This is a genomic window from Nocardioides sp. zg-DK7169 (assembly GCF_013155365.1).
Lineage (GTDB): Bacteria > Actinomycetota > Actinomycetes > Propionibacteriales > Nocardioidaceae > Nocardioides.
The window spans coordinates 56104-281863 of record NZ_JABJRA010000001.1 but is presented as its reverse complement, the minus strand read 5'-3'; the positions used below and the strand labels follow the sequence as shown (position 1 = coordinate 281863).

208 protein-coding genes, 1 tRNA gene, 1 pseudogene and 4 riboswitches are annotated in these 225760 nt (G+C 72.3%); of the genes and pseudogenes, 147 read left to right on the top strand and 63 right to left on the bottom strand.

Translation table 11 applies throughout. The annotated features are described in order from the left end of the window. Positions 1-86: 86 nt before the first annotated feature. Positions 87-461 (top strand): Rv2175c family DNA-binding protein, encoded by a 375-nt coding sequence (locus HOQ23_RS01305; protein ID WP_172211094.1) that lies wholly within the window; start codon positions 87-89, stop codon positions 459-461. A 221-nt stretch (positions 462-682) separates the two neighbouring features. Further along, on the top strand, positions 683-1036 hold the full coding sequence (locus tag HOQ23_RS01300; protein WP_172211092.1) for a DUF1801 domain-containing protein: 354 nt from the start codon (positions 683-685) through the stop codon (positions 1034-1036). A 31-nt stretch (positions 1037-1067) separates the two neighbouring features. Here HOQ23_RS01300 and HOQ23_RS01295 read toward each other — a convergent pair whose 3' ends face one another. Further along, on the bottom strand, positions 1068-2144 hold the full coding sequence (locus HOQ23_RS01295) for a polyprenyl synthetase family protein (protein ID WP_172211090.1): 1077 nt from the start codon (positions 2142-2144) through the stop codon (positions 1068-1070). Between the two features lie 74 nt (positions 2145-2218). On the opposite strand from HOQ23_RS01295, the gene metF reads away from it, so the two are divergent. After that, on the top strand, positions 2219-3109 hold the full coding sequence (metF, locus tag HOQ23_RS01290) for a methylenetetrahydrofolate reductase [NAD(P)H] (protein WP_172211088.1): 891 nt from the start codon (positions 2219-2221) through the stop codon (positions 3107-3109). Positions 3110-3127: 18 nt separating this feature from the next. On the opposite strand, the gene HOQ23_RS01285 is transcribed toward metF, so the two are convergent. Genes HOQ23_RS01285 through HOQ23_RS01275 form a run of 3 tightly spaced genes read right to left on the bottom strand, consistent with a single transcriptional unit; the run spans position 3128 to position 5314 of the window. Continuing rightward, positions 3128-4444 (bottom strand): NAD(P)/FAD-dependent oxidoreductase, encoded by a 1317-nt coding sequence (locus tag HOQ23_RS01285; RefSeq protein ID WP_172211086.1) that lies wholly within the window; start codon positions 4442-4444, stop codon positions 3128-3130. A gap of 23 nt (positions 4445-4467) precedes the next feature. Beyond that, positions 4468-4833: an ArsC/Spx/MgsR family protein gene (locus HOQ23_RS01280; RefSeq protein WP_172211085.1), complete on the bottom strand. Its 366-nt coding sequence runs from the start codon at positions 4831-4833 to the stop codon at positions 4468-4470. A 7-nt stretch (positions 4834-4840) separates the two neighbouring features. Then, complete coding sequence (locus HOQ23_RS01275) at positions 4841-5314, bottom strand: YbaK/EbsC family protein (protein ID WP_172211084.1); 474 nt, start codon at positions 5312-5314, stop codon at positions 4841-4843. Positions 5315-5370: 56 nt separating this feature from the next. Between HOQ23_RS01275 and HOQ23_RS01270 the strand changes: the two genes are divergently transcribed. The 4 genes from HOQ23_RS01270 (at position 5371) to HOQ23_RS01255 (ending at position 7852) form a co-directional block, all read left to right on the top strand. Beyond that, positions 5371-5883, top strand: coding sequence for a hypothetical protein (locus tag HOQ23_RS01270; protein WP_172211083.1), 513 nt, complete (start codon positions 5371-5373; stop codon positions 5881-5883). 138 nt (positions 5884-6021) lie between these two features. Continuing rightward, a complete protein-coding gene (locus HOQ23_RS01265; RefSeq protein WP_367650321.1) occupies positions 6022-6462 on the top strand; it encodes an SAV_6107 family HEPN domain-containing protein in 441 nt (146 codons plus the stop codon). A gap of 73 nt (positions 6463-6535) precedes the next feature. Then, on the top strand, positions 6536-7267 hold the full coding sequence (locus HOQ23_RS01260) for a methyltransferase domain-containing protein (protein ID WP_172211082.1): 732 nt from the start codon (positions 6536-6538) through the stop codon (positions 7265-7267). Positions 7268-7408: 141 nt separating this feature from the next. Further along, a complete protein-coding gene (locus tag HOQ23_RS01255; RefSeq protein ID WP_172211081.1) occupies positions 7409-7852 on the top strand; it encodes a DUF3040 domain-containing protein in 444 nt (147 codons plus the stop codon). Between the two features lie 289 nt (positions 7853-8141). Here the strand turns inward: HOQ23_RS01255 and HOQ23_RS01250 are convergent, their stop codons facing one another. The 3 genes from HOQ23_RS01250 to HOQ23_RS01240 are packed head-to-tail and all read right to left on the bottom strand — an operon-like array spanning position 8142 to position 12825. Beyond that, positions 8142-10526, bottom strand: coding sequence for a DUF3488 and transglutaminase-like domain-containing protein (locus HOQ23_RS01250; RefSeq protein WP_172211080.1), 2385 nt, complete (start codon positions 10524-10526; stop codon positions 8142-8144). Next, positions 10523-11833 (bottom strand): DUF58 domain-containing protein, encoded by a 1311-nt coding sequence (locus HOQ23_RS01245; RefSeq protein ID WP_172211079.1) that lies wholly within the window; start codon positions 11831-11833, stop codon positions 10523-10525. The genes HOQ23_RS01250 and HOQ23_RS01245 overlap by 4 nt, the downstream gene beginning before the upstream one ends. Before the next feature lie 14 nt (positions 11834-11847). Beyond that, the gene (locus HOQ23_RS01240) at positions 11848-12825 is read right to left on the bottom strand and encodes a MoxR family ATPase (protein WP_172211077.1); all 978 of its coding nucleotides are present in this window, start codon (positions 12823-12825) and stop codon (positions 11848-11850) included. 445 nt (positions 12826-13270) lie between these two features. Between HOQ23_RS01240 and mraZ the strand changes: the two genes are divergently transcribed. The 22 genes from mraZ (at position 13271) to HOQ23_RS01130 (ending at position 33931) form a co-directional block, all read left to right on the top strand. Then, positions 13271-13696 (top strand): division/cell wall cluster transcriptional repressor MraZ, encoded by a 426-nt coding sequence (gene mraZ / locus HOQ23_RS01235; RefSeq protein WP_172211075.1) that lies wholly within the window; start codon positions 13271-13273, stop codon positions 13694-13696. 242 nt (positions 13697-13938) lie between these two features. Further along, positions 13939-14109 (top strand): hypothetical protein, encoded by a 171-nt coding sequence (locus tag HOQ23_RS01230; RefSeq protein ID WP_172211073.1) that lies wholly within the window; start codon positions 13939-13941, stop codon positions 14107-14109. A 7-nt stretch (positions 14110-14116) separates the two neighbouring features. Then, entirely contained in the window at positions 14117-15106 is a 990-nt protein-coding gene (rsmH, locus tag HOQ23_RS01225; RefSeq protein ID WP_172211071.1) for a 16S rRNA (cytosine(1402)-N(4))-methyltransferase RsmH, read from the top strand. Next, positions 15103-15711 carry a hypothetical protein gene (locus HOQ23_RS01220; protein ID WP_172211069.1) on the top strand — a complete coding sequence of 203 codons (609 nt, stop codon included), beginning with the start codon at positions 15103-15105 and terminating at the stop codon, positions 15709-15711. The genes rsmH and HOQ23_RS01220 overlap by 4 nt, the downstream gene beginning before the upstream one ends. Before the next feature lie 74 nt (positions 15712-15785). Then, positions 15786-17516, top strand: coding sequence for a peptidoglycan D,D-transpeptidase FtsI family protein (locus HOQ23_RS01215; protein WP_367650320.1), 1731 nt, complete (start codon positions 15786-15788; stop codon positions 17514-17516). A 46-nt stretch (positions 17517-17562) separates the two neighbouring features. Next, positions 17563-19107 (top strand): UDP-N-acetylmuramoyl-L-alanyl-D-glutamate--2,6-diaminopimelate ligase, encoded by a 1545-nt coding sequence (locus HOQ23_RS01210; RefSeq protein ID WP_367650319.1) that lies wholly within the window; start codon positions 17563-17565, stop codon positions 19105-19107. 148 nt (positions 19108-19255) lie between these two features. Further along, positions 19256-20326: a phospho-N-acetylmuramoyl-pentapeptide-transferase gene (mraY, locus tag HOQ23_RS01205; protein ID WP_172211067.1), complete on the top strand. Its 1071-nt coding sequence runs from the start codon at positions 19256-19258 to the stop codon at positions 20324-20326. After that, positions 20308-21348 (top strand): hypothetical protein, encoded by a 1041-nt coding sequence (locus HOQ23_RS01200; RefSeq protein WP_172211065.1) that lies wholly within the window; start codon positions 20308-20310, stop codon positions 21346-21348. The genes mraY and HOQ23_RS01200 overlap by 19 nt, the downstream gene beginning before the upstream one ends. 101 nt (positions 21349-21449) lie before the next feature. Further along, complete coding sequence (ftsW, locus tag HOQ23_RS01195) at positions 21450-22694, top strand: putative lipid II flippase FtsW (protein ID WP_172211063.1); 1245 nt, start codon at positions 21450-21452, stop codon at positions 22692-22694. 19 nt (positions 22695-22713) lie between these two features. Beyond that, positions 22714-23802 carry an undecaprenyldiphospho-muramoylpentapeptide beta-N-acetylglucosaminyltransferase gene (gene murG, locus HOQ23_RS01190; RefSeq protein ID WP_172211061.1) on the top strand — a complete coding sequence of 363 codons (1089 nt, stop codon included), beginning with the start codon at positions 22714-22716 and terminating at the stop codon, positions 23800-23802. Next, the gene (murC, locus tag HOQ23_RS01185) at positions 23799-25226 is read left to right on the top strand and encodes a UDP-N-acetylmuramate--L-alanine ligase (protein WP_172211059.1); all 1428 of its coding nucleotides are present in this window, start codon (positions 23799-23801) and stop codon (positions 25224-25226) included. Before murG ends, murC begins: the two co-directional genes overlap by 4 nt. Continuing rightward, positions 25219-25956, top strand: a complete 738-nt coding sequence (locus tag HOQ23_RS01180) for an FtsQ-type POTRA domain-containing protein (RefSeq protein ID WP_172211057.1) — start codon at positions 25219-25221, stop codon at positions 25954-25956. The genes murC and HOQ23_RS01180 overlap by 8 nt, the downstream gene beginning before the upstream one ends. 424 nt (positions 25957-26380) lie before the next feature. Continuing rightward, entirely contained in the window at positions 26381-27619 is a 1239-nt protein-coding gene (gene ftsZ / locus HOQ23_RS01175) for a cell division protein FtsZ (protein ID WP_172211055.1), read from the top strand. Between the two features lie 47 nt (positions 27620-27666). Next, on the top strand, positions 27667-28386 hold the full coding sequence (gene pgeF, locus HOQ23_RS01170) for a peptidoglycan editing factor PgeF (protein WP_172211053.1): 720 nt from the start codon (positions 27667-27669) through the stop codon (positions 28384-28386). Next, a complete protein-coding gene (locus HOQ23_RS01165; RefSeq protein ID WP_172211051.1) occupies positions 28383-29084 on the top strand; it encodes a YggS family pyridoxal phosphate-dependent enzyme in 702 nt (233 codons plus the stop codon). Before pgeF ends, HOQ23_RS01165 begins: the two co-directional genes overlap by 4 nt. Before the next feature lie 61 nt (positions 29085-29145). After that, positions 29146-29643: a cell division protein SepF gene (locus HOQ23_RS01160; RefSeq protein WP_172211049.1), complete on the top strand. Its 498-nt coding sequence runs from the start codon at positions 29146-29148 to the stop codon at positions 29641-29643. Positions 29644-29717: 74 nt separating this feature from the next. Further along, positions 29718-30011 (top strand): YggT family protein, encoded by a 294-nt coding sequence (locus HOQ23_RS01155; protein WP_172211047.1) that lies wholly within the window; start codon positions 29718-29720, stop codon positions 30009-30011. Between the two features lie 93 nt (positions 30012-30104). After that, on the top strand, positions 30105-30866 hold the full coding sequence (locus HOQ23_RS01150) for a DivIVA domain-containing protein (RefSeq protein WP_253945033.1): 762 nt from the start codon (positions 30105-30107) through the stop codon (positions 30864-30866). A gap of 246 nt (positions 30867-31112) precedes the next feature. Next, the gene (locus HOQ23_RS20645; protein WP_172211043.1) at positions 31113-32027 is read left to right on the top strand and encodes a TraR/DksA C4-type zinc finger protein; all 915 of its coding nucleotides are present in this window, start codon (positions 31113-31115) and stop codon (positions 32025-32027) included. Then, complete coding sequence (locus tag HOQ23_RS01140) at positions 32024-32548, top strand: signal peptidase II (RefSeq protein WP_367650339.1); 525 nt, start codon at positions 32024-32026, stop codon at positions 32546-32548. The genes HOQ23_RS20645 and HOQ23_RS01140 overlap by 4 nt, the downstream gene beginning before the upstream one ends. Then, positions 32545-33480 carry an RluA family pseudouridine synthase gene (locus tag HOQ23_RS01135; RefSeq protein ID WP_172211039.1) on the top strand — a complete coding sequence of 312 codons (936 nt, stop codon included), beginning with the start codon at positions 32545-32547 and terminating at the stop codon, positions 33478-33480. Before HOQ23_RS01140 ends, HOQ23_RS01135 begins: the two co-directional genes overlap by 4 nt. Positions 33481-33484: 4 nt before the next feature. Next, positions 33485-33931 carry a GNAT family N-acetyltransferase gene (locus HOQ23_RS01130; RefSeq protein WP_172211038.1) on the top strand — a complete coding sequence of 149 codons (447 nt, stop codon included), beginning with the start codon at positions 33485-33487 and terminating at the stop codon, positions 33929-33931. Between the two features lie 153 nt (positions 33932-34084). On the opposite strand, the gene HOQ23_RS01125 is transcribed toward HOQ23_RS01130, so the two are convergent. After that, entirely contained in the window at positions 34085-35215 is a 1131-nt protein-coding gene (locus tag HOQ23_RS01125) for a DUF222 domain-containing protein (RefSeq protein WP_172211037.1), read from the bottom strand. A 399-nt stretch (positions 35216-35614) separates the two neighbouring features. Here HOQ23_RS01125 and dnaE point away from each other — a divergent pair, with 399 nt between their 5' ends. Both dnaE and HOQ23_RS01115 read left to right on the top strand, forming a co-directional pair. Further along, the gene (dnaE, locus tag HOQ23_RS01120) at positions 35615-39169 is read left to right on the top strand and encodes a DNA polymerase III subunit alpha (RefSeq protein WP_172211036.1); all 3555 of its coding nucleotides are present in this window, start codon (positions 35615-35617) and stop codon (positions 39167-39169) included. Next, positions 39154-39708 (top strand): hypothetical protein, encoded by a 555-nt coding sequence (locus HOQ23_RS01115; protein ID WP_172211035.1) that lies wholly within the window; start codon positions 39154-39156, stop codon positions 39706-39708. The genes dnaE and HOQ23_RS01115 overlap by 16 nt, the downstream gene beginning before the upstream one ends. Here HOQ23_RS01115 and ybaK read toward each other — a convergent pair. Both ybaK and HOQ23_RS01105 read right to left on the bottom strand, forming a co-directional pair. After that, positions 39671-40159: a Cys-tRNA(Pro) deacylase gene (gene ybaK / locus HOQ23_RS01110; protein WP_172211034.1), complete on the bottom strand. Its 489-nt coding sequence runs from the start codon at positions 40157-40159 to the stop codon at positions 39671-39673. The two genes, HOQ23_RS01115 and ybaK, sit on opposite strands and share 38 nt — an antisense overlap. Positions 40160-40184: 25 nt before the next feature. Continuing rightward, on the bottom strand, positions 40185-40850 hold the full coding sequence (locus HOQ23_RS01105; protein ID WP_172211033.1) for an LON peptidase substrate-binding domain-containing protein: 666 nt from the start codon (positions 40848-40850) through the stop codon (positions 40185-40187). Positions 40851-40931: 81 nt separating this feature from the next. Here HOQ23_RS01105 and hisD point away from each other — a divergent pair, with 81 nt between their 5' ends. From hisD to hisF, 6 genes are all read left to right on the top strand, one after another. Further along, positions 40932-42230, top strand: coding sequence for a histidinol dehydrogenase (hisD, locus tag HOQ23_RS01100; RefSeq protein WP_172211032.1), 1299 nt, complete (start codon positions 40932-40934; stop codon positions 42228-42230). A gap of 7 nt (positions 42231-42237) precedes the next feature. Beyond that, positions 42238-43410, top strand: coding sequence for a histidinol-phosphate transaminase (locus HOQ23_RS01095; RefSeq protein WP_172211031.1), 1173 nt, complete (start codon positions 42238-42240; stop codon positions 43408-43410). Then, positions 43407-44015, top strand: coding sequence for an imidazoleglycerol-phosphate dehydratase HisB (hisB, locus tag HOQ23_RS01090; protein ID WP_172211030.1), 609 nt, complete (start codon positions 43407-43409; stop codon positions 44013-44015). The genes HOQ23_RS01095 and hisB overlap by 4 nt, the downstream gene beginning before the upstream one ends. Next, positions 44012-44650 (top strand): imidazole glycerol phosphate synthase subunit HisH, encoded by a 639-nt coding sequence (hisH, locus tag HOQ23_RS01085; RefSeq protein ID WP_172211574.1) that lies wholly within the window; start codon positions 44012-44014, stop codon positions 44648-44650. Before hisB ends, hisH begins: the two co-directional genes overlap by 4 nt. 65 nt (positions 44651-44715) lie before the next feature. After that, positions 44716-45462: a bifunctional 1-(5-phosphoribosyl)-5-((5-phosphoribosylamino)methylideneamino)imidazole-4-carboxamide isomerase/phosphoribosylanthranilate isomerase PriA gene (gene priA, locus HOQ23_RS01080; protein ID WP_172211028.1), complete on the top strand. Its 747-nt coding sequence runs from the start codon at positions 44716-44718 to the stop codon at positions 45460-45462. Continuing rightward, positions 45459-46220 carry an imidazole glycerol phosphate synthase subunit HisF gene (hisF, locus tag HOQ23_RS01075; protein WP_172211026.1) on the top strand — a complete coding sequence of 254 codons (762 nt, stop codon included), beginning with the start codon at positions 45459-45461 and terminating at the stop codon, positions 46218-46220. The genes priA and hisF overlap by 4 nt, the downstream gene beginning before the upstream one ends. A gap of 263 nt (positions 46221-46483) precedes the next feature. Here the strand turns inward: hisF and HOQ23_RS01070 are convergent, their stop codons facing one another. The 3 genes from HOQ23_RS01070 to HOQ23_RS01060 all read right to left on the bottom strand — a co-directional run bounded on the left by HOQ23_RS01070 (position 46484) and on the right by HOQ23_RS01060 (position 48692). Then, positions 46484-46888, bottom strand: coding sequence for an HNH endonuclease signature motif containing protein (locus HOQ23_RS01070; RefSeq protein ID WP_172211024.1), 405 nt, complete (start codon positions 46886-46888; stop codon positions 46484-46486). Beyond that, on the bottom strand, positions 46837-47781 hold the full coding sequence (locus tag HOQ23_RS01065) for a DUF222 domain-containing protein (RefSeq protein WP_172211022.1): 945 nt from the start codon (positions 47779-47781) through the stop codon (positions 46837-46839). The genes HOQ23_RS01070 and HOQ23_RS01065 overlap by 52 nt, the downstream gene beginning before the upstream one ends. Before the next feature lie 158 nt (positions 47782-47939). Continuing rightward, entirely contained in the window at positions 47940-48692 is a 753-nt protein-coding gene (locus HOQ23_RS01060) for a bifunctional 2-polyprenyl-6-hydroxyphenol methylase/3-demethylubiquinol 3-O-methyltransferase UbiG (protein WP_172211020.1), read from the bottom strand. Positions 48693-48805: 113 nt separating this feature from the next. On the opposite strand from HOQ23_RS01060, the gene HOQ23_RS01055 reads away from it, so the two are divergent. After that, the gene (locus HOQ23_RS01055) at positions 48806-48958 is read left to right on the top strand and encodes a hypothetical protein (protein WP_172211018.1); all 153 of its coding nucleotides are present in this window, start codon (positions 48806-48808) and stop codon (positions 48956-48958) included. Between the two features lie 9 nt (positions 48959-48967). On the opposite strand, the gene HOQ23_RS01050 is transcribed toward HOQ23_RS01055, so the two are convergent. After that, positions 48968-50323, bottom strand: coding sequence for an FAD-linked oxidase C-terminal domain-containing protein (locus HOQ23_RS01050; RefSeq protein ID WP_172211016.1), 1356 nt, complete (start codon positions 50321-50323; stop codon positions 48968-48970). Between the two features lie 19 nt (positions 50324-50342). Further along, the gene (locus tag HOQ23_RS01045; RefSeq protein ID WP_172211014.1) at positions 50343-50666 is read right to left on the bottom strand and encodes a putative quinol monooxygenase; all 324 of its coding nucleotides are present in this window, start codon (positions 50664-50666) and stop codon (positions 50343-50345) included. 218 nt (positions 50667-50884) lie between these two features. Between HOQ23_RS01045 and HOQ23_RS01040 the strand changes: the two genes are divergently transcribed. The 6 genes from HOQ23_RS01040 (at position 50885) to HOQ23_RS01015 (ending at position 56215) form a co-directional block, all read left to right on the top strand. Beyond that, positions 50885-52690, top strand: a complete 1806-nt coding sequence (locus tag HOQ23_RS01040; RefSeq protein WP_172211012.1) for an ABC transporter ATP-binding protein — start codon at positions 50885-50887, stop codon at positions 52688-52690. Continuing rightward, entirely contained in the window at positions 52687-54495 is a 1809-nt protein-coding gene (locus tag HOQ23_RS01035) for an ABC transporter ATP-binding protein (RefSeq protein ID WP_172211010.1), read from the top strand. Before HOQ23_RS01040 ends, HOQ23_RS01035 begins: the two co-directional genes overlap by 4 nt. Positions 54496-54502: 7 nt before the next feature. After that, positions 54503-54859 carry a phosphoribosyl-AMP cyclohydrolase gene (gene hisI, locus HOQ23_RS01030; protein ID WP_172211008.1) on the top strand — a complete coding sequence of 119 codons (357 nt, stop codon included), beginning with the start codon at positions 54503-54505 and terminating at the stop codon, positions 54857-54859. Then, the gene (locus HOQ23_RS01025; RefSeq protein WP_172211005.1) at positions 54856-55443 is read left to right on the top strand and encodes a Trp biosynthesis-associated membrane protein; all 588 of its coding nucleotides are present in this window, start codon (positions 54856-54858) and stop codon (positions 55441-55443) included. Before hisI ends, HOQ23_RS01025 begins: the two co-directional genes overlap by 4 nt. A gap of 75 nt (positions 55444-55518) precedes the next feature. Further along, positions 55519-55713, top strand: coding sequence for an HGxxPAAW family protein (locus HOQ23_RS01020; RefSeq protein ID WP_172211003.1), 195 nt, complete (start codon positions 55519-55521; stop codon positions 55711-55713). A 61-nt stretch (positions 55714-55774) separates the two neighbouring features. Continuing rightward, a complete protein-coding gene (locus HOQ23_RS01015; RefSeq protein ID WP_216653437.1) occupies positions 55775-56215 on the top strand; it encodes a DUF2752 domain-containing protein in 441 nt (146 codons plus the stop codon). A 39-nt stretch (positions 56216-56254) separates the two neighbouring features. Here the strand turns inward: HOQ23_RS01015 and HOQ23_RS01010 are convergent, their stop codons facing one another. Next, positions 56255-56536 (bottom strand): DUF4190 domain-containing protein, encoded by a 282-nt coding sequence (locus HOQ23_RS01010; RefSeq protein ID WP_172211001.1) that lies wholly within the window; start codon positions 56534-56536, stop codon positions 56255-56257. A gap of 203 nt (positions 56537-56739) precedes the next feature. Here HOQ23_RS01010 and trpC point away from each other — a divergent pair, with 203 nt between their 5' ends. The 8 genes from trpC to pyk all read left to right on the top strand — a co-directional run bounded on the left by trpC (position 56740) and on the right by pyk (position 69050). After that, positions 56740-57555, top strand: a complete 816-nt coding sequence (trpC, locus tag HOQ23_RS01005; protein ID WP_172210999.1) for an indole-3-glycerol phosphate synthase TrpC — start codon at positions 56740-56742, stop codon at positions 57553-57555. Next, positions 57552-58820 (top strand): tryptophan synthase subunit beta, encoded by a 1269-nt coding sequence (trpB, locus tag HOQ23_RS01000; RefSeq protein WP_367650318.1) that lies wholly within the window; start codon positions 57552-57554, stop codon positions 58818-58820. The genes trpC and trpB overlap by 4 nt, the downstream gene beginning before the upstream one ends. Next, the gene (gene trpA, locus HOQ23_RS00995) at positions 58817-59632 is read left to right on the top strand and encodes a tryptophan synthase subunit alpha (protein ID WP_172210997.1); all 816 of its coding nucleotides are present in this window, start codon (positions 58817-58819) and stop codon (positions 59630-59632) included. The genes trpB and trpA overlap by 4 nt, the downstream gene beginning before the upstream one ends. After that, complete coding sequence (locus tag HOQ23_RS00990) at positions 59625-60245, top strand: SCO family protein (RefSeq protein ID WP_367650317.1); 621 nt, start codon at positions 59625-59627, stop codon at positions 60243-60245. Before trpA ends, HOQ23_RS00990 begins: the two co-directional genes overlap by 8 nt. Next, positions 60242-61156 carry a prolipoprotein diacylglyceryl transferase gene (gene lgt, locus HOQ23_RS00985; protein ID WP_367650316.1) on the top strand — a complete coding sequence of 305 codons (915 nt, stop codon included), beginning with the start codon at positions 60242-60244 and terminating at the stop codon, positions 61154-61156. The genes HOQ23_RS00990 and lgt overlap by 4 nt, the downstream gene beginning before the upstream one ends. Before the next feature lie 256 nt (positions 61157-61412). Continuing rightward, positions 61413-65966, top strand: coding sequence for a glutamate synthase large subunit (gene gltB / locus HOQ23_RS00980; RefSeq protein ID WP_172210995.1), 4554 nt, complete (start codon positions 61413-61415; stop codon positions 65964-65966). Beyond that, on the top strand, positions 65959-67425 hold the full coding sequence (locus tag HOQ23_RS00975; protein WP_172210993.1) for a glutamate synthase subunit beta: 1467 nt from the start codon (positions 65959-65961) through the stop codon (positions 67423-67425). Before gltB ends, HOQ23_RS00975 begins: the two co-directional genes overlap by 8 nt. 149 nt (positions 67426-67574) lie before the next feature. Beyond that, the gene (gene pyk, locus HOQ23_RS00970; RefSeq protein ID WP_172210990.1) at positions 67575-69050 is read left to right on the top strand and encodes a pyruvate kinase; all 1476 of its coding nucleotides are present in this window, start codon (positions 67575-67577) and stop codon (positions 69048-69050) included. 103 nt (positions 69051-69153) lie between these two features. Here pyk and HOQ23_RS00965 read toward each other — a convergent pair. Next, positions 69154-69238, bottom strand: a tRNA-Leu gene (locus tag HOQ23_RS00965). A 48-nt stretch (positions 69239-69286) separates the two neighbouring features. Between HOQ23_RS00965 and HOQ23_RS00960 the strand changes: the two genes are divergently transcribed. Next, a complete protein-coding gene (locus HOQ23_RS00960) occupies positions 69287-69907 on the top strand; it encodes a response regulator (protein WP_172210988.1) in 621 nt (206 codons plus the stop codon). Between the two features lie 177 nt (positions 69908-70084). Further along, positions 70085-71353 (top strand): ABC transporter substrate-binding protein, encoded by a 1269-nt coding sequence (locus tag HOQ23_RS00955; RefSeq protein WP_172210986.1) that lies wholly within the window; start codon positions 70085-70087, stop codon positions 71351-71353. Between the two features lie 93 nt (positions 71354-71446). Here HOQ23_RS00955 and HOQ23_RS00950 read toward each other — a convergent pair whose 3' ends face one another. From HOQ23_RS00950 to HOQ23_RS00930, 5 genes are all read right to left on the bottom strand, one after another. Next, on the bottom strand, positions 71447-72277 hold the full coding sequence (locus HOQ23_RS00950) for an ABC transporter ATP-binding protein (protein WP_172210984.1): 831 nt from the start codon (positions 72275-72277) through the stop codon (positions 71447-71449). After that, on the bottom strand, positions 72270-73274 hold the full coding sequence (locus HOQ23_RS00945) for an ABC transporter ATP-binding protein (RefSeq protein WP_253945031.1): 1005 nt from the start codon (positions 73272-73274) through the stop codon (positions 72270-72272). The genes HOQ23_RS00950 and HOQ23_RS00945 overlap by 8 nt, the downstream gene beginning before the upstream one ends. Beyond that, positions 73264-74253, bottom strand: a complete 990-nt coding sequence (locus tag HOQ23_RS00940) for a branched-chain amino acid ABC transporter permease (protein WP_172210982.1) — start codon at positions 74251-74253, stop codon at positions 73264-73266. The genes HOQ23_RS00945 and HOQ23_RS00940 overlap by 11 nt, the downstream gene beginning before the upstream one ends. Before the next feature lie 8 nt (positions 74254-74261). Next, complete coding sequence (locus HOQ23_RS00935; protein WP_172210980.1) at positions 74262-75638, bottom strand: branched-chain amino acid ABC transporter permease; 1377 nt, start codon at positions 75636-75638, stop codon at positions 74262-74264. Positions 75639-75833: 195 nt separating this feature from the next. Next, positions 75834-76580: a DUF554 domain-containing protein gene (locus HOQ23_RS00930; protein ID WP_172210978.1), complete on the bottom strand. Its 747-nt coding sequence runs from the start codon at positions 76578-76580 to the stop codon at positions 75834-75836. Positions 76581-76749: 169 nt separating this feature from the next. Between HOQ23_RS00930 and HOQ23_RS00925 the strand changes: the two genes are divergently transcribed. Next, positions 76750-77328, top strand: coding sequence for a GNAT family N-acetyltransferase (locus HOQ23_RS00925; protein WP_216653436.1), 579 nt, complete (start codon positions 76750-76752; stop codon positions 77326-77328). A gap of 13 nt (positions 77329-77341) precedes the next feature. Here the strand turns inward: HOQ23_RS00925 and HOQ23_RS00920 are convergent, their stop codons facing one another. Further along, positions 77342-77806 carry a PaaI family thioesterase gene (locus HOQ23_RS00920; protein WP_253945030.1) on the bottom strand — a complete coding sequence of 155 codons (465 nt, stop codon included), beginning with the start codon at positions 77804-77806 and terminating at the stop codon, positions 77342-77344. 56 nt (positions 77807-77862) lie between these two features. Between HOQ23_RS00920 and polA the strand changes: the two genes are divergently transcribed. Next, positions 77863-80541 carry a DNA polymerase I gene (gene polA / locus HOQ23_RS00915; RefSeq protein WP_367650315.1) on the top strand — a complete coding sequence of 893 codons (2679 nt, stop codon included), beginning with the start codon at positions 77863-77865 and terminating at the stop codon, positions 80539-80541. A 35-nt stretch (positions 80542-80576) separates the two neighbouring features. Here the strand turns inward: polA and HOQ23_RS00910 are convergent, their stop codons facing one another. After that, positions 80577-81893, bottom strand: coding sequence for a lipopolysaccharide biosynthesis protein (locus HOQ23_RS00910; RefSeq protein WP_216653434.1), 1317 nt, complete (start codon positions 81891-81893; stop codon positions 80577-80579). Positions 81894-82012: 119 nt separating this feature from the next. On the opposite strand from HOQ23_RS00910, the gene HOQ23_RS00905 reads away from it, so the two are divergent. From HOQ23_RS00905 to HOQ23_RS00890, 5 genes are all read left to right on the top strand, one after another. Next, a complete protein-coding gene (locus HOQ23_RS00905; protein WP_172210972.1) occupies positions 82013-86110 on the top strand; it encodes an alpha-(1->3)-arabinofuranosyltransferase family protein in 4098 nt (1365 codons plus the stop codon). Further along, entirely contained in the window at positions 86107-87822 is a 1716-nt protein-coding gene (locus tag HOQ23_RS00900; RefSeq protein WP_172210971.1) for a hypothetical protein, read from the top strand. The genes HOQ23_RS00905 and HOQ23_RS00900 overlap by 4 nt, the downstream gene beginning before the upstream one ends. 53 nt (positions 87823-87875) lie before the next feature. After that, positions 87876-88010: a hypothetical protein gene (locus tag HOQ23_RS21080; protein WP_301539662.1), complete on the top strand. Its 135-nt coding sequence runs from the start codon at positions 87876-87878 to the stop codon at positions 88008-88010. A 115-nt stretch (positions 88011-88125) separates the two neighbouring features. Beyond that, on the top strand, positions 88126-88935 hold the full coding sequence (locus tag HOQ23_RS00895) for a dolichyl-phosphate beta-glucosyltransferase (RefSeq protein WP_172210970.1): 810 nt from the start codon (positions 88126-88128) through the stop codon (positions 88933-88935). A gap of 3 nt (positions 88936-88938) precedes the next feature. Beyond that, entirely contained in the window at positions 88939-90141 is a 1203-nt protein-coding gene (locus tag HOQ23_RS00890) for a glycosyltransferase family 4 protein (RefSeq protein ID WP_172210969.1), read from the top strand. 3 nt (positions 90142-90144) lie between these two features. On the opposite strand, the gene HOQ23_RS00885 is transcribed toward HOQ23_RS00890, so the two are convergent. Both HOQ23_RS00885 and HOQ23_RS00880 read right to left on the bottom strand, forming a co-directional pair. After that, positions 90145-91185 carry a hypothetical protein gene (locus HOQ23_RS00885; protein ID WP_172210968.1) on the bottom strand — a complete coding sequence of 347 codons (1041 nt, stop codon included), beginning with the start codon at positions 91183-91185 and terminating at the stop codon, positions 90145-90147. A 2-nt stretch (positions 91186-91187) separates the two neighbouring features. After that, positions 91188-91883 (bottom strand): class I SAM-dependent methyltransferase, encoded by a 696-nt coding sequence (locus tag HOQ23_RS00880; RefSeq protein WP_172210967.1) that lies wholly within the window; start codon positions 91881-91883, stop codon positions 91188-91190. 183 nt (positions 91884-92066) lie between these two features. On the opposite strand from HOQ23_RS00880, the gene HOQ23_RS00875 reads away from it, so the two are divergent. Continuing rightward, on the top strand, positions 92067-93047 hold the full coding sequence (locus HOQ23_RS00875; RefSeq protein ID WP_172210966.1) for a DUF3068 domain-containing protein: 981 nt from the start codon (positions 92067-92069) through the stop codon (positions 93045-93047). Positions 93048-93138: 91 nt separating this feature from the next. On the opposite strand, the gene HOQ23_RS00870 is transcribed toward HOQ23_RS00875, so the two are convergent. After that, positions 93139-93912, bottom strand: coding sequence for a class I SAM-dependent methyltransferase (locus tag HOQ23_RS00870; protein ID WP_367650314.1), 774 nt, complete (start codon positions 93910-93912; stop codon positions 93139-93141). Positions 93913-94224: 312 nt separating this feature from the next. Between HOQ23_RS00870 and rpsA the strand changes: the two genes are divergently transcribed. Next, on the top strand, positions 94225-95703 hold the full coding sequence (rpsA, locus tag HOQ23_RS00865) for a 30S ribosomal protein S1 (RefSeq protein ID WP_172210964.1): 1479 nt from the start codon (positions 94225-94227) through the stop codon (positions 95701-95703). Between the two features lie 125 nt (positions 95704-95828). Here rpsA and HOQ23_RS00860 read toward each other — a convergent pair whose 3' ends face one another. Next, positions 95829-96776 (bottom strand): helix-turn-helix domain-containing protein, encoded by a 948-nt coding sequence (locus HOQ23_RS00860; RefSeq protein WP_172210963.1) that lies wholly within the window; start codon positions 96774-96776, stop codon positions 95829-95831. A 93-nt stretch (positions 96777-96869) separates the two neighbouring features. Between HOQ23_RS00860 and HOQ23_RS00855 the strand changes: the two genes are divergently transcribed. From HOQ23_RS00855 to coaE, 3 genes are read left to right on the top strand one after another with little or no spacing between them, the layout of a single operon-like run. Next, complete coding sequence (locus HOQ23_RS00855; protein WP_172210961.1) at positions 96870-97016, top strand: hypothetical protein; 147 nt, start codon at positions 96870-96872, stop codon at positions 97014-97016. A gap of 42 nt (positions 97017-97058) precedes the next feature. Continuing rightward, positions 97059-97580: a metallophosphoesterase gene (locus HOQ23_RS00850; RefSeq protein WP_172210959.1), complete on the top strand. Its 522-nt coding sequence runs from the start codon at positions 97059-97061 to the stop codon at positions 97578-97580. 43 nt (positions 97581-97623) lie between these two features. Further along, positions 97624-98211 carry a dephospho-CoA kinase gene (coaE, locus tag HOQ23_RS00845; protein ID WP_172210957.1) on the top strand — a complete coding sequence of 196 codons (588 nt, stop codon included), beginning with the start codon at positions 97624-97626 and terminating at the stop codon, positions 98209-98211. A gap of 245 nt (positions 98212-98456) precedes the next feature. Here coaE and HOQ23_RS00840 read toward each other — a convergent pair whose 3' ends face one another. Together HOQ23_RS00840 and HOQ23_RS00835 are read right to left on the bottom strand one after the other, a co-directional pair. Next, complete coding sequence (locus HOQ23_RS00840; protein WP_172210955.1) at positions 98457-99413, bottom strand: RNA polymerase sigma factor RpoD/SigA; 957 nt, start codon at positions 99411-99413, stop codon at positions 98457-98459. Positions 99414-99690: 277 nt separating this feature from the next. After that, a complete protein-coding gene (locus HOQ23_RS00835) occupies positions 99691-101922 on the bottom strand; it encodes a S9 family peptidase (RefSeq protein WP_172210953.1) in 2232 nt (743 codons plus the stop codon). 23 nt (positions 101923-101945) lie between these two features. Here HOQ23_RS00835 and HOQ23_RS00830 point away from each other — a divergent pair, with 23 nt between their 5' ends. From HOQ23_RS00830 to HOQ23_RS00815, 4 genes are all read left to right on the top strand, one after another. After that, complete coding sequence (locus HOQ23_RS00830; RefSeq protein WP_172210951.1) at positions 101946-102671, top strand: 5-oxoprolinase subunit PxpA; 726 nt, start codon at positions 101946-101948, stop codon at positions 102669-102671. 111 nt (positions 102672-102782) lie between these two features. Next, the gene (locus tag HOQ23_RS00825; protein ID WP_172210949.1) at positions 102783-103577 is read left to right on the top strand and encodes an SDR family oxidoreductase; all 795 of its coding nucleotides are present in this window, start codon (positions 102783-102785) and stop codon (positions 103575-103577) included. A gap of 34 nt (positions 103578-103611) precedes the next feature. Then, positions 103612-104199 carry an allophanate hydrolase subunit 1 gene (locus HOQ23_RS00820; RefSeq protein ID WP_172210947.1) on the top strand — a complete coding sequence of 196 codons (588 nt, stop codon included), beginning with the start codon at positions 103612-103614 and terminating at the stop codon, positions 104197-104199. Continuing rightward, the gene (locus HOQ23_RS00815) at positions 104196-105056 is read left to right on the top strand and encodes a biotin-dependent carboxyltransferase family protein (RefSeq protein WP_172210944.1); all 861 of its coding nucleotides are present in this window, start codon (positions 104196-104198) and stop codon (positions 105054-105056) included. The genes HOQ23_RS00820 and HOQ23_RS00815 overlap by 4 nt, the downstream gene beginning before the upstream one ends. Here HOQ23_RS00815 and HOQ23_RS00810 read toward each other — a convergent pair. Beyond that, complete coding sequence (locus HOQ23_RS00810; RefSeq protein WP_172210942.1) at positions 105040-106449, bottom strand: DNA polymerase IV; 1410 nt, start codon at positions 106447-106449, stop codon at positions 105040-105042. The genes HOQ23_RS00815 and HOQ23_RS00810 overlap by 17 nt on opposite strands. A gap of 180 nt (positions 106450-106629) precedes the next feature. On the opposite strand from HOQ23_RS00810, the gene HOQ23_RS00805 reads away from it, so the two are divergent. Further along, positions 106630-107583, top strand: coding sequence for a DUF4192 domain-containing protein (locus tag HOQ23_RS00805; protein ID WP_172210940.1), 954 nt, complete (start codon positions 106630-106632; stop codon positions 107581-107583). 101 nt (positions 107584-107684) lie between these two features. After that, a complete protein-coding gene (locus tag HOQ23_RS00800; RefSeq protein WP_172210938.1) occupies positions 107685-109151 on the top strand; it encodes a glutamate--cysteine ligase in 1467 nt (488 codons plus the stop codon). A 15-nt stretch (positions 109152-109166) separates the two neighbouring features. On the opposite strand, the gene HOQ23_RS00795 is transcribed toward HOQ23_RS00800, so the two are convergent. Beyond that, entirely contained in the window at positions 109167-109625 is a 459-nt protein-coding gene (locus HOQ23_RS00795) for a hypothetical protein (protein ID WP_253945029.1), read from the bottom strand. 119 nt (positions 109626-109744) lie between these two features. Here HOQ23_RS00795 and HOQ23_RS00790 point away from each other — a divergent pair, with 119 nt between their 5' ends. From HOQ23_RS00790 to HOQ23_RS00770, 5 genes are all read left to right on the top strand, one after another. After that, positions 109745-110152, top strand: a complete 408-nt coding sequence (locus HOQ23_RS00790) for a universal stress protein (RefSeq protein WP_172210936.1) — start codon at positions 109745-109747, stop codon at positions 110150-110152. Between the two features lie 27 nt (positions 110153-110179). Beyond that, positions 110180-110572: a hypothetical protein gene (locus tag HOQ23_RS00785; protein ID WP_172210934.1), complete on the top strand. Its 393-nt coding sequence runs from the start codon at positions 110180-110182 to the stop codon at positions 110570-110572. Positions 110573-110638: 66 nt separating this feature from the next. Beyond that, positions 110639-111553: a putative selenate ABC transporter substrate-binding protein gene (locus HOQ23_RS00780; protein WP_172210932.1), complete on the top strand. Its 915-nt coding sequence runs from the start codon at positions 110639-110641 to the stop codon at positions 111551-111553. Next, on the top strand, positions 111553-112332 hold the full coding sequence (locus HOQ23_RS00775; RefSeq protein WP_172210930.1) for a phosphonate ABC transporter ATP-binding protein: 780 nt from the start codon (positions 111553-111555) through the stop codon (positions 112330-112332). Before HOQ23_RS00780 ends, HOQ23_RS00775 begins: the two co-directional genes overlap by 1 nt. Next, positions 112329-113975 (top strand): ABC transporter permease, encoded by a 1647-nt coding sequence (locus tag HOQ23_RS00770; RefSeq protein WP_172210928.1) that lies wholly within the window; start codon positions 112329-112331, stop codon positions 113973-113975. Before HOQ23_RS00775 ends, HOQ23_RS00770 begins: the two co-directional genes overlap by 4 nt. A 17-nt stretch (positions 113976-113992) precedes the next feature. Here the strand turns inward: HOQ23_RS00770 and HOQ23_RS00765 are convergent, their stop codons facing one another. Further along, positions 113993-114868, bottom strand: coding sequence for a hypothetical protein (locus HOQ23_RS00765; RefSeq protein ID WP_172210926.1), 876 nt, complete (start codon positions 114866-114868; stop codon positions 113993-113995). Positions 114869-114957: 89 nt separating this feature from the next. Here HOQ23_RS00765 and HOQ23_RS00760 point away from each other — a divergent pair, with 89 nt between their 5' ends. The 8 genes from HOQ23_RS00760 (at position 114958) to HOQ23_RS00725 (ending at position 125194) form a co-directional block, all read left to right on the top strand. Further along, on the top strand, positions 114958-116229 hold the full coding sequence (locus HOQ23_RS00760) for an LssY C-terminal domain-containing protein (RefSeq protein ID WP_172210923.1): 1272 nt from the start codon (positions 114958-114960) through the stop codon (positions 116227-116229). Beyond that, positions 116226-116915, top strand: coding sequence for a DUF998 domain-containing protein (locus HOQ23_RS00755; protein WP_172210921.1), 690 nt, complete (start codon positions 116226-116228; stop codon positions 116913-116915). Before HOQ23_RS00760 ends, HOQ23_RS00755 begins: the two co-directional genes overlap by 4 nt. A 31-nt stretch (positions 116916-116946) precedes the next feature. Further along, entirely contained in the window at positions 116947-120297 is a 3351-nt protein-coding gene (gene lysX, locus HOQ23_RS00750; protein WP_172210919.1) for a bifunctional lysylphosphatidylglycerol synthetase/lysine--tRNA ligase LysX, read from the top strand. Positions 120298-120312: 15 nt separating this feature from the next. After that, on the top strand, positions 120313-121758 hold the full coding sequence (locus tag HOQ23_RS00745; protein ID WP_172210917.1) for a basic amino acid/polyamine antiporter: 1446 nt from the start codon (positions 120313-120315) through the stop codon (positions 121756-121758). Positions 121759-122080: 322 nt separating this feature from the next. After that, the gene (locus HOQ23_RS00740; RefSeq protein ID WP_172210915.1) at positions 122081-122218 is read left to right on the top strand and encodes a hypothetical protein; all 138 of its coding nucleotides are present in this window, start codon (positions 122081-122083) and stop codon (positions 122216-122218) included. Positions 122219-122254: 36 nt separating this feature from the next. Further along, positions 122255-122821, top strand: a complete 567-nt coding sequence (locus HOQ23_RS00735) for an HhH-GPD-type base excision DNA repair protein (RefSeq protein WP_172210912.1) — start codon at positions 122255-122257, stop codon at positions 122819-122821. Positions 122822-123016: 195 nt separating this feature from the next. Further along, entirely contained in the window at positions 123017-124444 is a 1428-nt protein-coding gene (locus HOQ23_RS00730; RefSeq protein ID WP_172210910.1) for an RNA polymerase sigma factor, read from the top strand. A 228-nt stretch (positions 124445-124672) separates the two neighbouring features. Next, positions 124673-125194, top strand: a complete 522-nt coding sequence (locus tag HOQ23_RS00725) for a hypothetical protein (protein WP_172210908.1) — start codon at positions 124673-124675, stop codon at positions 125192-125194. 98 nt (positions 125195-125292) lie between these two features. Here the strand turns inward: HOQ23_RS00725 and HOQ23_RS00720 are convergent, their stop codons facing one another. Further along, a complete protein-coding gene (locus tag HOQ23_RS00720) occupies positions 125293-125541 on the bottom strand; it encodes a hypothetical protein (RefSeq protein WP_216653433.1) in 249 nt (82 codons plus the stop codon). 339 nt (positions 125542-125880) lie between these two features. On the opposite strand from HOQ23_RS00720, the gene HOQ23_RS00715 reads away from it, so the two are divergent. Beyond that, entirely contained in the window at positions 125881-127971 is a 2091-nt protein-coding gene (locus tag HOQ23_RS00715) for a DNA topoisomerase IV subunit B (protein WP_172211557.1), read from the top strand. A gap of 74 nt (positions 127972-128045) precedes the next feature. On the opposite strand, the gene HOQ23_RS00710 is transcribed toward HOQ23_RS00715, so the two are convergent. From HOQ23_RS00710 to HOQ23_RS00695, 4 genes are read right to left on the bottom strand one after another with little or no spacing between them, the layout of a single operon-like run. After that, a complete protein-coding gene (locus HOQ23_RS00710) occupies positions 128046-128555 on the bottom strand; it encodes a carbonic anhydrase (RefSeq protein ID WP_172210904.1) in 510 nt (169 codons plus the stop codon). Between the two features lie 21 nt (positions 128556-128576). After that, entirely contained in the window at positions 128577-130379 is a 1803-nt protein-coding gene (locus tag HOQ23_RS00705; RefSeq protein WP_172210901.1) for an MFS transporter, read from the bottom strand. Then, a complete protein-coding gene (locus HOQ23_RS00700) occupies positions 130376-131080 on the bottom strand; it encodes an LppX_LprAFG lipoprotein (RefSeq protein ID WP_172210899.1) in 705 nt (234 codons plus the stop codon). The genes HOQ23_RS00705 and HOQ23_RS00700 overlap by 4 nt, the downstream gene beginning before the upstream one ends. A 4-nt stretch (positions 131081-131084) precedes the next feature. Continuing rightward, positions 131085-133601 carry a DNA topoisomerase (ATP-hydrolyzing) subunit A gene (locus tag HOQ23_RS00695; RefSeq protein ID WP_172210897.1) on the bottom strand — a complete coding sequence of 839 codons (2517 nt, stop codon included), beginning with the start codon at positions 133599-133601 and terminating at the stop codon, positions 131085-131087. 96 nt (positions 133602-133697) lie between these two features. On the opposite strand from HOQ23_RS00695, the gene HOQ23_RS00690 reads away from it, so the two are divergent. The 3 genes from HOQ23_RS00690 to HOQ23_RS00680 are packed head-to-tail and all read left to right on the top strand — an operon-like array spanning position 133698 to position 138162. Continuing rightward, complete coding sequence (locus tag HOQ23_RS00690) at positions 133698-136403, top strand: GNAT family N-acetyltransferase (protein ID WP_172210895.1); 2706 nt, start codon at positions 133698-133700, stop codon at positions 136401-136403. A gap of 56 nt (positions 136404-136459) precedes the next feature. Next, positions 136460-137044, top strand: a complete 585-nt coding sequence (locus HOQ23_RS00685; protein ID WP_172210893.1) for a DUF5998 family protein — start codon at positions 136460-136462, stop codon at positions 137042-137044. Further along, a complete protein-coding gene (locus tag HOQ23_RS00680) occupies positions 137041-138162 on the top strand; it encodes a nucleotide pyrophosphatase/phosphodiesterase family protein (protein ID WP_172210891.1) in 1122 nt (373 codons plus the stop codon). Before HOQ23_RS00685 ends, HOQ23_RS00680 begins: the two co-directional genes overlap by 4 nt. Before the next feature lie 30 nt (positions 138163-138192). Here HOQ23_RS00680 and HOQ23_RS00675 read toward each other — a convergent pair whose 3' ends face one another. Next, a complete protein-coding gene (locus HOQ23_RS00675; RefSeq protein ID WP_172210889.1) occupies positions 138193-138774 on the bottom strand; it encodes a hypothetical protein in 582 nt (193 codons plus the stop codon). Between the two features lie 134 nt (positions 138775-138908). On the opposite strand from HOQ23_RS00675, the gene HOQ23_RS00670 reads away from it, so the two are divergent. From HOQ23_RS00670 to HOQ23_RS00620, 11 genes are all read left to right on the top strand, one after another. Continuing rightward, positions 138909-139772, top strand: a complete 864-nt coding sequence (locus HOQ23_RS00670) for a hypothetical protein (protein WP_172210887.1) — start codon at positions 138909-138911, stop codon at positions 139770-139772. Next, on the top strand, positions 139769-140500 hold the full coding sequence (cpaB, locus tag HOQ23_RS00665; RefSeq protein WP_172210885.1) for a Flp pilus assembly protein CpaB: 732 nt from the start codon (positions 139769-139771) through the stop codon (positions 140498-140500). Before HOQ23_RS00670 ends, cpaB begins: the two co-directional genes overlap by 4 nt. Then, complete coding sequence (locus HOQ23_RS00660) at positions 140497-142047, top strand: AAA family ATPase (protein WP_172210883.1); 1551 nt, start codon at positions 140497-140499, stop codon at positions 142045-142047. The genes cpaB and HOQ23_RS00660 overlap by 4 nt, the downstream gene beginning before the upstream one ends. After that, on the top strand, positions 142044-142412 hold the full coding sequence (locus HOQ23_RS00655; protein WP_367650313.1) for a TadE/TadG family type IV pilus assembly protein: 369 nt from the start codon (positions 142044-142046) through the stop codon (positions 142410-142412). Before HOQ23_RS00660 ends, HOQ23_RS00655 begins: the two co-directional genes overlap by 4 nt. Beyond that, positions 142409-143788 (top strand): CpaF family protein, encoded by a 1380-nt coding sequence (locus HOQ23_RS00650; protein WP_216653431.1) that lies wholly within the window; start codon positions 142409-142411, stop codon positions 143786-143788. Before HOQ23_RS00655 ends, HOQ23_RS00650 begins: the two co-directional genes overlap by 4 nt. Then, positions 143779-144699, top strand: a complete 921-nt coding sequence (locus tag HOQ23_RS00645; RefSeq protein WP_172210881.1) for a type II secretion system F family protein — start codon at positions 143779-143781, stop codon at positions 144697-144699. The genes HOQ23_RS00650 and HOQ23_RS00645 overlap by 10 nt, the downstream gene beginning before the upstream one ends. Beyond that, positions 144696-145607, top strand: a complete 912-nt coding sequence (locus HOQ23_RS00640; protein ID WP_172210879.1) for a type II secretion system F family protein — start codon at positions 144696-144698, stop codon at positions 145605-145607. Before HOQ23_RS00645 ends, HOQ23_RS00640 begins: the two co-directional genes overlap by 4 nt. Then, the gene (locus tag HOQ23_RS00635) at positions 145604-146785 is read left to right on the top strand and encodes a sensor histidine kinase (RefSeq protein ID WP_172210877.1); all 1182 of its coding nucleotides are present in this window, start codon (positions 145604-145606) and stop codon (positions 146783-146785) included. The genes HOQ23_RS00640 and HOQ23_RS00635 overlap by 4 nt, the downstream gene beginning before the upstream one ends. Next, positions 146778-147467 (top strand): response regulator transcription factor, encoded by a 690-nt coding sequence (locus tag HOQ23_RS00630; RefSeq protein ID WP_172210875.1) that lies wholly within the window; start codon positions 146778-146780, stop codon positions 147465-147467. The genes HOQ23_RS00635 and HOQ23_RS00630 overlap by 8 nt, the downstream gene beginning before the upstream one ends. Positions 147468-147665: 198 nt before the next feature. Beyond that, the gene (locus tag HOQ23_RS00625) at positions 147666-147872 is read left to right on the top strand and encodes a hypothetical protein (RefSeq protein WP_172210872.1); all 207 of its coding nucleotides are present in this window, start codon (positions 147666-147668) and stop codon (positions 147870-147872) included. A gap of 94 nt (positions 147873-147966) precedes the next feature. Further along, positions 147967-148659, top strand: a complete 693-nt coding sequence (locus HOQ23_RS00620) for a pilus assembly protein TadG-related protein (RefSeq protein ID WP_172210870.1) — start codon at positions 147967-147969, stop codon at positions 148657-148659. A 24-nt stretch (positions 148660-148683) separates the two neighbouring features. On the opposite strand, the gene HOQ23_RS00615 is transcribed toward HOQ23_RS00620, so the two are convergent. The 4 genes from HOQ23_RS00615 to HOQ23_RS00600 all read right to left on the bottom strand — a co-directional run bounded on the left by HOQ23_RS00615 (position 148684) and on the right by HOQ23_RS00600 (position 151789). After that, the gene (locus HOQ23_RS00615) at positions 148684-149229 is read right to left on the bottom strand and encodes a hypothetical protein (RefSeq protein WP_172210868.1); all 546 of its coding nucleotides are present in this window, start codon (positions 149227-149229) and stop codon (positions 148684-148686) included. Then, a complete protein-coding gene (locus tag HOQ23_RS00610) occupies positions 149226-149861 on the bottom strand; it encodes a hypothetical protein (protein ID WP_172210866.1) in 636 nt (211 codons plus the stop codon). Before HOQ23_RS00610 ends, HOQ23_RS00615 begins: the two co-directional genes overlap by 4 nt. Then, positions 149858-151228 carry a hypothetical protein gene (locus HOQ23_RS00605; protein ID WP_172210864.1) on the bottom strand — a complete coding sequence of 457 codons (1371 nt, stop codon included), beginning with the start codon at positions 151226-151228 and terminating at the stop codon, positions 149858-149860. The genes HOQ23_RS00610 and HOQ23_RS00605 overlap by 4 nt, the downstream gene beginning before the upstream one ends. Before the next feature lie 150 nt (positions 151229-151378). Continuing rightward, a complete protein-coding gene (locus tag HOQ23_RS00600) occupies positions 151379-151789 on the bottom strand; it encodes a hypothetical protein (protein ID WP_172210862.1) in 411 nt (136 codons plus the stop codon). Between the two features lie 78 nt (positions 151790-151867). On the opposite strand from HOQ23_RS00600, the gene HOQ23_RS00595 reads away from it, so the two are divergent. Next, positions 151868-152242, top strand: coding sequence for a DUF192 domain-containing protein (locus HOQ23_RS00595; RefSeq protein WP_172210860.1), 375 nt, complete (start codon positions 151868-151870; stop codon positions 152240-152242). Positions 152243-152248: 6 nt separating this feature from the next. Here HOQ23_RS00595 and HOQ23_RS00590 read toward each other — a convergent pair whose 3' ends face one another. From HOQ23_RS00590 to HOQ23_RS00570, 5 genes are all read right to left on the bottom strand, one after another. Beyond that, on the bottom strand, positions 152249-152521 hold the full coding sequence (locus HOQ23_RS00590) for a hypothetical protein (protein ID WP_172210858.1): 273 nt from the start codon (positions 152519-152521) through the stop codon (positions 152249-152251). A gap of 61 nt (positions 152522-152582) precedes the next feature. Then, positions 152583-153656 (bottom strand): SGNH/GDSL hydrolase family protein, encoded by a 1074-nt coding sequence (locus tag HOQ23_RS00585; RefSeq protein WP_172210855.1) that lies wholly within the window; start codon positions 153654-153656, stop codon positions 152583-152585. Position 153657: 1 nt separating this feature from the next. After that, a complete protein-coding gene (locus tag HOQ23_RS00580) occupies positions 153658-154323 on the bottom strand; it encodes a hypothetical protein (protein WP_172210673.1) in 666 nt (221 codons plus the stop codon). Between the two features lie 87 nt (positions 154324-154410). After that, on the bottom strand, positions 154411-155373 hold the full coding sequence (locus tag HOQ23_RS00575) for a serine/threonine-protein kinase (protein WP_367650312.1): 963 nt from the start codon (positions 155371-155373) through the stop codon (positions 154411-154413). A gap of 101 nt (positions 155374-155474) precedes the next feature. After that, entirely contained in the window at positions 155475-155993 is a 519-nt protein-coding gene (locus HOQ23_RS00570; protein WP_172210853.1) for a DNA-binding protein, read from the bottom strand. 118 nt (positions 155994-156111) lie between these two features. On the opposite strand from HOQ23_RS00570, the gene HOQ23_RS00565 reads away from it, so the two are divergent. Next, positions 156112-158031, top strand: a complete 1920-nt coding sequence (locus HOQ23_RS00565; protein ID WP_172210851.1) for a VWA domain-containing protein — start codon at positions 156112-156114, stop codon at positions 158029-158031. An 87-nt stretch (positions 158032-158118) separates the two neighbouring features. Further along, entirely contained in the window at positions 158119-159828 is a 1710-nt protein-coding gene (locus HOQ23_RS00560; RefSeq protein ID WP_172210849.1) for an NAD(P)/FAD-dependent oxidoreductase, read from the top strand. 10 nt (positions 159829-159838) lie between these two features. Here the strand turns inward: HOQ23_RS00560 and HOQ23_RS00555 are convergent, their stop codons facing one another. After that, positions 159839-160318, bottom strand: coding sequence for a hypothetical protein (locus HOQ23_RS00555; protein WP_172210847.1), 480 nt, complete (start codon positions 160316-160318; stop codon positions 159839-159841). A gap of 346 nt (positions 160319-160664) precedes the next feature. On the opposite strand from HOQ23_RS00555, the gene HOQ23_RS00550 reads away from it, so the two are divergent. Beyond that, positions 160665-161075 carry a hypothetical protein gene (locus tag HOQ23_RS00550; protein ID WP_172210845.1) on the top strand — a complete coding sequence of 137 codons (411 nt, stop codon included), beginning with the start codon at positions 160665-160667 and terminating at the stop codon, positions 161073-161075. Positions 161076-161255: 180 nt separating this feature from the next. On the opposite strand, the gene HOQ23_RS00545 is transcribed toward HOQ23_RS00550, so the two are convergent. Continuing rightward, complete coding sequence (locus HOQ23_RS00545; RefSeq protein WP_172210843.1) at positions 161256-162578, bottom strand: HNH endonuclease signature motif containing protein; 1323 nt, start codon at positions 162576-162578, stop codon at positions 161256-161258. A 185-nt stretch (positions 162579-162763) separates the two neighbouring features. On the opposite strand from HOQ23_RS00545, the pseudogene HOQ23_RS20640 reads away from it, so the two are divergent. Beyond that, positions 162764-163105 (top strand): annotated as a pseudogene (locus tag HOQ23_RS20640) (helix-turn-helix domain-containing protein); the annotation flags it as partial. A gap of 567 nt (positions 163106-163672) precedes the next feature. Here the strand turns inward: HOQ23_RS20640 and HOQ23_RS00535 are convergent. Beyond that, the gene (locus HOQ23_RS00535) at positions 163673-164335 is read right to left on the bottom strand and encodes a thymidine kinase (RefSeq protein WP_172210841.1); all 663 of its coding nucleotides are present in this window, start codon (positions 164333-164335) and stop codon (positions 163673-163675) included. 43 nt (positions 164336-164378) lie between these two features. Here HOQ23_RS00535 and HOQ23_RS00530 point away from each other — a divergent pair, with 43 nt between their 5' ends. Beyond that, positions 164379-165212 carry a sulfurtransferase gene (locus HOQ23_RS00530; protein ID WP_172210839.1) on the top strand — a complete coding sequence of 278 codons (834 nt, stop codon included), beginning with the start codon at positions 164379-164381 and terminating at the stop codon, positions 165210-165212. 30 nt (positions 165213-165242) lie between these two features. On the opposite strand, the gene sepH is transcribed toward HOQ23_RS00530, so the two are convergent. After that, on the bottom strand, positions 165243-166253 hold the full coding sequence (gene sepH / locus HOQ23_RS00525; protein ID WP_172210837.1) for a septation protein SepH: 1011 nt from the start codon (positions 166251-166253) through the stop codon (positions 165243-165245). 91 nt (positions 166254-166344) lie between these two features. On the opposite strand from sepH, the gene HOQ23_RS00520 reads away from it, so the two are divergent. The 3 genes from HOQ23_RS00520 (at position 166345) to HOQ23_RS00510 (ending at position 168929) form a co-directional block, all read left to right on the top strand. After that, positions 166345-166989, top strand: a complete 645-nt coding sequence (locus HOQ23_RS00520) for a trimeric intracellular cation channel family protein (RefSeq protein ID WP_367650311.1) — start codon at positions 166345-166347, stop codon at positions 166987-166989. Positions 166990-167091: 102 nt separating this feature from the next. Beyond that, entirely contained in the window at positions 167092-168078 is a 987-nt protein-coding gene (locus tag HOQ23_RS00515; RefSeq protein WP_172210835.1) for an ATP-binding cassette domain-containing protein, read from the top strand. Further along, positions 168075-168929: an ABC transporter permease gene (locus HOQ23_RS00510; protein ID WP_172210833.1), complete on the top strand. Its 855-nt coding sequence runs from the start codon at positions 168075-168077 to the stop codon at positions 168927-168929. The genes HOQ23_RS00515 and HOQ23_RS00510 overlap by 4 nt, the downstream gene beginning before the upstream one ends. A gap of 24 nt (positions 168930-168953) precedes the next feature. On the opposite strand, the gene HOQ23_RS00505 is transcribed toward HOQ23_RS00510, so the two are convergent. Both HOQ23_RS00505 and HOQ23_RS00500 read right to left on the bottom strand, forming a co-directional pair. After that, the gene (locus HOQ23_RS00505) at positions 168954-170270 is read right to left on the bottom strand and encodes a D-arabinono-1,4-lactone oxidase (RefSeq protein WP_172210831.1); all 1317 of its coding nucleotides are present in this window, start codon (positions 170268-170270) and stop codon (positions 168954-168956) included. An 11-nt stretch (positions 170271-170281) separates the two neighbouring features. After that, a complete protein-coding gene (locus HOQ23_RS00500; RefSeq protein ID WP_172210829.1) occupies positions 170282-171505 on the bottom strand; it encodes an MFS transporter in 1224 nt (407 codons plus the stop codon). 68 nt (positions 171506-171573) lie between these two features. On the opposite strand from HOQ23_RS00500, the gene HOQ23_RS00495 reads away from it, so the two are divergent. The 3 genes from HOQ23_RS00495 to HOQ23_RS00485 all read left to right on the top strand — a co-directional run bounded on the left by HOQ23_RS00495 (position 171574) and on the right by HOQ23_RS00485 (position 174032). After that, positions 171574-172689: a ferrochelatase gene (locus HOQ23_RS00495; protein WP_172210827.1), complete on the top strand. Its 1116-nt coding sequence runs from the start codon at positions 171574-171576 to the stop codon at positions 172687-172689. Between the two features lie 5 nt (positions 172690-172694). Continuing rightward, positions 172695-173549, top strand: coding sequence for an inositol monophosphatase family protein (locus HOQ23_RS00490; RefSeq protein WP_367650310.1), 855 nt, complete (start codon positions 172695-172697; stop codon positions 173547-173549). A 192-nt stretch (positions 173550-173741) separates the two neighbouring features. After that, complete coding sequence (locus HOQ23_RS00485; protein ID WP_172210825.1) at positions 173742-174032, top strand: DUF4193 domain-containing protein; 291 nt, start codon at positions 173742-173744, stop codon at positions 174030-174032. Between the two features lie 85 nt (positions 174033-174117). Here HOQ23_RS00485 and HOQ23_RS00480 read toward each other — a convergent pair whose 3' ends face one another. Continuing rightward, on the bottom strand, positions 174118-174408 hold the full coding sequence (locus HOQ23_RS00480) for a DUF4235 domain-containing protein (RefSeq protein WP_172210823.1): 291 nt from the start codon (positions 174406-174408) through the stop codon (positions 174118-174120). A 9-nt stretch (positions 174409-174417) separates the two neighbouring features. Then, positions 174418-174912 carry a DUF3093 domain-containing protein gene (locus HOQ23_RS00475; protein ID WP_367650309.1) on the bottom strand — a complete coding sequence of 165 codons (495 nt, stop codon included), beginning with the start codon at positions 174910-174912 and terminating at the stop codon, positions 174418-174420. A 118-nt stretch (positions 174913-175030) separates the two neighbouring features. Between HOQ23_RS00475 and dut the strand changes: the two genes are divergently transcribed. The 4 genes from dut to HOQ23_RS00455 all read left to right on the top strand — a co-directional run bounded on the left by dut (position 175031) and on the right by HOQ23_RS00455 (position 177337). Beyond that, complete coding sequence (gene dut, locus HOQ23_RS00470) at positions 175031-175468, top strand: dUTP diphosphatase (RefSeq protein WP_367650338.1); 438 nt, start codon at positions 175031-175033, stop codon at positions 175466-175468. A gap of 87 nt (positions 175469-175555) precedes the next feature. Further along, positions 175556-176212, top strand: a complete 657-nt coding sequence (locus HOQ23_RS00465; protein WP_172210819.1) for a DUF3710 domain-containing protein — start codon at positions 175556-175558, stop codon at positions 176210-176212. Positions 176213-176225: 13 nt separating this feature from the next. Continuing rightward, entirely contained in the window at positions 176226-176579 is a 354-nt protein-coding gene (locus HOQ23_RS00460) for an OB-fold nucleic acid binding domain-containing protein (RefSeq protein WP_172210817.1), read from the top strand. Continuing rightward, positions 176576-177337 carry a DUF3159 domain-containing protein gene (locus tag HOQ23_RS00455; RefSeq protein WP_367650308.1) on the top strand — a complete coding sequence of 254 codons (762 nt, stop codon included), beginning with the start codon at positions 176576-176578 and terminating at the stop codon, positions 177335-177337. Before HOQ23_RS00460 ends, HOQ23_RS00455 begins: the two co-directional genes overlap by 4 nt. Positions 177338-177364: 27 nt before the next feature. On the opposite strand, the gene HOQ23_RS00450 is transcribed toward HOQ23_RS00455, so the two are convergent. Both HOQ23_RS00450 and HOQ23_RS00445 read right to left on the bottom strand, forming a co-directional pair. Then, positions 177365-178036, bottom strand: coding sequence for a TrkA family potassium uptake protein (locus HOQ23_RS00450; protein WP_172210815.1), 672 nt, complete (start codon positions 178034-178036; stop codon positions 177365-177367). Position 178037: 1 nt separating this feature from the next. Further along, positions 178038-178700, bottom strand: coding sequence for a TrkA family potassium uptake protein (locus HOQ23_RS00445; protein ID WP_172210813.1), 663 nt, complete (start codon positions 178698-178700; stop codon positions 178038-178040). Positions 178701-178754: 54 nt separating this feature from the next. Here HOQ23_RS00445 and HOQ23_RS00440 point away from each other — a divergent pair, with 54 nt between their 5' ends. From HOQ23_RS00440 to HOQ23_RS00430, 3 genes are all read left to right on the top strand, one after another. Beyond that, entirely contained in the window at positions 178755-180797 is a 2043-nt protein-coding gene (locus HOQ23_RS00440; RefSeq protein WP_172210811.1) for an APC family permease, read from the top strand. After that, on the top strand, positions 180794-181963 hold the full coding sequence (locus HOQ23_RS00435; RefSeq protein ID WP_172210809.1) for a class I SAM-dependent RNA methyltransferase: 1170 nt from the start codon (positions 180794-180796) through the stop codon (positions 181961-181963). The genes HOQ23_RS00440 and HOQ23_RS00435 overlap by 4 nt, the downstream gene beginning before the upstream one ends. A 314-nt stretch (positions 181964-182277) precedes the next feature. After that, positions 182278-183303: a DNA cytosine methyltransferase gene (locus HOQ23_RS00430; protein WP_172210807.1), complete on the top strand. Its 1026-nt coding sequence runs from the start codon at positions 182278-182280 to the stop codon at positions 183301-183303. Positions 183304-183968: 665 nt separating this feature from the next. Here HOQ23_RS00430 and HOQ23_RS00425 read toward each other — a convergent pair. After that, positions 183969-184673: a hypothetical protein gene (locus HOQ23_RS00425; protein ID WP_216653429.1), complete on the bottom strand. Its 705-nt coding sequence runs from the start codon at positions 184671-184673 to the stop codon at positions 183969-183971. Positions 184674-184751: 78 nt separating this feature from the next. On the opposite strand from HOQ23_RS00425, the gene HOQ23_RS00420 reads away from it, so the two are divergent. The 3 genes from HOQ23_RS00420 (at position 184752) to HOQ23_RS00410 (ending at position 188840) form a co-directional block, all read left to right on the top strand. Then, on the top strand, positions 184752-186197 hold the full coding sequence (locus HOQ23_RS00420) for a ParB N-terminal domain-containing protein (RefSeq protein ID WP_216653428.1): 1446 nt from the start codon (positions 184752-184754) through the stop codon (positions 186195-186197). Continuing rightward, the gene (locus tag HOQ23_RS00415) at positions 186197-188023 is read left to right on the top strand and encodes a DEAD/DEAH box helicase (protein ID WP_172210805.1); all 1827 of its coding nucleotides are present in this window, start codon (positions 186197-186199) and stop codon (positions 188021-188023) included. Before HOQ23_RS00420 ends, HOQ23_RS00415 begins: the two co-directional genes overlap by 1 nt. 280 nt (positions 188024-188303) lie before the next feature. After that, positions 188304-188840, top strand: a complete 537-nt coding sequence (locus tag HOQ23_RS00410; protein WP_172210803.1) for a DUF3883 domain-containing protein — start codon at positions 188304-188306, stop codon at positions 188838-188840. An 8-nt stretch (positions 188841-188848) separates the two neighbouring features. On the opposite strand, the gene HOQ23_RS00405 is transcribed toward HOQ23_RS00410, so the two are convergent. Both HOQ23_RS00405 and HOQ23_RS00400 read right to left on the bottom strand, forming a co-directional pair. Next, positions 188849-189310, bottom strand: a complete 462-nt coding sequence (locus HOQ23_RS00405; RefSeq protein ID WP_172210801.1) for a very short patch repair endonuclease — start codon at positions 189308-189310, stop codon at positions 188849-188851. A 9-nt stretch (positions 189311-189319) separates the two neighbouring features. After that, positions 189320-189703: a hypothetical protein gene (locus HOQ23_RS00400; protein ID WP_172210799.1), complete on the bottom strand. Its 384-nt coding sequence runs from the start codon at positions 189701-189703 to the stop codon at positions 189320-189322. Between the two features lie 193 nt (positions 189704-189896). On the opposite strand from HOQ23_RS00400, the gene HOQ23_RS00395 reads away from it, so the two are divergent. From HOQ23_RS00395 to HOQ23_RS00360, 9 genes are all read left to right on the top strand, one after another. Then, positions 189897-190838 (top strand): hypothetical protein, encoded by a 942-nt coding sequence (locus tag HOQ23_RS00395; RefSeq protein ID WP_216653427.1) that lies wholly within the window; start codon positions 189897-189899, stop codon positions 190836-190838. Next, complete coding sequence (locus HOQ23_RS00390) at positions 190835-192349, top strand: hypothetical protein (RefSeq protein WP_172210797.1); 1515 nt, start codon at positions 190835-190837, stop codon at positions 192347-192349. The genes HOQ23_RS00395 and HOQ23_RS00390 overlap by 4 nt, the downstream gene beginning before the upstream one ends. Next, on the top strand, positions 192337-194040 hold the full coding sequence (locus HOQ23_RS00385; protein WP_172210795.1) for an NERD domain-containing protein: 1704 nt from the start codon (positions 192337-192339) through the stop codon (positions 194038-194040). Before HOQ23_RS00390 ends, HOQ23_RS00385 begins: the two co-directional genes overlap by 13 nt. Next, positions 194037-197534, top strand: coding sequence for a helicase-related protein (locus HOQ23_RS21385; protein ID WP_172210793.1), 3498 nt, complete (start codon positions 194037-194039; stop codon positions 197532-197534). The genes HOQ23_RS00385 and HOQ23_RS21385 overlap by 4 nt, the downstream gene beginning before the upstream one ends. After that, positions 197531-199456: a DUF1998 domain-containing protein gene (gene drmB, locus HOQ23_RS00375; RefSeq protein WP_216653426.1), complete on the top strand. Its 1926-nt coding sequence runs from the start codon at positions 197531-197533 to the stop codon at positions 199454-199456. Before HOQ23_RS21385 ends, drmB begins: the two co-directional genes overlap by 4 nt. A 493-nt stretch (positions 199457-199949) precedes the next feature. Continuing rightward, positions 199950-200182, top strand: a riboswitch (cobalamin riboswitch). Between the two features lie 174 nt (positions 200183-200356). Next, positions 200357-201355 (top strand): ribonucleotide-diphosphate reductase subunit beta, encoded by a 999-nt coding sequence (locus HOQ23_RS00370; protein ID WP_172210791.1) that lies wholly within the window; start codon positions 200357-200359, stop codon positions 201353-201355. Beyond that, on the top strand, positions 201355-203043 hold the full coding sequence (locus tag HOQ23_RS00365; protein ID WP_172210789.1) for a ribonucleotide reductase N-terminal alpha domain-containing protein: 1689 nt from the start codon (positions 201355-201357) through the stop codon (positions 203041-203043). The genes HOQ23_RS00370 and HOQ23_RS00365 overlap by 1 nt, the downstream gene beginning before the upstream one ends. Positions 203044-203085: 42 nt before the next feature. Next, positions 203086-203211: a hypothetical protein gene (locus HOQ23_RS21075; RefSeq protein ID WP_301539660.1), complete on the top strand. Its 126-nt coding sequence runs from the start codon at positions 203086-203088 to the stop codon at positions 203209-203211. A gap of 114 nt (positions 203212-203325) precedes the next feature. After that, positions 203326-203402: riboswitch (cobalamin riboswitch) on the top strand. A 112-nt stretch (positions 203403-203514) separates the two neighbouring features. Next, positions 203515-205104 carry an Ig-like domain repeat protein gene (locus HOQ23_RS00360; RefSeq protein ID WP_172210787.1) on the top strand — a complete coding sequence of 530 codons (1590 nt, stop codon included), beginning with the start codon at positions 203515-203517 and terminating at the stop codon, positions 205102-205104. A gap of 87 nt (positions 205105-205191) precedes the next feature. Here HOQ23_RS00360 and HOQ23_RS00355 read toward each other — a convergent pair whose 3' ends face one another. Next, the gene (locus HOQ23_RS00355) at positions 205192-206262 is read right to left on the bottom strand and encodes a hypothetical protein (RefSeq protein ID WP_172210785.1); all 1071 of its coding nucleotides are present in this window, start codon (positions 206260-206262) and stop codon (positions 205192-205194) included. Positions 206263-206332: 70 nt separating this feature from the next. After that, positions 206333-206473: riboswitch (cobalamin riboswitch) on the bottom strand. 117 nt (positions 206474-206590) lie between these two features. Further along, a riboswitch (cobalamin riboswitch) is annotated at positions 206591-206659 on the top strand. Between the two features lie 94 nt (positions 206660-206753). Here HOQ23_RS00355 and HOQ23_RS00350 point away from each other — a divergent pair. The 11 genes from HOQ23_RS00350 (at position 206754) to HOQ23_RS00300 (ending at position 217633) form a co-directional block, all read left to right on the top strand. After that, positions 206754-208166, top strand: a complete 1413-nt coding sequence (locus tag HOQ23_RS00350) for a hypothetical protein (protein ID WP_172210783.1) — start codon at positions 206754-206756, stop codon at positions 208164-208166. Then, complete coding sequence (locus HOQ23_RS00345) at positions 208163-209209, top strand: hypothetical protein (protein WP_172210781.1); 1047 nt, start codon at positions 208163-208165, stop codon at positions 209207-209209. Before HOQ23_RS00350 ends, HOQ23_RS00345 begins: the two co-directional genes overlap by 4 nt. Then, positions 209206-210156: a hypothetical protein gene (locus HOQ23_RS00340; protein WP_172210779.1), complete on the top strand. Its 951-nt coding sequence runs from the start codon at positions 209206-209208 to the stop codon at positions 210154-210156. The genes HOQ23_RS00345 and HOQ23_RS00340 overlap by 4 nt, the downstream gene beginning before the upstream one ends. 191 nt (positions 210157-210347) lie before the next feature. After that, positions 210348-211601 (top strand): hypothetical protein, encoded by a 1254-nt coding sequence (locus HOQ23_RS00335; RefSeq protein ID WP_172210777.1) that lies wholly within the window; start codon positions 210348-210350, stop codon positions 211599-211601. Continuing rightward, positions 211598-212488 carry a hypothetical protein gene (locus HOQ23_RS00330; protein WP_172210775.1) on the top strand — a complete coding sequence of 297 codons (891 nt, stop codon included), beginning with the start codon at positions 211598-211600 and terminating at the stop codon, positions 212486-212488. The genes HOQ23_RS00335 and HOQ23_RS00330 overlap by 4 nt, the downstream gene beginning before the upstream one ends. Then, positions 212485-213471 carry a MoxR family ATPase gene (locus HOQ23_RS00325; protein WP_172210773.1) on the top strand — a complete coding sequence of 329 codons (987 nt, stop codon included), beginning with the start codon at positions 212485-212487 and terminating at the stop codon, positions 213469-213471. Before HOQ23_RS00330 ends, HOQ23_RS00325 begins: the two co-directional genes overlap by 4 nt. Positions 213472-213474: 3 nt before the next feature. Further along, a complete protein-coding gene (locus HOQ23_RS00320) occupies positions 213475-214368 on the top strand; it encodes a DUF58 domain-containing protein (protein WP_172210770.1) in 894 nt (297 codons plus the stop codon). Further along, positions 214358-214828, top strand: coding sequence for a hypothetical protein (locus tag HOQ23_RS00315; RefSeq protein WP_172210768.1), 471 nt, complete (start codon positions 214358-214360; stop codon positions 214826-214828). Before HOQ23_RS00320 ends, HOQ23_RS00315 begins: the two co-directional genes overlap by 11 nt. Then, positions 214819-215784, top strand: a complete 966-nt coding sequence (locus tag HOQ23_RS00310) for a VWA domain-containing protein (protein ID WP_172210766.1) — start codon at positions 214819-214821, stop codon at positions 215782-215784. Before HOQ23_RS00315 ends, HOQ23_RS00310 begins: the two co-directional genes overlap by 10 nt. Continuing rightward, complete coding sequence (locus tag HOQ23_RS00305; RefSeq protein ID WP_172210764.1) at positions 215781-216731, top strand: VWA domain-containing protein; 951 nt, start codon at positions 215781-215783, stop codon at positions 216729-216731. The genes HOQ23_RS00310 and HOQ23_RS00305 overlap by 4 nt, the downstream gene beginning before the upstream one ends. A 101-nt stretch (positions 216732-216832) precedes the next feature. After that, complete coding sequence (locus HOQ23_RS00300; RefSeq protein WP_172210762.1) at positions 216833-217633, top strand: hypothetical protein; 801 nt, start codon at positions 216833-216835, stop codon at positions 217631-217633. Positions 217634-217766: 133 nt separating this feature from the next. Here the strand turns inward: HOQ23_RS00300 and HOQ23_RS00295 are convergent, their stop codons facing one another. Continuing rightward, entirely contained in the window at positions 217767-219536 is a 1770-nt protein-coding gene (locus HOQ23_RS00295; protein ID WP_172210760.1) for an SLC13 family permease, read from the bottom strand. Between the two features lie 253 nt (positions 219537-219789). On the opposite strand from HOQ23_RS00295, the gene HOQ23_RS00290 reads away from it, so the two are divergent. The 5 genes from HOQ23_RS00290 (at position 219790) to HOQ23_RS00270 (ending at position 225584) form a co-directional block, all read left to right on the top strand. Next, the gene (locus HOQ23_RS00290) at positions 219790-222591 is read left to right on the top strand and encodes an aconitate hydratase (RefSeq protein WP_216653425.1); all 2802 of its coding nucleotides are present in this window, start codon (positions 219790-219792) and stop codon (positions 222589-222591) included. A 171-nt stretch (positions 222592-222762) separates the two neighbouring features. Next, positions 222763-224115: a hypothetical protein gene (locus HOQ23_RS20630; protein WP_172210756.1), complete on the top strand. Its 1353-nt coding sequence runs from the start codon at positions 222763-222765 to the stop codon at positions 224113-224115. Continuing rightward, positions 224102-224608 (top strand): SigE family RNA polymerase sigma factor, encoded by a 507-nt coding sequence (locus HOQ23_RS20625; RefSeq protein WP_172210754.1) that lies wholly within the window; start codon positions 224102-224104, stop codon positions 224606-224608. The genes HOQ23_RS20630 and HOQ23_RS20625 overlap by 14 nt, the downstream gene beginning before the upstream one ends. Next, positions 224605-224904 (top strand): thiamine-binding protein, encoded by a 300-nt coding sequence (locus tag HOQ23_RS00275; RefSeq protein WP_172210752.1) that lies wholly within the window; start codon positions 224605-224607, stop codon positions 224902-224904. Before HOQ23_RS20625 ends, HOQ23_RS00275 begins: the two co-directional genes overlap by 4 nt. Next, positions 224904-225584 carry a DUF3105 domain-containing protein gene (locus HOQ23_RS00270; RefSeq protein WP_172210750.1) on the top strand — a complete coding sequence of 227 codons (681 nt, stop codon included), beginning with the start codon at positions 224904-224906 and terminating at the stop codon, positions 225582-225584. Before HOQ23_RS00275 ends, HOQ23_RS00270 begins: the two co-directional genes overlap by 1 nt. The last annotated feature ends 176 nt before the right edge of the window (positions 225585-225760 follow it).

Genomic DNA, 225760 nt, shown 5'->3' with positions numbered 1-225760 from the left:
CGTCGCGCGTGTCACCCTCCGGCGTGGCGCAGCGGAGTTTTCGTGGGCGGTTTTCGTGCTCGGCCCGAGGGTGGGACGATGGGCACATGACCGAACCGCGCCTCGCCGACGCCGACCTCGCCGTGCTCGTCCCCGACTGGATCGACTGGGCCGAGGCCGCCCGTCGGCTCGGGGTCACCGTCGCCAAGGTCCGCACGATGATCCGCGACCACGAGCTCGCAGCGGCCGTGCCGAGCCCCGGCGCCGGCCAGCAGATCCCCGCCGACTTCATCCAGGACGGGCTGCCGGTCAAGGGCCTCGGGGGACTGCTCACCGTGCTGCACGACGGCCGCTACGACGACCGCGAGTGCATCGCCTGGCTCTTCACCGAGCAGGACGACCTGCCGGGTCGCCCGATCGACGCGCTGCGGGAGAACCGCGGCTCGGAGGCCAAGCGGCGCGCCCAGGCGATGTCGCTCTGAGGTCGCTCTGAGGTCCCTCTGACCTGGGTGCGCCGGCGCGAGCGATCGGCTAGCGTGGTGGGCGGTCGGTCCATGACCGACTGCGCTTCCACGTGGCGGACCACGTGAATCATCGCGGAGAGGCCTGAGCAGCTCAGGACATGTCCGGATGGGGTGCGGCGCTCCTGCGCCGGCTTCGTTCCCCGGCGGCGCCCCGGCGTCGGCAGACCAGAGGACATGACATGGCGACGAAGGACGAGAAGAACCTCACGCAGGTGATCGACAAGATCGCGGCGATGGACGAGCCGAGGCGCTCGACCCTCCAGCGGGTGCACGACGTCATCATGGCGGCGGCCCCGACCCTCAAACCGCGCATCTGGTACGGCATGCCCGCCTACGCGGCCTCGGCCAGCACGCCGGCGCTGCTCACGCTGCGCAACGACGAGCGGCTCAACCTCGCGATCACCGAGAAGGCGTCCTTCCGTGCGGCCGGTGGCGCGGACGGCGAGCTGATGCCGGCGGCGTGGTACTTCGAGACGGTGGACGACACCACCGAGAAGCGCATCGCGGAGATCGTCTGCTCGGTGGTCGACTGACCGGCAGCCACCGGCTGCCCGCCGCGGCCGCTCAGACGGTGCGCTGCGTCGCGGCCGCGGCCAGCTCCTCGAGCACGACGGTCGCCTCCGGGTCGAGCCCGGCTCCGCGCAGGGCGGCCACCGCGCGCTCGCTGAGCGCCTCGATGACCTCCTCGAGCTGGGCGGGGGCGCCGGAGTCGGTCATGATCCGCTGGAGCTCGGTGACCTGGGCGGGGGAGAGGCGGGTGCCGAGGGCCCCGTCGAGCACCGCGGCGTCCCCGTCGGGGGCGGCGTCCAGTGCGAGGGCGACCAGCACGGTCCGCTTGCCCTCCACGAGGTCGTCGCCGGCGGGCTTGCCGGTGACCGCGGGGTCGCCGAAGACGCCGAGCACGTCGTCGCGGAGCTGGAAGGCCTCGCCCAGGGGAAGCCCGAACCCGGTCAGCGCGCGCAGCGCCGCCTCGTCCGCCCCGGCCAGCGCCGCGCCGATGTGCAGCGGCCGCTCGATGGAGTACTTGGCGGACTTGTAGCGCAGCACCGTCATCGCGGTGTCCACGTCCGCGCGGCCACGGGCCTGCACCGACACGTCGAGGAACTGCCCGGCGACGACCTCGGAGCGGCACAGGTCGAAGACCTCCAGCGCCGGGATGACCCTCTCCAGCGGCAGCCCGCAGCGGCGGATCAGCTCGTCGGACCAGGTGAGCAGCAGGTCGCCGAGCAGGATCGCGGCGGCGGCGCCGTACTGCTCGGGGTCCCCGCGCCACTCCTGCTCGCGGTGCGCGGCCTCGAAGGCGCGGTGCGTCGCGGGCCGGCCACGGCGGGTGTCGGAGGCGTCCATGAAGTCGTCGTGCACGAGGGCGCTCGCGTGGAGGATCTCCAGCGCGGCGCAGGCCCGCAGCAGGGCGGTCTCCTCGGCCTCGTCGGCAGGCGGGGTCACCGCGCGGTAGCCCCAGTAGCAGAACGACGCCCGCAGCCGCTTGCCGCCGGCGACGGAGCGACGGGCCTCCTCGATGAGCAGCCCCGCGTCCGGGCCCAGGGGCGCCAGCCGCTCGGCCTGCTCGTCGATGAACGCGTCCAGCGTGGCCTGCACGCGGTCGCGGAATCCGGCGCCGTCCCATCCGCTGGCTCTCACGCAGAGGAGGCTAGCGTCCGACCCGCGGGTGGACTGGCACCGGGCTCGGCGCGCACTGAACCTAGACTTCGGGCATGGCAGAGGACCGGATCGCGAGCATCGCCCAGCTCGTGCGCGACGGCGGACGCTCGTTCTCCTTCGAGTTCTTCCCCCCGAAGGACGAGGCCGGCGAGGAGCAGCTGTGGCGCGCGATCAGCGCGCTCGAGCCCTACCGGCCCACCTTCGTCTCCGTGACGTACGGCGCCGGCGGCTCCAGCCGCGACACCACCGTGCGGGTCACCAGCCGGATCGCGCGCGAGACGTCGATGACCCCGATGGCGCACCTCACCTGCGTCGGGCACACCCGCGCGGAGCTCGAGTCGATCCTCGACAGCTACGCCGCGGCCGGCATCCACAACGTGATGGCGCTGCGCGGCGACCCGGCCGACGGCCCGCGGGCACCGTGGAAGGCGACCCCCGGCGGGCTCACCTACGCCACCGAGCTGGTCGAGCTGGCCCGGGCACGCGGCGACTTCACGGTCGGTGTGGCCGCGTTCCCCGAGGGGCACCCCACCGCCGAGTCGCTGGACCACGACGCCGACGTGCTGGTGGCCAAGGCCCGCGCCGGTGCCGAGTTCGCCGTCACCCAGATGTTCTTCCGTGCCTCGGACTACTTCGCGCTGGTCGACCGGGTGCGGGCGCGCGGGATCGACATCCCCGTGCTGCCCGGCATCATGCCGATCCTCAACCTCAACGCGATCCGTCGCCAGGGCGAGCTGATCGGCTGCGAGGTCCCCGCCGACATCGTCGCGCGGATCTCCGCCCACGAGGGCGACCCGGCCGCGGTGCGGGCCGAGGGCATCGCGCTGGCCGCGGAGCTGTGCGAGGAGCTGCTCGCCGGCGGCGCCCCGGGCCTGCACTTCTACACGCTGAACCGCTCCAAGGCGACGCTGGAGATCTTCGCCGCGCTCAACATGGCGGTCTGACCGCTCGGCCGGCGCGGCTCAGGCCGGGCCGACGACCTGCGCGACCAGCGCCGCGGAGAGCCCGACGTAGGGCAGCCCGCTGCCGGGGGTCGCGTGCGCGCCCGCGGCGAGCACACCCGGGACCGGGGTGCGCGGGCCGAGGCGACGCCGTACCGTGCGCCGGCCCTGCCACTGCACGCCCAGCGGGGACCCGCCCCACTGGGCGACCAGGTCGCGCGGGCTGCGGTCGACGCGGGTGAGCAGGCCGGGTCGCAGGTCGATGCCCTGGCGGGCCAGGGCGAGCAGGATGTCCTCGGCGAGGCGACCGCGTCCGTGGACGCTGACCGCACGGGCGCCGTCGGGAGCGGTGCCGCCGGCGCGGACGACGAGCATCGGGTCCCCGTGCACCACCAGGTCGTGCGGCTCGTCGGGCAGGCCGGCCGCGGCGGCCGCGGCGGCCTCGACGCCGACGTGGCAGATCACCGGCGGCAGCGCGGGCGTCGTGCGCGCGACGTACGACGCCAGCGCGGGCAGGCCGCGCGGGTCGACGGCGCAGACCACGACGTCGGCGTCCACCTCGCCGGCGCTCGTCGCGACCGCGACCGCACGGCCGCCGCGCACGACGACGTCGGTGGCCCGGACCCCGGTGCGCACGTCGACGCGGCGGGTGGCCAGCCGCGCGGTGAGCGCGGCGGCGAGCGCCTCGGCGCCGCCCTCGAAGGTCCAGGCGCCGAAGCGCTGCTCGACGTAGGAGCGCACCCCGGCCCAGGACGGGACGTCGCGCGGGTCCTGGCCGTCGGCGAGGAACGGGTACGCCGCGACCAGGCGCAGGCGGGGGTCGCGCAGGGAGCGGTTCAGCCGGCGGCGCAGGGACTCGCGGCGGTCCAGCAGCGCGGCCAGCTCGCGGGGGACGGCCTCGGGGTCCCACGGGACCTCCAGGTAGTGGCGGCGCAGCACCTCCCACTCCTCGGCGTACGACGCGACGTGCTCGACCCAGCGCTCGCCGAGCCCCGGGGCGAGCTCGTCGACCGCGTGCAGCTGGCCGGCGCGCGAGGACGGCAGCCGCAGGGTGGAGCCGTCCTCGAAGCGGTGCTCGCGCACGAGGTCCATCGCGACGAGCTCGAGCTCGCGCTCCAGCGGGCGGCCGCTCTTGCGGAACAGGTCGCGCAGCACGGCGGGCAGCAGCGTGGAGGAGGGTCCGGCGTCCCAGGAGAAGCCGTCCTGCTCGACGGGGACGAGCGCGCCGCCGAGGCGGTCGCCGCGCTCGAGCAGCGTGACGTCGTGGCCGAGCTTGGCCAGCCGGGCCGAGGTCGCCGTACCGCCCAGACCGCCCCCGATCACCACCACCCGCGCCATGGCGCGAAGACTAGAACACGCCCTCAGGCCTCCTGCCGCCCGAGGGCGACCACGCGGGCCACGGCCTCCTCGTCGCGGGCCACCAGCGTCGTGCCGTCGTCGGCGGTCACGATCGGGCGCTGGATCGCGCGGGGGTTCGCCGCCAGCGCGGCCAGCCAGTCCGCGCGGGCCTCGGGCGTGCGCGGCAGGTCGATGCCGGCCTCGCGCGCCTCGGCGGCCCGCGCGACGTCCCACGGCTCGAGGCCGAGCCGCTCGACCACGGCCGCGAGCTCCGCGGCGCTGGGCGGGTCCTCCAGGTAGCGGCGCACGGTGTGCTCGACGCCCGCGTCCTCGAGCGCGCGCAGCGCCGTACGGCACTTCGAGCAGGCGGGGTTGATCCAGATCTCCATGCTCAGCTCACTCCATGTCCAGCTCGCGGGCGCCGGTCAGCGCCTGCAGCTCGTCGTACGTCGTCGAGAAGACGGCGGCCGGGTGCCCGGCGGCGGCCCAGACCACCTCGTGGCGGCGCAGCCACGGGTCGAGGAAGGTCGGCACCGGCGCGGGGTGCCCGAGCGGCGACACGCCGCCGATCACCTGGCCGGTGTGCGCGCGGACGAACGCCGGACTGGCGCGGCGCAGCTGCTCGACCCCGAGGCGTCGCGCGACCCCGGCGGGGTCGACGCGGTGCGCCCCCGAGGTCAGCAGCAGCACCGGTGCGTCGTCGGCGTCGAAGACCAGGCTGTTGGCGATCGCGCCGACCTCGCACCCGAGCGCCTCGGCGGCGAGTGCGGCGGTGTGGACCGAGTCCGGCAGAATGACCACTTGACCGGTTCCGCCGCGGCGGGTGTGCTCCGCCCGGAACCTCGCGATCGAGGGGTGCTCCACGTCCATGGTGGGGAACCCTAGCCAGCGCGCGGGCCGGCCCGGGGACGACCTATGGAGGATGCATGGCTGCACAGCAGGACAACTCGAGGCCCGAGTCGGTGCGCCGCGCGCTCCAGGTGCTCTGGGCGTTGGTCGCGTTCGGTGCGGTCGCGGTCCTGCTGACCTGGATCTTCGAGGACGACCTGGTCCGCTCCTGGGCCGAGGGCCACCGCTCCGTGCGGGACGTGCTGGCCTCCGGCGGCGTCGAGGCCGTCGAGCAGGGCGTCATCAAGCCCCCGGCCTTCGTGCCGGTGACCGCGGTCATCTACCTCGTGATGGCCGGGATGCTCGCGGTGCTCGCGCCGCTCTTCGCCGCGGGCTTCGAGTGGGCCCGGGTGTGCCTGATCGTCACGCTGCTGACCCTGGTGATCGGGGTGGGCGCCATCCTGATCACCGCGCCGCCGGCGATGTTCCTGGTCCTCTCCGTGGTCGGCCTGGTGCTGACCATCACGCTCCTGGTGCTGCTCGTGCACAAGGACACCACCGCCTACCTGCACTCCTGGTCCGCAGAGGACCGCGACACCGTCCAGCGCTGACGCACGGCGCGCGTTCCCGGCGGTTGTCGGTGGGCGCGTGTAGCTTGCCGGCATGCTCGAACACGCGTTCGAGAGTGCCGGTGGGGGTGCTCCCTCCCCACCGGTCCCACCAGGGTCGGTGAGCGAGAGGACCATCCCGTGCCGTACGACGCCCCTCATCCCTACGCCCTTCCGGCGACCACCCACGCCTACCTCGCCCGCTCCGCAGAGTCGCTGAGCGAGGCGATGGCCGCCCCCGACGCGCCGACGCGCTACGCCCGCGCCCATGTCGCGGCACTGCGTGCCGCGGCCGCCCTGCTCGCGGCCCGGGCGCGTCCCGAGCCGGCCCGCCGTCGGCCCCAGCGCAACGCCTGGGTCCTGCTCTCCGGGGTCGCCCCGGAGCTGGGGGAGTGGGCCCGGTTCTTCGCCGCGGGCGCGGCCAAGCGCGCCGCCTGCGAGGCCGGCTCGACCCGCGCCGTCAGCGAGCGCGAGGCCGACGACCTGGTCCGCGACGCGGACCGGTTCCTCGCCGTCGTGGAGCACGCCCTCGGGCTGATGCCCCACGCGCCGGTCGCGGAGCGCGCCGTGCGCGCCGGCTGAGCCGGGGCACGCGATCGGCCGGCCTCCCGAGTGGGCGCGCCGCCGCCGGATCGGGAGGCCCTAGGGTGGACGCATGCCCAGCAGCGACCCGTTCACGGACAAGCCCAGCGAGCGGCGGGCGGCCGCTCGGACCTCCGTCGTGTGGGGCGCGCTGCGCCCGGTGCTGGACGCCGGCCCGTGCGACGTCCTCGACCTCGGCGGCGGCACCGGCGTCTCGGCGGTCCGCGCGGCCGAGCTGGGCCACCGCGTCACCGTGGTCGACCCCAGCCCCGACGCGCTCGCCTCCCTCGATCGCCGCGCCCGCGAGCTCGACGTGCAGGTCACCGGCCACCAGGGCGACGTCGGCACCCTCCTGGACGTGCCGGGCCGTGCCTCGGCCGACGTGGTCCTGTGCCACGGCGTGCTCGAGGTCGTCGACGACCCGGCCGCCGCCCTGGCCACGATCCGTGAGGTGCTGCGCCCCGGGGGCACCCTCAGCCTGCTCGTCGCCCAGCGCTACGCCGCCGTCGTCGCCCGCGCGATGGCCGGCCACTTCGGCCAGGCGCTGGCCGCCCTCGACGACACCGCTCCCGCCGGGCGGGCGGGGCGTCGCGTCACGCGTGACGAGGTCGAGGCGCTGTTGGTCGCCGCCGGCTTCGAGGTCGCCCAGGTCCACGGCGTACGCGTGTTCGCCGACCTCGTCCCGGGTGCGCTCGTCGACTCCGAGCCCGGCGCCAGCGCCGCGCTGGTCGAGCTCGAGCACGCCGTCGCCGGCCGCGCGGAGTTCCTCCCGTTGGCCACCCAGCTGCACGTCCTGGCGCGCTGAATGCGCCGGCTCGAGCACCCCGTCGGGTGGCGGCCATGAGATTTGACCGCCACGGGTACCGCGTTGGGGATCACCTGCCTAGACTTGCGGCAGGGGCCATCCATCAGGATCGGCTGGTCAGCACGACAGTGGGAGGATCCGGTGCCACTCTCTGAAGAGGAGCTGCGGCTACTCGAGCAGATGGAGCGTGCCCTCGTCGAGGAGGACCCCAAGTTCGCCTCGACACTGCGTGGCACCTCGATTCGTCGTTCCGCCCGCCGTCGAGCGGTCGTCGCGGGCTGTGTGTTCGTGGTCGGCATCGCGCTGCTGATGACCGGCGCCGTGGCCCAGCAGTGGGCGATCGGCGTCGTCGGCTTCGTGGTGATGCTGGGCTCGGCCACCATCGGGCTCAATGCCGTGCGCGGCCAGCAGGCCGCCGCTGCCGCCGACGCGCGTACCGCCGGTCACCCCTCGCGTGGTGGCTTCACGGTCATCGAGGGCGGCAAGCGCGGTCGCACCCGCCGCCCGCGTCGCAACGCCGGCTCCATGATGGAGCGGGCCGAGGAGCGGTGGCGCCGTCGCCGCGAGGAGAACGGCGGCTTCTGACCCACCCCCCTCCGGCCCACCCGGGACGCCTTCCGTCCCGCGCCCGGAGGCTGTGGCTCACGACCGCGCCCGCGTATCTCCCACCCCCGCCCGCGCCGAGTCGGCGCTTGTGGTGCGGCGAGTCGGCCCTTGTGGCGCGGCGAGTCGGCTCTTGTGGTGCGCTGACTCGGCGCCTGTGGCGGGCTTCTCCCCAGCTGACTGGGGACAGGTCCACCAGAAGCGCCGACTCGGGCAACCACAAGCGCCGACTCGGGCAACCAGAAGCGCCGACTCGCGGAGATGCGAGAGATCAGCGGACGTGGTCGACGAGGTCGTCGCGGCCCTGGCCGGAGGTGGTGGGCGGGTCGCCGGGGCGGGGAGCGGGCGCGGCGGTGGTACGACGGGTGAAGACCGTGCGCGGCCACCAGGCGGCGCGACGCCGGGCGTTGCGGGGCGCGCCGTTCTCGAGCGCGGCCAGGCAGGTCTCGGCATCCGCGCGGACCCCGGCGACCGGGGTGCCTGGCCGGGCGTAGCGGCTGTGCTCGACCGCCCGGACCACGCCGTCCAGCGCGGCCGCGGCTTCGGGGGCGACCTGCGGGCCGTGCCGCGGCCGCTCGTCGGCGTCCGGGCCGCCCGGGTTGCCGAGCCGGTCCAGCAGCACCAGGCGCAGCTGGCGTGGGGAGCGCCGCTCGTCCCACGCGATCCCCAGGTCGAGCGCGGTGTCGCGCAGCTCCGACCAGATCTCCTCGGGCCCGCCGCGCAGGCGCCGCTGGCGCCGCGCCCGGCGTACGGCGCCGGGCACCAGCAGGCTGCCGGCGAGGAGCACCAGCCCGGCGCCGGTCGCGACCCACGGGGCCCACGAGGTGTCGAGGTCCCCGGCGACCGCCGACGGGGCCTCCTCCGTGGGCGTCGGGGCCGGGGCACGCTCGGCACGCCGGGGCAGGTCGCCCTGGTCGGGCTGCGCGCTGTCGGAGGGCAGCAGGGGCTCCGCGCCCTCGTCCACGTCGATGCGCGTGTAGGCCGGGACGTCGGCCGCCCGGTCCGGCGGCGTCGGCTCGAAGGCCACCCAGCCGGAGCCGGGCACGAACAGCTCGGGCCAGGCGTGCAGGTCCCAGGTGCTGTACTCCCAGGTCTGCGCGTCCACCCGGTCCGGGCGCAGGAACCCCACGGCCACCCGCGCCGGGATGCCGATGCTGCGCGCCATCACGGCCATCGCGGCGGCGAACTGCTCGCAGTAGCCGCGGCGGTCCTCGACGAGGAACTGCTGGAGGTCGTCGCTGCCGTTGCCCGGCTCGACGTCGGTGGAGTAGGTGAAGTTGCCCTCGCTGCGGAACCAGTTCTGCAGCGCCACCGCCTTCTCGTACGGCGAGCGCGCACCCGCGGTGACGCTGGTCGCGAGCTGGTCGACGACGGGGGAGAGCCCGAGCGGGAGGTCGAGGAACTGCTCGTCGACCATGCCCGCACCGGACGGCGCGGCGACCATGTCCTCGGGCACCCGGGTCAGGTCGACGGCGGTCATCTCGTAGCTCAGCCCCGCGGTGGTCAGGTCCTCCTCGCCGGCGATGAAGTCCATCGTCGAGACGTCGTAGCGCCAGTCGCCCTCGGCGAGGATCGACGACACCGGCGCCTGCGTCGGCAGCCAGGTCGAGTCGAACTCGTAGGTGACCTCGACGGCGTAGTTGTGCTCGACACGCTCCACGTCGGCGGAGACGCCCTGGAGGTCGGGCAGGTCGCCCTGGGGGAGCTGGTCGACGGGGATCTCGCGGTCCCCGGAGCTCCACTCGTTGGAGGAGAACCGGTTGAGCACGGCGATGCGCAGGTAGGAGGGGTCGCGGTCGGTGGTCCGCACCCGCAGCAGCGGGAAGTCCTCGCCGCGGATCAGGTCGCGGGTCAGGTCCGCCATCGGGTTGTCGAGGGTGATCTCGCTGCCGCCGGACCCGCCGCGGCCGGCGCCCAGCAGGTCCAGGTCGGCGCTGGGGATCACGAGCGGCAGCGCGAGCGCCACACCGACCGACACGGCGCCGACCGTGCCCGCCCCGGCCCGCATGGCACCGGGTCGCACGAGGGCGCCCTGCTCGGGCCCGGCGGCGGCGTCGAGCGGACGGCCCCAGCGGGCCACCCGAGCGTCCTGGTCGAGGAACAGCAGGAGCAGGAACCCGGCTGCGCTGAGCAGGAACACCCACCAGGTCGGTCCGGTCGCGAGCAGGCTCGTCGGCACGCTCTGCACGGCCAACAACGGCAGGCCGGCGAGCGCGACGCGCCGCAGCGTGCACGCGAGCAGATCGACGAGGACCAGGCAGCCGGCGCCGCCGGCGAGCAGCAGAGGGTCGATCGGGGGCACGTCGCGCGGCACCGGTGCGGCGTAGAGGCGGGCGGTGTCGCCCGCGGCGCGGAACGCCGCGCTCAGGTCGGCCCACCCGGACCCCAGGGGGAGCGGCGACCCGATGACCACGAGGCTGACCGCCCCGCCGGCCACGATCAGCTGGGCGCCGACCACGACGAGCGCGGGCGCCCGCAGGTGGCGCGCGAGCGCGCCGGTCGCGACGACGGCGACGCCGATCAGCAGCAGCGGACGCAGGTACGCCGCCGCGTCGACCGCCAGGCCCGACCACGACAGCATCGAGAGCCACGCCGTCCCGGCCGCCACGACGGCGAGGAGCAGCGCGGCGCCCGAGGTCCGGCGCGGGGCGCTCACCGCCCGCTCCCGGTGTACGTCGTGCCTCCGACGCTGCGCGTGGAGCCGGCCCGCGCCAGCTCCTGCCAGGCCGCGTCGAGGCGGTCGCGGGGACGCAGCGGCACGGCGCGCCAGCCCTGCTGGGAGAGCACGGGAGCGGCGCTGTCGCCGCCGGGGGCGACGCGCCCGCCGCGAGGAGCCTCCGGGTCGCGCCCGGCGGCGGCCCAGGCGTCCACGTCGAGGGCGACGGCGAGCGCGGCGCCGGCGTGGTGGTGCATGCGGCGCAGGACCGGCGCGTCGGTGGGGGAGACCGCGCCCAGCACGGCCACCGTGAGGCCGCCGGTGCCGTGCTCGGTGAGCCACCCGGAGTCGATGCGCGGCGTCGGCACGGCCTCGAGGACCGCGAGCGCCTCGAGCAGCGCCCGGCTGCTGAGCTCGGCGTCGCGCGTGTGCCAGGAGCCGCCGGCCTCCTCGCCGGTGGCGGTGACCAGGCGCACGGTGAACCCGCGGTGCCCCAGGTGGACCGCGATCGAGGCGGCGGCGGTGACGGCGGCCTCCAGCGAGGACGCCACGCCCTGGCCGCGGTGCGCCACCGCCCGGTTGTCCACGAAGAGCGTCGCCCGCGACTGCCAGGGCTGCTCCTCGCGTCGCACCATCAGCTCGCCCATCCGCGCCGAGCTGCGCCAGTGCACGCGGCGCAGGTCGTCGCCGCGGCGGTACTCGCGGACCGTGACGTCCTCCGCGGACCCGGTCGCGAAGGCCCGCGGCCGGTTGTCGCCCGAGCCGGTCCAGGCGCCGCCGAGCGGGATGGCCGGCAGCGGCACGGTGCGCGGGGTGACGGTGAGGGGCACCGAGGTCTGGAAGGCGCGCTCGACCTCGACGAGGCCGAACGGGTCGCTGACCCGGACCCGCATCGGGCCGAGCTCGAAGCGGCCCCGCACGTCGGAGCGGACCTGGTAACCGACCTGGCGCCGCCAGCCCGGGCCGACGCCCTCGAGCACGAAGCGCGGCCGGGAGCCGAGGACGTAGGGGAGCTGGTCCTCGAGCATGAGCACGCCGTTGGGGGTGCGGCCCTCGTTGGCCAGGGTCAGCGTCACCCGCGCGGGCTGGCCCGCGGTCACCAGCTGCGGGGTCACGGTGCGGACCAGCGAGAGCTGGTAGCGCGAGCGCCCCACGAGCCAGGCCGTGACGAGGGGCAGGACGAGGACGAGCACGCCGACGCGGGTCAGCGTGGTCTGGTCGAGCAGCATCGCGCAGACGATCGCGGTGACACCCGCGGCGACGAACGCTCGTCCCCGGGTCGTCAGACCGGCCAGTGCCTCGCGCATGGCGTGTCTCCCCGTCAGCCCGCGCTCGGGTCGGGCACCGGCACGGAGGCGACCAGGGCGTCGAGGATGGTGGCGGTCGTCCGCCCGCTCATCGCGGCCTCCACACCGGGCAGCAGCCGGTGGGCCAGCACGGGCTGGGCGAGCACCCGCACGTCGTCGGGCAGCACGTAGTCACGCCCGTTGATCGCGGCGTACGCCTTGGCCGCGCGCACCAAGTGCAGGGTCGCTCGCGGGGAGGCGCCGAGGGCGAGGTCGTTGCTGCGCCGGGTGGCGCTCACCAGCGCGACGGTGTAGCGCTGGACGGCGGGGGAGACGTGCACCTGCCCGACGATGCCGGTCAGCTTGCGGACCTCGGCGGCGTCGGTGACCGCCTCGAGGTCGTCCAGGGGGCTGGGGCCGGTGTGGCTGGCGATCATCGCGATCTCGGCGGCCTCGACCGGGTAGCCGACGGCGACGCGCGCCATGAACCGGTCGCGCTGGGCCTCGGGCAGCGCGTAGGTGCCCTCCATCTCGACCGGGTTCTGGGTCGCGATCACCATGAACGGCGACTCCAGGTGGTACGTCGTGGTGTCGACGGTGACCTGGCGCTCCTCCATGCACTCCAGCAGCGCCGACTGGGTCTTCGGCGACGCGCGGTTGATCTCGTCGCCGACCACGATGTTGGCGAAGATCCCGCCGGGGCGGAACTCGAACTGCCGGGTGTCCTGGTTGAAGATCGACACCCCGGTCACGTCGGAGGGCAGCAGGTCCGGGGTGAACTGGATGCGGCGCACGGTCGAGTCGATGCTGCGGGCGAGCGCCTTGCTCAGCATCGTCTTGCCCACGCCGGGGACGTCCTCGATCAGGAGGTGCCCCTCGGCGAGCAGCACCACGATCGCGGCGGTCACCACGTCGGGCTTGCCCTCGATGACGCGCTCGATGTTGCCCCGGACCCGGGCGACCACCCGCGCCAGCGTCTCGAGATCGGCTCCTGCCGGAGTCGGGTCGCTCACGTGCGCTCTCTCCCTGCCTGTGGCCAGCCGCACTCCGCGGTGTCACCACCGTAGGCCGTCACGGCAACCGACGGGGCGCTGCGGCCGGACTGGAGCAGTCCGGTGCCCCACCGCCCGCCCCCGCTCCCCACCACGCCCCACCCGCGCCGGTCCGTCCTCCACCACGCCCCACCACCGCTCCCCACCGGGACACCTCTGCGGCGGGCGCGACCGGCACACATCCGCTCTGACCTGCGGAAACACCCCAGATGCGGGGTCGCCGCGCCCCACGGCGTACGACGAGCGGCGCGCCCGACGCGCCGACGCTGCAGGTCTCCGTCCGAGGCCCGACCCCGCCTGCGACCTGCGCAAACGCGGGGCGCACGTCCTCGGCGTGGTTGACCGTGGGGGATTGTGGAGTAAAGTGGAGCGAAGTGGAGGAGAGGTCGACCCTGGGAGGTGCCCGATGTTCTTCATGGGCACCTACACGCCGAAGCTCGACGACAAGGGCCGGCTCTTCCTCCCGGCGAAGTTCAGGGACCGACTCGCGGAGGGGCTCGTGGTCACGCAGGGACAGGAGAACTGCCTGGTCGTGTGGCCCACGGACGTCTTCATGGAGGAGGCCCAGCGGGCCCGGTCGACCCCGTTGACGGTGAAGAGCGCACGTGAGTACGCGCGCATCCTCTTCGCCGGCGCGGACGAGGGGTCGCTGGACAAGCAGGGACGCATCGGCATCCCCGCGAACCTGCGGGACTACGCCGGCCTCGACAAGGAGGTCGTCGTGATCGGCGTCATGGACCGCATCGAGATCTGGGACCCCGCCCGCTGGGCGGAGTACTCCAGCGGCGCACAGCAGAAGTTCGCCGAGCTCGACGAGCAGCCGCAGGACTGAGCAGGACCCGCAGCGCCACAACTGCACAACGGACGACGCAGGACGAGGTCTCGTGCCCGCTCCCCGCAGCCCCCTCTGGGATCACTTCCCCGGTTCCAGACGGAGCGCCTTCCCCAGGAGGGGAGCGGGCAGGGACCTGGTCCTGCGTAGCCGTTCCCGGGCCACGTGCCCCACCCCTCACCACCACCAGCACCACCCACCACAGCACTCACCAGCAGGCGCACTCGAGCGGGGTCGATCCGATGAGCAGCACTCCCTTCACCCACACGGACCTCAGGTCCGCGCGCGGTGCTGACGGGCCGCCGCGGCGGGTCCGTGAGCAGGCGCGTGACGTCGTCGCCCTGATGGCCTTCTCCGCGACCGTCTCGGTCGGCGTGGCCCTCGCCCTCCTCGTCCTGTCCCGGCTCGGCTGAGGACGCGATGGCCAGCCCGCGCCACGTCCCCGTCCTCCTGGACCGGGTCGTCTCCCTCCTCGCCCCCGCGCTCGAGCGCGCCGACGGTGCCGCCCCCGACGGGCGCACGGTCCTCGTCGACTGCACCCTCGGCCTCGGCGGACACACCGAGGCCGTCCTGGAGCGCCTGGACCGCGTGCGCGTCGTCGGCATCGACCGCGACCCCGCGGCCCTCGACCTCGCCCGCGCCCGCCTCGCGCCGTACGGCGACCGCTTCGTCGGCGTGCACGCGGTGTACGACGAGATCGCCGAGGTGGTCGAGGAGCTCGGCCTGGACCACGTCGACGCGGTCCTGTTCGACCTCGGCGTCTCCTCCATGCAGCTCGACGTGCGCGAGCGCGGCTTCGCCTACGCCGAGGACGCGCCGCTGGACATGCGGATGGACGGCACCACCGGCCCCACCGCCGCCGACGTGCTCAACACCTACAGCCACGGCGAGCTGACCCGCGTGCTGCGCGACTACGGCGAGGAGAAGTTCGCCAAGAAGATCGCCGCCGCCGTGGTCCGCGAGCGCGAGAAGGAGCCGTTCTCCCGCTCCGGGCGCCTCGTGGAGCTGCTGTACGCCGAGATCCCGGCGCCCGCGCGGCGTACCGGGGGGCACCCCGCGAAGCGCACCTTCCAGGCGCTGCGCATGGAGGTCAACGACGAGCTCGCGGTGCTGCGCCGCGCCATGCCCGCCGCCCTCGGCGTGGTCGGGGTCGGCGGCCGCGTGGTCGTGGAGTCCTACCACTCCCTGGAGGACCGGCTGGTCAAGCAGGCCTTCACCGCGGTCACCCGCAGCGAGGTCCCGCCGGACCTCCCGTTCGTCCCGGCCGGCAGCGAGCCGCCGTTCCGCCAGGTCACCCGCGGCGCCGAGAAGGCCGACGCGGACGAGACCGCCCAGAACCCCCGCGCCGCGTCCGTGCGCCTGCGGGCCGTCGAACGCGTTCACCCGTCTTCCCCCGGAGTGGTGTCATGAGCAGTCCCGCAGCAGACCCGCGGCCGCCCGGTGCGGTCCGCTCCCGCGTCCCCCGGATAGCCGAGGCGGCCGTCGAGCGCGCCCGGCTCACGGTGGTGCCGCGCGCCCAGGCGGTACGGGCGGCGCGGCTGCCGTTCGTGGTGCTGATCAGCGTGCTGATGCTCGGTGGCGTGGTCGGGCTGCTGATGTTCAACACCTCCATGCAGCAGACCTCCTTCACCACCACCACGCTGGAGGGGCGCGCCGCCACGCTGCTGGCGCGCGAGCAGGAGCTCACCGCGGAGCTCGAGGAGCTGCGCGACCCCCAGCGCCTGGCCACCGCGGCCCGGGCCCAGGGCATGCGGACGCCGGTCGCGCCGGCGTTCCTGCTCCCCGACGGCACCGTGCGCGGCGAGGCCGTCCCCACGCCCGAGGAGGACGGCGAGCGGATCACCGCGAAGGCGCCCCCGCTGCCCGGGATCCTCGCGCCGCCCCCGCCGCCGCCCCCCGCCGAGGACCGGACCGGGGACCGGGACCGGACGCGTTCGGGCGACACCGGCGCGGGCAACCGCGATCGCGAGCGCCGGGACGATAGGAAGACCAGGAACGACCAGAACCGCCGCTGACCGAGACCGGAGATCACCCAGTGCGTCGTACCCCGCAGCAGCGCCCCCGTGGGAGCACGCGCGGCTCGCCCCAGGTGCGCCTGCGCATCGGCTTCGTGCTGATCGCGATGGTGCTCTCGGTCTTCGGCGCCCGGCTGGTGCAGCTGCAGGGCATCGACCCCAACTCCTACGCGCCGATGGCGCTGGCCGAGGGGCTGCGCGAGGTGGTGCTGCCCGCCGAGCGCGGCGACATCCTGGACCGCAACGGCGAGCCGCTCGCGACCTCGGTCGAGGGCTCGATGATCATCGCCGACCCGGCCCTCACCGCCGAGGACGCCCCGGAGCTGGCCAAGCTGCTCGCCAACCGGCTGGGCGTGGACTACTTCAAGGTCCTCGAGCGCCTGCGCGCCGAGGGCAGCCGCTTCGAGTACGTCGCGCGCCAGGTCCCCGCGGCTCGCGCGGAGACCGTGGTGGACGTGGCGCGCGAGCGCGGCTTCGACGGCCTCACGGTCCGCCGCGACCCGGTGCGCACCTACCCCGGCGGCGATGTCGCGGCCAACCTGGTCGGCTTCCTCGGCACCCCGGACCCGGAGGAGGGCGACCAGCCGCTGGCCGGTCTCGAGCTCGCCTTCGACGCCCAGCTCTCCGGCACCGACGGCTCCGCCCGCTACCAGGTCGGGGCCGGCAACCGGCTCCCGCTGGCCGACAGCACCAAGGTCGACGCCGTCGACGGCGCCGACCTCACTACGACCATCGACCGCGACCTGCAGTGGTACACCCAGCGGGTGCTGCGCCAGACGGTGGAGGACTCGCGCGCCGACTCCGGCTTCGCGGTCGTCCTGGACTCGCGCACCGGGGACCTGCTCGCCGTCGCCGACCACCCGACGTTCGACGCCAACGCGCCGGCCGAGGCACCCAAGGGCGACCGGATCTCGCGCGCGATGACCGACGTCTACGAGCCCGGCTCGGTGCAGAAGGTGCTGACCCTCGGCGCCCTGATCGACGCCGGCAAGGTCACCCCGCGCACCCGGATCACCGTGCCGCCGGTCCTGAACCGGCAGGACAGCCCGATCGGCGACTGGTTCGACCACGGCACCATCCGGCTGACGCTGGCCGGCGTGCTCGCGAAGTCCTCCAACATCGGCACCGTGCTCGCCGCGGACCAGTTCGCCGACGGCGAGCTGCGCGACTACCTGACCCGCTTCGGCCTCGGCCGGCGCACCGGGATCGGCGTGCTGGGGGAATCGCCCGGCATCCTGCCCTCCGGCTCGCTGTGGACCAGCCAGACCGAGGACCGCATCGCCTTCGGCCAGGCCCTCTCGGTCAACGCCGTGCAGATGGCGGCGGCGGTCAACACCATCGCCAACGGCGGGGTCCGCGTCGACCCCAGCCTGATCGAGGGCTCGGCCACGATGAACGACGGGAGCGTCGTCGGCACCGAGCAGGCGAGGACCGAACGGGTGCTGAGCGAGCGCGCCGCGCGCCAGACCGCGGCCATGATGGAGCGGGTCGTGGACCCCGAGGCCGGGGTCGCCCCTGGTGCCGCCGTCCCCGGCTACCGGGTCGCCGGCAAGACCGGCACCGCGCAGGCGGTGGGCGAGGAGTGCGCCTGCTACGACGGCTCCTTCGACGTCTCCTTCGCCGGCTTCGCGCCCGCCGACGACCCCCGCTTCACCGTGTACGTCGTGGTCAAGAACCCCGGCAACGGTGGTGGCGGCGGCTCGGTCGCGGGACCCGCGTTCGCCAAGCTGATGAGCTTCACGCTGCGCCGCTACGGCGTCCCGCCCACGGGCGCCGAGCCGTCGAAGCTGCCGGTCGAGTGGTGAGGGTCCCGTCTCGGAGCGGGGCCCCTGCCGGCGGTAATCTCGACCGGTGAGCGACCCGACCACCACCCCCCGGCCGCGCCACCCGGCACCTGTCGAGCTCGTGGAGCTGGTCCGCTGGAGCGCCGAGCGCGACCCCTCCGCCACCGTCCGGGGCGGCGTCGACGGCGTCACGGTGACCGGCGTCTCGCTGAGCAGCCAGCGGGTCCGCCCCGGCGACCTGTACGCCGCCCTGCCGGGCGCACGCGCCCACGGCATCGACTACGCCGCCGACGCGGCGGCCGCCGGTGCGGTCGCCGTGCTGACCGACCCCGCCGGCGCCGAGCGCGCACCCGCCGACCTGCCGGTCCTGGTCGTGGCGCACCCGCGCGGCCTCCTCGGCGCGCTGGCCGCGCACGTCTACGGCGAGCCCGCCCGCGACCTGCGGATGATCGGGGTCACCGGCACCCAGGGCAAGACCACCACCACCCGGCTCGCCGAGAGCGGCCTCGAGGGCTCCGGCACGCGCGCCGGCGTCGTCGGCACCGTCGGGACCCGGATCGCCGGGGTCGACGTGCCCACGACGCTGACCACGCCCGAGGCACCCGACCTGCACGGGCTGTTCGCGCTGATGCGCGAGCGCGACGTCGCGGCGTGCGCCATGGAGGTCTCCAGCCACGCGCTGGTGATGGGCCGCGTGGACGGGGTCGTCTTCGATGTCGCGGTCTTCCTCAACCTCGGCCGCGACCACCTCGACTTCCACGGCACCGTGGAGGAGTACTACGCCGCGAAGGCGTCGCTGTTCACCTCCGAGCGCGCCCGCCTCGGCCTGGTCAACGTCGACGACGAGCACGGCCGCCGCCTCCGCGACGAGGCCGGCATCCCGGTCCGCACCTTCTCCGCGGCCGGGGCGGACGCCGACTGGCGCGCCGTCGACGTCGAGCTCGAGGCCGCGGGCTCGCGGTTCACCGTGCTGGGCCCGGACGGGCTGCGCATCGCGGCCGGCGTACCGCTGCCCGGCGACTTCAACGTCGCCAACGCCCTCGCCGCCGTCGCGGCCTGCGCCGAGGCGGGCTTCGACCCGACAGCGGTCGCCACGGCGCTCGCCGCCGGGGCCGGGGTCCCGGGCCGCCTGGAGCGCGTCGACGCCGGACAGGACTTCGAGGTCGTCGTCGACTACGCCCACAAGCCCGACGCGGTCGCCGCCGCGATCGCCACCCTGCGCCCGCTGACCGAGGGGCGCGTGATCGTGGTCCTCGGCGCCGGCGGGGACCGCGACCGCGGCAAGCGCCCGATCATGGCCGGCATCGCCGCCGGCCTCGCCGACGTCCTGGTGCTCACCGACGACAATCCCCGCACCGAGGACCCCGCGGAGATCCGCGCCCAGATGCTGGCCGGGACCACCGGCGAGCACGGGCCGGTGCGCGCCGAGGTCCTCGAGGTGGGCGACCGCCGCGCGGCGATCGCGACCGCCCTGGAGCGCGCCCGCCCCGGCGACATCGTGCTGGTGGCCGGCAAGGGCCACGAGACGGGGCAGGAGGTCCACGGGGTGGTCCACCCCTTCGACGACCGCACCGTGGTGCGCGAGCTGCTCGCGCCGGGAGGCGGCACATGACCGACGACACCCCGCCGATCCCCGGGGCACCGGCGAGGCAGACCCCGGCCCGGACGGCCCATGCGGAACAATCCTTCGCCGACGGGCGCGGCCGCGCACGACCGGCACGTCCAGCAGATGCAGCAGTGACAGCAAGTGAGAGGCAGCGATGAGAGCGATCCTGATCGGCGGGGCACTGGCCCTGTTGATCTCGCTGCTCGGCACCCGGGTGGCCATCAGGCAGTTCACCAAGCTCGGGTACGGCCAGGAGATCCGCGACGACGGACCCACGAGCCACCACACCAAGCGCGGCACGCCGACGATGGGCGGCGTGGTGATCATCCTCGCCACCGTCATCGGCTACTTCGCGGCCAAGCTGCTCACCGGCGACGTGCCCTCGGCCTCCGGGCTGCTGCTGCTCTTCTTGTTCGTCGGGATGGGCCTGGTCGGGTTCCTCGACGACTTCATCAAGATCTACAAGCAGCGCAGCCTGGGCCTGCGCAGCAAGGCCAAGATGGTCGGGCAGACCGTCATCGCGCTGGTCTTCGGCGCCTTGGCGATCTCGCCGTGGCTGGAGGACTCCCGCGGGGAGACCCCGGCCTCGCGCCACCTGTCCTTCCTGCGCGACCTCGACCAGTTCGCGCTGCCCGCCATCGTGGTGCTGGTGCTGATCTGGCTCTTCGTCGCGGGGTTCAGCAACGCCGTGAACCTCACCGACGGCCTCGACGGCCTCGCGGCCGGCGCCTGCGTGATGGTGTTCGGCGCCTACACGCTGGTCAACATCTGGCAGTTCAACCAGTTCTGCGGCGCCGCACCGGGCCCGAAGTGCTACGAGGTGCGCGACCCGCTCGACCTCGCGGTGATCGCCGCCGCCATCACCGGCGCCTGCTTCGGGTTCTTGTGGTGGAACGCCTCGCCCGCGCAGATCTTCATGGGCGACACCGGCTCGCTCGCCCTCGGCAGCGCCCTGGCCGGCTTCGCGATCCTCACCCGCACCGAGCTGCTGCTCGTCGTGCTGGGCGGCATCTTCGTGGTGGAGACCCTCTCGGTGATGCTCCAGGTCGGCTACTTCAAGGCCACCGGGGGCAAACGGATCTTCCGGATGGCCCCCATCCACCACCACTTCGAGATGCTCGGCTGGGAACAGGTCACCGTCGTGATCCGGTTCTGGATCATCACCGGGCTGTGCGTGGCGACCGGCCTGGGCATCTTCTACGCCGAATGGGTGGCCGGCAGCTGATGGACACCCCCGAGCTGGACACCCTCGGCCGCGACGACTCGTGGGCGGGCGTCCGGGCCGTGGTCGCGGGCTTCGGGCCCGGCGGCTTCGCAGCCGCCGACAACCTGCTCCACCTCGGCGCCGACGTCCTCGCCCTCGACGAGGAGCCCGGCGACACCGAGCGCACCGAGCGCGCCGAGCTGCTGGAGGTGCTCGGCGCCCGAGTGCGCCTCGGGCCCGGCAGCACCGCGACGCTGCCCGACGACGTCGACCTGCTCGTCGTCCAGGGTGACCCGACCGCCCCGACCCCGCTGGTGGCCGCGGCCCGCGAGCGCGGGGTCCCCGTGTGGGGCGAGGTCGACCTGGCCTGGCGGCTGCGCGCGTCTGGCTCGGACACGCCGTGGCTGTGCGTCACCGGTCCCGGGGACACGTCGGACACCGCCGAGACCGTGCGGGTCCTCGAGGCGATCCTGCGCGCCGCCGGGCTGCGCTCGCTCGCCGTGGGCGAGGGCGGGCTGCCGGTCGTCGAGGCGGTCATGGACCCCGAGGCGTACGACGTGCTCGCGGTCGGCCTGACCCCCGCCCAGCTCCGCGGGGCCGGCGGGCTGCAGGCGGACTCCGCTGCGGTGCTGGCCGTCCCCGCGCCCGACAGCCCCGGCGCGAAAGCCGACCGTCTCGCGATGGGCCGTGTCTACGACCAGGTCCGCGTCGCGTGCGTCTACGCCGTGGCCGACCCCGGCACCGAGGAGCTCGTGCTCGAGGCCGACGTCCGCGAGGGCGCCCGGGCGATCGGGGTCACCCTCGGGATGCCCGGCGTCGGGATGGTCGGGCTCGTCGAGGACCTCGTCGCCGACCGCGCCTTCATCGAGGAGCGGGCCACCAGCGCCGCCGAGCTCGGCACGCTATCGGACCTCCCGGTGAGCGACGTCACCGCGGAGCCCGCGGCGGTGCGCAACGCCCTCGTGGCCGCGGCGCTCGCCCGCGCGGTCGGCGTACCGCGCGCCGCCGTGCGCGACGGCCTGCGCGCCGCCCCGCGCGACTGAGCGGCCCCCACGGGGGCGACACGCACGCCCGGTTGCCGTCTATCGGGCACCCGGCAAACGAGACTGGTGGGGCACGCGAGGGCCGACACGGAAGGGGAAGCGTGACCACGAATCCGCCGACCCGAGACGGGCACGACGCCCCGTCACCCTCGCGACTCGGCTGGCTGGCCTCGGCGCGCGCCGCGCTGCACAGCCCGCTCGCGCCGTACTACCTGCTGCTGGGCGCCTCGGCGCTGCTGCTCACCATCGGCCTGATCATGGTGCTGAGCGCCTCGAGCGTCTACAGCTACAAGATGCACGACGGCGACTCCTACGCGGTGGTCAAGCGCCAGCTGATGTGGGTCGTGATCGCGCTGCCGGTCGCCTGGTTGGCCAGCCGGTTGCCGCTGCGCCTGATCCGCGGGCTGACCCTCCCGGCGTACGTCTTCTCCCTCGTGCTGCTGCTGCTCACGGCGCTGTTCGGCATCGTGATCAACGGCAACAAGAACTGGCTCGCGCTCGGTCCGCTGGTGATCCAGCCCTCCGAGATCGCCAAGCTGGCGCTGGTGCTGTGGGCCGCGCACGTCTACGCCAACAAGGAGCGCCGGCTCGGGCAGCTGCGGCACATCATCGTGCCGGTCGTGCCGGGCATGTTCATCGCGACGACGCTGGTGGTCGTCGGGCGTGACCTCGGCACCGCGCTGGTGTTCATGTCGATCGCGGTCGGCCTGCTCTTCGTCACCGGAGCGCCGCGGCGCTTCTTCACCATCTGCATCCTGGGGCTCGGCGCGATCGTGCTCGCCCTCGCCACCACCGACGCCGAGCGGGTCGGGCGCATCCTCAACTTCGCCGACCCCTTCAAGGACTTCCACGACGCGGGCTGGCAGCCGGCACACGGGCTCTACGCGCTCTCCTCGGGAGGCTGGCTGGGCCAGGGCATCGGCTACAGCCGGCAGAAGTGGGGCGACCTCCCGGAGGCCCACACCGACTTCATCTTCGCCGTGCTGGGCGAGGAGCTCGGCCTGATCGGCACGCTGCTGGTCGTCGGCCTGTTCCTCACCATCGCCTATGCCGCGGTGCGCGTCGCCCGGGAGACGCGCGACCCGTTCGTGCGCTACGCCAGCTTCGGCATCGTGGTCTGGCTGCTGGGTCAGATGATCATCAACGTCGGCATGGTCCTGGCGCTGCTGCCGGTCATCGGCATCCCGCTGCCGCTGGTCTCCTACGGCGGCTCGGCGCTGGTGCCCTCGCTGGTCGCGCTCGGCCTGCTGATCGGTTTCGCGCGGCGTGAGCCCACGGCGGCGCGCATTCTCTCCCAGCGCAAGCGTGGCCGTGCGGCGGGTCTGTCCACGCTCTCGCACCGATGACTTCCTAGAGTTGGTCCCGATGCGCGTCCTACTCGCCGGCGGAGGCACCGCCGGCCACACCTCGCCCCTGATCGCCACCGCCGACGCCCTGCGGCGTCTCGACCCCGCCACGCAGATCACCTGCCTGGGCACCCCCCGCGGGCTCGAGAACACCGTGGTCCCCGCCGCCGGCTACCCCCTCGAGCTGGTGCCGCCGGTGCCGCTGCCCCGCAAGCCCGGCATGGACCTGCTCCGGGTGCCCGGCCGGCTGCGCGCCGCGGTCCGCGCCGCGCACGACGTCTTCGACCGGGTCCGCCCCGACGTCGTGGTCGGCTACGGCGGCTACGTCTCGATGCCGGCCTACCTCGCGGCGCGCCGCCGCGGCGTACCGCTGGTGGTGCACGAGCAGAACGCCGTGCCCGGCCTGGCCAACAAGGTCGGCGCCCGCGTCGCCGGCCGCGTGGCGGTGAGCTTCCCCGACACCCCGCTGCCCAAGGCGGAGTACGTCGGCCTGCCGATCCGCCGGATGATCTCGACCCTCGACCGGGCCGCGGTGCGCGCCGAGGCGCGGAGGTTCTTCGGCCTCGACCTCGACCGGCCCACGCTCGTGGTGACCGGCGGCTCCCAGGGCGCGCGCCGGCTGAACCAGTCGGTCTCCGGCGCGGCCGCCGCCCTCGCCGCCGCGGGCGTGCAGGTGCTGCACGTCGTCGGCCCCAAGGGCGAGGCCGCCCCGGCGACGGTCGAGGGCGGTGCGCCGTACGTCGTCGTGCCGTTCGTGGACCGGATGGACTACGCGCTGGCCGCCGCCGACCTGATGGTCTGCCGCTCCGGCGCCTCCAGCGTCACCGAGGCCGCCGCCGTCGGCGTCCCCGCGATCTTCGTGCCGCTGCCGCACGGCAACGGCGAGCAGGAGCACAACGCCCGCCCGGTCGTCGAGGCCGGGGGAGCGCTGCTGGTCGCCGACGGCGACCTCACCACCGAGTGGGTGACCGAGCATGTCCCGGCCCTCGCCACCGACCCGGTGCGGCTCGCGGCGATGAGTGCCGCGGCCACCGGCCTGATCCCGCGCGACGCCGACGAGAAGCTGGCCCGGATCGTCCTCGAGGCCGCCGAGCGGGGTGCGCGATGAGGGTCCCGGTCCCCGACGAGCTGCTCCCCGCCGAGCGCCTCGGGCGCGTCCACTTCGTCGGCATCGGCGGCGCCGGGCTGTCCGCGATCGCCCGGCTGATGCTGGCCCGAGGCGTCGCGGTCAGCGGCAGCGACGGTGTCGACAGCCCCACGCTGGAGCGGCTGCGCGACCTCGGCGCCCGCGTCCACGTCGGCCACGACGCCGCCCACCTGCGCGGCCCGGAGCACGCCGTGGACACGCTGGTCGTCTCCACGGCGGTGCGCGAGGACAACCCCGAGTACCTCGAGGCCGTCGCCCAGGGCCTGCGGGTGCTGCCGCGCTCGGCGGCCCTGAGCGCCGTGATGGCCGGGCGCCGGGTGCTCGCGGTCGCCGGCACGCACGGCAAGACCACCACCACCTCGCTGCTCACCGTGGCCCTCCAGGCCGCCGGCGCGGACCCGACGTACGCCGTGGGCGGGGAGCTGGCCCAGACCGGCACCAACGCCGAGGAGGGCAGCAGCGACCTGTTCGTCGCCGAGGCCGACGAGTCCGACGGCGCGTTCCTGGTCTACGAGCCGTACGCCGCGATCGTCACCAACGTGGAGGCCGACCACCTCGACAACTGGGGGACGGAGGAGGCCTACCGCGCGGCGTTCGACACCTTCGCCGACCGCGTCGACCCCGACGGCTTCCTGGTCTGCGTCGTCGACGACGAGGGCGCCGCCGCCCTGGCCGCCCGCGCGGCGGGCGCCGGGCGCCAGGTCGTCACGGTGGGGGAGTCGCCCGAGGCCGACGTCCGCGCGGTCGACCTGGTCTTCGACGGCACCACCTCCGCGTTCACCGTCCTCGACGGCGGCACCGAGCTCGGCCGGGTCACGCTGCAGATCCCCGGGCGCCACTACGTGCTCGACGCCCTGGCCGCGCTCGCCGTGGGCCTGCGCCTCGGGCTTGCCTTCGACCGGCTGCGCGCCGGCCTGGAGGGCTTCGCCGGGACCCGTCGCCGGATGGAGCGCAAGGGCGAGGCCGCCGGCGTCCGCGTCTACGACAGCTACGCCCACCACCCCGTCGAGATCGCCGGGGACCTCCAGGCCGCCCGCGCGGTGGCCGGCGAGGGACGCGTGGTCGTGGCCTTCCAGCCCCACCTGGTCTCGCGCACCCGCATCTTCGGCTCCGCGATGGGCGAGGCCCTGGGCGCGGCCGACGAGGTCGTGGTGCTGCCGGTCCACCTCGCCCGCGAGGAGGCCGACCCGGCCGTCACCTCGGCGCTGGTCGCCGACGCCGTACCGCTCGAGCGCGGGCGCGTCGTCGAGGCGCCCGACCTGGCCGGCGCCGCGCGCGAGCTGGCCGACCGGGCCCGTCCCGGCGACCTCGTGCTCACCCTCGGCGCGGGCAGCGTGACCGAGGTCGGACCGATGGTCCTGGACCTGCTGGGCTCCGGTGGCTAGGAGCGCCCTCTCCGACGCGGAGGCCTCGCGTCGCCGGTTCGCCCGTCGCCAGTGGCGACGGCGCTGGTTGGCGTGGAAGCGCATCGCCCCCGCCGTGGCGGCGCTCGCCGCCGTCGTCGGCGTGGTGTGGGCGCTGTGGTTCTCCTCCTGGCTGTCGGTGGGCGGGGTCGAGGTCCGCGGGACGTCGGTGCTCGACGCCGCGGCGGTGACGCAGGCGGCGCGCGTGCCCGACGGGCAGGCCCTGGTCTCGGTCGACCTCGCCGCCGTCGAGGCGCGCGTCGAGGCCCTCGCGCCGGTGCTGGACGCCGAGGTCACCCGGCAGTGGCCGGACCGGGTGCTGGTCGAGGTCGAGGAGCGGACGGCGATCGCGGTCGTCGAGCTCTCCGGGCGGGTGCGGGGCATGGACGCCGAGGGTGTGCTGTTCCGCGACTACCCCAAGCTCCCCGGCGACCTGCCGCGGGTGCAGGCCGCCAGCGGGATCGACGCCGAGGCGCTGCGCGAGAGCGCGGCGGTGGTCGCCGCTCTCCCCGAGGACCTCGCCGCCACCGTCGACCACGTCGAGGTGGAGAGCATCGACCGGATCTCGTTCGTGCTCCGCGACGAGCGCGAGATCGTCTGGGGGAGCGCGGAGGAGACCGAGCTCAAGGCCCAGGTGCTCCCCGCCCTGCTCGACCAGGAGGGCTCGGTCTTCGACGTCAGCGTCCCCGCCCGCCCCACCGTCCGCCCCTGACCCGATCCCGCCCGGTTCTTCGCCGAGTCGGCTCGTACGGGTGCGCCGAGTGGTTCTCGTGGCGCCGATTCGGCGCTCGTCGCGGCGAAAGCGCGGCCCTGAGTGGCCGAAGGCCAGGAGCAGCACCGGACCGGGCGTGTCGATGCAGACGTCTGCGCGGGTTCGTCCTACCGTGGACCCCACGACGAGGTTGACATAACTATAACCCTCAGCCTGAGGGTCAGGGTTTGCGCCGGACAGTACGGCGCTCCCGAGTCGTGAACCACCAGCAGAACCCCCCAGAACCCCAGACCCAGAGACATCGCACAGCACCACCAGCAGCACCGAGCACCAGCCAGCAGGCCCCAGCAGCACCGCACCAGCACCCAACCCGTCATCCGGACCGTCCGGGAGACCGGACCCGATCAGCGAGAGGCAAGCCGTCGTGGCAGCAGCGCAGAACTACCTGGCCATCATCAAGGTCGTGGGCATCGGTGGTGGCGGCGTCAACGCCGTCAACCGGATGATCGACGTCGGGCTCAAGGGCGTCGAGTTCATCGCCATCAACACCGACGCCCAGGCGCTGCTGATGAGCGACGCCGACGTCAAGCTCGACATCGGCCGCGAGCTCACCCGTGGTCTCGGTGCCGGCGCGAACCCCGACGTGGGCGCGCAGGCCGCCGATGACCACTCCGAGGAGATCGAAGAGGTCCTCAAGGGCGCCGACATGGTGTTCGTGACGGCCGGCGAGGGTGGCGGCACCGGCACCGGTGGCGCGCCCGTGGTCGCGCGGATCGCCCGCTCGCTCGGCGCGCTGACCATCGGTGTGGTCACCCGTCCGTTCGCCTTCGAGGGGCGTCGTCGGGCCAACTCCGCCGAGGAGGGCATCGCCGCGCTGCGCGAGGAGGTCGACACCCTCATCGTGATCCCCAACGACCGGCTGCTCTCGATCAGCGACCGCAACGTCTCGATGCTCGACGCGTTCAAGCAGGCCGACCAGGTGCTCCTCCAGGGCGTCTCGGGCATCACCGACCTGATCACCACCCCGGGCCTGATCAACCTCGACTTCGCCGACGTCAAGTCCGTCATGGCCAACGCCGGCTCCGCGCTGATGGGCATCGGCTCGGCCCGCGGCGAGGACCGCTCCGTCGCCGCGGCCGAGATGGCCGTGTCCAGCCCGCTTCTCGAGGCCTCGATCGACGGCGCGCACGGCGTGCTGCTCTCCATCGCCGGCGGCTCCGACCTCGGCCTGTTCGAGATCAACGAGGCCGCCGCGCTGGTGGCCCAGGCCGTCCACCCCGAGGCCAACATCATCTTCGGTGCGACCATCGACGACGCGCTCGGCGACGAGGTGCGGGTGACCGTCATCGCGGCGGGCTTCGACGGCGGTACGCCGAAGCGCCGCGACGAGGGCACCGTGCTGCGCCGCGAGACCCGTCCCCAGCAGACCCAGGAGGAGACGCGCGCCGCTGCCGCTGCTGCGCGTCCCGCCCCGGCCCAGGGCACCCCGCTGCGTCCGGCCCCGACCAACCAGGCTCCCCAGGGCGGCCAGGCTCCCCAGGGCGGCCAGGGCGGCCAGGCTCCCCGCGGCACCCAGCCGACCCAGCCCCCGGCGCCGCGCCAAGCTCCGCCGCAGGTGCAGTTCGACGACGACGACCTCGACGTCCCGGACTTCTTGAAGTAGGTCCGGATCCGCCCGGACCCCCGCTCGCCCACGACCCCTACGGACCGATGTACGCCTTCCGCGCCAGCCACGGCCCCATCGACCTGGCCTTCACCGACCGGCTCGGTGGGGTCAGCGCCGCGCCGTACGACTCCTTGAACCTCGCGATCTCCGGGGGCGACAGTCCCGAGTCGCGTGCCGCCAACCTGCGGCGCGTGCTCGACGACTTCGCCCCGGGGGCGCGGGTCGCGGAGCTGGTGCAGGTCCACGGCCGGGAGGTCGTCGACGCCGACGCGGCTCGCGACGGTGAGCTGCCCGAGGGCGACGCGCTGGTGGCCACCGAGCCCGACGTCGTCCTCGCCGTCCGGGTCGCCGACTGCGTCCCGGTGCTGCTGGCCGACGACGCCGGCCGGGTGGTCGCGGCCGCGCACGCCGGCCGCAAGGGCGTGCTCGCCGGGGTGGTCCCCGCCACCGTCGAGGCGATGCGCGCACGCGGCGCCGAGGCGGTGAGCGCGTGGATCGGGCCCTACGTGTGCGGCTCCTGCTACGAGGTGCCCGCAGCCATGCAGGCCGCGGTCACCGAGGTCGAGCCGGCCACCCGGGCCACCACCCGCACCGGCACCCCCGCCCTCGACCTCGGCGCGGGCGTGCGCCACCAGCTCGAGCGCGCCGGCGTCACCGTCCACGACGTCTCGCGCTGCACGCTCGAGTCGCCGGACCTGTTCTCGCACCGGCGCGACGGCGCCTCGGCGGGCCGGCTCGCCGGCCTGGTGCGGAGGCGCCGATGAGCGCCGACGCCCGCCGTGAGGAGCTCGCGCACGGCCTCGAGGAGGTCCGCGCGCGGATCGCCCGCGCCTGCGCGGACGCCGGTCGTGCCCCCGACGAGGTCACCCTCATCGTGGTCACCAAGTTCTTCCCCGCCTCCGACGTACGACTGCTGGCAGACCTCGGGGTCACCGACGTCGGGGAGAACCGGCACCAGGAGGCGGCCGACAAGTCGCGCGAGTGCGCCGACCTCGGCCTGCGCTGGCACTTCATCGGTGGCCTGCAGAGCAACAAGGCCGCAGCCGTCGCCGGCTACGCCGACGCGGTGCACTCCGTGGACCGTGCCAAGCTGGTCGCCCCCCTCGACAGGGGAGCGGCCGGACGCGAGGTCGACGTGCTGCTCCAGGTCAGCCTCGACCCGCCCGGCGCCTCGGGACGCGCCGGCGCGGACCCCGGCGCCCTCGGCGCCCTCGCCGAGGAGGTCGCGGCCGCCGAGCACCTGCGGCTGCGCGGCCTGATGGCCGTGGCGCCGCTGGGGGAGGACCCCGAGCTCGCCTTCGAGCGGCTCGCCGCCATCCGGTCCTCCTTCCTCGATCAGCACCCCGACGCCGCCTGGTTGTCGGCCGGGATGAGCAACGACCTCGAGCAGGCCGTCGCCGCCGGTGCGACACACGTGCGCGTCGGGTCGGCGGTCCTCGGTTCGAGGCCGCGGTTCCAGTAATGTCCAAGACACCGTCAAGTGCCCTCCCCACCTGGGGGGCCACATCCGAAGGGCAGCAGTCATGAGTGGCGCGATGCGCAGGATCGGCGAGTACCTCGGCCTCGTCGAGGACACCGGTCGGTACGACGACGAGTACGACAGCAACGACGCCCACACCGCCGAGACCCAGGCGGTGCCGGCCTCGCGTCAGCCGCGTGCCCGCGAGCCGCGCCCGGCGCCGGTCGCCGACCTCTCCGAGCGCCGCCGGCCCGCCGCCGTTCCGCAGAACGAGGTCGCGGAGCTCTCGCGCATCCTGACCCTGCACCCGCGCACCTACAACGAGGCGCGCACCGTGGGCGAGAACTTCCGCGAGGGCACCCCGGTGATCATGAACCTCTCCGAGATGGACGACGCCGACGCCAAGCGCCTGGTCGACTTCGCCGCGGGCCTCGTCTTCGCCACCCGTGGCACCATCGAGCGTGTCACCAACAAGGTCTTCCTGCTGTCCCCGGCCAACGTGACGGTCGCGGCCGAGGACAAGCAGCGCATCGCCGAGGGCGGCTTCTTCAACCAGAGCTGAGCCGCGCTCAGCGCCCAGCACCCGCAGCACCCGTATCCCGCACCCTTACCTCGAGCATCAGGAGCACATCCGCAGTGGAGCTGATCGGTGTCGTCCTCTACGTCCCGGTCCTGATCTTCTTCGGGATGCTCTGGGTCCGCTTCATCGTGGACTGGGTGCAGGTCTTCGCCCGCTCCTGGCAGCCCACCGGCGTGCTGCTGCTCCTGCTGGAGGCGGTCTACACGGTCACCGATCCGCCGATCAAGGCGCTGCGCCGGGTGATCCCGCCGCTGCGGCTGGGCAGCATCGCGCTCGACCTGAGCTTCCTGATCGTGATGATCTGCACCTACGTGCTGCTCCAGGTCATCCGCGGAACGTTGCTCGGCTGACGCCGCCTGGGCGGGCTGCGGATCTCACTCCGCCCTGCCCCAGGCGCTATTGTTCGCACGTCACATCAGATACCGAAATGAATGGGTGAGGTCATGCCGCTGACGCCTGAGGACGTGAGCAACAAGCGCTTTACTCCCGTCCGGCTTCGTGAGGGCTACGACATGGGAGAGGTCGACCAGTTCCTCGATGAGGTGGAGGCCGAGCTGGCACGCCTCACCAAGGAGAACGACGACCTTCGCGCCAAGCTCGCCTCGGTCCAGTCCGGTGCGCCTGCGCCGGCCGCCGCGGCCGAGCCGAAGCCCGAGCCGGTGAAGGCCAAGGAGCCGGAGCCGGCCCCCGCGCCGACGCCGACCCCCGCGCCGGCCGCCGCGCCCGCCGCGGTCTCGACCCCGCTCGAGACCATCCGCGTCGAGACGGTCCCGCAGGCCTCCAACGCTGCGGCCCGCCTGCTCGAGATCGCCACGCGCAACGCGGACGAGCTCGTGGACGAGGCCAAGAACGAGGCCGACAAGATCGTCGGTGCCGCCCGCACCAAGGCCGAGCGCCTGGAGTCGGAGTCGAAGTCGAAGGCCGACCGCCTCGAGGCCGACGCCCGCACCCGCGCGCAGATGCTCGACTCCGAGACCGCCGAGCGCCGCCAGCAGCTCTTCGGCGAGCTCGAGCGCGAGCGTGACCGCCTCACCGGTGAGGTCGAGACGCTGCGTTCCTTCGAGCGCGAGTACCGCTCCCGCCTGAAGACGTACTTCAGCCAGCAGCTGGAGGCGCTCAACGGGTCCGCGGAGACCGCCGCCCCGACCGACGAGCAGCCGGCGCCCAAGCGCCTGCGCTCGATCCTCGGCGACGACGAGGGCTGATCGGGCCCCAGCACCCGCTCTGCCGCCGCGGCCGGTCCCGACAGGGGCCGGCCGCGGCGTCGTTCGTCCGGACGCCCGGCGGCGGGCGCGTCGCGTGCCCACGCGTGGATCGGTCCCGAGATCAAGGGCCTTTGGGCCTCATAAATCCCGGGGAGTGGCGGGTTGGGCGGCGGCCGCGAACGGGCTAGTGTCCGCGGCACCGTCGTGGTACAGACCACGTGATCAGGCTCATCGAGGAGGCCCACCATGGCCCGTTCGACCCCGAAGTCCCTCGCCGGCCAGGCAGCCACCGCTGCCCGCAAGGCGATGGGGCGACGCACCCCGCGAACTCCCGTCGAGGAGTCGCCCGGCGAGTCCGCGAGCACGCCGCCGAGGCGCTCCGCGGGGCGCACGCTCGCCGCGAAGGGTGCGGGTCCGGCCGTGACCTCGGCGTCGACCACCCGCAAGACCGCCTCCAGGGCCGCCCCCGCCGCCGAGCCCGCCGCGGAGGCGAAGCCGCCGGCCGCGAAGAAGGCCGCCGTCAAGAAGACGGCGGCGAAGAAGGGCGCGGCGAAGGACACCGCGGCGAAGAAGGCGCCCGCCGCCGCCAAGGACGGTGCCACCAACGGGACCACGAACGGCGCCGCGCGGAACGGTGCCGCGAAGAAGGCTCCGGCTGCGAAGAGCGCCAGGAGCGCGCGGACCGCGAAGGCCACGCCTGCCCCGGCGGAGGCAGCGAAGGCGCCCGCGCGGCGCGCCGCCGTACGACGCCCGACGCGGCAGGCGCCCGCGACGCTCGTGGTGAAGGCGGGGGAGTCGGCGTGGTCGCGCACCGAGCTGCGCGAGGTGGTGGAGGAGCTGCGTGGCCAGCGCACCCACCTCGAGGAGATGGTGCACGAGCAGGAGGTCGAGCTCACCGCGCTGCTGCGCGACTCCGGCGACGGCGCCGGGCACGACCAGGCCGACGTGGGCGCGGCGACCTTCGAGCGCGACCACGAGTTCACGGTGCTGCGCAACGAGCGCGACAAGCTGGCCCAGATCGAGCATGCCCTGGGCCGCATCGACGACGGCACCTACGGGGTCTGCGAGTCCTGCGGTGAGCCGATCGGCAAGATGCGGTTGATGGCGTTTCCGCGTGCCACACTGTGCATGACATGCAAGCAGCGCGAGGAACGTCGCTGAGTGCCCCGCAGGGGCCAGCGACCACACGGGCCGGGGGACGCCGGCGTCATATCATCCTGTTCGCCGTCATCGCCCTGACCGCCTACGTGATCGACATGGTCACCAAGGTCGTGGCCGTCGACACGCTCCAGGACCGCGACATCTCGGTCGTCGGCGACCTGCTCGTGCTGAACCTGGTGCGCAACCCGGGTGCGGCGTTCAGCGTCGGCACGGAGTACACCGTGGCGCTCAGCTGCATCTCGATCGGCGCGCTGGTGGCGATCGTGTGGCTGAGCCGGCGCATCGGCGAGGTCTGGTGGGCGGTCGGCATGGGCCTGCTGCTCGCGGGCGTCGCGGGCAACCTGACCGACCGGATCCTGCGCGATCCCGGCCCCCTGCGCGGCCATGTCATCGACTTCCTGCAGATCCCGAACTGGCCGGTCTTCAACGTGGCCGACATGTGCGTCGTGGGCGCCGCGGGTCTGATCATCGTGCAGTCCTTCCGGGGACTGCGCCTGAACGGCACGAGAATAGAGCCATGAGCCACCACGACCACCGCACCCTGCTGGTGCCCGACAGCATGGCCGGCGAGCGCGTCGACGCCGCCATGGCGCGGCTCTTCGGGGTGTCCCGCACCCGTGCCGCCGACCTGGTCGCGGCCGGGCACGTGCGCCTCGACGGGGCCGAGGTCGCGAAGAGCGACCGGGTGCTGCCCGGCGCGGTCCTCGACGTCACCATCCCCACCCTCGTCGACCCGCTCGAGGTCGTCCCCGAGATCGTCGAGGGGATCAAGATCATCCACGACGACGACTCCATCGTCGTGATCGACAAGCCGGTCGGCGTCGCCGTGCACCCCTCGCCGGGGTGGAACGGTCCGACCGTCGTCGGGCACCTCGCCGGCGCCGGGTTCCGGATCGCCACCGGTGGCGCCTCCGAGCGCCAGGGCATCGTGCAGCGCCTCGACGTCGGGACCTCCGGCGTCATGGTGATCTGCAAGTCCGAGCACGCCTACTCGCTGCTGAAGAACGCCTTCCGGCACCGGACGGTGGAGAAGACCTACCACGCGCTCGTGCAGGGCCACCCCGACCCGCTGCAGGGGACGGTCGACGCCCCGATCGGGCGCCACCCGCGCGCGGACTACAAGTTCGCCGTGATGGCAGACGGCCGACCGAGCGTCACCCACTACCAGACCCTCGAGGCGCACCGGTTCGCCAGCCTGCTGGAGATCCACCTCGAGACCGGGCGCACCCACCAGATCCGGGTCCACATGTCGGCGCTCAAGCACCCCTGCGTGGGGGACCTGACGTACGGCGCGGACCCCGTCCTCGCCAAGCGGGTCGGCCTCGAGCGGCAGTGGCTGCACGCCGTACGCCTGGGCTTCGAGCACCCGGACACCGGGGAGTTCGTGGAGTACGAGTCGTCCTACCCCGACGACCTCTCCCACGCCCTCGACGTCATCCGTGACGCCAGCTGACCTGATGCTGAGGCCTGCGGGCCCGCAGGACGCCCCCGCGATCGTCGCGGTCCACCTCGCCTCGCGCGGGGCGGCCGTCGCCGCGGGCACGATGCCGCCCGCCGCCCACTCCGAGGACGACGTCCGCGCCTGGCTCACGGCCCGGGTGCGCACCGACGAGACGTGGGTGGCCGAGGTCGGAGGCGAGGTGGTCGGCTACCTGCGCCTGGTCGCCGACTGGATCGACGACCTGTACGTCGACCCCGCGCACGCCGGCGAGGGGATCGGCAGCCTGCTCCTGGAGCTCGCCAAGCAGCGCTGCCCCCACGGCCTGGGCCTGTGGGTCTTCGAGATCAACACCCCGGCCCGCCGCTTCTACGCCCGCCACGGCCTCGTCGAGGTCGAGCACACCGACGGCTCGGACAACGAGGAGCGCGAGCCCGACCTGCGCATGGAGTGGGCCCCGTCCTGAGTCCGCCCGCACGTGGGCGACCCCCGTTGGTCGAGCTCGTCGAGCCCCGAGCAGAGCTGTGACCCCGCACGGCACGCTGCCGGCGGGGTCCAGGCCGATCGATCTACTGGTCGGGTGGGTGCGCGGTGACGAGCCGGGTCTTGCCGCGGTCCTTCACGAGCACGTCGGCCCGTCGTCGCCGTGGGCGGTGACGTGGTCGGTGTCGCAGCGGCGAGCCGGCCTCTCGCACCACGGGAAGGCGCACACCTGCTGGGTCAGACGGGTCTGCTCGACCAATCGGTCGGGGATCGCGTAGGCGTCGGTGTGGTGGTGGTCCTCGAGGTCGATGACCGGCCTGATCACGACCTTCGCGTCGCCGCTGCACCAGGCGCGAACCTGCTCGGTCGACACGATCGACCGGGTCTCCTCGATGCTGGCGAAGCCTGCCCCGTCAGGGGAAATGGCGGCGTCGGAGAGATGGACGTGGATGACCACCTGCCGTGGCTTCACCACCGAGGCGGCTCCGCCGCCGGCATCCGCGCGGAGGTCGAAGGCGAGCTGACGCCGGGCGAGCTCGCCGGCTGCCATCGAGCGGCGTACGTCCAGGGACTCGGTCGATCCAAGGGCGGAGAGCTCCTCGGCACCCTGGCGGATCGCGGTGTCGAGGTCGAGTGCGTCGGCGAGATCAAGGACGCCCTCGACGTGGACGACTCCGTCGTGGGTGGCCTCGTCGGTGCGCACGGCGAACCGGCGTGAGTCGGCTGCGGCGAGGCGCTCCTTCTCGGCACTCTCGGGGTCGAACGCGACGCGGGCCTGGTCGACGAGGCGCTCGATCGTCGCCCAGCCGATCTTGCCGACGAAGCCGGCGAGCTGGCGGTCCACGAACTCGGCACCCTCCAGCGGCAGGGTGGTCGTGAGCTGGGCCAGCCGGCGGGCCTTCCACAGCGGCACCTCGCCGGCGCGCAGCAGCTTCCAGGTGCGCTTGAGCCGGTGGGCGAGCTCGAGGGCGTCACCGACCAGTGCCCGGGCAGCATCGGTCGACAGACCCAGCGCGGCACCGAGCTCGATCGCCGCGAACTCCGCCACCAGCGGTGTCCCCTCACCCGCGAGCGGCACGGCCAGCTCGCCGAACACCAGCCCGCTGGTCGAGCTCGTCGAGACTGACTCCTCCGGGTGCATCGCCGCCCACACCAGGGCCGCCTCCATGACGTCGACCTCCGCCCGCTGGGCCGCAGCCCGACGCGACTGCGCGAACGCCAGCACGGCGGCTGGGGTGTCGCAGTCGGGGAGCTCGTGGTCGGCCATGCCTCATCCTACTCGAACACGCGTTCGAGAACAAGGACATTTCCACCACTTCTCTCGTGTTCCCGCTCGCTGCTCGACCAGTGTGGCGATCCCCGCAGTTGGTTGAGCTTGTCGAGGCCCCGGCTTGTGGTGGGTGCATTGGCTGTGGGGGTCTCGTCGGTCGCTCGGTGGCGCTCCCTGCTCGACCGACCAGCGGCCCGACGTACTGCCCGAATCCGCCGTTGGTCCGCGACACGCCGGGGCGCGGACGCACATCTCACACCACACCGAAGTGTCGGTGATGCCTGTCAGGCTGGAGGGCAACGGCACCGTAGGGTGGTGTCCTTCCCGAGGCGACCCGGTCGTGGCGCGTCGTCGGTTGTCGTCCTTCAGAGCTCGATCCAGGGAGAGTGCCGCAGCATGAGCGCCGGCTCCGGTGATTCCTTCGTCCACCTGCACGTGCACACCGAGTACTCGATGCTCGACGGTGCCGCGCGCCTCGGCGCGCTCGCCGACCGCACCGCGGAGCTGGGCATGCCGGCGATCGCGATGACCGACCATGGCAACGTGTTCGGGGCCTATGAGTTCTACCGCAAGTGCAAGGCCGCGGACGTGAAGCCGATCATCGGCATCGAGGCCTACTTCGCGCCCAACGTCCCGCGCCAGGAGAAGAAGGGCGTCAGCTTCTACGGCGGCGGCCCCGACGACGTCTCCGCACGCGGTGCCTACACCCACATGACGCTGCTCTCGGAGTCCACCAAGGGCATGCACAACCTGTTCAAGCTGACCACGGGGGCGTGGAGCGACGGCTACTTCAAGCAGCCGCGCATGGACCGCGCGCTGCTCGCCGAGCACAGCGAGGGCATCATCGGCACCACCGGCTGCCCCTCGGGGGAGATCCAGGTGCACCTGCGCCACGGCAACTACGACGCCGCGCGCCAGGTGGCCGGCGACTTCCAGGACATCCTCGGCAAGGAGAACTACTTCCTCGAGCTGATGGACCACGGCCTCGACATCGAGAACCGGGTCCGCGCCGACCTGCTGCGCCTGGGCCGCGACGTCGGCATCCCGATGATCGCGACCAACGACTCCCACTACGTGATGCAGGAGGACGCCAAGGCCCAGGAGCACCTGCTCTGCATCAACTCCGGCTCGACGATGGACATCCCGGCCGGAGACGGCCCCGGGCAGCGCTTCGCCTTCTCCGGCGACGGCTACTACATCAAGAGCCCGGCCGAGATGCGCGCCCTGTGGGTCGACAAGTACGACCTGCGCGAGGCCTGCGACAACACCCTGCTCATCGCCGAGCGCTGCGAGGTCGAGTTCACCGAGGGCATCGGCACCTACATGCCGGAGTTCCCGGTCCCCGAGGGCGAGACCGAGGACTCCTGGCTCATCAAGGAGGTCCAGCACGGCCTCGCGCGCCGCTACCCCGGCGGGGTGCCGGAGAAGTCGCGCCAACAGGCCGACTTCGAGATCGGCGTCATCACCCAGATGGGCTTCTCGGGCTACTTCCTCGTCGTCGCCGACTTCATCAACTGGGCCAAGGAGAACGGCATCCGGGTCGGCCCGGGCCGTGGCTCCGGTGCGGGCTCGATGGTCGCCTACGCGATGCGGATCACCGACCTCGACCCGCTCGAGCACGGCCTGATCTTCGAGCGCTTCCTCAACCCCGACCGCGTCTCGATGCCCGACTTCGACATCGACTTCGACGAGCGCCGGCGCAGCGAGGTGATCCGCTACGTCACCGACAAGTACGGCGACGACCGGGTGAGCTACATCATCACCTACGGCACGATCAAGGCGAAGCAGGCCGTCAAGGACTCCAGCCGCATCCTCGGCTACCCCTTCGCGATGGGCGACAAGATCACCAAGGCGATGCCGGCCGCGGTGATGGGCAAGGACGTCCCCCTCCAGGAGATCTTCGACCCCCAGCACAAGCGCTACTCCGAGGGCGGCGAGTTCCGCGCCCTCTACGACGCCGAGGCCGACGTACGCCGCGTGGTGGACACCGCCATCGGCATCGAGGGCCTCAAGCGCCAGTGGGGCGTGCACGCCGCCGGCGTGATCATGTCCAACACCCCGCTCGTCGAGGTGATCCCGCTGCTCAAGCGCCCCGCCGACGGCGCGATGATCACCCAGTTCGACTACCCCACCTGTGAGGGCCTCGGCCTGATCAAGATGGACTTCCTCGGCCTGCGCAACCTCACCGTGCTCGACGACGCGGTCAAGAACATCGCGGCCAACCGTGGCGAGGAGATCGTGCTCGAGGACCTCGAGCTCACCGACCCCAAGACCTACGAGCTGCTCCAGCGCGGCGACACCCTCGGCGTCTTCCAGCTCGACGGCGGCCCGATGCGCGCGCTGCTGCGCTCGATGCGCCCCGACGCCTTCGCGGACATCTCCGCAGTCGGCGCGCTCTACCGTCCGGGCCCGATGGGCGCGGACTCGCACAACAAGTACGCCCGCCGCAAGACCGGGCGCGAGCCGGTGGAGCCGATCCACCCCGAGCTCGCCGAGGCCCTCGAGGACATCCTGGGCGAGACCTACGGCCTGATCGTCTATCAGGAGCAGGTCATGGCGATCGCCCAGAAGCTCGCGGGCTACACGCTGGGTCAGGCCGACCTGCTGCGCCGCGCGATGGGCAAGAAGAAGAAGTCCGAGCTGGACAAGCAGTTCGAGATGTTCTCCGCGGGCATGAAGGAGCGCGGCTACTCCATGGCCGCGGTCCAGACGCTGTGGGACATCCTGCTGCCGTTCTCCGACTACGCCTTCAACAAGGCGCACTCCGCGGCGTACGGCCTGGTGTCGTACTGGACGGCCTACCTCAAGGCCAACTACCCGGCCGAGTACATGGCCGCGCTGCTGACCTCGGTGAAGGACGACAAGGACAAGTCGGCCATCTACCTCAACGAGTGCCGGCGGATGAAGATCCAGGTGCTCCCGCCCGACGTGAACCAGTCGGCCAACAACTTCACCCCGGTCGGCACCGACATCCGCTTCGGCCTCGGCGCGGTCCGCAACGTCGGCACCCACGTCGTCGACGGCATCGTGTCGGCGCGTGAGGAGAAGGGCCGCTACACCGACTTCAACGACTTCATGTCCAAGGTCCCGGTGCACGTGTGCAACAAGCGGGTGCTGGAGTCGCTGATCAAGGCCGGCGCCTTCGACGAGCTCAACCACCGCCGCCGCGCCCTGGTCGCGATCCACGAGAACGCCGTGGACCAGTACGTCGACATCAAGCGCAACGAGGCGATCGGGCAGGACTCGCTGTTCGGCGGCATGGACGACGACGCCGGCGGCGGCTTCGGGATCACCGTGAACATCCCGGAGATCGACGAGTGGGACAAGACCACGCTGCTCGGCCACGAGCGCGACATGCTCGGTCTCTACGTCTCCGACCACCCGCTGCTCGGCCTCGAGCACGTGCTCGCGAACGGCTCGGACTGCAGCATCGGCCAGCTGATGCTCGACGAGGACCGCGCCGACGGCTCGCCGATCACCATCACCGGCCTGGTCACCCAGGTGCAGCGCAAGATCACCAAGCGCGGCGACGCGTGGGCGATGATCACCCTGGAGGACCTCGACGGCGCGATCGAGGTGCTGCTCTTCCCGAGCTCCTACCAGCTCGCCTCGAGCTACCTGGTCGAGGACGCGATCCTCACGGTCAAGGGCAGGCTCTCGCGCAGCAAGGACCAGCCCGAGATCATGGGCCAGGAGGTCTCGGTCCCCGACATCTCCGACGGCCCCAGCGGGCCGGTGGTGATCAGCCTGCCGCAGACCCGCTGCACCCCGCCGGTCGTCGCCCAGCTCAAGGACGTGCTCGGCACGCACCGCGGGGTGACCGAGGTGCGCCTGCGGCTGATGAACCGTGACAAGACCCTGGTGATGTCCCTGGAGCACCGGGTCACCCCCAGCTCCGCGCTCTTCGCCGACCTCAAGGCGCTCCTGGGGCCCGGATGCCTCACCAGCTGATCCGCTTCGTCGGCGTCGTCGTGCTCCTCCTCGGGACCGGCGTGGTCGCCGGCTGGATCTGGGAGGCCGTGTGGGAGGCGCCGACCGGTGTCGTCCAGGACGGTCGCTGGTTCCCGGTGCCGGGGGAGAGCGGGTTGCGCGCCGACTTCAGCGGCACCGCGACCTACGTGCTCGTGGGCGTGGCGGCGGGGCTGGTCGTCGGCACGGTGGTCGCGCTGGTGACGCGCGGCGCCGAGCTGCTCACGCTCGCCGCGGTCGTCGTGGGCTCCGGGCTGGGCGGGGTCGTGATGGCCCGCGTCGGCGCGGCGCTCGGCCCGAGCGACCCGCGCGAGGCGGCGTCCGGCCTCGACGACGGCGCCCGGCTGCTCGGCAACCTCGAGGTCTCCGGCCTGAGCCCGTACGGCGCGCTCCCGTTCGGCGCCCTGCTGGCGCTGATGGTGGTCTTCCTCCTCACCGCCGGCAAGGGTCGCTGGGACGAGGACCCGGGCCGCGGGGAGCCGGTCAGCGACGACCGATCGGGGCCGTCACCGCGTCCGTGACCCGCACCAGGTCGTCGGGGGCGAGGCCCAGGTCCAGCCCGCGGCGTCCGCCGGAGACGTAGACCACCGGGTGCTCCAGCGCGCTCTCGTCGACGACCGTGGGATGGGCGCGGCGCTGGCCGATCGGCGAGATGCCGCCGACGACGTAGCCGGTGGCGCGCTCGGCCGCTGCCGGCGCGGCCATCGTGGCGCGCGAGCCGCCCAGCGCCCGGGCGAGGGCCTTGAGGTCGAGCTGGCCGGACACCGGGACCACCGCGACGGCCAGGGTGCCGTCGACCTCGGCCAGCAGGGTCTTGAAGACCTGGGCCGGGTCCAGGCCGAGGGCGGCCGCGGCCTCCAGGCCGAAGGACTCCGCGCGGGGGTCGTGCTCGTAGGGGTGCAGGGTGAAGGCGATCCCGGCCCGGGTCAGTGCCACGGTGGCCGGCGTCGCGCCGGTGCTCTTCCTCGCCACGGTCGTGATGGTGGCAGAGACGGGGTCAGTTCGGCGACCAGCGGGTGCGCGCCACCTCGGTGGCGGGCAGCGAGGCGATGACGTTCATCGCGCGCAGCTCGTGGCGCAGCAGGTCGGTGACCAGCACCAGGCGCTCGCCGGCGTCGGCGGCCTCGAGGAGCTCCTGGCGCTCCGACATCGGCAGCGGCGCGGTCGCGGCCAGCGTCCAGGAGAGGTACGTCGGGTCCTGCGGGAGCGTCCCGACCTGCGCGTCCAGGCCGAGGTCGGCCAGCATGGCGCGGTAGGCGGTGAAGGTCGCCCGGGCCTGCTCGAGCACCTCCTCGGAGACACCGTCGGTGGCCTCGGGCAGCTCGTGCACCTCCCCGACGGGGAAGTCGCCGGAGGTGTCGAGGCGGTCCAGGCCGATGCGGTCCAGCGCGACGACGACGATGTCGAAGGTCCCGTCGGGACGGGCCTCGACCTCGGTGAGCCGGACCCGGACGCCGACCCGGTAGAGCGACTGGGCGCCGTGGTCGCCGACCTCGTAGCCCTCGCGGATCCCGACCGTGCCGAACACCCGGTCGACGGGGTCCTCGATCTCCAGCAGGTGCGCGACGAGCGCGCGGTAGCGCTCCTCGAAGACCCGGAGCGGGATGCTCATGCCCGGGAAGAGGACCGCGTTGAGCGGGAACATCGGCAGCGTGGGTGTCACCTCCGGGACAGTAGCCCAGCCCACGTCCCAGCAGGCGTCGCGGGTTCGGTGCCGTGGTGGCGGGGCTCGTAGGATCGGGGCATGATTCGCCGGATCGACCTGCGGGGGGCCGCGAGCCCCGTCGACTATCGCGCCGCCGTGCCGCGCGCCGAGTTCGACGTCGAGGCCGCGACCCATGCCGTACGCCCGATCCTCGAGGACGTCCGCACCCGCGGCGTCGAGGCGATCCGCGAGCTCTCCGAGCGCTTCGACGGCGTGGCCGTCGACGACCTGCGGGTGCCCGTCGCGGTGATGACCGAGGCGCTGGCCAACCTCGACCCCGCCGTGCGCGCCGCTCTCGAGGAGTCGGTACGCCGGCTCAAGGCGACGTGCAGCGCCGAGCTCGAGACCGACGTGGTCACCGACCTCGCCCCGGGCGCCCGCGTGACGCACCGGATGGTGCCGGTGAACCGGGTCGGCCTCTACGTGCCCGGCGGCCTCGCGCCGCTGGTCTCCAGCGTGCTGATGAACGCCGTCCCGGCCCAGGTCGCCGGCGTCGGCTCGATCGCGCTCGCCAGCCCGCCGCAGGCGGAGTTCGGCGGCCTGCCGCACCCCAACATCCTGGCCGCGTGCGCCCTCCTCGGCATCGAGGAGGTCTACGCAGTCGGCGGCGCGCAGGCGATCGCGATGTTCGCCTACGGCGTCGGCGAGTGCGCGAAGGTCGACCTGGTCACCGGTCCGGGCAACATCTACGTCGTCACCGCCAAGCGCCTGCTCAAGGGCGAGATCGGCATCGACTCCGAGGCCGGCCCGACCGAGATCGCCGTCCTGGCCGACGACACCGCGGTGGCCGCCCACGTGGCCGCCGACCTGATCAGCCAGGCCGAGCACGACCCGCTCGCCGCGTCGGTGCTGGTCACCCCCTCCGAGCAGCTGGCCGACGACGTCCTGGTCGAGCTCGACAAGCAGGTCGCCGCGACCAAGCACGTCGAGCGGATCCGCACCGCCCTGGGCGGCTCGCAGTCCGGGATCGTGCTGGTCGACGACCTCGAGCAGGGCCTGGCGGTCGTGGACGCCTACGGCGCCGAGCACCTCGAGATCCAGACCGAGGACGCCTCGGCCTGGGCGGCGCGGGTCACCAACGCGGGCGCGATCTTCGTCGGCGCCCACGCCCCGGTCTCCCTCGGCGACTACTGCGCCGGGTCCAACCACGTGCTGCCCACCGGCGGCTGCGCCTGCCACTCCTCGGGGCTGTCGGTGCGCGCCTTCACCAAGTCGGTGCACGTCATCGACTACTCGCGCGAGGCGCTGGCCGAGGTGGCCGACCACGTGGTGACCCTCGCCGAGGCCGAGGACCTGCCCGGTCACGGTGCCGCGGTGCGCGCGCGCTTCGAGAGCTGAGGCCGCCGTGACCCAGACGAGCCCCACGGGGGAGAGGTCTGCCTGGCCGCCGCTCCGCGAGGAGCTGCGCGGCCTCGAGCCGTACGGCGCGCCGCAGCTCGACGTGCCGGTCCAGCTCAACACCAACGAGAACCCCTACGGCCCCTCGCCGGAGTGCATCGCCGACATCGCGACCGCCGTCGCACACGCGGCGAGCACGCTGAACCGCTACCCCGACCGGGAGTTCACCGAGCTGCGCACCGAGCTCGCGGCGTACCTCTCGCGCGACCTGTCCGGTCCCGGGCGGATCACGCCCGAGATGGTGTGGGCGGCGAACGGCTCCAACGAGGTCATGCTCCAGCTGCTCCAGGCCTTCGGCGGCCCGGGGCGCACGGCGCTGAGCTTCGCCCCGACGTACTCGATGTATCCGGAGTACGCCCGCGACACCCACACCCGCTGGGTGCAGGGCCGCCGCGAGGAGGACTTCTCCCTCGACCTCGACGCCGCGCGCGCCCTGATCGAGGCGGAGCGCCCCGGGGTCGTGCTGCTGCCCTCGCCGAACAACCCCACCGGCACCGCGCTGCCGCCCGAGGCGGTCGGCGTGCTGTGCGAGGCGGCGGCGTCCTATGAGCCCCAGGGCCTGGTCGTCGTCGACGAGGCGTACGGCGAGTTCCGCCGCGCGGGCACGCCCAGCGCGCTGGAGCTGCTGGGCACCCACCGCAACCTGGTGGTCAGCCGCACGATGAGCAAGGCCTTCGCGCTCGCCGGCGCCCGGCTGGGCTACCTGGCCGCGGACCCTGAGGTCCTCGACGCGGTGCGCCTGGTCCGGCTGCCCTACCACCTCTCCGCGGTGACCCAGGCGGTCGCGCTGGCCGCGCTGCGCCACGCCCCCGAGCTGCTCGGCAAGGTCGACGACCTGCGCGCCGAGCGCGACGCGTGCGTGGCCTGGCTGCGCGAGCAGGGCCTCACCGTCGCCGAGAGCGATGCGAACTTCGTGCTGTTCGGCACCTTCGCGGACCGCCACGCGGTCTGGCAGGGTCTGCTCGAGCGCGGGGTGCTGGTGCGCGAGACCGGGCCGCAGGGTTGGCTCCGCGTCTCGATCGGCACCCCGGAGGAGATGGCGTCCTTCCGCTCGGCCCTGACCGAGGTCATCGCCGCAGCACCCGACCCTCACGACCCGCACACCCTGGAGGCACCATGAGCAGGACCGCGCGCATCGAGCGGCAGACGAGCGAGTCGAAGGTCCTCGTCGAGGTGGACCTCGACGGCACCGGCAAGCACGACATCTCCACCGGCATCGGGTTCTACGACCACATGCTGACCGCGTTCGCGCGGCACTCGCTGGTCGACCTGACCGTGCAGTCCGAGGGCGACCACTGGATCGACGCCCACCACACCACCGAGGACACCGCGATCGCGCTCGGCCAGGCGCTGCGCCAGGCGCTGGGGGACAAGCGGGGCGTGCGCCGCTTCGGCGACGCCACCGTCCCGCTGGACGAGGCGCTCGTGCAGGCGGTCGTCGACGTCTCCGGGCGCCCCTACTGCGTGCACACCGGTGAGCCGGAGGGCCAGCAGTACGTCCAGCTCGGCGGCAGCACCCCGGCGTACCTCGGTTCGCTGACCCAGCACGTCTTCGAGACGCTCGCCTTCCACGGCCACTTCGCGCTGCACGTGCGGGTGCTCGCCGGGCGCGAGCCGCACCACATCGTGGAGACGCAGTTCAAGGCCTTCGCGCGCGCCTTCCGCGACGCCGTCGCGCTGGACCCCCGTGAGACGGGCGTCCCGAGCACCAAGGGTGCGCTCTGAGCGCCCGGAAGCGCGTCGTCGTCCTCGACTACGGCTCGGGGAACCTGCGCTCCGCCGTCCGCGCGGTCGAGCGGGCCGGCGCGGAGGTCACGCTGACGGCCGACCGCAAGGTCGCCCAGGACGCCGACGGCCTGCTGGTGCCCGGTGTCGGCGCGTACGCCGCCTGCATGGCGGGTCTGCGCGCGGTGCGCGGTCCCGAGCTGATCGGGCGCCGCCTCGCTGGCGGCCGTCCGGTGCTCGGCATCTGCGTGGGCATGCAGGTCCTGTTCGCCCGCGGCGTGGAGCACGGCGTCGAGACCGAGGGCTGCGACGAGTGGCCCGGCGTCGTCGAGCGCCTCCAGGCGCCGGTCGTGCCCCACATGGGCTGGAACACCGTCGAGGTCCCCGAGGGCTCGCGGCTGTTCGCGGGCATCGAGGACGAGCGGTTCTACTTCGTGCACTCCTACGGCGTGCGCGAGTGGACCCTGGAGACCAACGACCGCACCGAGGCACCGCGCGTGACCTGGTCCGAGCACGGCGGCGACCGCTTCGTCGCAGCCGTCGAGAACGGCCCGCTCTCCGCCACCCAGTTCCACCCCGAGAAGTCCGGGGACGCCGGCGCCGCGCTGCTGCGCAACTGGGTCCAGTCGCTCTGAGCGACCGGCCCGGCCCGCCGCGCGTCGTACCGTCCCCGCCCCGTCACGAGTCCGAAGAAGGAACCATGAGCGACTACCTCCAGCTGCTGCCCGCCGTCGACATCACCGAGGGGCAGGCCGTCCAGCTCGCCCAGGGTGTCGCGGGCTCCGAGCGCGCGTACGGCGACCCGATCGCCGCCGCCCTGCGCTGGCAGGAGGCCGGGAGCGAGTGGCTGCACCTGGTGGACCTCGACGCCGCCTTCGGCCGCGGCAGCAACCGCGAGCTCCAGGCGCGGATCGTCGGTGCGCTGGACATCGACGTGGAGATGAGCGGCGGCATCCGCGACGACGAGTCGCTCGAGGCCGCGCTGGCCACGGGCTGTCGCCGGGTCAACATCGGCACCGCGGCGCTCGAGAAGCCCGAGTGGTGCGCCAAGATCATCGCCGAGCACGGCGACCGGATCGCGATCGGCCTCGACGTGCGCGGCACGACGCTCGCCGCGCGCGGCTGGACCAAGGACGGCGGCGACCTCTACGAGACCCTCGCCCGCCTCGACTCCGAGGGCTGCGCGCGCTACGTCGTCACCGACGTCAACAAGGACGGCATGCTCCAGGGGCCGAACCTGCAGCTGCTGCGCGACGTCTGCGCCGCCACCGACGCCCCGGTGATCGCCTCCGGCGGGGTCACCGAGCTCTCCGACATCGAGGCGCTCATGGAGCTGGTGCCGCTCGGCGTCGAGGGCGCCATCGCCGGCACCGCGCTCTACGAGGGCCGCTTCACCCTCGAGGACGCCCTGGCGCTCACGCTCCCGGCCTCGCGGCGCGCGCGATGAGCCTCGCGGTGCGGGTGATCCCGTGCCTCGACGTCGACGCCGGTCGGGTGGTCAAGGGGATCAACTTCCGCGAGCTGCGCGACGCCGGCGACCCGGTCGAGCTGGCGCGCACCTACGACGCCGAGGGCGCCGACGAGCTGACCTTCCTCGACATCTCCGCCTCCCACGAGGGACGCGCCACGACGATGGACATCGTCTCGCGCACCGCCGAGGAGGTCTTCATCCCGCTGACCGTCGGTGGCGGCGTCTCCTCGGTCGCCGACGTGGACCGGCTGCTGCGCGCCGGCGCCGACAAGGTCGCGGTCAACACCGCCGCGATCCGCCGTCCCGAACTGGTCGCCGAGATCGCCGACCGCTTCGGCAACCAGGTCCTGGTCCTCTCCGTCGACGCCCGCCGCGCCGCCGGCACGGACTCCGGCTTCGAGGTCACCACCCACGGCGGCCGGAAGTCCGCCGGGATCGACGCCCTGGAGTGGGCGGCACGCGCCGCCGAGCTCGGCGCGGGGGAGATCCTGCTCAACGCGATGGACGCCGACGGCACCGAGGACGGCTTCGACCTCGACCTGATCCGCGCCGTACGCCGCGAGGTGTCGATCCCGGTGATCGCCTCCGGCGGCGCCGGCCGTGCCGAGCACTTCGCCCCGGCCATCGACGCCGGCGCCGACGCCGTGCTCGCCGCCACCGTCTTCCACTTCGGCAAGGTCCGGGTCCGCGAGGTCAAGGAAGCGCTGGTCGCCGGCGGTCATCCCGTGCGCTGAGACGCCTCGCAACGGGGGGCCTGGACGCAGCTGCCCAGGTGGTGCGCGCGTCGCGCGTCGGCTCGCGATGTGGCCCGAGGACATCGAGGAGGAGATCCGCGCGTCCCTCAGGGCCTTCGCCCGTGCCGATCTCGGCGCCCGCCGGCTCGAGGACTGACTGCCCCCGCGTCCGCCGTGCGACCAGGCGCCGCTCGGGCAGCGGTCTGCCCCGCCAGCGGGGTGCTGGCGGGGGCTGTGACCGGCTGTGGACGGGCGGAGCGCTCCTACGCGTCGGGCGGGTGCGCGGTGAGGAGTCGGGTGCTGCCGCGGTCCTTGACGAGGTGGAGGCCGTGGGGTGAGCGCCAGAGGTAGCTGGCCGCGTCGGTCTTGTCGTAGGTCCAGGCCGTGTGGGTCTTGGCCCGGTGATGTCGCCGGCACAGCGGCGTCAGGTTGCACGAGCACGTCGGGCCGCCTGCGCCATGGGCGACGACGTGGTCGGTGTCGCAGCGCCTCGCTGGGCGTTCGCACCACGGGAAGGCGCACGCCGGGTGGGTCAGTCGGGTCTGCTCGACCAGCCGGTCCGGCACGACGTACGCCTCGGTGTGGTGGTGGGCGTCGAGGTCGATGACGGGCTTGATCACGACCTGGGCGTCGCCGTTGCACCAGTCGCGGACCTGCTCGGTCGACACGATCGACGGGTCTCCTCGACCCTTGCGATGCCGGGCTCGCCGCCGAGGGCTGCGTCGGAGAGGTGGACGTGGATGACGATCTGGCGTGGCCTCGCTACAGCGGCTGCGCCGTCACCTGCCTCGGCACGGAGGTCGAACGCGAGCTGCCGGCGCGCGAGCTCCCCGGCGGCCATGGAGCGGCGTACGTCGAGCGACTCGGTCGAGCCGAGTGCCGCGAGCTCCTCGGCGCCCTGGCGGATCGCGGTGTCGAGGTCGAGCGCGTCGGCCAGGTCCAGCTCGCCCTCCACCCGAACGGTGCCGTCGTGGGTGGCCTCACTCGTGTGGACGTCGAAGCAACGCCGGTCGGCGGCTTCGCGGCGGCGCTTCTCCGCTGCCTCGGGGTCGAACGTCACGCGGGCGTGCTCGACGAGCCGCTCGATCGCAGCCCAGCCGACCTTCCCGACGACGCCGGCCAGTTGGCGGTCGACGAACTCGGCTCCGTCGAGGGGGAGCGTGGTGGTCAGCTGCGCGAGTCGGCGGCCCTTCCAGACCGGGACCACACCGGCACGGACCAGCTTCCAGGTGCGCTTCAGGCGGTGCGCCAGCTCGAGGGCGTCGCCGACCAAGGCCCGCGCGGAGTCAGAGGACATCCCGAGCGCGGCGCCGAACTCCAGGAGAGCGAACTCGGCCACCAGCGGCGTTCCTTCACCGGCGAGCGGGACGGCGAGCTCACCGAACACCAGTCCGCTGCTCGGGACCGGGTCGGAGACCGTCTCCTCCGGGTGCATCGACGCCCACACCAGGGCGGCCTCCAAGAGCATCACCTCGCCTCGCTGCACCGCAGCCCGCTGCTCCTGCGCGAACGCCAGCACGGCGGCTGGGGTGTCGCAGTCGGGGAGCTCCGAGGAGGCCATGCCTCATCTTACTCGAACACACGTTCGAAGACAAGGGTCCGGCGGAATCTGAAGGTGAAGACCTTCCGGATCGCCGGGGCCGCCGCCGGCGCCGTCCCAGCACCTTCAGCGCCATGCGCGGCTTCGCGGCTGGCCCAGACGGCCGGGCGGCGCCCGGCTCAGTCCGCTGTGCAGACGTAGAGCTGGAGCTCGGCATCTGCGGTGAACGGGGCGCGGGACCAGTCGCCGAAACGTTCGACGACTCGGAGACCGCCGAGCGTGAGCAGCAGCGGCAGCTCCTGGGGGAAGATGCTCCTCATCACGAGCGGCGCGACGACGAAGTCGGCCTCTGCATCGGTCGAGAAGTACCACGTTCCGGCAGTGACCTGCGCGGCGGCGTCGTAGGTCTCCTCGACATCGACGTGCACGACGCCGCGATCCGGATCCACGAACGACAGCTCGTCGCGTCTGCGTCGCACGCCGTCGGCCCGGGCGAGCATGAGCACGCTCGGGTTGAAGACGTCGAAGACGAGCCGCGCCCCCGGCGCCAGGTGGCGTCGCACCGACCGGAGGCACCCCACGAGGTCGTCAGCCCCTTGAAGATGGAGCAGGGAGTTGGCGGCGATGAACACGAGGTCGAACGTCCGACCCAGGTCGAAGTCGCGCATGTCGCCCTGCAGCCACTCCACCGCCACTCCGCGCGCGATCGCCTTTCGTCGAGCCTCCGTGAGCATCTGCGGCGAGAGATCCAGGCCCGTGCACGGATGACCGGCGGAGGCGATCGGGATCAGCTTGTGTCCGGTCCCGCACCCAAGCTCCAGGACACGCCCGCCGTGCCGGTCAGCCTCGGCGCCGTAGAAGTCGAGGGATTGCTTGCCCCCGGGAAACAATCGGTCGTACAACCTCGCGTCCGAGTAGAACTGCTCGCTCATGCGGTCGCCTCCTTCCCACGGACAGCGTCGGCCGACCCGCGCCGGCCCGGCAACCTCCTCAGCAGACCACCCCCACCCATGACCCCGCTGTCGCCGGGTACCGGGGACGGATGATGACGACGACGCCTCCTGCACCCGAGCCCGATGTCGTGCCGTCCGACCCGGAGCCCGACGTGGTGCCCTCCCCGATGCCCGCGCCGCAGCCCGGCGAGGACCCGGGCGTGCCGCCGGCGCCCGGACCCGACACCGAGCCGGCCCCGGTCTGAGCCGGGCCTCTAGCCCTCGACCCCGAGCACACAGCCGGGGTTGAGGATCCCGCGCGGGTCGAGCGCGCCCTTGACCGCGCGCGACATGGCCTGCGTGCCCGGGTCCAGCTCGCGGCGCAGCCAGTCGCGCTTGAGCCGCCCGACGCCGTGCTCGCCGGTGATCGTGCCGCCCAGGTCCAGCGCGGCGGCGGTGATCGCCTCGAACGCGCGGTGGCACGCGGCGAGCCCGTCGGGCGAGCCGTCGTGGACGAGGGTGGGGTGCATGTTGCCGTCGCCGGCGTGGCCGAAGACGCCGATCGTGATGCCCTCGCGCGCCGCGATCTCCTCGATGCGCCGGATCAGCTCGACGATCCGCGAGCGCGGCACACAGACGTCGTCGAGCAGCCAGCTGCCGAGCCGCTCGAGCGCGGGGAGCGCCTGACGGCGGGCCTCGAGCAGGGCGTCGGACTCCGCGTCGTCCTCGGCGACCGCCACGTCGGTGGCGCCGTGCTCGGTGCAGGTGCGTCCCGCGGCGGCGACCGTCGCCGCGGCGTCCGCGTCGTCGGCCTGGAGCAGCAGCATCGCGGCCGGGTCCCCGAGCCCCATGCCGGTCAGTGAGTCCACGGCGCGCAGCGTCGTGCGGTCCATCACCTCCAGCATCGACAGCGGGGCGGCGAGGAGCGCGTGCACCGCCGCGCCGGCGGCCTCCAGGGAGGCGAAGGCCGCCACGACCGTCCGGGCGGGAGCGGGCGCGGGGAGCAGGCGGACGGTGATCTCGGTGATCACCCCGAGCGTGCCCTCCGAGCCCACCAGCAGGCGGGTGAGGTCGTAGCCGGCGACGCCCTTGGCGGTACGCCGGCCGGGCCGGGCGACCGTGCCGTCGGCCAGCACGACCTCCAGGCCGAGCACGAAGTCGCCGGTCACGCCGTACTTCAGGCAGCACATGCCACCGGCGTTGGTGGCGACGTTGCCGCCGATCGTGGAGAAGGCCACGCTGCCCGGGTCCGGCGGGTAGAAGAGCCCGGCGGCGCGCGCCGCGGCACGCAGGTCCGCAGTCACCACACCGGGCTGGACGACCGCCAGCCGCTCGACGGGGTCCAGGTCGAGCACCCGGTCCATCCGGGCGGTGCTGAGCACCACGCTCCCGGCCGGGGCCTGGGCGCCGCCGCTGAGCCCGCTCCCGGCACCCCGCGGTACGACGGGGACCCGGTGCTCGTGGGCCAGGGCGAGGGCCGCGGCGACGTCGGCGGTGGTCCGGGGGCGCAGCAGGCCCGACGGCGCGCCGCCGGACCCCGACGCGTCGCCGGCGTGCGCGGCGACGACGTCGGGGTCCTCGACGTACAGGTCGGGCCCCAGGGAGGCGAACGGCGAGCCGGACGACGTCACCGCGCGCACCCCTGCGAGGTCATTTGACCGCGAGCTCGCCGAGCTCGGACCAGCCGGTGCCGGGGACCTCGGTGCTGACGATCCGCGGCGTCTCGACGAGGTACGGCGGCAGCTCGCGCTGCGCCGCCTTGAAGTGCTCCGAGGACACGTGCACGCCGCCGGCGTCGCCGTCGGTGAACGCCTCGGTCAGGACGTACTCGTTCGGGTCGTCGAGGCTGCGCGACCAGTCGAACCACAGGCACCCGTCCTCGGCGCGGGTGGCCTCGGTGAAGGAGCGGGAGATCTCGGGCCAGTTCTCGGCGTGCTCGGGCTTGATGCGGAACTTCGCGGTGATGAAGATCAAGGCTGCTCCTCGGCAGGTGGGACGGGGGGATCCGACCTTAGCCAGCCCCCGCCGGGCTCGGCCACAGCCCGTCGCGCCCGGCGACCGCGGCCACCTCCCGGGCGGCGCTGCGGCCTCCCTGGCGACCGCGTCGTCGGTACGCCGGAATACGGTGGCGAGAGGCCCGGTTGGGCCCCGAGGCGGCCAGCGCGGCAGCCGACGGCACGGACAGGAGCAGGGTGAGCGAGGAGCACGGCACGCGACGCGACACGAGCGGCACGACCTGGGCGGGTTTCCGGGTCCTCGGGGTGGCGATCCGCCGCGAGCCCGTGGTCTTCACGCTCTCCACCCTGGGCAGCGTGCTGTTCGGCGCGCTCACGGTGGCCGACGCCTGGGTGCTCGGCTGGGCCACGGACCACGCCGTCCTGCCCGCCTTCGAGACCGGCGAGATCGGCCCCGGGATGCTGGTGGCCGTCGTCGCGCTGTTCCTCGGCGTGGCCCTGCTGCGCGCGGTCGGCATCGTCGCGCGGCGCCTGGGCGCCGGCATCATGCAGTACCGCATGCAGGCCCACACCCGCCGCGCCGTGACCCGCCAGTACCTCGCGCTGCCGATGGAGTGGCACCAGCGCCACCCGACCGGCCAGCTGCTCTCCAACGCCAACTCCGACGTCGAGGCCGCGTGGGCGCCGATCGCGCCGCTGCCGATGGCCGTCGGCACCCTGGCGATGATGGTGATCGCGGTCGCCCAGATGCTCCTCGCCGACCTGGTGCTCGCCGTGGTCGGCCTGCTGGTGTTCCCGGCCGTCGTGCTCGCCAACCTCGTCTACCAGCGCCTCGCCTCCCCGCTGATGACGCGTGCCCAGCAGCTGCGCGCGGAGCTGAGCGAGATCGCCCACGAGTCCTTCGACGGCGCGCTCGTGGTCAAGACGCTGGGTCGGGAGAGCGAGGAGACCGCCCGGTTCGCGGCGGTCGCCGAGGAGCTGCGCGAGGTCAACACGCGTGCCGGCCGGATCCGCGCGGCGTTCGACCCGACGCTGGCGGCGCTGCCCAACCTCGGCGTCCTCGTCGTGCTCGCCCTCGGCGTCTCGCGCGTCGTGAGCGGTGCGAGCGACGCCGGCGCGGTGGTCACCGTGGCCTACCTGCTCACCATCGTCTCCTTCCCGATCCGCTCGATCGGCTGGCTCCTCGGGGAGTTCCCCCGCAGCGTCGTCGGCTACGACCGGGTCAGCTCGGTGCTCGCCGCCACCGGGAGCATGGAGTACGGCGAGCAGCGGCTCCCCGCGGGCGCGGGCGCCCGCCTCGAGCTCGAGGGCGTCGGGTTCGCCTACGACCCCCACCAGCCGCTGCTGCGCGAGGTGACGCTGTCCGTGGAGCCGGGGCGCACGGTCGCCCTGGTCGGCGCGACGGCGTCCGGCAAGAGCACCCTGACGACGCTGGTCGCCCGGCTCGTCGACCCCGACTCAGGCCGGGTCCTGCTGGACGGCACCGACGTGCGCGACCTGGACCGCGGCGAGCTCGCCCGCTCGGTCGCGGTGGTGCCGCAGACCGCGTTCCTCTTCGACGACACGGTGCGCGACAACGTGACCCTCGGCCTCGACGTCTCCGACGAGGAGGTGTGGGCCGCGCTGCGCGCCGCGCAGGCCGACGGCTTCGTCGCGGCGCTCCCGCAGGGCCTCGACACCCCGCTCGGCGAGCGCGGCGCGTCGCTGTCCGGCGGCCAGCGCCAGCGGATCTCCCTGGCCCGCGCCCTCGTGCGCCGCCCCCGGCTGCTGGTGCTCGACGACGCCACCTCGGCCGTCGACCCGGAGGTCGAGGCGCGCATCCTGGCTGCGCTGCGCCGCGACAGCGCCGGCGCGAGCCTGCTGGTCGTGGCCTACCGCAAGGCCACCATCGCCCTGGCCGACGAGGTCGTCCACCTGGCCGACGGTCGCATCGTCGACCGCGGCACCCACGCCGAGCTGCTGTCCCGCAGCGCCGCCTACGCCGAGCTGGTCAACGCCTACGAGGCCGACCCCGAGGCCCAGCCCGCAGGGGAGCGGTCATGAGCGACACCCGCCGCACCAGCGGCACCACGATGAGCACCGGCGAGGACATCGGCGCGTTCGAGACCGTGCGCCGCGGCATCGCCTACTCCCCGCAGCTGCTCGAGGGGATCCGCGGCACGCTCGTGCTGGCCGTGGTCGCCTCCGTCGGCCAGGTCGTCGTGCCGATCGCGGTCCAGCAGACCATCGACCGCGGCCTCAACGGCCCCGACGGCCCGGACACCTCGTTCGTCGTGGTGATGGCGCTCGTCGCCGCGCTCGCGCTGGTGGTGACCAGCGTGGCGTCGTACGCCATGACCGCGCGCCTGTTCCGCACCTCCGAGCGCGGCCTGGCCGTGCTGCGTACCCGTGCCTTCCGCCACGTCCACGACCTGCCGATGCTCACCCAGAACACCGAGCGCCGCGGCGCCCTGGTCTCCCGGGTGACCAGCGACGTCGACCAGGTCAGCCAGTTCCTCACCTACGGCGGCCTGCTGCTGGTGGTGAGCGTCGGCCAGGTGGTGCTCGCCACCGTCGTGATGCTCTTCTACAGCTGGCAGCTCGCACTCGTGGTGTGGATCTGCTTCGCCCCGCTCTTCCTCAGCCTGCGCTACTTCCAGCGCAAGCTCTCCGACGCCTACGGCACCGTGCGCCGCCAGGTCGGCATCACCCTCTCCGCGATCGCCGAGCCGGTCGTCGGCGCCGCCGTCGTGCGCTCGTACGCCGTGGAGGGGCGCACCCAGCGCCGCATCGACGACGCGATCGCCGCGCACCAGGCGGCGAGCACCCGCGCCCAGGGCATCACCGCGTTCTCGTTCTCCCTGGGCGGCATCTCCGCCGGCCTCGCCAACGCCGGCGTGCTGGTGATCGGCATCCTGCTCGGCTTCGCCGGGGAGATCACCGCGGGGGAGGTGCTGGCCTTCGCGTTCCTGGTCACGCTGTTCGTCGGACCCGTGCAGACCGGCACCCAGATCATCACCGACGCCCAGAACGCCATCGCCGGCTGGCGCCGCGTCGTCGGCATCCTGGACACCCCCGCCGACCTCGTCGACCCGGGCCCCGAGGGCCACACGCTGCCGTCCGGCCCGATCGACGTGCGCTTCGAGCACGTCACCTTCGCCTACCCCGGCGGCCCGCCGGTGCTGCGCGACATCGACCTGTCGATCGCCGCCGGCACCCGCGTCGCGATCGTGGGGGAGACCGGCTCGGGCAAGTCCACCTTCGCCAAGCTGCTCACCCGCCTGATGGACCCCACCGAGGGCGCGGTGCTGCTCGACGGCGTCGACGTGCGCACGATCGCGGCCTCCTCGCTGCGGCGCAGCGTGGTGCTGGTGCCCCAGGAGGGGTTCCTCTTCGACGACACCCTCGCCGCCAACGTGCGCTACGGGCGCCTGGACGCCACCGAGGAGCAGATCCGGGCCAGCGCGGCCGAGCTCGGCCTCGCCGACTGGCTCGACGCGCTGCCGCAGGGCCTCGAGACGCGGGTCGGCCAGCGCGGGGAGTCGATCTCCGCCGGCGAGCGCCAGCTCGTGGCACTGCTGCGCGCCCACCTGGCCGACCCCGACCTGCTGGTCCTCGACGAGGCGACCAGCGCCGTCGATCCCGCCCTGGAGATGCGCATCGGGCGCGCCCTGGAGCGGCTGATGTCGGGGCGCACCTCCGTCACGATCGCCCACCGCCTCTCGACCGCGGAGAGCGCCGACGAGGTGATCGTGGTCGACCGCGGTCAGGTGGTGCAGCGCGGGCCGCACGCCGTCCTGGCCGCCGAGCCCGGCTCGGTGTACGCCGGACTGCACGCCTCCTGGGTGGCCCAGCACGGTGTGGGGTGACGGTGGGATGATGGGGGACATGCCCCTCGACCCCGCCGTCGCCGCCCGTCTCAAGCGCTCCGCCGACGGGCTGGTCCCCGCAGTCGTCCAGCAGTACGACACCGGCGCGGTGCTCATGCTCGGCTGGATGGACGACGAGGCGCTTGCCCGCACGCTGAGCACCGGACGCGCGACGTACTGGTCGCGCTCGCGCCAGGAGTACTGGGTCAAGGGCGACACCTCCGGGCACGTGCAGCACGTCAAGGAGGTGCGCCTGGACTGCGACGGCGACACCCTGCTCCTCCAGGTCGACCAGGTCGGCGCCGCCTGCCACACCGGCGATGCCACCTGCTTCGACGCCGACCTGCTGCTGGGGACGCCGTGACCTCGCCCCGTCCCCGCGCCCGCCGCACCTTCGGCCCCGTCGTCCTCCTCGGACTGGCCGGCGCCGGGCTCGCGGCGTTCGCGAGCACCAAGCAGTGGGCCCGCATCGACGCGGGCTCCACCGGGGCCGCGTTCACCCCGATGTCCGACAGCGCGGGGGAGTCGCCGCTCGCGGCGTCCCTGTCGCTCGTCGTGCTCGCCTGCTGGGGCGTGGTGCTGGTCACCCGGGGAGTCGTACGCCGTGCCGTCCTCGCGCTCTCCGTGCTCGCCGCGGCGGGCACCGTGGTGACGGTCGCCGTCGGGTGGAGCCAGACCGCCGAGCCGCTGCGCGAGGCGCTGGACGCCGTCGGCCTGGGCGGCTCGGTCTCCCACAGCTGGTGGTGGGCCGCGGCGCTGGCCGGCGCCCTGCTCACGCTGGCCGCGGGCGTCGCCGGCCTGCGCGTCGTACGCGCCTGGCCGGAGATGGGCAGGCGCTACGACGCCCCCACCGGAGGGCCGGTCACCGAGGCCGAGAAGCCGGTGGAGGAGCAGAGCAGCATCGACCTGTGGAAGGCGATGGACGAGGGGCGCGACCCGACCGCGTGAGGCCCGGAGCGGGTCAATACACTGAGCCCGCACCACCGAGACCACCGAGCGCGAGCACGAGCACGAGGAGCATGCATGTCCGCCAGCCACGGCAACACCCCCGCAGCCTGGACGGGCGTCACCGTCGCCATGGCCGGAATCCTGATCGGCTGCGTCGGACTGCTCTTCGACCCCGTCAAGATGCCGGTCTTCTGGATCGGCCTCGTGGTGACGTTCCTGGGCCTGGTGGTCTTCCTCGTCATGGACAAGATGGGTCTGCACGAGGACTGAGCGAAGGGCCCCCGGCCGGCCACCGGCCGGTCGGAGGGCCACCGAACGACCGGGAGGTCGCGTGAGCGTCGTCGGACCGGCTGGACCGGGCGTGGCCGCCTCGCGCGCCGCCCGGATGCGGGCCCCGCTGCTCACGATCGCAGCCCTGGGCGCGACCACCGTCGCCCTGCACCTGCGCGACCCGCACGCCTCCGGCAGCTGGGGCTTCTGCCCGTCGGCTGCCCTGGGCTTCGCCTGCCCCGGGTGTGGCGGCCTGCGCGCGGTCAACGACCTGACCCGCCTCGACGTGGCCGCGGCCGCCTCGAGCAACCTGGCCTTCGTGGTCGCACTGCCGTTCCTGCTCGCCGGGCTCGGCGTGTGGACGCTGCGCCGCTGGCGCGGCAGCCCTCCGATGGGCCTGCCCGGGCCGCGGCTGCGCGTCGCCGGCTACGTCGCGTCGGCACTGCTGGTGGTCTTCACCGTGGTGCGGAACCTGCCGGCCGGCGCCTGGCTGGCTCCCTGACGCGCCGGGACCCGTGGGTCCCGGCGGTCTCGGCGAGGATCAGCTGAACTCGTTGGTGTAGCTGATGTCGATGACGCCGGTGCCGATCAGGATCCAGTACACGACGCTGAGGACGATCCCGGCGATGCCGAGGATGACGCCCCACTTCGCGAGGCCCTCGCCCTTCTTGGCGCCGTGGGACTCGCGGATCTCCTTCTTGCCCAGCTGGCCGAAGACGATGCCGAGGATCGAGAAGATGAAGCAGCCCCAGAAGCAAGGCACGACGCCGATGATGCCCAGCACCAGGCCGGCGACGGCCATGCCGGAGTTCTTCGGAGGCATCGCATCCCCGTAGGGCGGCTGCGGCGCGCCGTACGACGGGGGCGGGGGCTCGGAATAGCTCACAGCGATCGTTCTCCTCGGTGCTGGCCGGGACGCTCCCGGCCGACTCCGGTGAACGTACCGCCTCTCGGGCCGATCAAACCTCGCTCGCCGTCGGGTGAGAGGATCGCGTGGTGCTGACCCCAGACCGTGTTGGAGGCGCCATGACGGTGCTCGAGCAGATCATCGCCGGCGTGCGCGAGGACCTCGCCGCGCGCGAGGCGCTCCGCCCGCTCGCCGACGTCCGGGCCGCACTGGCCGACGTGGACGCGCCTCTGGACCCGATGCCCCGCCTGCGCGCCGCCGAGAGCTCGGTGATCGCGGAGGTCAAGCGCAGCAGCCCCAGCAAGGGCCACCTCGCCGAGATCGCCGACCCCGCCTCGCTGGCCCGCGAGTACGCCGCCGGCGGGGCCGCCGCGATCAGCGTGCTCACCGAGCAGCGCCGCTTCTCCGGCAGCCTGGCCGACCTGGAGGCGGTGCGCGCCGCCGTGGACGTCCCGGTGCTGCGCAAGGACTTCATCGTCACCAGCTACCAGCTCGTGGAGGCCCGCGCGGCCGGCGCCGACCTCGCGCTGCTGATCGTCGGCGCGCTCGACGACGACACCCTGCGCCGGCTCCACGACGAGGCCCGTGAGCTCGGGCTGACCCCGCTCATCGAGGTCCACGACGAGGCCGAGACCGAGCGCGCGGTCGCCCTGGGCGCCGAGCTCGTCGGCGTCAACAACCGCAACCTCAAGACCCTCGAGGTCGACAACGACACCTTCGCCCGGCTCGCGCCCCTGATCCCGGACGACCGGGTCAAGGTCGCCGAGTCCGGCGTCTTCGGCGTCTCCGACGTGCAGCAGTTCGTCGACGCCGGCGCTCGCGCCGTCCTCGTGGGCGAGGCACTCGTCAAGGACGGCGACCCGCGCGCGGCCGTCGCCGCCATGACCGGCCTGCGGGCCGGCGACCACATCACTGCCCCGGGAGGCAACCGGTGACCACCCACCCCGAGCACACCACGTCCTTCGACGCCGACGCGCGCGGCTGGTTCGGCGGCCCGGAGACCGGCTGGGGCGGGCGGTTCATGCCCGAGGCGCTGATCGCCGCCCTCGACGAGCTCACCGTGGCGTGGCAGGAGTCGATGGCCGACCCGACCTTCGTGGCGGAGTTCGACACCATCCTGCGCGAGTACGGCGGCCTGCCCAGCCCGCTGTACCACGCCGAGCGGCTCTCGGAGAAGGTCGGCTGCCGGATCCTGCTCAAGCGCGAGGACCTCAACCACACCGGCGCCCACAAGATCCGCAACGTCCTCGGCCAGGCGCTGCTGACCAAGCGGATGGGCAAGACCCGGGTCATCGCCGAGACCGGCGCCGGCCAGCACGGCGTCGCCAGCGCGACGGCCGCGGCGTACTTCGGGCTGGACTGCACCGTCTACATGGGCGCCGTCGACACCCGCCGCCAGGCGCTCAACGTCGCCCGCATGCACCTGCTCGGCGCCAAGGTCGTCCCGGTGGAGGCCGGCTCCGCGACCCTCAAGGACGCCATCAACGAGGCGCTGCGCGACTGGGTCAGCAGCGTCGACCACACCGCCTACCTCTTCGGCACCGCGGCCGGACCGCACCCGTTCCCGAGCATGGTCCGCGACTTCACCCGCGGCATCGGCGACGAGGCCCGCGCCCAGTGCCTCGAGCGGTACGGCGTGCTGCCGGACGCGATCGCGGCGTGCGTGGGCGGCGGCTCCAACGCCATCGGCCTGTTCGCGGCCTTCCTCGACGACCCCGAGGTCGCGATCTACGGCTTCGAGGCGGCCGGCGACGGCGTGGACACCCCGCGCCACGCCGCCACGCTGCACTCCGGTGCCCGCGGCGTCCTGCACGGCGCGCGCACCTTCGTGCTCCAGGACGCCGACGGCCAGACGGTGGAGTCCCACTCGATCTCCGCCGGCCTGGACTACCCCGGCGTGGGCCCGCAGCACGCGCACCTGTCGGCGACCGGGCGGGCGACGTACCGGCCGGTGACCGACACCGAGGCGATGGACGCGCTGCACCTGCTCAGCCGCACCGAGGGCATCATCCCGGCGATCGAGTCCTCGCACGCGATCGCCGGCGGGCTGAAGGTGGCCGCGGAGCTGGCCACGGAGAAGGGCCCCGACGCGACGGTGCTGATCAACCTCAGCGGTCGCGGCGACAAGGACATGGGGACCGTCGTCGAGTGGTTCGGACTCGGCAACCCCGACGAGGTCACGGAGGAACCGGCCAAGTGAGCACCCGCCCCACCTTCGACAAGGCCCGCGGCGAGGGCCGCGCCGCGCTGGTCGGCTACCTGCCCGCCGGGTTCCCCGACGTCCCCGGCGGCATCGACGCGATCAAGGTGATGGTCGACTCCGGCTGCGACGTCATCGAGATCGGCCTGCCCTACACCGACCCGGTGATGGACGGCCCCACGATCCAGGCCGCCGCGCTGCAGGCGCTGGAGAACGGCTGCCGCACCGCCGACGTGCTGCGCACCGTCGAGGCGGTCGCCGCGACCGGCACCCCCACGCTGGTGATGACCTACTGGAACCCGGTCGAGGCGTACGGCGTCGAGCGGTTCGCCGCCGACCTGTCCTCCGCCGGGGGAGCGGGCCTGATCACCCCCGACCTCACGCCGGACTTCGCGCCGGAGTGGATCGCCGCCGCCGACGCCCACGACCTCGACAAGGTCTTCCTGGTCGCGCCGTCCTCCACCGAGGACCGGGTCGCGATGACGACCGCCGCCTGCCGCGGCTTCGTCTACGCCACCGCCGTGATGGGCGTGACCGGCGCCCGCAGCACCACCAGCGACCTCGCCGGGCCGCTGGTCGCCCGCACCAAGGCGGCGATCGAGGCCCAGGGCACCGGCCTGCCGGTCGGCGTGGGCCTCGGCGTCAGCACCGGCGACCAGGCCGCCGAGGTCGCCTCCTACGCCGACGGCGTCATCGTGGGCTCGGCGTTCGTGCGCGCCCTGCTCGACCACCCCGACGACCGGGCGGCCGGCCTGCGGGCCCTGGGCGCGCTCGTCGAGGAGCTGGCGGAGGGAGTGCGCCGGGGTGCGTAGGACCAGGACCCTCCGAGGTGCCGCAGCCGCGGTCGCCGCGGCACTCCTCGTGCTCACCTCCTGCGGCAGCGAGGCCGCCCCGGCCGGGGAGCCCACCGGCACCGCGGTGGAGCCGCCGTTCGACGTCGCGGCCACCACGCTGACCGACACCGACGGCCGCCCGTTCAGCCTCGCCCAGGACACCGAGGACCCGCTCACGCTGGTCTTCTTCGGCTACACCCGCTGCCCGGACGTCTGCCCCGCGGTGATGTCCACGATCACCTCGGCGCTCACCCGCCTCGACGAGGAGGACCGCGAGCAGGTCCAGGTGGTCTTCGTGACCACCGACCCCTCGCGCGACGACGCCGAGACGCTGCGCCGCTACCTCGACCGCTTCGACGAGGACTTCGTCGGCGTCACCGGGGAGCTCGAGGACATCGGCGCGCTCGCCGAGTCCGTCGGGGTCTTCGTCGCCGGCGCCGAGGAGCTCGCGTCCGGCGGCTACGACCTGGGCAGTCACGGCGCCCAGGTGATCGCGGTGGACCAGGACGGCCAGGCCCCGATGTACTGGGGTCAGGACACCTCGTCGGCGGACTACGCCCACGACATCGAGCTGCTTGTGGGAGACCAGTGATCGAGCACCTGGCGGGCCTCGCCCCGACCGTGACCGCGCACGCGCCGACCCTGTGGGCGATCCCGAGCCCCGACAACGGGGTGTGGCACCTCGGACCGGTGCCGATCCGGGGCTACGCGATCGCGATCATCCTCGGCATCGTCGCCGCGATCTGGATCGGTGAGCGCCGCTGGGTCGCCCGGGGCGGACGCCCCGGCGAGGTCCAGGACCTCGCGATCTGGGCGGTGCCCTTCGGCCTGGTCGGTGCCCGGCTCTACCACGTGGCCACCGACCACAGCCTGTACTTCGGCGAGGGGGAGAACCCCTGGTCCGCGCTCTACGTGTGGCAGGGCGGGCTCGGCGTCTGGGGCGGGATCGCCGGCGGCGTCCTCGGCCTCGCGATCGGGGCCCGGGTGATGGGCATCCGGCTCGTCCCGCTGCTCGACGCGCTCGCCCCCGGCGTCCTGGTGGCGCAGGCGATCGGACGCTGGGGCAACTGGTTCAACCAGGAGCTCTTCGGCAAGCCCACCGACCTGCCCTGGGCGCTCTCGGTCAGCGACACCACCGCCGTCAACGCCGGCTACCCGCCGGGCACGACGTTCCACCCGACGTTCCTCTACGAGAGCCTGTGGAACCTCGCCGCGTTCGCCCTGGTGATCTGGCTGGACCGGCGCCTGCGCCTGGGCCACGGCCGGGTCCTGGCCCTCTACGTGATGGCCTACACCGCCGGGCGGGGCTGGATCGAGATGCTGCGCATCGACTCCGTCGAGCTCGACGACGTCCTCGGCCTGCGCTTCAACGTGTGGACCTCGATCGTGCTGTTCCTCGCCGCCGCGGTCTACTTCGTCGTCAGCGCGCGCCGCCACCCCGGCCGCGAGGAGCAGGTCCGCACCCGTGAGCCGGCCCCGGTCGACGACGCCCCCTCCGCCTGAGTCCGTCGCCCCTCCGGGGCGCCGAGGACCTCGTCCGCCACGAGCGGTCCGGGCCCGGCCACGCGCCGGTCCGGACCGCTCGTGACGGGAGCCACTGAACACGGTCGACTCCTGCCCGTGACTTGCTGGTAATCTTTTCCTTCGCGCGTGGGCCAGTGCTGTCCCAAGCTCTTCATGCTTCTGCCGATCTGCCTGTCGTGCGCGCTCCCGGCCCCGCCGGTCGTCATGCAGGCACCGACGACGACGGGAGGATCCCGTGCCCTATCAGCACGCGTTCCCGCCGCCCCAAGGGCTGTACGACCCCACCAACGAGCACGACGCCTGTGGTGTGGCATTCGTGGCGACCCTGACCGGGGAGGCGAGCCACAAGATCGTTCAGCAGGGCGTCACCGCACTGCTCAACCTCGACCACCGCGGCGCTGCCGGTGCCGAGCCGAACTCCGGCGACGGCGCGGGCATCCTGATCCAGGTCCCGGACGCGTTCCTGCGCGCCGTGACCGGCGACCTCGGCATCGAGCTGCCCGCCGCCGGCCAGTACGCCGTGGGCACCGCGTTCCTGCCCGGCGAGGAGGAGCACGTCGCCAAGACGCGCACCCTCGTCGAGGCGATCGCGGAGGAGGAGGGCCTCGAGGTCCTCGGCTGGCGCGAGGTGCCGGTCGACCCGAGCTCGCTCGGCTCCACCGCCCGCGCGGTCATGCCGACGTTCTCCCAGCTCTTCGTCGCCGCCCGTGGCGCGCGCCTGAGCGGCCTGGGCCTGGAGCGCCTGGCGTTCTGCCTGCGCAAGCGTGCCGAGCGCGAGACGGACGTCTACTTCCCGTCGCTGTCCTCGCGCACCCTGGTCTACAAGGGCATGCTGACCCCGGTCCAGCTCGACGAGGTCTTCCCGGACCTGCGCGACGAGCGGATGGCCTCGGCCGTCGCCGTGGTCCACTCGCGCTTCTCGACCAACACCTTCCCGAGCTGGCCGCTGTCGCACCCGTTCCGGTTCATCGCCCACAACGGTGAGATCAACACCGTCATGGGCAACCGCAACTGGATGCGGGCCCGCGAGGCGCTGCTCGCCTCCGACCTGATCCCGGGCGACCTCGAGCGGCTCTACCCGATCTGCACGCCCGGCGCCTCGGACTCCGCGTCCTTCGACGAGGTGCTCGAGCTGCTCCACCTCGGTGGCCGCTCGCTGCCGCACTCGGTGCTGATGATGATCCCCGAGGCGTGGGAGAACCACACCGAGATGGACGCCCGCCGCCGGGCGTTCTATGAGTTCCACTCCACGATGATGGAGCCGTGGGACGGCCCCGCCTGCGTCGTGTTCACCGACGGCACCCAGATCGGCGCCGTGCTGGACCGCAACGGCCTGCGCCCCTCGCGCTACTGGGTCACCGACGACGGCCTCGTCGTGCTGGCCTCCGAGGTCGGCGTCCTGGACATCGACCCCGCCAAGGTGGTGCGCAAGGGCCGCCTCCAGCCGGGCAAGATGTTCCTCGTCGACACCGAGGAGCACCGGATCGTCGAGGACGAGGAGATCAAGTCCGCCCTCGCCGCCGAGCACCCCTACGACGAGTGGCTGCACGCCGGGCTGATCCACCTCGACGACATCCCCGAGCGTGAGCACATCGTGCACACCCACGCCTCGGTCACCCGTCGCCAGCAGGTCTTCGGCTACACCGAGGAGGAGCTGCGGATCCTGCTCACGCCGATGGCCAACACCGGCGCCGAGCCGATCGGCTCGATGGGCACCGACACGCCCATCGCGGCGCTCAGCGAGAAGCCGCGGCTGCTGTTCGACTACTTCAGCCAGCTCTTCGCCCAGGTCACGAACCCGCCGCTGGACGCCATCCGCGAGGAGCTCGTCACCTCGCTGAACGGCACCATCGGCCCGGAGTCCAACCTGCTGGAGCCGACGCCCGCGTCGTGCCGCCAGGTCGTGCTGCCGTTCCCGGTCATCTCCAACGACGACCTGGCCAAGATCCGCCACGTCAACCGCGACGGGGACATGCCGGGCTTCATCACCCACGTCTCCCGCGGCCTGTACGACGTGGAGGGCGGCGGTGCGGCGATGGCCGCGCGGATCGAGGAGATCTGCGCCGAGGTGTCCGCGGCGATCGCCGACGGTGCTCGGATCATCGTGCTCTCCGACCGGCACTCGACCGCCGAGAAGGCGCCGATCCCGTCGCTGCTGCTCACCGGCGCGGTCCACCACCACCTGGTCCGCGAGAAGACCCGCACCCAGGTCGGCCTGCTCATCGAGGCCGGCGATGTGCGCGAGGTGCACCACGTGGCCCTGCTCGTGGGCTACGGCGCCGCGGCGGTCAACCCGTACCTGGCCATGGAGACGGTCGAGGACCTCGCCCGCGACGGCCACTACGTCAAGGCCGACCCCGAGGTCGCGGTCAAGAACCTGGTCAAGGCGCTCGGCAAGGGCGTCACCAAGGTGATGTCGAAGATGGGCGTCTCCACGGTCGCCTCCTACACCGGTGCGCAGATCTTCGAGGCCGTCGGCCTGTCGCAGTCGGTCGTCGACAAGTACTTCACCGGCACCGTCTCCAAGCTCGGCGGCATCGAGCTGGACACGATCGCCGAGGAGGTGGCGCGTCGCCACGCCGCGGCGTACCCGAAGAACGGCATCGCGCCGGCGCACCGCGAGCTGGCGATCGGCGGCGAGTACCAGTGGCGCCGCGAGGGCGAGCCGCACCTGTTCGACCCGGAGACCGTCTTCCGCCTCCAGCACGCCACGCGCGCCGGACGCTACGACGTGTTCAAGCAGTACACCCGCCGCGTCGACGAGCAGTCCGAGCGGCTGATGACGCTGCGCGGCCTGTTCCGGTTCAAGGACGCCGCCGAGACCGGGCGCCAGTCGATCCCGATCGAAGAGGTCGAGCCGGTCTCGGAGATCGTGAAGCGCTTCTCCACCGGTGCGATGTCCTACGGCTCCATCTCCCAGGAGGCGCACGAGACCCTCGCGATCGCGATGAACCGGCTGGGCGCGAAGTCCAACACCGGTGAGGGCGGCGAGGACCCCGAGCGTCTCTACGACCCCGAGCGCCGCAGCGCGATCAAGCAGGTCGCGTCGGGTCGCTTCGGCGTCACCTCGGAGTACCTCACCAACGCCGACGACATCCAGATCAAGATGGCGCAGGGCGCGAAGCCCGGCGAGGGCGGCCAGCTGCCCGGCCACAAGGTCTACCCGTGGGTGGCCAAGACCCGGCACTCCACGCCGGGTGTGGGCCTGATCAGCCCGCCGCCGCACCACGACATCTACTCGATCGAGGACCTGGCGCAGCTGATCCACGACCTCAAGAACGCCAACCCGCAGGCCCGCGTCCACGTGAAGCTGGTCTCCGAGGTCGGTGTCGGCACGGTCGCGACGGGCGTCTCCAAGGCGCACGCCGACGTGGTGCTCATCTCCGGGCACGACGGCGGCACCGGCGCCTCGCCGCTGACCTCGCTGAAGCACGCGGGCGGTCCCTGGGAGCTCGGCCTGGCCGAGACCCAGCAGACGCTGCTGCTCAACGGGCTCCGCGACCGGATCGTGGTGCAGGCCGACGGCCAGCTCAAGACCGGCCGTGACGTCGTCATCGCCGCCCTGCTGGGCGCCGAGGAGTTCGGCTTCGCGACCGCTCCGCTGGTGGTCTCCGGCTGCGTGATGATGCGGGTCTGCCACCTCGACACCTGCCCGGTGGGCGTCGCGACGCAGAACCCGGTCCTGCGCGAGCGCTACTCCGGCAAGGCCGAGTACGTCGTGAACTTCTTCGAGTACATCGCCGAGGAGGTCCGCGAGCTCCTCGCCGAGCTCGGGTTCCGCACGCTCGACGAGGCCGTGGGCCGCGTCGGTGCGCTGGACGTCGAGCAGGCCGTGAGCCACTGGAAGGCGCAGGGCCTGGACCTGACCCCGGTGCTGCACCTGCCCGAGCTCCCCGAGGGCGCGGCGCTGCGCAACACCACCACCCAGGACCACGGGCTGGAGAAGTCCCTCGACGTCATCGAGCTGCTCCCGCTGGCCCAGCCGGCGCTCGAGCGAGGCGAGCCGGTCCGCGCCCAGGTGCAGATCCGCAACGTCAACCGCACGGTCGGCACGATCCTGGGCCACGAGGTCACCAAGCGCTACCGCGGCGAGGGCCTGCCCGACGGCACGATCGACCTCACCTTCCTCGGCTCGGCCGGTCAGTCCTTCGGCGCGTTCGTGCCGCCGGGGATCACGCTGCGCCTGGAGGGCGACGCCAACGACTACGTCGGCAAGGGCCTCTCCGGCGGGCGGATCGTGATCCGTCCGGACCGCTCCGCGTCGTTCCGCGCCGAGGAGCAGATCATCGCGGGCAACACGCTGGCCTACGGCGCGACCTCGGGCGAGGTCTTCGTCCGCGGCGGCGCCGGCGAGCGGTTCGCCGTGCGCAACTCCGGTGCCCGCCTGGTCACCGAGGGCGTCGGCGACCACGCCTGCGAGTACATGACCGGTGGCCGCGTGGTCGTCCTCGGTCCGACCGGGCGCAACGTCGCGGCCGGCATGTCCGGCGGTGTCGCCTGGGTGCTCGACCTCGACGAGCGCCGGGTGAACGGCGAGCTCGTCGAGCTCGGCCCGGTCACCGGGGCAGCGGCCCTCGAGCTCGAGGAGCTCGTGCGCCGCCACGCCGAGGAGACCGGTTCCGCGGTCGCCGAGGCGCTGCTCGCCGACTGGGACGCGGCCCTGACCCGGTTCACCGAGGTCATGCCGCGCGACTACCGCATCGTCTTGGAGGCCAAGGCGAAGGCCGAGGCCGCCGGCCTCGACGAGAACGAGACCGCGAACGCGATGATGGAGGCCCTCCATGGCTGACCCGAAGGGATTCCTGAAGACCTCCCGCGAGGTGGCCTCGCGCCGCCCCGTCGAGGAGCGGGTGCAGGACTGGAAGGAGGTCTACCCGGGAAGCGCCGGGCGGGCCCTGCTTCCGATCATCACCGAGCAGGCGGGCCGCTGCATGGACTGCGGCATCCCGTTCTGCCACAACGGCTGCCCGCTGGGGAACATCATCCCCGAGTGGAACGACCTGGTCTGGCGTGACGACTGGGAGGGCGCGAGCGAGCGGCTGCACGCGACCAACAACTTCCCGGAGTTCACCGGCCGGCTGTGCCCGGCGCCCTGCGAGACCGCGTGCGTGCTCGGGATCAACCAGCCGGCGGTGACGATCAAGAACGTCGAGGTCACCATCGCCGACAAGGCGTGGGACGCCGGCTACGTGCGCCCGCAGCCGCCGGAGTGGCTCTCGGGCCGCACCGTGGCGGTCATCGGCTCCGGGCCCGCGGGCCTGGCGGCGGCGCAGCAGCTCACCCGGGCCGGGCACACCGTCGCGGTCTACGAGCGCGCGGACAAGGTCGGCGGGCTGATGCGCTACGGCATCCCCGAGTTCAAGATGGAGAAGCAGTACCTCGACCGCCGCATCGATCAGATGCGCCGCGAGGGCACCGTCTTCCGGGCGGGCGTCGACGTCGGCGGCACGCTGACCGGCGAGCAGCTGCGGCAGCGCTACGACGCCGTCGTGCTCGCCATCGGCGCGACCGTCCCGCGCGACCTGGCGATCCCCGGGCGCGAGCTCGGCGGCATCCACCAGGCGATGGAGTTCCTGCCCCAGGCCAACCGCACGGCCGTCGGCGAGAGCGTCGAGGGCCAGATCATGGCGACCGGCAAGGACGTCGTGATCATCGGCGGCGGCGACACCGGAGCGGACTGCCTCGGCACCTCGATCCGCCAGGGCGCCCGCTCGGTCACCCAGCTGGAGATCATGCCCCAGCCGACCGAGGAGCGTCCCGCGGGCCAGCCGTGGCCGACCTACCCGATGCTCTTCCGGGTGTCCTCCGCGCACGAGGAGGGTGGCGAGCGGGTCTACTCCGTCTCGACCCAGGAGTTCCTCGGCGACGAGGACGGCAACGTCCGGGCGCTGCGCCTGGTCGAGGTCCGCTTCGAGGCCGGCAAGCTGGTCGAGATCGAGGGCACCGAGCGCGAGATCCCGGCCCAGCTGGTGCTGTTCGCGATGGGCTTCCTCGGTCCGGAGAAGCCCGGCCTGGTCGAGCAGCTCGGCGTCGACCTCGACGAGCGCGGCAACGTCGTGCGCGACCTGTCCTACATGTCCTCGGTGCCCGGCGTGTTCGTGGCCGGCGACGCGGGTCGTGGCCAGTCGCTCATCGTCTGGGCGATCGCCGAGGGCCGCGCCGCGGCCGCGGCGGTGGACACCTTCCTCACCGGCTCCACCACGCTGCCGGCGCCCATCAAGCCGACCGAGCGTCCGCTGGTCGTCTGAGGACCGCGCGTCCGCGCGGCCACCTGTGGAGGCCGGGTCCCTGCTGCGGCAGGGGCCCGGCCTCCGGCGTTCCCCGGCGTGCCCGCTCGTCCGTCGGAACCGGTCCACGCCGAATGCCGCCCCGTGCGCCCGGGCGGTAGGCTCGGCGTGTGCGTAGAGCCAAGATCGTCTGCACCCTCGGTCCTGCGACCGCGTCGGCCCGTCGGATCCGTGAGCTGGTCTACGCGGGGATGGATGTCGCGCGGTTGAACATGAGCCACGGCAGCCACGCCGACCATGCGGAGTCCTACCGGATGGTCCGCGAGGCGGCGGACGCCAGCGGCCACGGGGTCGGCATCTTCGCCGACCTCCAGGGCCCCAAGATCCGCCTGGAGACCTTCGCCGACGGCCCCGTCGACCTGCGTCGCGGCCAGTCCTGGACGATCACCACGCGTGACGTGCCCGGGGACGCCGAGATCTGCGGGACGACGTACAAGGGCCTGCCCGGCGACGTCGCCCCCGGCGACCCCATCCTGATCGACGACGGGCGGGTCCGCCTGCGCGTGGTCGCGGTCGAGGACACCGACGTGCACACCGAGGTGCTGGTCGGCGGGCGGGTGAGCAACCACAAGGGCATCAACCTGCCCGGCGTCGCCGTCTCCGTGCCGGCCGTGTCGGAGAAGGACCTCGAGGACCTCCGCTTCGCCCTCGAGCTCGGCGTCGACTTCATCGCGCTGAGCTTCGTGCGCGACGCCAAGGACGCCGACGACGTCCGCGCGGTCATGGACGAGATGGACATCCGGGTCCCGGTGATCGCGAAGATCGAGAAGCCCCAGGCCATCGAGAACCTCGACGAGATCATGACCGCCTTCGACGGCTTCATGGTCGCGCGCGGCGACCTCGGCGTGGAGTGCCCGCTCGAGGACGTGCCGTTCCTGCAGAAGCAGGTGGTCGAGAAGGCGCGCCTCAACGCCAAGCCCGTCATCGTCGCCACCCAGATGCTCGACTCGATGATCGGCAACCCCGCGCCCACCCGTGCGGAGGCCTCCGACGTCGCCAACGCGGTGCTCGACGGCGCCGACGCCGTGATGCTCTCCGGCGAGACCAGCGTGGGGGAGTACCCCGTGCACACCGTCGAGACGATGTCGCGCATCATCATCGCGACCGAGCAGTACGCCATGGCCGACGACACCAGCGGTGTCATCCGGCTCATCGACTGGGACCCGCACACCAAGGGCGGCGTGATCGCGAAGGCGGCCGTGGAGGTCGCCGAGCGGGTCGGGGCCAAGTACCTCGTCGCGTTCACCCAGACCGGCGACTCGGCGCGCCGCCTGTCGCGGATGCGCCCGGGCATCCCGCTGCTGGCCTTCACCCCGGAGACGCGGGTGCGCTCGCAGCTGGCGCTGACCTGGGGCGTCGAGACCTTCATGACCCACCCGGTCAACCACACCGACGAGATGGCGCCGCTCATCGACCGCACCCTGCTCGAGCTGGGTCGGGTCGAGGAGGGCGACCTCGTGGTGATCATCGCCGGCGCCCCGCCCGGTGTTCCCGGCTCGACCAACGCGCTGCGCATCCACCGGATGGGTGACGCGCGCAACGGCGCGGCCTGGGCCTACCGCAACCCGCCCAGCGGCATCGCCTGAGCCGACCAGCAGGTCATCAGGGCTCAGGCGCCCGAACGACAGGAGGAGCCGCGCGTGTGCGCGGCTCCTCCTGTCGTTCTCGCCCCTGTCGTTCTCGGGCCTGTGGTGCCGAGTGCGGGAGTCGAACCCGCACGCCCAGAGGGCAGCGCTTTTTGAGAGCGCCGTGTCTGCCATTCCACCAACCCGGCCAGCGCCCACACGTTACCGGATCCGGAGGGCCGGATAACCTGTGGTCCGTGAGCCAGTCAGCCCCGTCGCCGTCCTCCGCGGCACGCCCCCGCACCGTCGTCATCGCCGAGGACGAGGTCCTCATCCGCATGGACCTCGCCGAGATGCTCAGCGAGGAGGGCTACACCGTCGTCGGGCAGGCCGGCGACGGCCAGCGCGCCATCGAGCTCGCCGAGGAGCTGCGCCCCGACCTGGTCATCCTCGACGTCAAGATGCCGGTGCTCGACGGCATCGCCGCCGCCGAGCACATCGCCAGCCGGCGCATCGCGCCGGTCGTGATGCTCACGGCGTTCTCCCAGCGCGAGCTGGTCGAGCGGGCGCGGGACGCCGGGGCGATGGCCTACCTGGTCAAGCCGTTCTCGCAGAGCGACCTGGTGCCCGCCATCGAGATGGCGCTGAGCCGCTTCGCCGAGCTCACGATGCTGGAGTCGCAGGTCGCCGACCTCTCCGAGCGCCTGGAGACCCGCAAGGCGGTCGAGCGCGCGAAGGGGGTGCTCCAGGCCCAGCTGAAGCTCTCCGAGCCCGACGCGTTCCGCTGGATTCAGAAGACCGCGATGGACCTGCGGCTCTCGATGCGGCAGGTGGCCGACGGGGTCAACGAGCACGGTCCGGCCATCTCCCAGGGCTGAACCGCACGCCCGGCGAGGGCGGTGCTGTGCGCCAGATCACGAATTGACAACGACGCGGCACCTTCCTCGTGGCTTTCCGCTCGTGGGGTGCGGATCACAACTAGGTTGCGGACCATCGACAGTCGATGCTCCGGGGTCCGCCGGTCCCCGGAGGTAGCCATTCCTCACGGAGGCCCCATGATCCGCTCCACTCGCGCACGTCGCGCGGCCGTCGCCCTGGCCGCGACGGCACTCGTCCTCACCGCCTGCGGCAGCGAGGACGACGACTCGGACAACAACGCAACCGACAACGAGAGCTCCACGCCTGCCGCCAAGGGTGACGGCGTCCTCAACATCGGCATGCTGCTCCCGCAGACCGGTGACCTCGCCTACCTCGGCCCGCCGGAGTTCGCCGGCGTCGAGCTCGCGATCAAGGAGATCAACGAGGCCGGGGGCGTCAACGGCAAGCCCGTGAAGTCCTCGCGCGCCGACTCCGGCGACGGCACCCCCGACATCGCCGGCGCGTCGGTCGACTCGCTCCTCGGTGAGGGTGTCGACACGATCATCGGCGCGGCCGCCTCCGGCGTCTCGCTCAGCGTCATCGACAAGATCACCGGCGCCGGCATCGTGCAGTTCTCCCCGGCCAACACCGCCGCGGCGTTCGACACCTACGACGACAAGGGCATGTACTTCCGCACCGCGCCCTCCGACCGGCTCCAGGGCCAGGTGCTGGCCAACATGGCGGTCGAGGACGGCTTCTCCAACGTCGCCGTGGTCGCCCGTCAGGACGCGTACGGCGAGGGCCTGGCCGAGCAGGTCGTGGACACCCTCGAGGAGCAGGGCGCCACCGTCGCGGCCGACATCCTCTACGCCGCGGACGCCCAGAACTTCACCGCGGAGGTCAACGAGCTGGCGGCCGCCAAGCCCGACGCGATCGTCCTGGTGGCCTTCAACGAGACCACCAAGATCATCCCGCAGCTGATCTCGAAGGGCCTCGGCCCGCAGGACGTGCAGCTGTACTTCGTGGACGGCAACATGGCCGACTACTCCTCGGAGAACTTCGACCTGACCGGCGTCAAGGGCACCTTCCCGGCTCCCGGCGAGGTCAACGAGGACTTCAACGACCGGCTGCTGTCGATCGACAAGGGCCTGAAGGACTTCACCTACGGTCCCCAGTCCTACGACGCCACGATGCTGACCGCCCTGGCGGCCATCGCGGCCGGTGACGACTCCGGCGAGGCGATCGCCTCGGAGATCGTCAACGTCTCCAAGGACGGCGAGGCGTGCTCCACGTTCGCCGACTGCGTCGAGCTGCTCGAGGCGGGCGAGGACATCAACTACGAGGGTGTCTCCGGTCCGTGCGACATGAACGAGTCGGGCAGCCCCAGCGCCGCCACGATCGGCATCCAGGAGTACAAGGGCAACAAGTACACCCAGATCGACTCGGTCTCCGGCGTCCTCGAGTGACCAGCGTGAGCTGAGCACCACGGCAGCACCAGCAACGACATCGGGCCCGACCTCCGCGGAGGTCGGGCCCGATGTCGTTGCGGTGCAGGAGGCTCAGGCCTGGGCCAGCGTGCCGAGGTAGAGCTCGATGACCTTCGGGTCGTTGGCGAGGTCGCGACCGGAGCCGGTGTAGGCGTTGCGGCCCTGGTCCAGCACGTAGCCGCGGTCGCAGATCTCCAGGCAGCGCCGGGCGTTCTGCTCGACCATCACGACCGAGACCCCGGCCCGGTTGATGCGCCGGGTCTGGACGAACACCTCGTCCTGCATGACGGGGGACAGGCCCGCGGAGGGCTCGTCGAGCAGGAGGACCGAGGGGTTCATCATCAGCGCGCGCCCCATCGCGACCATCTGGCGCTCACCGCCCGACAGCGAGCCGGCACGCTGGCCGCGCCGGTCCCGCAGCGCGGGGAAGAGCTCGGAGACGAAGTCGAAGCGCTCCCGGAAGCTCCCCGGGCGCTGGAAGCAGCCCATCTCCAGGTTCTCCTGGATGGTGAGCGTGGGGAACACGTTGTTGGACTGCGGGACGAAACCGATCCCCTTGGAGACCAGGGAGTCCGCACGCTCGTTGGTGATCGACTCACCGTGCAGCGTGACTGTGCCCGTGGAGATCTTCACGAGACCGAAGAGCGCCTTCAGCAGGGTGGACTTGCCGGCGCCGTTCGGCCCGATGATGCCGACCAGCTCGCCCTCGTGGCAGTACAGGTCGGCGCCGTTGAGGATGTTGACGCCCGGCAGGTAGCCGGCGACCAGGTCGTCGGCGCGGAGCAGGGCACCCTCGGCCTTGGCGAGGTGCTCGCGGCGCGCCCGCGCGGTGGCGTCGTCGCCGGCGGCGGTGGCCGGACCGGCCGCCGGGTCGCCGGTCGGGTCAGAGATCGGCTCAGGCATGGTGGTTCCCCTTCGGCTCCTCGTCGCGCTGTGCGGCGAGCTCGTGCTCGGCCTCGGCGAGGATGGTGTCCTCGGTGAGGTCGAGGGCGACGTCGTGGTGGGCGCCGAGGTAGGCGTCGATGACCCGCGGGTCGCTCATCACGCTGTGCGGCGGTCCCTCGGCGATGATCCGGCCCTGGGCCATGACCACGACCCAGTCGGAGATGTCGCGGACCATGTCCATGTCGTGCTCGACGAAGAGCACGGTGCGGCCCTCGTCGCGCAGCGACTTCACGTGCCCCAGCAGCGACTGCTTCAGGGCCGGGTTCACCCCGGCCATCGGCTCGTCGAGCATGACCAGCTCGGGGTCGGCCATCAGGGCGCGCGCCATCTCCAGCAGCTTGCGCTGGCCGCCGGAGAGCGAGCCGGCGAAGTCCTCACGCTTCTTGATCAGCAGGAACCGCTCGAGCAGCTCGTCGGCCTTGCGCGTGTTGGCCTCCTCCTGCGAGCGCCACAGGAAGGGGAACATCGCCTTGAGCAGCCGTTCCCCGCTCTGGCCGGTGGCGCCGGTGCGCATGTTCTCGATCACCGTGAGCTTGGAGAGCACCTTGGTGAGCTGGAACGTGCGGACCATGCCCATCCGGGCGACCTTGTACGCCGGGACGCGGGCCAGGTCGTTGCCCCGGAAGGACCAGTTGCCGGAGTCGGGCTTGTCGAAGCCGGTCAGCAGGTTGAAGAAGGTCGTCTTGCCGGCGCCGTTGGGGCCGATCAGCGCGGTGATCGCACCGCGCTGGATCTCCACATGGTCCACGTCGACGGCCGTCAGGCCGCCGAACGTGCGGGTGACACCGGTGGCCACCAGGATCGGGTCGGGCTTGCTGGCACCCGGCTCGTGCGCCACGTCGGTGAACATGTGCGCGGCGCTCGAGCGGATCGCCGTGGCGCCGTGGCCCCCCGGCCCGTTCGCCGGGGTGGCGCCGGGCATCCCGGCGTCCTCGAACTCGTTGTCAGCGGCCATCGATCGCCAGCTCCCTTCGGTCGCCGAAGATGCCTTGTGGTCGGAAGATCATGAGGAGCATCAGCGCGAGGCCCAGCACGATGAAGCGCATCAATCCTGCCTGGTTCTGGTCCATGATCGCCTGCGGGATGACGTCGTTGGCAGCAGCCTGCCGGAAGAACGCGTCGAGGAAGTTGATCAGACCCCAGAAGATCAGCGCGCCGACCACGGGGCCGAAGACCCGCGCGGCACCGCCGAGCAGCAGGATCGTGTAGGCGAAGAACGTCGTGTCGGTCGCGTAGTCGGTGGGGATGACCGCGGCCTTGCTCAGACCGTAGATGTATCCCGCGAAGGCGCCGAAGATGCCACCGATCACGAGCGACTGCATCTTGTAGGCGTAGACGTTCTTGCCCAGGCTGCGTACGGCGTCCTCGTCCTCGCGGATCGCCTTGAGCACGCGGCCCCACGGGCTGCGCATCAGCGCCCACACGATGAGGCAGCACAGCGCGACGAGGATCCAGCCGACCGTCATCACCCAGAAGTCGTTCGGGCTCCAGGTGACGCTGCCCAGGCTGATGGCGGAGTCGTAGGGGTTCAGCTCGCGGAAGTCGCCCACGAAGCTGTTGAGCCCGTCCTGGCCGCCGAACCAGTCCAGCAGGGTCACCGACCCGGCTGTCTGGCGGATGATCTCCGCGGCCGCGATCGTGACGATCGCGAGGTAGTCGGCGCGTAGCCGCAGGGTCGGGATGCCGAGCAGGAGCGCCAGCACGGCGGCCAGCACGATGCCGATGGCGATGCCGGCCCACAGGGACAGGCCCCAGGTGGCGACGGCCGAGGCCATCGCGTAGCCGCCGACGGCCATGAAGCCGGCCTGGCCGAAGTTGAGCAGCCCGGTGTAGCCGAAGTGCACGTTGAGGCCGATGGCGGCCAGACAGTAGACGATCGCGAGCGGGCCGAACGCCTGCTGCACCGTCGTGGTCAGGATGCTGCCGAAGTCCACGGGTTCTCCTAGCCGATGCGCTGGGCCCGGCCGAGCAGACCCTGGGGACGGATGAGCAGGACGATGATGAGGACGGCGAGCGCGCCGACGTACTTGAGCTCGGCCGGCACGAAGAGCGTCGAGACCTCGACGAAGATGCCGATCACGAAGGCGCCGATCATCGCGCCCCAGATGGTGCCGAGACCGCCGAGCACGACCGCCGCGAAGATCAGCAGCAGCAGCTTGAAGCCGATCTGGAAGTCGAAGCCCTGGGTGACGCCCAGCAGCGCTCCGGACATGGCCGCGAGGGCCACGCCGACGGTCCACACCAGCGCGATCACACGCTGCACGTTGATGCCGGAGGACGCCGCGAGGCCGGGGTTGTCGGCGACCGCGCGGGTCGCCTTGCCCATCCGGGTCGTCTGGATCAGCAGCGAGACCGCCACCAGGATCACCAGGCCGGCGACCACGACGATCATGTCGCGCGGGGTGACCAGCAACGGGCCGATCTCCCACGGGGTGCTCGCGGAGTACTGGCTGTAGTTGTGGTTCGAGCCGCCGGCGATGTACTGGTACACGCTTCGCAGGAAGATCGACAGGCCGATGCTGACGATCATCATCGCGATGACACCGGTGCCCCGGATCCGCAGCGGGCGCCACAGGGCCCGGTCGTTGAGGTAGCCGAACAGGCCACCGGCGATGAACGCCACGACCACGCCGACGACCACGGTGATGTTGGTGCCGAACACGGTGATCGAGCCGGGCAGCAGGTCGATGCCCCAGGCGACCAGGGCGCCGAACGTCACCAGCTCGCCGTGGGCGAAGTTGGTCAGGCCGGTCGTGCCGAAGATCATCGACAGCCCGAGTGCGGCCATGGCCAGGCAGACCGAGAACACCAGCCCGCCGACGGCGAGCTGGATGCCGCGGGTGAACTTGCCGGCCGCCTCCGGGAGCGCGTCGCCGATTGGGAAGGTGACCGTCTGGTCGCTCGTGGTGTCGAAGTTGACCGTCAGCTCGACCTGCTCGGGGTTCCGCAGGTCCGAGCCCTCGGGGAGGGTGTCCTCGTCGATGCGGATGGTGAAGTCCTTGCCCAGGTTCGACAGGGGCTCACCGGGGAGGGCCACGTCGAAGACGCCGCTCTCGTTGGTCTCGACGTCCGCGATGGTCTCGCCCTCGGCGTCCAGGACGCTCACCGACACCCCGGGCACCGGGGCGGGCGGGTCCTCGCGCTGGTCGCGCAGACAGCCCTTGAGGTGGATCTCGGGATCGTCGTTCGGTTCGAACTGGCAGGCGGCGGGCTGTTCGGCCGCCTGGGCCGGCGCGGCGCCGACCCCCAGGAGCAGGGTCATCAGCGCGACCAGCAGTGCGCCGGTCACCGCCGCGACCTGCATGAATCGGGTGTGCATGTGCCTCCTGGGCCGGGACGCGCGGGGGCGTCGCGTGACGGGACGGTGTGGACACACGTCCGGGCACGGACCCAGGCGGGCCCACACCCGGTGTGAGGGGCCCCACCCTAGGGGGATTCGTATGAGCCGCGGCGCATTCCCCGGCAACAACAAGGTCACGATCGTGACCGGCAGGTGACAACGGGCGCCGTCGGCTCAGCGCAGGGCGCCGACCAAGGTCACCAGGAGGGGCGCGACGAGCAGCGCGGGCAGCAGGTCGGCGACCGGCACGTCACGGATGCGGAGCAGGCGCAGCGCGATGCCGATCAGCAGCAGGCCGCCCACGCCGCCGATCGCGGCGAGGTGCGCGTCCGGCAGCACGTCGCCCAGCCCGAGGCCGACCAGCGTCAGCGAGCCCTGGACTACGACCACGGTGACCACGCTGGCCGCCACGCCCCAGCCGAAGGAGGCCGCGAAGGCGATCGCGGCGAACCCGTCGAGCGCGGACTTGAGCACCAGCTGGTCGGATCCCGCGCCGAGGCCGTCGTTGAGGCTGCCCAGGATGGTCAGCGGGCCGCTGCAGAAGAGCAGTGAGGCCGCGACGAAGCCCTGGACGAAGCGCTGCCGCTCCGCGGTGCCGGTCTCGCCGGACAGTCGGCGCTGGAGCACGCCGCCGAGCGCCTCGACGCGCTGCTCGAGGCGCAGCAGGCTGCCCGCGATCCCACCCAGCAGGACGGAGCCCAGGACGATGAGCAGCGGAGCGCTGTCGCCGACCTCGGCGGCGAGCGCGGGGGAGAGGACGTCGGCCGCGGTGGTGGCGGCGATCAGCAGCGTCACCAGGCCCAGCCCGTCGGTGACGGCGTCACGGGTGCGCTGCGGCATGCGGTGGCCGAGCAGGACGCCGAGCGCCGAGCCGAGGAGCACGGCGAGGACGTTGACCGCCGTACCGGTGCCTGGGACCACGCCGTCACCCCTTCCCGTGCTGCGCTCGCTGCCGCGCGGCCCCGGTCTCGGTCGAGATGTGAGGTCGGACTGACGCCCGGGGCGGCCTGAGCGTAGTCTCACCCCTCGGAGGAGGCCTGTACGGGGACCTTGGCCTCCCGACACCCCGAGTCCGGAAGGCACAGGAGCGTTGAGCCGTACCCTCGTGTCCCTGCGTGCCGCCACCCCTGGCGACGCGCCGTTCCTCGCCACGCTCTGGCGCGACTCGCTGCGCCGGGGGGACTACGCCGAGCAGGTCGCCGACGTCGAGTCGATCATCGCCGACGCCGAGACCTCCACCAGCCTGCGCCTGCTCGTCGCCGAGTACGACGGGCGCTGCGCGGGCGCCGTCTGCCTGCGGGTGACCACCAAGTCGATGATCAACCTCGAGCCGGCCGTGCAGGCGCAGTCGCCGCACGTGCTCCCCGAGTTCCGCCGCCACGGCGTGGGCCGTCAGCTGATGGAGGCGGCGGTCTCCTACGCCGAGGAGCTCGGCGTCGCGCACGTGATGACCTCGGCGGCCTCCGGGTCGCGCGACGGCAACCGGTTCATGGCGCGTCTCGCGCTCGGGCCCCAGGCCGTGCTGCGCATCGCGCCGACCCAGGTGGTGCGGGCCAAGCTCAACGCGCAGCGCCCCGCCGCGCAGCGCCCGGGGCGCCAGCTCGGGTCGGTCCTGGCGGCGCGGCGCTCGATGCGCCGCGCCCACCCGACGGTCCCGCAGGACGGCTAGGCAGACAGGGACATCAGGACTGCTCGGGCGCAGGCGCCGTCAGGCCGACGCGCTCCAAGGGGACCAGCGCACAGGTGATCCGCGAGGTGCACACGCGCTTGCCGCGCTCGTCGGTGAGCACCACCTCGTAGCACGCCGACGTGCGCCCGAGGTGGATCGCGGTCGCGGTGCCGGTGATGGTGCCGCTGGTCGCCGAGCGGTGGTGGGTGGCGTTGATGTCGACGCCGACCGGGGCCCGGTCGGGGTAGCCGTGCAGGCCCGCGCCGATGGAGCCGAGGCTCTCGGCCAGGACCACCGAGGCGCCGCCGTGGAGCAGGCCGTAGGGCTGGGTGTTGCCCTCGACGGGCATGGTCGCCACGACGCGCTCGGCGGAGAGCTCGACGAGCGTGATGCCCATCCGCTCGTTCAGCGCGCCCATGCCGAAGGGCATGCTCGCGACGAACTCCTCGATGCTCGGGTCGGTGCTGTGGGTGCTCATGGGCAGCATTGTTGCCGACGCCCGTTGCGTCGGTGCGCGCAGATAGAGTCAGGCGGGTGCCCGAGTCGAACACCCCTCGCCTGCTCCTCCTCGACGGCCACTCGCTGGCCTACCGGGCGTTCTTCGCCCTGCCGGTCGAGAACTTCTCCACCACGACCGGTCAACACACCAACGCGGTGTACGGCTTCACCTCGATGCTCATCAACGTCCTGCGCGACGAGCAGCCCACCCACGTCGGGGTGGCCTTCGACGTCTCGCGCCAGACCTTCCGCCTCGAGGAGTACGCCGAGTACAAGGCCAAGCGCGCCAAGACGCCCTCGGAGTTCGGCAGCCAGCTGCCGCTGATCGAGGAGGTGCTGTCGGCGCTGCGGATCCCGTTCCTCAAGAAGGACGGCTACGAGGCCGACGACATCATCGCGACCCTCACCACCCAGGCGCTGGAGGAGGGGATGGAGGTCCTGATCCTCACGGGCGACCGCGACTCCCTGCAGCTGGTCACCGACCGCTCCACCGTGCTGTACCCGATGCGCGGCGTCTCCGACCTGGCCCGGATGACCCCGGCGGCCGTCGAGGCCAAGTACGGCGTACCGCCGCAGCGCTACCCCGAGCTCGCCGCGATCGTGGGCGAGACCTCCGACAACCTCCCGGGCGTGCCCGGGGTCGGCCAGGGGTTCGCCGCGAAGTGGATCAACACCTACGACGGCCTCGACAACGTCATCACCCACGCCGACAAGATCACCGGCAAGAAGGGCGAGGCGCTGCGCGCCCACCTCGGCGACGTGATCCGCAACCGGCACCTCAACGCCCTCGTGCGTGACCTGGACCTCGAGCTCGGCCCTTCCGACCTCGCGCTGCGCCCGTGGGACCGCCACGAGGTGCACACCCTCTTCGACGGCCTGGAGTTCCGGGTGCTGCGCGACCGGCTCTTCGAGACGCTCAGCTCGGAGGAGGAGATCGACGAGGCCGGCTTCGACGTGGTGATGACCCGCCCCGGTGCCGGCGAGGTCGGTGCCTGGCTGGCCGAGCACGCCTCCGGCGGCGAGCGGGTCGGTGTGGAGGTGCAGGGCCGCTGGGGCGCCGGCACCGGAGACGTCGACTCGATCGCGCTCGCGACCGCCGACGGCGCTGCCTGGGTGTCGGTCGCCGAGCTCGACACCGCGGACACCTCGGCCCTCGCCACCTGGCTGGCCGACGCCTCCCAGCCCAAGGTCCTGCACGACGCGAAGGGCCCGATGCAGGCGCTCGAGGCGTTCGGCACGCCGCTGGCCGGCCTCGCCCGCGACACCGCGATCTCGGCGTACCTCGCCCGTCCCGACCAGCGCTCCTACGACCTGGCCGACCTGACCGTGCGCTACCTCAAGCGCGAGCTGCGCCAGGGCGCCGCCGACGACGGCCAGCTCAGCCTGGACGGTCTCGACGACGGCTCGGCCGGCGAGCTGGAGATGCTGCGCGCCAGCGCCGTGCTCGACCTGGCCGCCGCTCTCGACGAGGACCTGGAGGAGCGCGGTGGCACCCGCCTGCTCGAGGACATCGAGCTGCCGCTGGTCCACCTGCTGGCTGGCATGGAGCGCACCGGCATCGCCGTCGACTCCGACCACCTCGAGGCGCTCCAGGAGCACTTCGGCGAGGAGGTCCGCCGCGCCGCGGACGAGGCGTACGCCGTGATCGGCAAGGAGATCAACCTCGGCTCGCCCAAGCAGCTGCAGGTGGTGCTCTTCGACGAGCTCGGGATGCCGAAGACCAAGCGCACGAAGACCGGCTACACCACCGACGCCGACGCGCTGCAGTCGCTCTACGTCAAGACCGAGCACCCGTTCCTGCTCCACCTGCTGCGCCACCGCGACGTCATCCGGCTGCGCCAGACGATCGAGGGGCTGCTCAAGACCGTCGCCCCCGACGGGCGCATCCACACGACGTTCAACCAGACCATCGCGGCGACCGGGCGGCTCTCGAGCACCGAGCCGAACCTGCAGAACATCCCGGTGCGCACCGAGGAGGGCCGCCGCATCCGCGAGGGCTTCGTGGTGGGCGAGGGCTATGAGTCCCTGATGACGGCCGACTACAGCCAGATCGAGATGCGGATCATGGCCGACCTGTCGGGCGACGAGCTCCTGATCGAGGCGTTCCGCTCCGGTCAGGACTTCCACTCCATCACCGCCGCCCGCGTCTTCGGCGTCCCCGCCGACGAGGTGAGCCCGGAGCAGCGCGCGAAGATCAAGGCGATGAACTACGGCCTGGCCTACGGCCTGTCGGCGTTCGGGCTCAGCCAGCAGCTCGGGATCGAGCCGGCCGAGGCGCGCGGGCTGATGGAGGAGTACTTCCTGACCTTCGGCGGCATCCGGGACTACCTCTCCGGTGTCGTCGACGAGGCCCGGCGCACCGGCTTCACCGAGACGATCAAGGGCCGGCGTCGCTACCTGCCCGACCTGACCAGCGACAACCGCCAGCGCCGCGAGATGGCCGAGCGGATGGCGCTCAACGCCCCGATCCAGGGCTCGGCCGCCGACCTCATCAAGATCGCGATGCTCGAGGTCGACCGCGCGATCACCGAGGAGGGGCTGCGCTCGCGGCTGCTGCTCCAGGTCCACGACGAGCTCGTGCTCGAGGTGGCCCCGGGGGAGTGCGAGCAGCTCGAGGCGCTCGTGCGGCGCCACATGGGCGCCGCCGCCCAGCTCAGCGTCCCCCTCGACGTCTCCGTCGGCACCGGCCGCAGCTGGCACGAGGCCGCCCACTAGTCGGCGGCTCGCCCGCGGGCTCGAGCGACGGGTGCTCAGCCGGCGGGCGGAGGTGCGGCGTGCTTCGCGGGGTCGTCCCCACCCGCTCCCGCCGCTTCCCCCTCCTCCTCGAGGCGGCTCATCCGCCACAGGCTGAGGGAGAGCAGGGCGACGAGCAGCACGGCGTCGACGGAGATCACGGTGGCGATCAGGCTGACCAGGGTGTCGGCGCGCAGCGAGAGCACCACCAGCACCCCGACCGCCAGCCAGATGAGGTACGCCGAGCGGGTGCCCTGGCGCGCGAGCACCGAGTAGACCAGCAGCTGCAGCATCGCCATCAGCGAGCCCAGCACGGCGAAGGCCCACAGGTGCTCCTCCACGTCGGCGTACTTCTCGCCGCCGACGAAGACCATGGCCACGCCGGAGAGCAGGATCGCGCCGAGCACCGCGCAGATCGCGAGGCCGAGCATCAGGGCCAGGCTGCGCAGCAGGGCCAGGCGCCGCTCGCCGGCCGTCGACATGGACGGGAAGGCCAGCACGACCACGAACTGCGGCAGGAAGAGCACGACCTTCGCCAGGATCAGCCCGCTGGCGTAGAGGCCGGCGTCGTGGGAGTCCAGCACGTTGCGGGCCACGACGATGTCGGTGTTGGACAGCACATAGAAGGCCAGGAGCGCCATCGAGCTGCGCGCGGCCTCGGCCAGCACCGGGCGCAGGCTGTTGACCGAGCTGTGCTGGCCGGCGTCGCGGGGACGGCGCAGCGCGAGGTGGCCGACGACCACCGGCGCGACGAGCGCGACCGCGACGCCGAGCATCGCGCCGGCCTCGGTCGGACGCAGCAGCATGCACACCGTGCCGATGACGATCCGGCTCACCCCCATCGAGAGGTACAGCGCACCGAGCGCGCCCCAGCGGCGCTCGCCCTGGAGGATCCCGGCCTGGCCGCCCTGGACGGTCAGCGGCACCGCCGCGATCGCCAGCAGGATCGCCGGCGTGATGGTGTCCAGGCGCAGCACCTGCCAGATCACCGGTGACACCACCAGCATCACCAGCCCGAGGGCCAGCGCCGCCCGGTAGGTCACCGCGAGGACGACCCGTTCGATCTGGCCCACGTGCTCCGGTGTGGCGGAGATCCGGCGCGCGGCGGTGGCCTGCAGGCCCAGCTGCACCACGGCCACCACGAGGAGCACCGCCATCAGGCTGGCGACCCCGCCGTACTGCTCGGGGCCGAGCAGGCGGGCCGCGAGCATCTGGAAGGCGTAGGTCGAGACGTTCATGACCACGATCGCGACGGCGATGCCCGCGGTGCCGCGCAGCAGGCCTCGCAGCCCGCCCACGCCTCGCGATGCGCTCCTGCCTTCGGTCACGGTCATTCGGCGAGCCTAGGACAGTCCCGGCACAGTGCCACGCGGGCGGTCGGGTTCGGCATAGGGTGGCGCTCGCCATGGAACGGACCGCTGATTCTCGTCGTGCAGGTCTGCTCTATTGGACGGTGCTGGGAAGCCTCGTCTTCCTCACCCTCGTGGAGAAGTTCGGGCGCACCACCACCGACACCCGGCTCGACCTCACCAACGCCCCGGGCACGTTCCTGCACGACGCGCTGAGCCTGTGGAACCCCCGGGTCTCCATGGGCGAGCTGCAGAACCAGGCCTATGGCTACCTCTTTCCCCAGGGCCTCTTCTTCTGGGCCGGTGAGCTCGCGCAGGTGCCCGGCTGGGTGGTCGAGCGGACCTGGTCGGCCCTGCTCCTGGTGGTCGCCGCCGAGGGCGTGCGCCGCCTGGCGCTGGCGATGAGCCTCGGGCCGTGGGCGGCTGCGGTGGCGGGACTCGCCTACGCCCTCACCCCGCGCCACGTCACCGAGATCGGGGTGCGCAGCGCGGAGATCCTCGCCGGCGCCGTGCTGCCGTGGGCGCTGTTGCCGATCGTGCTGCTGGTCCTGGGGCGCATCCGGCCCTGGCAGGCCGCGGTGCTGTCCCCGGCGGCGTACCTCTTCGCGGGCGGCGTGAACGGCACCGTCACCTTCTACCCGACGATCCTGCTCGGCATCTTCGTGCTCTGGGCGTGGGCGACGCGACGGGTCCGCTGGAGCTTCGCGCTCGGCTGGGGCTCGCTGATGGCGGCGGCCAACCTGTGGTGGGCGGTCTCGCTGCTGCGCCTGGGCGTCTACAGCCCGCCCTTCTACGACTTCGTCGAGGCCGCGAGCACCACGACCGACACCGCGGGCATGACCTCGGCCCTGCGCGGCACCAGCAACTGGGTGCCGTACGTCGTGATCAACCGCCAGGCCTGGTGGCCCTCGGGCTGGGACCTGCTCACCGAGCCGCTCCTCGTCCTCGGCACCGGCTTCCTGGCCGTGGCCGGGCTGCTCGGCCTGGTCCGGATGCGGCACGCGTTCCGGACACCGCTGCTCGTCGGCGTCGTGGTCGGGCTGGTCGGCATCACCGTCTCCCACGACGGGCTGCTCTCCCCTCCCTTCGCCGGCATGGTCCGCGACCTCCTGGACGGTTCGCTGGCCCCGCTGCGCAACGTCGCCAAGGCCGACCCGATCCTGCGCGTGCCGCTCGCCCTGGGGCTCGGCGCGCTCACCATGGAGCTGCTCGCCGTGCTGCGCCCCGCGCAGCGCAGGCCGGTACGACGCCGCAGGCTCCAGGCGGCCCGCCGGCTGAGCGCGGGCGTCCTCGCGGCCGCGCTGGTCGCCTCGCTGGCGGCCTCGGCCTGGCCGGTGGTCAGTGGCAACACCCGCACCCCGGGCTGGACCGAGTTCCCCTCCTACTGGGACGAGGCGCTCGCGCACCTCGACGAGGACGACCGCGACGGCGTGGTCTGGGTGGTCCCCGGCTCCGGGTTCGGCATCCAGGACTGGGGCTGGACGATGGAGGAGCCGATCCAGGTCACCGGCACCAGCCGGTGGGTGACCCGCTCGCAGGTCCCGCTGACCCCGGCCGCGACGATCCGGATGCTCTCGCGCCTGGAGGGCTACCTGACCACCGGCAGCGGGTCGCCGTACCTGCAAGACATGCTGGGCCGCATCGGGATCGACCGGATCCTGCTGCGTCACGACCTGGACCAGCGAGTGGCGCAGTCCGCGTCGTCCAACCTGGTCTCGCAGGCGCTCGCCCGCTCGCCCGGGATCGAGCGGGTGGCCCTCTTCGGCGCCCTCGACTTCGGCCCGGCGATCGAGGTCTTCGAGGTCAAGGGCGACCAGTCCGCGGACCGGGTCCGGATCCGCGACACCGCCGACGCGGTGACCGTCGCCAGCTCGGTCGAGGACGTGATCGACGCCGTCGGCATCGGCCTGGTCTCCGGGGCGCAGGCCGCCGTCGTGGCCGGGCAGCCCGGGTGGGAGCGCCGCGCCGACGTCCAGGGCGACGCCCTGCGGCTGCGCGAGCGGGCCTTCGGCCGGGTCAACGACGCCGAGAGCAACGTGATGACGCCCGAGGAGCCCTACCGCGGCGAGCGCGTCGCGCCGAACTACCCGATCCCCGAGGGCGCCGAGCTGGTGGTCGCCCGCTACGAGGGCATCGCCGGGGTCAGGTCCTCCTCCTCCGTCGCCTACGTGGACACCCTCGGGGTCGTGCGCCCGGAGACCGCGCCGTGGTCGGCCCTCGACGGCAACCCGGACACCTACTGGCTCAGCCAGCCCTACGTCGGCTCCCGCGGCCAGTGGGTCGAGGTCGAGCTCGAGCGTCCGCGCCGGATCGGCCGCGTCGTGCTGCGCCACCCGATGACCCCGATCGGCATCAAGCACCCCGAGCGCTGGAGGGTCAGCGCCGACGGCGTCGACCGGATCGTGACCCCCGACCCGCTGACCGGTGTCGGGCGCGTCGACTTCGGCAGCCACCGCGCCTCGAGCGTGCGCGTGACGGCGGTGGAGACCCCGGAGGAGGGCGCCTCGATCGGTCTCGCCGAGCTGGAGATCGAAGGCCTGCGCCCCGAGCGCACGATGGTCGTGCCGCCGGTGGACCTCGCCGCGGACGCGGACTTCGTGTTCGGGAGCCAGCCGGAGACCCGCACCTGCTTCTCCACGCTGCTCGGCCCGGACTGCGACGTCTACCGGGCGCGACCCAGCGAGGAGGCGAACGGCATCGACCGCACCCTCACCGTCCGCAAGGCGGGGGAGTGGCGCCTGGGCGGGACCGTCATGGCCTCCTCAGGTCCGGGCAGCGCCAGCCTGCTCACGCCACTGCTGGGCGTGCAGGCCGGGGCCAGCTCGTGGCTCGGCTCGGACCCCGCGGTCTCGCCGCGGATGGTGCACGACGGCGACCCGACGACGTCGTGGATCGCCGACCCGCGCGACCCGCGCCCGGTGCTGCGCCTGGACCTGGGCCGTGAGCGCCGCATCGACACCCTGGACCTCACCACGTCCGGGGAGCTGGTCAGCCGCCCGCGTCGCGCGGTGCTGGTGGGCGACGACGGCGAGCGCCGCACGATCGACCTCGGCTCCAGCATCCGGGTGGCGCGGGGCTTCGAGCCGCTGCGCACCTCCACCGTCGAGATCACCTTCGAGCGGGCACCCGGGGCGGTGCGCCCGGTCGGGATCTCCGAGCTCACGCTCGGCGAGGTCCCCGTGACGGTCCCGATGGACGGCAGCACGGTCACCGGCGCCACCTGCGGCTTCGGCCCGGAGCTGGTCGTCGACGGCGAGAGCCACCCGACCCGCGTGCGCGGGGTGATGGGCGCGGTGTACGGCAACGGGCTGCTCTCGGTCGAGCCCTGCGGGAAGCGTCAGCGGATCCGCCTGGACGCCGGGACGCACCGCGTCGAGCTGCGCGCCTCCCCGCAGTTCCAGCCGATCCAGATGCGCCTGGAGTCGGTCGAGGAGAAGGACGCCGCCGGGTCGAACCCGCGGTCCTCGCGCCGGGTGGAGCAGGTCTCCTCCGAGCGCACCGAGCAGGTGCTGCGCGTCAGCGAGGGCGAGCGCGCCATCCTGTCGCTGCCGCAGAGCACCAACATCGGCTGGGTGGCCCGCGCCGGCGACCGGGAGCTGGACCCGATCGAGGTCGACGGCTGGGCGCAGGGCTGGATCGTGCCCGCGGACGTCGCCGGCGAGATCGTGGTGACCTTCGACCCCCAGACCTCCTACTTCCGCAACCTGATGATCGGCCTGGGACTCGCGGCCGCGGTACTGCTCGCCGGGCTGGTCGCGCTCGCCCAGGTGCTCCGGAGCCGACGCGAGCCCCTCGTCGTACCGCTGCGGGCGTCGGGGGCCACCGCGCACTCGGCAGCCCCGGACGACCCGGCCGACCGCCCCGTGCGGCGCTGGTTCGTGCCGGCTGCGGTGCTCGCGGTGGCCCTCACCGGGTTCGTGCTCGGCCCGCTCGTCGCGGCCGGCGCGGCCGTCGGCGTCCTGCTGCGGCGCCGGACCGCGGTGGCCGACGTCCTCGGCCTGGTCCTCGTCGGCGCGGGCCTGATCGTGGCGGTCGCGGCCAGCGCCGGCAGCTCACCGATGACCCCGCCCGCCTCCGACCTGCTCACCGGTGCCGGCGTCGGGATCGTCCTGGCTGCCGCCCTCGCGGGCACCCGGCCGCTGGCCCGGAACGGACGGCAGGGCCGGCGCCGGGCGAGCCACCGGGCCGCGGCGCACCGGTGAGGCGCCCGGTCGTCGGCCGCGACCGTCTGGTCGACCTCGCGGTCGGGCTGGTGCTCGCGTTCCTCGTCCTCGGCCCGCTGCTGCTGGGCCGCGGGTTCTGGCTCTTCGGGGACATGGTCTTCGTGCCCTCCCAGCCCTGGAAGGACGCCTGGCTGGGCCTGGACGGGCAGCTGCCGCGTGCGGTGCCGATGGACGCGCTGATGTCGGTGCTGACCGCGGTCGTCCCGGGCGACCTGGTGCAGAAGGCGGTGCTGCTGGGTGCCTTCCTGGCCGGCGCGGTCGGCGCGGGCCGCCTCGTGGGCACGTACCCGTGGTACGCCCGGGCCGCCGCGATCACCCTCTTCGTGTGGAACCCGTGGGTCCACGAGCGGCTGCTGATGGGGCAGTGGGCGATCCTGGCCGGCTACCTGTTGCTGCCGTGGGTGGCGCACGCCGCGCTGCGCGCGCGCCGCGACCTGCGCGACGGCACGCCGCCGCTCGCCGTCGCCCTCGTGCTCAGCGCCGTGTGCAGCCCCTCCAGCGGCCTGATGGCGGTCCTGGTCGCGCTGGTGCTCGCGGCGCGCCCGACGCGGGCCCACGTGCCGGTGGTGCTCGGGACCGGCCTGGTCGCCAACCTGCCGTGGCTGGTCCCGACCCTGGTGGCCGCGCGCGGCAGCGCGGTGACGGTCTCGGGGATCTTCGAGGTGTTCGCGCCGCGCGCCGAGTCCGCGGCCGGGGTGTGGGCCAGCCTGCTGTCGCTCGGAGGGACCTGGAAGAGCGCCGTCGTGCCGCCGGAGCGCACCGAGGCGCTGCTCGTGCTGCTGTCGTGCGGCCTGACCGTCGTCGCGCTGCTCGGCGTACGACGGGCCGGGCGCGGCTCCGACGAGCGACGGCTGCTGGTGCTGGGCGCCGTCTGCCTGCTGCTCGCCGTGCTCCCGGTGCTGCCCGGCGGCACCCGCGTGCTCGAGGCGGTCGGCGGGGCGGTCCCGGGGGCCGCGGTGCTGCGCGACTCCCAGCGCTTCCTTGCCCCCGCCGTGCTGGTGCTGCTGCCCGGCATCGCCGCGGTGGCGTCGGGCCTGCGCGCCCGGGTCCGCCCGGGGCGCGAGGCGCTGTGGGGGGTGGTCGGCCTGGTGGTCGTGGCGCCCGTGCTGCTGCTGCCCAGCCTCGCGTGGGGCGCTGCGGGGAGCCTGCCGCGGTCGAGCTTCCCGGAGGAGTGGGGGACCGTGGCCCGGGTCCTGGAGGAGGAGGGGCCGGCCCGCACCGTGGTGCTCCCGTGGCGCGGCAGCTATCGCGGCTACGACTGGAACGATCGCCGGGCGGTGCTGGACCCCGCGCCCCGCTTCCTGCCCGGCGAGGTCGTGATCGACGACCGCACCTTCGTCGACGGGGACGTGGTGCCCTCGGAGGACCCGCGGGTCGCCGCGGTGGACCGGGCGCTGGCCGCGCCGGACCCGGCCGCCGCCCTGCGCGCAGCCGGCGTCCGCTGGGTGCTGGTCGAGCACGGGATGGCCGGCGTAGGGGAGGTCCCCGAGGGCACGGTCCGTCACGAGGGGGAGGAGCTCACCCTCCTCGACCTCGGCGATCTCGCCGACGACCCGGCCCACGACGCTGAGGCTCCGGGCACCGGGGAGGCGTCCGACACCGGTGACGTGGTGCTGGTGGTCCTTGCAGATGTCGCCACGTTGCTGTTGCTTTCCGGAAATGCTGCGGCCATACTTCGTCGTCGGGTGTAATGGTCGTCACCAAGGCGGCCTGCCGCTGTGAGTTCTTGGGAGGGAACCCAGCAATGAACTTTTTGATCTCCGGTGCCATCGGCGCCGTGCTTTCCTCGGTCGTGCTGATCGGGGGCGTCCAGGCCTACTCCAGCAGCGAGCCCGACATCCTCTCCGAAGACCAGCTGTACTCCTACTCCGACCAGTGACGCCGGCGGGGTGAGCGTCTCCTCGACGCTGCTCGGCACCCCACCGTCCCTCGCCCCCGCGCCCCCCACGGCGCCGGTCCGGCGACCCTGAAACGTCAGCACGGGGGAGGCCCGCATGCTCCAGCTGGTGATACCGGCCCTCAACGAGGAGGCCCGGCTGCCGCGTACGCTGCGCGAGCTGACGCGCTACGCCAGCGCGAACCGTGCCGTGATCGGCCGCATCGAGGTCGTCGTCGTCGACAACGCGAGCACCGACGGCACCTCCCGCGTCGCCCGGGCGGCCGACTGCTCCGCGCTCCCGGTCCGCGTGGTGCACTGCGCACAGCCCGGCAAGGGCGCCGCGGTCCGCACCGGCATGGCCGTGACCACCGCCGACGTGGTGGGCTACATGGACGCCGACGGCGCGACCCGCCTGGACGCCCTGGACGAGGGGTGGCGGCGGATCCTCCTGGGCGCCGACGTCGCGATCGGATCCCGCGCGGTCCCCGGCAGCGACACCGCTGCCCGCCACAGCCGGCTGCGCGAGGGCGGCGCTCGGGCGTACCGCTCCTGCACCGCGCGGCTGGTCCCCGGCATCTCCGACACCCAGTGCGGCTTCAAGCTGCTGCGCGGGGACCTGGCCCGCGAGCTGTTCGCGGCCCTGCGCACCCCCGGCTTCTCCTTCGACGTCGAGCTGCTGGCGCGGGCGCGCCGTCTCGGTGCCGCCATCGACGAGTTCCCCGTGGTGTGGGCCGACGTGCCGGGCTCGACCTTCGACCCGGTGCGTCACGGCGCCGGCTCCTTCCTCGACCTCGGGCGCATCGCCTGGCAGCTGCGCCCGGCCCGGGTCGCGCCGGTCGCCGTGCCGGCCACGGCCCCTGCCGCCGTGTCGGGTGTCGTGCTGCCCGCCGTCGCGCCGCCCGCCGCGGCCGGCGCCGAGTTCTAGCGGATGCCCGCAGCCCCGGAGCCCTTCTCGTCCACCCCGCCCCCGGTCGACCTCCACGGTCACCACGCGGTCGTGGTCAACTGGCGCGACCTCGGGCACTCCCTCGCCGGGGGCTCGGAGCGCTACGCCTGGGAGTACGCCCGCGCTCTCGCCGAGGCCGGCGCGCGCGTGGAGTTCGTGACCGCCCGTGAGCGCGGCCAGGGCCGGCGCGAGGTCCGCGACGGCATCCGGGTCCAGCGCGCCGGCGGTGCCTTCACCTTCTACGTCCACGCCGCGCTGGCGCTGTTGCGCCGGCGGCGCACGCTGTCGGTGGTGATCGACCCCGAGTGCGGCATCCCGACCTTCTCGCCGCTGTTCGTGCGCCGCGACACCGTGGTGGTGATGCCCGTGCACCACGTGCACCAGGAGCAGTTCGCGACCTACTTCCCCGCGCCGGTCGCCGCATTCGGGCAGTGGCTCGAGCGGGTCCTCATGCCGCTGGTCTACCGGCGCCGCCGGACCCTCGCGGTCTCGGAGTCGACCCGGTCCGAGATGGTGCGCCAGCTCGGGTGGTGCGGCCCGGTCGACATCCTCGCGAACGGCGCCCAGGTGCCGGACCCGGCCCTGGTGAGCGCCGCTGACAAGGACCCCGACCGGATGGTCGTGCTGGGCCGCCTGGTCCCGCACAAGCGGGTGGACCTGGTGCTGCGCGCCGTACGCGAGCTGGCGATCGAACGTCCCGGGCTGCACCTCGACGTCTGCGGCCGGGGCCCGGACCTGGAGCGCCTCGTCGCGCTCGCCGACGAGCTCGGCATCGCCGACCGGGTGAGGTTCCACGGCTTCGTCGCGGAGGAGACCAAGCGGGAGGTGCTGCGCCGCGCCGCGCTGCACGTGTGCGCCTCCGACATCGAGGGCTGGGGCCAGGTGGTCATCGAGTCGGCCGGCTGGGGCGTGCCCACGGTGGCCCGCGACGTGCCCGGCCTGCGCGACTCGATCCGCGACGGGCACACCGGCTGGCTGGTTCCCGACGACCCCGACCTCGAGGTCGTCGCCGCCCGTCTCGCCGACCGGGTGCGCGCGTCCCTCAAGGGGCTGGAGCACCCCGAGGAGCGGGCGACCGTGGTCGGTGCCTGCCAGGAGTGGGCGGCGCACTTCAGCTGGACGCGCATGCACCGCGAGGCGGTGGCCGTGGTCGCCGAGGAGCTGGTCCGGGTGGGCCGCGCCTGAGCCTCAGCCCGGGGCGTCCAGCGCCGCCACGAGGGTGTCCAGGAGCGCCGCCAGAGACGCGTCGTCCCACTCGCTGCGGCGCGCCCGCAGGCCGAGCACGGTGCGGTCGCCGATCCCCACGGCGCCCAGCGACAGGCCGGTCCCGCCCGCGGTGACCGGATGGAAGGCGAGGCCGGCGACCCCCGGTGCCTGTACCCGGCCCAGGTGGGAGACGAGCAGGCTCGAGCCGAGCCGGGGCGCGAGCACCCGCAGCGCCGTCTCGACGACCCGCCCGCCCGCGGCGCCCCCGGCCTCGACCGGGGGCTGGGTGGGCGCCTCGCGCACCAGCCGCTCCACCGCCGCCAGGTCCAGGTCCTCCACGTCGCGCAGCCGCAGCAGCTCGCTGCGGTCCTCGATGCGCCGCGGGGTCCCGGGCGGGGTCTCCTCGCGCCGCGCCGCGCCGATGGCGACGGCCACGTGGCGGGTACGACGTCGCGCCAGGCGGTTGTGGCGCACGAGCCCGACGGTCGCGGCGTGCACCAGTCGCGCGGTGCCGTGGTGGCCCGGGACGCTCACGACCGCGAACGCGTCACCAGCGGCGGGCGCCACACCGGGCAGCGCGACACGCGCGGGCGGCGCGAGGGCGACCTCGCCCAGGCGCCGGGCCGCGGAGCCGAGGAACCCGCCGGCACGGGGGCGACCGGTCACGCCACGTGCGCCCGAGGAGACCTCGGAGCCCGTGACCTCGGCCAGCACGTCGAGCAGGCCGAGCCCGTCCACGTGGGCGTGGTGCGCAGAGACCACGAGGTGCTCACCGGCCAGCCCGACCACGACCGGCGTGCGGTCCTCCTCGGCCAGGTGGGCACGCAGCGCGCCCAGGTCGTCGGCGCGCTCGACCGAGCACCGCTGGTCCGCGGGACGCTCGTCGGGCCAGCCGTGCCGGGCCGCGAGGGCCTGCAGCCGCTCACCGACCCGGTGGGCGTCGTCCGGGCCGAGCGGGGCGTCCAGGCGTGCGGTGAGCAGGATCCGCCAGCGGATCCGGGGGTCGGCGATCCAGTCGCTCATGCTCAGCGCTTGACGGCGCGGGCGACCAGGCTGATGCCGGGCAGCCGCTGCACGGGCAGGAAGCGCTCGGTCGCGACGGCGGCGCGCAGCCCGGCGTTGAGTACCGGGTGCACCTCCTCCATCTCGCTCTCGCTGTCGTTGTTCTTGCGCCGCAGGCGGGCCACGGGACGCAGCAGGACGTTCCAGGAGCTGATGTCGACGACCTTGAGGCCCGCACCCTCCAGCAGCGCGGCCAGGTCGGCGCGCTCGTAGCGGCGCAGGTGGCCCAGGGCGACGTCGTGGCCGCTCCACAGCGCCATGCTGCACGGCACCGCGACCAGGGCCCGGCCGCCGGGGCGCAGCACGCGTGCGGTCTCGCGGGCCACGGCCTTGTCGTCCTCGATGTGCTCCCAGGCGTCGGTCGACATCACCAGGTCCATCGAGGCGTCGGCCACCGGCAGGCACTGGGCGTCGCCGCGCACCACCTTCAGGCCGCGGCCGCGTGCGATGCCCGCCGCGACGGGGGAGTACTCGATGCCGGTGACGTCCCAGCCGAGGTCGCGCAGCACGCCGGTGTTGCCGCCCCCGCCGCACCCGACGTCGAGGGCCCGGCCCGCTGGCAGCGGGCGCACCAGACGTCGTACCAGCCCCCGCCTCTCGGCGTACCACCAGTGCTTCTTCTCCAACGCCGCCGACTTGCGGATCTCCTGCGCGTCCACGCTGCGGAACACTACTGGTACGCCGGCGTCGGCGGGTGGCGCATGACACGTGTCAAGAGATCCGTGAGAGTGCGGTGACGCACCAGTAACTTCCTGCTAGTGTCTCGCCGGGCCGCGTGACGTCTGTCACCCGGTGGGAGAGAAGGGGAGTCCTTGATGCGTCGAGTTGTTCCAACGGTCCTGGTGGGACTGGGGGTGTTCCTGCTCGTGGCAGCAGCGCTCCTCAAGTTCTACGCCTACCCCAAGCTCGCCGTAGCCCCGATCGACCAGGACAGCGAGACAACGCTGACGGCCGAGGGCGCGGTCATCTTCGACACCGACCCGTCCATGCTGACGGAGATCATGGTCGACCTGACGGCGGTCTCCACCACGCGTGGCGACGTCGAGGCCAGCCGAGAGGCCAGCGACGACCAGGGCACGGACGTCCGGGTCTGGGCCGACACCCAGACGATCACCTCCGACGACGGGGAGATCCGCTCGCAGAGCCGTGGCCGCGCGGCGTTCGACGCCCACACCGGCGAGGCGGTCGACTGCTGCGGCGGGTTCAGCGAGACCACCGAGGACGAGCGCGTGGCGGTCAAGCGCGAGGGCCTGGTCTACAAGTTCCCCTTCGGCACCGAGAAGGAGACCTACGACTGGTGGGACGGCACCGCCGGCACCGCCGTCCCCGCCGAGTTCGTCGAGGAGACCGACATCGACGGCCTCGCGGTCTACAAGTTCGAGGCCGACCTGCCGGCCGCCGTCGTGGGCACCCGTGAGGTCCCCGCGTCCGTCGTGGGCGAGCGGGGCAACGACAACGTCGAGGCCGACGTCGTCTACGCCAACAAGCGCACCTTCTACGTCGAGCCGGTCACCGGCGCGGTGATCAAGCGCGTCGAGGAGCAGCGCTCCACCCTGGCGATCGACGGCGAGGAGCGCGCGACCACCACCGAGGCCAACCTCAGCTACACCGACGACCAGGTGGCCGCCAACGTCGAGGAGTACGAGTCCAAGGCCTCGCTGCTCAGCATGGTCAACGGCCTGTTCCCGATCCTCGGCCTGATCCTCGGGCTGGTCCTGATCGTCCTGGGGATCGTGCTCGGACGACGCGGCGCCAACGACGCCCCGGCACGCGCCGACGCGCCGAAGGGCGACGGCTCGCACCGCGAGGCCGCCAAGGTCTGAGCGACCCAGCGACACCCAGTACCGCCCGGAACGGGGCGGGGCCGCCGGCCCCGCCCCGTTCCTGCGTCCACGTTCCGAGACAGGCGTCCGCTCAGCCGGGCAGGTCGGCGCCGAAGATCGCGGTGCCGGGGGTGAACCGGCCGCGGGTCGCCGACCAGCCGCCCCAGACCCGGTCGTGGCCGGCCGGCCACTCCGGCTCGAGCAGCGTGGTGATCCGGAACCCCGCGCCGGCCAGCAGCGTCACCCAGTCGCCGAGAGTGCGGTGGTGCTCGACGTAGGAGGGCGCGCCGGTGGCCTCGTCGACCTCGACGTACGGCGTGCGGTCCCAGTAGGACTGGCTGGCCACCAGCCCCTCCTCGCCCGGGTCGTCGGGGAACATCCACCGCGTCGGGTGGGTGATCGAGAACGCGAAGCGCCCGCCGGGGCGCAGCACCCGCGCGGCCTCGGCGACCGCGACGTCGATGTCGCGCACGAACTGCAGCGCGCCGAAGGAGGAGAACACGACGTCGAAGGACGCGTCTGCGAACGGCAGCTCGGTCGCGGTGCCCAGCACCGAGGGCACCACGACCCCGGAGTCGAGGTCGATGCGGCGCGAGTGCTGCAGCTGGCGAAGCGACAGGTCGATGCCGAACGCGCGGCCGCCCTGGGTGCGGATCCAGCGCGAGCACTGCCCGGCGCCGGAGCCGACCTCCAGGACGTCGCGGCCGGCCACGGGCCCGAGCACGCCGGCGGTGGACTCGGTGAGGCCCTCGGGTCCCCACACGAAGCCGGTGTCGCCGAGGAACTCGCCGTGGGTCGCCTGGTACTCGTCGGCGTAGCGGTCCCAGTCGGGGCCGTTGGCGTGGCGTGACTCGGTCTCGCTCACGGGCCGGCGTTCGACGCGCATGGGCGGGAGGGGAGGATGGTGACGGGAGTCGGGTGCGGCGGGGTTGCCCGCGGGACTGCTCACGGATCCGACGGTAATACCTCCTGCGCGCGTCCGAGGCGCCCGGGTTGGACGGCAGTGCACGGCGCGGCGTACGCTGGCTGATGCGCCAGAGGTCTGCCTGCGTCCCGGACGGAGTGGACTCTCGCTCGCTATCACTGCTTCCGCCCGGGAGCGCTTCTCGATCGGTAGTGAAACCGGCCTTCGCGCGTGCCCGCACGACTTTCTGCCCACCAAGGAAATACTTCCCTTATGACGAGCACCATCTCCGCTCTTCCGGACTACGACGCGCCTCAGGTCGCGATCAACGACATCGGGTCCGAAGAGGACTTCCTCGCCGCCATCGACGCGACGATCAAGTACTTCAACGACGGCGACATCGTCGACGGCACCATCGTGAAGGTGGACCGCGACGAGGTTCTGCTTGACATCGGCTACAAGACCGAGGGCGTCATCCCCTCGCGCGAGCTGTCGATCAAGCACGACGTCGACCCGTCCGAGGTCGTCGCAGTCGGCGACAAGGTCGAGGCCCTCGTCCTCCAGAAGGAGGACAAGGAAGGCCGCCTGATCCTGTCCAAGAAGCGCGCTCAGTACGAGCGTGCCTGGGGCACCATCGAGCAGGTCAAGGAGGAGGACGGCGTCGTCGAGGGCACCGTCATCGAGGTCGTCAAGGGCGGCCTCATCCTCGACATCGGCCTGCGCGGCTTCCTGCCCGCCTCGCTGGTGGAGATGCGTCGCGTCCGCGACCTCCAGCCCTACGTGGGTCAGACCCTCGAGGCCAAGATCATCGAGCTCGACAAGAACCGCAACAACGTGGTCCTGTCGCGCCGTGCCTGGCTCGAGCAGACCCAGTCCGAGGTTCGCCACGGCTTCCTGACCCAGCTCCAGAAGGGCCAGATCCGCAAGGGCGTCGTCTCCTCGATCGTCAACTTCGGTGCGTTCGTGGACCTCGGCGGCGTCGACGGCCTGGTGCACGTCTCCGAGCTGTCGTGGAAGCACATCGACCACCCCTCCGAGGTCGTCGCCGTGGGCGACGAGGTCACCGTCGAGGTCCTCGACGTGGACATGGAGCGCGAGCGGGTCTCCCTGTCGCTCAAGGCGACGCAGGAGGACCCGTGGCAGCACTTCGCCCGGACCCACCAGATCGGCCAGATCGTGCCGGGCAAGGTCACCAAGCTGGTGCCCTTCGGTTCGTTCGTCCGTGTCGAGGAGGGCATCGAGGGCCTGGTCCACATCTCCGAGCTGGCCGAGCGCCACGTGGAGATCCCGGAGCAGGTCGTCCAGGTCAACGACGACGTCATGGTCAAGATCATCGACATCGACCTGGAGCGTCGCCGCATCTCGCTGTCGCTGAAGCAGGCCAACGAGACCGCTGCCGCCACGGACGTCGAGGAGTTCGACCCGACGCTGTACGGCATGCCGGCCACGTACGACGAGCAGGGCAACTACGTCTACCCCGAGGGCTTCGACCCGGAGACCGGCGAGTGGCTCGAGGGCTTCGAGGACCAGCGCGCCGTCTGGGAGGACCAGTACGCCAAGGCGCACGCCCGCTGGGAGGCCCACGTCAAGCAGCAGGCCGAGGCCCGCAAGGCCGAGGCCGAGGCTGGCGAGGCCACCTCGTACTCCTCCTCCGCCGAGGTCGAGACCAGCACCGAGACCGGTGGCGGCTCGCTCGCCTCGGACGAGGCGCTGCAGGCGCTCCGCGAGAAGCTCACCGGCGGCGGCAACTGATCCGCTGAAGGACTTCTCCACCAGCTGAACCACCGAGGCCCGGTCACCGCGAGGTGACCGGGCCTCGGTGCGTCTGCAGGCCCGCCGGTCGCGCGTGTAGGCCGTTGGCCGAGCCGGTCGAGACCTCAGCAGGCGAAGCGGCGTCGGTACTGCTGCGGGCTGAGCCCGCGGGCGCGGGTGAAGTGCAGGCGCAGGTTGGCGGCGTTGCCGAAGCCGACGTCGGCGGCGATCCGGTCGATGGTGTGGTCGGTGCGCTCGAGCAGCTGCTCGGCGCGCAGCAGCCGCTGGGCGGTGACCCAGGCGTGCGGGGTCGCGCCGACCTCGGCGCGGAAGCGGCGCGCGAAGGTGCGCGGCGACATCAGCGCGTGGTGGGCGAGCGTGGCGACGCCCAGCTCGAGGTGCAGGTTGTCCAGCACCCACTGCTGGAGCGCCCCGAAGGTCTCCTGGTGCGCCTCGGGCACCGGCCGCTCGATGAACTGCGCCTGGCCGCCGTCGCGCTGCGGCGGCACCACCATGCGCCGCGCGATGCTGGCGGCCACCGCAGCGCCGTGCTCCTGGCGCCACACATGCAGGGAGGCGTCGATGCTGGCGGCCGTGCCGGCGCTGGTGACGACCTGTCCGGAGTCGACGTGGAGGACCTCGGGCACGACCCGGGCGCGGGGGAAGCGCCGGGCCAGGTCGTCGGTGTAGCGCCAGTGGGTGGTGCACTCGCGGTCGTCGAGGAGCCCGGCCTGACCGAGCACGAACGCGCCGGTGCACATCGACATCAGCCGAGCGCCGCGGTCGTGGGCGGCGCGGAGCGCCTCGAGGACGGGAGGTGGGACGCTCTCGGCGAGGCCGTCGGTCGGCAGGACGACGACCAGGTCGGCCCGGACGACCCGCTCGAGGTCGTTCTCGACGCCGATCGTGAACCCGGCGCCGGTGCGGACCGGGCCGGGGACCGCGGCGCACAGGGCGAAGCCCAGCACCGGCAGGCCGTCGTCGCTGCGGTCACTGCCGAAGGCCTCGCAGGCGACCCCGAGCTCGAACGCCGTGACCCCGTCGTAGGTGATCACCGCCACATCGGAGAGCATCGTCCCAGCATGGCACGCGGTTGGCAGTGAATCGACGGGTCACGACCGCCCAGCCACTCGTGGCGGGATCACGATGGGCGAAGCATTGCAGCCATGACCTTCGTGATCCTGCTTCTCGTCCTCGGGGCGGTCCTGGCCGCCGGTTCGCTGCGGCTCGTCGCCCGCGACGACCGGGGCTCGGCCGCTCCGCCCACCTCGCACCTCCAGGACCCCCGCTTCCGGTCGCCGGGGGCGCGCTGACCCGGGGTCGGCGGCCCTTGGCGCGGTGCGCATGATCGGTCCATGACGACCCGGTTGCTGCTCCTGGCCGACACCCACCTGCCGCGGCGCGCCCGCGACCTCCCCGCCACGGTGTGGGAGGAGGTCGCGACCGCCGACGTCGTGGTCCACGCCGGCGACTGGGTCGACGTGTCGCTCCTCGACGAGCTCGAGGCGCGGTCGCGCCGCCTGGTGGGGGTCTACGGCAACAACGACCACGGCGTCCTGCGCGAGCGGCTGCCGGAGGTGGCGCGGGCCGAGGTGGACGGCGTACGCCTCGGCGTGGTGCACGAGACCGGCCAGGCGAAGGGCCGCGAGGAGCGTTGCGCGGCGGCGTACGACGACCTCGACGTGCTGGTGTTCGGGCACAGCCACATCCCGTGGGACACCACCGCCGCGACCGGGCTGCGGCTGCTCAACCCGGGCTCGCCGACCGACCGCCGGCGCCAGCCGTACTGCACCTACATGACGGCGCTCGCGGACGCGGGTGCCCTGCCCGAGGTGACGCTGCACCGCCTGGAGCCGCGGCCCCAGGCGGTGCGGTGACCTCCGGGAGGGACAGGCCGGAGCGGGCCGCTACGGTGACGCCATGCGAGTGGGACTCACCGGCGGGATCGCCTCGGGCAAGAGCACGGTCGCGACGATGCTGGAGGAGCACGGCGCGGTGATCATCGACGGCGACAAGCTCGCCCGCGAGGTGGTCGAGCGCGGCACTCCCGGCCTGGCTGCGGTCGTCGAGGCGTTCGGCGAGGAGCTGCTGACCCCCGAGGGCGACCTCGACCGTCCCGCGCTGGGCAAGGTGGTCTTCGGCGACGAGGCGAAGCGCCGGCTCCTCGAGGGGATCGTGCACCCGCTGGTCTTCAAGCGGTACGCCGAGCTCGAGGCCTCCGCGCCGGCGGGCGCCCTGGTCGTGCACGACATCCCGCTGCTGGCAGAGTCCGGCCGCGCCGACACCTTCGACGCCGTGCTCGTGGTGGACGTCCCGGTCGAGACCCAGCTCGAGCGGCTGGTGCGCGACCGAGGCATGGAGCGAGCCGACGCCGAGGCGCGCATCGCCGCGCAGGCGACCCGCGAGCAGCGGCTCGCCATCGCCACCCACGTGCTCGACAACACCGGCACGGTCGAGCAGCTGCGCGAGCGGGTGCGCGAGGTGGTCGCGGAGCTCACCGGCTCCTGAGGGCTCTGCGCGGCCGGCCAGCTGTCACGCGGGGTCGTTGGCGCTCCACACGCCGTACCCCGGCTGGGGGAGGCGTCAACAGCCCTGCGTCACTGTCCGTCCGCTTCGCCACGAGGGCCGACTCGGGCAACCACAGGCGCCGACTCGGGCCGCCACAAGGGCCGACTCGGCGAGATGCACGAGAGCCCCCGCCGGTCGTGCGGCGAGGGCTCTGGCGTGAGGTGCGGGGGCGTGGCCGGTGGGGGTCAGGCTGCCAGGTCGGGGTCGGCGATGCGGCGCAGCTTCTGCAGGGCCTCGCGCTCGAGCTGGCGCACCCGCTCGGCGGAGATCCCGTGCTTGACGCCGATGTCGGCCAGCTTGTGCTGGCGGCCGTCGACCAGGCCGTAGCGCGAGCGGATGATGTCCGCGGCACGGTCGTCGAGGTGGCCGACCAGGCTGTTGAGGCGCTCGCGCGACTCCACGTCGAGGACGGTGAGGTCGGGGCCGGGGGAGGTCTCCTGGGCCATCAGGTCGCCCAGCGAGGTGTCGCCGTCCTCGTCGACGGGCGAGTCGAGGCTGACGTGCTCGCGGCCCCAGGCCATCAGGTCCAGCACCCGCTCGACGTCCATGCCGAGCTCCTGGGCGATCTCCTGCGGCTCCGGGTCGCGGCCGAGCTGGCGCTCCAGGGTGCGGCGCGCGCCGCCGACCTGGTTGAGCTCCTCGACCACGTGGACGGGGAGCCGCACGACGCGGGCCTGCTGGGCGATGCCGCGCGTGATCGCCTGGCGCACCCACCAGGTGGCGTAGGTGGAGAACTTGTAGCCCTTGGTGTAGTCGAACTTCTCGACCGCACGGATCAGGCCGGTGTTGCCCTCCTGGATCAGGTCGAGCATCGGCATCTGCGCGCGGCCGTACTTGCGGGCGATGGAGACGACGAGACGCAGGTTGGCGGTGATGAAGGTGTCGACCGCCTTGCGGCCCTCCTCAGCCAGCCACTCCAGCTCCTCGCGGGAGGCGGACATGGGGGCGCCGCCCTTGCGTCGGCCGACGCGGCCCTCGCGCAGGAGGTGCTCGGCCATCAGGCCGGCCTCGATCGCCTTGGACAGCTCGACCTCGGCGGCGGCGTCGAGCAGGGGGTTGCGGGCGATCTCGTCGAGGTAGAGCCCGACGCTGTCACGACCCTCGATCTCGCGCGTCCCTGCCGTCGCGGTTCGTGTAGCCATGGGAACCCTCCTCGCTTCCGTGGCTGCCGCGGTGCAGTGCCACATCGTCAACAACGCTCCCTGTGTCCCGAGGATTCCCCGGACAAACCTTGGAGCCTTCCCCCTGAACGACGACCGGCGGAGGCGTCGAGTTGCGTCGCCGCCGAACTCTCAGGGACTTCTCAGGGCCCCGCTGCCCGGTCGGGTGAACGGGGCCCTGCACGTGGTTCGGCGCGGGGGGTCGTGACGGATTGGGCGGCTGCTGGACCTGGCCGGACCAGAGGAGCTCGCAGGAGGGTCAGGAGGTGGGTCGCACCGAGGCGAGCCCCATCCGGTCGAGGATCCAGGCCAGCGAGAAGGCGCGGTCGTGCCAGGACTTGTAGCGACCGGAGACCCCGCCGTGCCCGGCGCTCATCTCGGTGCGCAGCAGGATGTCCGGGTTCGCCGTCCGCTCGCGCAGCCGCGCCACCCACTTGGCCGGCTCGACGTAGAGCACGCGGGTGTCGTTGAGCGAGGTCTCCGCGAGGATCGGCGGGTAGTCCTGCGCGGTGACGTTGTCGTACGGCGCGTAGGCCGCGATCCACTCGTACGCCGCGGGGTCGGCCTCGGGATTGCCCCACTCGTCGTACTCGGTGACCGTCAGCGGGAGGGTCGCGTCGAGCATCGTGGTGAGGTTGTCGACGAACGGCACCTGGGCCACGATCCCGCCGAACAGCTCGGGGGCCTGGTTGGCGACCGCGCCCATCAGCAGCCCGCCGGCGCTGCCGCCCTCGGCGACGAGGGTCTTCGGGCTGGACCAGCCGGTGCGCACCAGGTGGCGCGCGCAGGCGATGAAGTCCGAGAAGGTGTTCTGCTTGTGCTCGAGCTTGCCCTCGTCGTACCAGCGCCGGCCCATCTCGCCGCCGCCGCGCACGTGCGCGATCGCGAACGCCGCGCCCCGGTCGAGCAGGGAGAGCCGCCCGATCGAGAAGTAGGGGTCCATCGAGGCCTCGTAGGCGCCGTAGCCGTAGAGCAGGGTCGGCACCGGGCCGGCGCCGCCGCCGACGTCCTCGCGCGCGCCGATGCGGCACACGATCGAGATCGGGATCCGCTCGCCGTCCTCGGCGGTGGCCCAGAGGCGGTGCTCCTCGTAGTCGGAGGGGTCGTAGCCGCCGAGCACCGGGGTGCGGCGCAGCAGGTGCAGCTCGCGGGTGCGCACGTCGTAGTCGTAGACCGAGGGCGGGACGGCCATCGTGGTGTAGCCGAGGCGGACCACCGGCTGGTCGAAGGAGGGGTTGGAGCCGGCGCCGACGGTGTAGACCTCCTGGTCGAAGCCGACCAGGTAGTCCTCGCCCAGCCCGTTGCCCAGCCCGTTGCCCAGCCCGTCCGCGGCCTGCTCGTCGAGCTCCACGATGCGCAGCTGGGTGAGCCCGCCGCTGCGCTGGTGCACGACCAGGTGGCCGGCGAACGCGTCGACGCCCTCGAGGCGGACCGCCGGGTCGTGGGGGATGAGCGGGCGCCACTGCTCCGGCGCGGTGGGGGCGACCGGTGCCAGGGCGACCTCGAAGTCCGGCCCGGTGCCGTTGTGGTGGACCAGGAAGACCTCCTCGCCGGCGATCCGGGCGGGCTCCAGGGAGTACTCCAGGTCCTCGCGGCGCTCGGCGAAGACTTGCCAGGTCGCGCCGGGGTCGCTGGTGTCGAGGTAGTGGTACTCGCTGGTGGTCTTCGAGCCGAGCGCGATCATCAGGAACCGCGCGTCGCGGCTGCGTCCGATGCCGGTCCAGAACCGGCCGTCGGGCTCGTGCAGCACCAGCTCGTCGTCGGCCTGGTCGGTGCCGAGGCGGTGGCGCCAGATCTTGTCCGGGCGCCAGCTCTCGTCGACGGTGGAGTAGAAGGTGTCCACGCCGTTGGGGTGCCAGGTGACGTTGCCGAGCACGCCGGTCAGCTCGTCGGGGAGCAGCTCGCCGGTGGTGAGGTCCTTGAAGCGCACCGTGTAGCGCTCGTCGCCGGCGGTGTCGACCGACCAGGCCAGCAGCCGGTCGTCGAGGCTGACCGCGGAGCCGCCCAGGGAGAAGAAGTCGTGGCCCTCGGCCAGCTCGTTGAGGTCCAGCAGGACCTCCTCGCCGGGCAGCGCGGGCTGGTCGGGGGCGCAGTCCTCGGCCGGTCGCGGCGGGGTCCAGTCCTGCTCGTCGCGCACCGGGACGCGGCAGCTCGCGCCGTACTCCTTGCCCTCGAAGGAGCGCCCGTAGTACCAGTAGCCGCGGTTGCGGGTGGGCACCGAGAGGTCGGTCTCGAGGGTGCGCGAGCGGATCTCCTCGAAGATCGAGCCGCGCAGCCCCTCGAGGTGGGCGGTGCGCTGCTCGGTCCAGGCGTTCTCGGCCTCGAGGTGCGCGAGCGCCTCGGGGGACTCCTTGTCGCGCAGCCACTCGTAGTCGTCGACGCGGGTGTGCCCGTGGATCTCGCGGGTGACGGGGCGGCGGGGGGCGAGGGGCGGCTGCGTGAGCTGCTCCGCGGCCGGGGAGACGGAGGCGGAGCCGGGGCTGTCGGGCATGCCCGCGACGATAGCGTCGCCCCATGACCAGACCGACCGTGGACCTCAACGCCGACCTCGGGGAGGAGGTCACCGACGACGCCGCGCTGCTGGCGGTGGTGACGAGCGCGAACGTCGCCTGCGGCTACCACGCCGGCTCCGCGGCGATCATGCGCGCGGTGTGCGAGGAGGCGGCGCGCCGCGGGGTGACGGTGGGCGCCCAGGTCTCCTACGACGACCGCGAGAACTTCGGCCGGGTGGCGCGCGACGTCCCCGCGGCGGTCCTGCGCGAGCAGGTCGCCGACCAGGTGGGCACGCTGGCGGAGATCGCCGCGGCCGCCGGCACCGCGGTGCGCTACGTCAAGCCGCACGGTGCGCTCTACCACCGCGTGATCGACGACGCCGATCAGGCCGGCGCGGTCCTGGCGGGGTCGGGGGACCTCCCGGTGCTGGGGATGGCGGGCCTGTTCCTGGACGGCGCCCGCGCCGCCGGTCGCCGGGTGCTCCACGAGGGCTTCCCCGATCGGGGGTACGGCGCGGACGGGCGGCTGCTCGCGCGCGGGCTGCCCGGCGCGCTCCTCGAGGACGCCGCCGCGATCGCCGCCCAGGCGGTGCGCCTGGCGCCGCGGGTCGACTCGGTCTGCGTGCACGGCGACAGCCTCGGCGCGGTCGCCCACGCGCGCGCCGTACGACGGGCGCTGGAGGAGTCCGGGCACACGGTCGGGTCGTGGTGGCCCGGGGACCGGGCGGCCGGCGTCGGCGGCTCCTGACGGGTGCGTCCGAGCGGGCGCCGGAGCGCGGCGACGGATCGCGGGCGAAGCCTCCCGGGCGGACATGTGAGGATATATGATCTGCACCTCACCGACCTTCGAGGAGTTCCGATGTCCAGCATCGTCGTGACCGGCAGCACCAAGGGGGTCGGCAACGCGCTGGCGCGCGAGTTCCTGCGCCGCGGCCACTCCGTCGTCGTGACCGGGCGGGGCGCCGCCGCGGTCGAGGAGGCCGTCGGCAAGCTCACCCCCGACGCTGCCGGCGGGGCACGCGTCGTGGGCCGCGCCACCGACGTCACCGACCCCGACGAGGTCCAGGCCCTGTGGGACCACGCGGTCGCCGAGCTCGGCCGCGTCGACGTGTGGGTCAACAACGCCGGCGTCGCGAACACCACCGCCGCCATCGTCGACACCGCCGCGTCCGACGTGCGCGCGATGGTGAGCACCAACATGCTCGGCACGATCTTCGGCTCGCAGGTCGCGGTCCGTGGCATGACCGCGCAGGGCGGGGGCCAGCTGTTCAACGTCCTCGGCGGGGGCAGCGACGGCAAGATCCGACCGAACATGGGCGTCTACGCCGCCACCAAGCGCGGCCTCGACATGCTCACCCGCGCGCTGGTCAAGGAGACCAAGGACACCGCGGTCCGCGTCGGGCAGGTCCGCCCGGGGATGCTCATCACGGAGGGCTGGCTGCGGGAGGCCGCCGTGGCCCCCGAGCAGGTCGCCAGCCAGCGCAAGATCCTCAACATCCTGTGCGACCACGTCGACGACGTCGCGCCGTACCTGGTGGAGAGGATGCTCGCCAGCACCCGCTCCGGCGACGAGATCGCCTGGCTCACCAACGCCCGGATGATGCGGAAGTTCATGTCGCCCAAGCAGGACGTGCTCGCCCGCTACGGCCTGTAGGTCGCGGACCGGCCGCCTGGGCCAGACTGGGGCCATGCGCATCCGGGAGGTCGGCGAGCACGCGTTCCTCGTCGAGGTGGACGACGCGGGCAGCGCCCTGGCCCTCGCGGCCTGGGCGCGTACGACGGGGGTCGAGGCGACCGACGTCGTGCCCGGCGCGGGCACCGTGCTCTTCGACGGGGTGGCCGCGGACCTCGCGGAGCGCCTCGCCGGCTGGCCGGGCCCGTCCGAGGCGGCGCCCGGCGGGCTGGTCGAGCTGCCGGTGACGTGGGACGGCGAGGACCTCGACTGGGTCGCGCGCCGCTGGGGGACCGACCCCGACGGGGCGGTCGACCGGCTGTGCGGGATCGAGCTGGTCTCGGCGTTCTGCGGGTTCGCGCCGGGCTTCGCCTACCTCACCGGGCTGCCCGCGGAGCTCGCCGTACCCCGTCTGGAGACCCCGCGGGCGCAGGTGCCGGCCGGTTCGGTCGCGCTGGCCGACGCCTGGTGCGGGGTCTACCCCTCCGCCTCGCCCGGCGGCTGGCGGCTGCTGGGACGCACCGACGCGCCGCTGTGGGACGTCGACCGGGAGGAGCCCGCGCTGCTCGCGCCCGGCACCCGGGTGCGGTTCGCGCGCGGATGAGCACCGGCGAGCTGCGCGTCCTGCGCGCCGGCGTCCTCACCACCGTGCAGGACCTCGGCCGCCCCGGCCTGGCCCACCTCGGGGTGCCCCGCTCCGGTGCCCTCGACGCCCCGGCCGCGGCGCTGGCGAACCGGCTCGTCGGCAACCGCCCCGACGCCGCGGTGCTCGAGGTGACCCTCGGCGGGCTGGAGGTCGTCACGAGCGTGGGGCGCTGGGTCGCGGTCACCGGAGCCCCGGCCCCGCTGCACGTCGGCGGCACCGCCCGGGGCCTGGCACGGGCCACCTGGCTGGCGCCGGGCGAGCGGCTGCGCCTCGGCGCGCCTCCGGCCGGCGTCCGCTCCTACCTCGCCGTCGGCGGCGGCGTCGCGGCGCCGCCGGTGCTCGGGTCCCGCTCGACCGACGTCCTCGCCGGCGTCGGCCCGCCCCCGGTCCGCGACGGCGCCGTGCTGCCGCTCGGTGCGCCGAGCGGGCCGCCGGCCGCCCTCGACACGCCGCGCCCGCCGGTCCCCGGACCGTTGCGGCTGCTGCCCGGCCCGCGCGCGGACTGGTTCGCCGCGGACGCGCTGGAGCGCCTGCGCGACACGTCGTACGTCGTGCTGCCGGCGTCGAACCGGGTGGGCCTGCGCCTGGACGGCCCGCCGCTGCCGCGGGTGCGGCACGAGGAGCTGCCCAGCGAGGGGATGGTGCTCGGCGCGGTGCAGGTGCCCCCGGACGGGCGCCCGGTCGTCTTCCTCGCCGACCACCCGCCGACCGGCGGCTACCCCGTCGTCGGGGTGGTGGCCCGGGAGGACCTGTGGCAGTGCGCGCAGCTGCGTCCCGGGGACCGGGTGCGCTTCGCGATCAGTCCTGCCGGCTGAGCGGCTCGGCCGGGTCGGGCGGGTCGTCCGGGTCGGGCGGGTCGTCCGGGTCCTCCTCGCGCAACGGCGTCGTCCACGGGCTGAGCGCCGGGTCGTCGACGGGGAAGGAGCGCACCGGTCCCGCGGGCGTCTCCGCGGTCTCGAAGCGGACCGTCACCACCCCGCGCCCGGAGCCCCAGACCCAGCCGCGCCCCCTCTCGGCGTGCACCACGTCCATGCCCGGCGACCAGGTCCCGCGCGAGTGCCGCGGCACCTCGACGTCGGCCAGCGCGGCGAGCTCGGCGTCCTCGGCGCCGCCGTCCTCGCCGGTCTCGCCGAACAGGTCCTCCTGCACCCAGTCCGCGAGCCCGGAGACGCCCACCCCCAGCAGCCGCACGCCGCCGGAGAGGTCGGTGGTGGAGATCAGCTCGCCCAGCAGGGCGCGGGCCATCCGCCCGATCATCGAGGCCTGGTCGGTGGGGGAGGCCAGCGTGGTGGAGCGGTTGACGGTGGTGAAGTCGTGCAGGCGGACCTTGATCGTGACGGTGCGCCCCGACATCCCCGCCTTGCGCAGCCGCGCCGCGACCTCGCCGGCCTGCCGGGTGAGCAGCCCCTCCAGCAGCCGCCGCTCGGTCAGGTCGGTCTCGTAGGTGCCCTCGACGCTGACCGACTTCGCCTCGCGCTCGGGCACCACCGGGCGCTCGTCGATGGCGCGGGCGAGCTGGTGCAGCCCGTGGCCCTGGGAGCGGCCGACGAGCTGGACCAGCTCGTCGAGGTCGACGCCCTCGAGGTCGGCGACGGTGTGGACCCCGCCCCGGCGCAGCCGCTCGACCGTCGCCGGGCCGACCCCGGGGATCACGCTCACGCGCATGGGGCGCAGCAGGTCGCGCTCGGTGCCGGGCTCGACGAGCACCAGCCCGTCGGGCTTGTCGAGGTCGCTGGCCACCTTGGCGATGAACTTGGAGGTCCCGATGCCGACCGACGCGGTCAGCCCGCCGGTGGCGGCGGTGACCCTCGCGCGCAGGTCCTCGGCGAAGGCACGCACGGTCGCGACCTCGAGGTCGGGCAGGTCGGCCTGCTCGAGGTCGACGAACGCCTCGTCGAAGGAGAGCGGCTCGACCAGCGGGCTGACCTCGCGCAGCAGCCGCATCACCGTCGTGCTGCTCTCGCGGTAGGCGTGGAAGCGCCCGCCCAGGAACGCCGCGTGCGGGCAGCGCGCCCGGGCCTCGCGCGTCGACATCGCCGAGCGCACGCCGTAGCGCCGCGCCTCGTAGGAGGCCGTCGAGACCACGCCCCGGCCGCCGACCCCGCCCACGACCACCGGCTTGCCGCGCAGCGAGGGCTTGTCGCGCTGCTCGACCGAGGCGAAGAACGCATCGAGGTCGAGGTGGAGCACGGAGGCGTGGGCGCGCATCGCGGCACGGTACCTCCCGGCGCCGACACCGGCCGGTGCCGGTCGGCGGGGCTGGCGGGGACGGGTGACGCGGGCCGCTCCGGGCCGTTCGGGGTGCACAGGGCACCCGTCGTACCGCTTCCTCCCCAGGCGGGAAGCGCCGGGCCGCGGGTCGTCGGGGCGGGCGGGGAGCGTCGCCCCATGAACCCGCCTCCCACCCCGCCTCCCACGCCGCCCGGGCCGCTCCGGATCACCGCACGCCGTCCCGACGACCTGCTCGCCGTCGTGCCCGTCGTGCTGGGCTTCCACCCAGCGGAGTCCGTGGTGCTGCTGACCTTCGGCGCCCGGCGCCAGTTCCACGCCCGCATCGACCTGCCCCGCACCCCGGCCGAGATCGCCGCCACCGTGGAGGCGCTGCTCGCCCCGTCGGTGCGCGAGGAGGCGCGGGCGGTTGCCTTCGTGCTGTACGCCGGCGCGCGCACCGCCGGCACCGCCCGGTGGACCTCGCGGGCGCTGGTCCGCGGCTTCGAGCTGGCCGGCATCCGGGTCGTCGACGCGATCCGGGCCGACGGCGAGCGCTGGTTCTCGCTGCTGCCCGCCCGCGGCGGTGCCCCGCCACGCGGCGTGCCCTACGACCTCACGGCACACCCGATCAGCGCCCAGGCGGTCTTCGAGGGGCGCGCCGTGCTCGCCTCGCGCACCGCGGTCGCGGACACGCTGCGCCCCGACGAGGCGGCCGCCGCCCGCGTCGCCGAGGCGGCACGGCGGGTCCGGGCCGCCGACCACGACGAGGTGGCCGCCGCGGTCGCGGCCCGGCTGCGTGGGGGCGGGTGGAGCGAGGAGGTCCTCGCCTCGGTCCTGCTCGGAATCCGCAGGCCCGCGGTGCGCGACGCCGCCTGGTCCTCGATGCGCCGCTCCGAGTCCGTCGAGCACGTGCGCACCTGGACCGACGCCGTACGCCGCGCGCCGGCCCCGCTGTGCGCGGGCGCCGCGGCCGTGCTGGCCTACGCGGCCTGGCTCGCCGGGGACGGCGCGCTCGCCTGGTGCGCGGTCGACAGGTGTCGCGAGCACGACCCCGGCAACAGCCTGGCCCGGCTGGTCTCCGACCTGCTCGAGCGCGCCGTCCCGCCCGCCGCGCTCGGCGAGGTGCCCTGAGCGCCGGGTGGACTCGAAGGCCGGGTTGCTGGGTACTGCGCGTCCATGCCGACGACCACGCCCCCGACCGCACGCTTCGGCGCACCCGCCTAGGACTCGCCATGGGAGAGGAGGTCGAGGCACAGGAGTTCACCCGGAGCGACCGGACCCGCTACCGCGAGAAGGTCCGGCGCAACCTGGACGTGTTCGCGCGGATGCTGCGCGAGGCCCGGTTCGACACCGACGACCCGATGACGGGCCTGGAGGTCGAGCTCAACCTGGTCGACAAGGCCGGCGACCCCGCGATGTGCAACGCCGAGGTGCTCGCCGAGATCGCCGACGAGGACTTCCAGACCGAGCTGGGGCAGTTCAACGTCGAGATCAACCTGGCCCCGGCCCGGCTGCGCGAGGGCGGCCTGAGCGCCTTCGAGGACAACCTGCGGCGCAGTCTCAACGACGCCGAGCAGAAGTCGGCGCGGGTGGGGGCCCAGCTGGTGATGGTCGGGATCCTGCCGACCCTCGACGAGGGGCACATGGCGCGCTCGACCCTCAGCGGCAACCCGCGCTACCGGCTGCTCAGCGAGCAGATCCTCAACGCTCGCGGCGAGGACATCTCGATCGCGATCACCGGGCCGGAACGGCTGCGGACCACGACCGACTCGATCGTGCCCGAGGCGGCCTGCACCAGCACCCAGCTGCACGTGCAGACCTCGCCCGACCAGTTCGCGGCGTACTGGAACGCCTCCCAGGTGATCTCCTCGATCCAGCTCGCGCTGGGCGCCAACTCGCCGTACCTGCTGGGCAAGGAGCTGTGGCGCGAGACCCGGATTCCGCTCTTCGAGCAGGCCACCGACACCCGCAGCGCCGAGCTGGAGGCCCAGGGCGTGCGCCCCCGGGTCTGGTTCGGCGAGCGGTGGATCACCTCGGTCTTCGACCTCTTCGAGGAGAACGTCCGCTACTTCCCGGCCCTGCTGCCGGTCCTCGACGAGCACGAGGACCCGCTCACCGTGCTCGAGGCCGGCGGCACCCCCTCGCTGGCCGAGCTGAAGCTGCACAACGGCACCATCTACCGCTGGAACCGCCCGGTCTACGACATCGCGCACGGGGTCCCGCACCTGCGCGTGGAGAACCGGGTGCTCGCCGCCGGGCCGACCGTCGCCGACACGATGGCCAACGCGGCGTTCTACTTCGGCCTGGTCCGGTTCCTGGCCGAGCACGAGCGGCCGCTGTGGTCACAGATGTCCTTCAGCGCCGCCGAGGAGAACTTCCACGTCGCCGCGCGCGACGGCATCGAGGCGCTGGTCTACTGGCCCGGGGTCGGGCAGGTCCGGGCCACCGAGCTCGTGCTGCGCCGGCTGCTGCCGCAGGCACGCGCCGGCCTGGACGCCTGGGGCGTGCCGGGGGAGGAGTCGGACCGGCTGCTCGGCATCATCGAGCAGCGCTGCCTGACCGGCACCAACGGCGCCGAGTGGTTCGTGGGCCGGATGCGCGCGCGGGACGGGGAGGACCGCTTCGACGCGCTGCGCGCGACGCTGCTGGAGTACCGCGACCGGATGCACACCAACGAGCCGGTGCACACCTGGGACTGAGCGGTGCCACCCCCGTCAGCGTGGGCGCAGGCGCACCCAGCGCTGGGACAGCCCGCTGCGCGGGTCGCGCCATCCCTGCCGGGTCACGACGACCATCGTGAGCGCGGCCCCGCGCTCGGCGTGCGCGGCCCACGCCGCGGCGAGCCAGGCGGCGTCCAGGTCCTGCAGGTCGAGGTCGCCGGGCCGGGTCAGCCAGACGAGCGGTGCGGGGTGCTGCTCCGGGGCGCCGCGGTGGTGCCTGGCCAGCATCGCGGCGACGACGTCGGTGCGCAGCGAGTGGTCGCCGACCTCGCGCACCGCCACGACGCCCTCGCGCCCGCCGGGGCGGCCCACGTGCAGGAGCGCGGGGTGCGTCCGACGGTGCTCGCTGCTGACGTGGTCGAGCACCGCGCGCCGCAGCACCCGACCCAGCACGGCGGGCACGGGGGCCTGCAGGCCCGCCTCCGAGCGAGGTGCGAGCGGCTCCTGCGACATGCCCGGAGCCTGCCGCAGGACGCCCCGGCTCGCCGGGTGGTCTCCACAGGTGTCAGGGGCGCAGTTGTTCGATAGCGTGTGCCCGCGGCGGCTGGTCGCACGGACTTTCAGGAGGGGCGATGGGGACCATCGTGGTCGGGTACGTGCCGAAGCCGGAGGGCGAGGCGGCACTCGCGAAGGCGATCGAGGAGGCCGGCCTCCGAGGGTCCCGACTCGTGGTCGTGAACTCCCACCGCGGGGGCAACGAGTTCGACACCGCCACCGCTCGGCGCACCGAGGAGGAGATGGCGGCCATCAAGGACCGCCTCGACGCCGCCGGCATCGAGCACGAGATCCGCCAGCTCGTCCGCGGCTTCGAGCCCGCCGACGACCTGATCAGCATCGCGGAGGCCAGCTCGGCCGAGCTGATCGTGATCGGCCTGCGCCGGCGTTCCCCGGTCGGCAAGCTGATCCTGGGCAGCAACGCCCAGCGCGTCCTGCTCGACGCGCACTGCCCCGTGATGGCCGTGAAGGCCGCGGCCCCCTGAACGTCGACGAGCGGGCAACGAGTGGTCGTGGACGCGATGCTTGAGCCTGCCCTGGAAGCAGTCGTGGCCGACGTCCGCGCCACCGGCGCCCCCGAGCCGCGTGTCGAGCCCTCGCAGTGGACCGGCGACCCCGCGCTGCCCGCAGCGATGCTCTGGAGCCCGGACGGCAGCGGCGTCGGGATCTTCGTGCGCGCGGGCGACAGCCCTGCGGCGCGGGTGGCCCATGCCGCCGAGCAGGTGCAGGAGTGGGTGCTCGAGGAGCGTCCCCCCGGCGCACCCGGCTGGCCCCCGTGCCCGGTCCACGACGCCGACCACGCGCTGAGCGCCGCCGTGGTCGACAGCACCGCCCAGTGGGTGTGCGCCAGCGACCGGGTGGTCGTCGCGCCGATCGGCGCCCTCGGCGCACCGGACGGTGGCTGAGCCGCACCGGCTGCGCTCGACCCGGGTACGGTTTGCGTCCCGCCGCCGTACCCGGAGGAGACGCCCATGTCCCACCTGCCCGCCCGCGCGGTCATCGCACTGGTCCCGGTCCTGGCCCTGCTCGCCGGCTGCGGCGCCGACGACTCCTCGGCCGGTGGGGACAACGCCACGCTGCGGATCAGCGCGATCCCGGACCAGGACCCTGCAGAGCTGACCGCCCGCGAGGAGGCCCTCGCGGAGTACCTGTCCTCCGCCCTCGACGTCGAGGTCGAGTACGTCCCCGTCACCGACTACGCCGCCTCGGTCAGCCTGTTCCGGGCCGGCGATCTCGACACCGTGTTCTACGGCGGGCTGACCGGGGTCCAGGCCCGGCTCCAGACGCCCGGCGCCACCCTGCTCGCACAGCGCGACATCGACGCGGAGTTCCGCTCGGTGTTCATCGCCAACGCCGACACCGGGATCGAGCCGTTCGACGACGTCGCCGGCCTCACGGCCTTCGAGGACACCCGCTTCACCTTCGGCAGCGAGTCCTCGACCTCGGGGCGGCTGATGCCGGAGTACTTCCTCCGGGAGGCCGGCGTGGACAGCGGGAGCGAGCTCTCCGGACGCCCCGGCTACTCGGGGTCCCACGACGCCACCATCGACCTGGTCGAGGCGGGGTCCTACGAGGGCGGCGCGCTCAACGTGCAGGTGTGGGAGGCGCGCACCGCCGCCGGCACCGTGGACACCGACAAGGTCGTCGAGGTGTTCACGACCCCGCCGTACAGCGACTACCACTGGCTGGGCGGGCCCGACCTCGAGGACCGCTTCGGCGCGGGGTTCACCGAGGAGCTGCGCACGGCGCTGCTGGAGCTCGACGGCTCGACGCCGGAGGAGCAGGCCGTGCTGGAGCGGTACGGCGCCGGCAAGCTGATCCCGACCGATGCCGACAGCTACGAGCGGATCGAGGAGATCGGCCGCACGCTCGGGCTCGTGTCCTGATGTCCGCCGGGCCCGGCTCCGAGGGCGCGGCGGTGGTCGCGCTGCGCGGGGTGGACGTGTCCTACGCGGGGTCCGCCGGGGGCCCGGCGCTGCAGGGCGTCGACCTCGTGGTGCGTGCCGGTGAGCGGGTGGCGCTGGTCGGCCCCAGCGGGGCGGGCAAGTCGACCCTGCTGCGGCTGTGCACCGGCGCGGTCCGTCCCGACCGCGGGGAGGTCGAGGTGCTGGGCCGGTCGCTGTCGGGGCTGGGGGCCGCCGAGCTCGCCGCCGTACGCCGCCGGATCGGCACCATCCACCAGCGGCTCCACCTCGTGGGCCGCCTGCGGGTGGTGCACAACGTCAACGCCGGGCGCCTGGGGCGCTGGAGCACGTGGGAGGCGCTGTCCTCGCTGGTGCGCCCCCGCGAGACGCAGGCCGCGCGCGCCGCCCTGAGCCGCACCGGCATCGCCGACAAGCTGATGGCGCGCACCGACGAGCTGTCCGGCGGCGAGCAGCAGCGGGTCGCGCTGGCCCGGGTGCTCGTGCAGGACCCCGACCTGGTGCTGGCCGACGAGCCCGTCTCCAGCCTCGACCCGGCCCGCGCCGACGAGGTGCTGCGGCTGCTGTGCGAGACCGTGGCGACCCCCTCACGGGCGCTGGTGGTGAGCCTGCACGACTTCGACCTGGCGGTGCGCCGCTGCGACCGGGTCGTCGGCCTGCGCGAGGGCCGCGTGGTCTTCGACCGGCCCGCAGCCGAGGCCGGGGAGCTGCGCGAGGCGCTGTACCTCCTCGAGCGCGGATGACCGACCTGCCCCGGATCGCCTCCCTGGAGGCGACCGGTCCGGCGGTGGCCCGGGCGCGGGGCTGGCGGGGACGGGTCCGCCCGCGTGCCGCGGGCCGGGTCTGGCTGGTCGTGTGGGTGGTGGCCCTGGCGTGGTCGCTCTCCAGCTTCCTGGGGGAGGACCACCGGGTGCTCAACACCGCCGGGTGGGGCGCGTTCACCGAGTTCTGGGCGGCCGCCGCCCGACCCGACCTCTCCGCGGACCTGCTGCGCGCCACCGTCGAGGCGGCGGCGACGACGCTGGCCTTCGGGGTGCTCGGGACGCTGCTGTCGGTGCTCGTCGGGATCGTGGTGGCGCCGTTCATGAGCCAGACCTGGTGGGCCCCCGCCACGGCGTCGGGGCCGTCGCGACTGCTGCGCGCCGGCGGGCTGCTCCTCTCGCGGGCCGCCGTCGCGCTGCCGCGCGGCGTGCACGAGGCGGTGTGGGGACTGCTCCTGGTCAGCGTCCTCGGCCGCGACCCGCTGGTCGGGGTGCTGGCCATCGCGATCCCGTTCGGCGCGATCACCGCGAAGGTCTACTCCGAGCTGCTCGACGAGGCCGACCGGGCGCCGTACGAGCTGTTGCGCGAGGCGGGCGCCGGGCGGGTCACGGCGCTGGCCTACGGACTGCTTCCGTCGTTGCTGCCGGGCGCCACGTCGTACGCCTTCTACCGCTTCGAGTGCTCGATCCGCTCCGCGGTCATCCTGGGCATGATCGGGGCCGGGGGACTGGGGCTGCAGCTCACGCTCGCCTTCCAGGGCCTGCAGTACGCCCAGGTGTGGACCGCGATCTACGCCCTGCTCGTCCTCGGCGCGCTCATCGACCGGTGGGGCGCGCACCTGCGACGCGGCCGGGCGCGCGGGCGGTGGGCGGTCTCGGGGGTGCTCCTCGCGGTGCTGGTCGCCGGGTCGGTGTGGCACCTCGCCCCGGACCTGGAGCGGTGGTTCTCGGGGCGCACGCTGGAGCTGCTCTCGCGGCTGCTGGACGACCTGGTGCCGCCGAGCCTGCCGGCCGGCGGCTGGTCGGAGCTGGTGGCGGCCTCGGTGGAGACGCTGCAGATGTCGGTGGTCGCGATCAGCCTGGCGGCGGTCGCGGGGCTGCTGGTCGCCACGGTCGCCGCGCGCGGCGGGACCTCGCCGCCGCGCCGGGTGCTCGGCTGGGCGGCGCGCCAGCTGCTGCTGCTCACGCGGGCGGTGCCGCCCCCGGTCTGGGCGCTGCTGGTGCTCTTCGTGGTCTTCCCCGGGCCGCTTCCGGGCGCGATCGCCCTCGGCGTCTACACCTTCGGCATCCTGGGGCGGCTCTTCGCCGAGGTCGTCGAGGACCTCGACCAGGGACCACGCGAGGTGCTGGCCGAGCTGGGGGCGCCGCCGCTGGCCTCCTTCGCCTACGCCGTGGTGCCCGCGGCGGTGGGCCGGCTGCTGGCCTACAGCCTCTACCGCTGGGAGGTCACCGCCCGCGAGACCGTCATCGTCGGCGTGGTCGGGGCCGGCGGGCTGGGCCGGCTGCTCGAGCAGCAGCGCGCCGGCTTCGACTACCCCGCGATGACCACCACCGTGCTCGCCCTCGTCGCCGTCTGCCTCCTCGTCGACCTGCTCAGCCTCGCCGTCCGCGCCACTACCCGCTGACCCCCCGACTCGGCGAGCTAGCCGGGTTGGGGGGACTGGGGCTCGGGGGAGCGGACCTCGCCGTGGCGGGCGAGGGAGACGGCGCCGGCGACCGCGAGGGCGAAGCCGAGCACGGCGGCGGTGCCCCAGCCGGGCCGGGTCTGGTCGCCGAGGAGCAGCAGGCCGACCAGCGCCGGGGCCACGGTCTCCCCGACGACGAGGGGCGCGGTCGCCTGGGTGACGCTGCCGCGCTGGAGGGCGACGGAGTAGGTCAGGATCGCCACCGCCCCCGCCACCACCAGGGCGTACGTCGCGGGGCTGGCCAGCAGCGTGTCCACCCCGCCCGCCACGTGGCGCGGCGAGAGGTCGCCGGGCAGCATCCGCGAGGCCACCGCGGTGGCGCCGTAGGAGAGTCCGGCCACCGCGCCCAGGGCGGTGGCGCCCGCGGCCCCGCCCAGTCGCGCGAGCGGTACGGCGAGGACCGCGAGCAGCACCGCGGCCACGAGCACGCCCCACTGCTCGGCGTCGCTCACGTCGACGCTGCTGTCCTCGGTGGCGGACAGGCCGACCAGCACGAGGCCGGCCACGACGACGGCGAGCCCGATCCGGTCGCGCCGGCCGAGCGGCATCCGCAGGAACACCGCGCCGAGGACCGCCGTGATCGCCAGGAAGCTGGCCACCACGGACTGCACGACGAAGAGCGGCAGCGTGCGGACCGCGACCAGGCTCAGCAGGAACCCGAGCCCGTCCAACCCCACGCCCAGGACGTAGACCCAGGAGCGCAGCAGCCGCACGACGAGCCGGGGATCGAGGCCCGCTGCGGGCTTCTCGCGCCGGGTGGCGACAGCCTCGAGGACCGAGCTCACGCCGTAGCAGAGCGCGGCACCTGCGGCGGCCAGCAGCCCGAGGAGCATCGACTCACGCTAGCCGACCCGTGCCCCACCGGACCCCGAGCCGATCCGACGCAGCCCCGCCCGGCACCAGGGTCGTGCACACTGGCCCGATGGGGCGCGACCGCCCGCAGGACCGCACCCGGTCGTGGAGCGACGTGCTCGACGGCTGCTTCTTCGCGCTGTCGGCGGTCCTCGGAGTCTGGTTCGCCTACGTGCTGCTGCGCGACGGAGTCCGGCCCGGCTGGCCCACGCTGCTGCTGCTCGTGTTCTGGCTGTTCTTCAGCTACCTGGTGCTGCCGCGGCTGCACCGGATCCTCACCTCGATCTACCTCCCCGGCTACTTCGTGGGCCGCACCCGCACCAGCGACGGGCTGCTCGGCGACCCCGTCAACGTCGGGTTCCTCGGCGACGAGGGCCAGGTCCACGGCGCGATGACCCGGGCCGGCTGGACGCTGGCCGACGAGCTCGACCTCCGCTCGGCCGTCGGGATCGTCCGCAGCGTGCTGCGCGGGCGCAGCTATGCCGGCGCCCCGGTGAGCCCGCTGCACCTCTTCGACCGCGCCCAGGACTTCGCCTACGAGCAGGAGGTGGCCGGCAGCCCGAGCCGCCGACACCACATCCGGTTCTGGCGCTGCCCGGACGGCTGGCTGCTGCCCGGGGGCTTCCGTGCCGACTGGCTAGCCGCCGCGACCTACGACCGCGGGGTCGGGTTCTCGCTGTTCACCCTGCAGATCACCCACCGCATCGAGGAGGACATCGACGTGGAGCGCGACTTCGTCGTCGCCGGGGTGTGCGCGGCGGTGCCGGGCGCGCAGGTGGGGGTGATCGAGAACTTCTCCTCCGGCTACCACCACCGCAACGGCGGCGGTGACCGGATCCGCACGGACGGCGACCTGCCGATCGTGGACGTCCGCGGCGACCCCCGCGCCGGCGCGTCCCCCGTGGCGGTCGAGCCCGAGGCGCGGGAGCCACGCGTGCCGCAGGCGGTCCTGCTGGGCAGCGGGGTCGCGCTCGCCCGCGCCGCGACGTACGGCGTGGGCGCGCTGGTCGACGCCGTGCGCGACTCCGCGACGCCGCTGATCCTGGCGATCATGGTCCTCGCCGTGGTCGAGGCCTCCCTGGCCCTCGCCGTGCTGGCCGCGCGCAACTGGGCCCGGCTGCTGCTCGTCGCGGGCTGCTCGGTGACCGGGGTGACCGCGATGCTGGTCTCCGTCCTGGGCCACCACCGCCCCGTCGGGCTGGCCGAGCTCCTCGCCACGGGCGGCAGCATCCTGGTGCTGCTGGCGCTGTCCAGCCAGGAGGCGCGGGACTACGCCACCACCCGGCGGACCCGAGCAGCGCCCGAGACGCGCGCCCCCGCGAGGGCGGAGCCGTCGCCATGACCGGAGCCACCCGCCGCCTCCGCCGCGCCCCGCTCCTCCTCGGGGCCTGTGCGGGCGTCCTCTACGCCAACTTCGTGCTCGACTGGCTGCGGCGCGGCCCGGCGACGCTCGGGCACATGGTGAGCGAGCTGGCCGCCCCAGGCGAGCCGAGCGCCTGGGTCTACCGCGGCGCGGAGGTCGGTACGGCGGCCCTGGTGCTGCCGCTCCTGCCCTCGGTGCGGGCCGCCCTGCCCGCCGGCCCCGCGCGCGAGGTCGTCGCGGGCGGTGCCGCGGTCTTCGCCGTCGGGGCGGCGGTGGCGGGTCTCGTCCCGACCCCGTGCGGGCCGCGGCCGGTGCACGAGGAGGTGGACACGCGCCCGCGGAGCAGCCTGCACGACGGCGCCAGCGCGGTCTCCGACAGCGGGCTCTACGTCGCCGAGGCCGCGGCCTGGCTGAGCACCCGGCGCCACGGTCCCCGCTGGTTCCACCGGGGCACCGGTGCGGCCCTCGTCGTCGGGACGGCCAGCAGCCTGGTCTTCGCACGGGCCCGCCCCTCGGGCCGGCTGCGCGGGGTCACCGGCGTCGCCCAGCGGGTGAACGTCCTCGCCATCAGCGCCTGGCTCGGCTGCCTCGGGCTGCTCGCTGCCCGGGCCCCGGGGGAGCACGACGCCGTCCGGGGCGCCCGCGCGGACGCTCGCGTACCGTGATCTGCATCACTTCCGCAGCGGGAGGTTCGGGATGACCCAGACGACGGAGCGCCCCACCGAGCGACGCCTGCACCTCCACCTGCCGGCCGACGACCGGTGGCCGGACCGGTTCGCCGGCGTCCTGCTCCTCTTCGCCGCGCTCACGACGGTGGTCACGCTGGTCGGGCCGTGGCGTCGCTTCTTCGCCCACTCCGAGGACCCCGTCTCGCTGCTCACCATCCCCGTGGTCCCGAGCCTCGTCTACGCGGCCCTGCTCTTCGTCACGGCCATCGCGCTGCGCCGCCGGCTGCGCGCGGCGTGGTGGGTGGTGGTCGTGTGGTGGCTCGGCATCCCCGAGCTCGGCCGGGTCGCGCTGATCGCCGACCGCGAGCACGTCGTCCTCAGCACGATCGGCCTGGTGCTGGTGGCCGCGGCGCTCGTCCTGGCCTTCCGCGTCCGGCACCACTTCGTCGCCCGGCGGGTCCCGGGCAGCCTCCCGGCCGCGTGCGCGGTCTTCGTCCTCGGCGGGCTGCTCATGGTGCTCGGGGGTGCCGCGCTGGTCGGGACGTTCGGCCGCTCCCCGGGCTACGGCGACTCGGTGGTCTACGTGGTCGACGCGATGCTCCTCGACCTCGGCCGGATCGGCTTCGGCTCCGCGGCCGAGGCCCCGTGGTGGGTGCGGTTGGTCATCGCGCTGCTCGGCGCGGCCGTGGTCCTCGGCACCGCCGTCCTGCTGTTCCGGGCGCCCCGCGACACCCGCACCCTGGAGGTCGCCGACGAGGCGCGGGTGCGGACGATGCTGCGCGACTTCGGCGAGCACGACTCCCTCGGCTACTTCGCCACCCGGCGCGACAAGTCCGTGGTCTGGGACACCGGCGAGGCCGGGACCGCGCGCGCCGGGATCTCCTACCGCGCCGTCGGCTCGATCAGCCTCGCCAGCGGCAACCCGGTCGGCGACCCGGCGTACTGGCCGCAGGCCATCGAGCGCTGGCGCGAGGAGGCCCGGGCCAACGGCTGGTCCGTGGCGGTCATGGGTGCCGGGCACGAGGGCGCACTCGTCTACGCCGACGCCGGCCTCAGCATGCTCGACATCGGCGACGAGGCGGTCGTCGACATGGGCAGCTTCTCCCTCAACGGTCCCGGCATGAAGGGCGTGCGGCAGCCGGTCTCGCGCCTGCAGCGGCGCGGCTACACGACCAGGGTGCGCCGCCACGCGACCCTCGCCGCCGCCGACTTCGCCGCGCTCGGCGACGCGGCCAGGTCCTGGCGGGGCGACGGCGGGGACGAACGGGGCTTCTCGATGGCGCTCGGGCGGCTCGCGGACCCTCTCGACGGCGAGTGCATGCTCGTCGAGGCCCACGACGCCGACGGTCGGCTGCGCGGCTTCCTCAGCTTCGTTCCCTGGGGCCGCAACGGGCTCTCCCTGGACCTGATGCGGCGCGACCCGGCGGCCGACAACGGGCTGGTCGAGCTGATGATCGCCAGCCTCGCCGCCGAGTCCGCGACGTACGGCATCGGACCGGTCTCGCTCAACTTCGCGATGTTCCGCGAGGCCTTCGAGCGCGGGGCGGAGATCGGCGCGGGCCCGGTCGCGCGACTGTGGCGCCAGAGCCTGCTGCTGGCCAGCCGGACCTGGCAGCTGGAGTCGCTCTACCGCTCCAACGCCAAGTACCTGCCCGAGTGGCAGCCGCGCTTCCTCGGCTACGAGTACGCCTCCGACCTGCCGCGGGTCGGCACGGCGGCGGGCAGCGCCGAGGGGTTCCTCACCACGCCGTCGGTCGCGCGCCTGTGGCGCCGCGCGGACGCCCCCGCGCACCCCGGCGGGCTGGAGACCGGCACCCGGGACCACGCGGAGGCCGTCCTGGCGCTCATCCCGCCGGCCCCCGACGTGGTGGCCGAGGCGGTCTCGGCGGAGCACCTCCCCGAGCAGATGCGCGTACGCCGCGAGAAGGTCGACCGGCTGCGGGCCGACGGGATCGACCCCTACCCGGTGGCCGCGCCGCGCACCCACACCCTCGCCGAGGTCGCGGGACTGGTGGCGGACGACCTGCCGCCGGACTCCGAGACCGGGCTGACGGTCTCGGTCGTCGGCCGGGTCCTGCTCAAGCGCGACATGGGGCACCTCGGCTTCGCGACGCTGCGCGACGGCAGCGGGGACCTGCAGGTGATGGTCGACGCCCAGCACCTCGCCGCCGAGCAGCTGTCGTTCTGGGAGCACACGATCGACCTCGGCGACCAGGTCGGCGTCACCGGCGAGGTGGTCACCACCCACCGCGGCGAGCTCTCGGTGCGGGCCACCTCGGTGCTGCTCACCAGCAAGGCGCTGCGGCCGCTGCCGGACAAGCACAAGGGGCTCACCGACCCCGACGCCCGGGTGCGGATGCGCTACGTCGACCTGATCGTGCGGCCCGAGGCGCGCACCATCGCCTACCAGCGCGCCACCGTGGTCCGCAGCATCCGTGACTCCCTGCAGGCCCGCGGGTTCACCGAGGTGGAGACCCCGATCCTGCAGACCGTCCACGGCGGCGCGAACGCGCGGCCCTTCGAGACCCACATCAACGCCTACGACCTGGACCTCTACCTGCGCATCGCCACCGAGCTGCACCTCAAGCGGCTGGTGGTGGGCGGCATGGAGAAGGTCTTCGAGGTCGGCCGGCAGTTCCGCAACGAGGGCGCCGACTTCAAGCACAACCCGGAGTTCACCTCGCTGGAGGTCTATGAGACCTACGGCGACTACGACACCATGCGGGTGCTCACCCAGGAGCTGATCCAGGAGGCGGCCACCGCGGTCTACGGATCCCCGGTCGCGCGCCGGGCCGGCCCCGACGGCCGCGTCGTGGAGCACGACCTGTCGGGGCAGTGGCCGGTCAAGACGATCTGCCAGGCGGTCTCCGAGGCGCTCGGCGAGGAGGTCACCCCGGACACCCCGGTGAGCACCCTGCGCCGCCACGCCGAGCGGGTCGGCATCGAGCTGGACCTCGACCCGTCGTGGGGCGTCGTCCTGGAGGACCTGTACGACGAGCTCTGCGAGGGCCAGACCACGACGCCGGTGTTCTACACCGACTTCCCCAAGGAGAACGCCCCGCTGACCCGGCCGCACCGCCGCGACCCGCGGCTGACGGAGAAGTGGGACCTGGTGATCTTCGGCGCCGAGCAGGGCACGGCGTACTCCGAGCTGATCGACCCGGTCGACCAGCGCGAGCGCCTGGTCGCCCAGTCGCTGCTCGCGGCCGCCGGCGACCCGGAGGCGATGCAGGTCGACGAGGACTTCCTGGAGGCCCTGGAGTACGGCATGCCGCCGACCGGCGGGATGGGGCTGGGGGTGGACCGGCTGGTCATGAACCTCACCGGTCTCAGCATCCGCGACACCATCCTGTTCCCGCTGGTCAAGCCCCGGCACTGAGCGCGGAGCGACGTGATGTCCCGGGTCGCCGACCGAGGCACCGCCCGGACGGTCTCGGTCCTGACCCTGACCGGGATGGTCGTCGGCTCGATGGTCGGCGGCGGGGTGTTCAGCCTGCCCTCGGACTTCGGGGCGGCCACCGGGGCGCTCGGGGCGGTGATCGCCTGGGTGCTGGCCGGGCTCGGGATGCTGATGCTCGCCCTGGTACTCCAGTCCCTCGCCGTACGCCGACCCGACCTGGACAACGGCATCTACGTCTACGCCGAGGTGGGGTTCGGCAGCTACGCCGGCTTCAACGCGGCGTGGGGCTACTGGGCCGGCAACGTGGTGGGCAACGTCTTCTACCTGACCTTCGTGATGGCGAGCCTGGGCGCGTTCGTGCCGGGCCTCGGGCAGGGCAGCACCGTGCTGGCGGTCCTGCTCGCCTCCGTGCTGGTGTGGACGCTGCACGTGGTGATCAGCCGCGGGGTGCGGCAGGCCGCCGGGATCAACCGGATCGTCACCGCGGCCAAGATCGTGCCGATCGTCGTCTTCGTCGTCATCGCGGCGGTCTCCTTCGATACCGGGGTGCTCGGCGACAACCTGTGGGGCGGCGAGGCGCACACGGCGGGCGCGCTCTTCGACCAGGTGCGCGACACGATGCTGGTGACGACCTTCGTCTTCCTGGGCGTGGAGGGCGCCAGCGTCTACTCCCGGATGGCGCGGCGGCGCGAGGACATCGGCCGGGCGACCGTCCTGGGCTTCTGCAGCACCCTCGCGCTCTTCGCCTCGGTCACCCTGGTCTCCTACGGCGTGCTGCCGCAGCACGAGCTCGCCGAGGCGAGGCAGCCGTCGATGGGCGTCGTCCTGGAGTCGGTGGTGGGGGAGTGGGGGGCCACGCTGATCGACGTCGCCGTGATCGTCTCGGTGCTCGGCGCCTACCTCGCCTGGACACTGCTGAACGCCGAGGTGCTGTACACCCCCGCCCGCGGCGGCGTGCTGCCGCGGTTCCTGGGGCGGGCGAACGACACCGACACCCCGGTCGCGGCCCTGGTCACCACCAACATCGCGGTGCAGCTGTTCCTGCTGCTCGTCCTGGTGGTCAACGACGCCTTGGAGTTCATGCTCAAGCTGGACACCGCGCTCACCCTCGCGCCGTACCTCCTGGTCGCGGCGTACGCCGTCAAGCTCACCGTCACCGGCCAGACCTACGACGACGCGAGCGCCCGCACGCGCCGCCGCGACCGGGTGGGCGCCGTGCTGGCGCTGGTCTACGCGGTCTTCCTGCTGTACGCCGCCGGCCCGCGCTACCTGCTCCTCGGCTGCCTGATCTACGCCCCCGGGACCCTGCTCTACCTGTGGTCGCGGCGCGAGCGCGGCGAGCCGGCGTTCACCAGGCCCGAGCTCCTCGCCTGCGTGCTGCTGTGGGTGGCCGCGGCCGTCGGCGGGGTCCTCCTGGTCACCGGCGTCGTGCACGTGTGAGCGACCCGCGGCGGGGTCGTCAGTCGGGCGTGGTCTCATGCCGCCATGAGCGATGCCCGGCGGGAGACGCCGCCGAAGCACCTCGGCGACTACCCGCACGGGGCCTACTGGTCGACGGAGGCGCCCGCAGACCTCGGCGACGACGACGAGCTCGACCGCACGGTCACTGGCGACGTCATCACGTTCATGTGGGACTACGGCGTGCAGGTGCCGCTCTGGACCGACGACCGAGGGGCTCCTGCCCGAGGAGCCCGAGTGGCTGCGCCGCGCCCTCGGCCTCAGCGCCCCGTTGATCGCGGACCTGGCGGCGTGGGGGAGGGCGATGGACCATCTCGACGCCCACCCGCGGCTGCGCACCGAGGACGTCTACCGCGACCTCGACGTGCAGGCCAGGAGGCTCGTCGACCGGTTGCGGGCGGAGCTCCCGGAGCGCTTCACGGTGAGGTACCACCCCTGGTAGGTCCACCCGCCCACCCCGGTCCGGCAGGATGGACCCATGGGCTTCCAGATCGCCAACGAACCTGCCGCTGACCGGGTCCTCGAGGAGCACCCGTTCGCCCTGCTCGCCGGGATGATGCTCGACCAGCAGTTCCCGATGGAGCACGCCTTCCGCGGCCCGGCGAAGGTGCTCGAGCGCTTCGGCAGCCTCGAGCCCGCCGAGATCGCCGCCGCCGACCCCGAGCGGTTCGCCGAGCTCTGCGCGACCCCGCCGGCCATCCACCGCTTCCCCGGATCGATGTCGGCGCGCCTGCAGGCGCTCGCCGCGATGATCGAGGAGAAGTACGACGGGCACACCGAGCGGCTGTGGACCGAGGCGACCTCCGGGCGCGACCTGCTCAAGCGGGTCATGGAGCTGCCCGGCTTCGGCAAGCAGAAGGGGCAGATCTTCGTCGCCCTGCTGGCCAAGCAGCTCGGCGTACGCCCCGAGGGCTGGGAGGCCGCGGTGGGGGACTACGCGCTGGAGGGCTACCGCTCGGTCGCGGACGTCGTGGACGCCACCTCGCTGCAGAAGGTGCGTGACTTCAAGAAGGAGAAGAAGGCGGCTGCGAAGGCGAAAGCCTGATTCGTACCCGTTCGCAGCGGCCCGGAATCCGCTTCGGTCGATCCGCTGGGGTGATGCTGCTTCCAACGGACACGGCGTGCCCATGGCTGGAATACGATGATGTCACCAGTGGCGTGGCACTATGTGACTGCGGCTCTTGACGTTACCGGGCCTTGCCGCGCCCATGAGCCATCCGACGTGAGTAGTTGACGAGAGGTGTTCGTGTCCTCGAACGCGCGAAAGATCCCTGCCGAGGTGCTGGCGCACCCTGCCGTCGTGGCCCTCATCGAGCGCGGGAAGCCCACCGGCACCCTGTCGCCCGAGGACGTCCGGCAGGCCAGTGAGGACGCTGCCGTCGAGCCGCGTCACCTGAAGGCGCTCATGGCGCACCTGAGCTCCGTGGGGATCTCCATCGACCTCGGTGCGGCGAGCAGTCGTGCCGTCGCGGCGACGAGTGCCCGCAAGACCACCTCCGCGACCGCCAAGAAGGCGCCGGCCAAGAAGGCGGCCGCCAAGAAGGCCGCTCCCGCGACGAAGACGGCCACCGCTGCCGCCGTCGCGGCGCCGGTGATCGGGCCGGACGGCAAGAAGATCCTCCCGGACCTGCCCGACGAGCAGTTCGAGAAGGACGTCGCCACCGACCCGACGATCAAGGAGGACGAGAAGGAAGCCGCCTTCGTCGTCTCCGACGCCGACGACGCCGGCGAGCCCGAGCAGCAGGTCATGGTCGCCGGTGCGACCGCCGACCCGGTCAAGGACTACCTCAAGCAGATCGGCAAGGTCCCCCTCCTCAACGCCGAGATGGAGGTCGAGCTCGCCAAGCGGATCGAGGCCGGCCTCTTCTCCGAGGAGAAGCTCGCCAAGGGCGGCAAGATCCGCCCGGCCCTCCAGGAGGAGCTGGAGTGGATCGCCGAGGACGGCCGCCGCGCCAAGAACCACCTCCTCGAGGCCAACCTGCGTCTCGTCGTCTCGCTCGCGAAGCGCTACACCGGTCGCGGCATGCTGTTCCTGGACCTGATCCAGGAGGGCAACCTCGGTCTGATCCGCGCGGTGGAGAAGTTCGACTACACCAAGGGCTACAAGTTCTCGACGTACGCCACCTGGTGGATCCGTCAGGCGATCACCCGCGCGATGGCCGACCAGGCCCGCACCATCCGCATCCCGGTGCACATGGTCGAGGTCATCAACAAGCTCGCCCGCGTGCAGCGCCAGATGCTCCAGGACCTGGGCCGCGAGCCCACCCCGGAGGAGCTGGCCAAGGAGCTCGACATGACCCCCGAGAAGGTCATCGAGGTCCAGAAGTACGGCCGCGAGCCCATCTCGCTGCACACCCCCCTCGGTGAGGACGGCGACTCCGAGTTCGGCGACCTGATCGAGGACTCCGAGGCGATCGTCCCGGCCGACGCGGTCAGCTTCACGCTGCTCCAGGAGCAGCTGCACGCCGTGCTCGACACGCTCTCCGAGCGTGAGGCCGGTGTGGTCTCGATGCGCTTCGGCCTCACCGACGGCCAGCCCAAGACGCTCGACGAGATCGGCAAGGTCTACGGCGTGACCCGCGAGCGGATCCGCCAGATCGAGTCCAAGACGATGTCGAAGCTGCGCCACCCGTCGCGCTCGCAGGTCCTGCGCGACTACCTCGACTGACCCAGCCTGACCCGCGCCCCGGCGTACCCGACCGGCCCGTCCCGCCCTGTGCGGGACGGGCCGTCGTGCGTCCGGAGGTGGGCGCGCCGCATGGTCACGGTGGTGGTGGGGGACTGCCCTGGGAGGAAGCAGACCTGACCTGAACGGGGGAGCACCGTGCGCACGACTCGACGTACCACCGCCCGACCCACCGACCGGCGCGGCCGGGTGCGGAGCGGGGGGATCGCCGTGGGCGCCCTCGCGGCCACACTGGTCCTCGGCACCGCTGCCCCGGCCGTCGCCGAGAGCGGCAGCTACCGCGACCCGGCGGACGCCGCTGCGTCGCTCAACGACGTCAGGCGGGTCGACGTGGCCCACCAGCAGGGCCCGCTGCGTGTGCGCGTGCGGGTGAGCGACCTGCGCGCCATCAGCGACGCCGGGCCGGCCAGTCTGGCGCTGTGGGTCGACACCGACCGGACCACGCGGGGTCCCGACCTGCGCCTGGCCACCGGGCTCCAGAGCGGCACCGACTACCAGCTGGTGCGCACCGTCGGCTGGAAGGCCACGTCCAAGCCGCTGACCTGCGCGCACTCGGTTCGGCTGCGCCCGGGCAAGGACGTGGCGGTGCTGCGCCTCTCGCGCGCCTGCCTCGGCGACACCGACGCGGTGCGGGTCGCGGTGCTCATGGTCGACGAGTACGACGCCTCGCACCCGGTGCGTGACTGGCTCGGGGCGCGTCGCTCGTTCACGCCCTGGCTGGACCGGGGCTGAGGCCCGCCGGCGCGGAGGGCCTCAGCCCCGGCCCAGGCATGGCGAAGGCCCCGGACGTTTCGTCCGGGGCCTTCGTCGAGGTAGTGGGTCTGGTGGGTTCAGCGGTCCCCGTCGGAGGTCACCGAGGTGCCACCGAGCTTGTGGGTCTCGTCGATCACGTTGGCCGCGATCTCCTTGAGCTTGTCGCCGTGCTCGCGTGCGTGGTGAGCGCAGAAGAGAAGCTCGCCGCCGGTCTGGAGTTCCACGCGAAGGTAGGCCTGGGCTCCGCAACGGTCACAGCGGTCCGCTGCCGTCAGCGGAGTGCTGGGGGCAAGTGCAGTGGTCACATCGGCCTCATTTCTGATCATTCGGTGTCTTGCTCAACGTATCGGCGGGGACCAAGATTCCCGACGGCACGTGGTGCCGGACACGTCCATCCAACCACGCGTCCCTCACCACCGCTCCGGGTCTCCATGACTGAGACGCCTACGCCTCGGTCACGGGCCCCCTCGACACCTTGGCTGTCGCCCTGGTGGCGGCGGGTCCCTCGATGTTCAGCTGTGCTGTGCAGGCGGGCCGATGGTACGACCGCCCCCGTTGTGAATGGTGGTGCCCAACCTAGCTGTGTGACATGCCCCCCGCTGCGCAGCGTGCCTGCGTCGGCGGCCGGCGTGTCGCAGGTAGATTCGACGCAGCACGCCGTACGGATTTCTCGCCAGCGCAGGAGCCCCACGATCGCCGACAACACCTACAACGCCGCCCACCTCCTGGTCCTCGAAGGACTCGAGGCGGTGCGCAAGCGACCTGGGATGTACATCGGGTCCACCGACACCCGTGGCCTCATGCACTGCCTGTGGGAGATCATCGACAACGGCGTGGACGAGGCCCTCGGCGGCCACGCGCGCAGCGTCGAGGTCACGCTGCACCCGGACGGCTCCGCGGAGATCCACGACGACGGCCGCGGCATCCCGACCGACAAGGAGCCCAAGACCGGGCTCCCGGGCGTCGAGGTGGTCGCGACCAAGCTGCACGCGGGCGGCAAGTTCGGCGGCGGCTCGTACGTCGCCACCGGCGGCCTCCACGGCGTCGGACTCTCGGTCGTCAACGCGCTGTCCACGCGCATGGACATCGACGTGCAGCGCTCGCCGGCCGTCCAGGGCCTGTCGTTCCGCCGCGGCGTCCCTGGCGTCTTCGCCTCGGAGGGCCCCGACGCCGACTTCGAGCCGCGCTCGGGCCTGACCCGCAAGGGCGCACGGGTCGCGAAGGGCCGCAGCGGCACCACGATCCGGTTCTGGCCGGACCGCCAGATCTTCACCAAGGACGCCACCTGGGTCTTCGACGAGCTCATCGCGCGGGCCCGGCAGACCTCGTTCATCGTCCCCGGCCTCGAGCTGGTCATCCGCGACCTGCGCGGCCCCGAGATGGTGGAGGAGAAGTTCCGCCACGACGGCGGCATCGCGGAGTTCGCCGAGTTCCTCGCCGCCGACGAGCCGGTGACCGACGTGCTGCGCCTGCAGGGTGCCGGCACCTTCACCGAGACGGTCCCGCTGCTCGACGACGTGGGCCACATGACGCCCCAGGAGGTCGAGCGCGAGCTCCAGGTGGACGTGGCGGTGCGCTGGGGCACGGGCTACGAGACGCAGGTGCGCTCCTTCGTCAACGTGATCGCCACGCCCAAGGGCGGCACCCACGTGGCCGGCTTCGAGCAGGCGGCGACCCGCACCTTCAACGAGGCCATGAAGGCCGCGAAGGTGCTCAAGGCCAACGACGACCCGGTCACCAAGGACGACGTGCTCGAGGGCATGACGGCGGTCGTGACCGTGCGTCTCGCCGAGCCGCAGTTCGAGGGCCAGACCAAGGAGATCCTCGGTACGCCCGCCGCGCGCAGCGTGGTCCGCAAGGTCGTCAGCGCCGAGCTCGAGGCGTTCCTGACCTCCTCCAAGCGCCACGAGAAGGCCCAGGCCAAGCTGGTCATGGAGAAGGTCGCCGGCGCGGCCAAGACGCGTATCGCCGCGCGCCAGCACAAGGAGACCCAGCGCCGCAAGAACGCGCTGGAGTCCTCCTCGCTGCCCGCGAAGCTGGCCGACTGCCGCTCCACCGACAACGACCGCACCGAGCTGTTCATCGTCGAGGGTGACTCCGCGCTCGGCACCGCCAAGCTGGCGCGCAACTCGGCGTTCCAGGCGCTGCTGCCGATCCGCGGCAAGATCCTGAACGTCCAGAAGGCCTCGGTCGGCGACATGCTGAAGAACGCCGAGTGCGCCTCGATCATCCAGGTCGTGGGCGCGGGTTCCGGGCGCAGCTTCGACCTCGACGCGCGCCGCTACGGCCGGATCATCTTCATGGCCGACGCCGACTCCGACGGCGCGCACATCCGCTGCCTGCTGGCCACGCTGTTCTTCAAGTACATGCCCGACCTGATCCGCGAGGGCCGGGTCTACTCCGCGGTGCCGCCGCTGCACCGCATCGAGCTCTCGAACCCCAAGAAGGGGATGGACAAGTACGTCTACACCTATTCCGACGACGAGCTGCAGCGCAAGCTCGCCGAGCTGAAGAAGAAGAACGTGCGCTGGAAGGACCCGGTGCAGCGCTACAAGGGCCTCGGTGAGATGGACGCCGACCAGCTGGCGGAGACCACGATGGACCCGCGGCGCCGTACCCTGCGCCGCATCACCATCGACGACGCCGACGCCGCCACCCGCGTCTTCGAGCTGCTGATGGGCTCCGAGGTCGCGCCGCGCAAGGAGTTCATCGTGCAGGGCGCCTACGAGGTGGACGTCGAGGCGCTCGACGCCTGACGCGAGCCCCAGGACGACGCGAGACCCCGAGCCGGACGTCGGCTCGGGGTCTTGTCACTCGCGGGTGAGGAGGCTCAGACGACCCGGTCGAGCAGGCCGCTGTCGACGTCGTAGACGAAGCCACCGACCTGGAGCCGCTCGGGGATCAGCGGGTGGCTGCGGACCCTGCGCACGTCCATCTCGAGCGTGCGCTTCTGGTCCTCCACCACGTGGAAGCGGTGCCAGCTGGCGTCGGTGCCGGCGGACTCGGAGACGCGGTCGGCGATGTCCTCCTCGGAGTTCGACGCCACGGCGCAGCGGGTGTGGGGGACCACGAGCACGCGCTGGACGTTGAGCAGGTGGGCGCCGAGGACGATGGCCTCGAGTGCGGCCTCGGTCACGCGGCCGCCCGGGTTGCGGAAGATCTTGGCGTCGCCCGGCTGCAGGCCGAGCATCCCGAGGGGGTCGATGCGCGAGTCCATGCAGGTGACGATGGCGATGCCGGCCTTCGCGATGCCGTCGAAACCGCCGTAGCGGAAGTCCGAGGCGAACTCGCGGTTGGCGGCCAGCAGGTCGTCGAAGGCGTTCTCATTGTCGTTGTTCACGATTCGCAAGATAGCGCGCGCTCAGCCTGCCGTGCGCAGCAGGTCACCGGCCGGCAGCGCCCGCGTGGCGGCGCCGCGGAAGAGCGCCAGGGCGAGCAGCGCGGCGACCACGGCGCAGACGGCCGCACCGAGGAACACGGTCTGCTCCTGCGCCACTCCGGCGTCGCGGAGCAGGTCGGAGTACGCCGCGCAGCGGCTGCGGCCCTCGCAGACCTCGCGCACCGTCGGCAGGTCGCCCTGCTCGGCGTAGTAGGCCCGCAGACCGATCGTGGTGAGCGCGGAGATGCCGACCAGCATGCCGACCATCCGGGCCACCACGACCATCGCGCTGGCCAGGCCGTGGACGGCGTGGGCCGTGCTGGCCAGGACCGCGGCGTTCACCGGGGCCAGCGCCAGGCCGAAGCCGAGCCCGGTCAGCACGAGCGGCACGTTGGCCGAGAGGTGCTCGAGGGCGTCGGCGTCCCAGGTGCTCATCCACCCGAAGCCGACGGCCGCCAGGCCCATGCCGGTCGCCGCGACGACGCCGGCGCTCACCCGCCGGGTCAGCAGCCCGCCCAGGACCGCGCCGACGGGCAGCGCCACGAGGAAGCGGACCAGCACCAGGGCGGCGAGCAGCTGGGAGTCGCGGTGCACCGTGGAGCGGGCGAACAGCGGGATGTCGATCAGGGCGGCGATCAGCGCGGCGCCCACGAAGAAGCTGACCAGCACCGCACCCCACGCCGGTACGGCGCGCAGCGCGCCGCGCGGGACGATCGGGTCGTCGGCGTGGCGCACGTGCCACACGAAGGCCACGGCGGCGACGGCGGCGCCCAGGAGGTACCAGAGCCCCTGGTCGGAGAAGACCTCGATCTCGGGGTCGGCGGTGGCGAAGGCGAGGACCACCCCGCCCAGCGCGGCCGAGAGGAACAGCGCACCGACCAGGTCGGCCTCGCGGGCGCTGCGTCCCCACCCGCGCAGGTCCACCAGCGGCCGCCTCGCCGTGAGGCAGCGGGCCACCAGCAGCACCAGCGCGCCGATCGTGACCAGCCCGGCCGGGGTCGGCCAGCGGCCGCTGCCCACGACCGGGATGAACAGCTGGCCCCAGGTCAGGTCGCGCATCAGCGGCGGCGGGAGGGTGAAGACCAGCCCGGCGCCGAGCAGCAGCACGCCCAGGAGCGCCAGGCCCGGCCAGTCGAACCGGGGTCCGGGCGGGGCGCCCCGGGAGCGCCCCGCGGCGGGGGAGGCGCTGCGGGCCGCGGCACGCACGGCCAGGGCCAGCACGACGCCGACGAGGAGGTTGACCGCGAAGATGACGCGCCAGTCGTCGGCGAGCGCCATCACCACGGCCCCGAACAGCGGTCCGAGGACGCTGCCGACCTCCTGCACCGCCGAGACCACGCCGAGCGGCACCCCGCGCCGATGGGCGGGGTAGAGGTCGGCGACCAGCGCCAGCGTCGCGGGCACCAGCCCGCCGCCACCGACGCCCTGGAGGAAGCGGCCGGCGACCATCGAGGTCATGTCGTAGGCGAAGGTCGTGACCAGCGACCCGACGGCGAAGAGCACGAGGGCGGCCACCAGCACCGGGACCCGGCCGCGCAGGTCGGCGATCCGCCCGATCAGCGGCAGCATCGCGACGTACCCGAGCAGGAAGCCCGAGACGATCGGCGCGGAGCGCTGGAGCTCCTCGGGGGAGATCCCCACCGAGCCGCTCATCTCCGGCAGCACCAGGACCACGACGTAGGTGTCCGCCGCCGCGAAGGCGACCGCGACCGCGGCGAGGGCGAGCAGCAGGCGTGGGCTGCTCGGGCGCCGCGGCTCCTCCGGGCGAGCGCGCCGCGCCGTCACGGCGCGGTGATGTCCTGGCTGGTGCCGTAGTCGCTGAACCCGATCGTGTAGGTCATCGACTCGGAGTCGGGGTAGAAGACCCCGGTCAGCACGACCTCGCGCAGCTCGCCGTCGTCGGAGACGGTGTACGCCGCGTCGAAGTCGCCCGACGCGGTCGGGATGATGTTCTTGACCGTCGAGCCGGGGACGGTGCCGGTGTACTCGGTCAGCACGTCGCGGTTGTCGGTGCCGCCGCGGACCTGCTCGCCCTGCTCGAGGTCGGTGGTGGCCGGCAGCAGCGAGGAGAACCCCGAGTCCGGGTCCATCAGCCGCGCGGGGTCGGGCGCGCCGTACTCCTCGGGGTCGATGTCGGACCAGCCGGAGGACAGCGGGAGCTTGGCGTGGACGACGTCGTCCACGGCGACGACCGGGACGTTGGGCTCGAAGCCCGCGTAGCGGACCGTGATGGTCCCCTCGAACGCCGGCGCGCGGGTGCCGACGCCCTCGGCGCCGATCAGGCCCTCGAGGCCCTCGGGCAGGTCGTCGGTGCTCAGCGTGATCGCCACCCCGCTGGTCTCGTCGAAGGTCGTCTTGGCCTCGGCCAGGACCTCCTCGGGGGTCTGGGCGTCGTCGCCGGAGCCGTCGTCGCCGGAGCAGGCGCTCGTGGTCAGGGCGAGGGCGAGCACGGCGACAGCGGCACGCACGGGGAGGGAACGGTGCATGCGGTCAGCCTTCCACAGCGTCGGGCGCCGGGTCGGCGGGACCGTCGCCGCCACCGAGCCGGGCCGCGACCGGGCCGGCGCACGCGGCGATCGGCTGGCTGGTCGGGACACCGGAGCCGTCGCGGCGCCCGGTGGCGTCGGGCAGCTCGACCGGGGTGCCGCTGTCCGAGGTGGCCCGCGCCGGACCCACGCCGGCCCAGGCGAACACCAGCGTGTCCTCGCCCTTGAGGAAGCGGTGGCAGCGCACGCCGCCGGTCGCGCGTCCCTTGGGCGGGTACTCCGAGAACGGCGTCACCTTCACCGCGCCGGCCTCGGTGCCCGGCAGCGCGGTCGAGGAGCCCGAGGCGGTGACCAGCACCGCGTCCCCCGCGTCTCCCGGGTCGCTCGTCTCGAACGCCCCGAAGAAGACCACCCGGTCCCCGGCGGCGAGCCGGATGCCGGCCACGCCGCCGCCGGTGCGGCCCTGGGGGCGCACGGCGTCGGCGCCGAACTGCAGCAGCTGGGCCTCGGCGGTGACGAAGCAGAGGGTCTCCTCGCCGGTGGTGAGCTCGACCGCGCCGACGACCTCGTCGCCGTCGGCGAGGCGGATGACCTCCCAGTCGTCGCGGTTGAGGACCTCGGGGTTGACCCGCTTCACGACGCCCTGGCGGGTGCCCAGCGCGAGGCCGGGGCCCTCGGTGGCCAGGGAGCACAGCGCGAGCGCGCGCTCGTCGCCCTCGAGCGCGACCATCTCCTGCAGCGGCAGCCCGCCCTGGAGGTTGGGGTCGTTGGCGGAGGCCGGCAGGGCGGGCAGGTCGAGGACGCCGAGGCGCAGCACCCGGCCGCGGGAGGTCAGCACGCCGACCTCGCCGCGCACGGTGGTGCGCACCGCGGAGACGATCACGTCGTGGTTGGCGCGCCCGCCGCCGGTGCCGACCGCCTCGTCGCTGTTGGTGCGCGCGACCCGGCCGCTGGCGCCCAGGAAGGCGAAGCACGGGTCGTCGGCGACCTCGAGCGGGCTGGCCGCCGCCTTCGGGTCGCTGCCGGAGGACTCGAGCAGCACCGTGCGCCGGGGGGTCCCGTAGGTCTTGGCGACCTCCGCGAGCTCGTCGGAGACGACGCGGCGCAGCTGGGCCTCGTCGCCGAGGATGGCGTCGAGCTCCTCGATGGTGCGGCGCAGGTCCTCGGCCTCCTTCTCCACCTCGAGCTTGGAGAAGCGGGTCAGGCGGCGCAGCTGCATCTCGAGGATGTAGGCGGCCTGGGGCTCGCTCAGGTCGAAGACCTGCATCAGCCGGGTGCGGGCCTGCTCGGCGCTGTCGCTGCCGCGGATCAGCGCGATCACCTCGTCGATGTCGAGGATCGCGATCAGCAGGCCCTCGAGGAGGTGAAGGCGGTCGGCGGCCTTGCCGCGGCGGAACACCGAGCGGCGGCGTACGACGGTGAAGCGGTGCTCGAGGAAGACCTCGAGCATCTCCTTGAGGCCCATCGTGCGGGGCTGGCCGTCGACCAGGGCGACGTTGTTGACGCCGAAGGAGTCCTCCATCGGCGTCTGCTTGTACAGCTGCTCGAGCAGGGCCTCGGGGTGGAATCCGTTCTTGACCTCGATGACCAGCTGGAGGCCGTTCTCGCGGTCGGTGAGGTCCTTGAGGTCGGCGATGCCGAGCAGCTTCTTGGCCTGGACCTGGGTCTTGATCCGGTCCATCACCTTCTCGGTGCCCACGCCGTAGGGCAGCTCGGTGACCACGATGCCCTTGCGGCGACCGATGGTCTCGATGCGGGCGGTGGCGCGCATCTTGAACACGCCGCGACCGGTCTCGTAGGCGTCGCGGATGCCGCTGAGGCCCACGATCTTGCCGCCGGTGGGCAGGTCGGGGCCGGGGATGAACCGCATCAGGTCCTCGAGCGTGGCCCGGGGGGACTTGATCAGGTGGCGCAGCGCCTGGACCACCTCGACCAGGTTGTGCGGCGCCATGTTGGTGGCCATGCCGACCGCGATGCCGGTGGTGCCGTTGACGACCAGGTTGGGGATCGCGGCGGGGAGCACGGACGGCTCGAGCTCGCGGCTGTCGTAGTTGGGCCGGAAGTCGACGGTGTCCTCGTCGATCGACCCGGTCATCGCGACCGCGGCCGGTGCCATCCGGGCCTCGGTGTAGCGCATGGCGGCGGGGGAGTCGTCGGGGGAGCCGAAGTTGCCGTGGCCGTCGATGAACGGCACGCGCATCGACCACGGCTGCGCCATCCGCACCATCGCGTCGTAGATGGCGCTGTCGCCGTGCGGGTGCAGGCGACCCATCACCTCGCCGACGACGCGGGCGCTCTTGACGTGCCCGCGGTCGGGCAGCAGGCGCATGTCGTTCATCGTGTAGAGGATGCGGCGCTGCACCGGCTTGAGGCCGTCGCGCGCGTCGGGCAACGCCCGGGAGTAGATGACGGAGTAGGCGTACTCGAGGAAGGAGGACTCCATCTCCTGCTGGATGTCGGTGTCGAGGATGTGCTCCTCGAAGTCATCGGGGAGCTCAGGGGTCTTCGAACGCCGTGCCATGGCGCCATTGTCGCGGGTGCGCCCCCGCGGCGCGCCGGGGGCTCGCCGGTGAGCAGCGGCGACCTCCTCACCACGGGTGCCGGTAGATTCCCACCTGTGACCCAGCAGGACGACGTGCCCAGCGCCCCCGCCCACTGGGAGGCCGACGTACTTCTCCGGGACGGACGCACCGCCCACATCCGCCCGATCGGCCCGGCCGATGCCGACCTGCTGGTCGACTTCTACGACAAGCGGGTCTCCGACCAGTCGAAGTACTACCGCTTCTTCTCCCCGATGCCGCACCTCTCCGAGCGCGACGTGCGGCGCTTCACCCACGTCGACCACGTCGACCGGGTGGCGTTCGTGCTGACCCTGTCGGGCCAGATGATCGCGGTCGGCCGCTTCGACGTGGTCCGCCCCGGCGAGGCCGAGGTCGCCTTCCTCGTCGAGGACCGCCACCAGGGCCGCGGCATCGCCCAGGTGCTGCTCGAGCACCTCGCCCAGGCCGCCCGCGAGCGCGGCGTGGAGAAGTTCGTCGCCGAGGTCCTGCCCGACAACACCCGGATGATCCAGACCTTCCGCGACGCCGGCTACCGCGTCGCCAGCGAGTACGAGGACGGCGTGCTCGCCCTGGAGTTCTCCATCGAGCCCACCGAGACCGCCATCGGGGTGATGCTCAACCGCGAGCACCAGGCCGAGGCCGCCTCGATCCACCGCTTCGTCAACCCGCGCTCGGTCGCGGTCATCGGCGCCAGCCGCCGCCAGGACACGATCGGTCAGGCGCTGGTGCGCAACCTGGTCACCGGGGACTTCTCCGGTCGCGTGTACGCCGTGAACCCGAGCGCGGCGGCGGTGTCGGGCCTGCCGGCGTACAAGAGCGTGATGGAGATCCCCGACGAGGTCGACGTGGCCATCGTCGCGGTGCCCGCCGACGCGGTGCAGGACGTCGTGCTCGACTGCGCGGCCAAGGGCGTGCACGGCCTGGTCGTCATCTCCGCGGGCTTCGCCGAGACCGGCGAGGAGGGCCGCCAGCGCCAGCGCCGCCTGGTCGGGCTCTCCCGCTCCTACGGCCTGCGCCTGATCGGGCCCAACGCGCTCGGCATCATCAACACCGACCCGAACGTCTCGATCAACGCCTCGCTGTCGCCGCTGATGCCGCCCCGCGGGCGGGCCGGGTTCTTCTGCCAGTCCGGTGCGCTCGGCTCGGCGATCCTGGAGAAGGTCAACAACCGGGGCCTGGGCCTGTCCACCTTCGTCAGCGCCGGCAACCGCGCCGACGTCTCTGGCAACGACCTCCTGCAGTACTGGGAGGAGGACGACACCACCGAGGTCGTGCTCCTCTACCTGGAGTCGATCGGAAACCCGCGCAAGTTCTCCCGCATCGCGCGGCGCGTCTCGCTGCGCAAGCCGATCATCGCGGTCCGCTCGGGTCGCACGACCCAGGGCGTGCCGATGGGCCACACGGTCCGCCGGATCGCCGCGCCCCCGCAGGCCGTCGACGCGATGTTCCGCCAGGCCGGCGTGATCCAGGTGGAGTCGCTGGAGGAGATGTTCGACGTCGCCCAGCTGGTCGCCCACCAGCCGCTGCCGCGCGGTCGCCGGGTCGCGATCGTCGGCAACTCCGACGCCCTGGGCCTGCTGGCGGCCGACGCCGCCGCCGCCGTGGGCCTGGTGGTCAACCGCTCCGTCGCGCTCAGCGCGGAGCCGAGCGCCGAGGAGTTCGAGGACGCGCTCGACGAGGCGATCGACGACCCCGAGGTCGACGCCGTCATCGCCGTCTACATCCCGCCGCTCAACATCTCCGGCGAGGGTGTGGCCAACGTGCTCGCCGCCGTCGGCGAGCAGTCCGACAAGCCCCTGGTCTCCTCCTTCCTCGGTGCCGAGGGCGTCCCGGAGCTGCTGCGCGTCCCCGACGTCGCCGGCTCCACCGCCGGCCGCGGCTCGGTGCCGTCGTACCCCGCCGTCGAGGCGGCGGTCCGCGCGCTCGCGCACGTCGTGGACTACGCCGTGTGGCTGCGCACCCCCGAGGGCCCGGTCCCGGACGACGACGAGGTGGACCGCCCCGCGGGCAAGCGCCTGGTCAACCAGGTCCTGCACCGCCACCCCGAGGGCACCGACCTCGCCCAGCCCGCGCTCACCGAGCTGCTCGGCGCGTACGGCGTGCAGCTGTGGAGCAGCCGCCCGGTCACGACGCTCGACGAGGCGGTCGCGGCCGGGACCGAGCTGGAGTGGGACGTCGTGCTGAAGGCGACCGCCGACCACCTGCGCGAGCGCCCGGACCTGGCCCACGTGTGGCGCAACATCGAGGGTCCCGCCGAGATGCGCAGCGCCTGGGCCTCGCTGACCCAGATGATCAGCGACCCGGGCAAGGCCGGCTTCGTGGTGCAGAAGAACGCCCGGCCGGGAGTGCCGATCGCGATCCGCAGCATCGAGGACCCGCTCTTCGGCCCGGTGGTGTCCTTCGGGATCTCGGGTCCGCTGATCGAGCTGCTGGCCGACAAGTCCTACCGGATCCCGCCGCTCGGCCCGCACGACGCGGCCAGCATGGTGCGCGAGATCAAGTCCTCCCCGATGCTGTTCGGCTACCGCGGCAGCGAGGTCGTCGACGTCGACGAGGTGGAGCGGCTGATCCGCCGCGTCGCGCAGCTGCAGAACGACCTGCCGCAGGTGCGCGCGCTGGAGCTCTCGCTGGTCCTCGCCGGCGCCCACGGCGCCACGGTGCTCACCGCCGCGGCCCGCGTGGAGCCGGTCGCGGACCCGCGCTCGGACTGGTTCGTGCGCCGCCTCCCGTCGCTGCCGGGGGACACGCTGCCGACCGCCTGAGCCGGGTCTGGCCACCGGCACACGGTGTGGGCCGGTGGCGTGACACACTTCGACTCATGCGTAGCAGGACCGACGACCGTGATCGCACCGTGGAGCTGCGGGCGGCGATCGACCGCACCGGCTACTACCCCGAGGTCGTGGCCGACGGTGTCGACGCCGCGGTGGCGGGGGAGCCGGTGGTGGCGTACTTCGTGCACCACGAGCCGACCTTCGACCACGACGAGGTGCGGCGCCACCTGAGCGTGGTCGTGCTGACCCCGACCCGGCTGGTGCTCGCGCACACCGACGAGCACGCCGGTGACGACCTGCTGCCCGAGCCGTACACCTCCACCTCCACCGAGGCGGTCCGGCTCTCGGCGGTGAAGTCGGTCGTGGTGACCCGGATGATCGCCAACCCCACCAGCGGTCCGTCGTTCCCCGCCGAGGCCAACATGACCATCGGCTGGGGCGGCGTGGGACGCGTCGACCTCGAGCCGGCCGGCTGCAGCGACCCCCAGTGCGAGGCCGACCACGGCTACACCGGGGTGCTCGCCTCCGACGACTTCTCCATCCGCGTGTCGGCCGCCGCCGACGGGCCGGCTGCCGTCGAGCGCCTGCTGGCCTTCGCGGAGTCGCTCTCGGCGCGGACCCACACGGCGTGAGCTTCGTCGCGCCAGCCTACGGCCAGCGTTCGCTGGCCGATGTCGTGCCTGCGGTGGGCGTGGCGCTGGGGGCGCGACTGCCGGACCGCGAGGTGCCGGCGGACCTGGTCCTCCCCGAGGCCGGCGCGTACGTCGTGTTCCTCGTCGACGGCCTGGGGGCGAACATCCTGCGCCGCTACGCCCACGCCGCGCCGTACCTCTCCTCGCTGCTGAGCCACAGCGAGCCCGGGACCGCGGGCGTGCCGTCCACCACCGCGACCAGCCTCACCTCCCTCGGCACCGGCCTGCCGCCCGGGGCGCACGGCCTCGTCGGCTTCACCTCGCGGGTGCCCGGCACCGGCCGGCTGCTCAACGCCCTCGCCTGGGACGCCGACGTCGACCCGGTCGAGTGGCAGCCGCACCCGACCGCGTTCGCGCTGCTGCAGGCCCAGGGCGTGTCGGTCACGGTGGTCAACAAGCGCGAGTTCGCCACCAGCGGCCTGACGCGCGTCGCGCACCGCGGCGTCGACTTCGTCGGGGCCGACCGGGTCGGCGAGCGGATCGCCGCGGCGGTCACCGCCACCCGCGAGCGTCCCTCGCTGACCTACCTCTACGACGGCGACCTGGACTGGACGGGGCACCGCTACGGCGTCTCCTCCAGCCAGTGGCTCCAGCAGCTCTCCAGCATCGACTCCGAGGTGGAGCAGCTGCGCGACGCGCTGCCCCGCGACATCCGGCTCGTGGTCGTCGCCGACCACGGGATGGTCGACTGCCCGCCGGAGAGCCGCACCGACGTGGACGAGCGGCTGGAGCTGCGCGACGGCGTGGCGCTGCTCGGCGGCGAGGCGCGCTTCCGGCACCTGTACTGCCACAGCGGCGCCGTCGACGACGTGGTCGCGACCTGGACCGAGGTCCTGGGCGACCGCGCCGAGGTGCTGACCCGCGAGGCGGCGATCGGCCGCGGGTGGTTCGGACCGGTGCGCGGGCAGGTGCTGCCGCGCCTCGGCGACGTCCTGGTGGCCGGCTGCGGCGACCACGGGATCTTCTCCTCCCACGACTTCGCCTACGAGACGACGCTGGTCGGCCTGCACGGCTCGCTCACGCCCGACGAGATGCTGGTGCCGATCCTCCTCGACTGAGGCGGCACGGTGGGGGCTGCCGGGCGGTGCTCAGGCCGCGCGGCGCTCGATCCTCGCGGGCTGGACCAGCGCGCCCGCCACCAGCAGCAGGACGCCGAGGATCACGATCGAGGTGGCCGTGAAGGGCGGTGCGTCCGAGGACGGCATCAACCACAGCGGCGCGTGGTCGCTCGCGCCCGTGCAGGCGATCGCCGCGCCGTCGTCGGAGTGCCCGAGGAGCGCGATCGCCGCGACCGGTACGCCGTCGACCACCCGCGAGCCGAAGGTGGTCAGGTCCTCGGGCTGCGCCGGCAGGTCCAGACCACTCTCGGGTCGGCAGCCGACCTCGTCGAGGGACGGCGTACGGCGGGGATCGTCGACCTGGCCGTAGAGGACCCAGGGGCTCTGGAAGAACCGGGTCGACGGCACCTGGGTCACCCCCTCGGTGGCGAGCTGCACCTGCGGGGGCGCGTCCGCGCGGCCCGCCGCGACGCCGAACACCAGGGTCGCCAGCCCGACGGCCAGCAGGACCGCGCCCGCGAGCCGTCGGCGCCGGCGGGTCGCGGCGGAGTCCTGCAGGCGCCGGGTCCGCGCGTCCCGCGCGCCTCGCAGGCGCGCGAGCGAGTTCTTCAACGGACCCTCCTCCAGGCTCGGCGCGGACACGGCCGGATCGGTCGGCAGACGCGGTCGCGCGCCTCAGGAGGATAGCGGTCCGGCCGCTGGACCGGTCGACGGTTGGCGCCGGGGAAACGGGGTAGTAACCGGCCATGTCCCTAGTCGTCGCGATCATGGACGAGCAGCCGAGCGGCTCGTTCCGTGGCACGGCTCCGTGGGGGGAGTGGCAGGTGCACCCGCTCTCCGACCCCACGGCGCTCGCCACCGATCCCCAGGTCCGCTCCGCGCAGACCCGTCACCTCCTGGTGCTGGCCCCGACCGCGCACGCGATGGCCGCCCACGTCGCCGCCTCCACCGTCGCCGCTGCGCGCCCCGAGCTCCCCGTGCGGGTGCTGTCGTTCCCGGTGTCCGCCGCCGTGCTGGTGCGAGCCGCCGAGCTCGTCCCGACCGACGCCGTGTCCGCGACGGCCGTGCACGACGCGATCGTCGCCGCCCTCGACACCGTGGTGTGGGGCGCCTGGCTCCCGTCCGTGGCCCGGCTCTCGCGCCCAGCGCCCACCCTCGGCCAGCACGTCCAGTCCTGGTTCGCCGGCGCCGACGGGTTCCTCGCCGTGCACGGCGACCCCGGCTGGGTGGCGAGGCTCCCGGTCACCGAGCTGGCGCCCGAGCGCCGGCTGCGCCGGGTGCCGACGCCGGGTGTCGTCGCCGCGTCGTACGAGTGCCACGCCTACGGCGAGCTGCCCGAGGCGGCCATCTCCGCGCTGTTCGCGATGGGCCTGGCCACCCGCCCCACCCGACGCGAGCCGGTCGCCGACGGCGCCCGTGTGTGGGGCTCGGCCAAGGCGGTGGAGTTCGTCATCTCCTGGCCCGCCGCCCCGGGTGCCGCCGACACCCCCACGTCCCTGCGGTGCCCCTCCTGCGAGGAGCCGGTCCGCGACCAGATCTGCCCGTTCTGCCGGATCGCCGCCGTGGGCGTCGACCGCACCGAAGGATCCCTCCGAGGAGTCGCACGTTGAACGCTCGTCAGCGTCGGGGAGTGCTGTTCCTGCTCGCCGCGCTCGCCCTTGCCATCGCGGTCTTCGTGGCCGTGAGCAGCTATGTCTCCCAGGTCGAGAGCCAGGTCGGCCCGAAGATCACCGTCTACGAGGTCTCCGAGCCCGTCGACGCCTACCTCCCGCTCGGAGCCTCCAACGTGCGGGCCAAGGAGGTCCCGCGGCGCTGGGCCTCGCCCACGGCCGTCACCAGCCTGCGCGAGCTGGAGGGGCGCCGCGTGGGCTTCCAGCTGGCCGCCGGCACGGTGGTCACCTCCGACATGCTCATCCCCTCGACCGACCTCAGTCCGACCGAGCGCGAGATCGCGATCAACGTCGACAGCGTCACCGGTGTCGCCGGCCGGGTCCGGCCGGGCGACCGCGTCGACATCATCGCGGTGTTCTCCGACGTGCCGGGCCTGCCCAAGCAGGCGCGGGTCATCGTCCGCGACGTCCGCATCGTCTCGATCGGCGGCCAGCAGACGGTGACGGTCGACACCGACTCGACCGTCGGCACCAGCAAGGACGTCGTGCCGGTGACCTTGGCCCTGGAGCCGAAGAACGCGCTCTCGGTCACCTACGCCGCGGCGTTCGCCCAGGAGGTCCGGCTGGTCGCGCTGCCGGGCGACGTCGGGGCGAACCGCTCCGGCGAGATCGACGACTTCGACGCCGAGGACCTCGGCGGCCGGGCAGTCCCGGAGGAGGCACGATGACGAAGGTGGTGGTCGGCGCTGCCGACCAGGCGGTCGTGAGGGAGCTGCGGGCCCTCCTTGCCGAGATCGAGGACACCGAGATCCTCTCGATCGTCGAGTCCAGCCACGAGCTGTCGGCGACGGTGGCGCGGCTCAAGCCGTCGGTGGTGCTCCTGCACGACGCGCTCGGTCCGCAATCGGCTCCCGACGTGGTGCGCGAGATCGTGTTCCGCGCCCCGACGACCGGCGTGCTGGTCGTGAACTCCGGCATGGACGGCGACACCGCGCTGCTGGCCATGGAGGCCGGCGCGAAGGGGGTCGTGCGCTACCCGATGGGCTTCGACGACCTGCTCTCGCGCTTCGAGGTCGCGCGCCAGTGGTCGGACCGGATGTCCGGGCTGATCTCCGGGGCGGTGGCCGACACCGCCCGCGACCTCGGCCGGCACGGCCGGGTGACCGTCTTCGCCGGCGCGAAGGGCGGGGTGGGCACGACCACGATCGCCACCCACATGGCCATCGACCTGCAGCGCAAGGTCCCGGGCACCAAGGTGTGCCTGGTCGACCTGGACCTGCAGGCCGGGGACGTCTCGGGCATCATCGAGGCCCGCCAGCGGGTCTCGATCGCCGACGTGGCCAAGGTGTCCGAGGACCTCTCGGCGGCCACCATCATCGACGCGCTGGTGCGCCACGAGTCCGGCATCTCGCTGCTGCTCGCCCCGCAGCAGGTTCACGAGTCCGAGTACGTCACCGCGAACGCCGTGCGCGCGATCCTCGGCCTGCTGCGCCAGGAGTTCGACGTGATCCTGGTCGACGGCGGCTCGCACGCCACGCCCGCCCAGGCCGCGGCCATCGAGGTCGCGGACGCCGCGGTCGTGGTGGTCACCGCCGACGTGCTCGCGATGCGCTCCTTCCGCCGTTCCGTGCAGGCCTGGGAGGGCCTCGGGGTGCGCTCGGAGCAGGAGCTGCACGTCGTGGTCAACAAGGTCTCGCGCGACGACGCGCTCACCTTCGACGCGCTGGGCAAGCTCACCTCGGCCAGCGTGGTCTCGACCTGGCTCCCCTCGGCGTTCCGCAGCCTGGAGCGCAGCGTGAACTCCCGCAACCCCGACGAGGTCCGCGAGGCGTCCTGGTGGTCGGCGCTGGAGCGGATCGGTGCCGAGATCGGCGTCAGCGGGGCGTCGGCGGTGCCGACCCCCACGAGCGAGCCCAAGCGGCGCGGACGCCGGCGGGCCAAGGCCGAGGCCGGGCAGCTCGCGGTCGAGACCGTGGCCCTGGTGCCCGTGGTCGCGCTGATCTGCCTGCTGGCCTGGCAGGTCGGCCTGACCGCGCTGGCCTTCGTGTGGAACGGGCACGCCGCGAACGCCGCCACCCGCGCGCACTCCATCGGCGAGGACCCCGGCGCCGCGGCGCGCGACGCCGTACCCTCCTCGATGCGCGACAGCGTCCGGGTGACGGTCCTCGGCGACGGGTCGGTCAAGGTCTCGACGAAGGTGCCGGTGCTGTGCCCGGGCTGCGCGGCGCTGCCCGGTGAGATCTCCCAGACCAGCGACGTGGTGGAGGAGCCGTGAGCGCGTCGTCCCTGCCCCGCCCGGTGCGCCCGGGCCGTGGCCCGGCCCGCGAGCGAGGGAGCGTCTCCCTCGAGGTCGTCGGGCTGGTGCCGCTGCTGTTGCTGGTCGCGCTGCTGGTCCTCCAGCTCGGCGTCGCGGGCTGGTCGGCGTCGCAGACCCAGGAGGCCGCTCGTGCGGCGGCCCGGGCCCAGAGCCTCGGGCAGGACCCGGTGGCCGCCGCGGAGGGCGCCCTGCCGGGCAGCCTCGACGTCGACTCGATCGAGACGTCGGGCGACTCGGTGACGGTGCGGGTCAAGGTGCCGCGGGTGTCCCCGCTCCCGGTGTTCACGGTGACGCGGGACGTCTCGATGGCGGTGGACAGGTGAGCGGCTACCGGGGCTTCGCCGGGGTCGACCTGACGGGTGGGAACGACGCGAGCGCGGGGGAGACCTCCGACGAGCTCCTGGTCCGCCGGCTCAAGCGGCTCCTCCTCGACGAGGTCGACCTCCACGAGCTCGGCCGGCTGGAGGAGTCCCAGCGGCGCACCCGTCTCGAACGCGTCCTCAACCACCTGGTGTCGACCGAGGGCATCATCCTCAGCACCCGCGAGCGCACCAGCCTGGTACGCCGCGTCGTCGACGAGGCGGTCGGCCTCGGCGTGCTCGAGCCGATCCTGGCCGACCCTGCGGTCAGCGAGATCATGATCAACGGCCACGACACCGTCTACGTCGAGCGCTTCGGCGTCCTGGAGCGGATCCCCTCGGGGTTCACCAGCAACGAGCAGCTGTTGCAGACCATCGACCGGATCGTCTCGACGGTCAACCGGCGCGTCGACGAGTCCAGCCCGATGGTCGACGCACGCCTGCCCCCCGACGCCCGGCTGCCGCGCGGCGCACGTGTCAACGTCGTGCTGCCCCCGCTGGCGCTGCGCGGCCCGACGGTCACGATCCGCCTCTTCCCCCGTCGCTACGGGATGGAGGAGCTGATGCAACGCGGCGCGATCGACGCGGCCACGGTCCAGCTCCTCGGCGCTGCGGTCCGCGCCCGGCTCAACATCGTGGTCTCCGGCGGCACCGCCTCGGGCAAGACGACCATGCTCAACGCGCTCTCGGCGTTCATCCCCGAGCACGAGCGGATCGTCACCATCGAGGACGCCGCCGAGCTGGCGCTGGTCCAGGAGCACGTCGTGCAGATGGAGACCCGGCCGCCGAACGTGGAGGGACGAGGCGCGGTCACCATCCGCGACCTGGTCCGCAACGCGCTGCGCATGCGCCCCGACCGCATCGTCGTCGGCGAGTGCCGCGGCGGCGAGGCGCTCGACATGCTGCAGGCGATGAACACCGGTCACGAGGGCTCGCTGACCACCGTGCACGCCAACACCACCGACGACGCCCTGGCCCGCATGGAGACGATGGCGTCGATGTCGGAGGTGGAGGTGCCCTTCCACGCGCTGCGCGAGCAGGTCAACTCCTCCATCGACCTGGTCCTGCAGCTCGTGCGCACCCCCGACGGCACCCGTCGGGTGGTCGAGCTCAGCTACCTCTCCTCGCGGCGACGGGAGGACTTCTCCCTCAACCGCCTGGTGCACTGGGACCCGCGGGCGACCGGGCCGTCCGGCACGGCGGGCTCGTTCGTCCGGCACCCGGTGCACCCGGCGCTGGCCGATCGTCTCGAGGACCGCGGCGAGAAGCTGCCCGACGGCTTCGAGCGGGCCTTCGAGGGCCAGCGCCTCGACGAGGGCGGGGGCGTGTCGTGGTCCTGACGGTCCTGCTGTGCGCGATCGGATCGGCGCTCTGCGCCCTGCTCGGGACCGTCCACCTGGCCGCGGTGGCCGCGGAGCGCCGGCGGATCGCCGCCGCCGTGACCGGCGACGACCGCATCGACGACGCGCCGCTGATCGAGCGTGCGAACCGGCGCTTCCGCCGCACCCGGCTCGGCCAGCTCGTCGAGCGCGAGCTCGTGCTCGCCGGCATCGACCAGCGCCCGCTGGTCGTCGTCCTGGTCGCTGCTGGGGTCGGCCTCGGGGCTGCCTACGTGCTGTGGACCGCGCTGGCGCCGGTGTTCGGCGTCCTGGGCCTCAGCCTGGGGGCCCTCGCGCTGCGTGCGTTCATCCGCCGGGCCAAGGCCCGTCGCCTCGAGGCGTTCATCGTCCAGATGCCCGAGCTGGCCCGCGTGCTCGCCAACGCGACCAGCGCCGGCCTGTCGATCACCAGCGCGATCGCGATCGCCGGCGACGAGCTGGCCGCCCCGGCCGGCCCCGAGCTGCGCAGCGTCGCGAACTCGATGCGATTCGGCGCCGACCTGGTCAGCGCGCTCGACGACATGGGCAAGCGGCTGCCGTCCCGCGAGGTCGCCGTCCTCCTCTCGACGCTCGTCGTCTGCGCGCGCAGCGGTGGCTCGCTGGTCACCTCGCTGCGCGACATCGCCAACACCCTCGAGGCACGCAAGGAGACCCGGCGCGAGATCCGCACCACCCTCGCCCAGGCACTGGCCACGGGCTACCTCGTGATCGTGCTCGGCGTCGGGATGTTGTTCTTCATCAACATGATCCAGCCCGGCTCGGTGGAGAAGATGACCGGTCACATCGCCGGGCAGATCGCCCTGGTGGTCTCGGGGTCGCTCTTCGCTCTCGGGTTCTTCCTGATCCGCAAGATGACGAGGTTCGACATATGAGCCTCACGGTCCTGCTCCCCGGTCTCGCCCTGGCGACCGCGATGGTGCTCGCCCTGCGCGGCTACCGGCTGCTGCGCGCCGACCCCACCGACGGGCTCGGGCTCGAGGAGCTCATGGTCCTGCGCCCCGAGCAGCGCCGGGCGGCGAAGGGCGAGGGGCCGCTCGGGCGGCTGGCGACCCGGCTCGCGCCCTCGGTACGCCGCCGCCTCCCGGCCCCGGTCCTGAACTGGCTGCAGACCCAGGTCGACTACGCCGGACGACCCGACGGGCTGAACGTCGACGGGGTCATCCGCCTGGTGCTGACCTGGGCGCTGATGCTCTCGCCGGTCTTCCTCATCAGCCTGACCTCGGGAAACCTGCTCGGCGTGGGCCTCTCGCTGGTCGCACCGGTGATGATGCCGCTGGCGCGGCTCTCGCGGATGCGCCGGCTGCGCACCGAGGCCCTGGACCGTGACCTCCCGGACTTCCTCGACGTCCTCGCCGTCACGGTGACCGCCGGCGTCGGGTTCCGCCCGGCGCTGATGCGGGTCTCGGACCGCTTCGGCGGCCCGCTGGCGGCGGAGATGCGGCTGGCGCTGAGCCAGGTGCAGCACGGCGCCACCCTGCGCGGTGCCTTCGAGCAGCTCCAGGAGCGCAGCGACTCCGAGGCGCTGGGCCAGTTCGTCACGGCGTTCATCCAGTCCGACGAGCTCGGCGCACCCCTGGTCGAGGCGCTGAACCAGATCGCGGTCGACCAGCGCCGCGAGCACGCCCAGCGCCAGCGCCGCAAGGCCGCCCAGATCGCTCCCCGCGTCACGCTCGTGACCACCGTCGTGATGGTCCCGGCGGCGCTCATCCTGCTCATGGTCGGCCTCATCCTCGGTGCCGGCGTCAACTTCGGCGACTTGTTCGGGGGGTTCTCCGAATGACGCTCGAGTCGATCGCCGCCGTCGAGGTCCGTGCGCTGGTGCGGCTCGCGTTCCTGCTGCGCATGATGACGCTGCTGGTCAGCCTGGCCGGCTATGTCGACCAGACGCTGACCCCGGGAGCGGTCGGCGGGATCTTCTTCCTGACGCTGACCAGCATGGCCGGGATCGCGGTGCCGACGGTGCCGGCGCTGTTGCAGCGCCACCCGTCCCTGGTGATGCTCGACGCGCTGGTGATGACCGGCCTGATGGTCACCCTCGGCACCGACAACCCGCTGGTGCTGGTGGCGCTGAGCAGCTGCGTGGTGATCGGCGTCGTGCTGTCGCCGCTGGCGGCCGTGCTCTCCACGGTGACGATGGTGAGCGGCTACCTGGTGGCGAGCCTCGGCGACGAACGCGTCGCGGTGACCTTCCTCGCCGACTACGGCTTCCCGCTCACCTTCGTGTTCGTGGTCGTGCTCGGGCAGGGGTTCCGGACCCTCGCCGAGCGCAAGCGCCAGTCGGAGCGGGCCTTCGCCGAGCTGGTCTCCGGCAGCGTGACCGCTCAGGAGCGGGCCCGGCTGGCGCGCGAGCTGCACGACTCGACGGCCAAGACCCTGCAGGGCCTGGCGCTGTCCGCCCAGGCGCTCTCGCACTGGATCACCCACGACCCGCAGCGTGCCTGCGCGGAGGCGGACGCGATCTCGGCGTCGGCGGGGGAGGCCGTGGTCCAGCTGCGCAGCCTGCTCTCCGCGCTGCGCCAGGACGTGCTGGACCAGCCGTTCCAGGAGTCCTTGGCGACGCTCGCCCGCGACTGCACGCAGGACGCCCCACAGGTGCGGCTCCGCCTCGAGCTCGAGCCCGTGGACCTCTCGGCGCCCTCCGTGCGCTACGAGCTGCTGGCGGCCGCGCGCGAGGCGATCCGCAACGCGGTGACCCACTCGGGCTCGGACCGGGTGACGGTGCGGCTGAGGCCGGTGCAGGACGACGAGGTGATGATCGAGGTGAGCGACGCCGGCTGCGGCTTCGCGGTGGACGTCCTCCCCGAGCGCGAGCGACAGGGGCACTTCGGCGTACGCGGCTACGCGGAGCGCCTCGAGCTGATCGGCGGTCGCGCCGAGGTGGTCAGCGCGCCCGGCGCGGGCACCACGGTGCGGTTCCTCGCGCCGTGCATGGGACTTCGGGAGGGCACACATGCATGAGGACCTGACCATCGCGACGCCGGCGACCGCCACCGGGCCGACGCGCACCCTGATCGTCGACGACAACCCTGTCGTCCGCACCGGGTTGCGCAGCCTCCTGGAGAGCTCTGCGGAGATCGAGATCGTGGGCGAGGCGGCGGACGGCGTGCTCGCCGAGTCGATGGTGCACAGCCTCAGGCCCGACGTGGTCCTGCTCGACGTGCGGATGCCTCGCCGCGACGGCGTGCAGACCGCGCGGGCGATCGCCGGGGAGACCACGGTGATCATGCTGACCTTCACCGACGAGCCCGAGCACATCCGGGCCGCGCTGGCGGCCGGAGCGAGCGGCTACCTCGTGCACGGCTCGTTCGACGCCTCGACCCTGGTGCACACCGTGCGCCAGGCCGCACTGGGGGCCGGCGCGTTCTCCCGGCAGGCCCTCGAGGCGATCCGCGACATCCGAGCACCGCACGACCCGGCCGAGGAGCGCCGTGAGCGGCAGCGCCGCTTCGACCTCAGCGACCGGCAGGGGGAGCTGATGGCGCTGATCGCACAGGGGATGAGCAACGCCGAGATCGCGCGTGAGCTCTACCTGGCCGAGAAGACGGTCAAGAACCACGTCAACGCGATCTTCGCCAAGCTCGTGGTCACCAGCCGCAGCGAGGCGATCGCGGTCTGGCTCGGCACCCGGGCCCAGGGCTGAGCCGAGGGCCCGGGACCGATCCGGGCCTGGGCCCGGAAGTGGGTCCCGCAATGGGTCCGGCGATGGGTCCGAGGGCCCCCTCCGATCGGCTCCGGTCCGCCTAGGTTTCAGGTGTCGGACAGCAGACCGACGACCACCACAGGCTTCGGGCCCGATCCGGAGGGCTCCCGCACCACCAACAGGAAGAGGTCGATCAGGATGAACAAGGTTCTCGAGGCTCTGCTCGCATTCCAGGCCCACATGTTCGTGACGCGCAAGGACGACGAGCGCGGCCAGGGCACGCTCGAGTACGTCGGCATGATCATCGTCGCCGCGGCGATCGTGGTCGCGGTCCTCCAGGCGGCCGACGCGATCGACCTCGGCGCGTTCTTCACCGAGGCCGTCAACTCCGTCACCGGCGGCTGACCTGAGCCACCACCACTCCTCGACGCGGGTCCCGGATCGTTCCGGGGCCCGCGTCGACGTGTGTCCGGGCACGAAACTGGGAAGGCATCGATCCATGCTGCTCGCGCGCTCTCACCGCCGCCCTCGTCGCGACGAGGCCGGCCAGATCACCACCGCACTGGTCATCGTGGTGATCGTGGCCCTGGTCGCCGTCGCGGTCTCGGGTGTCGCGCTGCTCGCCCGGGGTGTGGACGAGAAGACCCGGGCGCAGAGCGCCGCCGACGCCGCGGCGCTCGCAGGTGCCGGCGCGCTGCGCGAGCTCCTGCCCCAGCTGCTCGCCATGGTGACCTCCCGCGACGGTCTCGGCGGCACGGCGGGGTGCGCCTTCGGCCAGGACCGGGCCAGCACCTATGCGCAGAAGAACGAGGCGACGCTGACCGACTACTGCTTCGACCTCGTGCGCGGCGAGGTGAGGGCGTCGGTGCGGATGAACGAGGACGTCAGCGACGAGGTCGGACCCGCTGTGGCGGACGCGGTGGCGACCACGGGGCTGGACCTCTCCGGGTGCTCGTGGAACGACGAGGACCCGCCCGAGCCGACGCCGACCCCCACCCCGACCGCCGCGCCGTCGGACGGCCCCTCCGACGGTCCCACCGAGGACCCGGGGCCGCCGCCCCCGCCGCCGGACATCGGCACGACGTTCTCCTGCGGGCCGCTGACCGCGAGGTTCGTCATCGACGGGGAGACCGGCCGGCTCTCCTTCGTCGACCTCGAGCTCGACTCGCTCCAGCCGCGCCTGATCGACTGAGACTGGCCGGGCACGGCCGCCGCCTCAGGCGCGGCGGCGCAGCACCAGCAGCCCGCCGACGCCGACGACGAGCAACGTCGGGGTCGCCAGGACGGCGCTGACGCGGACCATCGTCGCCGCGGTGCCGAACGTCGAGGGCCGGGAGAGCGCCATCGGCGCCACCGCCTGGGCGTCGCTGCAGGCCAGCACCGAGCCGCGCGGGTAGGACCCGACGGTGAACAGCGGGTCGAGTCGCTGGTCCTCGACCGTGATCGCGGGCGTCGAGAGGACCCTCAGCGCCGACATCCGTGCCGTGCTCTGCTCCGCGCCGTCGCGGGTGAGCAGCCGGCAGCCGAGGTCGGAGGGCGAGACGCCGGTGTCGCCGGACGCGCCGTACACCACGACCTGGGAGCCGAAGAGGCCCGGGTCGGGCAGCGCGATCTCCTGCGGGTCGTCAGCGACGCTGACCGCCTCGGAGCCCGGCGCCGTGGAGTCGACGGTGATCGCGACAAACGCCGTCACCACGGCTCCGAGCAGGCAGGCGATCGCGCCCAGGCGCAGGAACAGGACCTGGGTGGGTCCGAGCCTCATGCGGGCGACGAGGCGTCCACGACGAAGGTGCGCAGGATCTTGCTGACCTCGGAGGTGTCGAACTCGGCACTCGGCGCCAGCGCGACGACGTTGATGATGAGGTCGTCGTCGACCTGCTGGAGCAGCTGCCAGTAGGTGACCTCGACCCGGTCGTCGGCGCTCGGTCGGGTCTCCTTCCAGGTCACGAGGTAGGCCGGCTCCAGGTCGTCGTCGCCGGACGGCACGGTCGAGCGCTCCGCCTCGGCCTCCGGACCGGCCGCGGCCTTGGAGGTCTCGAGGGCGAAGGACTGCTCCGAGGCCGGGGCCTTCGGATCGACGTCGCGGATGATCGCCACCCGCTGGGGGAGCGACTCGACCTCCGAGGGTTTCTCCAGCACCAGCATCGGCTCGCCGTTCGAGCTCTGGGTGCGCTTCTGCTGGAACTCGCCGGGCACGCCGATGGAGAACCCCGCGCCCTCGATGGTGGAGTAGTCCGCGGGCAGGTCGATCATCGTGACGGCCATCGAGGGGCTCTCCGTGGGCTCGTAGACGGATCGGTCACCGGTACCGGAGTCCTGGCTGTCCCCGCAGGCGGCGAGGCCCACGGCGAGCACCCCGCTCAGGACCGATGCGGTCAGGCGCCGTCGTGTCATGCGCTGCAAGCCTCCCAGTTCGCCCATTGCGTGCCGTCCCAGTATTGCGCCCCGGTGGTGCTCATCGAGTCGGTCTTGACCTCGGCCGAGACGCCCAGCTCGGCGACGAGCTCTCCACTGACGTCGACGCCGAAGACGGTGTTGCTGTCCGTGTCGTAGTCCTGCTGGGTCACGGTGCCGTTGGCCATCGCCGCCTGGATGAACCCGATGTTCCCGACTGCGCTCAGGGCCGGGTTGCTCCAGGCGCCCAGGCTGGAGACGCCCTGGGCCAGCAGGAACTGCTGGGCCGCGGCCTGGTTGGCGGGGTTGTCGGTGTCCAGGCTGGCCTGGTAGATGCGCATCCCGCTCTGCTGGTTGGCCAGGCCGGCGTCCGTGCTGCCGCCGAACAGCGCCGAGGCGATGCCCGAGGAGGAGCCGGCGGCCGTGGCGGTGGCCGAGACCTGGACCATGTTGCCCTCGGAGTCGAAGGTGACGGCGGTGACGAGCTCGGCGGAGCCCTCGAGCGCGGCGCCCTGGAACTCCAGGCCGTCGGTGTCCACGCCCAGCGACTGCAGCCCGGCCTCGCCCGAGATCTCGGAGCGCAGGTAGACGGTGGTGGTGCCGTCGCGGTTCACCCGGGTGCCGAGGACCTTCGAGGCGCTCACGCCGGCGGAAGCGTGGTCGGTGAGGCCCGTGGCCTCGGCGCTGGCGTTCAACGAGATGCCGCCCTCGGCGTACACCTCGTCGGGCACGGGCAGGTTCTTGCTGATGCCGGTGATGTCGGTGATCTGGTCGGCGATCCAACGCAGCGGGCCTCGGTCGCCGGCCACGGTGTCCTTGACCTGGTCCTGGAGCAACGCGTCCATCAGGCCGCCGATCTCGTCCTTGTCGGCGTGGTAGACGGCGCCGGCCCGGATGTCGACCGAGGCGCCGGCGCCGGCGCTGGCGCTGCCGCCGACGGTCGTGTCGTTGACCGTGACGGTCAGCCCGCCTCCGACCCCGACTGCGGCGCCCCCGCTGCTGCTGTCGGTCACGCTCACGCGGTACTCGCCGTTGCTGAGCTGCTGGATCTCGATGCGGCGCCCGTCCGCGACGGTGACGACGAGGACGGAGATCTCCTGGTTGCGCTCGACGCCGTCCTGGGTGAGCACGCACGGCTCGGTCGGCTCCCGGGACTCCGGGGCCGAGGAGGGCGGGGCACAGCCCCCCTGGCCGAAGGTCACGACCTGGCACACCCAGTACGAATAGGTCTCCGCGAGGCGCGTGCCCTGGGGCAGAGCCGCCAGCATCACCGCCAGGACCAGGGTCGCCGCGATGATCGCGACGCCGGTGGTCTCCAGCGTGGCCGCGCCGCGCTCGTGCTGCCGACGTTCGTCTGCGCCACCCATGGTCCTGCTCCTCCTGCTGTGGCGCCTCGGGGGCGCCGGTGTCCACGAGACCTCTGAGACAACCCGACCGGCGGGTGTGGCGCGTAGGTCCCGGGACCCGTCGGCGGGCCCATCGCCCGCGTCGGTGCTCATGCCCATCTCGCGCCTGGGTCAGCCGAGCCGGTACGGCGCGGGCGCGACGGCGGGCGCGCGGACGGCGGCGGTGCGGGCGGCGATCGCGACCAGCGCGACCCACACGACCAGGTCGATGGCGTACGACGCGGGCCCCGGGTCGACCAGCAGCTGGCCCAGCAGGGCCCGACCGGCCCACGCCGCGGGGGACACGAGGTAGGCGAGCAGGCCCGCGAGGGCGGCCCGGCCCACCAGCCCGGGTCCGTCGTACGCTCCGCGCATGACGAGCCGGGTGAGCAGGACCAGGATGACCGCGGTGAGCAGCGTCCGCAGCAGCACGGTCGCGGTCGGGCTGCCGGCCGAGAGCGTCAGCAGCAGGGCGGCGAGCCACGCCACGAGCGCCCCGGGGGCGAGCACGGCGGCGAGTCGCAAGGTCAGGAGGAGGTCCATCGGCTGTCTCGGTGTTCCTGTCGGTCGTGGAGTCCTGCCCGCGGATGGTGCCACCGCGCCGACCTGCGCAAACCTCCCGTGACCCGCGACGAGAGGGTCTTCGGACCGGGTGACCGGGTGCTGCTGCGCGACGGCACGCCGGTGGCGCCGCTCGCGGTCGCGGACACCGCGCGGACGCGGAGGCGGGGACTGCTGGGGACCGACCGGGTCGTCGGGGCGCTCTGGATCACCCGCTGCCCCTCGGTCCACATGGTCGGCATGCGCTACCCGATCGACGTGGCGGTGGTCGACCGGGACGGCCGGGTGCTCCACGTGGCGACGCTGCGGCGCCTCACCGGCATGACCCGGTTCCGGTTCCGGGCGAGCGCGACGATCGAGGCCGCGGCCGGCTCGATGGCCGCCTGGGGAGTACGCCGCGGCTCGGTGCTCACCATCGGCGACGCGCCTGGCTGACGGCGCTCAGCGCACGTCGAGCACCAGGGCCGTGACGCCCAGGACCAGCGCGAGGACGGCGGCGACGACCGCCCAGCGGTGCCGCCCCCCGAGGAGGGCGACCACGGCCAGCACCGCGCCGAGGGCCGCCGGGTAGCCCACCCTCTCGGCCTCCGCGGCGTCCTCCAGGGCACGCGGGGTGTCCTCGACGTGCAGTCCGAGGAGCAGGGCGTGCAGCACCAGCAGGAGGCAGCCGAGCAGGCTGACCAGGGAGATCGTGCGGACCAGACCGGGACTCAACCGTGCGTCCTCTCGCTCGCGGGCCGCCACCCTAGCCACCCCTGCCCACCCCCGGCGCGCCTCAGCGGTAGCGCGGGCTCTCCAGCTGCTGCTGGACCAGCTCGGCGATCGCCGCGTGGCCGGCGGCGTTCGGGTGGAAGCTGCTGGGGTCGGCGATGGCGAAGCCGGGACCGCCGAGGTCGAGGTCGTTGATCCACGGCTCGTCGCTGCCGATCCCGTGGCCCTCGAAGGCCTGCGTCGGGTCCACGAACTCGACCCCCGCCTCCGCGGCGGCGTCCGCGAGCATCGCGTTGAGGTCGCCGGCGACCTCGTTCATCCAGACCTGGTCCTCCTCGAACAGCAGGTTGCCGAAGCTGTCGGAGGGGTCGCTCACGAACAGCGGCGGGTAGCCGACGATGACCACCCGGGCGTTCGGGGCCTTCTCCTTGATCTCGCGGTAGTGCTCGAGGAGCTCCTCCCGCAGCCGGGGCAGGTCCTCCTCGATGCGCCGGTCGTGCTTGGCCTGGCAGGTGTCCGGCCCGATGCCGCGCGCGCCGTTGATGATGCAGTCCTTGACGACGTCGGCGAACCCGAGGTCGTTGCCACCCATGGTCATGGTCACCAGGGAGGTGTCCTGGCTGAGCGCGTCGTACTGCGGGTCCTCGCCGGTGTTGCCGGCGTTGGGGTTGTCGAGGTGCTGGGCGACGGCGCCGGAGCAGGCGACGAAGGTGGACCCGCCGGCGAAGTCGTTCGCGCCGGTGATCACCTGGGAGTAGGCGTGCGCGGAACGGTGGCAGCGGTTGCGGTCCTCCTCGTGGTCGTTGTAGGGCCACAGGTCGACGCGGTCGTCGTAGTCGGTGCCCTCCTCGTAGTCCCAGGCGCCCTCGCCGGAGGAGTAGCTGTCGCCGAGGGCGACGTACTCCCCGCTGGTGGCCTGCTCCAGGGGTGTCTCGCCGGCACCCGGGACGGTGCAGCCGTCGCGCTCGACGACGCTGCACACGGCCTCGGCGAACCCGTCGCGCAGGGCGCCTCCCGCCGGGGTGACCAGCAGGCCGAGCACCAGCAGCGAGGCGAGGATCGTGGCCCCGACGTACTCGAGGGTGCCGGCGCCCCGCTCGCCGGGTCGGGTACGGCGCGCCCGCGGCACGGTGGCCACCTCAGCCGACCTCGGGCAGCGCAGCCACGGCGCGGGCGAGGACGGCCGGGTCCGGGGTGTCGCGCAGCGCGTAGGACATCAGCGTCACGGCGGCGTCGCCGGACCTGACCACCACCACGTCCGCGGTGACGGGCAGGCGGCCCCTGCTGGTCTGGCGCCAGGCGACGCTGTCGGGCGGTGCGCCCTTCACCGTCAGCGGCTCGACGGTGAAACGGGCCGTCGGGCTGTCGGGACGGGTGCCGCGGGCGGTGTAGCCGCTGCAGCCGGGCAGGGCGGTGCGCAGGTCGGCGATCACGTCCGCGATCACGTCGGTGCGGTAGACGCGGACGTGCTGCTCGAGGAACGGGCCGAAGGGGCCCTCGGAGAAGCGCAGGCTGCTCGCCCTGGCCGGGGTCTCCGGCTCGAGGTCGACCCCGCAGACCGTCAGCCGGTAGTCCAGGCCCTGGGAGTTGCTGTCGCCCCACCCTGCGGGCAGGGCGTCGGAGGTGATCAGCAGGTCGCTGCTGCGGGCGGCCGGGTCGTCCGCAGGGCTTCCCGCGGAGGTGCCGGAGCCGCACGCGGAGAGCAGCGCCGGCAGGAGCGCGACACCCACTGCGACCCGAAGACGGGTGCGACGACGGGTGCCGGGGCGGGGGCGGGGGACGTGGTGCAGGGAGGGCCTGGTCACGGCCGCGACGCTAGGACCGCGGAGCCGTGCGGTGGTGGGCCCACGGTCCCAGGTGAGGGCCCGGCGCGCGACAGCCGCCGGCGCTGCTCAGCCCAGCAGCAGCACGGCGGAGAGGACGAGCAGGGCCAGCCCGGTCCCTGCCAGGACGCCCACGGCCAGGACCGAGGGCCGCTTGGCGACGGTCGCCTCGCCCACCTGGAGCACCGTGGTCGGTGCGGGGACGGGACCCACGACGTCGCGGTGGGCCGGCCCGGCGAACTGGTCGAGGACCTCCACGTCACCGGGGTCCCAGTCGGCCTGCGCGGCACGAAGCGCGCGCAGGTCGTGGAGGAACGCGCTCGCGCTCGGCGGGCGCCGGTCCGGGTCGGGGGCGGTCGCGGCGAGCAGCAGCGCGCCGAGCGGGGAGTCCGGAAGCTCGCCCGGCTCGAACGGCGGGGGGTGGCCGAGCAGCATCTCGAGGCCGACCGCGCCCACGGCGTACAGGTCCTGGCGGGGGTCGGGGGCCGCGCCGCGCAGCTGCTCCGGCGCCATGTAGCCGGGGGTGCCGAGGGTGGTGGAGGACAGCGTCATCCGCGGCTGGTCGACCGGGACCGCGATGCCGAAGTCGGTCAGGCGCACGTGGGGCCGGCGCGGGCCGGTCGGCTCGAGGAGCAGGTTGGCGGGCTTGACGTCGCGGTGCACCACCCGCGCGTCGTGCACGGCCTCCAGGGCCGAGAGCGTCTGCTCGAGGACGGCGACGACCCAGGACTCGGGGAGCGGGCCCCAGTCGCCGATGAGGGTCGCGACGGAACCGCCCCGCACCAGCGGCATGGTGAACAGGACCGAGTCGTCCTCGCCCGACCAGCTCAGCGGGGTCACGACGTGGGGGTGGTGGATGCGCGTCGACTGCTCGCGCATGAACCGCAGCAGCGAGGCCGCGTCGCTGTGGCGCAGCACCTTGGCCGCCTTGACCTGTCCGTCCTGCTGGTCGCGGACGATCCAGACCGATCCCATCGCGCCGTCGGCGATGGGGTCGAGCAGCTCGTAGCGGCGAGCGAAGACGGGGTTCACCGGCCCCACCGCGGGGCGTGGTCGCGCAGCAGGGGACCCGCGGGCGGCAGCATGGCGGTCATCGTACGCAGACCGGTCGTGCGGATCGAGCGCGCTCGGGCTCACATCACGTGGCTGATCGCGGCGAAGTGCCGTGCGGCCTCGGCCTCGCTGCCGGTGCCGTAGACCCGCACCAGCTCGGCCAGGCCGGGGGCCACGTCCGCGAGCACCTCGGCGGCGCGGTCCAGCTCCTGGCCCGAGGCGACCGCGCGCAGGACCTTGCGGACCACGGCGGAGGACTCCGGGACGTGGGTGAACTGGCCGGTCGACAGCGTGCCGTGGTGGGTGCGGATCTCCTCGAGGCGGCGCTGCACCGCCTCGCCGGAGAGCGTCGGCGCCTCCTCGACCAGGCCCAGGAGGCTCTGCAGACGGGACACCGCCAGCGGGTTGCCGATCTTGACGCGGTGGCCGCTGACCAGCTGGGAGAGCATCGGCGGGCTGAGGCCGAGGATCTCCGCCACGCGGGACTGGTTGAGCCCCAGGCCCGCGGTGACGCGGCGTACCAGGGCGCCGATCGGCTCGCCGTACAGGCGACGCTGCTCGTCGATCTTGTCCGGCCTCTCGGGCCTCTCCGCTTCCATGGCTGCCCCCTCGTCGTCGAGCGTAGACCCCGGGTGTTCGCAACAGCAACGTTGACGTTTGCTATTGCAAACAGCAGGGTAGGTGTCGCCGCATCGAGATGAGGGAAAGGCGAGTCCTATGAAGCTCCGTCGTCACCTGGCCGGCCTGGCCGCGATCCTGGTCGCCGCGGGGGCCGGGACGGTCGTCGCGACCACCGGACCCGCGACCGGTCACGCCGCACAAGCACCCGCACCCGCTCCCTCCGCGGAGGGGGACGGCTACGGCCGGATGATGCTGGTCCTCGACGCCTCGGGCTCGATGGCCGAGGCGGCGGGCGGGGGGCAGACCAAGATCGCGGCGGCCCGCAAGGCGCTGACGACGGTGGTCGGGGGCCTGCCGGAGGAGGCCGAGGTCGGGCTGCGCGTCTTCGGCGCGACGGTGTTCTCGCGCACCGACGCCGGCTCCTGCACCGACAGCCAGGTGGTGGTCGAGCCGGGCACCGGCAACCGCGACGAGCTCAGCGCCGCGATCGGCGACTACGAGCCGTACGGCGAGACCCCGATCCCGCACGCGCTCAAGGAGGCGGCCAAGGACCTCGGCAACGAGGGCACCCGCTCGATCGTCCTGGTCTCCGACGGGGAGTCGACGTGCGACCCCGACCCGTGCACGGTGGCCGGGGAGCTTCAGGCGAACGGCATCGACCTGCAGATCGACGTCGTCGGCCTCTCGGTCTCCGGAGCGGCACGCTCGCAGCTGCAGTGCATCGCCGACAAGGGCAACGGCACCTACTACGACGCCGACAGTGCCGCCGACATCGAGAGCCGGCTGATCCGCGTGGCGTCCCGGGCGCTGCGGCCCTTCACCCTCGACGGCGCTCCGATCGTGGGCGGTGCGGAGAGCTCGCCCACCCCCGTCGAGGTCGGCGAGTACGTCGACACGATCGGTGGCGCGGGGGAGTCCAAGAGCTACGTGTTCACCCGGGAGACGGCCGGGACGACGCTGCGCGTCGCGGCGCTGACCCAGGGCGAGGCCGGGTTCAACGACGGGCTGGTCGCGGAGATCGCCGGGCCGGCCGGGCGCTGCGACTACTCCACCGCCAACCGGGGCGCGCTCGACCTGCGTGAGGTGATGGGCGTCCAGGTCACCGCCGGGGACTTCCCGCGCCAGGGCAGCGTGGCGGGCTGTGAGGAGCCCGGCGACTACGTCGTCACCGTCACCCGGGCGCGCGGCGCGAGCGAGGAGGTGCCGTTCGGCCTGGTCGTCACCGAGGAGCCCCCGGTCGAGGAGGTCGGCTTCACCGACCCCGAGCTCTCCGAGCTGGCGGTCGCCGCGCCGCAGGTGGGCGGAGCGGCCCAGAAGGTCGAGGGCGGCGCCTCGTTCGCGTCGGCCCCCGAGCTCGGCGCCGGCAGCTGGTCGAGCACCGTCGTGCCCGGTGAGGTGCTCCTGTACAAGGTCCCGCTCGAGTTCGGCCAGGCGGCGCAGGTCAGCGTGGAGTTCCCGGCTGCGACCGGACAGGTCGCCGAGCAGTTCGGGCGGTTCGCGCCGAACGCCAACCTCATGCTGTTCAACCCGCTGGGCGCCCAGCTCGGCTACGTCGACGGGGCCACCTGGCTGGACTTCGCCGAGGACTCGTCCCTCCAGGCGGCCGTCCCGGTCGTGAGCCGCGTCCCCTCAGAGATCCGCAGCGCCCGGTTCAGCGGCGGCGCCGACGTCACCGCGGCGGGCGACTACTACATCAGCCTGAGCGTGCAGAAGCGCGACTACACCGTCGAGATCCCGTTCACCCTCGACGTGGAGGTCATCGGCGAGCCCGCCGAGGGCCCGACGTACGCCGGCGGCGCCACGTGGAGCGTGGCCGACGGCGCGACCGACGCCGTGGCCGAGCCCTCGCCGAGCGCCTCGGCCGACGACGCGGACGGCGATGGCGGCGGCGAGGGTGAGGCGTCCGGTGAGAGCGAGGGCGACACCGTCAACATCGTCGCCGTCGGCGCCGGGGTGCTGGGTGTGGCAGCGCTGCTCGCCGCGCTGCTGCTCTGGCGACGCCGCTCGGCGAGCTGAGCCGCCGCCTGGCGCGTCCGGGAGCCGGATGCGGCCCGCGGGGCGCCGGGTTCCCCTACGCTCACCTGACATGGAGCCCGATCCGCGATGACCCAGGCCAGCACCGACGCGATACCGGCCCCCGAGGCCGATGACCCGACCCGCCCGGAGACCTGGGACGTCGTGGTCGTCGGCGCCGGCCCGGGCGGACTGACCTGCGCGGCGTACCTCGCGGCCAACGGCAAGCGGGTGCTGGTGCTCGAGGCCAACCAGGTCGTGGGCGGCAGCACCCAGGTCTTCCGGCGCGCGGGCAACAAGTTCGAGTTCGACGTCGGCACCCACTACGTCGGCGAGTGCGGCCCCGGCGGGCGGATGCAGACCGCGCTGTCCGGGCTGGCCCTCACCGAGCGCATCAAGTGGCTGCGTCAGCGCCCCGAGGGCCACTGCCAGATCATGGTCCCGGGCACGACGTTCCAGACGCCGACCGGCTGGGACACCTACCTGGAGCGGCTGATCGCCGCCTTCCCCGACGAGGAGGCGGGCCTGCGCCGGTGCGTGGGGATCATGCGGACCATCGCGGCGGGCGAGCGCCCGCGGCGCCGCCCGTTCGCCCTGCTGCGCTGGGGCGTGCGGCCGATCACGACGCTGATGGCGGCGTGCGGGCTCAGCGCCGACGCCCAGGCGGTGATCCTCGCCGAGAACGGCGACTACACGTGGCCGCCGCACCGCACGCCGACCGCCATGCACGCGGGCTTCCTGCACCACTACCTCCAGGCCGGGGCCTACTACCCCCGCGGCGGCGGCCAGGTGATCGGTGCCCACCTGACCGACGTCATCTCGACCCACGGCGGCCGGGTCCGCACCAAGGCACACGTCGAGCAGATCCTGATCGAGGACGGCCGTGCGGTCGGCGTACGCCTCCGTGACGGCGAGGAGATCCGCGCCGGGGCCGTGGTCTCCGCGGCCGACTTCAAGCGGACCTGGGCCGACCTGGTCGGCGAGCAGCACCTCACCCGGAGGCTGCGGCGCAGGCTGGCGAACCTGGAGATGACGCTGCCGATGTTCGCGGTGTACGTCGCCCTCGACGTCGACCTGCGAGAGCGGGGGACGCCGCCGCTCGCCTGGGTGTGGCCGACCAACGACGTCGACGGCTACTACCGCGAGGTCGCCGCGGGGCGCTGCCCGGAGCAGATGCCGGTGGGGATCAGCTGCCCGACCGCCAAGGACCCCGAGGGGACGCACTCGGCGCCGCCGGGCTACTCCACGCTCGAGCTGGTGAGCTGGGCGCCGAAGGAGCACGCGTTCTGGAACGTCGGGGACGGCCCGGTGGACGGAGCCGGCTACGGCCGCGACGAGCGCTACCTGCAGGTCAAGGAGGAGCTCACCCAGCGGGTGCTCGACACCGCGGAGCTGCTGATCCCCGACATCCGCGAGCGGATGGTCTTCTGCGAGGCCTCCACGCCGATCACCCAGGAACGCTTCACCCTCACCACCGACGGCTCCTGCTACGGCATCGCCCCGCTGCTGCGCAACCTCGGCCCGTTCCGGCCGCGGGTCACCACCCACATCCCGGGACTGTTCCTCGCCGGGGGCAGCACGGAGCACATGTTCGGGATCAACGCCACGATCTGGGGCGGGATGGGCACGGCCGGTGCCGTGCTCGGCCGCGACCTCGCCCAGGAGGTGCGCGACGGCGCCGTCTTCGTGGACGAGGAGCGCCTGACGCCGGTCACCGACGACTTCGACCCGCTGCTCGCCTCGAAGCCGGGGTCGACCATCCGGCGAGCGGCGCGCAGGCGACCCCGGGCGACCACCTGACCAGGCGCGCTCAGCGTCCCGGGGTGGCCCGGCGTACCGCCTTCTTGGAGCTCTTCACGCCCGACTTGACCCCGGACTTGGCGGCGCCGAGGAGGCCCTGGGTCAGTAGCGTCAGGCCGCCGCCGACCAGCCAGGAGTCCTTCGCCAGCGCCATGCCCTCCTGGCTGGGGCGGACGCCGTCGGACAGGGTCATGGACGGGGTGCGGAAGTACACGCCCAGCAGGCTCGTCCCGAAGCCGGTCAGGGCAGCGCCGGCGACGGTCGCGGGAACCATGGGGGCCAGCAGCGCCGTGCCCACCGCGATCTCGCTGTAGGCGAGCAGCTTGGCGAACTTGGCCGGCTCCATGTCCTTGAACAGCGTCGGGTAGGTGGACGCGGCGGCCCCGTGCAGGTACTGGGCGGTGCCCTCGTCGGCCCCGAGCTTGCTGACGCCGGAGTTGAGGATGTACGCGCCGGTGGCGAGACGCAGCGGGATCTGGGTGGGGTGCATGGCGGCTCCTCGGTCGGTGTGAGACAGATCTCCTCGACCATAGTCGCCAGACCGCTCGACGGGGCGTCGCCGGACGCGCGGATTGCGCGGGGCGCAGGCGCCGGGGCGCGCCGGTCGAGCGCGGACGTCCGTCGGTCGAGCCCGGAACGTCGGGCAATGCGGTTGCGATCCGACACCGAGCCGTGGGGCCAGCGTCGATTCCAGGTGACCGGACTGGACTGCCTGGTCATCGGGCTCGTGCAACCGGTCGAGCCCGACCTCGAATGGATGTCGGCCCAAGGACTGCTCAGCTGAGACCGAGGCGTCATATGAGAACCGGCAGACCGGAGGGGGTTCGGTGGTAGCGATGGCGCAGCGCGGAGCAGCGACGTGGCGGCTCGTCATTGTCGCTACCGCCGTGATCGGGGTCCTCGGCTTGGCTGCGTGGCACGTCTTCGGGCAGTCCGAGCCGACGCCTTGGAACAAACCGGCGAGGGTGGACGGTGCAGTCGTGCAGCTGACCTACACCGGCAGCGAGTGCAGGGACGGCGCAGAGGCGGACGTGGAAGAGGACTCGAAACGAGTCACCATCACGGTGAGGGAGACCGTCCGTGCGATGTCGTGCAGCGACGTGGGCGTGTCCTACGACATCCAGGTACGACTGGACGCGCCGCTGGGGGACAGAGAGCTGGTTGATGGTGCGTGCCAGATGACGAAGTACGCGCACTACATCGTCTGCGGGCAGAACAAGACGACCGTCGAGTCCATCCCCCACTGAGCGACTCGCCCGGCGAACACACGTCACAACGGTCCATTCGCGCCGCCGCCACGAGGGACACACCCAGTGAGACTCGCCGACGTCGCCCAGCTCACTGGCGCTCGCTGCTCGACCAGCGGCGGTCGGACAGGCCTGTTGGCCCCGCCAGCAGGTCGCTGACGGGGTCCCGGGGGTCGAGGCCTACTCGTCGGGTGGGTGTGCGGTGAGGAGATGGGTGGCGCCGTGGTCTTTCACGAGGTGCAGGCCGTGCGGGGAACGCCAGAGGTAGGTCGCCGCGTCGGTGCGGTCGTAGGTCCAGCCGGTATGGGTCTTCGCCCGGTGATGTCGGCGGCACAGCGGGGCCAGGTTGCAGGAGCACGTGGGGCCGCCGGAGCGGTGGGCGATGACGTGGTCGGTGTCGCAGCGCCTCGCCGGCCTCTCGCACCACGGGAAGGCACATGCCGGTGTGGCCAGGCGGGTCTGCTCGACCAGCCGGTCCGGGACGGCGTACGCGTCGGTGTGGTGGTGGTCGTCGAGCTCGATGACGGGCTTGATGACGACCTGAGCGTCCGGGTTCGCGCACCAGTCACGGACCTGGTCGGTCGAGATGATGGAACGGGTCTCCTCGATGCGGGCGATGCCTGTCTCGTCGCGGCTGATCGCGGCGTCGGCGAGGTGGACGTGGATGACGACCTGTCGGGGCTTCACCACCGCGGCGGTCCCGCCGGCCTCGGTCGTCAGGTCGAGGGTCAGCTGGCGCCGAGCCAGCTCACCGGCGGCCATCGAGCGCCGCACGTCCAGCGACTCGTCGGAGCCGAGGGCGGCGAGCTCCGCCGCGCCCTGCCGGATGGCGGTGTCGAGGTCGAGCGCGTCGGCGAGGTCGAGGGTGCCCTCGACGTGGACGGTGCCGTCGAAGTCGGCGGCCTCGGTGTGCACGTCGAAGCGACGCCCGTCGGCGGCCTGACGGCGCTGCTTCTCCGCTCCCTCGGGGTCGAACAGCACAGTCGCGTGCTCCACGAGGCGTCCGATGGCGGCGAACCCGATCTTGCCCACGACGGGGGCGAGCTGGCGGTCGACGTACTCGGCCCCGGCGAGCGGCAAGGTGGTGGTGAGCTGCGCAACGCGACGGGCCTTCCAGGTCGGGACCTCGCCGGCCTGCACGAGAGCCCAGGTCCGCTTGAGCCGGTGGGCCAGCTCGAGTGCGTCGCCGATGAGCGACTTCGCGGAGTCGGTAGAGAGGCCGAGCGCGGCGCCCAGCTCCATCGGGGCGAACTCGGCCACCAGGGGAGTGCCCTCACCGGCGAGGGGTACGGCGATCTCCGCGAAGATCGGGCCGAAGGGGCCGCCGTTGGCCTGGGCCGTGGAGGCACTGGGGGTCACCGACTCCTCGGGGTGCATCGCCGCCCATGCGAGAGCCCCTTGCAGCGTCTCGGTCTCCGCTCGCTGCACCGCAGCCCGCCGCTCCTGCACGAACGCCAGCACGGCGGCTGGGGTGTCGCAGTCGGGGAGTTCGGGGGAGGCCATGCCTCAGTCTACTCGAACACGTGTTCGAGGGCAATGGACTTTCCTCAGGGATCACGCCTGTGATGTCTCAAGACATCGGTGACAGTTCTGTGTCAGGACATCGGTGACACAACCGGGGTGCTTGGTGGTGACACTGTGTCCGCCTCGCGACTACTCAGTGGCCCAACGACGCTCCCCGCGGGGCGGTGTCGACCTTTTGCGCCGAGCACGAGATCTCCCGCAAGACGTTCTACGCGATCCGTGCCCGGGTCCGGCAGGAAGGGCCGGCTGCGGCGCTCGAGCCCCGCACCCGACGGCCAAGGAACAGCCCCACTAGGCTGAGCGATGAGGTCGAGCAGCAGGCCATCGGGGTCCGCGCCGCGTTGGAGTCTTCCGGCTTAGATCACGGCCCCATCAGCGTGGACGACAAGATGAAAGCGCTCGGACTCGCCCCGGTGCCCTCGATCGCGGCGCTGGCACGGATCTTCCGCGAAGCCGGCATCGCCAGACTCGAACCGAGGAAGCGGCCATGCGCGGCGTGGCGTCGGTTCGTCTATCCCGCGCCCAACGCGTCATCGATCGGTTGCAGGATCACGCACTTGCGTCCGTTGCTGGCAGCTCGACGCCACCGAGTACGTCCTGACCGGATCACCCCGCAACAGGCCTGGGACGCCGTCGAAGCTCCTCGCCCGAAACCAGTCCGGCCAGTCCACCGACCTCCCTTCCCGGTCCGCACCCCGCGTCCCAGGGCGCCCGCAGACCTGCCGCTCGACACCCGCGTTCGCACCGTCGCAACCAGCGGCAACATCGCCGTCGACACGGTCTTGTACAAGGTCGACGTGCAGCGCGCCTTCAAACACGTCCTGGTCATCACCGACGGCACAGCTCGGCGCCAAGATCACCATCACCAACCTCGACGGCGAGATCCTCGCCGAACACACCCGACCGCCTCACGGCGTGCGCTACGTCGGCAACGGTCGACCGCCCGGAACCCGCCCCAGCAAGCCCGAAGTGTCACCGAAGTCCTGAGACATCACACCCCAACGGTCCTCGCTCGTGGTCTCGGCAGACCCGACCGACGGCGGCCGCTCGACCGACGGCGGACGCGTGCTGCGTCAGCCGAAGGGGAGCGGCTCGGGGGCGAGGCTGACGGCCTTGGCGCGGGCGGCGGTGAGGTGGCGGCGGTGGTGCTGGCGGCACAGGACCTCGTAGGCGACGTTCGCGTCGCCGGCGGGCCCGCGCTCCTGCTCCTCGACGTCGCCGACGACGATGACCTCGCCCTCGGTGACCATGACGCCGTTCTCGGTGCGGGCGTTGTGGGTGGCTCGCTTGCCGCACCAGCACAGCGCCTCGACCTGCAGGACGTTCATGCGGTCGGCGAGCTCGACGAGGCGCTGGCTGCCCTCGAACAGCGCGGTGCGGAAGTCGGTGAGGATGCCGAAGGCGAACACGTCGATCTGCAGCTCGTCGACCAGCTTGGCGAGCTGGTCGATCTGCTTGCGGGTGTAGAACTGCGCCTCGTCGCACACCAGGTAGTCGATGCGCGCGCCCTGGGTGAGGGAGTCGACGACGTAGCGCCAGAAGTCGAAGTCGGCCTCGACCTCGATGGCGTCGTGGGTCAGGCCGAGGCGGCTGGAGACCTGCGCCTGACCGGTGCGGTCATGGGTCGTGAAGATCCGCCCGGACCGACCGCGCGCGGCGTGGTTGTGGTTGGTCTGGAGCGCGAGAGTGCTCTTGCCGGAGTCCATCGTCCCGGTGAAGAACTGCAGTTCGGCCACGCCTCGGAGTCTTTCACGAGGCCGCTGCGGGCAGGATGGCGGCATGACCGGACCCCTGATCTCGCCGCGCGAGCTGCGCGACCTGCTCGCCGCCAGCAAGGACGACGACGCTGCCTCCGTGACCGTGCTCGACGTGCGCTACCGCCTCGGCGGCCCGCCCGGCGCCCAGGAGTACGCCGCGGGTCACGTGCCGGGCGCGGCGTACGTCGACCTGGACACCGAGCTGGCGGCGCCGCCCGGGGAGGGTGGGCGCCACCCGCTGCCGGCGCCGGCGGACTTCGAGGCGGCCATGCGGCGTGCGGGCGTGCGCGCGGACCGGCCGGTGGTCGTGTACGACGACTGGTCCGGGCACGCCGCGGCCCGGTGCTGGTGGCTGCTGCGCCACCACGGCCACGACGACGTCCGGGTGCTCGACGGCGGCTGGTCGGCGTGGCTGGCCGAGGAGGGCCCGGTCGAGGTCGACACGCGGCGTCCGGAGCCGGGGGACTTCGTCGCAGCCCCGGGGCGGATGCCGGTGGTCGAGGCGGACGACGTCCTCGACGTCCCGGTCCTGGTCGACGCCCGGGCGCCGGAGCGCTACCGCGGCGAGACCGAGCCGGTCGACCCGGTCGCCGGCCACGTGCCCGGCGCGGTCAACGTCCCGACCACGACCAACCTGCGCGCCGACGGCCGGTTCCGATCCGCCGAGGAGATCCGCGCCCTCTACGCCGCCGCCGGGGTCAGTGGCGAGGAGGACATCGCGGTCTACTGCGGCTCCGGGGTCACGGCCGCCCACGACGTCCTGGCCCTCGAGCTGGCCGGGGTGCGCGCGGCGCTGTACCCGGGCAGCTGGAGCGGCTGGATCACCGACCCCTCGCGGCCGGTCGAGCGCGGCTGAGCACGCCGAGGCGGTGCCTCGGCGCTCGGCTCACTCCTGCTTGCCGCCGCCGAACATGATCTCGTCCCAGCTCGGGACCGAGGCCCGGCCACCGCGCTTGCGCGCCGTACGACGCGGTGCCGGCTCGGGAGCGAGCTCCAGCTCGAGCTCCGGCTCGGGGTCGCTCTCCGGCTCGCTGCTCGCGGCCGGAACTGCCTGCTGCTCCGTCTCGGACCCGTCCGATCCCGGGTCGGCGTCCAGCGCGACGGCGTCGGCGGCCTCCTCGGCCTGCGGGCTCTCGTCGGTGGGACGCGCGTCGAGGAACGCCTCCACCGGCTCGTCGGCGTCCGCGGGGTCGGCGGCCTCGGTGACCAGCTCGATGGCGTCCTCGCCCAGGGGCAGGTCCGCCTCGCCGGGTCGTACGGCGCCGAGGCGGCGCTGACGGGCGTCCTCGAGGTCGTTGCGGGCCGCGGCCGGGGCCTCCACGACGTCGCCGACCAGCCAGCGGGCGTCGTCGTCCTCGGGCACGACGTAGTTGCCGGGCATGTCGAAGGTGAAGTGCCCGGTGCCGCTGCGACGCGCGGTCGCGTAGGCGGCGGTGAGCGCCCAGCGGCCGTCGTCGCGACGCCAGGAGTCCCACTCCACGGCGTCGCTGGTCACGCTGATGCCGCGCAGGTGGCTCTCGACGGCGTCGCCGAGGGTGCGGGCGGAGCCGGTCCCCTCGCTGGTGCGGCGGCGTACGGAGGAGCGCTGCGCGCGCTGGGCGACGTGCTCGCGCTCGGCGAGCACGGGGCCGGCGAACGGCATGATGCGCTCCACCGTCGTGTGCGCCGCCTCCGCCACCGACTCCGGGGTCTCCCCGGCACGGATCCGTGCCTGGATGTCGCGGGGACGGAGGGCGCTGTCCATGTGTGTCTCCAACTGGCCGATGCGTGCGGTCTCGCCGCGCAGGGCGGCCCGGAGACGGGAGTCGATCTCGAGGGTGTGCTCGACCCCCGCGTCGCTGACCAGCAGCAGTCGCTTGCCGTCCTCGCTCACTCCTGCGAGCGTGAGGTGCGCCATCGCCTGCCCTGCTCCTGCCACGTCGTCGTGCGGTCTCCGGTCTGGTCGAGCCTACGCCAGAGCCGTCCGGTGAGGTCGGTAACCTCCATGCGTGCCGACAGTTCCGGGTGCGGACCCCGACATCACCCTCGTGGTGCTCGACCTCGTGGGAATCTTCGTGTTCGCCGTGACCGGCGCGATCGTGGGGGTGCGCAAGGGCCTCGACGTCTTCGGCTGCCTGATCCTGGCGGGCACGACGGGCCTCGGCGGCGGCTTCCTGCGCGACGTCCTGATCGGGGCCGTGCCCCCGGCCGCGCTCGCCGACTGGCGCTACCTGATGGCGCCGGTGGCCGCCGGGCTGCTCACCTTCTTCTTCCATCCCGCCGTCGGACGGATGGAACGCACCATCAACGTCCTGGACGCCTTCGGCCTCTCCGTCTTCTGCGTCTCCGGCGCCCTCAAGGCCCTGGAGTACGGCCTGGGCCCGCTCCCGGCCGCGCTGATGGGCATGGTCACCGGCGTCGGCGGCGGGATGCTGCGCGACGTGCTCGCCGGGCGCGTCCCGGTGGTGTTCCGTGGAGAGCTCTACGGGACCCCCGCCTTCGCCGGTGCCTGCATCGTGGTGCTGGGTGAGCGGGCCGGGCTGCCGATCCTGGTCGTCGCGCTCACCGGGGCCGTGGTCTGCCTGGTGTGGCGGCTGCTGGCGATCTGGCGGCACTGGCAGGCCCCGGTGCCGCGGGGGTCGGCCAGCGTCTGACCCGCCCGGGGCCGATGAGTTCTCCGTCGCGGCCCGGTCGGTCCCCTGCATGAGCAAGAAACGCAGTGCGGACTGTCCGTGGGGAGTGCCAGCATGACGGCCATGTCCCCTTCCAGCCCCGGTCTCGCGATCGAGACCCACGACCTGGTCCGTGTCTTCGGCTCCGAGCGCGCGGTCGACGGGGTCGACCTGGCGATCCCCACCGGGGGCGTCTACGGCGTGCTCGGCCCGAACGGCGCCGGCAAGACCACCACCATCCGGATGCTGGCCACGCTGCTCGAGCCCACGAGCGGCACCGCGCTGGTGCTGGGCCACGACGTGGTCCGGGAGGCCGCCAAGGTGCGCGCCCGGGTGGCGCTGACCGGCCAGTTCGCCTCCCTCGACGAGGACCTCACCGGTCACGAGAACCTCACCCTCCTGGCCCGGATGTACGGCTTCGGGCGGGCGGCCGCGCGCCACCGCGCCGACGAGCTGCTCGAGGCCTTCGACCTGGTCGACGCCGCGAAGCGGCAGGTCAAGGCCTACTCCGGCGGCATGCGGCGGCGCATCGACGTGGCCGGCTCGCTCGTGGTGCGTCCCGACCTGATGTTCCTCGACGAGCCGACCACCGGGCTCGACCCCCGCAGCCGCAACCAGGTCTGGGGGATCGTGCGCGCGCTGGTGGGGGCGGGGACCACCGTCCTGCTGACCACGCAGTACCTCGAGGAGGCCGACCAGCTCGCCGACCGGATCGCGGTCATCGACCGCGGCCGGGTGATCGCGGAGGGGACCAGCGGCGAGCTCAAGGCCTCGGTCGGCTCCGGCGCCCTGCACGTCCGGGTGGCCGACACCGCCGAGCGCGAGGAGGTGGCCCGGCTGCTGGCCGAGTCCCTCGACGCCGTGCCGGTCCTGGAGTCCGACCCCTCCGCGATCAGCATGCGGGTGGCCGCGCCCGGGCGGGTCGCGGCGGCGCTGCAGCGGGTCGGCGAGCACGGCCTGGCCGTCACCGAGTACGCCCTGGGCCAGCCCAGCCTCGACGAGGTGTTCCTCGCGCTCACCGGTCGCCCGGCACAGGAGAACGACCCGACGGACCAGGAGGTTCCGGCATGACCACGCAGCGAGAGTCCGGCGCCGAGACCCTGGTCGAGCGGACCCCCGACGAGCAGATCGCCGCAGCCCTCGGCTCCGGCGCGCGCCCGGACCTGCCCGGGCCGGTGAGCTCCTCGTTCAGCTTCGCGTGGCGGGCGCTGCTGAAGATCAAGCACGTCCCCGAGCAGCTCTTCGACGTGACGATGTTCCCGATCATGTTCACGCTGATGTTCACGTTCGTGTTCGGCGGGGCGATCGCGGGCTCGCCGCAGGACTACCTGCAGTACGCCCTGCCGGGGATCCTCACCCAGACGGTCGTCTTCATCACGATGTACACCGCGTTGACCATCAACACCGACATCGAGAAGGGCGTCTTCGACCGCTTCCGCTCGCTGCCGGTGTGGCGGCCCTCGCTGCTGGTGGGCGCGCTGCTCGGCGACACGCTGCGCTACGCGATGGCCTCGTTCATGGTGCTGGTGGTCGGGGTGGTGATCGGCTACCGCGCCCCCGGCGGGGTCCTCGGCGTGCTGCTCGCCGTGCTGCTGCTCCTCGCGTTCTGCTTCGCGCTGAGCTGGCTGTGGCTGATCGTCGGCTTCAAGGTCCGCACCCCCAACGCGGTCATGGGCGTCTCGATGATGGTGCTGTTCCCGCTCACGTTCATCAGCTCGGTCTTCGCCCCGCCGGAGACGATGCCGGGGTGGTTGCGCGCGTTCGTCGACGTCAACCCGGTCACCCTGCTCAACGAGGCGGCCCGCGGGCTGATGAATGACAACCCCGACGCCGGCGACATCCTGATCGTGCTGGTGATGTCGGTGGCGATCACCGCCGTGTTCGCCCCGCTCGCGCTGCGGCTCTACAACCGGCGCACCTGAGGCCCGCCGCGCCGGGCGCGGGCATCAGTCGCCCAGCACCCGGCGCAGGTAGGGGTTCGCGAAGACGCGGTCGGGGTCGAGCCGGTCGCGCACTGCGAGGAACTCCTCGAAGCGCGGGTACGCCGGGGCCAGGTCGGCCGCGGTCCGGGTGTGCACCTTGCCCCAGTGGGGCCGCCCGTCGTGGGCGCGCATGACCTGCTCCATCAGCGCGAAGTAGGCGTGGTGGTCGGCGTCGCGGTGCACGTGGAAGGCCAGGTAGAGCGAGTCGCGCCCCGAGGCCGTCGACAGCGCGATGTCGTCGGCCGGCGCGGTGCGCACCTCCACGGGGAAGCCCACCCGGAGCCCGGAGGCCTCCAGCGCCGCGCGGGCCTCGCGCAGCGCGGACAGGCCCGCCGCGCGCGGCACGGCGTACTCCATCTCGCGGAAGACGACGCGGCGCTCGGTGGTGAAGACGCGGTGCGGGACGTCGCTGTAGGTGCGGGCGCCCAGCGCGCGTGAGCTGACCCGGTTGATCAGCGGTACGGCGCGCGGGACCGCGTTGCCGAGCACGCACACGGCCCCGAAGAACCGGTTCGACAACAGGTCGTCGTCGAGGGTCGCGCGCCAGCGGGGGAGCGGTTCGGCCTCGTCGAGGTCGACGTCGAGGCGGTCGTTGCGCTTGAGCAGCACCCGGTCGGTGTGGGGGAACCAGTACATGTCGACGTGGTGGCTCTCCGCGCTGATCCGGTCGAAGTCCCCGAGCGCGGTGTCCCAGGCCATCGGCTCCTCGTGCGCCTCGAGCACGAACAGCGGCTCGACGCGGAAGGTCAGCGTGGTGAGCACGCCCAGGGCGCCCAGCCCGACGCGCGCGGCGTCGAAGACATCGGGGTGGTGCGTCGCGCTCGCGCGCAGCACCTCGCCGGTCCCGGTGACCAGCTCGAGGCCGGCGAGCTGGGCGGCCAGGCCGGCGGCGTGCCCGCCGCTGCCGTGGGTGCCGGTGGACACCGCCCCCGCGAGCGTCTGGCGGTCGATGTCGCCCATGTTGTGCAGGCTCAGCCCGAGACGCTCGAGCTCGGCGTTGAGCTCGAGGAGCGGGGTGCCGGCGTGCGCGGTCACCGTCATCGCGGCGCGGTCCACCTCGATGATCCCGCGCCGGACCGGGCGGAGCATCGTGTGCTCGGGGGCGGCGATCGCGGAGAAGCTGTGACCGGTGCCGACCATCTTGAGCGTCGTGCCGTCGGCGCGGGCACGCTCGACCTCCGCGACGACCTCGGTGGTGTCCACCGGGTCGACGATGCGCCGCGGACGCGCCGTCTCGAGACCCGACCAGTTCGTCCACGCCCAGCTCGTCCGCTCCGTCACGCGACGGGAGCCTAGTGGGCGGGCTCCTCCTGCGGGGCCGGCTCGTCGGGGGCCGGGACCTCGCGCGGCAGCAGCTGCGCGGCGGCGGCCGCGACCAGGCCGGCGGCGACGGTCACGAGGTAGGCGGCGGAGGAGCCGTGGTTGTCCACGACGACCCCGCTCAGCGTCGCCCCCGGGGCGACCCCCGCGGTGATGCCGGTCTGCACGATGGCCATCCCCTCGGTCAGACGCGAGGACGGCACCACCCGCTCGGTCAGCGAGAGGCAGGCGATCATCGTCGGCGCGATGGCCACACCGCCGACCAGCAGCAGCCCGCCCATGAGCAGCACGGAGTCGACGAAGTACAGCGGCGTCATCGCCAGGGCCATGCCGGCCGCGCCCCAGCGGACCCGGACCTCGGGCCCGCGCCTCCACACGATCGCGCCGACCACGACGCCGGAGGCGAGGCTGCCGAGCGCCCACAGCGCCAGCAGGGCGCCGGACCAGGCGCGGACGCCGCGTTCGTCGGCGAAGGCGACAGTGGTGACCTCGGCGGCGCCGAACAGCACCCCGAGCGCGGTCGCGACGACCCCGAGCGGCACCAGGGTGCGCCAGGGCAGCGGCGGGCGCACGCCGGAGGACCTGTCGCGCGGGTGGGCCGGGGGCTCGGTGCCGCGCTGCGCGGCGAAGGCGAGGCTGCCGCCCACGCCGGCGACCACGGCGACGGCGAGGCCGGCGACCGGGTGCACCGCGGTCGCGAGCATCGTGACCAGGATCGGGCCGAGGACGAACACGACCTCGTCGAGGACGGCCTCCAGCGCGAACGCCGTCTGGACCTGCGACGGCGCGTCGAGCACGTGCGCCCACCGGGCGCGCACGCACGAGCCGATCTGGGGCAGCGAGCCGCCCGCGACGACGGCGGCGGCGTAGGTGGCGGCCATCGGCCAGCCCGCCTCGACCGACTGCACGAGCAGCACCATGGCGACGCCGAACACGACGGCGGCGACGCTCAGGACGGTGCGCTGGCCGAGCCGGTCGAGCAGCCGGCCCTGGAAGATCGCGAGGATCGCGTTGGCCACCATGTAGGCGGCCGAGACCGCGCCGGCGACGCCGTAGGAGCCCGAGGCGGACTCGACGAGGAGCACGATGCCGAGGCCGGCCATCGAGATCGGGAGCCGGGCGACGAGGCCGGTGAGGCTGAACAGGAGCGCGCCGGGTTCGGCGAGCACCCGCCGGTAGGACGTGAGCACTGACATGGTGCTGGAAACGGTAGGTCCCCCTGCCCGTGCCGAGTGAATTGGTGGCCCGTCCCTACGATGGGGCCATGTCCGCCCAGCCCTACGACGCCGCCTCCCTCGTCGCTCCGTACGACGCCCTCCTGCTGGTCTCCTTCGGCGGCCCGGAGGGCCCCGACGACGTCGTCCCGTTCCTGGAGAACGTCACGCGCGGCCGGGGGATCCCGCGCGAGCGGCTGGCCGAGGTGGGGCAGCACTACAGCCTGTTCGGCGGACGCTCGCCCATCAACGACCAGAACCGCGCGTTCCTCGCCGCGCTGCGCGCGGACCTCGCCGAGGCCGGCATCGACCTGCCGGTCTACTGGGGCAACCGCAACTGGGACCCCTACCTGACCGACACCCTCGCGCAGATGGCCGCGGACGGCGTCACGCGTGCCGCGTGCTTCGTGACGAGCGCGTACTCCTCGTGGTCGAGCTGCCGGCAGTACCGCGAGAACCTCTGGGACGCCGCCGATGCCCTGCCCGGTGGCGTCGATGCCGCGCCGCAGCTGGACAAGCTGCGCCACTACTTCAACCACCCGGGGTTCGTGGAGCCGGTCGTCGACGGGGTGCTCGCCGCGCTCGCCGACCTGCCCGAGGAGGTCCGTGACGGGGCGCACCTGGCCTTCGTGACCCACTCGATCCCGGAGACGATGGCGGCCACCAGCGGCCCCGAGGGCGGCGCGTACGTCGCCCAGCACCTCGACGTCGCCGCGACCGCGGTCGCCCGCCTCGAGGAGGAGACCGGCCGCACCCACCCCCACGAGCTGGTCTACTGCTCGCGCTCCGGCGCGCCGCACATCCCGTGGCTGGAGCCGGACGTCAACGACCACCTCGAGGCGCTGCACGAGGCGGGGGTGCCGGCCGTGGTGATGGTGCCGGTCGGGTTCGTCTCGGACCACATGGAGGTCATCTACGACCTCGACACCGAGGCGATGGCGACCGCCGAGCGGCTCGGGCTCCCGGCCCGGCGCTCGGCCACCGCCGGCAACGACCCGCGCTTCGTGGCCGCCGTGCGCGACCTGCTCACCGAGCGTGCCGCCGTCGAGCGCGGCGAGGACGTGGCTCGCGTGTCGACCGGCGAGATCGGCCCGCTGTGGGACGCCTGCCCGCGCACCTGCTGCCCCAACCCCCGCGGCGAGCGCCCCGCCCTGTGCGGGGCCTGAGCACGGTGGGCCCGGACCTCGCGGCCGTCGCCCTGGAGGTGGCCCGCGCCGCCGCTGCTCTGGTCCGTGAGCGCGCCGCGCAGGGCGTGAGCGTCGCGGCCACCAAGTCCAGCGACGTCGACGTCGTCACCGAGACCGACCGGGCCAGCGAGGAGCTGATCCGGGCGATGCTGCGCGAGCGCCGTCCCCACGACGCGATCCTGGGCGAGGAGGGCGAGGACGAGGCGGGCACCAGCGGCGTGCGCTGGGTCGTCGACCCGATCGACGGCACCGTCAACTTCCTCTACGGCCTGCCGCAGTACGCCGTGTCGATCGCGGCCGAGGTCGATGGCACCATCGTGGCCGGGGTGGTGCTCAACGTCGCCACCGGCACCGAGTACGTCGGGCACGTCGGCGGGCCCGACCCGTCCGACGGGGGTCCGGTCGCCACTCGGGACGGCGTACCGATGTCCGTGCGCGGCCCCGCGCCGCTGGCGCAGCGCCTGGTCGCCACGGGGTTCTCCTACTCCGCCGAGCTGCGCCGGCTCCAGGCCGAGGCGCTGGTGCGGCTGCTGCCGCGGGTGCGCGACATCCGTCGGCTCGGGTCGTGCGCGCTCGACCTGTGCCACGTCGCCGAGGGCACCGTCGACGGGTACGTCGAGGAGGGCGTGCACCTGTGGGACCATGCGGCCGGGGCGCTGATCGCCCGCGCGGCCGGGGCCCGCACCGAGATCCTGCGTGGTGTCGGCGGCCGCGACCTGCTGCTGTGCGCCCCCGCCCACGGCTTCGAGGAGCTGCGCGAGGCGGTGCTGCTGGCCGGCTACGCCGATCCCACGACCGGCCTCGCGCCCGGCCCTACGACGGGCCCCACAGGGGTCTGACCCACCCGGCGGGCGCGGGAATAGCCGCGCCCGACCTGCTGTTCAGGCGGCGGTTCTCGGCACCACGCCCGGCCGGAGTGCACCGGTCACCCCGATGGTGCACAATCTGGCGCCGACGAGCCGACGGAGCCCGCACCCGGGCGTCCTGACCATCGAGGCGACGGGCAGCACCCAGGGAGGGAGTGAGCGGCCATGGCGACCGACTACGACGCGCCGCGCAAGAACGAGGAGGACCAGTCCGAGGAGAGCATCGAGGAGATCAAGGCGCGCCGCCACGACAAGCAGTCGGGCAAGGTCGACGAGGACGAGACCGAGGCGGCCGAGGCCTTCGAGCTGCCCGGAGCCGACCTGTCGCACGAGCAGCTCGCCGTCGAGGTCAAGCCCAAGCAGGACGACGAGTTCACCTGCATGAGCTGCTTCCTGGTGCACCACCGCTCGCAGCTGGCGAACCCGAAGACGATGATCTGCCGCGACTGCGCCTGAGCGCCCGACCGCCCGCACGGGCGGCGGACGGCATGACAACGGGCCGCGGCCCCCGAGGGGACCGCGGCCCGGTCACGTCGTGGGCCTACTTGCCGTCCTTGCGCAGGTCGGCGGGGAGGTGGCCGGTCGAGCGGGCGTAGTAGTTCGCCGCCTTGCGCTGGGCGAGCATCCGCGCCAGGCCGACCGCGACACCGCTGACCACGGCCCAGCTGACGGCCTCCCAGATCTCCACGTCGGGGTCCGCCGGGTTCTCCGGCGGCTTCTTGCCGGTGGTGACCTTCCAGGTGGTGTCGGCGGCCTTCTTCGCCATCGCGGCGGCACCGACGGCCGCGATCAGCGAGAAGATGGACCAGGTCTTGGAGCCTCCAGAAGCCATGGAAGAAATCTACCCACCCTGCCGCGCCTCATGCAGCGCGCTCAGTGCGCGGGCGAGCTCCTCGGGGTGGCGGGTGCTCAGCAGCCAGTACGGCGCGGGGTCGCGGGGATCGGTGATCACCACGCGCACGGAGCGCTTGAGGTAGGGGCGCAGCAGCAGGTGGGCACGGACGTCGGCATCCCTGCCAGCGGCCCGGCGGGTCTGCTCGGCGTCCAGCGCGGTCGCCGAGCCGAGGTGCTGCGCGGAGATCCGGGCGCGGCCGGCCTGGAGCTCGCCGTTCGCGACGGTGATCCGCGCCGAGCCGTAGGAGAGGAAGCCGGCGGCGATGAGCAGCGCGACGAGGGCGGTGATGAGCCACGCAAGCCCGCCGGGGAGGGCGACGACGACCGCCAGCCAGACGCTGGCCGTGAACATGAATCCCTGTGCCCACCAGCGCAGCGGCACGCCGAGGCGCTCGGAGTAGGCCACGGTGGAGGGCGAGGCGTCAGCGGAAGGGTGCGGCACGCCCCCAGTTTCCCATCCCGGTCGATACAGTCCGCGGGTGGCTCCTTCTCCCACCCCTTCCGCCTCCCCGACGAGCGGTGCCCTCGGCGCCGGTCCCGCAGCTCCCGCCGATCTCGAGATCCGGGTGCGACGCTTGGACCGTGACCTGCCGCTGCCGTCCTACGCCCACCCCGGCGACGCCGGCGCGGACCTGGTGACCACCGTCGACCTGCACCTGGCGCCGGGGGAGCGCGCCCTCGTGCCCACCGGGATCGCCCTGGCGCTGCCCGAGGGGTACGTCGCGCTGGTCCACCCCCGATCCGGGCTGGCGGCGCGCCACGGGCTGTCGATCCTCAACACGCCCGGGACCATCGACGCCGGCTACCGCGGCGAGGTGAAGGTCCTGCTGGTCAACCACGACCCCCGCGAGGCCATCGTGCTGAGCCGGGGCGACCGGATCGCCCAGCTGGTGGTCCAGCGCTTCGAGCGGGCTGCGTTCGTCGAGGTGGATGAACTCCCCGCCTCGGTGCGTGGTGAGGGCGGTTACGGTTCTACTGGAGGGTTCGCACGCGCCTGAGGCGCCCGCGCCCGCCTGCTGCCCCCGGCAGCGGCGCCCCACCTGCACGTCGAGCATCCACGCAGTCCGTCACGAGAGGCACCACCAGTGAAGTTCCGCCGCAAGTCCACTCCGGATTCCGCCGACACCTCGGCCGACGCGACCGGGACCTCTGGTGCGGAGCCGGCGCCCGAGCCGGAGCCGGCGGTCGGCCCGTTCGACGCCGCCGATCTGCCCGAGGGCGGCCCGCACCACGTCGACCTGGGCTCGTTGCTGGTCCCGCCGCTGCCCGGGCGCGACCTGCGCCTGCAGGTCAACGAGAAGACCGGCGAGGTGCAGGCCGTGCTGCTCGCCGGCCCCGACGGCGCCCTGGAGATCCGTGCGTTCGCGGCCCCACGCAACGGCGACCTGTGGGGCGAGGTGCGTCCCCAGATCGCAGCCGACATGACCCGACGCGGCGGCAGCGCCACCGAGCGCGAGGGCCACTTCGGCCCCGAGCTGGTGTGCCAGATGCCGGTGCGGGGCACCGACGGCGCCACCGGCACCCAGGCCTCGCGGATCGTGGGCATCAACGGCCCCCGCTGGCTGCTGCGCGCGACCCTGATGGGCCGCCCCGCCACCGAGACCGAGATCCCGCAGGACTGGGTCGACACGATCACCGCGATCGCCGTACGCCGCGGCTCCAGCCCGATGCCGGTCGGCGAGCCGCTCCCGGTGGTCATGCCCGAGTCCGCGCGGCGGGTCGACCCGCCGGCCGACTCCTGAACGGCGCCGACGCGTGAGCCGCCTGCGCCGCACCCTGCGTCGCTGGGCCGACACCGGCGACCAGGAGGCCCGCGACCTGCGTGAGGTCCACACCGGGCAGGGGCTCGACACCATCGCCGAGGCACCCGACCGGGAGCCGGTGCGGCTGCGCGGCACGCTGCGCACGGTCACGTTGCGCCCGCGCGGCGGCGTACCGGCCCTGGAGGCCGAGCTGGTCGACGGCACCGGCGCGCTCACCATCGTGTGGCTGGGCCGGCGCCGCATCGCCGGCATCCGGCCCGGCACCACCATCCAGGTCCAGGCACGCATCGGCGTCCAGGAGGGCGTCCGCATCATGTACAACCCCCGATACGAGCTGCTGCCGTGAGCGACGCGTCCCACGACCGCCACGACCCGCAGGGCCCCGACGCCCCGGCGCGTGCCGTCCCGACCGTGGCCACGGTCGAGGCGCTGGTGCGCTCCCAGATGGCGGCGGCGCTGGGCGGTCGCCGCGGGATGGTGGAGGCCGGCATCCCCGGCATGCTCTTCACGATCCTGTGGCTGACCACCAAGGAGCTCCAGCTCGCCCTGGTCGTCAGCCTCGCCGCGGTCGGCGCGGCCATCGTCGCGCGCCTGGTCCAACGCAGCACGCTGCAGTACGCGCTCAACGCGCTGTTCGCGATCGGCATCGGCTGGGTGTTCGTGCGGATCGCGGCCAGCTCGGGCGGCTCGGAGTCCGACCAGGCCCTGGCGTTCTTCCTGCCCGGGATCCTGGTCAGCCTGGGCTACACGATCGTGATGGCGGGCTCGTGCCTGGCGGGCTGGCCGTTCATCGGGTTCATGCTCGGCAGCGTCACCGGCGACCCCACGGCCTGGCACCAGGACAAGCAGATCGTGCGCCTGTGCAGCCGCCTGACCTGGGTGTTCCTGGCGCCGGGCGGGATCGGGGTGCTGCTCCAGGGCCCGGTGTGGCTGCTGGGGTGGGCCGACGTGATCGACGTCGACCTCGCGGTGCTGCTGCTCGGGGTGCTCCGCCTCGGGCTGGGCTGGCCGCTGCGCATCGCCTCGTGGAGCCTGATGATCTGGCTGCTGGCCCGCAACGCCACGCCCATCGGCGACGACGCGGACCAGCCCCAGGAGGCCTGAGCCCCGGTTGGCGCCTCGGGCCCGGCCTCAGCCGCCGTGGTGGCGGGGCGCCAGCAGGCGCTCCAGCTCGTCCTCGCGCTCGTCGGGCACCACGAAGAGCAGTTCGTCGCCGGACTCGATCGGCTGGTCGGCGTCGGGGGCGTAGACCTGCCCGTCGCGCAGGATGGTCACCAGCGCGCAGTTCTCCGGCAGCGGGATCAGCCCCGCCGGCTTCCCGACGTACGGCGAGTCCGCGGGGAGCGTCATCTCGACCAGGTTGGCGTTGCCCTGGCGGAAGGTGAAGAGCCGCACCAGGTCGCCGACCGTGACGGCCTCCTCGACCAGCGCCGACATGATGCGCGGGGTCGAGACGTTGACGTCGACGCCCCAGGCCTCGGTGAACAGCCACTCGTTGTTCGGGTGGTTCACGCGGCCGACGGTCCGTGGGACGCCGAACTCGGTCTTGGCCAGCAGCGAGGTGACCAGGTTGGCCTTGTCGTCGCCGGTGGCGGCGATGACCACGTCGCAGCGGTCCAGGCGGGCCTCCTCGAGCGAGGAGAGCTCGCAGCAGTCCGCGAGCAGCCACTCGGCGTCCGGGACCCGCTCGGGCTTGATCGATTCGGCCTTCTTGTCGATGAGCAGGACCTCGTGGCCGTTCTGGATCAGCTCGCGGGCGATCGAGCGCCCCACGGCGCCGGCTCCGGCGATGGCGACACGCATCTCAGGCCTCCTCGGGTCCGCGGTCGATGACCTTGAAGGCGTGGGCGGCGCCGTCCTCGCGCATCACCAGGTGGATCAGGTCGCCCTCCTGGATCACCGTGTCCCGGTTGGGCAGCATCCCCTCGCCGAGCCGGTCGATCCAGGCGATCCGGCTGCGAGTCTGGGCCTGGAAGTCGATGGTGCGCTGCCCGACCCACTGCTCGGTGATCGGCACCTGGTCGAGGCGGATCGTGCCGGAGGGGTCGCGGAAGTTGGGCTCCGCGCCGGCCGGCAGCAGCCGGCGCAGGACCTGGTCGGCCGTCCACTTCACCGTGGCCACGGTGGTGATGCCCAGACGTTGGTAGACCTCGGCGCGTCCCGGGTCGTAGATGCGGGCGACGACCTGCTGGATGCCGAAGGTCTCCCGCGCGACCCGCGCGGAGATGATGTTGGAGTTGTCGCCGCTGGAGACGGCCGCGAAGGCGTCCGCTCGCCGGATGCCGGCCCGCTCGAGGACCTGCTGGTCGAAGCCGTAGCCGACCACCTTGTCCCCGTTGAAGCCGGGTCCGAGGCGGCGGAACGCATCGGGTTCGCTGTCGATGACTGACACCGTGTGGTTGCGGTCCTCGAGGCTGCGCGCGAGCGTCGAACCGACGCGGCCGCAGCCCATGATCACGACATGCACAGCAGAACCGTAGCGCCCCTCGGATCGTGCGCCCGGGTGCCGTAGCCTCCGCTCGTGGGTGTCGGCGATGTCTCGAAGCGGATCCTCCTCGGCCGCAAGCTCCGCAGCTCGCAGATCGAGGGCACGTTGCTGCCCAAACGGGTCGCGCTGCCGGTGTTCGCCAGCGACGCGCTGTCGTCGGTGGCCTACGCCCCCGACGAGGTCTTCATCATGCTGTCGATCGCCGGCGCCTCGGCGTACGCGTGGTCGTGGAAGGTCGCGATCGCCGTCGCGATCGTGATGGCCGCGGTCGTCGCGTCGTACCGCCAGACCGTGCACGCCTATCCCAGCGGCGGCGGGGACTACGAGGTCGCGAAGGTCAACCTGGGCCCGGCGGCGGGCGCCACCGTGGGCAGCGCCCTGCTGGTCGACTACGTCCTCACGGTCGCGGTGTCGATCTCCGCGGGCGCGCAGTACGCCGCCTCCGCGGTCCCACTGCTCAGCGGGCACGAGGCGAGCTTCGCGATCGCGCTGATCGCGGTACTGATGGCGGTCAACCTGCGCGGGGTGCGCGAGTCGGGGACGATCTTCGCGATCCCGACCTACGTCTTCATGTTCGCGATCCTCGGCATGTGCGCGCTGGGGATGCTGCAGTGGGCCACCGGCGACCTCTCGCAGGTGGAGAGCGCGGACCTGAGCATCACCCCCGAGCCGGGGTGGGAGGAGCCGCTGACCACGATCGGGCTGGTGCTGCTGCTGGCCCGGGCCTTCTCCTCGGGCTGCGCGGCGCTCACCGGTGTCGAGGCGATCTCCAACGGCGTGCCGGCGTTCCGCCGTCCGAAGAGCCGCAACGCAGCCACCACGCTCCTGCTGCTGGCGATGATCGCGATCACGATGATGGTCAGTGTCATCGTCCTGGCCCGCCAGATGGGGCTGCGCTTCGTCGACCCCCACGACCTGGACCGGCTCACCCGCGACGGCGAGCCGCTGCCCGCCGACTACGACCAGCACGCCGTCATCGCCCAGATCGCCGAGGCGGTGTTCCGCGACTTCCCGCCCGGGTTCTACCTCGTGGTCGTGGTCACCGGGCTGATCCTGGTGCTGGCCGCGAACACCGCCTTCAACGGCTTCCCGGTGCTGGGCTCGATCCTCGCCCAGGACGGCTACGCGCCGCGGGCGCTCGGCTCGCGGGGTGACCGGCTCGCCTACAGCAACGGAATCGTGTTCCTCGCGGTGCTGGCGATGCTCCTGGTGTGGGCCTTCGACGCGCAGACCACCCGGCTGATCCAGCTCTACATCGTCGGGGTCTTCGTGTCCTTCAACCTCAGCCAGCTCGGCATGATCCGGCACTGGACCCGCCACCTGGCCACCGAGACCGACCCCGCCGCCCGCGCGAAGATGGTGCGCTCGCGGGTGATCAACACCGTCGGTCTGGCCTTCACCGCCGTGGTCCTGGTGATCGTGGTCATCACCAAGTTCCTCGAGGGGGCCTGGCTCACGATCCTGGCGATGGGCGTCTTCTTCGTGCTGATGCGCCGCATCCACCGCCACTACGAGAACGTCGCGGCGGAGCTCGCCGCCGACGAGGAGGACAAGGTGCTCCCGACCCGGGTGCACGCCATCGTGCTGGTCGCCAAGCTGCACAAGCCGACGCTGCGTGCCCTGGCCTACGCGAAGGCATCGCGCCCCAACGTGCTGGAGGCCGTCTACGTCGGCACCGACGACCTCGAGACCAACCGGCTGCTGGAGCAGTGGGATGATCGACGCATCGACGTGCCGCTGAAGGTCCTGCACTCGCCGTACCGCGAGCTGGTCCGACCGATCGTCGAGTACACCACCGCCATCCGCCGGGCGAGCCCGCGCGGCGTGGTCGCGGTGTACATCCCCGAGTACGTCGTCGGCCGCTGGTGGGAGCAGCTGCTGCACAACCAGACGGCGCTACGTCTCAAGACCCGCCTCCTCTTCAGCCCTGGTGTGATGGTGATATCCGTGCCCTTCCAACTGCGTTCCTCCGAGATCGCGCGCGAGCGTGAGCTTCGTGAGGACCTGCGTCCGCGCGCCGGCGACCTGCGCCGCGGCCGCGCCGTCCGCTCCCGCGACAAGCAGGTGCCGCGATGAGCCGCACCACGCGTCAGCGCCAGCCGCGCGGACGCTCCCGGGTGGGGGAGCGCCACACCGTCGAGGTCGGCCCGGTGGCCCACGGCGGGCACTGCGTGGCCCGGGTGCCGGTGGAGCCTGGCGGCACCGAGACGCGTGTCGTCTTCGTGCGCCACGCGATCCCGGGTGAGCGCGTGGTCCTCCAGGTCACCGAGGGCACCGACGGCGACCGCTTCTGGCGCGCCGACGCGATCGAGGTGCTCGAGGCGTCCCCGGACCGCGTCACGCCCCCGTGCCCGTACGCCGGACCGGGCCGCTGCGGCGGCTGCGACTTCCAGCACGTGGCGCTGGAGCGCCAGCGCGGGCTCAAGGCCGACGTCGTACGCGAGCAGCTGAGCCGCCTGGCCGGCCTGGACCGTGAGGTCGTGGTCGAGGCCGTGGCCGGCGACGTGCCGGAGAACCTCGCCGGGCTGCGCTGGCGCACCCGCGTGCAGTACGTCGACCTGCCGGGGCGCCGCCGCGGCATGCGTCAGCACCGCTCGCGCGCCACCGTCGCGGTCGAGGACTGCCTGATCGCACACCCCGCTGCGCGTGAGCCGGCTCCCGGTGACCTGACCGAGACCGTCGGGCAGCACGAGTTCACCGTCGCCGGTGACGGCTTCTGGCAGGTCCACCCCGGCGCGCCCGGCACCCTGGTCGAGGCGGTCCTGGAGGCGCTCGATCCCCGCCCCGGCGAGTCGGTCCTCGACCTGTACGCCGGCGTCGGGCTGTTCGCCCGCTTCCTCGCCGACCGGGTCGGCCCGACGGGCACGGTGGCAGCGGTCGAGGGCGACCGCGCCGCCGCCGAGCACGCCGTGGCCAACCTCGCCGACGTCCCGGGCGCGGAGGTGTCCTGTGGCAGCGTCGCCGACGTGCTGAGGGAGTCCTTCACCGCCCCCGTGGACCTGGTCGTGCTCGACCCGCCCCGCGAGGGCGCGCGCCGCGCGGTGGTCGAGCAGATCGTCGCGCGCACCCCGCGTGCGGTGGCCTACGTCGCCTGCGACCCCGCGGCCCTGGCCCGCGACATCGGCATCTTCGCCGAGCACGGCTACCAGCTGGCCAGCCTGCGCGCGTTCGACCTGTTCCCGATGACGCACCATGTCGAGTGCGTCGCATTGCTGACGAAAATCGGCTCTGACCTGCGGTAATTCGAAGTTGTCAAAGATAGCTGACGCGAGTCGACTCTGGGCTCGCATTGAGATCGCGGAGGCGGTTTCTTGGTACCCTGCGTGCCGCCCTCGAAGGCCTAGGAGGTGCGCAAGTGGCCTGCGCGATGCCGACGTGGCACCTTACGCGAGTCGGGCAGGCAGATCGCACCTGGCTCTAAGGCTGTGGGTCATGGCGCCACGCACAGGCTAGCCCAGCAGCCGCACCGGCGGCTCCGTTCGCGGCCGAGGAGATCGAATATGCGTTCGACGGCGTGGCTGCCGGAAATGTCGGCCGCCACTCGTAGACTTCGCCCATGACGAGCCGTTCCCTGACTTCGATTGAGATCTGCGCCGGTGCTGGTGGCCAGGCGCTAGGTCTGGAGCAGGCTGGCTTCGAGCACAAGCTTCTCTTGGAGTACTGGCGGCCCGCGTGCGAAATCCTGCGTGCGAATCAGCCTGACTGGCGAATCGAGCAGAGGGACGTCCGTGAGGTCGACTTCACCGAGTTCCGCGAGGCGGATATCGATCTAGTTGCCGGGGGCGTGCCCTGCACTCCGGCGTCAAAGGCGGGAAAGCAGCTCGGCGCGTCCGACAGCCGCAACCTCTGGCCAGACGCTCTCCGGATGGTGGAAGAGGTCCGACCTCGTGCAGCCATGTTCGAGAACGTCCGTGGACTCATGGATGACAAGTTCACAACCTGGCGTCAAGAGACGCTCGACCGGCTCGAAGAGCTCGGATACAAGGATGCGATCTGGAAGCTGGTCTATGCCGCGGACTTTGGCGTTCCGCAGCTTCGGCCGCGGTCTGTTCTCGTTGCCTTCAGGGATGCGGACGACCGTGATCGGTTTGTCTGGCCGGAGCCCCTGACTCCGGCCGAGGCACGCGTCACGGTTGGTGAAGCCCTCAAGGATCTGGTGTCGGCGAATGGCTGGCGCGGCGCGGAGCGCTGGGCAACCGAAGTCGCGAACACAATTGGTCCGACCCTTGTCGGTGGTTCTGAAAAGCATGGCGGCGCAGACCTCGGGCCAACTCGTGCTCGGGCGCAGTGGCTTCGATTGGGCATCGACGGGATCGGTCTCGCGGACCATGGCGTTGCCCCTCAGGAGGACTGGCCCGAGAACGCTCCATTTAAGCTGAATGTCCGCATGGCGGCGCGCGTCCAGGGGTTCCCCGACACGTGGAAGATCGATGAGGTCCTACGGAAGACCAATGCCTACAAGACCATGGGCAACGCGTTTCCTCCGCCTGTCGCCCGCGCCATGGGCCTGGCAATCCGTGACGCCCTTGTGCCCGACTGGGTGCGCCGAAACGAGCACGAAGCCAAAGAGGGCGCTGCCTGACCGATCAGTCCACTAGTCGTGAGACGTGAGACCCAGGCACGTTGGTCGAAATCGCGGGACGACACGATGTGATCGGTCGATGGGTGAAGGCCTTTCCGGGCGTCGACATGGAGCTCTCGAGGAACCGCTCCGCACCGAAGGAGACATTGGCGCTCTACCCGCTCCAATGCGGCTCTGACTCCACGTGCCCGGCTCCGGATCGCCCGTGTGGTCGTCGATCAGTGCTGCCACCGACTCGGGCTGCCAAGCGCTACGACGGCTCGTGGAGCACCGCGAGGAGTGGGCCGACGGCTATCGCGGGGAGGACCGGCCGGGACGGTTGGCCGCTCCTCGGTGCAATACCACCCATCGAACCGGACACCGGTGACGGCGGTGTGCAGAGTCGTTCACCTGCGGCGAAAGCGGCGCCTGAGGCCGGTCGAGATCGTCGACCGGCTCGGCATGGCGTCCTCGACCGTGCACGCGGTCCTGATCAGACGCAGGCTCAACCGGGGTCTCTCATGTCGACCGGGTGCGGATCCGTCGCTACGAGCACGAGAGGGCCGACGACCTGATCCACGTCAAGAAGCTCGGGCGCACCCCGGTGGCTGGCGCTAAGTCGGGAAACAGGGCGACAGGAACCGGTCAGCTACGACCATGCGTACCCGTGGACCGAGAAACCGCCCCTACAACCCGTTGATCGGCACCTGCTGGAGACGCTCTGCGACCTGCGGCCGTTCGTCCGGCGATACACGCAGGTAGGTCGCCCACGCAAGGTCGAGATCGGTGGCACCTCGCCGGCCACGTTTCATCCACCGGGCAAGCCTGCGTAGCTCGCCAGGGCTCAGATCAGTCGCGGCTGCGACCGCGTCGCTTGCGGACAGCGGGGCGGGAGGATCTCCCGCACGGCACCGCTTGCACTCTGTGACCAGGACCTGCATCGCTCGCCCGTCGTCTGAGGTCACTGTGCGACGGGAGACGGCAAGCACGGCCGTCTTGATTACGTCGTCGGGGTAGCACTCGCCGCCAGCAACGCCACAAAGCGTGCACATATAGCCGTCGCGAGCAAGGACGGCTTGGCGCTCCTTGGCGCTAATGGCCTTCTCTGGAGCGTTCTCTTGCCGGGCCTTCGGCTCCCAAACGGGTACGCCAGCGGTGACGAAACGCTGGTCCTCGCGCAGGAGCGTGGCGTCCTCGGCGCTCGAGTATACGACCCATCCGTAATCACGCAGATCGCGTATCCGGCGGTCCACCTGCGAGACTCCGGGGAACGCGTCGCGAAGCTGGTTCTTGGTGAACGTGTTGCCCTCGCCGACGACCTGCACAAGCCAGAGCGCTCCGCGGACCATCGTCCCACCGACCTTGGGGTCATCCCACGCAGGCAGTTCCACTTTCCCGATCCCCCCTCGTCTCCGGGTGACACCCTACCGATCCTCAGCGAACTGTCGGCCCCCTTTGCAAAGATACTCATGACCCGGATTTACATCGCATACGCAGAAGGAGCACCAATGGTCGGCTTTGGCATCCCTCCCAAGGGTGAGGAGATCCGTCAGATCATCAGCCAGCGGCTGAAGCAGGCGGTCTCGGAGAAGGGGGCGAAGGTCACTATCGACTGGCGCGGCGAGCAGCGGCACCTCTATGTGATCTCGATGCCGGTGGAAATGCTCTACTTCAATCCCGACACCCACCGGATCCGGGCGCAGCGGACTCTCGACCCCGATCGGAATCGGGCGATTGAGGACGACCCGTGGGGCCACGAGGCCCAGGCGTACCTTCACGACTTGCTCAAGCAGCGCCCGTCCAATCCGGACCAGATAGACCCCGACTTTTCCGCGCTGATGGATGAACTGGACGATTCCGGCCAGCGCGAGCCGGGCATCGTCAGCCCCCACGGGATCCTGGTGGACGGCAACACCCGCGCCGCTGCGCTCAAGGAGCTTGGCGTCACGAACATCAAGGTCGGAGTGCTGCCCGACGACACCTCGCGCCAGGACATCAACGATGTTGAGCTCTCCCTGCAGCTACGCAAGGACCGCAGGCGCGACTACTCGTACATCAACCGGCTCATCGCGATCGACGAGGAGCTCGCACGGGGGCGCTCGGAGACCGACGTCGCCAAGGACTTCAACATCAAGCCCGCGACCCTCCAGCGCGACAGGTGGGTCTATGACCAGATCCTCAAGGCGATCGAGCGGAGCTGCACCGAGGACGGCGCATCCCTACGGCTGATCGACTTCGAGCAGCACCAGGAGAAGCTCCGCGAGCTTCACCGTGACTACACCAAGCTCTCGGGCACCGACCCCGATGCTGCGAACCGGCTTCTGCAGTCCCGTCTGGCGATGGTGCTGCTCGACTACCCCAAGACCTCGCTGCGCCTAGCGGAGGACGACTTTTACACCCGCTATCTCGAAAGCCGCCTCCCCGAGGGTATGAAGCCCCAGGTTGCGGCCGCCGAGCCTATCTCCGTGGTCGGGATCCCGGGCGTAACGCTGCCCGCACAGAGCGACAGCTCGGCCGCCGCAGAGGCGCTGACGGACCGGCTGCTGCGCGCCAAGGCTGTGGCCGCCAGCGGCAGCGTCGGCACTCCCGAGGAGATCGCCCAGGCCGCGGCCGTCATGAAGGCGGCGCGGGAGACCTTCGATGTTGCGGTGAAGCTCGCTGGTCAGAATGCCGAGCTGGTCAAGCGCCAGACGCAGGTGCCGGAGCGGCTCACCGATGCGGCCGACTATGTGACCCAGTGTGCCAGCGAGTTCGCCGAGGCGAGGGCGAAGCGGGCGCTGGACGAGGAGGCTTTCGACGACGCTCTCATCGTGTTGCGCGAGAGCTTGGAGAGCTTGGCCCGACAGGCAGCACGCGCCTTCACGGCTCCCGGCGATGGCGTCGCCTGGCTGCTCGACGCGGTCCGGTCCAAGTGATGCTGCCGGATCCCAGTCTGTCCATCGGTCTCGCAACGGAAGTCACGCGAGCCCGCCTGCGTGTACGGGAGGGTCTCGAGGACGACCTGCGCCGTCTCGCGGTCGGCTTCCGAACAAGTATCCAGCGCTCGCCCGGCGTTGTCGAGGTCGAGATCGACGACCTCCTGACCAACCTCGCATCGCTCAGTGCCTGGTCGCACCAGGCTGAGGGCGACGTCGTCTGGGACGCTCATCTCCAGGCGCTGGTGGTCGATTCTCTCCAAGATGCGCAGGCCGTATCCGCGCGACTGCAATTGCCGGACTCGCCGCTCGCCGTAAGCGAGGAATCGGTGCCCAGTCTCCTCGGAGAGGACTGGACCGGCGGTCTGACCGCGTTCCAGCGCCGCGACATCGCCAAACTCCTCTCGCTCAGGCATGGTGCAAACTTCTCCGTCCCCGGTGCGGGGAAGACAAGGGTCGGCCTCGCCGTGTTCCAGGCCCTTCGGCAGCAGGAGGGCATTGAGCGGCTGCTCATCGTCGGCCCGAAGTCGTGTTATGACGCGTGGCAGAACGAGAACATCGCGTGCCTTGAACCCTCACTGTCGATGGAGGTTGCCAAGGGGACGCCCGCCGCCGCGGCGGACGCCATTATCGTCAACTACGAGCGCCTCGCCAGCATGCTGCCCGCGCTCGGCCGTTGGCTGAGCGAGCGGCCGTCCATGATCATCCTCGACGAGGCGCACCGGATGAAGCTGGGCGCGGACGGCACATACGGCGCGGCCTGCCTCGCGCTGGGTCCTCGCGCGGGCCGACGGCTGATCCTCACCGGCACGCCGGCACCGAATGGAGTCAGGGATCTGGAGAACCTGTTCGGCTTCGTCTGGCCCGGTACCGGCCGCCAGAGCGTCCTGCGCGCAGTCAACGGCGGAGATCTCGCTGCCGCCAGTCGCGCCCTTCGGCCCCTGTTCACCCGCACGACCAAGGGTGAACTCGGCCTCCCGCCGGTGGATGTCAACCTAAGACTGCTCCGGATGCCGCCTCTTCATGCCGAGATCTACGACGCCCTCGTCGGCCAGTTCTCAGCCCGTGCTGCCGGAGCCGAGGGTGACTTCCAGGCGCTCGGACGGATCATCGTGTACATGCTCATGGCTGCGACCAGCCCGGCGCTGGTGACTGTCGGCACCACCCGTTACGAGCCTCTGGCCTACCAGGTGGCGCCGCTGCAGGTGCCGCAGGGATCGTCGCTCTACGAGCTGATGCACGACCTACCGGCCTACGAGATGTCGCCCAAGTACCAGGAGGTCCTCGCGATCGTCCGGGAGAATGCGGCCCAGGGCCGGAAGACCTTGGTGTGGTCGACTTTCATCCGCAGCCTCAACACGCTGGAGCGGATCCTGGCCCAATTCGGCCCGGCAATGGTGCACGGAGGCACCCTTGATCGCGACGAGCAGATCCAGCGGTTCAGGACCGACCCCGGCTGCATGGTGCTGCTGTCAAACCCCGCGACCCTCGGGGAGGGGATCAGCCTGCACCACGCGTGCCATGACGCGGTCTACGTTGACCGCGATTTCGCAGCCGGCCGGTTCCTGCAAAGCCTCGACCGCATCCACCGCCTCGGCCTGCGGCAGGACGTGCGGACACGAGTCACCGTGCTCGCTTCAGAAGGGACGATCGACGAGGTCGTCGCCGCGCGCCTCGCAGCCAAACTCGACTTCATGGGCACGATCCTGGATGACCCGGCGGTTCAGCAGCTGGCCGACCTGGACGAGGAGCCGGCTGTCGGCGGTGGCCTGGACCGTGGCGACCTCCAGGCGCTGATGGGTCACCTGCATGCGGCTTCCTCCTGAACCCGTGCTGGTTGCCGCTAGGCGTTGGCTGGAGCTGCTTCCGGTCAGCGGTGGGGTCCCGCGCGCGCAGGCGCTGCTGACGACCCATACGCAATACAGCGACCTGACCCCGACCCAATACGCAACCGCGCTCTCGTGGCTTCGAGACCTGGACCTACTAGGAAGCATCGGCTCAGGGGTGCCAGCGGCGAACGTTGTCCTGGGGGCCATCTTCGAGAAGGCAGCACCACCTTGGGTTCAGGACGCTGACGATCTTGTGCGATCACCTGACGAACTGCCTATGGACATCGTGACTGCTGGCGAAGCGCTCGGTCTCGCTCCGTCTGCGGTCTACCAGCAGCTCATCTCCAGCTGGGGCAAGGTCGACACGGCTGCGCGCGAGCGAGTCGGTGCGGCGGGGGAGACGGCGCTCGTAGAGCTACTTCGCGAGAGGTCCGACGCCGTCGTCGAGCATGTGTCGACATGGTCCGACGGCTTCGGCTACGACGTCGCGTATTCAACGGGGACTGTTTCGGGGCATCTCGAGGTCAAGAGCACCACGCGCCTCGGGAGATTCACTGCATACCTGTCGCGTCATGAGTACGACGTCATGCTTCGCGACCCCGATTGGGTGCTCGTCACCGTCCGGTTGACCGCGGGGTTCGTTCTCGCTGGCGTGGGCTCTGTTCCCTCAGACTGGGTGGCTGCGAACGTGCCTCAAGACGTCGGCGTGTTCGGCACTTGGTCGGGCGTGAAGCTCGATATTCCGGCGGAGGTTATTTCGAGCGGGATTCCCCACCTCGGGGAGGAACTCGCGGCCGCGCTTCCTGGGTGGTGAGGTCGTCGTCACGAACGGTCACGGCTCTGCCGCCGCCGCTCTTCAACGACTGCGGTGGCGATCGCCGATGCGACTTCGGCGGGCTGTTCATGCTCCCAGAAACGAAGCACACGCCATCCTGCATCGGCGAGGTGGGCGGTGGTGTCGAGGTCGCGAGCCATGTTGGTCGCGATCTTCGCCGGCCAGTAGTCGACGTTGCGCCGAAAACTCTTCCTGCCGTGCTCCGCGCAACCGTGCCAGAAGCAACCATCAATGAAGACCGCGATGCGCTGTTTCGTGAAGACGATGTCGGCACGCCGACGCAGCCCTGCGACGGGGGCGGCTGCGACTCGGTACCTGAATCCCCGGGCGTGCAGAAGGCGCCGAACGGCGAGTTCGGGTTTGGTGTCGCGCGAGCGGTTCGCCTGCATGTTGCGCCGTCGGCCGGGGGACGATGCCCACGAGTTGCCCGCGTTCAGTTCCTGGCTCATTATGTCCATCTAACCCGGCTGGACTTCGATCCCAAGTCGGCTGAGCGCCGCAAGTGCGGTCGGTGAAACATCGGTAGAGTCGAGATCACCAGACGGCCTGGTCGTCTCTCCGACGACCAGGGCGCGCCAGTTGATCGTGTCATCCGGGAGCAGACCCGCATGGAGACGGTGGGCAATCTTGGTCGCAAGCAGGTTCGTCGCCAGGCCCCGGTTCTTTCCTGAGGCGTCCGCCCAGAGGACGCTCCAGCCGTCGATCTCGATTGCCTCGAGCGAACCCTCAATCGTGGCGGCGATCGTGCCGGCGACGTTCAGGCTCATTGGACGCAGAAGCGCTGTCTCCGAATGGGGATCGATCACGAGCGCGAGCACCGGCGAAGTCTTGTCATAGTCCACGCCGCCCCTTCTTGCCTGTGCGGCCCGCCGCATGGCGTCGCTGCAGGTCAGTCCAAGGTGAGACTGGAGCGGTTGAGAATCTCCGGCGAATTTTAACGGACTCCCTACTTCTGCCGGGGCCAACGCCTAGCATCCAAACGCGATTGGTGAACGGTTCCAACCTTCGGGTTGTCGGCGACGGGAGGAGGCACGGATGACTGCGGTTTCGGCAGGGCCTCGTGTGATGCTCGGGATTGCCGATGAGACGGGCGGGCCACTTGTCAGTGCCCCGTGGATCGGCGCGTTCGTCAGCCTCGGATCTCGTCTGCGCAGGTATGCGACCCAACTAGACGGGCGCCAGCTCGTCGTGGCGATCTCTGTCCCTCGTCGCGACTACGTCGCTGCGCTCGTGGGCAGTGGCTGGATGCTTTCGAGCCCCGCCCCTCAGCTGGCTGAGCCGATTGATGTCTTCCGTGCCGCTGACCGCACAACCTATCTTCGGGCTGTCACTGATCGGCTGATCATCACTGGCGCCTTCTCGTCGCTCGAGGAGAGCCGAAACGATCCGCGGGTTCTTACGGGCGGAAAACTGTTGCCGGTAGCGCGCTACCAGGCGGTGGCTCAGCTGGACGGGGTCGTTGACCGCGCGGTGGGTAACGTGCCGAATCCGGGGTACCTCGCTGAGTTAATGGGCGCTTCGAAGGACTGGGCGGCACGGCTTGCAGCTCCGTCGGCCGATATGGCACTCGTTGGGACTGCGAAGTGGCTCCACGAGGACCTCAACGCCGTCATCGGTGACGGGGCAGCCGACGGTGGACAGGGAACACCCATGAGCGCGTACGTGCTGCCCGACGACGACCGCGCGGCCACATGGTCCACGCCGGTGGTCCCGGCGTACCGAATCGGCGAGGGCTGGGAGCTTCCCGAGACGTGCCTGATGGCAGTCCTCGATCGCTTCGGCGCCATCAAGCTCCTGAACGACATCACGACGCCCCTGGTGCTGTGTATCGTCGATCGTTCGGTGGCGGATGAGTCGGCGGCAGAGACCATCATCGAGGCCCGCCACAACAACAGTCGACCGGTGTCGATCGTCGACGAGCTCCGGTGGCGTCCGCCCAGGACGGTTGAAGCCTTGGCCTTCACGGTGGCTGTATGAGCCGGATAGACGCCGTCGCACATCGCTACGAGGCTGCGGCCTCCCTCATGCAGCAGGGTGTCTCGATCTTTGCCGTTGGAGATCCTGCCGGGGCTCAGCTGAACGCCGCGATCCGCCGCACGCTGTTCGCGCTCGGAGATGAACGAAGCGAGGTCTGGAACGGCGTGCTCCAGGCCGCCAACGCGCTGCGATGGCGGCGTATGACTCAGCCGCAACCCAGCGAGTTCCAGACGAACCAGGCGCTGGTCGACGACATCGTTCGGCAGGCGAAGCGCCTCCGGAACCTCGTCAGCGATGGAGCGCTGCTTGATCTCATTGCGGACGCAGCGGTGGCCGTGGGTGCGACAGACTCGCCGACCGGGGCCGTCCTACTGGAATCGGTCCAGGAAGTCGGGCCGGACGGATGTGTTGTCGTCGCGAGCAAGGGATCTGCTCGCGCTGGCTTGGCTTCGTGGCTCGATGAAGTCGGCGCCACGGTCTTGATCCCGAGCGAACTCGATGCAGTCAGGTCAACGGTCGAAGTCAGCTACGTCATCGCTCCGCCGACCTTCATGCCTTCCTCCGTGGTAACAGCGCCAGTGACTCCCGAAGTCACGTTCGTGATGCCGGCTTGGTTCGGGAATCGCTCAGTGCCGTCATCCACGCTGGGCGTTCATGCTGAGGGGCAGATCGTTGTGAGGACCACCGTGCATCAGATCGGTGACACGGCTGAGCCTGAGAACGCAGTTGCTGAGGACGAGGACGTAACCGACGTCTACTTTCCCCAGCCGGATTGGGGCGCCCGTACGTCCGGCGACCGTGAGCCGACAAGTGATGAAGTCGAGGCTTGGAAGGTCCTTCTCGTCGGCGGCCAGGGCTTGTGGCTAGACGACGGCGATCGGATCCGTTCGCTGGACCCGAAACAGCCCGAGGGTGCCCGCGTTGGGTACGAAGCCGTGAAGAGCATCGTGCCTGGCACCTACCTCGTGCTGCGCGAGGGCGAGACGGAGCGCGGCGCCATGTACGACCAAGCTGTCATCGCACTGGGGGCGAGAGCGACTGGAATCCTCGCTACGCAGGCGCGATGGAAGGCTCGTCTCGAAGAACGACTGGCGCGTGTCGGTTCCCGTAGGGCGATTTCCGAGCTTGAACGTGTCGGGGTGCGTTCCTGTGGCCAAGTGCGGGCATGGGCAGATCCGCGCCTGATCTGTCCTCAGCGCGACGCTGACTTCGCGCTGCTCCTTGACTGGCTCGGTGAGCCGGCGCAGCCGACCTACGGCAACGCGATCACCCTTCGACGGGCCGTCTATAAGGCAAGTGCCGATCTCCGCAAGGAGCTCGAAGCGGCCGTTGGGCGTGCCGATCTGCGGGTCCTGGAGCGCGACGGGATTCTGCACTTGGACCTGCCGCGCGACGGCTTCCGCGGCATGATCGTTGTCCGGGTCCTCGCGAAGGCGCCATTCACCGAAATCGTCAGCAGGCATCAAGTTCGTGTGCCGTTCACGGAAGGGAGCGCCCAGTGGCTCGACTGATTCCGCCGCTCTTTCCGGAAGGGGCAGCGCCGGGGGAGAAATCGGTCTATCGGAGGCTCGCAGAGGACCCGACGACCGACGACTGGATCGTTCTCCACTCGCTCAACATCGCCGAACATGTCCGCAACCTGGAGGGCGAAGCAGACTTCGTTGTCATTGCGCCAGCTCTCGGAATCCTGGTGATCGAGGTGAAATCGCACGAGCACTTCTCCTTCGACGACGGCGTATGGCGGCTGGGCAACCAGGCCCCGACCACGCGGGGTCCGTTCAAGCAGGCTGCAGAAGCGATGCACTCGATTCGGAAAGAACTATTGAAGAAGAAGATCGATCTCAGGTCGATTCCGACTCTGAGCGCCGCATGGTTCACAGCGACTCGTGCACGAACGATGCTCAGGCCCACGAACGAGTGGTTCGACTGGCAGGTGCTTGACTCAGAGGACCTAAAGAACGATCCGATTGGCGCCATCCGTCGCACCTTCGCTGGTGGGGTCGCCAACCTCGACGCCACCTTCAACGGCTTCTCCTACGGAGGTGTCGGGCCAGACCAAGCAACGGCAAAGCAGATCGCAATGCTGCTCCGGCCGAACTTCGAGTTCGGCATCGTGGCCGGAGACGTGCGATCGGCACGGGAGCACCAGCTCGTGCGTTTCGTCGAGGAGCAGTTCGCCGCGCTTGACGCCATGGCGGACAACCGGAGTGTGCTGTTTACGGGCCCGGCTGGGTCGGGGAAGACACTCCTAGCCATGGAGATCGCACGCCGGGAGTTGGCCCAAGGTAACCGCGGTCGCCTGCTGTGCTTCAACAGGCTCCTCGGCCGGCGGCTCGCATCCGATATGCCCAGGGATCCCGGGCTGGCGGTCGGCACGTTCCATAGCCAACTCCTCGCGCTGACTGGACTAGCAGCACCGGAAGGAGCCAGTACGACGTTCTGGGAGTCGGAACTCCCAGAACGTGCGATGGAGGTACTTCTCGACGCCGGAGACGGCCTCGCCGACTTCCTGATCGTCGATGAGATTCAAGACCTGCTCACCGAGCCGTACCTCGACGTGCTGGACCTGATGGTTCACGGTGGCTTGGCCGGCGGGCGGGTGCTGATGTTTGGGGACTTCGAACGCCAAGCGATCTATGACCATGGGCGTGGACGCGAGCTCCTGAAGGAGCGGATGCCCTACCTGCCCTCGCACCGGCTCACCATGAACTGCCGCAACCTTCCGCGGATCGGGTTCAGCGTCAACTTGTTCAGCGGTCTGACGCCGGGCTATCAGAAGTTCCGTCGTGACGACGATGGCACGAACCCAAGTTGGTTGAAGTACACCCGCGGAGACGACCAGTCCCGGCACCTGCGGGACGCCGTTGAATCGCTGCGCGAAGAGAGCTTCGACCTATCCGAGATCGTCGTCCTCAGCCCGCTTGGGGCGGGTTCGACTGCTGCAAGCACGGGCGACCCGTGGCTGAAGAGCGTCCTTGTCCCCGCAGACGCAGGTGCGCCCAGCAAGGGCAAGATCCGCTTCTCGTCCATCCAAGGCTTCAAGGGTCTAGAGGCGCCCGCGGTGATCGTGACGGACCTCGACCGAAGCAAGGTTCCGAACTTTGAGTCGGTCCTTTATGTCGGGCTGACACGCGCAACAGATCGTCTTTACGGTGTCATCGAAGAGGGCACTGCTCTAGCGGGAGTGACGGGGAAGCTGTGACTGGCGTAGAAGCACGCAAGGTTGTCGAGGACGCGGTCCGACGCGAGTTGTTCGGCCCCGCGGAAGGCGAGAAGCCGGGGCCAACGAGCAAGCCACTGGATTGCACCGGTCCGAGTTTCGCCTTCGAGACCAAGGACGAAGCCACCGGCCAGTTCCATGATCGTGACACTCTCGAAGAGGTCCTTACGAGGACGGATCCGCTGCGGCGATACGGCATCGGTGTGCTTTACAGCGGCGGCGCCCCGACAGGCGGTGTCGTTATTGCTGGCCTGGCCGAGAACGAGGTCAATCCTGATCAGCCGCCGACGGAGGTACGCGGGTCGCGCCGCCAGGACGTGGCCGACTCGGATGACTTCGACCTATCCGATGCTAACCGCCGGAAGCCGTCCGCGATGGCGATCTCCTTCAAGGTGCGGGTGGTCAACGGGTCGGCTCTCAACATTCGAATCAGAGCTGCGCACTACGACAAGGTCAAGATCACCGCCCCGGGGATACCGGAATCGAACTGGTGGGTACGGCGCCCATTCATCATTGACGCCGTGGCGCCCGCTGAGGTGTTGCGTGGCCGTGGCTCGCCGCTGGCGACCACCCCTGTCGACCAGGAGTCGAAGCTCCCGCCGAGGATCTCGCCGAGTGTGGCGGTGTACTGCCGTCCTGTTCCCCGTGAGTCTGATCCCGATCTCCGCCTCGTGACTCTCGCGGTCGTCAACGACGCAGTCGGCTCTGGGGCGGACGCCGCCTTTTTCCAGGTTGCGTTCACGGCTACCGCCGCTGGTGGCTTGCACATCGAGCCCTATCCGGATGTGGAGCAGCCAGACAGCGACGAGGAGGAAGACTCCATCGCGCTGCTGTACCGACACCGCCGGACGTTTGCGATAGGTCATGGCTGCGCGGCCACCTGGGATGACCCGACGGGCGAGGGCGGCGATCAAACCGTGCCCGCGGTATCGGCTGATTCGCTGCCGGCATACGAAGTCACGAGCCTGACGCCTGATGTGTTCGAGGAGCATCCGGACGGATCGCGGACCCCCGTCAGCGTCAGCATGCAGGAACTGGCCGACGTCAGCGCCGCTGGTCACGCGCAGGTCGACAAAGTGCTCGAGCTGTACCGCCAGTGGATCGACGACCGAGACGCCTCGATCGCGGACCTGCCGACTGAGCGCTACCGCCGCGCTGCGCGGGAGCATATGAAGGCTTGTCGTGAGGCCCTTGGGCGCATGCAGGAGGGCTGGCGCCTCGTCCAAAGCGATTCCATAGCCGCTCGCGCGTTCCAGCTAGCGAATTTCGCGATGCTCTACCAGCAGGTCCGGTCGCGGCTTGAAGTGCGCGACGTGGTCAAGGACGCCCAAGGCGTGTATCGACCCCAGGGCGCGCACCCCGAGGTGACGCCGGACGAGAGGAGTGGCCGGTGGCGCGCATTCCAGATCGCGTTCATCTTGGCCAGCGTTCCTGAGCTAGTCGACCCGAGGCACCAGAACCGGACCCTCGTCGATCTGATCTTCTTCCCCACTGGTGGTGGCAAGACTGAGGCCTACTTGGGCGCCTCGGCGATCTCGCTCATCGCCCGGCGGCTTCGCGATAAGGAGGACGCCGGCACTGACACCCTGATGCGCTACACCCTCCGGCTGCTCACCGCCCAGCAGTTCTTGCGCGCTTCGTCATTGATCTGTGTCCTGGAGGATGTTCGCTCTGAGTTCGAGGAGGAGCTGGGAACGGCGCCATTCGGCATCGGCGTTTGGCTAGGCAACGACTCGACCCCCAACACCTGGGGGAGCGCTGAGCGAGCACTCAGCGAGCTTCGTCGGGACTACCGCGCATCGAACAAGTTCCTCTTGCTCAAATGCCCTTGGTGCGGCACGCGCATGGGCCCAGTCAAGAAGGCCCGAGGTCAGGACACCCCCGGGTACGTATGGGCTGGCGGTCGCTTCCTATTCCGATGTGTTGACGACCTTTGCCGGTTCAACGGACGTGACGGGCTGCCGGTACATGTCGTCGATGAGGACATCTACGATTGCCAGCCGTCGATCCTGATCGGAACGGTCGACAAGTTCGCGACGATGGCATGGCAGCCGAACGCCCGTCGGATGTTCGGGCTTGGTGATTCGGGCGAGCGTGTCTACTCACCGCCGGGCCTGATCATCCAAGACGAGCTGCACCTGATCTCCGGTCCGCTCGGCTCGATGGTCGGTCTCTATGAACCTGTCATCGACGACCTCACGACGGACCGGCGTGGCGAATCAGCGATCCCCCCAAAGATCATCGCCTCGACCGCAACCGTCCGACGGTACAAGGAGCAGATCAAAGGCCTGTTCGGCCGGGAGGAAGTCAGGCTCTTCCCGCCGCACGGACTGGAGGAGGGCCATTCGTTCTTCGCCGAGCCCGCGCGCGATGCCGACGGCAAGCTTGCTCCGGGGCGGCGCTACCTGGGCATCATGAGTCCTTCGCTCGGATCCATCCAGACGGTGCAGGCGCGAGTTGCGGCGGCGACGCTGCAGGCGGCGCCCAGCATCCCGAACCCGGAGGATCGGGACGGCTACTGGACCAACCTCAACTTCCTCAACAGCCTACGAGAGCTCGGCAATACCTTGTCGTTGCTGGATTCCGACGTGCCCGACTACCTCGTCGGTTTGAAGCGCAGGGATGGCATCTCGCCCCGCTACCCGCGAAATAACATGGAGCTCACATCGCGCCGGCGAAGTGATGAGATCCCGAAGGCGATCGAAGAACTTGAGCTTCGCCTCCCACACCCGGACTGCGCAGACGGCGCCAAGTGCGTTGACAAGCCCGTGTGCCCCGCGAACGCGAAGTGCGTCGATGTTTGCCTCGCATCAAACATCATCGAGGTTGGGGTAGACATTGACCGCCTCGGCTTGATGACGATCGTCGGCCAGCCGAAGACGACGGCGCAGTACATCCAAGTAAGCGGCCGAGTCGGCCGAAACGCGAAGACCCCCGGCTTGGTCATCACCATCTACGGCGCCGCCAAGCCACGCGACCGCAGCCACTACGAACGGTTCCGGACCTACCATCAGCAGTTGTACGCGCAGGTTGAACCGACCTCCGTTACGCCGTTTGCGGAGCCAGTCCTGAAGCGAGCGCTACACGCCGCTGCCATCTCCCGCATGCGGCAGGTTTCGCCCGAGCTCGAGCCGAGTCCATTCCCGAAACCCGAATTTGATGCGGCGGTAGCACTCCTCCGGGCGAGGGCCGAGCTGGTCGACAGCGACGAACTCGGAGTGTTCGATCACTGGGTCAAGGAGCGCACGAGACAGTGGGAGACAGGGGAGCGGACGGCGTGGGCTGCAACCACCTCCTTCAAGGGCGATCCGAAGCAAGGCCTCATGCGGCCAGCGGGTGATCTGGCGGACCCTGACAACAAGAACGTCACGTGGGAGACGCCGATGAGCATGCGCAGCGTCGACGCCGAATGCCGGCTCGAGGTCACGCTCGACTATGTCAACGCGGACCTGGAAGAGCAGGAGGGCAAGGCATGACCCACGGAAGCATGCGGCGCGCACAACTGGTCACACCCTTCGGTGTCGGGGCGATGAGTGTGTTGGTCGATGGCACGTCGGTCATTACCGCAGGCCTTGATCACTGGTTCCCCCGGAACAATTCAGCGCTCGCGTTGGAGGACTTCCGTGTGCACGACTGGCGTCTTGAAGCCCGCCTGAACGTCAAAGAGTTCCGGCTGCCGCCGGATTGGCGGACTCCCTTCGGTGATGATCACCGAAACGAGCGCCTCGCCGTGCCCGCGCTCCGCTTCCCCGGGTACGCGTTCTGTATGTACTGCAAGCGCCTGAAGAAGGTTCCACTTAGTTTCCAGGACGCCGTTCGCTGTCCGGACCCTGAGCACGAGCGGCGCAACGGTCAAGGCCCAAAGATGTCGCAGGTTCCTTTCGTTGCGATCTGCCGCAAGGGACACATCGACGACTTCCCGTTCCGAGAGTGGGTCCATCGTTCGAACAAGCCGACCTGCAACGGCACGCTCCGGCTGGTGTCAACGGGCGCGGGGGGTCTCGAGGGCCAGGTCGTGCGATGCGGCTTCGACGCGAAGGGCAAGCATGACCCGAAAAAAGGCTGCGGGGCGACGCGGACTCTGATGGGCATCACTACCGCCGGTAGGCGGGATGAAGGCGGCGAAGAGAGTACGGTGCTGAGCCAGGATCTGCAGCGCGGTGCAGATCCATATCTCTGCACGGGCGCACGTCCTTGGCTCCACGAGACAGACGGTCCCTGCGATGCGCCCGTGCAGGGTGCCCTACGGGCCGGCGGGAATGTGTACTTCCCGGTGGTTGAGTCCTCGATCTTCTTGCCGAATAAGGTTGGCGCCGTCAGCGGCGCGATGCGGGATCTGCTCGGTCGACCAGACGTCGACTCGGCTCTCAGCACCGTGCACTCGTTCGTAGGCGCATCCGCGACTGCGGAGGTGCTCCGAAAGCACATCCCGGGCGAGCTCTTCGACGACTATCCAGACGAAGAACTGCTGGAGGCTTACCGAGACCGCTACGGCTACGGCGAGTCAAGCGAGGACGGCGATGCGCAGGATGGAGGTGACCTCGATGTCTGGCGATACCCGGAGTTCAAGATGCTGCGCCAGACCCCGCAGGACGAAGAACTCCGCGCATCCGATCCCGGGGTACATGCGGCGATCGCCAAACACATCGAGCGCGTGCGGAGCGTCACCGTGCTTCGGGAGACGCGCGTCTTGCGCGGGTTCTCCCGCGGCCGAGACAGCGACTTGAAAGTTGCGGAGGGCAAGGCGCTTCTACGCCGTCGGCCGCTGCCGCCTGAGCACGATTGGCTACCTGCTTACGTCGTGAAGGGCGAGGGCCTCTACTTTGAGCTTGACCCAGAGCGGCTCGCTGCGTGGGAAGCGCGGGCTGAGGTCCAGGCTCGCGCGGACAAGATCGCGAACCGATACGGTCAGGTAATCACGGATCGTGGTGGGCGGCCGCGCGATATCTCACCGCGCATGATCATGCTGCACACCTTCGCCCACCTCGTGATCAATGAGCTCGTGTTCACGTGTGGGTACAGCTCGGCCTCCCTCCGTGAACGCCTCTATGTTTCTCGCGGCGATGGCCATGACATGGCTGGTCTCCTTATCTACACCGCTGCGGGTGACTCGGAGGGCACCATGGGTGGGCTGGTCCGCATGTCCCGCCCGAACCGCCTCCAGCCGGTATTCGCGGCAGCCTTGGGTGATGCTCACTGGTGCTCCACGGACCCGGTATGCATGGCCGCTGGGGAGAGAGGCCAGGGGCCGGACTCGTGCAACATGGCGGCATGTCATGGATGCGCTCTGTTGCCCGAAACGAGTTGCGAGGAGTTCAATCGGTTCCTGGACCGCGGGCTGGTGATCGGGACGTTTGAGGACCCGACGCTGGGCTTCTTCTCTGATCTCGGGAGCTAGACCAGCACTTGGTCCGCCTTCCAGCCTGACGTTGGTTGCCCTAGCCGTGCTAGCGCCTCCAAGGAGCCTTTGCACTCGTTTGCGGCCGCCGATGCCTGCTGACCGGAGGGCTCGGATTGGGCTCGCTTTGATTCGCAACGGGCCGCAGATTGGCCCCGCCGTCCGCAGAGCCGCGGAACGCATCGCCGCAGGTCAAGGGCGGGTTCGGCCTGTCGGGCGCAGTCAACAACACCGGATCGCGCTTACGCTCACGAGCATGTATGCCTTCTCGATGACGGGTCACGTGGAGTGCGTCGCGCTGCTGGTCCCCACCGGCGACGACTGAGCACCCCGGTGCCCGGTACGCCGTTCGCGCCGGTCCATGTGCTGATCACTGCTGACCCCGAGGCGCGCACCAAGGGCGGCGACCCGGGCCAGCAGGGGCCGCGTGAGTCCGGTCACGCACCCACCCCGGGCACAACATCTGGGGGATTACATATCTGTAGTTCCCGTATATGGTGATCCCGCAGCTGGTTCGACGGCCCATCCAGGGTCGTCGTCGCAAGAGGGAACCCGGTGAGATTCCGGGACTGCCCCGCAGCGGTAAGTGGGAACGACCTCCGTCTCCTGGATCGACAGGAAGCACTGGGACCGACGATCACGGTCCTGGGAAGCGACGGACAGTAGGACCGGAGCCTGGCTCCTCGCCCACGAGTCCGAAGACCTGCCAGCGCTCGCCCGTCACGGGTGGGTTCCGCGACCTCGAGGGAAGGTCAGGGGATCGATGAGTCGCCGCGTCCAGGTCGAGGTCTAGGTCTGTGCTGGCGTCGACGTCCTCTCCGTTCCTCGTTCGTGGAAGCACCGCTTCCAGCTCACGACGAGCGGGCCGGTTCGACCGGCTCGCGAACGGAGAACCACGACATGATCGACACCACTGGTCTACCGATCCGGACCGAGAAGTCGGCCTACGTATTCGACTACCCCCAAGCCGAGGACCTGGCGAAGAAGCAGCGGAGCATCTTCTGGACCGCTGAGGAGATCCCTGTCGCCAACGACAAGCAGGACTTCCTGGTCACGATGACGGAGGCCGAGCAGGCCGCCGTCAAGACCACCCTGAAGCTGTTCACGATCTATGAGCTGATCCTCGGCGGCGAGGTGTGGGGGGATCGGATCTTCCACGCGTTCCCGCGTCCGGAGATCCAGATGATGAGCAACGCGTTCTCCTTCGCCGAGCTCAACATGCACGCGCCGTTCTACGCGAAGCTCAACCAGGTGCTGATGATCGACACCGAGGAGTTCTACGGCTCCTACAAGAACGACCCGGTGCTGGCCGAGCGCATCCAGTTCGTCTGGGACGCGATCGCCGATGACGACCTCCTCTACGCCCTCAGCGTCTTCACGCTGATGGAGAACTGCGTCCTGTACTCGAACTTCGCCTTCCTCAAGCACTTCCAGTCCGGGGGCAAGAACCTGCTGCAGAACGTCGTGAGCGGCATCAACTTCTCCGCCCGCGACGAGAACCTGCACGCGACCGGCGGGGCGTGGCTGTTCCGCACCACCCTGGCGGAGTACGAGCGCACCGTCTCGCCTGCGACGTTCCAGGCCGAGCGCGATGCGCTGTTCGACCGCGTCGGCGCCGTGGCGGACTACGTCTACGGCCACGAGCAGCGCATCGTCGAGATGCTCTTCGCCCACGGCCCCATCCCGGGCATCGAGCAGGCCGACCTGGAGACGTTCGTGAAGTCCCGGGTGAACCTCACGCTGGACTCCATGGGGATGGAGCCGCTGTTCGAGGTCGTGGACAACCCCGTCGCCGAGTGGTTCTACAGCGGCATCAACGGCACCCAGTTCCACGACTTCTTCCAGGTGACCGGCAACGAGTACAACCGCACGATCGGTGAGATGGAGTTCGTGTTCTGATGGCCGACAAGAACTGGGAGGCCCTCTCCGCCGAGCGCAAGGCGCTGCAGGCAGCCGGGACCGTCCCCGCCTTCATGACCACCGCCGGCTACGCCATGGTCAGGGCCAAGTACGCCGTGGCCGGGCAGAGCGTGCGGGAGCGCTACGAGACGATCGCGAGCACGGCCGGCGTCCTCGCCGACGAGATGTACCCGCGCGAGGACGGGCGCCCCTGGACCGAGCTGTTCTTCGAGGCGATCTGGAACGGCTGGCTCTCGCCCTCCACGCCGGTGCTGGCCAACCTGGGCACCACGCGTGGTCTCCCGGTCTCGTGCGAGGGGTCCTACATCGAGGACTCGGTGTGGGGCTTCTACGAGACCCTCAAGGAGGCCGCGATCCTGTCGCAGAACGGGTTCGGCACCTCCGCCTACCTGGGCGACATCCGCCCGCGCGGCGCCGGCTTCGGTGACAACGGCAAGGCCAACGGCGTGGTCCCGGTGTTCTGCAACTTCGCCGAGATGACCAACCAGATCAGCCAAGGCGCCACCCGCCGCGGCTCCTGGGCCGGGTACCTCCCGGTCGACCACCCCGACTTCCACGAGCTCGCCGACCTCATCTACCGCGAGCCGGCCAACAAGAACGTCGGGTGGATCTTCACCCAGGCCTTCATTGACCGGATGCTCGCCAGCGACAAGGACGCCCTCGAGCGCTACCAGCGGGTCCTGAAGATCCGCGTCGTGCTGGGCAAGGGCTACATCTGGAAGGTCGACACCGTCAACGCCCACCAGACGGAGTCCTACCGAGCCCACGGACTGCAGAACAAGGCGTCCAACCTGTGCTCGGAGATCACCCTGTTCAGCGACGAGGAGCACTCCTACACCTGTGTGCTCTCCTCGCTGAACCTCGCGACGTACGACGAGTGGCGAGACCGCGACACGCCGTACGTCGCGACCGTCTTCCTCGACGCGGTGGCCGAGGCGTTCCTGCGACGGGCGCGCCAGATCCGCGGCCTGGAGCGCGCGGTCCGCTACACCGAGAAGGCCCGCAGCCTCGGGCTGGGCGTCATGGGCTACCACGACTACCTGCAGCAGCACTCCGTCCCGTTCGAGTCCGAGCAGGCCGCGGCGCTCAACATCGAGATCTTCGCGCACATCCACACCCGCGCCGACGCCGCCTCGCGCTGGATGGGCGAGAAGGCCGGCGTCCCTGCCTGGTGCGTGGGCCGCCGCAACTCGCACCTGATGGCCGTCGCGCCGACGATGAGCACCGCGGTCATCGTCGGCGGCACCAGCCAGGGCATCGAGCCCTACGTCGCCAACGTCTGGAACCAGACCACCTCGGCCGGCGAGATGCCCCGCGCGAACGGCAACCTGGTCCGGCTCATGAAGGAGCGCGGCGTCTACGACCAGGCCGCCATCACCGACATCGTCGATCACGGCGGTTCGGTGCAGCACGTCGACTGGCTCGACGAGCACGAGAAGGACGTCTTCAAGACCGGCTACGAGATCGACCAGGAGATCCTGCTCGATCGCGCCGCCGACCGACAGGCGCACATCGACCAGGCGCAGTCCCTGAACCTGTTCTTCGCCGCTGACGCGTCCCCGCACTACATCAGCAAGGTGCACAAGTTGGCTCTGCTCGACCCGAACATCAAGAGCCTCTACTACCTGCGCTCCCGTGCCGGGATCCAGGCCAGCAAGCAGAAGTAGCACCCCTCCACCCTCACCATCACCGCACGGAAAGAGACGACCATGAACGAGGCCGCCCGCACCCAGACCGACTCGAGCGCCATCGACGACCTCACCTGGGACGACTGGACGCCGGCCGAGGTCTGCGCGCTCGAGAACGGAGACGACTGCGCCGCGTGCGAGGGCTGACCAGCAGCCCCCGCCGGGTGCTGCGACGGGTGGCGCCGTCCACCACCGAGAAGAAAAGGAGGGCCCGAGCAGGATCGGGCTAGCGCCCGACAACTGAACACCTCACCCGTCCTGGGGAAGCCGGTCGAAGCCCGGCGCTGACGCGCAACCGTAGTTCGACTCCGCCCAGCGGAGCGAAGAGTCGGGACACCAGGTCGGGTGGAGTATCCGCACCTACGCGCTGTCGCGATCGCACGGTAGGGCTCTCGGCCGCCCCGTGCTGTCGCGTGTCCTTCTCCTGCGCTGCAGCCGGAAGGAACATCCATGAACACCCAAATCGGTGCGAGGCACCGTGCCCCACATGTCGCCCTGGTCGCGGTCCTCGGACTGCTTCTCGCGCTCGCCCCCGGGTTCGCCGGTGCTGCCGCCCGGGCGGACTCCACGCTGGTGGACCTCGCCCGGGTCCAGCACGCGGGTACCAGCGCCTACATCCTCGAGCACGTCGAGCCCACGGGGCTCGGCCGGGAGTGGGAGGTGCTCGGTCTCGCACGCAGCGACGTCGACGCCGAGGAGTGGCTCGACGCGTACTACGCCAACCTGGTGGAGGACGTCGTCGAGAAGGACGGCAAGCTCGGGCCGGCCACGACGTACGAGCGCGTGGTCATCGCGTTGAGCGCGATGGGCAAGGACGTCACGGACGTCGGCGGCCACGACCTGCTCACGGGGCTGGCCGACATGTCCACGATGGGCGCCCTCAACTCGGCCGTCTTCGGCCTGCTCGCCCTCGACACCCTCGGCCACGAGATCCCCGAGGTCGCCGGCGCCACGAACCCCACGACGCGGCAGAAGCTGGTCGATCGGGTGCTCGCACTCGAGATCAACGGTGGTGGCTGGACCTTCTCCGGGTCGACGCCCGACCCGGACATGACGGGCATGGCCCTCCAGGCGCTGGCGCGGTACGCCGACCAGCCCGCCGTCGCGGCCGCGGTGGAGCGCGGCGTCTCGAGGCTGTCCGACATCCAGCGCCCCAGCGGGGGCTTCGCCAGCTACGGCAAGGAGTCCGCCGAGAGCACCACCCAGGTGATCGTGGCCCTCACCGCCCTGCGGATCGACCCCCTCACCGATCCGCGGTTCGGGAAGGACGGGGGCAACCCGGTCAGCGCGCTCACGACGTACTACGTCGAGGGCGGGGGCTTCTGGTACTCCAAGCCCGGCACCGTGAGTGGGATGTCCACCGCGCAAGGGTTCTACGGGCTCACCGACTACCTCCGCTTCGTCGACGGAAAGCCGGGCCTCTACGTCATGGACGTCGCCGACCCCGAGGTCACCGTCACGACGCTCGCGGCGTCGTCGCCGCGGCCCGGCGTGGTCGCGCTCGCAGCCGAGGTGGCCGGTGCGGGCGCAACGGGCACGGTCGAGTTCTCCGAAGTAGGAAGCAAGGTCGGTGACGCGGTCCTGGTCGGCGGCAGGGCCACGCTCCGGCTGACCGGCGTGGCGGCGGGCGAGCACACCTACACGGCGACGTTCGTCCCGCTGAGCTCGGCCTTCAAGGGTTCTTCCGGCACGGCGAGCGTCGTCGTGGCGCAGGGCGTGGCACAGCCGGTCCCCTCCGAGACCGCCGGGCCCCAGACCCAGGTCAAGCCCCGGGCTGTGGTCCTGAAGGCCCGCGTGCGTGCTGACGTGGCCGTCTCGAAGGGCCAGGTGCGCTTCGTGGTCCGCCGGGGCGGCGAGAAGCTCGTGACGAGGAGCGCACCGGTGGACGCGCGTGGCGTCGCCACGGTCACGATCAAGAAGCCCGTCCTGCGCAGGGCACTCCAGGGCGCGCGGCTGCGAGGGAAGTACCGCGTGGTCGTGCGCTACCTCGGCAGCACCGAGGTGAAGCGGTCGAGCAGCTCCGGGACCTTCCGGATCTGAGCTTGGCGGCCAGGTGCCGTTCGACCGGGACGGGGCCCCGACGCGTGCGCGTCGGGGCCCCGTCTGCGGTGCCATGGTCCGGGTGGCTCAGCGGGAGACGCGGACCGTCCTCGCCGAGGTGCGGGTGGCCTTGGCGTATCCGGGCCGCGTGCCGACCATGCGGACGGAGATGCGGTGGCCCACGTCGGCGCGCTTCACGACGTAGGTCTTCCTCTGGGATCCAGCGATGACCTTGCCGTCACGCAGCCACCGGTAGGTGAGCTTCACCTGACCCGGCTCCCACGCTGCGCTGACGGCCGTGAGCAACGTGCCGACCTTGGCCTTGCCGGCGATGCGCGGCTTGGCGGGGGTGAGCTGCCCGGCACGGACCTTGGCGGTGGGCCTGGACTCGAGACTGGTCGAGGTGTGGCCGGGCATGGACCCGGTCACCTCGAGCGTGATGCGCGCTCCTCTGTCCGCCGCCGTCAGGCGGTAGGTGGCTCCTCGAGCGCCCCGGATCGGCGCCCCGTCGCGCTTCCACCGGCGGGCGAACGTGACCCCGTTGCTCCACCCGCCGAGGGCTGCGGTCAGCTGACGTCCGACCTGGGCAGTGCCCGGGACCACAGGGACGGTGCCCGTCACGTCCGGCGTCTCCGGCTCGGGGTCCGGCTCCGGCTCCGGGGTCGGGTCCGCGAACTGGGGGGTGGGCCGCGGGGTCGTCACCCAGTCCTGGCCGACGAGCCGGGCCCCGAGTGCCTTGTTGATGTTGGGGCCGTTGACGACGATGCCGTGATTCGCGGTGTCCCACGGTCCGGGCACCGCGGCGCCCGAGAAGAACCACCACATGGCGTCGCCGGAGTACTCCTCGATGCCCTCGACGGCGGTGACGTACCCGGACCGGTCGGCCTCGACCGAGAGGCCGACCGCCTGCAAGGCCGCGACCCTGCTCCGCTCGGGAGTGGCGTCGACGACGCCGCCGACCAGGCACCGCACCAGGAACCCCTCGGCCGGGATGGCATCGGCGACCTCGTTGCCGAAGTCGACCACGACGCTGAGGCCCTCGTCCTGCTGGCACCATCCGGTGCGCCAGTCGGCGGCGTGCGCGGGGGAGAGCGTCCCCGGGAGGGTGCTGATGACGAGTGCGCCGGCAGCTGCCAGCGCGGACTTCTTGAACTTCACGTGAACTCCGGTTCCGGAGCAGGGGAGGCCGACAGCACGCCGGCGACCTACTGCATTCCTCGACAGTGGTGGGATGGTCGCGACAGCGCGAAGGCATTCCGACTTCGACGGGGCAGGCCCGGTCGTCACGGTTGCGGGTCAGTGCCGGACTTCCACCGGCTTCCCCCTCGACGCTGGTCTGGAGGTTACGACGCGGGTGTCCCCGGGCGACGAGCTGGGTAGGCCGTGGGTTCGGTGCGCGCGTGTCCAGGTCGGCGGCAGGCCGGGTCGGTGTGTGCTGCGGGGGTGTGACAGCATCCCCTCGTCACTACCGTGACGCATCCCCACCAGAGGAAGCCGGTGCGAATCCGGCGCTGTTGCGCAACCGTGAGCTGGTCCTCCAGCAAGTCGGGAACTCCGGGGATGCAGCCGTTACCCGTCGTCGCACAAGCGCGGGCTCGGAAGCCTCCTGGGGTTGCCCTGCCTGCGTGTGCCCCCCTGGAGGTCCCACGATGCAGCGTCCCGCGCGGCTGCGCATCCGGTTCGGGCTGCGTCGGCCCGCCCTGGCAGTGGCCGGGCTTGTTGTCGTGGCCTCCGTCGCCTGGCCGGCGCCGGCACAGGCGGCCGGACCGTCGCAGAGCGCCCTGTGCGATGGCTATGCGGTCGGCTCCTGCTCGCTGTCGGTGACCATCGACGCCGGCGCGGCGGCCCCAGGCCAGCTGCTGCGGGTGACCGGGGCGGGAAACCCGGGCACGCGCCTCGCGCTCCAGTTCTATGTCGTGGAGTTCAACTCCCGCGGCCAGGTGACAGGCCTCGTCCCCAGCGGGGAACCCGCGGTGGGGACGACGCGTGCCCTCGGCGGTGGGCGCGGGACGCTCGACGAGGTGAAGCTGGTGCCTCGCGCCGTGCCCGACGTCCCGAGCGGCTGGGGCTTCGTGGGTCTCGCCGACGACTCGTCCCTGGACCTGTCGACCCGGATCGGCCAGGTCGTGGAGTTCGGGGGCGCCACCTTGAGGTTGCTCGGCGACGGCTACGCGGACCAGAAGCCCGTCGGGGTCCCGCTGGAGATGCACGCCATCGGCAACGTCGCGGGCGTCGGCTACTGGGTCGAGTACCTGGCCGACGACGGCACCTGGACCCCGTTGCCAGGCCAGGGGTACGGCGCCGCTCACCGCCTGCTCAGCAGCCCGGGGGAGATCTCGCACCTGCGCTACGTCGTGCCGCCGGAGCTGGTGGCAGGACAGGCCTACCGCTTCCGGGTCAACCACCACCTGAACTACGGCGGAGCCGAGGACCGGCCGATCGCCTCGCCCGCGTACGCCGAGTGGACCGTCGTGCCCTCCGAGCGCGGCGTGACAGGCCCGCGGGACGAGCAGCTCGACCCGTCCAAGGGGCCCGGTGTGCCCGACCCCGAGGTCCCGGGCGGGAACGACGGCGGCGACGCCGACGGAGACGGCGGCAACGGCGGCAACGGTGGCGAGGGCGGCTCCGCTGGGACCCCCGGCCCCGGCCCGGGCGCGCCGACAGGACCCCCGGCCCCTTCGGGACCCTCGGCCCCCTCGGGGCCGGCTGCTCCCGAGCCGTCCGCTCCCAGCTCACCCCCCAGCAGCCCACCCCCCGCACCCAGCGCGTCCGCGAAGGCGACCACGGGGCAGGGCCGCCAGGGCACCCCTTCTCCGCAGGCGCCCGGGGCAATGGCGCCAGGATCCTCATCGCCCGCGCCGGGTGGGAAGGCGCCCGCGCCGGCCAGCGACCCCGTGTGGGGAGAGGAGGCCAGGCCGCTCGTGGCACCGCGGGTCGCGGAGGCCCCCGACACCACCAAGTGGATGCTGGCCGGCGCCCTCGTGGCGCTGCTCGCCTCCCCGGCCCTGTGGGTCTGGCTACGGCGTCGTACCGCGTCGTCGGGACGGGACGAGGCGTGGTGACGCGCCGCTCACCGGGCGCACGACGACTGCTGCTCAGCGCCCTGGCGGGGGCGGTCCTGGGCGCACCCGGCCTCCATCTGCTCACCGCCGAGCCCGCCTCGGCAGCGACCTCCGAGACCGAGCGCCTGTGCAGCGACGACGGCGTGCGCTGCTCGGTGCAGGTGCCGCCTCGATGGATCGACGGCGCGACCCACCGGGTGGGCGTCACCGGACGCGCCGACACGACGGTGACGGTCCGGGCCTTCCGCGTCACCGCCGACAGCAGCGGCACCGTCGGCTGGGAGGCCGTCGGGTCCGAGGTCGAGATCACGACCGACGAGCACGGGTGGGGAAGCGCGGACCTCGCGCTCCCGTCCTCGCCCGGCGGTGCCCACGGCGGCCCCCTGGTCGTGGCGCTCGCCGAGGCCGAGGGGAAGGAACTGACCACCGTCCTCGGCGCGTGGAGCGAGCTGCTGACGCCGACGCCCGAGGTGCTCGGGGACGGGTACGCCGAGAGCAAGCCGGTCGGTGCCCCCCTGGGTGTGGCGCTGGACCACGTCGTCCCGGGGAGCACCTACGCGGTCGAGCGCCTGGACGGCTCCACGTGGACCGCCGTCCCCGGTCAGGACAGCCCCGGCGCCGCGGACGCGCAGGCCACCTGCGACGACGTGCGTTGCACGGTGCCGTACGTCGTGCCGCGCGGGCTGCCCGCCGAAGCCACCCGGTTCCGGCTGATCGACCTGCGCAGCGGCACCCCCGTCACCACCTGGAAGGTGCGACCGCACGCCGAGGGCCAGACGAGGCCGATCCCTCGACCCGAGGTCTTCCCGGTGCTCGGCCTGGCGGTCGAGGGGTCCCTGGCCGCCGGGGTCGGGGTGGACAGCGCCGCTGTCGTCCGGCCCCGCAGCCGCAACCTCGACGTGCCGCTGCCGGAGTCGCAGGGATCGACCCCGACGGATCTCGGCAGCCACTCCGTGCGCACGGTCCAGTACGTGACTGCCGGGATCGGGGCGCTCGCGCTCGCGCTCGCGCTGGGACCTGCGCGCATCCGGAGGCGTCGATGAACGCCCATCTCGCGCCGCGCCTTCACGTGGCCGACCTCGGCTGGTCGGCCTGGATCGCCGTGGCCTTCTGGTCCCTCCACACCAGTGCGTCGCAGTGGACCCCGGTCTGCGTGATCGTGGCGGCGGTGGCCGTGTGGTGGACCCGGGGGGCGGCCCGGGCGGGGCTGGGATCTCCCGTCCTCACGGCCGCCAGTGTCGTCGCCGCGGCATGGGTGGTCCTCACCGCGGCCGTGGGGCCGGGATCCGGCGGCGACGTGCTGTGGGTGCTGCCGGAATGGTCGGTCACCTCGGGTACGCCGGTCGGCGGCCCGCTCACGACCGGGCGACTGCGCACCGGGCTCGCCCTCGCCGCATCGGCCCTGGCCCACCTGGCCCTGCTCGCTCTCGTGGTCCGCTGCGTCAGCGGCGAGCGACTGGCCCGGCTCAACGACGTGGTGCTCGGGCGCGCCGCCCGCTTCACGCACCCGCTGTGCTTCGCGGCGGAGGAGCTCGCCCGCATCGAGCGCGCCCGCCCGGGCCTGGTCGCACACGGCCTCGGACGCCTCGTGACCCCGTTGCCCGACGTCGTGGCCTCCGCGCACGAGCGCGCTGTGCAGTGGCACTCGGTCGGCCTCGTCGAGGAAGGGGCCGCGAAGACGCGGGTCCGGGTGCTCCTCGTCCTCGCCGCCTCCGTCGCGGCGCTGGCCGCGGCGGTGGGGCGCGTCCTGACGGGTGTCGAGGCGTCGCTGCTCGGCGTACTGGTCCTCACTGTGGCCGGCATGGTCCTCAGCCGCGCCCGCGTCGTCGTTCTGCAGGCTGCGGACCTCGCGCCGTTGGTCTGCGCCGCGCTGACGCTGCTCCTCGCCATCCTCGACGTCGACTCGACGCTCGTGGCCCTCAGCCTGCTGGCGCTCCCTGTCTGCACGACCGCGGTGCCGGAGAAGACCGGTCGGGAGGTGGAGCGATGACTGTCTCGATCGATGCTCTGGCGGTATGGCTGCCGGGACGCGGGATCGCCGTCGGACCGGTCTCCTTCGACATCCGCGGGTTGACCCTTCTCACGGGGCGCAGCGGCACGGGTGCGTCTGCCGTCGCGGGCGCCCTGGGCGGCGTCCTTCCTGCGGGGGCGTTGGTGCGCGGGTCCTGGAGGAGTCAGGGAGTGACGATCCGGTACGTCGGGGTGTCCCGGCTCGACCCGCTCCTGGACATGAGCGTCGCGGAGGCCCTCGGGGGCGCGGGCCGCGAGGCCGAGCAGCTCTGGATGAGCGTGACCGGCCTCGAGGACCTCGGCGCGTCGATGCGGGAACTCGACCCCGCCACCTGCGCCGTCCTGCCCGCGTTGCGCGGCGTCCTGAGAGCGTCCGCGGCCCGTGATCGGGGAGAGGAGACGCTCCTGGTCCTCGACCAGCCGATGACCGACCTGCTCCCCGACCTGCGCGTGGGCCTGGCCCGGGCGCTGCGCCGGTGCGCCGACGGCGGGGTCGACATCTGTTGGGTGGAGCACGACCTCGCGGTCGCCGTGCCGCAGTCCGACCACGTCGTGGAGCTCCTCGGTGGGGGCGACGCGGTCGTGCACCCGGCAGAGCAGTGGAGTCCGCGGACGCTCCCTCTCCCGCCGGAAGCGGTGCTGTCCCGCGCCCTGGGGAGCCCTCGCGCCGCATGGTGGGACCTCGAGACCCTCGGGCGACACCCCCTGGTGACCTCCGCCGTGCCGACGGTCCACCCCGCCTTCGGGCGCGCTCACTCGAGCGTGACGACCGTGTGCGTGCCCGCGGAACGGGCCGGCGTCGGGTTCGACCTCGACGTCGTCGTGGGGGAGACCCTGGGCGTCGTGCCGGCGGACGGCGACCGCGCCCGTGCACTGTCCGTGGCGCGACGCCTCGCCGCGACCCTCGACGCGGAAGGCCGCCCGCGCCCCCCGCTGACCTGGCCCGCCCACGTACCTCTGGGGCGCCTCGCGAGGACCTGGTGCGGCGCACGTGGTGGTGACGCCGCTGCCGCGCTGGACCGTGCCGCGCTGTTGGCGCCGGTGGACCACGCCCGGACCCTGGCCCAGCACAGCCCCGGTGAACGACGTGCGGTCGCGTGGGCCCTCAGCGCCGCGTCCACGCGGACCGAGGTGCTCGACCGGCCCGAGGCCGGGTTGGACGCGGAAGGTCGTCGGCTGATGGCGGCCGCGCTGCGCTCCGAGGACTCGGGCACGGCGACCCTGGTGGTCTCCCACGACCCGGAGTTCCTCGTGCGTGCCTGCCACCGTCTCCTCGTCCTTCCTCCCGCGGCCGACGGCCCCGACGCGCGTGCCGTGCTCGGGCCGCCGGTGCTGGTGGCCGAGCACCTGCCGCACCCTCCTGCGCTCCGCCGTGCCGGGTCGAGGGCGCTGCGCGTGCGCGACGTGTGGAAGGACGCCCGATGAAGGGATGGTCGAGCCTCGGCACCACCCGCCGCTGGTCCGCCCTGGTCGCCCTCGCCTGGCTGGCCGGCGGGCTGGTCTGGCTGGGGTGGCCGGTGTGGGACTCGGCGGGCGTTCCGAGCCGTGAGCAGGTCCGTCTCGAGGCGCCGTGGGTGCTCGCTGCCCAGACGGCGGGCCTGGTGCTGCTCGCGGTCACGATCTGGCGCGAGTGTGGCCGCCAGACGAAGCCGCTCACGTCCGTGGTGTGCCTGGTGGTCGCCGACTGCGTCCTGCGCGCGGTGATGACCCCCGGCACGGGCGGCGTGGAGGTGGTCCATGCGCTGCCCCTTCTCGCTGGTGCCGGTCTCGGCCTGGCCGGAGGTGTGCTCACCGGGGCCTCCGCGGCCCTCGTCTCGACGACGCTCCTCGCCACGCCCGCCGAGACCCTGCCGGCCCAATGCCTCGTGTGGGCGGTGGTCGGCGCGCTGGGCTCGGCGCTGCGCTGGGTGCCCACGCTGGCCGCCTGGCTCGCGGCGATCCCACTGGCTGTCGGGGTGGGCATCACCTCCGGTGTCCTGCTCAACCTCATCGGCTGGGCCCAGGACCCGGGCACCACCACCGACCACTTCGCCCCCGGTCTCCCGCCGGGCGAGGTGCTGGCCCGCCTGTGGGCCTACACGGTGGAGACCTCGCTGGCCTACGACACCATCCGGGGCGTCACCACCGCCCTCCTCGTCGCCACCCTCGGACTGCCCGTGCTGCGCCTGTTGCGTGGGCCGGCGCTCCACGGGTCCACGACCCGACGGTCGATGACCGATGACGACCTCGCCGCAGCGGTTCGCCGGCGCGAGGACAGTTCCGCAATCGCACGCCTCTGGGCCTCCGTGCCCGCCGAGCAGGAGAAGCAATGACGCAGTTGATCGACCATGACACCGAGCGCGCCACGCGGATCGTCTCCGCCATCGAGGCCGCCTTCGCCAGCAAGGTGGTGGGGCAGCGGACCTTGCTTCGCAGCCTGCTGGTCACGCTGGTGGCGCGGGGACATGTGCTCATGGAGTCGGTGCCGGGACTGGCCAAGACGCTGTCGGCCTCGGTGCTCTCCTCGGCGGTGGCTGCGAGCTTCTCCCGGGTCCAGTGCACTCCGGACCTGCTGCCCTCGGACATCATCGGGACCCAGGTGTACGACCCGCGGACCTCGACGTTCTCCACCCAGCTGGGGCCCGTCCACGCGCACTTCGTGCTGCTCGACGAGATCAACCGGTCCTCGGCGAAGACCCAGTCGGCGATGCTGGAGGCGATGCAGGAGCGGCAGACGACGATCGGTGGCGAGACGCACCGACTGCCCGACCCGTTCCTGGTGCTGGCCACCCAGAACCCCATCGACGAGGAGGGGACCTACGTCCTCCCGCAGGCCCAGATGGACCGCTTCCTGCTCAAGGAGGTGCTCGAGCACCCGAGCCCGCTCGAGGAGGCCCAGATGCTTCGTCGCATGGCGGACGGCGGCCTCCGCGACACGCGCGTCCAGCCGGTCGCCTCCCTGGACGACGTCGTCTTCCTGCAGTCGGTCGCGGACCGGGTCCACGTCGACGAGGCCGTCCTGCGCTACATCGTGGAGATCGTCAACGTCACCCGGAACCCGCACGCCTACCTGGCCGCCGACGTCGCGCGCTCCATCGAGCACGGCGCCAGCCCGCGAGGAGCCATCGCGTTCCTCCAGGCCGCCCGCGCCATGGCCGTGCTGGCCGGCCGCGACCACGTGCTCCCGGAGGACGTCGTGGGGCTGCGGCACCAGGTGCTGCGCCACCGCCTCATCCTCACCTTCGAGGCCGTGGCGACGCGGGTCCGGGCCGACGACGTCATCGACGCCGTGTTCGCCGCCGTGCCGACCCCCTGAGCCATGGCCCTGCTCAACCGCATCCGGACCCGAGCCGAGCTCGTGGCCCATCGCCGGGTCCGCACGTTGCTCGACGGGAGACACGCGTCGACCTCGCACGCCCGCAGCCTCGACTTCTCCGACCTGAGGGCCTACGTCGCGGGCGACGACGTCGCCGACATCGATTGGAAGGCCTCCGCCCGCCACGGCGACCTGCTCGTCAAGCGACACGTCGCCGAGCGCCGCGCCGTCGTGATGCTGGTCGTCGACACCGGACGGGAGCTCGCGGCAGCGGCCCACTGGGACCCGACGGCCACCGACCTGAAGCGCGACGTCGCGGTGACGGCTGCCGGCCTGGTGGGCTGGATCGCCATGCGGGCCGGCGACCACGTCGGCCTGGTGCACAGCGGGCCCGACGGGCCACGGGCCACGCGCCCCAGCACGCGCGAGGTCGACCTCGAGCGCATGCTGGAGGAGGTGGTCCGTGCCTGCGACCCGGATGCGGCCGGTCGGCGCACCCTGGACCTGTTGGACCACGCGTCGGTGGCACTGCGTCGTCGCACCCTGATGGTCGTGGTCCTGGACGACCTGGAGTGGGGGCCGGACGTGGAGCACCGCTTGGTGCGCCTCGCGGCCCAGCACGAACTGGTGGTGCTGACGGTCGCCGACGCCGACCCGACGGCGCCCCTGCGCCACGGCATCGCGACCGTGGACGTCGGCACGCGTCGTACGGTTCCGGACTTCGTCGCCGCCCACCCAGGTCTGGTCGCGGAGCTGGCGAGCGCCGACGCCGACCGGAAGGAGCGGCGAGAGACCGCACTGCGGCGACTGGGCGTCGCGCACGTCCATCTGGCGCGCCTCGACGAGGCGGTGCCCGCACTGCTGACGCTGATGGAGCGGAGACGTCGTGTCCGATGAGCTGGACCGCATCAACCCGCCCGTCCTCTACGCGACCGTGTGGTGGGTCGTCCTCGCCGGTTGCGTCGTGACCGCCGTGGTCGTCGTGCTGCTGATGCGCCGCGCCCTGCGAGGGCCTGACCGGGCCGAGGGGCACGACGTCGAGGCTCTGCGCGGCGCCACGCTGGCCCGCGTCCGCGAGCTGCTGGCGACCGCGGCAGACGGGGACGGCGACGCCCGACGTGACGTGGTCACCCGTGTGGGTGCCGAGCTACGGAGGTTCCTCGGCACCGTGACCGGGACCGACCTGGACTTCACCACCCGTGCCGAGTGGGTGGTCGCCGCCGATCGCGACCCGCGGCTGGCGCCCGCGGTCGATCTGCTGGTCGACCTCGGGGACACCGTCTTCCGCCCGCAGGGGGACGTGGACGACGCCGCCCTGGGTGCGCGCGCCATCGACGTGGTGACGGCATGGCGTTGATCCAGTGGTGGGTGGGGGCCGCCGTCCTGGCGCTGGGCGTCGTGGTGGGCCTCCTCGCGTGGCTGCGTCCTCCGCGTGCGCCGAGTCACCCCGGCGTCCTCGTGGCCGCCTCCGAGCGCCTGCGTCGTCTCCCGTCGTGGAAGGAGGCCGTCCGCCGGGAGTCACGGAAGCGGCGACTCCTCGTCGCCGGGGTGGCGGTGGCGATCGCGGGGCTGGCGCTGCTCGGCTCGCGGTTCGTCATGGTGAACGAGGAGTCCGAGGCGATGCGGCAGCGCGATGTCGTGCTGTGCATGGACGTCTCCGGCTCGATGGTGCCCGTGGTGGAGGACATCGTGGACACCTACCGGGCGCTGGTCGGTGAGCTCACCGAGGAACGGATCGGCTTCGTGATGTTCGACGCGAACGCCGTGACCGGCTTCGCCCTGACCGACGACCACGAGGAAGTGGCCACGCGCCTCGCCGCGGCGCGAGAGGAGCTGCGGGGCGAGGACCCGGTCGCCGGGACCACCGCCCCGGCCTCGGGATCCTCCTTGGTCGGGGACGGTCTCGCGAGCTGCGTGCAGCACTTCGACCGGCCCGAGGAGGAGAGGGCGCGCACCCTCGTGCTGGCCACCGACAACCTGGTCTCCGGCGACTCGCTCTACACCCTCCAGGAAGCCACTGACCTCGCCGTCGAGCGCGACGTGATGGTCTTCGCCGTCACGCCGCGGGGGACCCAGGCGAACGCGGTGGCCGAGCTGCGGGGGCAGACCGCGCGCACCCACGGCGACGTCTTGTTGCTGAGCGCCGGGGAGCCGACCAACACCGCCGTCATCTCGCTGGCCGTCGCCAAGCAGGAACGAACGGTGCTCCTGGCCACGGCCCAGGAGCACAGCTTCGACGTCATCGCCCCCGGTGTCCTGATCACTCTGCTGGGACTCGGAGTGGTCACGGCCGCCGACAGGAGAAAGCCATGACCTGGCAACCGGACTGGTGGCTGGTGCTCGCGACGGGGGCCGCCGTGATGACCCTCGGTGTCCTCACGGCCGGGAGGTGGCGAGGCTCCTCGCGAGCCACGAGGGCGACAGATCTCCTGCGGATCGTGGTGGCACTGGGGTTGGTGCTCGTGGCGTTGCGCCCCTCGGGGCAGCACGAGCGCGACGTCCCGGTGGAGAACGCCGTCGACGTGGTGGTGATGCTGGACCGGACCGCCTCGATGGGGGCCACGGACCACACGGGTGGGCGCTCCCGCATGGAGGGCGCCAGCGAGGACCTGATCGAGGTCGTCGCCGGTGCCGCGGGCGCTCATGTCTCGGTGATCGTCTTCGACGACACCGCCCGCCTGCTCGTGCCGCCCACCACGGATGTGAGGAGCGTGGTCACGACCCTGGGCACCGTCGGATGGCGACCGTCGGCGAAGGCGACCGGCTCGGACGTCTCGGTCGGGGTGGGGCTGGCCCGCGAGACGTTGACGAAGCTCGCCGGCCAGCGGCCCGACAACGCCCGGGTGCTGATCTACGCCGGTGACGGCGAGCAGACCCAGGCGGCGGCGAGGGAGTCGCTCGCCCCGGTGGCCGACCTGGTCGACGAGGCGTGGGTGCTCGGCTACGGCACGAGGGACGGCGGGGTGATGCCGGTCGCGCCGGGCGCCTCCGACCTCGTGTCCTGGGACGGGGTGGAACAGCGCTCCGTGCTGGACGAGGGCACCCTGCGTGGGATGGCGGACGAGCTGCGCGGGTCCTACGTGCACCGCACCGGGGGAGAGGCCCTCCCCGACCTCGCCCGGCCGGCGGGATCCGCGGTGCGCGAGGTCGTGCCCGGGGCTGAGTACTACTGGCTGGTGGCCGTGGGGCTGGTCCCGCTCCTGCTGGGCCATCTGGTGGTGGCGGTGCGGCGCTGGCGCACCGTGAAGGAGGAGCAGTGAGGTTGGTAGGACGGTCCTCCGCACACGAGGTCCACACGCACGAGGGTCTCCTCGATCCGGTCCGGGCCAGGACACGACGACGGGTGCGCTGGACTGGTGGCGTGTGCGTCGCGTTGGCGATCGCGGCCGCGGCGTACCTGGCCGTCCTGGTCACGAGCGCCGTGGCCGGCGACCGGGCATGGCGGCAGGGTGACCACGCCGCGGCCGAGCGGTGGTTCCGGGTGGGGGACCGCATCGACGTCGTCGAGAGGTGGAAGGCGCCGTACGACGTCGGCGTCGCCGTCTACTCGCAGGGCAGGTGGCTGGAGGCGGCCGAGCTCTTCGCGCGGGCGCGCACCGACGTCCCGCAGCACTCGCTGTGCCGGGTGGCTCTCAACGAGGCACTCGCGCTGGAGGTCCTCGGTGACCACCTGGAGGAGGCCGACGACCCCGTGGGGGCGAAGGCACGCTGGGCCCAGGCTCAGCAGGTGCTGGCCGAGGCCGAGGGGTGCTCGGCAGACGACGCTGGAGCCGAGGACTCGGGCGCCGAGGAGGAGTCAAGCTCCGGGGAGAGCCCGGAGGAGCCTTCTCCGCCGGACACCGACGACGGTGACTCCGAGGGCGACCAGACGGATGAGGGGGACGGCGAGTCCGAGGGCGGGCAGACGGGCGATGGGGACGGCGAGTCCGAGGGCGAGGGACAGCCCTCGGAGGCCGACCAGCTGCAGGAGGCCACGCGGCGCCTGCAGGAGAAGCTGTCCGGAGCGCCGCGCGGCGAGCCGCAGCCGCAGCCGGAGCCCTCGCCCGAGGACAAGGCCGCCCAGCTCGAGGACCGGGTGGCCGGCGCAGCCCGGCGCCGGGCCGCCGAGCAGGACCAGTCGGCACCGGCGAAGGGCCAGACGTCCGACCGCCCGACATGGTGAGGGAACACAGCGGGCCTGCGATGCGGCATGACCGGCGTTCGGTCGCGCGCCCTGTCAGCCAGGATCGTGGGCGGTGGGCCTTCGTCCTGGTGGGTGTCGGGCCCTACCGCGAGGGCCTCACCACTGCCGAGCCTCAGGCGGTCCAGATCACGGGCACCAGCGCGACGGTCAGGACCAGGACGGTCAGGGTCAGCACCCACCCGAGCCGGGCGTAGTCGGTGAACCGGTAGCCGCCGGGGCCGTAGACCATCATGTTGGTCTGGTAGCCGATCGGCGACAGGAACGACGCCGAGGCGGACACCGCGACCGCGATCGCTGCGCCGCGGGGATCCAGCCCGGTGGCTCCTGCGGCGGAGACCGCGATCGGCAGCATCAGCAGCGCCGCCGCATTGTTCGTCACCAGCTCGGTGAGGATGATGGTGGCGAGCACCAGGCCGAGCAGCACCCCGTGGTCGCCGAAGCCCCAGAAGACGTCGACGAGGCCGGTGGCGATGGTCGCGGCCAGGCCCGAGGCCTGCATCGCGGCGGCGAGCCCGAACGCGGAGGCGATCACGACGATGACCTCGATGTCGATCGCCCGCCGCGCCTCCAGGGGCGACACGACGCGTGAGGCGACCAGCAGGATGGCGGCCACCAGCGATCCCTCGAGGATGGGGACGGTCTCGGTCGCGGCGAGCCCGACCACGCCCAGGAGCAGCGCGACCGGGATCCAGGCTCGCGAGGTCGCCGCCGGGGGAGTGCCGTCCAACGGAGCGACCAGCAGGAAGTCGGCGCGGTCGCGCCACCGCTCCCGGAAGCCGAGGTCGGACACCAGGATCAGGGTGTCGCCCACGTGGATGGTCTCCGTGCCGATCCTGCCCTCGAGCAGCTGCCCCGAGCGGTGGATGCCCAGCACGGCCGCCTGGTAGTTGGAGCGGAAGCCGACGTCCTTCAGGGTCCTGCCGACCAGGGGCGAGCGGGACCCGACGACGGCCTCGTAGTAGCCCACGGAGGGGTCGTCGAGGTCCAGGACGTGCTCCAGCTCCGCCGAGCGAAGGCCGCGCATCTCCTGGAGCTCGACGACCCTGTCGATCGGACCGGCGAAGTGCAGACGGTTGCCGCCGCGCAGCACGGTCTCGGGGCGGACCGGGGCGATCGTCGTGTCGCCTCGGTCCACCGACGCGAGAAAGAGTCCGGAGAGGTTGCGCAGCCTCGCCTCCTCCACGGTCTTCCCATCGATGGCACCTCCCGGCTCCACGATCATCTCCACGCTGAAGCGGCGACCCGCCTCCTCCATCTCGGCACGGGCCGAGCGGCGGTCGGGGAGGGCGCGAGGGGCCAGCACGATGACCGCGATCAAGCCGATGACCGCGATCGGCAGGCCCAGCCTGCCGATCTCGAAGAACCCGATCTCGCGCAGCTCCAAGGTCTCCATCTGGCCGGACACCACGAGGTTCGTCGACGTCCCGATCACGGTGATGAGCCCGCCGAGCACGGCGGCGAACGACACCGGCATCAGCACCTTGGAGACGGAGAGCCCGCGTCGGTTGGCCCACGCCGTCACCTGCGGGATGAGCATCGCCACGATGGGGGTGTTGTTGAGGAACGCCGAGGCACCGGCGGTCGGTACGAGCGTGCGGAGCAGGGGCAACCGGTACCGGCCACGCTCACCGAGCGTGCGCTGCATCACCGGCGTGAGGGCGCCGGTCTTCTCGATGCCCGCCGCCAGCACGTACAGCGCGGCGACGGTGATGGGCGCGGAGTTGGAGAACCCGGAGAACGCCGCATCCGCGTCGACCACGCCCAGGACCAGGACCGCGACGGCACCGCCGAAGACGACGACCGCCGGCGAGACCCGGCCACGCACCAGCAGAGCAAGGACGGCGAGGATCACTCCCAGAGTGATCCAGGCATCGGTCGTCATGTGGGGGCACTCCCGGGGGATCCGACCGGTGGAGGGCACCACCAGAACTGACGGGTCACCGTAGCGCCTGGCCGACGCGCGCCAGCCCGCGGCGTACCGCATCCCCTCGACGTCGTGTATCTTGATGTCAAGACATTCTGCTGGACGTCCGGGTGGCGACGGACGGGCCGCGAGTAAGGCGAACCTTGCTTTCCGGCCGGTCGCGCCGCGCGGCAAGATGGCAACGCTTAATTTCGCAACGTTCGACGAGGAGATGTTGGCTGTGGCCAGTCAGGACAGCTTCGGTGCCAAGAGCACCCTGGACGTGGACGGGAAGTCCTACGAGATCTTCCGTCTCGACGCGGTGAAGGGTGACGGCCTCGACGTCGACTCCCTCCCGTTCAGCCTCAAGGTCCTCCTGGAGAACCTGCTGCGCACCGAGGACGGCGCGGACATCACCGCCGACGACATCCGGGCGCTCGCCGGCTGGGACGAGACCGCCCAGCCCGACAAGGAGATCCAGTTCACGCCCGCGCGCGTGATCATGCAGGACTTCACCGGCGTGCCCTGCGTCGTGGACCTCGCCACCATGCGTGAGGCGATGGCCGACCTCGGCGGCGACCCGACCAAGATCAACCCCCTCGCGCCGGCCGAGATGGTCATCGACCACTCCGTCATCGCCGACGTCTTCGGCACCCCCGAGGCCTTCGAGCGCAACGTCGAGATCGAGTACGAGCGCAACCGCGAGCGCTACCAGTTCCTGCGCTGGGGCCAGGGCGCCTTCGACGACTTCAAGGTCGTCCCCCCGGGCACCGGCATCGTGCACCAGGTCAACATCGAGCACCTCGCTCGCGTGGTCATGGTCCGCGACGGCATCGCCTACCCCGACACCTGCGTCGGCACCGACTCCCACACCACGATGGTCAACGGCATCGGCGTGGTCGGCTGGGGCGTCGGCGGCATCGAGGCCGAGGCCGCCATGCTCGGCCAGCCGGTCTCCATGCTGATCCCGCGCGTCGTGGGCTTCAAGCTCTCCGGCGACCTGCCCGAGGGCTCGACCGCCACCGACCTCGTGCTCACGATCACCGAGATGCTGCGCAAGCACGGCGTCGTCGGCAAGTTCGTCGAGTTCTACGGCCCCGGCGTCTCCGCGCTGCCGCTGGCCAACCGCGCCACCATCGGCAACATGAGCCCGGAGTTCGGCTCCACGATCGCGGTCTTCCCGATCGACGAGGAGACCATCACCTACCTGCGCCTCACCGGCCGCTCCGAGGAGCAGCTCGCGCTCGTCGAGTCCTACGCCAAGGCCCAGGGCCTGTGGCACGACCCGGCCGCCGAGCCCCGCTACTCCGAGAAGCTCGAGCTCGACCTCTCCACCGTGGTCCCCTCGATCGCCGGCCCGAAGCGTCCCCAGGACCGCATCCAGGTCACCGACGCCAAGCAGTCGTTCCGCGCCTCGCTGCGCGACTACGTCGAGGGCGAGGAGGAGAACGGCTACGACGAGTCCGTCGCCGAGACCTTCCCGGCCTCCGACCCGGCGACCAGCAACGGTCACGGCGAGTCCGCCCCGCCGAGCGACCACCTCTCGGCCGCGCCGAAGGACCGAGGCCGCCGCAGCGACCCCGTCGAGGTCACCCTCGAGGACGGCACCACCTTCACCCTCGACCACGGTGCCGTGACGATCGCCTCGATCACCTCCTGCACCAACACCTCGAACCCCTCGGTGATGATCGGTGCGGCCCTGCTGGCCAAGAAGGCCGTGGAGAAGGGCCTCGTGCGCAAGCCGTGGGTCAAGACCACGCTCGCCCCCGGCTCGAAGGTCGTCAGCGACTACTACGAGAAGGCCGGCCTCACGCCGTACCTCGACAAGCTCGGGTTCAACCTGGTCGGCTACGGCTGCGTGACCTGCATCGGCAACTCGGGCCCGCTGATCCCCGAGGTCTCCGCCGCGGTCAACGAGAAGGACCTCGCGGTCGTCTCCGTGCTCTCGGGCAACCGCAACTTCGAGGGCCGGATCAACCCGGACATCAAGATGAACTACCTGGCCTCCCCGCCGCTGGTCGTCGCCTACGCGCTGGCCGGCTCGATGGACGTCGACCTGTTCAACGACTCGCTGGGCAAGGACTCCGAGGGCAACGACGTCTTCCTCAAGGACATCTGGCCCTCGCCGGCCGAGGTCGAGGAGACCATCCGCGGCGCCATCGACTCGGACATGTTCGACTCCTCCTACGCCGACGTCTTCGCCGGCGACGAGCGCTGGCGCTCGCTGCCCACCCCGGAGGGCAAGACCTTCGAGTGGGACCCGCAGTCGACCTACGTCCGCAAGCCCCCGTACTTCGACGGCATGCCCGACGAGCCGGCCCCGGTCACCGACATCACCGGCGCCCGCGTGCTGCTGAAGCTGGGCGACTCGGTCACCACCGACCACATCTCCCCGGCCGGTGCGATCAAGAAGGACTCCCCGGCGGGCCGCTACCTGGCCGAGAACGGCGTGGAGCAGCGTGACTTCAACTCCTACGGCTCGCGCCGTGGCAACCACGAGGTCATGATCCGCGGCACCTTCGCCAACATCCGCCTGCGCAACCAGCTGGCCCCGGGCACCGAGGGTGGCGTCACGCGCGACTTCACCGCCGGTGGCGAGGTCACCTCGGTCTACGAGGCCTCGGAGAACTACATCGCCGCGGGCATCCCGCTGGTCGTCCTCGCGGGCAAGGAGTACGGCTCCGGCTCCTCGCGCGACTGGGCCGCCAAGGGCACCTCGCTGCTGGGCGTCAAGGCCGTCATCGCCGAGTCCTACGAGCGCATCCACCGCTCGAACCTGATCGGCATGGGCGTCATCCCGCTGCAGTTCCCCGAGGGCCAGAACGCCGAGTCGCTGGGTCTCACCGGCGAGGAGGAGTTCTCCTTCACCGGCATCTCCGAGCTCAACGAGGGCCGCACGCCGAAGACCGTCAAGGTCAAGGCCGGCGACGTGGAGTTCGACGCGGTCGTCCGCATCGACACCCCCGGTGAGGCGAACTACTACCGCAACGGCGGCATCATGCAGTACGTCCTGCGCAACCTGCGCAAGGCCTGATCTGCCGGCTCCCTGCAGCCAGCCGGAGCCCCCGCACCACCGAGGACGGCCCGTCTCCCGCGAGGGAGGCGGGCCGTTCCGCATCTCCGGGCAGGTTTCTCGGCACCCGGACCCCTCCTTCCGGCCCCCTCGCGACGTGGGTGAGGGTGTGAGCGTCTCGAGGAGGACCCGATGAGCACCGAGCGGCCGGACGAGCGGTGGGGCACGCGGCTGCGCGACCTGGCCGAGGAGGCCCCGCGAGCGCTGCCAGACCCGGCGCTGTGGGACCGCGGGCGCCGCTACGCGCGCCTGCGCCGAGGCGGTACGGCGGCCGTCGCCGCGCTCGGCGTGCTCGCGGTGGTGGCGGTGGGCGCGGTGAGCTGGCAGCGCGCGGCGCCGCCGGCCCAGCTCGCTCCGGCGTCCGCCCCGGCGGCGATGCCGGACCGGCTGTACGACCCGAGCCCGTGGCTGACCGGCACCGAGGAGGAGGGGCCGCTCGGGCAGCTGGCCGCGATCATCCCCGCGGAGCGTGGGAGCTGGACGGGCAAGGAGACGGAGATCGTCGGCGTCTCGGCGACCACGGGGGAGTACCGCTTCCTGGACCTGCCGCGGCAGGCGGACGTGGGGGTCGCGCTCTCCCCTGACGGGCGGCACGTGGCGTACTGGGCGACCGGTGAGACGACGGAATCGCCCAACCTTCGGGACGGCGGCGCGCTGCCCCCGGCCGGGGTGGCGATCTACGACAGCGTCACCGGGCGGGTCGAACTGCACGACATTGCGACCGCGCACGGGTTGATGGCCTCCGACCTGGTCTGGGCCGACCTGTCGACCCTGCTGGTGAACTACGCCCAGTACCGGGGCGGGGAGGGGGACCCGGACATGGACCGCTCGTTGGGCCGGAACGTGCCGTGGCAGGTGCTGCGCCTGGGCGGCGAGCTGAGGGAGCTCGGCTCGCCGCTCGACGACGGCGACGTGTGGGGCGGCGGGGACGGGGTCGTGGTGATGAGTGGCTCCGGGCGGAACGTCGGCCGCTGGTTGGTCGACCCCGCACGGCCACGGCAGCCGCAGCGGCTGCGGCTGGACCGGGGTTCGTTCGTCCCTCCCCGCGTCAGCCCCGACCGTCGTCGCATCGCCGGGGTCCCGGGCAACCGGGCCCCGAACCGGCTCGCGGTCGCGGACCTGTCCGGGGACGGGCGCTCGGCCTTCGAGCCGGTGCCGGGCAGCAGACGCACGCTCGAGGTGATTGCCTGGAACGACGAGGAGCACGTCGTGGTGCTGCGCCACGACCGCGACGAGGTCGGGATGTACTACGTGACCGTCGTTGAGACCGCCGTCGAGTCGGGGGAGCAGCGGGACCTGGTGGTGGTCCCGCCGGACCTGGCCAACAGCCCGCAGTTCGCGCTCGACCTGCTCGGTGGCCCGATCGTCGAGGCGGTGGAGCCGCCGGACCCGATGGACCCCCGGGTGGTGGTCGGCCTCAGCGGCGGGGCCGTGGTCGCCGCCGGCGCCGGCATCCTCGTGTGGCGGCGACGTGTCCAGCCCTGACCGCGCCGGGTTCGAGGAGTTCGTGGCCGCCCGCCGCGGCGCGCTGCTGCGCACGGCGTACCTGCTGACCGGCGGGCACGAGGACGCCGAGGACCTCGTGCAGGTCGCGCTGGTCAAGGTGGTGCCGCACTGGCACCGGATCAGCGACCGCCCCGAGCCGTACGTGCGTCGGGTGCTGGCGCGCGAGAGCGTCTCGCGGTGGCGGCGCCGCCGGTGGCGCGAGGTCGGCGCCGCGGAGCCGCCCGAGGTCGCCGCTCCCGCGCACGACCTGGCCGAGCGGGAGATGCTGCGCCGGGCGCTGCTCTCGCTGGCCCCGCGGCAGCGTGCGGTCGTGGTGCTCCGCTACTACGAGGACCTCACCGAGCGCCAGACCGCCGAGACGCTGGGCATCTCCGTGGGCACCGTGAAGTCCCAGGCCCGCGACGGCCTGGCGCGGCTGCGCACGCTGGTGCCGGACCAACGCGGGGACCGCGCCGATACGCTGCGCCCATGATCGTCGCCTTCAGCATCAGCCCCTCCGTCGCCGATGAGACCGGAGGCGTCTCCGATGCGGTCGCCGCCGCCGTGCGTGTGGTGCGCGAGTCCGGCCTGCCGCACGAGACCAACGCGATGTTCACCAACATCGAGGGTGAGTGGGACGAGGTCATGGCCGTGGTGAAGCAGGCCGTCGACGTCGTCGCCGCGGTCTCCCCGCGGGTGGGCCTCGTCCTCAAGGCCGACATCCGCCCCGGCTACACCGGCCAGCTCGCGGCCAAGGTCGAGCGCGTCGAGCGGGCCCTCGAGGGCTGATGGCGCAGCAGCCGCCGTACCCGCCCGCCTTCCCGCCCCCGCCGTACCCGCCGCCCGGGCCGCCCGCAGGTGGCCCGCAGGCCGACCACCCGGCGGCGCAGCGGCGCCGCGAGGTGGCGGCGCTGGTCGTGGCCGTGGGCGTGGCGGTGCTGATGGTCGCGGTGGCCGCGCTCGTGCCGCTGGTGCTCGGGGAGGACGAGGAGCCGCCGAGCCTGGCCGCCGTGGTGGCGATGGACGAGCTGTCCACCGAGCACCGCATCGGCGACGTCGACTACGAGCAGTCACCGACGCTCGGCGGTCCGCACGACCCCGTGTGGCTGGCCTGTGGGGTCTACGACGACCCGGTGCGGGAGGAGAACGTCGCCCACGACCTCGAGCACGGCACGGTGTGGATCACCCACGACCCCGACCTGCCCGCATCAGACCTGGAGCGGCTCGCCGACCGACTGCCGGGGAACGGGATCATGTCGCCCTACCCGGGCCTGGACGCGCCCGTCGTGGTCACCGTGTGGGGCCGCCAGCTGCGCCTGGACGGTCCCGACGAACCCCGCCTGGACCTCTTCATCCGCACCTTCGGCGCCGGCGAGACCGCTCCCGAGCCGTTCGCGTCGTGCGCCGGCGGAGTGCCGGTCGCCGACCCCGGGCCGTACGACGGCAGTGGCGGCGGCTCCGAGGTCTGAGACGTGACCTGCGCCTCGCGGCCGTGGGTCCCGTGACACCGTCGTGCACCGGCGATGTCGGCTGAGTGAAACTCCGCGGTGCCAGGTTACGGCTCGGTGACCTGGAGCGGTCGGGGCCGGTTCCGCCCCTAGGTTGAGGACACGTCCTTACGGACGGCCGGGGACCGCCCCCGCCT

What these genes read in the sequence shown, in the direction of transcription:
- HOQ23_RS01305 (WP_172211094.1), top strand. Translation starts at nt 87, where the DNA reads ATGACCGAACCGCGCCTCGCCGACGCCGACCTCGCCGTGCTCGTCCCC.
- HOQ23_RS01300 (WP_172211092.1), top strand. Translation starts at nt 683, where the DNA reads ATGGCGACGAAGGACGAGAAGAACCTCACGCAGGTGATCGACAAGATC.
- metF (WP_172211088.1), top strand. Translation starts at nt 2,219, where the DNA reads ATGGCAGAGGACCGGATCGCGAGCATCGCCCAGCTCGTGCGCGACGGC.
- HOQ23_RS01285 (WP_172211086.1), bottom strand. Translation starts at nt 4,444, where the DNA reads ATGGCGCGGGTGGTGGTGATCGGGGGCGGTCTGGGCGGTACGGCGACC.
- HOQ23_RS01280 (WP_172211085.1), bottom strand. Translation starts at nt 4,833, where the DNA reads ATGGAGATCTGGATCAACCCCGCCTGCTCGAAGTGCCGTACGGCGCTG.
- HOQ23_RS01275 (WP_172211084.1), bottom strand. Translation starts at nt 5,314, where the DNA reads ATGGACGTGGAGCACCCCTCGATCGCGAGGTTCCGGGCGGAGCACACC.
- HOQ23_RS01270 (WP_172211083.1), top strand. Translation starts at nt 5,371, where the DNA reads ATGGCTGCACAGCAGGACAACTCGAGGCCCGAGTCGGTGCGCCGCGCG.
- HOQ23_RS01260 (WP_172211082.1), top strand. Translation starts at nt 6,536, where the DNA reads ATGCCCAGCAGCGACCCGTTCACGGACAAGCCCAGCGAGCGGCGGGCG.
- HOQ23_RS01245 (WP_172211079.1), bottom strand. Translation starts at nt 11,833, where the DNA reads ATGCGCGAGGCACTGGCCGGTCTGACGACCCGGGGACGAGCGTTCGTC.
- mraZ (WP_172211075.1), top strand. Translation starts at nt 13,271, where the DNA reads ATGTTCTTCATGGGCACCTACACGCCGAAGCTCGACGACAAGGGCCGG.
- HOQ23_RS01230 (WP_172211073.1), top strand. Translation starts at nt 13,939, where the DNA reads ATGAGCAGCACTCCCTTCACCCACACGGACCTCAGGTCCGCGCGCGGT.
- rsmH (WP_172211071.1), top strand. Translation starts at nt 14,117, where the DNA reads ATGGCCAGCCCGCGCCACGTCCCCGTCCTCCTGGACCGGGTCGTCTCC.
- HOQ23_RS01220 (WP_172211069.1), top strand. Translation starts at nt 15,103, where the DNA reads ATGAGCAGTCCCGCAGCAGACCCGCGGCCGCCCGGTGCGGTCCGCTCC.
- mraY (WP_172211067.1), top strand. Translation starts at nt 19,256, where the DNA reads ATGAGAGCGATCCTGATCGGCGGGGCACTGGCCCTGTTGATCTCGCTG.
- HOQ23_RS01200 (WP_172211065.1), top strand. Translation starts at nt 20,308, where the DNA reads ATGGGTGGCCGGCAGCTGATGGACACCCCCGAGCTGGACACCCTCGGC.
- murG (WP_172211061.1), top strand. Translation starts at nt 22,714, where the DNA reads ATGCGCGTCCTACTCGCCGGCGGAGGCACCGCCGGCCACACCTCGCCC.
- murC (WP_172211059.1), top strand. Translation starts at nt 23,799, where the DNA reads ATGAGGGTCCCGGTCCCCGACGAGCTGCTCCCCGCCGAGCGCCTCGGG.
- pgeF (WP_172211053.1), top strand. Translation starts at nt 27,667, where the DNA reads ATGTACGCCTTCCGCGCCAGCCACGGCCCCATCGACCTGGCCTTCACC.
- HOQ23_RS01165 (WP_172211051.1), top strand. Translation starts at nt 28,383, where the DNA reads ATGAGCGCCGACGCCCGCCGTGAGGAGCTCGCGCACGGCCTCGAGGAG.
- HOQ23_RS01160 (WP_172211049.1), top strand. Translation starts at nt 29,146, where the DNA reads ATGAGTGGCGCGATGCGCAGGATCGGCGAGTACCTCGGCCTCGTCGAG.
- HOQ23_RS01150 (WP_253945033.1), top strand. Translation starts at nt 30,105, where the DNA reads ATGCCGCTGACGCCTGAGGACGTGAGCAACAAGCGCTTTACTCCCGTC.
- HOQ23_RS20645 (WP_172211043.1), top strand. Translation starts at nt 31,113, where the DNA reads ATGGCCCGTTCGACCCCGAAGTCCCTCGCCGGCCAGGCAGCCACCGCT.
- HOQ23_RS01135 (WP_172211039.1), top strand. Translation starts at nt 32,545, where the DNA reads ATGAGCCACCACGACCACCGCACCCTGCTGGTGCCCGACAGCATGGCC.
- HOQ23_RS01130 (WP_172211038.1), top strand. Translation starts at nt 33,485, where the DNA reads ATGCTGAGGCCTGCGGGCCCGCAGGACGCCCCCGCGATCGTCGCGGTC.
- HOQ23_RS01125 (WP_172211037.1), bottom strand. Translation starts at nt 35,215, where the DNA reads ATGGCCGACCACGAGCTCCCCGACTGCGACACCCCAGCCGCCGTGCTG.
- dnaE (WP_172211036.1), top strand. Translation starts at nt 35,615, where the DNA reads ATGAGCGCCGGCTCCGGTGATTCCTTCGTCCACCTGCACGTGCACACC.
- HOQ23_RS01115 (WP_172211035.1), top strand. Translation starts at nt 39,154, where the DNA reads ATGCCTCACCAGCTGATCCGCTTCGTCGGCGTCGTCGTGCTCCTCCTC.
- hisD (WP_172211032.1), top strand. Translation starts at nt 40,932, where the DNA reads ATGATTCGCCGGATCGACCTGCGGGGGGCCGCGAGCCCCGTCGACTAT.
- hisB (WP_172211030.1), top strand. Translation starts at nt 43,407, where the DNA reads ATGAGCAGGACCGCGCGCATCGAGCGGCAGACGAGCGAGTCGAAGGTC.
- priA (WP_172211028.1), top strand. Translation starts at nt 44,716, where the DNA reads ATGAGCGACTACCTCCAGCTGCTGCCCGCCGTCGACATCACCGAGGGG.
- hisF (WP_172211026.1), top strand. Translation starts at nt 45,459, where the DNA reads ATGAGCCTCGCGGTGCGGGTGATCCCGTGCCTCGACGTCGACGCCGGT.
- HOQ23_RS01065 (WP_172211022.1), bottom strand. Translation starts at nt 47,781, where the DNA reads ATGGCCTCCTCGGAGCTCCCCGACTGCGACACCCCAGCCGCCGTGCTG.
- HOQ23_RS01060 (WP_172211020.1), bottom strand. Translation starts at nt 48,692, where the DNA reads ATGAGCGAGCAGTTCTACTCGGACGCGAGGTTGTACGACCGATTGTTT.
- HOQ23_RS01055 (WP_172211018.1), top strand. Translation starts at nt 48,806, where the DNA reads ATGACGACGACGCCTCCTGCACCCGAGCCCGATGTCGTGCCGTCCGAC.
- HOQ23_RS01035 (WP_172211010.1), top strand. Translation starts at nt 52,687, where the DNA reads ATGAGCGACACCCGCCGCACCAGCGGCACCACGATGAGCACCGGCGAG.
- hisI (WP_172211008.1), top strand. Translation starts at nt 54,503, where the DNA reads ATGATGGGGGACATGCCCCTCGACCCCGCCGTCGCCGCCCGTCTCAAG.
- HOQ23_RS01020 (WP_172211003.1), top strand. Translation starts at nt 55,519, where the DNA reads ATGTCCGCCAGCCACGGCAACACCCCCGCAGCCTGGACGGGCGTCACC.
- HOQ23_RS01010 (WP_172211001.1), bottom strand. Translation starts at nt 56,536, where the DNA reads ATGCCTCCGAAGAACTCCGGCATGGCCGTCGCCGGCCTGGTGCTGGGC.
- trpC (WP_172210999.1), top strand. Translation starts at nt 56,740, where the DNA reads ATGACGGTGCTCGAGCAGATCATCGCCGGCGTGCGCGAGGACCTCGCC.
- HOQ23_RS00975 (WP_172210993.1), top strand. Translation starts at nt 65,959, where the DNA reads ATGGCTGACCCGAAGGGATTCCTGAAGACCTCCCGCGAGGTGGCCTCG.
- HOQ23_RS00955 (WP_172210986.1), top strand. Translation starts at nt 70,085, where the DNA reads ATGATCCGCTCCACTCGCGCACGTCGCGCGGCCGTCGCCCTGGCCGCG.
- HOQ23_RS00950 (WP_172210984.1), bottom strand. Translation starts at nt 72,277, where the DNA reads ATGCCTGAGCCGATCTCTGACCCGACCGGCGACCCGGCGGCCGGTCCG.
- HOQ23_RS00945 (WP_253945031.1), bottom strand. Translation starts at nt 73,274, where the DNA reads ATGGCCGCTGACAACGAGTTCGAGGACGCCGGGATGCCCGGCGCCACC.
- HOQ23_RS00935 (WP_172210980.1), bottom strand. Translation starts at nt 75,638, where the DNA reads ATGCACACCCGATTCATGCAGGTCGCGGCGGTGACCGGCGCACTGCTG.
- HOQ23_RS00920 (WP_253945030.1), bottom strand. Translation starts at nt 77,806, where the DNA reads ATGAGCACCCACAGCACCGACCCGAGCATCGAGGAGTTCGTCGCGAGC.
- HOQ23_RS00910 (WP_216653434.1), bottom strand. Translation starts at nt 81,893, where the DNA reads ATGACCGTGACCGAAGGCAGGAGCGCATCGCGAGGCGTGGGCGGGCTG.
- HOQ23_RS21080 (WP_301539662.1), top strand. Translation starts at nt 87,876, where the DNA reads ATGAACTTTTTGATCTCCGGTGCCATCGGCGCCGTGCTTTCCTCGGTC.
- HOQ23_RS00895 (WP_172210970.1), top strand. Translation starts at nt 88,126, where the DNA reads ATGCTCCAGCTGGTGATACCGGCCCTCAACGAGGAGGCCCGGCTGCCG.
- HOQ23_RS00890 (WP_172210969.1), top strand. Translation starts at nt 88,939, where the DNA reads ATGCCCGCAGCCCCGGAGCCCTTCTCGTCCACCCCGCCCCCGGTCGAC.
- HOQ23_RS00885 (WP_172210968.1), bottom strand. Translation starts at nt 91,185, where the DNA reads ATGAGCGACTGGATCGCCGACCCCCGGATCCGCTGGCGGATCCTGCTC.
- rpsA (WP_172210964.1), top strand. Translation starts at nt 94,225, where the DNA reads ATGACGAGCACCATCTCCGCTCTTCCGGACTACGACGCGCCTCAGGTC.
- HOQ23_RS00860 (WP_172210963.1), bottom strand. Translation starts at nt 96,776, where the DNA reads ATGCTCTCCGATGTGGCGGTGATCACCTACGACGGGGTCACGGCGTTC.
- HOQ23_RS00855 (WP_172210961.1), top strand. Translation starts at nt 96,870, where the DNA reads ATGACCTTCGTGATCCTGCTTCTCGTCCTCGGGGCGGTCCTGGCCGCC.
- HOQ23_RS00850 (WP_172210959.1), top strand. Translation starts at nt 97,059, where the DNA reads ATGACGACCCGGTTGCTGCTCCTGGCCGACACCCACCTGCCGCGGCGC.
- coaE (WP_172210957.1), top strand. Translation starts at nt 97,624, where the DNA reads ATGCGAGTGGGACTCACCGGCGGGATCGCCTCGGGCAAGAGCACGGTC.
- HOQ23_RS00840 (WP_172210955.1), bottom strand. Translation starts at nt 99,413, where the DNA reads ATGGCTACACGAACCGCGACGGCAGGGACGCGCGAGATCGAGGGTCGT.
- HOQ23_RS00835 (WP_172210953.1), bottom strand. Translation starts at nt 101,922, where the DNA reads ATGCCCGACAGCCCCGGCTCCGCCTCCGTCTCCCCGGCCGCGGAGCAG.
- HOQ23_RS00830 (WP_172210951.1), top strand. Translation starts at nt 101,946, where the DNA reads ATGACCAGACCGACCGTGGACCTCAACGCCGACCTCGGGGAGGAGGTC.
- HOQ23_RS00825 (WP_172210949.1), top strand. Translation starts at nt 102,783, where the DNA reads ATGTCCAGCATCGTCGTGACCGGCAGCACCAAGGGGGTCGGCAACGCG.
- HOQ23_RS00820 (WP_172210947.1), top strand. Translation starts at nt 103,612, where the DNA reads ATGCGCATCCGGGAGGTCGGCGAGCACGCGTTCCTCGTCGAGGTGGAC.
- HOQ23_RS00815 (WP_172210944.1), top strand. Translation starts at nt 104,196, where the DNA reads ATGAGCACCGGCGAGCTGCGCGTCCTGCGCGCCGGCGTCCTCACCACC.
- HOQ23_RS00810 (WP_172210942.1), bottom strand. Translation starts at nt 106,449, where the DNA reads ATGCGCGCCCACGCCTCCGTGCTCCACCTCGACCTCGATGCGTTCTTC.
- HOQ23_RS00805 (WP_172210940.1), top strand. Translation starts at nt 106,630, where the DNA reads ATGAACCCGCCTCCCACCCCGCCTCCCACGCCGCCCGGGCCGCTCCGG.
- HOQ23_RS00800 (WP_172210938.1), top strand. Translation starts at nt 107,685, where the DNA reads ATGGGAGAGGAGGTCGAGGCACAGGAGTTCACCCGGAGCGACCGGACC.
- HOQ23_RS00795 (WP_253945029.1), bottom strand. Translation starts at nt 109,625, where the DNA reads ATGTCGCAGGAGCCGCTCGCACCTCGCTCGGAGGCGGGCCTGCAGGCC.
- HOQ23_RS00790 (WP_172210936.1), top strand. Translation starts at nt 109,745, where the DNA reads ATGGGGACCATCGTGGTCGGGTACGTGCCGAAGCCGGAGGGCGAGGCG.
- HOQ23_RS00780 (WP_172210932.1), top strand. Translation starts at nt 110,639, where the DNA reads ATGTCCCACCTGCCCGCCCGCGCGGTCATCGCACTGGTCCCGGTCCTG.
- HOQ23_RS00775 (WP_172210930.1), top strand. Translation starts at nt 111,553, where the DNA reads ATGTCCGCCGGGCCCGGCTCCGAGGGCGCGGCGGTGGTCGCGCTGCGC.
- HOQ23_RS00770 (WP_172210928.1), top strand. Translation starts at nt 112,329, where the DNA reads ATGACCGACCTGCCCCGGATCGCCTCCCTGGAGGCGACCGGTCCGGCG.
- HOQ23_RS00765 (WP_172210926.1), bottom strand. Translation starts at nt 114,868, where the DNA reads ATGCTCCTCGGGCTGCTGGCCGCCGCAGGTGCCGCGCTCTGCTACGGC.
- HOQ23_RS00760 (WP_172210923.1), top strand. Translation starts at nt 114,958, where the DNA reads ATGGGGCGCGACCGCCCGCAGGACCGCACCCGGTCGTGGAGCGACGTG.
- HOQ23_RS00755 (WP_172210921.1), top strand. Translation starts at nt 116,226, where the DNA reads ATGACCGGAGCCACCCGCCGCCTCCGCCGCGCCCCGCTCCTCCTCGGG.
- lysX (WP_172210919.1), top strand. Translation starts at nt 116,947, where the DNA reads ATGACCCAGACGACGGAGCGCCCCACCGAGCGACGCCTGCACCTCCAC.
- HOQ23_RS00745 (WP_172210917.1), top strand. Translation starts at nt 120,313, where the DNA reads ATGTCCCGGGTCGCCGACCGAGGCACCGCCCGGACGGTCTCGGTCCTG.
- HOQ23_RS00740 (WP_172210915.1), top strand. Translation starts at nt 122,081, where the DNA reads ATGGACCATCTCGACGCCCACCCGCGGCTGCGCACCGAGGACGTCTAC.
- HOQ23_RS00735 (WP_172210912.1), top strand. Translation starts at nt 122,255, where the DNA reads ATGGGCTTCCAGATCGCCAACGAACCTGCCGCTGACCGGGTCCTCGAG.
- HOQ23_RS00720 (WP_216653433.1), bottom strand. Translation starts at nt 125,541, where the DNA reads ATGATCAGAAATGAGGCCGATGTGACCACTGCACTTGCCCCCAGCACT.
- HOQ23_RS00700 (WP_172210899.1), bottom strand. Translation starts at nt 131,080, where the DNA reads ATGCACCGTTCCCTCCCCGTGCGTGCCGCTGTCGCCGTGCTCGCCCTC.
- HOQ23_RS00695 (WP_172210897.1), bottom strand. Translation starts at nt 133,601, where the DNA reads ATGGCACGGCGTTCGAAGACCCCTGAGCTCCCCGATGACTTCGAGGAG.
- HOQ23_RS00685 (WP_172210893.1), top strand. Translation starts at nt 136,460, where the DNA reads ATGCGTAGCAGGACCGACGACCGTGATCGCACCGTGGAGCTGCGGGCG.
- HOQ23_RS00670 (WP_172210887.1), top strand. Translation starts at nt 138,909, where the DNA reads ATGTCCCTAGTCGTCGCGATCATGGACGAGCAGCCGAGCGGCTCGTTC.
- HOQ23_RS00660 (WP_172210883.1), top strand. Translation starts at nt 140,497, where the DNA reads ATGACGAAGGTGGTGGTCGGCGCTGCCGACCAGGCGGTCGTGAGGGAG.
- HOQ23_RS00640 (WP_172210879.1), top strand. Translation starts at nt 144,696, where the DNA reads ATGAGCCTCACGGTCCTGCTCCCCGGTCTCGCCCTGGCGACCGCGATG.
- HOQ23_RS00635 (WP_172210877.1), top strand. Translation starts at nt 145,604, where the DNA reads ATGACGCTCGAGTCGATCGCCGCCGTCGAGGTCCGTGCGCTGGTGCGG.
- HOQ23_RS00630 (WP_172210875.1), top strand. Translation starts at nt 146,778, where the DNA reads ATGCATGAGGACCTGACCATCGCGACGCCGGCGACCGCCACCGGGCCG.
- HOQ23_RS00625 (WP_172210872.1), top strand. Translation starts at nt 147,666, where the DNA reads ATGAACAAGGTTCTCGAGGCTCTGCTCGCATTCCAGGCCCACATGTTC.
- HOQ23_RS00620 (WP_172210870.1), top strand. Translation starts at nt 147,967, where the DNA reads ATGCTGCTCGCGCGCTCTCACCGCCGCCCTCGTCGCGACGAGGCCGGC.
- HOQ23_RS00615 (WP_172210868.1), bottom strand. Translation starts at nt 149,229, where the DNA reads ATGAGGCTCGGACCCACCCAGGTCCTGTTCCTGCGCCTGGGCGCGATC.
- HOQ23_RS00610 (WP_172210866.1), bottom strand. Translation starts at nt 149,861, where the DNA reads ATGACACGACGGCGCCTGACCGCATCGGTCCTGAGCGGGGTGCTCGCC.
- HOQ23_RS00605 (WP_172210864.1), bottom strand. Translation starts at nt 151,228, where the DNA reads ATGGGTGGCGCAGACGAACGTCGGCAGCACGAGCGCGGCGCGGCCACG.
- HOQ23_RS00600 (WP_172210862.1), bottom strand. Translation starts at nt 151,789, where the DNA reads ATGGACCTCCTCCTGACCTTGCGACTCGCCGCCGTGCTCGCCCCCGGG.
- HOQ23_RS00570 (WP_172210853.1), bottom strand. Translation starts at nt 155,993, where the DNA reads ATGGAAGCGGAGAGGCCCGAGAGGCCGGACAAGATCGACGAGCAGCGT.
- HOQ23_RS00565 (WP_172210851.1), top strand. Translation starts at nt 156,112, where the DNA reads ATGAAGCTCCGTCGTCACCTGGCCGGCCTGGCCGCGATCCTGGTCGCC.
- HOQ23_RS00560 (WP_172210849.1), top strand. Translation starts at nt 158,119, where the DNA reads ATGACCCAGGCCAGCACCGACGCGATACCGGCCCCCGAGGCCGATGAC.
- HOQ23_RS00555 (WP_172210847.1), bottom strand. Translation starts at nt 160,318, where the DNA reads ATGCACCCCACCCAGATCCCGCTGCGTCTCGCCACCGGCGCGTACATC.
- HOQ23_RS00550 (WP_172210845.1), top strand. Translation starts at nt 160,665, where the DNA reads ATGGCGCAGCGCGGAGCAGCGACGTGGCGGCTCGTCATTGTCGCTACC.
- HOQ23_RS00545 (WP_172210843.1), bottom strand. Translation starts at nt 162,578, where the DNA reads ATGGCCTCCCCCGAACTCCCCGACTGCGACACCCCAGCCGCCGTGCTG.
- HOQ23_RS00530 (WP_172210839.1), top strand. Translation starts at nt 164,379, where the DNA reads ATGACCGGACCCCTGATCTCGCCGCGCGAGCTGCGCGACCTGCTCGCC.
- sepH (WP_172210837.1), bottom strand. Translation starts at nt 166,253, where the DNA reads ATGGCGCACCTCACGCTCGCAGGAGTGAGCGAGGACGGCAAGCGACTG.
- HOQ23_RS00515 (WP_172210835.1), top strand. Translation starts at nt 167,092, where the DNA reads ATGTCCCCTTCCAGCCCCGGTCTCGCGATCGAGACCCACGACCTGGTC.
- HOQ23_RS00510 (WP_172210833.1), top strand. Translation starts at nt 168,075, where the DNA reads ATGACCACGCAGCGAGAGTCCGGCGCCGAGACCCTGGTCGAGCGGACC.
- HOQ23_RS00500 (WP_172210829.1), bottom strand. Translation starts at nt 171,505, where the DNA reads ATGTCAGTGCTCACGTCCTACCGGCGGGTGCTCGCCGAACCCGGCGCG.
- HOQ23_RS00495 (WP_172210827.1), top strand. Translation starts at nt 171,574, where the DNA reads ATGTCCGCCCAGCCCTACGACGCCGCCTCCCTCGTCGCTCCGTACGAC.
- HOQ23_RS00485 (WP_172210825.1), top strand. Translation starts at nt 173,742, where the DNA reads ATGGCGACCGACTACGACGCGCCGCGCAAGAACGAGGAGGACCAGTCC.
- HOQ23_RS00480 (WP_172210823.1), bottom strand. Translation starts at nt 174,408, where the DNA reads ATGGCTTCTGGAGGCTCCAAGACCTGGTCCATCTTCTCGCTGATCGCG.
- HOQ23_RS00450 (WP_172210815.1), bottom strand. Translation starts at nt 178,036, where the DNA reads ATGCGTGTCGCCATCGCCGGAGCCGGCGCCGTGGGGCGCTCGATCGCC.
- HOQ23_RS00435 (WP_172210809.1), top strand. Translation starts at nt 180,794, where the DNA reads ATGAGCCGCACCACGCGTCAGCGCCAGCCGCGCGGACGCTCCCGGGTG.
- HOQ23_RS00430 (WP_172210807.1), top strand. Translation starts at nt 182,278, where the DNA reads ATGACGAGCCGTTCCCTGACTTCGATTGAGATCTGCGCCGGTGCTGGT.
- HOQ23_RS00420 (WP_216653428.1), top strand. Translation starts at nt 184,752, where the DNA reads ATGACCCGGATTTACATCGCATACGCAGAAGGAGCACCAATGGTCGGC.
- HOQ23_RS00415 (WP_172210805.1), top strand. Translation starts at nt 186,197, where the DNA reads ATGCTGCCGGATCCCAGTCTGTCCATCGGTCTCGCAACGGAAGTCACG.
- HOQ23_RS00410 (WP_172210803.1), top strand. Translation starts at nt 188,304, where the DNA reads ATGGACATCGTGACTGCTGGCGAAGCGCTCGGTCTCGCTCCGTCTGCG.
- HOQ23_RS00405 (WP_172210801.1), bottom strand. Translation starts at nt 189,310, where the DNA reads ATGAGCCAGGAACTGAACGCGGGCAACTCGTGGGCATCGTCCCCCGGC.
- HOQ23_RS00395 (WP_216653427.1), top strand. Translation starts at nt 189,897, where the DNA reads ATGACTGCGGTTTCGGCAGGGCCTCGTGTGATGCTCGGGATTGCCGAT.
- HOQ23_RS00390 (WP_172210797.1), top strand. Translation starts at nt 190,835, where the DNA reads ATGAGCCGGATAGACGCCGTCGCACATCGCTACGAGGCTGCGGCCTCC.
- drmB (WP_216653426.1), top strand. Translation starts at nt 197,531, where the DNA reads ATGACCCACGGAAGCATGCGGCGCGCACAACTGGTCACACCCTTCGGT.
- HOQ23_RS00370 (WP_172210791.1), top strand. Translation starts at nt 200,357, where the DNA reads ATGATCGACACCACTGGTCTACCGATCCGGACCGAGAAGTCGGCCTAC.
- HOQ23_RS00365 (WP_172210789.1), top strand. Translation starts at nt 201,355, where the DNA reads ATGGCCGACAAGAACTGGGAGGCCCTCTCCGCCGAGCGCAAGGCGCTG.
- HOQ23_RS21075 (WP_301539660.1), top strand. Translation starts at nt 203,086, where the DNA reads ATGAACGAGGCCGCCCGCACCCAGACCGACTCGAGCGCCATCGACGAC.
- HOQ23_RS00360 (WP_172210787.1), top strand. Translation starts at nt 203,515, where the DNA reads ATGAACACCCAAATCGGTGCGAGGCACCGTGCCCCACATGTCGCCCTG.
- HOQ23_RS00350 (WP_172210783.1), top strand. Translation starts at nt 206,754, where the DNA reads ATGCAGCGTCCCGCGCGGCTGCGCATCCGGTTCGGGCTGCGTCGGCCC.
- HOQ23_RS00340 (WP_172210779.1), top strand. Translation starts at nt 209,206, where the DNA reads ATGAACGCCCATCTCGCGCCGCGCCTTCACGTGGCCGACCTCGGCTGG.
- HOQ23_RS00330 (WP_172210775.1), top strand. Translation starts at nt 211,598, where the DNA reads ATGAAGGGATGGTCGAGCCTCGGCACCACCCGCCGCTGGTCCGCCCTG.
- HOQ23_RS00325 (WP_172210773.1), top strand. Translation starts at nt 212,485, where the DNA reads ATGACGCAGTTGATCGACCATGACACCGAGCGCGCCACGCGGATCGTC.
- HOQ23_RS00320 (WP_172210770.1), top strand. Translation starts at nt 213,475, where the DNA reads ATGGCCCTGCTCAACCGCATCCGGACCCGAGCCGAGCTCGTGGCCCAT.
- HOQ23_RS00310 (WP_172210766.1), top strand. Translation starts at nt 214,819, where the DNA reads ATGGCGTTGATCCAGTGGTGGGTGGGGGCCGCCGTCCTGGCGCTGGGC.
- HOQ23_RS00305 (WP_172210764.1), top strand. Translation starts at nt 215,781, where the DNA reads ATGACCTGGCAACCGGACTGGTGGCTGGTGCTCGCGACGGGGGCCGCC.
- HOQ23_RS00295 (WP_172210760.1), bottom strand. Translation starts at nt 219,536, where the DNA reads ATGACGACCGATGCCTGGATCACTCTGGGAGTGATCCTCGCCGTCCTT.
- HOQ23_RS00290 (WP_216653425.1), top strand. Translation starts at nt 219,790, where the DNA reads ATGTTGGCTGTGGCCAGTCAGGACAGCTTCGGTGCCAAGAGCACCCTG.
- HOQ23_RS20630 (WP_172210756.1), top strand. Translation starts at nt 222,763, where the DNA reads ATGAGCACCGAGCGGCCGGACGAGCGGTGGGGCACGCGGCTGCGCGAC.
- HOQ23_RS00275 (WP_172210752.1), top strand. Translation starts at nt 224,605, where the DNA reads ATGATCGTCGCCTTCAGCATCAGCCCCTCCGTCGCCGATGAGACCGGA.
- HOQ23_RS00270 (WP_172210750.1), top strand. Translation starts at nt 224,904, where the DNA reads ATGGCGCAGCAGCCGCCGTACCCGCCCGCCTTCCCGCCCCCGCCGTAC.